Genomic DNA, 226029 nt, shown 5'->3' with positions numbered 1-226029 from the left:
TACCTTTATCGCCTACTGGGTGCTGGGTCTGCCGGCTGGCTACGTGTTGGCGCTGACCGATCTGGTCGTTGATCGCATGGGGCCAGCCGGATTCTGGATGGGCTTTATCATCGGACTCACATCGGCGGCGATCATGATGATGCTGCGCATGCGCTTCCTGCAGCGCCAGCCGTCAACGATGATTTTGCAGCGCGCTGCACGTTAACTACGCAGTAGCCGCCGCCCGGCGGCTACTTTCTCTTCACTTTGCGCGGTAATGAAGCAATCGCGTGAAATCAGAGAGAAAAATGCGTTTTCCCTCTTGCCTCCTTGGTGCTGTGCCGCTAATATTCGTCCCCGTTGTCACCGACAACACGTTGCGTTCATAGCTCAGTTGGTTAGAGCACCACCTTGACATGGTGGGGGTCGTTGGTTCGAGTCCAATTGAACGCACCATTCTGCGTCCGTAGCTCAGTTGGTTAGAGCACCACCTTGACATGGTGGGGGTCGGTGGTTCGAGTCCACTCGGACGCACCATTTCAGTCCTGAAATGGTGCAAATCCTCTCTTGTTACCCTGAATTTTCTTAATCCCTTATTTCCATCATTATTCTCCTGCTACGCTTTTCTTATGGAAAAAATACAGGAAGCGCGTCAATGAAGAATATCGCGATTATCGGCTCCGGCCCCACAGGGATTTACACCTTTTATCATTTGCTGAATAACAGCACCCCGCTCTCCGTGTCAGTCTTTGAACAGGCAGATGAAGCCGGCGTGGGCATGCCCTATAATGACGACGATAATTCCCGGCTGATGCTGGCGAACATTGCGAGCATTGAAATTCCCCCCATTTTTATGACCTACCTCGACTGGCTCAAGGAACAGAGCGACACCCATCTGGCGCGCTTTAAGGTTGATAAAGCCAGCCTGCATGATCGGCAGTTCCTGCCCAGACTCCTGTTGGGAGAGTATTTTCGCGACAGCTTTCGTTCAATTGTAAAAGAGGCTCAAAAGCTGGGGTTCCAGGTTACGGTCCATGAATCCGCGAAGGTAACGGACATCATCCCCTCGACATCCGGCGTAACGCTTTCAGTCAATGACGGCACCTTGCCCGATCAATTCGACCTGGCGGTTATCGCCACCGGCCATGTCTGGCCAGAAGAGGATGAAGCCACGCGCACGTTCTTCCCAAGCCCGTGGTCCGGTTTGATGGACGCCAGCATTCCCCCTTGCCGCGTGGGCATTATGGGAACCTCGTTGAGCGGTCTGGACGCGGCTATGGCGGTGGTGATGCAGCACGGTGAGTTTCGTGATGGTGAATTCATCCTCGAGAAAGGCAGCGAAGGGTTAAACATTACGCTGATGTCCCGAACGGGCATTCTGCCGGAAGCCGATTTTTACTGCCCTATCCCTTATGAACCGCTGTCGGTGTTGACCGAATTCGTGGTTGAAAGCGAGATAGCCAAAGGATGGGATGGCCTGCTTGACCGCATCTTTGCCCTGATGGTGAAAGAGCTTGAACTCGCCGACCCGGCGTGGTGCGAGAAAATTTCTCTGCGTAACCAGGATGCCGACAGCCTTCGTAAGGCGTGGTTTGAGGATCGTAAACGGCACGGGCCCTTCACCTGGGCGGAAGAGAACCTCAGCGAGGTTGAGCGGAACAAACGTGAACGCCGTACCGTGGCCTGGCGCTACACCGTACTTCGGCTGCATGAGGTCGTTCAGGAGATCGTTCCGCATCTCAGCGAGCAGGACAGAAAACGCTTTAAGCAGGGCCTGGCGCGCGTCTTTATCGACAACTATGCCGCCATCCCGCCGCAGTCTATTCGCAGGCTTCTCGCGCTTCGCGAGGCAGGCATCATTAGCGTGGCAGCGCTCGGCGATGATTACACGCTTGATGCCGGCAGCGATCGGACAGTCATCACCACACAAGAGACCGTTTATCGTTTCGACGTTTTTATTGACGCTCGCGGGCAAAAGCCGCTCAAAACGAAAGATCTGCCCTTCCCGACGATACGCAAACGGCTGGAAGCGACGGGGGAAGAAATACCCGATATCGGCGAGGATTACACGCTACAAGCGCCTGAATCGGTTCGCGGGCGCATCGCTTTCGGCGCGATACCCTGGCTGATGCACGATCGTCCCTTCGTTCAGGGACTGGCGGAGTGCGCGGAGATTGCAGAAGCGATGGCGAAGGCGGCTGAAAAACCTGCCTCAGGGAGACGACGCCGGTTACCGTATGTGGAGAACTGACAGGGCTCCATGCCCTGCAAAGCAAGATGACTCGAAGAACACGTCCGGGTTTTCAGACAGCGAGACGAAGGTTTTCGTTGCTTTATCCAGCACACGAATTTTGCCGAGTTCACTGCCGTCTCCCCAGACGTATTCTTTGTTTTCCGGGATTCGTTAACATATCGATAAACCTACCAGTAATGAAAATCTCCCAGCCCTACTCCGCTGAGCGTGTAGAAAGATAAATTTGTCATGCTATTAAAAGCCGCAATATTACTATTGCGGCTTTTTTCAGATATTATGGTTCCTTTATTTTGTTGACTGAAGCATTCCTTCCGATACCGTCAGGCTGTTTAGAACATTGAAGATTTTGGCATCCTTTGTATTTCCATCAGCTGTAGCGATAAAGAATTTGTCGCCCACCTTAGGAAGCGTAGAGGCAGTCTCGCCCAAAACATAACCCACGTAATCCATGTTGGATGTGCCCCATCCCGAACACTTATTCGAGCTGCCTCCTTTAAATTTCCCCTGGAACCAGGAACCGCAGAAAGTCGTGCTCACTTTTCCAGTGGCATCCTGGGAATCTATGTAGAGGTTGAAATATTGATACGAGGCATAATATTGGGTGGGGATACCAACAGAATATTTAAACTGCGAGCCTACCCTTTCTGTTTTTGCCCAGTCGATGTTTGCAGGCGTTGCAGTGGCAAAGTCCTCAACAGTAAATTGATAGGTTAAAACAACATTGTTACTTTCATCCATCACTTTAAGGAGATGTCCTTCACGGAGATCTTTACCTTTAAAGCTGATTTTTGTATAGCCATTCCCAAGATCGGTCTGAACAATTGGAGTTTGGTCAACGCCTGCCCCGTAGCTTCCCCCTGAATAGGGTTGACCATCATGGAAATTGTCTCGCTGCAACACAACGTTATATTTTTTCCCCTGCACACTGGCAGTGTTTTGAGACCATTCAAGTGAAGGAGCATAACTTTCCTTATTCACTGCGACGTCTTTGATCTCCGTATCAACGGGTACCGTATCGTTATGCGTAAACGGTGCAAACACCTCGCTGAAAGCATACTGCGGTGCCTGTGACTCTGTCAGACCACTGTGTTCCGGAGAGACCTGCCCCGGTACACCCGGCTGATCGCGCATCATCGACCACATACCGATCATACCTATATCGCGATCCTTAGCATCGTCCTCCACCAACTTCGCATCGGAGATATAGAACACTTCACCCTGAACGTCGTTATAGCCGTTCATTGGCGTGACGCCCATCATCGCATTAATTTCTTTGTCTGATTTATCGGTGAAGATCTGCTTCAATTGACTGAAGAGGTTTTCAATGGCTGACGTTGCGCATGCGCCATGGATATTTTGCCCTTCCGTTCCGTCGGACTGGCAGATACTACTGCCATAATCCATCGCCATCACGTTCACCCCTGCCAGGTTTACCCCCTTTGCTTTTGCATCGTTCAGCACATACAGACCGTCTGACGTCAGCCCCGTAGGCAGGACAGGCAGAGTGTACCAGATACCTACACTGCGGCCTTCGGACTTCCACTGATCCTGCACCGCTTTAACAGCTTCGTTGCGACGATTGATGGAGTCATGATCGGCAACCCACGTCCCTTCAATATCGAAATCCAGAACGTTCAGGTTCAGATTTTCAACAATGTCATAATAATGCTGTTGTAGGTCGGATACATTTTTGCAAGAGGCTGCCAAAGGTGAGTTGTTGGCGCCACCGATCGATACCATTACATCGCCGCCCGCCTCACGCAGTGCCTTGATTTTGCTGTACTGGGCATAATCGTTAATATTATACGCAGTGCCCCAGGTTGGCAGGCAGGTGTCAGCATCTTTACTCACCACAAATGCCATGGTGAAGTGAGTGACATTCTCTTGTTTCGCCAGAGTTGCCAGATCCGGGATGCTGTTCAGCGTAAAATCGACGTATGGTGCATAAACATGGGCTGGCCACGGCGCTGAAGGTGTACCCACCATCGCTTTGGTTCCAGACCAGTCGATATACACTTTCCATGGGTTTGTATCAGTAGGACTTACTTTCTGAACTTTCGCCTGGGAAACGTAATTCTCCCCGTTATAGCGAATTAACGTACCACTCGCGTAAAGTGTGCTGTCACTAAACACAGGTGCATTATTTAACTGATCCTCGGTATACACAACAACTGCACTCAACGGTTTCCATGGGCGTCCGTTGGTGCCTGTCGGGTTCTGGTTGGCAGGTAGAGAAGGATCCTCGCCGACTGTATAGAACAGAGCTTCATATTCCTGACCGTCTTTCTGAACCTTATCCCCTTTATTGTAAGTGGTAGTTGAAATCCACTGCGGGACCTCCGAATAAAGAGCCCAGGGGTTACCTTCACCTGGAGCAAAACCATACGGGCTTTGAGCTGTGGAGGTTTTCCAGGTTGTACCGTTATAAGTGACGACATCATTTGCGTTATAACTGTTAGCGCTGTTGTAGTCCGGGTAGGTCACATCGCCGCCGCTGGTCTCACAAGTCGTAGGATTACCGTACTGGCTCATTTCTGCACTTGTCGCAACACGTTCATACTTCCAGGGATTGCTGTCAGACTCGGTCCCCGGGCAGTCGCTTTTAGCGACCCACCATGCATTGGTGTAAACGTTGCTGTCATAAATGACTTCATAGGGCCCCGAACCTTCCTGCCCGTTCCATGCTTCAAGCGCAAATACCGGCACGGCAGAACATAATAATCCAACAGCAAGCATCGCTTTACTCATTGCACTGAGTTTCATTTATTTTTTCCTTGTCGCAAAAAATTAAGCTAATAGAAGAATGATTAGCAACACAACTCTATAAGCATCTCACGCAATGAGGAATATAAAAGCACAGCAGGCAATAAAACCAAGAATTCGGCCTGCAAGACAGACCAGATATTAATAGATATCAGTTATATCCGCCTCAGACAAATATGCACGCTCAATATAAAAACCCGCAACCCAATAAACAATAAAACACCTTACCACCTGACACTGCTATTATTTAGGCGAGTTATATTTAAGGACCATTAATTTACCCTGATTAATGTTTCGTAAAACATCTCAATTTTTTATTTTAACACAGGCAATGTGCGGACGATGATTTCGCAACACTGTACATTCCCGTTTCACGGTTTTTTAATACGTGCAGAAAAATGCCGCGCAAAACAAACGTTCTGCCTTTTAACGACGAGATGTAAATAGCTGGATGTTACGGATGAAGGCAGCGGAAATACCCGCTTCTGGTTTACGGCGGAGATTACTTTACGTTGAAAACTGACAGGGCTTCCATGCCCTGCAAAGCGAGATTACTCGAAGAACACGTCCGGGTTCTCAGACAGTGAAACGAAGGTTTTCGTCGCTTTATCCAGCGCGCGGATATCGCCGCTTTCAATGTCATACACCCAGCCGTGAAGGCGAAGCGAGTTATTACGCAGTCCCACCGCGACGGACGGGTGGGTTTTGATGTTGCTGAGCTGCGCAAACACGTTCTCCTGCACCATCGCATTCACTTTATCGATCGGCTTATCCCAGCTTTTTTTCTCAACCACGGCTTTTGCCGCGTCGGAATAGCGCAGCCAGTGCGATACAGCAGGCATTGGCTCCAGGTTCGCGTTATCGGCAATCGCCTTCATCGCGCCGCAGTTGGAGTGGCCGCAGATCACGATGTCGGTCACGCCCAGCGCCACTACCGCATACTCGATAGTTGCGGAGACGCCGCCTGGCTCCGGCCCGAACGGAGGGACAATGTTGCCAGCATTACGAATGACAAAGAGCTGTCCCGGCTCTTGCTGGGTGACCAGTTCAGGAACCAGACGGCTGTCGGAGCAGGAGATAAACAGCGCTTTGGGATTCTGGCTGGACGCTAAACTGCGAAAGAGCTCTTTACGTTGCGGGAAAATCTCTTTTTGAAAGCTGAGAAAACCTTCAATGATATGTTGCATAGCAATTTCTCTTTTATCTGTTTTCGTTTAGGTATGATCGCGATCACACTCGTAAAGTTTACCCACCGTACTTTACCTGAGACAAGCAATATATTTCTGGCCCGACCGCTGCACAATGTCGTCGGCACCGGCCTGGATGTTCTGCCCTTCGAACGCGCCGTAAAGACGAGCGAACGGTTTTCCCGCCAGGCGCCGGGTAACGTCCTCAACCGTACGGGCAGGCAGCGGAAGCATATTCGGGTAGCTCCACATAAACGACACGGCATCTTTCCCCGGGGTGACCTGCAAAATATCCCCTGCCAGCAAAACGCCCTCGCCTTCCTGCCAGTGCAGCACCGTCCCGCCCGCAAAATGCCCGCCGAGGCGCAGCAGCGTGACCGAGGGCATAATCTCCAGCGCGTCGCCATCCCAGAAATGAATCGCCGGGCTGTCGCGCATCACCCACTCCTTATCGCTGGCGTGGAGATAGACCGGCGCATCGAAAGCCGCTGCCCACGCCTGCATCGTGGTGTAATAGTGCGGGTGCGAAATCGCAATGGCGTGAAGGCCACCGAGCGCGGTGATGAGCGTTTGGGTTGCGGGATCGAGGTTGGCAATGCAGTCCCACAGAATATTGCCGTGGGGGGTGCGCAGAAGCAGCGCTCGCTGGTTAATAGCAAAGGACGGTACCGTTTTGATACTGAACAGCGCGGGCTCCAGCTGCTGCCACTTGTTCGCGTGTGTGGCCGTCACCGTCGCGTAATCAATCCACGCCTGACCGCTGGCCGGGACATACTGGCGTTCATCCTCGCAAATCGGACATCTCTCCGGCTTTCCATCATAGGAAGTACCGCAGGTTCTACAGAGTGTAATCATGAGCGCTCCTCGGTGATAAAGCACTGAGTATGGCAGGGATTATCCTTATGTGCTGCGAGGTACATTGCCGGCTTTTTTTACCCTATACTGTGCCAGTATCAAAACCCGAACAGAGCAGGTGCAACATGGAAATTGATCTCGATAACTTAGTTTTTAACGGACTGGATGAAGCGGAAGAGCGTAACGCGGAACGTCTGGACGACGCGGATAAAAAAGCGCAGGCGGTTGTTGCTGACGACGACTGCGGTGATGCTTGCAAGATTTGATAAGAAAAGCACCGGAAAACCGGTGCTTTTTTTACTACTTTTTCAACCCGTCAATGGCCGCCTGAGCGCAGGCTTCATCAAGATGACCGCCCGGCGCACCGCCGATGCCGATAGCCCCGATCACCTCATCGCCCTCTTTCACTGGCAGCCCGCCGGCCAGCAGCAGGAAGCCTGGAATATCACGCATATTCTGTGCGCCCGCATTGCTCTGCGCCGCTTCCATAATTTTGCCTGACGCATTCTTTGCGCTAAGCGCCGTAAACGCTTTCATTTCGCTGGCTTTTACCGTGTGAGGACCGGCGTTATCCATACGCTGCACCGCTTTTACCACGCCCGCACGGTCAACCACCGTGACCGCAACCTGGTAATTTTTCGCTGCGCACGCCTGAATGGCGGATGTTGCCAGCGCGTTAGCCTGGGTCAGAGAGAGATTTTTTTGGGTCAACGTCTCGGCCTGCGCGGCCAGACTTACGCTACCCGCGACCAGTGCCGCAACCATCATGACTTTTTTCATCGCACTTCCTCGCGTGTTGTTAGACATCCCGGAGGTTACTTAACGGCGCGATGAAACGTAATTCGGTTGATTACGCACTCCACCTGGTAGTTATACGGATTGCAATTTGTCGTACGCCCGGCTCGCCTGCACCAGGCTAGTAACGCCGAGCTTGGCAAACGCCGCTGCGCGGTGCGCTTCCACGGTCCTCGGGGAAAGATTCAGACGTGCAGCCACCTCTTTATTACTGCACCCTTCCATCAGTACAGTCAGCACCTCGTGCTCCCGCGCAGTTAGCTGTTCAAAGCGTGCTTTGATCTGCGAAAGATCCTGCCAGGCGGCAGATCGTCGCTGGCTCTCCTCAAAGGCCAGCCCAACCGTTTCGATGAGTTTATCGGCGTCTAACGGTTTGGTGAAAAACTCAAACACGCCGTTGCGAAACGCGCGACGGCAGGCGTCAATCGTTCCGTGCCCGGTCATGATAATGATCGGCAGCAGCGGCCACGGCCATTCGCCCTCCTCCAGCCACGTCAGCCCGCCTTTGCCCGGCATGCGCATATCCAGAAGCAGACAGCCGACGAGCGTCGATTCATCGCGCTGCGCCTTAGTAAAGGCCTCGACGCTCTCAAAGGCCTTAACCTGCCAGCCCATCCCTGACAGTAAAAACGCCAGGGATTCTCTGATGGACTCGTCGTCATCAATGAGCCAGACCACCTTATCCATGCTTTATCTCCTTTCCTGCTGCCAGCTGCAAGCGGATCTGCGCCCCACCCTGCGGGGCATTGCCCAGGGCGATCGAGCCGTTCATGCGCGTCATCAGCGTCTCCGTTAAGGTCATTCCCAGCCCAATTCCGCCGGTACGTCCGCTAAAGAATGGCATAAATGCGTTCTGCAGAGCATCCGGGCTAAACCCGGGCCCGCCGTCGGTCAGAGTCACCAGAATGCCCTTCTCATTTTTCTGACTGTCGATTCGCACCCAGCCGTGCGTGCTCTCCTGCTGCGCCTGAATCGCATTGCTGAGCAGATTGTGCAGGATCTGTTCCAGCCAGAGTCGGTCCGCCATCACGATCGTGGCATCCGCAGCAAACGCATGAATGACCGCGATACGCCGGGATTTACGCTCGTGCTCCAGTAAATTCTCCACCTGCTGCCAGCACTGCACCAGATCGGTTTCGCGCAGGGTCACCTTCTCCTGTACCACATGCTCGCGAAACCGCGTCAGCAAAGCGCTGATACGCTGCGTTTGCAGCAGCGCGGCCGCGAGCGCCTGCGAGACGGCCTGCGGATTATTCTGCTGCTGTCGCTGCGCCCCCTGGATCCAGGTTTGCACGGCGGTAAGCGGCTGGTTGATTTCATGGACGATGCCCGCGGTGATCTCCCCCAGCGTGTTAAGCCTGGCATGCTGATAATAAAGTGCACGCTGCTCGGCCTGCTGGCGCTGTTTGCGCTGCCAGAGCACGGTTCCCGCGCCCGCAATCACCATTCCCCACGTCAGAAAGAGCAGCGGATACGCCAGCCAGGAGACCCTGAACCAGTCCGGATCTGCCGCGGCAGTAAGAATAAAGGGTTGTGTATGCTGCGGGAAGGCGCGCTGCCAGTGCCAGAACGCGCCTGTAGACCCCGGTTGATCATCATTCGAGAGGTTCAGATGCAGCTCTGCAAAGCGATGGCCCGGCGCAAGCAGCGCGGTTAAGTCGATCAGGACGCGGATCTGCCGCCACGGGTTGTAAAGCCAGTACTGAACCCCGCGAAACGGCTCCACGCGCGCGGCGTCCAGCGCACGACCGGTGGTTTTTTCCAGGGCCTTAATGTGGGGGAATTTTTTGCGCAACGCGGCGAGGTCTTCATCGCCATTCAGAAGCGGAAGCACCGACTCGTTTTGCGTCAGCACGGCGCCGATCGCCGAATACAGCGCCGTAAACTCGCGATCGCGCTCCCAGAACTGGCGGCGTATCTGTTCCGCATACAGCAGCACGCCGCTTATCAGGCAGACCAGCACCCATACCGCGATGCTGCGCTTTATCATTTTTTTTATGCTCATAGCGTTAACTGGCACCGTCATTCAGGCTATCGACATTACCAGTTAACGTTGATGAGAACAAAAAAACGCGGCGCGATCAGATCTCCGGCGTTTTGCTAAAGCCGGTCAGCATGAGGATCAGGCTTTGTGGGGATGCTGCCGTCTCAAACTGGTAGTGATTGCCCTGACGATCGCCGCCGATGTACCACGAAATCTCGGTTTTCCCTTCTGCCAGCGCCTTGCGCACCGCTTTATCCACGTCCACCATCCGGTATTCGCGGGAGTGGTTAAGGTAAAGCACCGCATCCGAACGGTAGTTACAGGCTGGCCGCGACTGCCAGCTCACGCTGGCCGGATCCCAGTCGTTGCTTGCCGGATAGAAGAAGATTTGATCCGCGCCGTTGGTTTCCACTTTCCTGCCATAAATCCGCACGCGGTATTTAAACTGCGCAGGATCCTGTCCGGCAGGCAGCGGCGGAATATGGAACTTCACCAGCGACAGCGTTTCGCTGTTTCTTGTGCGTCCGCCGTTCTGCCAGTTATCCTGCACCAGCAGGGCCTGGGGATCGGGCTGGGAAAGCGCTGGCTCCAGGCTGCTGAGCCAGACGTTGGCCTTCGCTTTTGAATAACCATACGGAACGGTAGTACCACAATCCAGCCCGCGATTCATGCACAGGTCGGTCATAAAGCGCGCGGCGTCTTCCGTCCAGCCGTTCATAAAGTCAGCATGCGCCGTATACAGGCTTCCCCATCGTTCTTCACGCTCGTCGCCGTGCATGATGGGGTCGAGGGAAAGCTGCGCTTTGCTGGTATCGAGCGAGCTAATTGTCGGGAGCACGTACGCAATGTTCATGTTCACGGTGGGAATTTTCACCGGGAAATCGGACGGGCACTGCCCTTTGGTGTCGTAGGTGGCGTTGACCAGACCGTGGGCGGGCTTCAGGTTCACCCCGTCCCAACAGTTCGGAAACTGAATGCCGATATTAAACTGCACGGCATCATTCGCCTTGCGTAAGCCGCAGACCTCACCCGTTTTGGTGGTGTAGCCATTGCCGTTAGCGCACAGGAAGGTGATATGTGGATTCGGCGCGGTGCCGTGATGATCGCCCGCCAGCAGCGACAGCCCCGCCGGGAATGGGTGCAGCGGCCAGGCGTCCACGTTCGATGCCTGATAATAGGTTTTTTGATAGGCAGGTTTAACCACCGTTCCGTCAGGCAATCTCAGAGAGGGTGCCCAGTAGGCCGAGCTGTCTGCTTTGTTATCGCAGGTGGTCTTTTCATCTCTACGCAGCGATTCACGGCTGGAAAAGGCATCCGTTTGCGCGTTGCCAAAAAAATCGTGCAGCATGGCCTCGTTGGGCATGCCGTACATCATAATGGCATCGTCGCCGAGCGTGTGGGAGTAACCGCAGACGACATGCGCCTGTGGCGCAGCGTGTGCCGCCTGCATGGCAATCAGTAGTGCGGTGGCAGAAAGTGCGGGGTTAATACTGTCCGTTTCATTATCATCTCCTTCTGAGAAAGGAGATATTGGTAACAAAACGGCTATGGTTTACCGAGGATTTGCCCGCGTATTTTTCCGTTCATCCCTGCTTTACATGCAGCAAGCACAGCTCATTCCAGTACATTTCGCGCGTGCGGCGCAGTTCAGCGTGACGTTTTATCATGGAACCACTCCGGGTCGATGTTGGCAACGTCCACGCCATACAGGCTGGCAACAGGCAGTATCGACTCAAGAACACGCTGCGCGCTGTTCTCCGCATTCGCGGGTCGGGTCGCAAAAAACCGCCGTAACGTGCTGATCCATTTTTTCATCGTCTTTACTCCTCTTGCTTCACCTGATCTAAGTTAAACACTCAAATTTGGCGCGGGGGAAATACCAATATCGACTGTTCATGTGCAGTATCTGCAAATAGCCTTCCCTTTTATTTACCTGTTCATAACACCCTGTTCACTAATGCTTTTTTTCTCATAGCAAAGAACGATTTCTTATTTGGCGATAGCTTTCGCTTATGGGAGCGTAGCGGGGTAAAACAAAAACAACAGGATGGCGAATGACTATGGCAGCAAACATGAAAGGGTTTACCAAACGGACACTGGTTCTGGGATTACTGGCAGCCGGGAGCCTGCTTTCAGCACAGGCACAGGCCGATCGGCTGGCGGATATTAAGGCCGCAGGGGTGGTGAAAGTGGCCACGTTTGACGCCAACCCGCCGTTTGGCTCTATTGATGTCAAAACGCACGAGATCGTGGGTTATGACGTGGACTTCGCTAAAGCGCTGGCAAAATCGCTCGGCGTGAAGCTTGAACTGGTTGCCACCAATCCGGCGAACCGAATCCCACTGCTTCAGTCCGGTAAAGCGGATCTGATTGTGGCGGATATCACCATCACCCCGGAACGCGCGCAGGTGATTGATTTCTCCACCCCCTATTTCGTGACCGGACAACAGTTCCTGGTTCCCGCCAAATCATCCGATAAGCTGGATGAATACAGCCGGGCCCGCATTGGTGCGGTGAAAGGGACAACGGGTGAGCAGGCGCTGCACCAGCGTTTCCCGCAGTCTCGCGTGCTTTCTTATGATGATATTCCTCTGGCGCTGACGGCGCTGCGCAACGGCAACGTGCAGGCCATCACCCAGGACAGCACTATTCTTGCAGGCCTGCTGGCACAGGCCCCGGATAAAGCGAACTTTAAAATCCTCTCCGATCTGCTCAGCAAGGAAGAGATTGGCGTTGGGGTGAAAAAAGGCGAAGCTGAGCTGCTGAAGGCCGTCAACGACGAGCTGGTTAATCTTGAGAAGAACGGTCAGGCGGCAAAAATCTACGATGTCTGGTTTGGCCCAAACACCCCCGCTCCACAGCCTCGCGCCTTTAAAATAGAAGCTCAGTAATATGCTCTCAGGTTTATTTTCACACTCCGCGGCCGGCGCCGCGGATTTTTCACATCTGGAACACGCCAGCGTCGAGTTTCGTGACGTCGTTAAACGTTACGGCGACCACGAGGTATTAAAAGGCATTAACCTCAGCATCTCTCCGGGTGAAGTGGTGGCAATCCTCGGTCCATCCGGCTCAGGGAAATCGACGTTGATCCGTCTTATCAACCAGCTTGAGACCCTCAGTGAAGGTGACATTCTGATTGATAACAAACCCACCGCCCGACTTGCCGCTGCGGCCCTGCGCCAGTTACGCAGCCGCGTCGGTTTTGTTTTCCAGCAGTTCAATCTTTACGCCCACCTCACCGCCAGCCAGAACATTACCCTGGCACTGGAGCACGTGCACGGCTGGAAGCCGCAGCCTGCCCAGGCGCGCGCCCTGACACTGCTGGAAAAAGTCGGCATGCTTGAAAAAGCCCACCACTTTCCCGCGCAGCTCTCCGGCGGCCAGCAGCAGCGCGTGGCGATTGCTCGCGCGTTGGCCTCGTCGCCGCAAATCATTTTGTTCGATGAGCCCACCTCCGCGCTGGATCCGGAGATGATTGGCGAAGTGCTGTACGTGATGAAGGCCCTCGCCCACAGCGGGATCACCATGATTGTGGTGACCCACGAGATGCAGTTTGCCCGGGAGATTGCTGACCGGATCGTCTTTATCGACGGCGGACAAATTCTGGAAACCGCTCCGCCGGCACAGTTTTTCAGCCAGCCGTCACATCCGCGCGCGCGGCGGTTCCTGCAAAAAGTGCTCGACCCGCTTCACCAGGAGCCGCTGTAATGCACGCGTTCAACTGGCAGGGCGTGCTGACCGGGCAGCCCCTGCAGTGGATTTTATCCGGTTTTCTCACCACGCTGTGGGTCACACTTGCGGGAGTGGCGCTTGCCACCCTGCTAGCGCTGTTGTTTCTGCTTCTTCGCCTCTCCGCAGGACGGTTTGGTCATGCCGTCGTCAGCGGCTGGGTCTCGCTGTTTCGCAACACGCCGCTGCTGGTGCAGCTCCTGTTCTGGTACTTCGCCGCCTGGAACGGCCTGCCGCTCGGGCTTAGGGACGTCGTGAATGCCGATCACGCCTGGTCGATTCTGCCCGGTGGCGTCTGGTGGTTCACCCCTGAATTTTTATGTTCTGCCTGGGGGCTGGGTGTATTCACCTCAGCGTTTTTAATTGAGGAGATTGAGTCCGGGCTGCGTTCCGTCCCCGGCGGACAGCGGGAAGCGGCGCTGGCGCAGGGGTTTTCTGCCTGGCGGTTATTTCGCTACATTCTGCTGCCGCAAGGACTAGCGAACGCCTGGCAGCCTGTCGTTGGTCAGTATCTCAACCTGATGAAGCTCTCCTCCCTCGCCAGCGGAATTGGCTTTGCCGAACTCACCTGTCAGGTCCGGCAGATCGAAAGCTACAACGCGCACGCGCTGGAGGCCTTTACCGTGGGAACCGCACTGTATCTGCTTACCGGCGTTGTGATGGGTATGCTACTGACGCGACTCGGCCCCCGCGCAGGGAGGGCTCAGCATGATTGCCGGATTTAACGTGATTGCTGATAACCTGGATTATCTGCTGTGGGGACGTGCCGCTGCAGGTGAGCCCGGAGGCGTGTTGCTCTCGCTGCTGATGGCCGCGGGTGCCGCCATACTTGCTTTGCCCGGCGGTATTGCGCTGGCGTGCGCCGCGTGGCGCTATCCCGGACCTGGGCGTAAGGCGCTGTTTTTATGGGCAGAGTTGATACGCGGTATTCCGCTCATCTTTGTGATTTTCTGGATGTGGTATCTGCTGCCGCTGATGACCGGCGGCGATCTGCCGGGGGCGCTTACCGTCACGCTGGCGCTGGCCTGGTTCACGGCGGCATCGGTCATGCATTCGGTTCTCGCCGGGCTAAACGCGTTGCCCGCCGGGCAATATGAAGCGGCACTGACCCAGGGGTTCAGCACCCGGCAAACCCTGTGGCGCGTGCTGCTCCCGCAGGTGATGCGCAATATTCTGCCGTCTCTGGTGGGGATATTTATCAGTCTGCTGAAGGATACGTCGCTGGCGTTTATCGTGAACGTCCCGGAACTGACGACTGTAGCGGGCCAGGTCAACAACCGGGTGCAAATCTACCCGGCGGCCATTTTTATCTTTACGGGCGTGGTCTACTACCTGCTCTGCTGCTCGCTCGAGCAGCTTGCGAAACGCTGGCACCTTACCCGGCCAGCGCTTTAACCACCGTTTCCATCGCTTCGGTTGTCAATTCACTGCGTTTAACGCGCTGGTTCGCCAGCGCGGTTCGCAGGACTCCGGCAATGACAATATGCTTTGGCTCCTGCCCTAAATCACGCATCTCAAGCACCACCTTCCCGACCACCCGGCACATCTCCTGGTACAGCGCTTCATCTTTGGTCACGTTACCCATCGTCATCACTCCATTGCCTGTTAAACGTTGAGCTTAAATGATTCTCCTGCCGGATACAAAAAAGAAGCCCGGCGAGAGACTCGCCGGGCTTCATCTTGAAAATCAGGTAATTAGTTGTTTACGGGAATGACCGCGCCTTTGTATTTGGTGCGGATCCAGTCCTGAATCTCTTTGGAGTGCAGCACGTTCACCAGCGCGACAATGTCTTTCTTCTTCTCGTCGCCGCGATGCACGGTAATGATGTTGGCGTACGGGTTGTTTTCACCGCTCTCGACCGCAATCGGGTCATGAACCGGGTCCAGACCGGCGTCAATCGCGTAGTTGGCATTAATCACCACCGCGTCGCCTTCGTCGTTGTTGTACATCTGCGGCAGCAGAGAGGCTTCAACGTTTGGCGTGAACTTCAGCTTTTTCGGGTTCTCGACGATATCGCTGATGCGCGCGGTCACTTTATCGATGCCCGGCTTCAGCTTGATCACGCCCTCTTTTTCGAAGATAGAGAGAATACGGCCTTCTTCGGAAACCGCATCACGCATGATGATCTTGCCGCCTTCCGGCAGGTCCTTCAGCGATTTGTATTTTTTGGAGTAGATGCCGATGGGCTCAATGTGGATCGCGCCCGCACTGACAAAGTCATAGTCTTTATCGCCCGCGTGATCTTTCAGCACGCTGTTCAGGTAAGGAATATGCTGGAAATAGTTGGCGTCAATGTCATGTCCCGCCAGCGCGGTGTTGGGCAGAATGTAGTCCTGGAACGGTTTGATCTCCAGGTCGATACCCTGCTTCGCCAGAATTGGCTTGGCCTGCTCCAGAATTTCGGCGTGCGGCGTGTTGGACGCGCCCACGGTCAGGGTGTCGGCCCAGGAGGCGAAGCTCAGGGCGCTCAGGGTTGCGGCGGCAATCAGCGTCAGTGTCTTTTTCATGATGTGGTTCCTGTGTGTTGTTGTTACCCTAAATAGTTCGAGTCACAGGAAGGCGGCAAGTGAGCGAATCCCCAGGAGCTTACATACAGTAAGTGACTGGGGTGAACGAATGCAGCCAACGCGCCTGAGGCTCGAAATATGACGGGTATTAGCGTTTATCTAACAGTGATGTAATGACATCGCCGCAGAACTGGATAATGAAAACGATGATTAAAATGGTCACCGTTGCCACCAGCGTGACGTCACCATGGTTGCGCTGGAATCCTTCCAGATAAGCCAGATTTCCCAAACCGCCGGCGCCAATCACCCCCGCCATCGCGCTGTAGCTCACCAGCGCAATCAGCGTCACCGTAATACCTGAAACCAGTGCAGGTGATGATTCCGGCAGTAAAACCCGAAACACTAACGTGCTCAGTCGTGCGCCCATCGAGCGCGTTGCTTCTATAACGCCTTTATCCACTTCACGCAGGGCGATCTCCACCAGGCGTGCGTAGAACGGTGCGGCGCCCACAATCAGCGCTGGCAGCGCCGCGTTGGCGCCAAGAATGGTGCCGACGATAGTCTTGGTGAAAGGGATCAGCAGGACAATCAAAATGATGAACGGAATAGAGCGGAACACGTTCACCACAATCGAAATCACGCTGTAAACCGTGCGGTTGTGGAACAGCCCGCCGCGCGCGGTTAAAAACAGCGCCAGGCCCAGCACGATGCCCAGCACAAAAGTCGCTACGCCGGAAAGCGCGGTCATGTAAAGCGTCTCCAGCGTTGCCGCCCAGAGTTGATCCCACTTGAGATGCGGAAAGAGATTCTCAGCCATGTTTAATCACCTCGCCTTCAATATCGCTGTGCTGCAGGTCGGCGAGGATATTGTTCAGTTGTTCGTCGGATGCCACCACGTGCACCCAGAGCTGGCCAAACACGCCGTGGGCGGTTTGGGTCATTTTCCCGTGCAGGATGTTAAACGGCAGGCCGTAGCGCAGGGTTAGTTCACCCACGATCGGCTTATGGGTGCTGTGCCCGGTAAAGGTCAGCCTGATGACCGTGCCTTCCAGATCGTTTGCCAGTTCGGTATTGAAGGTTTCTTCCTCAGCGTACTGGCTCACCTGGCGGACAAACTGCTGCGTAATCGGCTGCTGCGGATGGGTAAAGACGCTCAGCACGTCGCCCTCCTCCACGACTTTACCGTTCTCCATCACCGCCACGCGGTCGCAGATTTTGCGCACCACGTGCATCTCGTGCGTGATCAACACGATGGTGAGTTTGAAGCGACGGTTAATGTCCAGCAGCAGATCGAGGATCTGATCGGTGGTCTGCGGGTCGAGCGCGGACGTGGCTTCATCGCAGAGCAGCACATCAGGGTTGTTAGCCAAAGCACGCGCAATACCCACGCGCTGCTTTTGCCCGCCGCTCAGCTGCGACGGATACGCATGCTCACGCCCCTTCAGGCCAACCAGATCCACCAACTCGGCCACGCGCGCCTTAATCCGGGCTTTTGGCACACCGGCGATTTGCATCGAGAAAGCGATGTTCTCGCTCACCGTGCGCGACCACAGCAGGTTGAAGTGCTGGAACACCATGCTGATTTTCAGACGCGCCTGACGCAGCGCTTCACCTTTTGCCGCAGAGATATCCTGCCCGTTAATTGTGACGCTTCCGGCGCTGGGTTTTTCCAGACCGTTCAGCAGACGAATCAGCGTGCTTTTCCCGGCGCCGCTGTAGCCGATAATGCCGTAAATCTGTCCCTGCTCTATCGTCAAATTGACGTTATCAACGGCAGTCAGCGCGACCTTTCCGTTGTCGAAAACCTTCGAAATATTCCTGAGTACGATCATTCTTATTCGTTATCCGATCCGCCCTTGGCGGTTTAGCAGTATGGATGTCCAAAAGATAGTAAACAGGCGTTATCAGCTTTTAAATGAACAAAAAAGCATGTGTTATAACCTGAGGTAATAAACAGCGGATTTAGAGGGTCGAAAGCATTTAGACCAATTTCAGCAATGATTATCTGCCAGACGCATATCCGCTGGCTGACTGGCTAAAAAAACGGTCATTTTCGCAGCATTTTATGCGGATATAGCCATCCTCACTTCCAGACAACTTTACGTCTTGCTGTCCTGCCATCCAAAAACGGCATTTATATTCCATACCGTTCTAAACGGCAGTGAATGGTTCTTTATTGCGAAAATTTCACCGCCCTATCATCCCGTCATGACATCCAGAAAGGAAAACATCATGACGATTTATCACTCGGTCACTGAACTGATTGGTCGTACCCCGCTTATCCAATTGCATAAGCTTGATACCGGTCCCTGCTCGCTGTACCTGAAGCTGGAAAACCAGAATCCGGGCGGCTCTATCAAGGATCGCGTTGCGCTGTCGATGATTAACGAAGCGGAGCGCACCGGTCAGCTGCAGCCGGGCGGCACGATTATTGAGGCAACGGCGGGGAATACCGGTCTGGGCCTGGCGCTGATCGCCGCCCAGAAAGGCTACTCGCTGATCCTGGTGGTGCCGGACAAAATGAGCCGCGAGAAGATTTTCCACCTGCGCGCGCTGGGTGCCCAGGTGGTGCTGACCCGATCCGACGTCAACAAGGGCCACCCCGCCTATTACCAGGATTACGCCCGGCGTCTGGCTAACGAGCTGCCCGGCGCGTTTTACATCGACCAGTTCAATAACGAAGCCAACCCGCTTGCGCACCGCACCACCACGGCACCGGAGCTGTTTGAGCAGCTTGACGGCAGGATCGACGCCATCGTGGTCGGCGTCGGCTCAGGCGGGACGCTCGGCGGCCTGCAGGCGTGGTTTGCCGAGCACTCTCCACACACGGAGTTTGTCCTGGCAGACCCCGCCGGGTCGGTTCTCGCCGACCAGGTGGAAACCGGACGCTACCACGACGCGGGCTCCTGGCTGGTTGAGGGCATTGGCGAGGACTTTATTCCTCCGCTGGCTCACATCGAAGGGGTGAATCGCGCCTGGCGCATCACCGACCGCGAAGCCTTCACCACCGCGCGCGATCTGCTGAAAACGGAAGGCATTCTGGCGGGCTCCTCCAGCGGCACGCTGCTTGCGGCCGCGCTGAAATACTGCCAGGCACAAAACGCGCCGAAACGCGTGGTGACCTTCGCCTGTGACAGCGGCAATAAGTATCTCTCGAAGATGTTCAACGACGAGTGGATGCGTCAGCAGGGGCTTTTCACGCGCCCTCAGGCGGGCGATCTCTCCGATTACATCGCCCTGCGACACGATGAAGGCGCCACCGTCACCGCCGCTCCGGACGACACGCTTTCCACCGTACTGGCACGCATGCGCCTGTATGACATCTCCCAGCTGCCGGTCCTTGAGGACGGCAAGGTGGTGGGCATTATCGACGAGTGGGATCTGCTGCGGCATATCGGTGGCGATGGAGACCGCTTCGCGCTTCCGGTGACGGCAGCCATGACGCGTCAGGTGGAGTTTCTTGATAAACACGCCCCGGAAAGCGCCCTGCACGCCATCTTCGACCGCGGCCTGGTGGCCGTGATTAATGACAACGACCGTTTTCTCGGTCTGATTACGCGCAGCGACGTTCTGACCGCCTGGCGCAACCGTCTTCAGCAATAAAGGAATAGATGATGAAAAACCTGGCAACTCTGAGCGTCCACAGCGGCGCGTTCAACGACCAGCACGGCGCCGTCATGCCGCCGATTTACGCCACCTCGACGTTTGCGCAACCGTCACCCGGCGAGCATACCGGCTATGAGTATTCTCGCAGCGGCAACCCTACCCGCCACGCGCTGGAAACCGCTATCGCTGAACTGGAAGGCGGCACGCGCGGTTACGCCTTTGCTTCCGGTCTCGCCGCCATCTCCACGGTGCTCGAACTGCTGGACAAAGACAGCCATATCGTCGCCATTGACGACGTTTACGGCGGGACGTACCGCCTGATTGAAAACGTGCGCAAGCGCAGCACCGGCCTGCAGGTCAGCTGGGTTAAGCCTGACGATTTAGCGGGGCTTGAGGTCGCCATTCGCCCGGATACGCGCATGGTGTGGGTGGAAACGCCGACCAACCCGCTGCTGAAGCTGGCGGATCTGGCGGCCATTGCCGCTATCGCGCGGCGCCATAACGTCATCAGCGTGGCGGATAACACCTTCGCGTCGCCGGCGATCCACCGCCCTCTGGCGTCGGGTTTCGATATCGTGGTGCACTCCGCCACCAAGTACCTTAACGGCCATTCGGACGTGGTGGCCGGGCTGGCGGTGGTGGGTGATAACCCGGCGCTGGCGGACCGGCTTGGCTACCTGCAAAATGCGGTCGGTGGCGTCCTGGATCCCTTTAGCAGCTTCCTGACCCTGCGCGGAATTCGCACGCTTGCGCTGAGGGTAGAAAAGCACAGCAGCAACGCGCTGGCGATTGCGCAATGGCTGGCGCAGCATCCTCTGGTTGAAAAGGTGTTCTATCCCGGGCTGGAATCGCATCCACAATATCAGCTTGCGCGCACGCAGATGGCCCTGCCAGGCGGGATGATTTCCGTCGTGGTAAAAGGCGATGCGCAACGCGCCACAGAGGTGATTCGCAACCTGAAGTTGTTCACCCTCGCGGAAAGCCTGGGCGGCGTAGAGAGCCTGGTGAGCCAGCCCTACAGCATGACGCACGCCTCGATTCCGCTGGAACAACGCCTGGCAAACGGCATTGTGCCGCAGCTGATTCGACTGTCGGTGGGCATTGAAGATTCGAAAGACCTGATTGCCGACCTCAGTCAGGCGCTGCAAAAATAAGCAAAATGCGGCAGGTCAAACGCCTGCCGCCAAAAGTTGTCATCATGGCTTAACGCCTTGATAACAATATTATGTGAAACGGCATTGATTAATTCTGAAACGCCGTATCCATTTTCCTTTTATCTTAAAATCAGCGTATAATGCGCGCCAAATCCCTGGTGAATGGTTTCAGCGCTTGGAATACAAAAAACAACGTACAACTTCTCCTCTCCTTCGTTGGGCTGACACTCAGGCACACTTTCTTCTGCACGCTCATTTGATGTCTCCTATCCTTAGTGCGTGTCATATACTCTTTTGCAACACAGGTTTGACTCCGCGGCGGTGCGCCCCCGGAGCGAGATTTCCATATCCTTCCCAACTTAAAGACTAAGACTGTCATGAAAAAGACGAAAATTGTTTGTACTATCGGCCCGAAAACCGAATCCGAAGAGATGCTGAGCAAAATGCTGGACGCCGGCATGAACGTGATGCGTCTGAACTTCTCCCACGGTGACTATGCTGAGCACGGTCAGCGTATCCAGAACTTGCGCAACGTGATGAGCAAGACTGGCAAAAAAGCCGCTATTCTGCTGGATACTAAAGGTCCGGAAATCCGTACCATCAAACTGGAAGGCGGTAACGACGTTTCTCTGAAAGCGGGCCAGACCTTCACCTTCACTACCGATAAATCCGTTGTCGGTAACAGCGAAATCGTTGCGGTAACCTATGAAGGCTTCACCAGCGATCTCTCCGTGGGTAACACCGTGCTGGTCGACGATGGTTTGATCGGTATGGAAGTGACCGCTATCGAAGGCAACAAGGTTATCTGTAAAGTGCTGAACAACGGCGACCTGGGCGAAAACAAAGGCGTTAACCTGCCGGGCGTTTCCATCGCACTGCCGGCACTGGCTGAGAAAGACAAACAGGACCTGATCTTCGGCTGCGAACAAGGCGTTGACTTCGTTGCGGCGTCCTTCATCCGTAAGCGTTCCGACGTGGTTGAAATTCGTGAGCACCTGAAAGCGCACGGCGGCGAGAAGATCCAGATCATCTCCAAAATTGAAAACCAGGAAGGCCTGAACAACTTCGACGAAATCCTTGAAGCATCTGACGGCATCATGGTTGCACGTGGCGACCTGGGCGTTGAAATCCCGGTTGAAGAAGTGATCTTCGCGCAGAAGATGATGATCGAGAAGTGTGTTCGCGCGCGTAAAGTGGTTATCACCGCAACGCAGATGCTGGACTCCATGATCAAAAACCCACGCCCTACCCGCGCTGAAGCAGGTGACGTGGCGAACGCCATCCTCGACGGTACCGATGCAGTGATGCTGTCCGGTGAATCCGCGAAAGGGAAATATCCTCTGGAAGCGGTCGGCATCATGGCAACCATCTGCGAACGTACTGACCGCGTGATGACAAGCCGTCTGGACTTCAACAACGACAGCCGCAAGCTGCGCATCACCGAAGCAGTATGCCGCGGTGCAGTAGAAACCGCTGAGAAACTGGAAGCACCACTGATTGTGGTAGCGACCCAGGGCGGTAAATCTGCGCGCGCAGTACGTAAATACTTCCCGGATGCCACCATCCTGGCCCTGACCACCAACGAAACCACCGCACGTCAGCTGGTGCTGAGCAAAGGCGTGGTTGCGCACCTGGTCAAAGAGATCGCCTCTACTGACGATTTCTACATTCAGGGTAAAGCACTGGCTCTGGAAAGCGGTCTGGCGCAGAAAGGCGACGTTGTTGTGATGGTTTCTGGTGCGCTGGTACCAAGCGGAACGACCAATACGGCCTCCGTTCACGTGCTGTAATAATTCAGGAACGAATTAGTTTTGATAAAAAGCGCCCAATGGGCGCTTTTTTTATTACCGTCATTAGCCAAATTCATTCAAAAAGCAAATCGGGTTTTTCTATTTAATTGCGAATTATCTAAGATGAATCCGATGAAAAATGCCTTTTTTTACATAGCTTTTTACTCAAAAAGGGCTGATTCGATGCTTCTTTGAGCGAACGATCAAAAATAGGCGTATTCCCATCAAAAAAATATTCTCAACCCAAAAAAGTTTGTGTAATACTTGTAACGCTACATGGAGATTAACTCAATCTAGAGGGTATTAATAATGAATCGTACTAAACTGGTACTGGGCGCGGTAATCCTGGGTTCTACTCTGCTGGCTGGTTGCTCCAGCAACGCTAAAATCGATCAGCTGTCTTCTGACGTTCAGACTCTGAACGCTAAAGTTGACCAGCTGAGCAACGACGTGAACGCAATGCGTTCCGACGTTCAGGCTGCTAAAGACGACGCAGCTCGCGCTAACCAGCGTCTGGACAACCAGGCTACTAAATACCGTAAGTAATAGTACCTGTTAATAAAATGGCGCACATTGTGCGCCATTTTTTTTGCCTGCGTCAAACGACTACTGCGTTACCTTCTCCCCTTCCTCTTCAGCTACCGCAGCCGACACCCGACTGTTCTGTACCGACAGCACGCTATTGCTGGCCGACGGGCCGCTACCCGCGGATACGACAACCGGGATCCCCGCGCGGCGTGCCAGCGCTTTATCAATAAGCGCTTTGTCGCTTCCGGCTTGAGACACAAAGGTCGCAAACTCTGCGGAGTGGTTAATGGGCGAAATCTGCGGGTTCTCGCCCTCCACCTGCGCCAGCGGACGGTGAACTTCAATATAACGCTTCCCGTCCGGCTCAACCGAGAACTTCACCGGCTCATTGATAATTTGTACCCGCGTGCCAACCCGCACCTGTTCGAACAGGGCTTTAATATCCGGGGCGTTCATACGCATGCAGCCGGAACTAACGCGCAGGCCTACGCTGTCCGGCGCGCTGGTGCCGTGAATAAGATATTCCCCATTACCAATACCCAAACGCAGCGCGTAGCGCCCCAGCGGGTTATTTGGCCCGGCCGGGACGACCGGAGGCAATTTAATACCCTGTGCCAGCGAACGGGCTCTGATGCCCGCCGTTGGCGTCCAGGTTGGATTAGGGATTTTTTGACTTACGCGGGTGGTGCTCACCGGCGTTTCCAGCCCCAACTGTCCGATGCCGAGCGGGAAGACCTGGACAATATTTTCTCCCGGCGGGAAGTAGTAGAGCCGGAGCTCAGCCAGATTCACCACAATGCCCTCGCGCGGGGTATCCGGCAGCAGCATCTGCGACGGAATCGTGATAACGGTACCCGGTGCCGGGTTCACCGGCGCAATGGTATTGTTCGTTTCAAGGATCACCTGCGCCGCCGTATTAAACCGACGGGCGATGGTCTGAAGCTTATTATCCCCTTCCTGTATCGTGTAGGTTTGATTTTGCCCAATCAGGCGACTGCCTGCGGGCGGCAACGGATAGTCCATCGCGCGGGCCGAATTAAACGTACCGAGCGAACTGACGAGTAATAGAGTTATTAGAGACGCGCGCTTCATGCTGAGATTCCTTATTCACTGGCAGGACGCCAGAAAGCTGAAAAACCAGCGAGGTGGGAACCACCTCGCGAAACAGAATGAATGCTGTTCTGTAAGTCTAGCTAAGGTTTGCAGCTTTGGCGCGAATGGCGCGAATCATCGCTTCCAGCCCCTGGGAACGGGACGGGGTGAGGTGTTGGGTCAGGGCCATTTTTTCAAACCACGGGCGGACATCGAACGCGACGATATCCTGCGCCGACATCCGGTGGTAAAGAATAAAGACCACCGCAATCAGCCCTTTTACAATGGCCGCATCGCTGTCGCCGTGCAGTGCAATAGTCCCGTCGTCAGACTGCTCCATCACAATCCACACCTGGCTCTGGCAGCCCTGAATAATGTTTTCCGGGTTATGCGCCTCTTCGCCGAGCGGCGGCAGACGCTGCCCCAGCTCGATGATATAAAGGTACTTCTCTTCCCAGTTTGCGCAGCGCCCAAAGTTGCGCAGCAATTTATCTCTGTCCGGCAGTTCTGCCATCTTTTGCCTCTTCGTTAGCCCAGCAGCTGGTGAATGCGCTTAAGCCCCGCCACCAGCCTGTCGACCTCTTCCATTGTGTTATACATCACCAGCGACGCGCGGCACATTGCCGGTACCTGGTAAAAGGCCATCAGCGGCATGGCGCAGTGGTGCCCGGTACGGACGGCCACGCCGTAGTTATCAAGGAAGCTGCCCACGTCATAGGCGTGGTGTTTCCCAAGGTTAAACGCAATCACGCCCTGGCGGTCGGCCGGGCCATACAGGGTAAGATCCGGCACGCTGGCAAGCTCCTGCAGCGCGTAGTGCATCAGCAGCTGTTCGTACTCCTGGATGGCGTCCAGGCCGATTGCGGAAACGTAAGACACCGCCGCCCCCAGGCCGATAATCCCGCCGGTGTTGGGGGTACCCGCCTCAAAACGCCACGGCGCACGGGCATAGGTTGTCCCTTCCGAAAGGCTTACGGTGGCAATCATCGATCCGCCGCCTTCCCACGGCGGCATCGCCTGCAGAATGTCCTCTTTCACATACAGCACGCCGATGCCGGTTGGACCATAGAGCTTATGCCCGGAGAATACGTAGAAATCGCAGTCCAGCGCCTGCACATCCACCGCGTGGTGCATTACCGCCTGCGCGCCGTCAATCAACACCTTCGCACCGGCCTGATGGGCTTTTGCGATAATCTCTGCCACCGGGTTTTCGGTGCCCAGCACGTTAGAGACCTGTGTGACCGCCACCAGCCGCGTTTTATCGTCCAGCAGCGTGTCAAGCTGCTCAAGCTGCAGCGTGCCGTCCTCATTCAGCGGAATGACCCGCAGCTGTGCGCCGACACGCTCGCAGAGCATCTGCCACGGCACAATATTGGCGTGGTGCTCCATCTGGGTGATGACGATGTTATCCCCCGCGTGGACCTGCGCGTTGCCCCAGCTGTTGGCGACAAGGTTGATCCCTTCAGTGGTTCCGCGCACGAAGACCAGCTCTTCAGGCGAACGTGCATTGAGGAAAGCGGCCACCTGCGTGCGCACGTTCTCCATGCGCTGGGTCGCTTCGGCGCTCAGGGTATGGATACCCCGGTGCACCGCAGCATAACCATGGCGGTAGAACTCGGCTTCCGCATCCACCACCTGATTCGGTTTCTGCGCGCTGGCCGCGCTGTCGAGATAGGCCAGCGGCAGGCCGTTCACTTCACGGGTCAGAACCGGGAAGTCGGCCCGCACTTTCTCTACGGGAAAACTCATGCTTCGCCTCCGGGCAGACGCTGACCAATGCGGGCCAGCACCTGCTGCTTCAATACGCCATCGTGTAGCGCTTCCGTAAGCTCCGCCGCAAAGGCGTAGATAATCATTTTCTGCGCCGCCTGCCGGTCGATGCCGCGGGAACGCAGGTAAAACATCTGTTCGTCGTCAATCCGCCCGACCGTCGCGCCGTGACTGCATTTCACGTCATCGGCGTAGATCTCCAGCTGCGGTTTGGTGTCCACCTCCGCCAGGCGCCCCAACAGCAGATTGTTGTTGGTCATCTGCCCGTCAGTTTTAATGGCGTGCTGGGCCACGTTAATCAGGCCGTTAAACACCGCCCGCCCTTTATCGCTGACGATGGTTTTATGCAGCTGGCGGCTGTTGCAGTAGCCCTTGTTGTGCTCAAGCCAGGTGCGCGTGTCGCACACTTCTGATTTGACCGGCATCGCCAGGCTGTTGATGCGCAGCGTGGTGTTTTCACCGTTAAGCTGCGTGCTGGTGTTGTGGCGCAGCACCGCGCCGCCGAGCAGAAAGCTGTGGCTGTACGCCGCGGCATCCTGACCCAGCGCTATATCGTTATGGGCAAAATGGTGGCTCTGCGGATTCTCAAACGCCAGCTTAATGTGGTGAAGCTGCGCATTTGCGGCGACGTTCATCGTCAGCCGCGACCCGGTAAAGTGGCGGGTCTCGTTGAGGCTGACGTAATGTTCGATTACCGTAGCCTCCGCCCCCTCCGCCAGATCAAGGTGATGGCGATAGTGCGCGGTGTTGATCTCATCGCCCTCCACGCCCTGCGTGATGTGCATCAGAAGCAGCGGTTTGGCCGGGCGCTGGTTACGCTTAACCTGAATATGCGTCACGCTGCGGGCCAGGCTCTCGGTCAGGTGGAGAAACACTTCCGGCTGAACCGGGGCGCTCAGGCTCTGGCGGTCGTCGCTAATCACGATATCGAACCCGCTCCCCTGAACGTCGTCACTCAGTTCAGGGCGCCAGACGCCGTCGACAAAGACCAGACGCACCGCATCCACCGTCAGCGCCAGAGCGTCACGCCGGGCCGGGTCGATCTCCGCCAGGCGCGTCACAAACTCGCCGTTCAGCAGGCCGTCGAGCGGGGTGTATTTCCAGTTCTCATGCTTGCGCGTCGGCAGGCCGAGACGCAGCATCTGCTGGAGATGCTGCTGCGCCTGCTCGGAGCGCGTATTACCCTGCGCCTCAAACAGCCTGTGCCACTGCTGGAGTGCATTACTGCTGTTCGGTAAGCCAGCCATAACCCTGCTCCTCCAGTTGTTTAACCAGCGTAAAATCACCGGATTTCACAATGCGTCCCTGGTAAAGCACGTGCACGTAGTCCGGCTTGATATAGTCCAGAATGCGCTGGTAGTGGGTGACGATTATGAATGAACGCTTGCCGTCGCGCAGGGCGTTCACCCCGTCGGCGACAATCTTCAGGGCGTCGATATCCAGACCGGAGTCGGTCTCATCCAGAATGCACAGCTCGGGCTCCAGCACCGCCATCTGCAGGATGTCGTTACGCTTTTTCTCGCCGCCGGAAAAGCCAACGTTGACCGAGCGGGTCAGCAGGTCTTCCGGCATTTTCAGCAGCTTGATCTTCTCTTCCATCAGATCCTGGAAGTCGAAGCGATCCAGTGCCTCCTGGCCGCGATACTTGCGCACCGCATTCAGCGCCGTCTGGAGGAAAAACTGGTTGCTGACGCCCGGAATTTCCACCGGGTACTGGAAGGCCATAAAGATGCCCTCACCCGCGCGGTCTTCCGGCGACATCTCCAGCAGATCTTTGCCGTTAAATTCGACCGAACCGCCAGTCACTTCGTAATCTTCACGTCCCGCCAGCGTTGCAGAAAGCGTACTTTTCCCGGAGCCGTTCGGCCCCATAATGGCGTGAACTTCACCCGGCTTGACGTCAAAATTGAGACCGCGCAGGATGTCTTTCTCTTCCACGCTAACCTGTAAATCTTTAATGCTTAACATGTGCTTTCCTTAACCGACGCTGTGTTCAAGACTAATGGCGAGGAGTTTTTGTGCTTCAACGGCAAATTCCAGCGGCAGTTCAGAGAACACGTCCTTACAGAAGCCGTTCACAATCATCGAAATGGCATCTTCTTCACTGATCCCACGCTGCAGACAGTAGAAGAGCTGATCTTCCCCAATGCGCGACGTGGTCGCCTCGTGCTCCAGCTGGGCCGTGTTGTTGCGACACTCCACGTACGGGAAGGTATGCGCCCCGCAGTCTGCGCCAATCAGCATCGAGTCACACTGGGTGAAGTTACGCGCGTTGGTGGCCGTCGGCATGATTTTCACCAGCCCGCGATAGCTATTCTGGGAATGCCCGGCAGAGATCCCTTTCGAAATGATGGTAGATTTCGTGTTTTTACCGATGTGGATCATCTTGGTGCCGGTATCGGCCTGCTGATGCCCGCTGGTGAGCGCCACCGAGTAAAACTCACCGATGGAGTTATCCCCGCGCAGGATGCAGCTCGGGTACTTCCAGGTAATAGCGGAGCCGGTTTCCGACTGCGTCCAGGACATTTTGCTGTTTTCACCTTCGCACAGCGCGCGCTTGGTGACGAAGTTCAGGATACCGCCGGTGTTGCCGTCGCCGGGGAACCAGTTCTGCACCGTGGAGTATTTCACCTCCGCGTCTTTATGAATGATGACCTCGACCACCGCCGCGTGCAGCTGATAGCTGTCGCGCACCGGTGCAGAACACCCTTCGATATAGCTGACGTAGCTGCCTTCGTCCGCAACCAGAATGGTGCGTTCGAACTGGCCGGTTTTTTCGGCGTTAATGCGGAAATAGGTGGAGAGCTCCATCGGACAGCGCACGCCTTTCGGCACGTAGATAAAGGTGCCGTCAGAGGCTACCGCGGCATTTAGCGCGGCGAAGAAGTTATCGTTACTCGGTACCACGGTGCCGATGTACTTCTTCACCAGCTCGGGATGGTCATGAATCGCTTCGCCAAAGGAGCAGAAAATAATCCCCTGCTCGGCCAGCTTTTCGCGATAAGTGGTCGCCACCGAGACGGAGTCGAAAATGGCGTCCACCGCCACCTCTTTGCCCTCGCGAACCGGGACGCCAAGCTGATTAAAGGCCTCTTCCACTTCTTTACTCAGGAAGCTGTTCTCGGCACCGGTCTGCTGTACCGCGCCGGGCTGCGAAGCGCAGGTATCGTCACAGCTGCCGCAGGAGGGCGCGGAGTAGTAGCTGTAATCCTGATAGTTCAGTTTGTCGTAATGGGCTTTCAGCCAGTGCGGCTCTTCCATCTCCAGCCAGGCGCGGAAGGCGCTCAGGCGAAATTCGAGCATCCACTCGGGCTCGTTACGTTTGGCCGAGATGGCGCGCACGACATCTTCATTAATCCCTTTAGCCAGCTCGTCTGTCTGCAGCTGCGTGAAAAAACCCTCTTTATAGTTGAGGTGTCCGCCGCTCCAGGTGTTTACATCACTCGTTGCTTCAGTATTACGAGACATAGTACCGCCTATACCCCAAAGCTTTCGCCGCAGCCGCATTCGTTCTGGGCTTTCGGGTTATGAAATTTGAATAACTGGTTTAAACCTTCCCGTACGTAGTCCACCTCTGTACCGTCGATAAACGGCATAGCCTGTAGCGCGACGTACAGCTTTGCGCCATCGGTTTCAAACACCAGGTCATCTTTTTCCGGTGCGGTGACGGTATCCAGCACGTAGCCAAAGCCCGCGCAGCCGGTCTGCTTAACGCCTAAGCGTACGCCGAGGATCTCGGGCTTTTTCGCCACCAGCTCGTGGATATGCGCTGCCGCCGCAGGCGTGAGCGTTAAACCACGCCAGGCAAAATCGGCAGGATTGAAGGTTTCTGAATGCAGTTCCATAGGTCCACCTCATCTGATTAGCCATCAGGGCATAACACCATGTTAGTGATAACGATTATCACTTCAACCCTCTGTCAGCAGGGGCATTCGGCTAAACCGCCCTTTTTGTCTACTTTTATTAAGCATAGACCCTGTCAGGAGATGCGGGCGGGATGGATTTAATTGTTCAATACTTTGAAAATTAATGGATTATTGAACGAAGGAAACAGCGAAGAAAGGAAAAGTAAAATATGCATCGGAAATGCCTATTTTTGAGATAGCTTTTGTTCAGGAAGGGATCAAAACAAAAAAAGGCCCTCAAGGCCTCTGATTATGAGTGATGAAATGAAACGGTAAAACCCTGTTCACGCCAGTGATCGAGCTGTTCCTGCTGACGCGGTGTTGGCGCTTTTCCCGTCCAGACGAAGATTTTTTGCCCCGGGAAGAGCTCAGGACGCGGGGAATCAATCGGCTCGGCCAGAACATCAATGTGCCAGCCCTTGTGCGATAAGCGCGCGGCTTCCAGCCACAGGTGGGTCCGGTCATCGCATTCCCAGCCGATAAGCAACGCATCGTTACCCGCTTTCTTGCGCGACTCCGCCAGGCTTGCAATCGCGAATTCAATCAGAACACCGTCAAGCATGCTCGCCATGTGGCGTACGGTATTTTGATCCTGATTCATTCGCTGGCGGACGGGGGAAATGATGTTATCGATCAGCGCATCCATCGCGTGGTCGCGGCGAAATTCGCCGATTTTGGCACGCAGCTTTGCCGGGCTGGCGTAGCGCAGAACGGTCATCATCTCTTCCTGGAACGAGGCCCAGTTACCCTGGGTCAGAACTTCTTTGTTTTCCAGCAGGGCTTTGACTTTTCCGACCGAAACGCCGCTTTTCATCAGGCGCTTGATCTCTTCGATACGCAGGATATCTTCATCGTCGAACTGACGATGACCCCCTTCGCTGCGCTGCGGCTTCAACAATCCATAACGGCGCTGCCAGGCACGCAGCGTAACGGGGTTGATACCGCATCGTTCGGCTACTTCGCCGATACTGTAATAGGCCATTAACTCCCTCACGCTCAGAACTTCCATACCTAACTGCACCAACCTTATCAGATTGTACAAACCATTTGTATAACTAAGACCGTATTTTGCCCAGGTGAATGGGACATTCCACCACCCATCTGTTAATACATTGTTGTACAAAATTTGCCATTCGTACAGCCAGACCGACTCAATTGCGCCCGGCTTTATCAAAAGTCGAATTTTTTCTCTGGCCATGCAATGGCCGGAATACCGCCGTGCCGGGGGCTGGCAAAAAGATGTCCCTGGAACTGCGAAATCCCCGCAGACTCCAGCCACATCCACTCTTCCGCCTTCTCCACGCCGACCGCGCAGAACTGAATTTCCAGCGAAGAACAGCATTTGATAATCGCCTGAATAATAGCCTGACGCGGGCCACTTTTGTGCACGTTCGCTACCAGATCGCGATTAATCTTAATTCTGTCCGGCTGGAACTGGGCCAGCAGCTGTAGCCCGGCAAAACCGGCACCAAAGTGATCGATCGTTACGCTGATCCCCGCACTTTTTAACTGCCTGACCGAGTCTGTGAACTCATCGAAACGGGAAATGGCTTCGTTCTCGGTGAACTCGACCATAATTTGCTCGGGCACAAAACCATTTGCTTCGATGGCGGTAAGCAGAAAGTCCACGGCGTTGGGGAGATTGACCAGCGTCATAGGCAGCAGGTTAAGAGACAACGTCTGGTCCTGTAACCCCAGCGCGCTGGCCATTGAGAGCGCTACCTGCTTGCTTTGCAAATCAGAGGTATACACGTCCACGCGCGAGCGGTTGGCGAAGTAGACCCCCGGCGAGTCGCCGGACGGGGTGCGGAGAAGCGCCTCCCAGGAGACGACCCGCTGCATAAACGGATCGACTATCGGTTGAAAGGCAAAGCTACAATCCGCCCCTTTCGCGACCACCTCAGGTTGTGCAGATAAGTGAGTGTCTTCAGGAACAAAATCCCATGAATCTGCAGGAGGCAGTTCAAAATAGTTCGCTTTTTCTGTGGCCTCAACAAAGGTCCGAAAAAACTGCAGCGGGCGGTCATTATACGTCAGCTGGTAGCGCGTCGTGCCTCTGTTGAGCACCTGCTGCAGCACCTCATCCCTGTCGAACTGGCGTAAATCAAAAAGCTCCATGCCCACCTTGCCAAAACGCCGGACAGGCCCGTGATCCCGCATCAGCTCTACCACGTTATGGTGGCGGGTGTCGTTGCAGATCTGCTCATAAATAGCAGAAACAAGATCCGCTGGCCCCTCAAGCAACTGGAAAAAATGTGTGCCGTTAAACAGCAAGATCCCCGTGACATTGGATTGCCGGTTTTTACTATTTGCAGCAGCGACCATTGTTTCCAGCGCTTTCACTGGAACGTCTTCGCAGATATGACTGCGGTAAATGATGGTTGTAAGCATGCTATTCCTGGGGGTTAAGGTTTTGGCCACAATAAAGGTGGGTAAGGATCATTTATAGCACATTAATTGGCTGACAAATAATTTACATCTCAACCATTTACGGCTTTTAATGAGACCTTTTTCCGTGCTGTACAACTTAACTGCAACGCACAGCTTTGTACAATATATCCTGTGATTTCACCGATGCGCCACATCATCTTAACCACATGAATAAAAAGCACTTTATAAAATATATCATACTAAATTTAAAAAATTGTACATTTTTAATGTACAGATTTATAAATTGTGCATACCTTAAATGTAACGTTACTGATTACAAAATTTTACAGGAGCGAAACATGCAGCAGAAAGGTCACGTCGCAGATTCCGCAGCAGCAATCGCACAGTACTTCGAAAAAGCCTCTCTTCCTACCCAGCAAGAAACGCTCGGTCAGGTGGTTGTTGAGATCCTTAGCGACGGGCGGAACCTCAATCGTAAATCGCTCTGTACCAAACTATTAAGCCGCCTCGAAAAAGCCGATGGCCCGGAAGAGGAGCAGCATTACCACATGCTGCTTGGTCTTCTCTTCGAACGATAATGTTATGAAAAGCAGTGACGCAGACACGCTGACTGACCAGCTGATTGGACAAGCCGTTCTTTCACTTTTGAAGGAGCACGGTCCCGTTACAACGGAAGCGCTGGTTCTGCGTCTGCGGGATATGAAAGCACATGAAAAGGATCCCCGGCGGCGGGAGACACTTGCGAGGGTGATTGCCGATATCGGATCAAAAAGCCTCGGATTAAAACGTCGCAGAGCCGCACAAGGACGAATGAACAGAGAGGGACCTCTCAGTTATCAAAGAGACAATGTAGTGCCGTTATTTGGAAAGGGAAAACCGTCCGATCCCAAAAAAATACATTGACTGCAATTTAACAGCTACGGTGAGAACAAATGAGACAAAATATTCAGCTGCAACCCGAATACCATTCTGCTTTTTTAGAAAGCGCGCTGTCGGAGTATTTCCGTCATGCAGGCGATCGTTTTGCTGAAGAGTCTGCTGTTTTTTCTACTGCAGTACGCTGTGTTCTGGCTTCTGAAGGACATCTGTCCAATAAAGCCATCATTCTCTGGCTCATTCAGACGCTGGAAGCGACCAACGACGTTGTTCAGGCGGATGTTATTCGTAAGACGCTTGAAATCGTGGTGGGCTACACCATGGATGACGTTTAAGCACCCTGCCATTCCGCAATCGTGTCATCGTCAAAACTGACGAACGTTCTGACGATGACACGCTTTCTCTTCATAATCCCCTGTTAAATAAGCGCTATAAAGATGGCATGGTTTCTGCTTACTCCCTTTTACGGGACTGGGCTTACCAGTCATTTTGCTTCATTTCTTAACAGGTCTGTTATTGATGAAAAAAATCGCCAGCGTCTGCCCTTACTGTGGTGCAGGCTGCAAATTAAACCTTGTCGTTGAGAATAACCGTATCATCCGTGCCGAAGCGGCAGAAGGGGTTACAAACCAGGGCACCTTATGCCTGAAAGGATTTTACGGCTGGGACTTCCTCAACGATACCCGCCTCCTCACCCCACGCCTGACCCAGCCAATGATCCGCTACCGTAAAGGCGAGGCATTCACCCCCGTGACCTGGGAGGAGGCTATCCGATACACCGCCCAGAAGCTCAGCAGCATTAAAGCGCAACACGGGCCGCGGGCAATCATGACTACCGGTTCATCACGCGGAACCGGCAATGAAACCAACTACGTCATGCAAAAATTTGCCCGTGCGGTGCTGCACACCAACAACGTCGACTGCTGCGCGCGCGTCTGTCACGGTCCTTCCGTGGCAGGGTTACAGGAGACCCTCGGCAACGGTGCGATGAGTAATTCCATCAACGATATTGAGCACTCTAAATGTCTGCTGGTATTCGGCTATAACTGCGCAGACTCTCACCCTATCGTCGCCCGCCGCGTGCTCAAAGCCCGAGAAAACGGCGCGAAAATCATCGTCTGCGATCCGCGCCGCATCGAAACGGCGCGCATTGCCGATCAGCACCTGCAGCTGAAAAACGGCAGCAACATGGCGCTGGTGAACGCCTTTGGCTATGTGCTGCTGGAAGAGGAGCTGTACGACAAAAACTATGTCGCGCGGTTTACGGAAGGGCTTGAGGCCTATCGTCAAACGGTGAAAGACTATGCGCCGGAGAAGGTCGAGCATCTTACCGGCATTCCCGCCCGAGACGTACGTCAGGCAATGCGCACCTTCGCGGCGGCCCCTTCCGCCACCGTAATGTGGGGAATGGGCGTGACCCAGTTTGGTCAGGCCGTCGATGTCGTCAAAGGGCTTTCCAGCCTGGCACTGCTGACCGGCAACCTGGGCCGTCCCGCCGTCGGCGTCGGCCCAGTACGCGGACAAAACAATGTTCAGGGTGCCTGTGATATGGGCGTTCTGCCGAATATGTTCCCCGGCTATCAGGATGTGACCGACCCGGCGGTCAGGCAGAAGTTCGCCGATGCCTGGGGGATTGACGTCAATAAAATGGACGATCGGGTCGGGACGCGCATTACCGAGGTGCCTCATCTGGCGCTGGAAGGCAAGGTCAAGGCCTACTACATCATGGGGGAAGATCCGCTTCAGACGGAAGTCGATCTCGGTCTCGTTCGCAGCGGTTTTGACGCCCTCGATTTTGTGGTGGTTCAGGACATCTTTATGACCAAAACGGCGGAAGTGGCGGACGTTCTGCTCCCTGCCACCTCCTGGGGCGAACACGGCGGCGTCTTTACCTGCGCCGACCGGGGTTTCCAGCGTTTTGGCAAAGCCATTGAGGCCAGCGGCAACGTGAAGCGCGACTGGGAGATCATCAGCCTGCTCGCCACCGAGATGGGCTACCCGATGCATTATGACTCCAACCAGCAGATCTGGGACGAGATGCGCGAGCTGTGCCCGCTCTTCTACGGCGTGACGTATGAAAAAATGGGCGAGATGGGGCACGTGCAGTGGCCCTGCCCGACGCTCGATCATCCGGGAACGCCGTACCTGTACAAAAACAATCAGTTCGACACGCCAACAGGAAAGGGCCAACTGTTTGCCGCGCCGTGGCGCGCGCCGGCAGAGTCGCCCGATGATGATTATCCGCTGGTACTCTGCACGGTGCGCGAGGTGGGCCACTACTCCTGCCGCTCGATGACCGGGAACTGCGCCGCGCTGCAAAGCCTGGCCGATGAGCCGGGTCGTGTGCAAATGAATCCTGCCGATGCGGACAAACTGGGCATTACCGACGGACAGCTGGTCTGGGTACGTTCACGTCGCGGCAAGGTGATTACCCGCGCCAGCATCAGCGAGCGTATCAACGCCGGAGCCGTCTATATGACCTATCAGTGGTGGATTGGCGCCTGCAACGAGCTAACCCAGGATAACCTCGATCCCATCTCCAAAACCCCGGAAACGAAGTACTGCGCAGTGCAGCTGGAGGCGATTGAGGACCAGCGCTGGGCGGAGGATTTTGCGGCGTCGTCTTACCAGACGATGAAAACGCGGTTGATTAATGCAGTGAATGTCTGATGCATCTGCCGGGTGGCGTCAGCACCACACCACCCGGCAACAACGCCACGCGTTAGCTTTGCTGCTGTTTATCAATCGTTAGTCAGATAGTCACGCAACCGGTTCGGACAGGTATTCTTCTCTACCATCCGGTGGATCAAGGCCATGAGTTCAAAATCACTACGCAGGTCAAATTTCTGCATCAGCAGATATTTATGGGTAAAAATGGTTTTATCACTGGTGTTAAGCTTATCCGCAATCTGCCCTACCGATAATCCTCTGTAAAAATGCACCATAACGCGAATTTGCTGCAGCGATAATATTTTGTGCTGGCATTCATCGCAGCTTTTATTTTTCCAGCGAAAGCTGGGTAATTGGGTGCGATACCATGCGATAAACAGCGTCTCGGTCATTCTGTCAAGCGAGGTGCGCCGAGAGAGAAATATCATGTCCTGATAACAAGACGGACATGCCGAGAAACGGTGCTCATCCTCGACCAGACCAACCACAATTCCTTTTTTGCGCGCCAGTAATTCAGGATAGCAGGTCAGGGTTTCCCCCTGACATAACGCGAGAAAAATAATATCGGCGGCACTAACATGTTCATGAGAAAGTTCAACGTCAAAATGGAGCGAATGCCTGAAATTATGGGTGAAGAAATCCACAAGAAAACGCTGCAATCCGTCTCTAAAAAATAAATCAGTCTCTTTAATGAGAATATTCAACATAGCAGTTACCGCCAGCAGTCAATCATCACCATTATCTCCACGTAGCGATCAGTTGTACTGCATCGTCATGACAACAACGGCGCTGATGTTCCCCGGCGTCGCCCCGCCGGTAAAGGATGTCACCGCGGCCTGCATGGCCATCGTTGCGGTTCTGTCTGCTGCGATCGTCTGCGTAATGCTTGTCCCCGTCCCCTTTAACGCACCGGTTGCCGCCTCACTCATCGCTATCGCGACATTAGTGGCAGAACCGCTGTTCATGTAGTAATCCGCCCCCGCGACGGGATCGGGGTTACCGGTAAATGAGACCGTTACGCTGCTAGTGCCAGCCGGACACTGGGTAAACATCAGGTTAAACGGCACAGGATCGGAAGATGAACCCGGCGTAGACATGTTTGATGCCTGAATATTACCGAAGTTAATATCCATATTGTCATTCCCTCCGTTAAATATGCAGGGCGAGGCAATAATATTTCCGGTAACGCTGACGTTAACAGCGTCCCCTGCAAAGGTATTGCAGCTTATTAACGTGGCGGCAAGCGCTGCCGCGCGCAAAATATTCATCGCGTTATCCATTACTGATACGTTAAGTCAAGGGTGGCTGATGCGTTGGCCTTGCCTGTTGAAACACTCGCCTGAGTCTGATAATAACGGGCGGTTATCGGGAACGTTTCCTGGCCACCTGCGGATTGTTTCAAAACAATTCGGTTATTTAACGCTAAAGGCGCCCCATTATATAGCAATTGCACGCCGACACCTTTCGCCACGTCCGCGTTCCCTTGCCCAGTCAAGGCTAATACGCTGTCAGTGCTGACGTCCGGGTTTTGCATCCCCTGCAGCATGACGTTAATATTCGCATCGGCATCGCAATCAAGACCCAGATTCTGTGTGCTTTGAGCACCAGAAGGAATGGTGCCGACAGTATTGCCAAAAGCCGATGCCGATATATCACCGATTGGAAAAGTTAAATTAGGCGTTGTTATTGCGCATGCTAATTGCGTCACTTTATTGCCAATATAGTTAACCGTTAACGACTGAATGTTATCGTCACCATGAGCCGTTGCCAGTAATCCAGAGCCGATCACGCCTGACGTAATATCCCCCGTCTTTATTAACGTCACCTCCAGAGGATACACAACCGTTTTTGTCGGTGTTGAGTCTACATACTGCCTGACGTTGGAAAAATACCAGCTTGCAGAAGCAAATCTTAACGCAATACCGACGCCCGGCACGTTTGTATTATAATAATGAGTGATGGATGACGGCGTACTGAACATACTCATTTCATACGTAATAGTTCCCGAACCGACACAGAGATCAATATCACCGCTGCCATTGGTAATGAAGCTACTTATCACTGTGCCAACGGGAGCATCACGCTGAACCGTTACGGCGGGCTGCTGTATGTTAAACGGTTGTGCCGGGTTAAATCCACTTCCCCCATACGTACAGTCGGCTTCAGCACGTAGTGAGCATAACCATAACAGCGCCAGAAAAATGAATTGCGCATACGGCCGATATTTATTTACTAAATACATAACGCTTCCTCAACGACAATCATAAACAACGGCAGGGATACTGTTTGACCTGTCTTTTCCAGTAATCGCATAGTTGACCTGACATTGTTCTGAATTATCACTACCCCATTTAACCCATAACGTTCCGTTCGGACTCAAGCCGGTCAAATAAACCTGACCTTTATCCCCAACAATAAAACTGTTCCCGCTCTGCCCTTTGACAGTGGCGATAGCGCCAAACGGGACCGGCTGGCCATTACGATATTGAAGCGTCATCAATACCCGCATGCCGACATTTGCCACATAATCCGCCCTGACCACCGCACCGCGGGTTGGTATCACCGTCTTATTGGTTAACTCCAGCTCCACATCATCCGGTAGCGTATCGGTCATCAGCGCCACGTCGTTCTTGCGATACGGCATTAAATTGCTCACCGCGGTGTAGCCACGCCAGTCGGTTTTTGCGCCGCTCTGATTCTGGATACTCACCCCTTTCGCGCCGGGTGCTTTTATCAGCACGTTGGTTTCACCCAGTGGCTGCGAGAAAGTCACCCCGTCGGCGTGGGCAAGGATCCCCCCCTGCAATCCATAGTTCAGACGATCGCTGCCCTTGTCGTAACCGTACCCCGCATAGACTTCACCATACGTGCCTTTAAAATCAGCGCTGGCATTGCCGGTATATCCCACGGAATCCGTTCCGTAACCTTGCTGTACGTTCCAGCTGAGCGCGTTGTTTTCCAGCGCGGTGCCGTTAAGGCCGACGCTGTGCGTCGTGCCGTTGTTCTTGCTGGCGTTCATGCTGTAATTAGCCCAGGTACGCGGCAAGAAGGCCTCTAACGGCACGCTAACGTTCAGTGCAATCTGCTGATCCTTACCGTTGCGGGATGAACCACTGTTGCCGTCAGTACTGCCGTTTTCACTGTAGGTATAGGTGATCCCATAGCTCACGCTTTTCCAGGCGTTGTTGTACCCGGCGCTGTAAGACGCTGTGGTCCTGCCTGAATTCCAGTAATCTTCACGAACGGCGCTGAGCATGAGCGATCCCAGGTTCTGACCGATGTTCTGGCTCATCGTCAGCTCGGCCCGGTTACGACGGCGGTTCTGCAGCGCGCTGCTGTCGCCATAGGAATCCAGCACTTCCTGCATTCCGTAGTAGCCGCTGGTTGAATAGCGGTAGCCCGCGATGGCGAAGTTGGTTCCCGTCTCAACAAAGTTCTTGCTGTAGCGAATGCGCCAGGACTGACCGCTACTTCCCGGCAGATTTTGTGGGGTTGACCACGCCTGAGTAACATCCGTCGAGAAGGCGCCAAAGTCGCCCATGTTTTTACCGATCCCTGCTGCCAGAGACTGATACTTGCTCGATTCCTGGAAACCGCCGTAGAGCGTCAGGCCATGCGGCAGGCCGTAGATCCCGGTCAACTGTGCGAACGGGGTTTTATCAACTTCGCTGCTATACGATCGGTACTGGCCTGCGGTTACCGCATACTTAAAACGCCCTTCACGCTGTAATACCGGCAGTGAAGCAAAGGCCACGGTGAAGTGCTGCTCGCTGCCGTCGCTCTCTTTCACGGTAACGTCGAGGTCACCCGCGCCGCCAGTGGGGTATATATCCGTAATTTCAAACGCCCCCGGCGCCACATCGCTCTGAGCAATCTGGTAGCCATTTTGACGAATGATGACCTGTGCATTGGTGCGGGCAATACCGCGCACCACCGGAGCATAGCCTTTCAACGAGTCCGGCATCATGTCATCGTCAGAGGCCAGCTGCGCCCCCCGGAATGGAATACTGTCAAATACGTCAGCCGGAGAGGCACTGTCGCCGGTCGTGAGCTGAGCCTTCAGCGGAACGATCGCCCGCTGTACGTAGGTGTAGACCGTGTCCCATTTGTCTTTACCGCTGCCGTCGCGGCTCCAGGTGGAATAGTTGCGGATCCGCCATGGACCGACGTTAATGCCCGGACGCAGGTTGGCGTACTGGCTGTTCGTGTTACTGCTGTTGCCGTCACGTCCCCAGCTGTTTGAGCCGCTCAGACTGTAGTTGAGCAGCGCGGCGGTGATCCCCTCGTCCCACATTTCTGGCGGCACATATCCGCGAGCCTGCGGTGACAGCGCCGCCTGTGGAATCGTAATCTCAAGGTGCTGGGCACTGAAAATAAACGCGGTTGACGCCTGCGGGATCGCCGAGAGCTTCGCACATTCGCCGCCTGAATTCAGGTCAGGGAATAGCTCGGTTTTTACCCCCCAGCTTTTCAGCTGCGCCACGCTCAGGCAGGGCTGCAAGGACGTCTCACCTTCCGCGTTTTTTACCGCGTCAAATCTGATCTCGCGCGTGTCAACAACCTGCCCGCCGATGAGCACATCAACGCGATAGGTGCCGGGCAGCTGCGAACCGGATTCAAACGCCGAAAGATCGGCGCCTTTCATGCCAGGGTTGTCCAGTTCAATCAGCTCAGGGTTAAAATACTCACCTGCATAAGCGGTCTCGGTAACCGAACCGAGTACGACAGCGATTAACAGTGCCGGATTAAATAAAACCGCCTGCTTATTATGGCTAATCACGACGTTACTCCATACCGAGAATAAAGGGAGCCTCTGGCACAATACGAATTACAGAGTGGCGTTGTGCACATTTCCGGTACCACCGTAATCATTAATTAACTTGAACGTTACCGAACCGCCGGTAATACCTTTCGGCAAATCAAACCGTGCGCTAGCCCCGGGAAGTACATAAGTTACATCCTCGAGCTTTTTACCATTCACGCGGATTTCATTGAAATTCATTACCACGTTAGTTGGGTTAGTGACCTGAATCTGATTCCCGCTACGCTGCCAGGTTAATTTATCTGCCAGCTCTTCAGGAATGACCCCTTTCAGGGCTGCTGGACGATAGATCAATTTAATGCGGGTTTTTACCGCAATTTGCAGCGTATTGTCTTTTCGCGATGCCGCAGGAATAGACTTAATATTTAGCCAGTAGAGCGACTCTTTATCCTGGGCAACCGAACCTGCTAATACAATACGTTCCACGTTCTGCTGGCCTTTATCCAGGCGGTAGAGTGGTGGCGTGATAATAAAAGGTGTTTTCTCAGCACTTCCGTTTTGCGACTCTACCCACGACTGAATTAAATACGGTGCCGTGTCGGGGTTAGTGACGCTAATAGAAGACTCTTTTTTATTGCCATCATAAATAACGCGCGTCCCGCCAATGACCACACCCGCAGTGGCTTGAGAAATACCGACTGAAAGAAACACGCAGGCAAGTAAAGTTTTACTCAGAAAATACATTTTATACCTCAATAACAAAGGGGCCAACAGACGGCCCCCCAATGGTTTCCGTCAAGAAAAATCAGTTATAGACAACGGAGAAATTAGCCACGGAATTTGCAGGACCGGCGGTTACCGTTGCTTCAGTGGAAATATACTGCGCGTAAAAATTCAGCGTATTATCCGTTGTACTACTGAGCACATAGGAATAATTATTGCTGCTGTGTAACGGCAGATCGGCCTTATCCGCTGACATCAGGTTAATCGCCACCCCTGTTGCCGCCCCTGCCACCGACGAATCAATTGCCAGCAGGTTGGCATTGGTTGGATCCGGCGTGCCGTCGAAACGGACTTTTGCGCTGGTAACCGTAACCGGACAGTTTTTCAGTACAATATCAAATCGTGTTGCAGCCGTTCTGGAACCCGTAACCGGGAATTCCGTTTTATTATAATCGCCCAGCACCACCACCTGGTTCTGCGAAGCCACATCAACATCGCAGGCAGAATCAAGAATATTACCGTTAAAATTAACGGTACCTGCCGCTGCGAATGCATTTGTCATGGTCAGTACAGAACTGGCTGCAAACATTGCCATCATTAATTGCTTTTTCATAATGCTCTACCCTGTATCACTTTATTTATTACTGAGATTCATGCAGTAGAGGGCCGATAAAAATCCTGGGGATTTTTATTCTCCAATAAATGGCTTAAGCCTTTTCTTACTGCTTGGTTAAAATTTATATAATTCTTTTCACAAGGACAACGGTTATATGGTCTAGCTGTAGACTCAGATTTAACAAAAAAGAAACATTCATTTTTTGAAAATTCTTATCACGTGTTGCTTCAGGTCTATTAATAGACTTAAATAAATTCCTCTTGTTTTTCAAGGAGTTAGATAGAAAAAACTCCCCAGTCTACTTTTAGACCTCTGCAGAATGTTCCCTGAGTTATTAATTTTTAAGATAATTCTCTTCGCAGATCAAAAAATGATCACACAAGCAGTCGATGTGAGGTATCTTATGAATACACGTTTAACCACCCCGCTGAATAATCAGCCGTCATCCGCTCTGGATTTAAAACCGTTATTCCATATAGACACGCTGATTAACCATGTGGTCCCGGCAGCGAAGAGAATGATCATCGCCCGGGGTGAAACGGTTCATTATTATAAAGATGATGTTCGGCAGTGCTTTTTGCTTATCCAGGGCAGCGTGGCGCTTCATCGCCGCGGTGACGGTATTGTATTAAACTCTGAGTCAGCGCCTTTTATTCTGGGCGTGAGCAGTCAATTCTCTTCTGAGCATCTTTACGTCAGGGCGCTGGAAACCGCGGAAATCGCCCGCGTGCCCCTGGAAAGCTTTAACCAGATTGTGTCGCAGCATGATTTATGGGAGCACTTTTCAAAGCTGCTTATTTATACCGCCTCGCGGGTATACGAACATTGCGCGCAAATATCGCAAATGTCTGCCTACGATATCATCCGGTTCCAGCTTGTTGAGCTGATGCAGGAGCCGGACGCCATACGGCACAATACGACGGCGGCAGCCTACATCAAAAGCCGGACGTATCTTTCACGTAGCGGAATTATGCGTATCCTGTCGGAACTTCGGACCGGCAAGTACATCACCATGGAGCGCGGTGTGCTGCGTGAAATTCACCATCTGCCACGCAAATATTGATTGCCACCGTGCCTGTATCAGCGAGAGACGCTATAATTAGCCAGGTTATTCTTAAGGTTACCGGCTACCATGTCCCTTCCAGAAACGTCTCACCGCGGCTCACCTTACGCACAAGAGCTTATTTCACACTTACTGCCTGATTGCACAACGCGACGCACCGCTCGCGGCGAGCGGCTTGACCTCCAGATCAACGGTCAGGGAATCTGCTATTTAATTCTTGAGGGAACGGTCGCCATCTACAGAAGAAGCGATGACATGATGCTGTCTACGGCCCGCAGCCCCGCCGTGTTCGGCCTCGCTAACCTCACCGATATCTATTTTAATGATTATATCAAGACGGTTAGCCCGTGCCTGATTGGCACGCTCACCACCGCGCGGGTGAATGAGATTATTAAAGATAAGGCGCTGTGGGGACTACTCTCGAAGCAACTCATGTTTGTGTATAGCCGTCTTTATAACAATGTAATGCCGCAGGGCGCCCCGACGGCGTATGAGATGATTCGCCAGCAGCTGATAAAGCTGATGGAGGAAGATGAGAGCTATCGCAGCAGCGTGACGGCGGAAAGGTATATTCGGGAGAAAACCCAGCTCTCCCGCAGCGGCGTAATGCGTATTCTGGCGGATTTAAAAACCGGCGGATTTATCGAAATCGAAGAAGGCCGACTCATCAGGATCAACAAGCTTCCTGCCCGATACTGAATTCGGGGCACAAAAAAGGCCGCAGTCGCGGCCTTTTCAACAACACTCGCTCAATGGACGTGAACGCCCAACCGCCAGGCAAAGTAGATCTCTTCTTTCAGCTCATTCGAAGAGAGCGCCAGCAAGTCCGTGAACTCCAGCTCAAGCTGTTTCAGCTTTTTCAGGTACTGCGCCGGAGACAGGTTGCTCTTATCGCGACGTAAATATTCAATTGCCAGCTGTGTTGGGGTTATTTCAGTATCCATGATGTCCTCGCTTATGTACAAATCCTGACCAGTATATCACAACATCCTGGCTAGTTTTTGACCAAAGCCAATTCATCTGAAAACTTTACACGACCGCCGTCGTCAGCCGCGACGAGCAGCACAGGCGATCCTGCTCATCGAGAATATCAATCTGCCACACCTGGTGGCGGCTACCGGCGTGCAGCGCGCGGCAAATACCGCGCACGCGTCCGCTACGCACCGAGCGAATATGGTTAGCATTCACCTCAAGCCCGACCACCTTCTGCTCGCCTTCGGTGCAGAGATACCCCGCGACAGAGCCCAGGGTTTCCGCCAGCACGACGGAGGCCCCGCCGTGCAACAGACCAAACGGCTGGTGGGTGCGACTATCGACAGGCATCGTCGCCTCCAGATCGTCTTCCCCGATGCGGGTGAACTGGATATCCAGCAGCCCCACCATATTCCCTTCGCCCATGGCGTTCAGCGCCTGCAGCGTCACGGCACGTTTCCAGATCATCCAATTATCTCCAGTAAAGCCTGCAATGGGTGGCGTACGCCGTTACCCTCTACCCGTTTGACCTGGCTGCGGCAGGAGTAGCCCGTCGCCAGGCAGCGGTTGCGCGGTAAACGCTGCATCGCCTGATGCCAGGACAACTCATAGATGCCGAGCGAGTTGGCGTGATTTTTCACTTCGTGGCCGTAGGTGCCGGCCATCCCGCAGCAGCCCACGCTGACGCTCTCCAGCTTCGCGCCGAAACGCGCAAAAATAGCGGCCCACTGCGCCGGGGCCCCCGGCAGCGCCGTCACTTCGGTACAGTGGCCGAACAGATACCACGGTTCACCGCCAGCCTCCTGAACGGTCTTCTCTTCCAGGGCCGACGGCAGCCACTCGTGCACCAGCATGACGTGGAAATCGCCCCGCTTCTCACCCAGCGTCTGTTTGTATTCATCGCGATAGCAAAGCACCAGCGCCGGATCGACGCCGACCATCGGTATTCCGAGTTGCGCCACGCGATTCAGGAAGTCAGACGTTTTCTGCGCTGTCTTCGCAAATCGGTTCAGGAAACCCTTGATGTGCTGCGCCTTGCCGTTAGGCGAGAACGGCAGCACAACCGGCTGGTAACCCACTTTCTCCGCCAGACGGACGAAATCGGCCACGACCTGGGCATCGTAGTAACTGGTAAACGGATCCTGGACCACCAGCACCACGTTCGCTTTTTGCTCAGGGGTAAGCGCTTCGAGCTGCTCCAGGGTCATGTTTGCCGAGCGATGGCCGACGAGCTGGCGCTGCAGAGACGGCACCGACAGCGGCGGCAGATCGACCATGCCGATGTGTTTTTCGGAAAGCTTGCGCACCAGCGGCTGGTTGATAAAGAAGTTGAAGGTCTTCGGCGCGCGCGCCATCAGCGGCGCGTAGCTTTCCACCGTCGCCACCAGATGGTCGCGCACCGGGCGCAGGTAGCGGGTGTGGTAAAGCTGCAGGAAGCGCGAGCGGAATTCCGGCACGTCGATTTTAATCGGGCACTGGGTAGAGCAGGCTTTACAGGCCAGGCAGCCGGACATCGCCTCTTTCACCTCATGGGAGAAATCATATTCGCCCTTGTTGGCATGCCAGCTGTTGCGGGTGCGCTCAATCAGCGAGCGCAGGCTGGCCCGTTTTTCCGGCAGCTCCTGCTCCAGCTTCAGGGGATCGACGCCGCGATCCGCAAGCAGACGCAGCCACTCGCGTACCAGCGTCGCCCGCCCTTTCGGCGAGTGAATACGGTTGCTGGTGATTTTCATTGACGGGCACATCGGGCTTTTCGCGTCGAAGTTAAAGCACAGGCCGTTGCCGTTACACTCCATCGCGCCGCGCCAGGACGAGCGCACCGCAATCGGAATCTGTCTGTCGTAGGTGCCGCGCTTGACGGCATCCACCTGGAGCATTGGCGCGTCCACGCCTTCTGGCGGGCAGATTTTCCCCGGGTTAAGGCGGTTATCCGGGTCAAATGCCGCTTTCACCTTACGCAGCTCCGCGTAGAGCTGCTCCCCGAAGAAGGCCGGGCTGTATTCCGCGCGGAACCCTTTCCCGTGCTCTCCCCACAGCAGACCGCCGTATTTGGCGGTCAAGGCCACCACGTCGTCGGAGATCTGCTTCATCAGGATCTCCTGCTGCGGGTCGCACATGTCCAGCGCCGGACGCACGTGCAGCACCCCGGCATCCACGTGGCCGAACATGCCGTAGCTCAGGCCGTGGCTGTCCAGCAGGGCGCGAAACTCAACGATATAATCCGCCAGATGTTCAGGCGGCACGCAGGTATCTTCGGCAAAAGGAATGGGCTTCGCCGCCCCTTTCGCATTGCCGAGCAGGCCCACGGCTTTTTTACGCATGGCGTAAATACGTTCGATACCGGCCAGATCGTTACAGAGCTGCCAGCCGATCACACCGCCTTCTCCCTGCGCAATCAGCTCATCCAGACGCTGGCAGAGCGTGGTGACCTGGCGTTCAATCAGCTCCGCATCATCGCCGGCAAATTCCACAATATTGAGACCGAGCATCTCTTTATCCGGCACGTCGGTAATGAGGTCACTAACGGAGTGCCAGACGATATCTTCCCGGGCCAGATTGAGCACCTTCGAGTCGACGGTTTCCACCGACAGCGCCTGCGCTTTCACCATAAACGGCGCATTGCGCAGCGCGGAGTCGAAGGAGTCATATTTGACGTTCACCAGACGACGCACCTTCGGCAGGCGGGTGATATCCAGCCGCGCCTCGGTAATAAACGCCAGCGTCCCTTCGGAGCCGGTCAGCACGCGGGTTAAATCAAACTGCGTCAGGTCGTCATTAAACACGTGGCGCAGGTCGTAGCCCGTTAAAAAGCGGTTCAGTTTGGGGAATTTGTCGAGAATAAGCTGGCGGTTGTCGCGGCAGCGCTCCAGCACGGTGCGGTAGATGCGCCCGCTGGCGGTGTTATCTTTGCCCAGCGTTTCCGCCAGTTCAACCGGCATCGGCTGGGTATCAAGGATGTCTCCGCCCAGCAGCACCGCACGCACGCCCAGCACGTGGTCGGAGGTTTTACCGTAGACCAGCGAGCCCTGGCCGGAAGCATCAGTATTGATCATTCCACCAATCGTCGCGCGGTTGCTGGTGGAGAGCTCAGGGGCAAAAAAGTAGCCGTAAGGCTTGAGATACTGATTAAGCTGATCTTTGATGACGCCCGCTTCGACCCGCACCCACCCCTCTTCAGGGTTGATCTCAATGATGCGGTTCATATAGCGCGACATATCAATAATGATGCCCTGGTTCAGCGCCTGACCATTGGTCCCGGTGCCACCGCCGCGCGGCGTGAAGACCAGAGAGGCAAAGCGCTCCTGCGTTGCCAGCCGGGCGATAAGCGCCACGTCGGCCGTAGATCGAGGGAAAACAACGGCATCGGGAAGAAGCTGGTAGATACTGTTATCGGTTGCCATCGTCAGCCTGTCGGCATAGTTCGTGGCGGTATCACCTGTAAAACCCTGTTGCTCCAGTGCCTGCAAAAAATTAAGCACCAGCTGAACGACGCCAGGTGCCTGAGAAATCTGTGGGATCATTACTGTCGACCCTAATTAGAGTTGTGGGAATCGTTTGCGTGTATCTTAAAAGTTTTATCACATTTTTTTCTTATAATCTCTGCTGAATTACAGGCAGAATTCGCCTGTCAAAAATCGCTGATATCACTAATGATTAGAGAGATGTGGTTTACGTTCCCGCCAGCCCGGCTGGCGTTCATTTAAGGAAATGTTTCGTTTATGGTCAATCTTCGTCAGCCCAGGGATGTTGCGCAAATTCTGCTGTCGGTGCTGTTCTTAGCCCTCATGATTATTGCGTGTCTGTGGATTGTTCAACCCTTTATTCTCGGCTTTGCGTGGGCCGCGACCGTTGTCGTCGCAACCTGGCCTCTTTTATTACGCCTGCAGAAGCTGCTGTTTGGCCGCCGCGGCTTAGCCGTGCTGGTCATGACGCTGCTGCTGTTCCTGCTGTTTATTATTCCGATTGCCCTGCTGGTTAACAGCCTTGTCGACTCCAGCGGCCCGGTGATCCGCGCCGTGACCAGCGGCGACCTGACGCTGCCGGATCTCGCCTGGCTGAACAGCATTCCGGTCGTGGGCGCTAAACTCTACAGCGGCTGGCATAGCCTGCTGGAGATGGGCGGCAGCGCGCTGATGGCGAAAGTGCGTCCGTATATTGGCACCACCACCACCTGGTTTGTCGGTCAGGCCGCGCATATCGGCCGCTTTATGATGCACTGTACCCTGATGCTGGTCTTCAGCGCCCTGCTTTACTGGCGCGGTGAGCAGGTGGCTTTAGGCGTTCGTCACTTTGCCACCCGCCTGGCGGGAAAACGGGGCGATGCCGCGGTACTGCTGGCTGCGCAGGCCGTGCGCGCGGTCGCCCTGGGCGTTGTGGTGACGGCGCTGGTGCAGGCGGTGCTGGGCGGTATCGGCCTGGCGATTTCCGGCGTACCGTACGCCACCGTCTTTACCGTGGTCATGCTGATGACCTGCCTTGCGCAACTGGGGCCGCTGCTGGTGCTGGTTCCGAGTATTATCTGGCTTTACTGGACGGGTGATACCACGTGGGGAACGGTTCTGCTGGTCTGGAGCTGCGTGGTCGGCACCATGGATAACGTGATTCGCCCCATCCTCATCCGTATGGGTGCAGACCTGCCGCTGATCCTGATCCTCTCCGGCGTTATCGGCGGGTTGATTGCCTTCGGGATGATCGGTCTGTTCATTGGCCCGGTGCTGCTTGCCGTCACCTGGCGTCTGTTCTCCGCCTGGGTTCATGAAGTGCCGCCGCCGGGAACCGACCCGGACGTGATTCTGAGCGAGCTGGAAGAGCTGGAAGAGAAGAACACGCAGTAAGCCTTTTGGCCGGGTGGCGCTAACGCGCACCCGGTCTACATTACCCTCACCAACACTTAAGCATTACTAAACTATTTATTCGTCACTCACTGGTCAGACCCGCTATTTCAACAGTAAGTCCGCTATTATCCTCAAGAAATCTTTAAGTCTCTTTAACTATTGAGACGAATCTGATCGACGCTAAATAACACAATGCCTACTATTAGCTCACGGTTATAAATCAACACCTTGGTTTATAAGCATGGAAATCCCCTGAGTGAAACAACGAATTGCTGTGTGTAGTCTTTGCCCATCTCCCACGATGGGCTTTTTTTTATCCTGACTACGCGCGCTTCACGTCACAGCGACTGAGCATCCGCCATTCAGCAGGCAGAACCCACGTCTCTCCGGTTACGTTGACCGTCACGACCTCGCGGATATCCGCCGACGATGCGCCAATCTGCAGTTCAAACTCGCCAGGCTCAACAATGCGTTTCCCGTCACGTCGGGTGAAGTTGAACATCTCAACCGGCAGCGTGAAGGTGAGCGTGGCGGTTTCGCCCGGCGAGAGCGTGACGCGCTGGAAAGCCTTCAGCTCCTGAAGCGGGCGCACCTGGCTAGCGACCCTATCCCGCACGTAGACCTGCACGACTTCACTCCCGCTGCGCTCGCCGGTATTGGTGATATCCACACTCAGCGTCACCTCACCGTCGACCGGCACGCGGCTTTCAGCGACGCGGGCAGCGCCCCAGCTAAACTGCGTCCAGCCAAGGCCAAAACCAAACGGATAACGCGCACCGAAATGGAACGCAAACGGCGTGCCGCCGCTTTTCAGCTTGTGATTGTAGTAATACGGCATTGCCCCGGCGCTTTTCGGCACGCTGACAACCAGCCGCCCCTGCGGCTCCGCGCGACCGGTCAGCACATCGGCAATCGCCCAGCCCCCTTCCTGCCCCGGCGCCCAGGCCATCATCAGCGCGGCAACCTTCTCCTCCAGCCCCTGAAGGTTGTACGGGCGCCCGCCGGTCATCACGACAATCACCGGTTTGCCGGTGGCGACCAGGGCGTCCAGCAGCTGTTGCTGCACGCCGGGCAGATTCAGAGAATCGGTATCAGATCCTTCCCCGACCGTGCCGCTCTGGAACAGTCCGGCGAGATCGCCCACGCAGGCCACCACCACGTCACTATCCTGCGCGGCGCTGACCGCCTCAGGGATAAGTGCGGTGCTTTGCGACACGGGAGACTGCTGCATCGGCTTGCCACCGCTGTCGCCGGGGAAGACCGGCGCGCCCGCCATCCGTTTTTCGATAATGTGGCACCCTTTCGCGTAGCGCACGTTCGATGCCCCCAGGTACTGCTCCACCGCCGCGCGCGGGGTCGTCACCTGCGAGGTCTCCTCAACCATATCGCTGATGATCAAATGCACCGGGAAGCTGTAGCCGCTGAGTAACGCCAGCGGATCGTCTGCCGTCGGCCCCACCACCGCCACGCGGGGCTTACCGTTCAGCGGCAGAATGCCGTCGTTTTCCAGAAGCGTGATCGATTTGGTCGCTACCTCCCGCGAGACCTCTCGGGTCATCTCATTTTGCAGATCGATACCGTTTTCATCGGCATACGGGTTCTCAAACAGGCCGAGGCGGAATTTTTCGGTCAGCGTACGCGCCACGATCTCATCCACCTTCGTCATGGAAATCAATCCACGCTCAACGGCATCTGCCAGATGGCTCGCGCAGTCGTCTTTCGGCAGCTCAACGTCCAGCCCGGCGTTAAAGGCCAGCGCAGCGGACTCCGCTGCGTCGTGGGAAATCCCGTGATGCTGGTGCAGCAGGCTGACGCCGCCGTAGTCAGCGACAATAATGCCGTCGAAGCCCCACTGTTCACGCAGGACGGTGGTCAGCAGGAAGCTGTCGCTGTGCCCCGGCTGGTTATCGATATCGTGGTAGGCGGGCATGACCGAACCGGCGTTTGCCAGCTTAACCGCCATTTCAAACGGCAGCAGGAAGGTGTCGTTCAGCTCGCTGAAGCCGAGATGAACCGGGGCGTGGTTACGCGCCCCTTCGCTGAACGAGTGGCCCACGTAATGCTTGAGCGTCGCCAGCAGATCGCGCTTATCGCCCTGTAAGCCTTTCACGTAGGCGGTGGCCATCACCCCCACCAGCCAGGGATCTTCCCCGAAGGTCTCTTCGGTTCGCCCCCAGCGCACGTCGCGGGAAACGTCCAGCACCGGGGCCAGCCCCTGCTGGCAGCCGACGGAACGCGCCTCTTTACCAATCTGCTCTGCCGCGCGCTGCACCAGTTCAGGGTCCCAGGTGGAGCCGTAGTTCAGCGACGACGGGAACAACGTGGCGTCTTTGCACAGCAGCCCCACCAGGCACTCTTCATGGAACAATGCCGGAATGCCAAGACGCGTCTCCTCCATCATCATGCGCTGCAGGCGGTTAGCGGCGCGCACGCCGGTTTTCGCATCAACGATGTGGGTGCCCAGCGGGCGCGTAATTTGACCGACGCCCAGCTTCAGCCGTTCGCTGAGTGCAGCCTGCTGGCTCACGCCGGCGAACTCATCGCTGAGGTCGCTGCGCTCGCGGTGGTTACCGTTTTCATCGAGGATCAGCCAGTACGCATGCATCTGGGCGAACTTCTCTTCCGGGGTCATGCGCGCCAGTAAATCGGCGACGCGCTCGTGTACGGGACGTCCAGCGTCCTTATAGATAGCAGTCATATTTTACTCCTGTAGTGCGGAAGGGGTTGCCGGGCTGAGCTGCCCCGCATCGGGTCTTACCTCACGCTTGCTCGCCAGCTCCCGGGCGATGGAATCCACCAGCCGGCTGTTGAGCTTGTAGATGGAAAGCAGCGCCACCATGCAGAGGAACAGCGCGCACGGAATAAGGGTGAACAGCGCGTTGATGGTGGAAAGCACGTGCGGCGCCTGGGCTACCTGGCCCGGGGCGTAATCCACCATGCCGAGCACCCAGCCGACGACCGCCCCGCCCAGCGCCAGCCCAAACTTGATGGCAAACAGCGCGGTGGAGAAGACCAGCCCGTCCAGACGGCGGCCGCTGCGGTGCTCTTCGTAGTCGACCACATCTGAGAACATGGTCCACTGCAGCGGCGTGGTGAGGTTTTGCACAAAGCTAAAGACAATGTTGAGGCCAAAAATCAGCCACACCTGAGAAGGCGGCAGGAAGAAAATCAGCGCGCCGAAGATGACGAAGGAAATAATCGTCCACTGATAGGCGCGGACGCGGTCAAATTTCCCCAGCAGCCGTTCAGATAATAATGCACCGCTTAAGGAGGCCACCATGCCGGAAACAATAAAGGCAAAAACCAGCTCCGGGCGCAACAGCACATAGTTGACGTAATACATGGTGGCAGAGCCGCGCGTCACCACCGCCGTTAACAGCAAAATATTAAACAGGAAGACAATACGCCACTGGCTGTTCCCGGCCAGCAGTTTTAAATCGGTTAGCATGGAGCCGGAGGTATCATTGCGTGGGGAATAACGCTCGCGGGTCATCAGGAAACAGCAGAAAAACAGCACAATCCCCAGCAGCCCCATCAGGCTCATGGCGTAGAAATAGCCTTTCTGCACGTTGCCCTGTCCTAACAATGAGACCAGCGGCAAGGCGATAACCGTTACGATCAGCCCGCCGATAAACGACAGGCCAAAACGCCAGGACTGCAGGGAGTGGCGCTCGCGCGGATCCAGCGTCAGCGCCCCCGGCATGGCGCAGTAAGGCACGTTAATGGCGGAGTAAATCAGACTTAAAATCGCGTAGGTCGCGCAGGCATAAACAATTTTTGCCGTCGGCCCGACGTCCGGTACGTAGAAGGTGATAAGGCAGCTTACGCCAAAGGGAATAGCAAACCACAGCAGCCAGGGACGGAAACGGCCGTGACGCGTCTGCGTGCGGTCAACCAGCGCGCCAATGCACGGGTCGACAAACGCATCGACCACGCGCACCACTAAAAACATGGTGCCCATAATGGCAGCGGGTAAACCGAAAACGTCGGTATAGAAATAAGCAAGAAATAACGTGGCCGTTTGCCAGACCAGCGCGCTGGCCATATCGCCTAAGCCATAACCTATTTTATCTTTGGTACGCAATACAGAGGAAAGTGTCATTGTTATTTGCCTTTTTATCAGGTTAAAACGTATTTCAACCAGTTGCGCATCTTCCAAAGGGAAATGCGCAGTAAGGCTCAAGTATTAGCAACGCTTTGCGCACTAACAATTGTCTTAATTAACAGGCAAATTATGATATTTGGTTTTTTAGTTTATTTGTGATGGGGAGCAAATTAGCGGTGAAATAAAAAAGGCGAGGAATAATATCCTCGCCTTTTTCCGATAGTGATGTCGTTACTTGTTCAGTTCCGCCAGGCTCAGCCAGGTTTGCACCACGGTGTCCGGGTTCAGGGACAGGCTATCGATCCCCTCCTCCATCAGCCAGGCGGCAAAGTCTTCATGGTCGGATGGACCCTGACCACAAATGCCGACGTATTTACCCTGCTTCTTCGCCGCGCGGATGGACATGGAAAGCAGCGCTTTCACCGCCTCGTTACGCTCGTCAAACAGCTCGGAAACCACGCCGGAGTCGCGGTCCAGGCCCAGCGTCAGCTGAGTCATGTCGTTCGAGCCGATAGAGAAGCCATCGAAGTGCTCCAGGAACTGCTCGGCCAGCAGGGCGTTGGACGGGATTTCGCACATCATGATGATCTTCAGCCCGTTTTCGCCGCGCTTCAGCCCCTGACGCGCCAGCTCGTCCACCACCGCTTTCGCCTGATCCACGGTACGCACGAACGGGATCATGATTTCGACGTTGGTCAGCCCCATGTCGTTGCGCACGCGTTTCACCGCCTCACACTCCAGCGCGAAGCAGTCGCGGAAGCTGTCGGACACGTAGCGTCCGGCGCCGCGGAAGCCCAGCATCGGGTTCTCTTCTTCCGGCTCGTAGCGCTCGCCGCCCACCAGGTTGGCGTATTCGTTTGACTTGAAGTCAGACAGACGCACAATCACGCGTTTCGGGTAGAACGCTGCGCCCAGCGTGGCGATCCCTTCGGTCAGACGGCCGACGTAGAACTCTTTCGGCGAGTCGTAGCCTTTCATCATCTCGCGGATTTCGTTCTGCAGCTTCGCGTCCTGATCGTCAAACTCCAGCAGCGCGCGCGGGTGAACGCCGATCATACGGTTGATGATGAATTCCAGACGCGCCAGGCCAACGCCTTCGTTCGGCAGGCAGGCGAAGTCAAACGCACGGTCCGGGTTGCCGACGTTCATCATGATCTTCAGCGGCAGGTCCGGCATGGTATCCACGCTGGAGCTCTTCACGCTGAAGTCGAGAATATCGGCGTACACGTAGCCGGTATCACCTTCGGCACAGGAGACGGTCACGTTCTGCCCGTCCTTCATGCGCTCGGTGGCGTCACCGCAGCCGACAACCGCAGGGATACCCAACTCGCGGGCAATGATCGCCGCGTGACAGGTGCGACCGCCGCGGTTGGTGACGATGGCCGCGGCTTTCTTCATGATCGGTTCCCAGTCCGGGTCGGTCATGTCGGTCACCAGCACGTCGCCTGGCTCAATGCGGTTCATCTCGCTGATGTCGTGGATCACTTTGACCGGGCCGGCACCGATGCGGTGACCGATGGCACGGCCTTCCGCCACGATTTTACCCTGCGCGTGCAGCGTATAACGCTCCATCACCTGGCCGCGTGAGCGGACGGTTTCCGGGCGCGCCTGCACGATGAAGAGCTTGCCGGTGTTACCGTCTTTCGCCCATTCGATATCCATCGGACGGCCGTAGTGTTTTTCTATCTGCACCGCCTGCTTCGCCAGTTCCTGCACTTCGGCGTCGGTCAGGGAGAAGCGGTCGCGCTGCTCCTGCGGCACATCTTCAATCTTAACCTGCTTGCCGTGCTCCTGGGTCGGGGCATAGATCATGCGGATTTTTTTCGAGCCCATGGTGCGGCGCACCACCGCCGGACGGCCAGCGGCCAGCGTAGGCTTGTGGACGTAGAACTCGTCGGGGTTAACCGCGCCCTGCACCACCATCTCACCCAGACCCCACGCGGAGGTGATGAACACCACCTGGTCGAAGCCGGATTCGGTATCAATGGAGAACATCACGCCGGAGGAGCCAACGTCGGAGCGCACCATACGCTGCACGCCCGCGGAGAGCGCCACGCCGCGATGGTCGTAGCCCTGGTGCACGCGATAGGAGATGGCGCGGTCGTTGAACAGGGAGGCAAACACGTGCTTCACCGCCACCAGCACGGCATCGTAGCCCTGAACGTTCAGGAAAGTTTCCTGCTGTCCGGCAAACGAGGCGTCCGGCATGTCTTCTGCGGTCGCGGAAGAACGCACGGCAAAGGAAGCCTGCGCATCGTCAGCGGAGAGCTGGTTGTAGGCGTCGTGGATGGCTTTTTCCAGTTCCGGCTGGAAAGGTGTGTCGATGATCCACTGGCGGATCTGCGCCCCGGCTTTTGCAAGCTCGGTGACGTCATCAATATCCGTTTTATCCAGCAGGTCGTAAATGCGCTGGTTTACACCGCTCTGGTCTAAAAACAGGTTAAACGCGTCGGCGGTCGTGGCAAACCCGTTTGGTACGGAGACACCCATACCGGACAGATTTGTAATCATTTCACCCAGGGAGGCATTTTTGCCCCCAACTCTGTCTACATCATTCATGCCGAGTTGGTTATACCAAAGCACCAGCGGTGACGAGCCATTGTTGGACATCGAAACAATCCTTTTGTGATATTTGATCGGAGTAAGTAACACCTGACTACGTATTTATACTGGCATAATTATTTGCGCTAAAAAAACGGTGAATCGTGTAAGCAATTTAAATTTTCAACTTTTCGGATAGTTTCCCACCAGCCAATAACCCGATGATTCCTCTATATTCAGCCAGAAACCCCAAAAATAAAGTCGCTATTTGAAAAATGAAATCCGCTTTTCAGGAAAATCAAAAACAGCGTTTCATTTATAATTAGGATAAGTTCTTTGCTGTGTAATTACCTTTTTTAATTTATGCTTTCAGACAATTACGTATGATATTCAGGGTGGGTAAAATGGATAATGCTGTCGATCGTCACGTTTTTTATATTTCTGATGGTACGGCGATCACCGCCGAGGTGCTGGGCCACGCGGTGATGTCGCAATTCCCCGTTTCGATCAACAGCATCACGCTGCCGTTTGTGGAAAATGAGAGCCGCGCCAAAGCGGTGAAGGATCAGATCGATGCCATCTACCAGCAGACCGGCGTGCGCCCGCTGGTGTTCTACTCCATCGTGATTCCCGAAATTCGCCACATCATTCTGCAAAGCGAGGGCTTCTGCCAGGATATCGTGCAGGCGCTGGTGGCTCCGCTCCAGAGCGAACTGAAGCTTGACCCGACGCCTATCGCGCACCGCACCCACGGGCTGAACCCCGGCAACCTGACCAAATACGACGCGCGTATCGCCGCCATCGACTACACCCTGGCGCACGACGACGGGATTTCGCTGCGCAATCTCGACCAGGCCCAGGTGATTTTGCTCGGGGTGTCGCGCTGCGGCAAAACGCCAACCAGCCTCTATCTGGCGATGCAGTTCGGCATCCGCGCCGCAAACTACCCGTTTATCGCTGATGACATGGATAACCTGGTGCTGCCCGCTGCTCTTAAGCCGCTGCAGCACAAGCTGTTCGGCCTGACGATTAACCCGGAACGCCTGGCGGCGATCCGCGAAGAGCGCCGCGAGAATAGCCGCTACGCCTCGATGCGCCAGTGCCGCATGGAGGTTTCCGAAGTAGAGGCGCTGTACCGCAAAAACCAGATCCCGTGGCTGAACAGCACCAACTATTCGGTTGAAGAGATCGCCACCAAAATTCTCGACATCATGGGACTTAACCGCCGAATGTACTAATACGCTAGTACATTAGCTCGGATTCATGTATCATCATTTTCAACAGCGGGGCGGTGTCGCCCCGAACTTGAAATCAGCAGGGATTGGTTTAATGTGATGCCCATCACTTCCCGGTAGTCTGCCGATGAAGCAAAAATTTTCTGAGACAAGTCATGAATAAAACCGATGAACTCCGCACGGCGCGCATAGACAGCCTGGTCACCCCGGCTGAACTGGCCGAGCGGCACCCCGTTTCCGCCGCGGTCGCGGAACATGTGACGGCCTCCCGCCGCCGCATTGAAAAAATCCTCAATGGTGAAGACAGGCGTCTTCTGGTGGTGATTGGCCCCTGCTCCATCCACGATCTGGATGCGGCAATGGACTACGCAAAACGCCTTCAGGGGCTGCGGGATAAATACCAGCATCGCCTTGAGATTGTGATGCGCACCTACTTTGAAAAACCGCGTACCGTGGTGGGCTGGAAAGGGCTGATTTCGGACCCTGACCTTAACGGCAGCTATCGCGTGAACCACGGCATCGAACTGGCGCGCAAGCTGCTGTTGCAGGTCAACGAGCTGGGCGTGCCGACGGCCACCGAATTTCTCGATATGGTGACCGGGCAGTTTATCGCCGATCTGATCAGCTGGGGCGCGATTGGCGCGCGGACCACCGAAAGCCAGATCCACCGCGAGATGGCCTCCGCCCTCTCCTGTCCGGTCGGCTTTAAAAACGGGACCGACGGCAACACCCGTATCGCGGTAGATGCGATCCGCGCCTCGCGTGCCAGCCACATGTTCCTGTCGCCGGACAAAAGCGGTCATATGACCATCTACCAGACCAGCGGTAACCCGTACGGGCATATCATTATGCGCGGCGGGAAGAAACCCAATTACCATGCAGAAGATATTGCGGCGGCCTGTGAAACGCTGGCCGAGTTCGACCTGCCGGAACACCTGGTGGTGGATTTCAGCCACGGCAACTGCCAGAAGCAGCATCGCCGCCAGCTGGACGTCTGCGATGAGATCTGTCAGCAGATCCGCAGCGGCTCGACCGCCGTTGCCGGGATTATGGCCGAAAGCTTCATCAAGGAAGGCACGCAGAAAATCATTGCCGGCCAGCAGATGGTGTACGGTCAGTCGATCACCGACCCGTGCCTGAGCTGGGAAGACAGCGAACTGCTGCTGGAGAAGCTTGCAGCTGCGGTTGATACGCGATTCTAAAACCTTGTCGGGTGGCGCTACGCTTACCCGACCTACGATTCTCTTCCTTTTGGTTGAGGAATCCCCACAAATTAATGCGAGCAGTGAACAATCCCCTCGCCCCTTTGGGGAGAGGGTTAGGGTGAGGGGATCAGACCGCACCTCGCCCCCTGAATTTGATCCCGTCACACAATTTTCACAAAAACGCTTGCCGTGAATTTGCAGTTTATTGATAATGATTATCATTGTTACATTGATTGTTATTTATAAACATGATGTCACCTACGGATAACAGCGCGGCAACGCCAGCAAAAACACACACAGCACCGTCCCCTGCCCCTGGCGATCGCCGCATCGACAGCAAAACTCTGCTGGGTGATGAGGGCCGGGTGATTATCGAGCATGACGGCCAGCACTACCTGCTGCGCCAGACGAATGCCGGAAAATTGATCCTCACAAAATAAACTAAAACCTTCGCCAGCCACCCAGGTCATCCCCAGGCAGCCAGCGCTTTCGATACTTTATGGAGAGTTGCTATGCCACACCTGCACACCGCACGTTTACGCCCGTCCCTTCTGGCGCTGGCGATTGTCAGCACCCTGCCGGGCGTCGCGTTTGCTGCCGCAGATGAAATAACCGTCACCGCCACAGGCAACGCCCGTAGCGCCTTCGAAGCCCCGATGATGGTGAGCGTGATTGACGCCACCGCCCCGGAAAAACAGACCGCCAGCTCTGCCGCCGATCTGCTGCGCAACGTCCCCGGCCTGACGCTTGACGGCACCGGCCGCACCAACGGTCAGGACGTTAACCTGCGCGGCTACGACCGTCGCGGCGTGCTGGTACTGGTTGACGGCGTGCGTCAGGGAACCGATACCGGCCACCTGAACAGCACCTTCCTCGATCCCGCGCTCATCAAACGTATTGAAGTGGTGCGCGGCCCGTCGGCCCTGCTCTACGGCAGCGGCGCGCTGGGCGGCGTGATTTCCTATGACACCGTCGACGCCAAAGACCTGCTGGAGCCGGGTAAAAACAGCGGTTATCGCGTGTTTGGTACCGGTGCAACGGGTGACCACAGCCTCGGCCTGGGGGCCAGCGCCTATGGCCGCACCGATACCCTGGACGGCCTGGTGTCGTGGTCCAGCCGCGACCGCGGTGATATCCGCCAGAGCGACGGTGCAACGGCGCCGAACGACGAATCCATTAATAACATGCTGGCGAAAGGCAGCTGGAAAATCGACCCGGCTCAGACGTTGAGTGGCGCCCTGCGCTACTACAACAACGCCGCGCAGGAGCCGAAAAACCCGCAAACATCAGATGCCAACAGCAGCAACCCGATGACCGACCGCTCCACCATCCAGCGAGATGCGCAGGTTGGCTACCGCATTGCGCCGGAAGGGTACGACTGGCTGAACGCCGATGCGAAGGTTTACTGGTCTGAAGCGCGCATTAACGCCCAGAACATCGACAGCACCGGCGAGTTCCGCAAGCAGACCACCAAAGGCGGCAAGGTGGAAAACCGTACCCGCCTGTTCAGCGACTCCTTTGCGTCTCACCTTCTGACCTACGGCGGAGAATACTATCGTCAGGAGCAGCGTCCGGGCGGCGCCACGACCGGCTTCCCGGAGGCGAAAATCGACTTTAGCTCCGGCTGGCTGCAGGATGAAATCACCCTGCGCGATCTGCCCGTTACCCTTCTGGGCGGCACGCGCTATGACAACTATCGCGGCAGCAGCAATGGCTACGATGACGTCAATGCCGATAAGTGGTCTTCCCGGGCGGGGTTAACCGTCAGCCCCACCGACTGGCTGATGCTGTTCGGCTCTTACGCGCAGGCCTTCCGCGCGCCGACCATGGGTGAAATGTATAACGACGCTAAACACTTCTCCATTGGCCGGTTCTACACCAACTACTGGGTACCTAACCCGAACCTGCGCCCGGAAACCAACGAAACGCAGGAGTTTGGTTTTGGCCTGCGCTTTGACGATCTGATGCTCGCCAACGATGCGCTGGAGTTCAAGGCCAGCTATTTCGATACCAAAGCGAAAGACTACATCTCCACCACCGTCAACTTCGCCGCGGCGACCACCATGTCGTACAACGTTCCTGACGCCAAAATCTGGGGCTGGGACGTAATGGCAAAATATTCGGCCGATCTGTTTAACCTTGACGTGGCCTATAACCGCACGCGCGGGAAAGATACCAATACCGGGGAGTACATCTCCAGCATCAACCCGGACACCGTCACCAGCAAGCTGGACGTTCCGGTGGCGCAAAGCGGGTTCTCCGTCGGCTGGATCGGCACTTTTGCCGATCGCTCAACTCACGTCAGCAGCAGCTACAGCAAGCAGCCGGGCTATGCGGTCAACGATTTTTACGTCAGCTATAAGGGCCAGGAGCAGCTCAAGGGCGTCACCACCACGCTGGTGCTGGGCAACGCCTTTGACAAAGCGTACTGGTCACCTCAGGGCATTCCGCAGGACGGGCGTAACGGCAAGATTTTCGTAAGCTATCAGTGGTAATTCCCTTCGGGGCCACTCTTCAGAAGGATAAGACAATGAATCACTACACACGCTGGCTTGAGCTAAAAGAAGAACATCCGGGTAAGTACGCGCGAGACATCGCAGGGTTAATGAATATCAGCGAAGCGGAGCTGACCTTTGCCCGCGTGGGTCACGACGCCTGGCGACTGCGCGGTGAAATCCGCGATATCCTGGGCGCGCTGGAAGCAGTGGGTGAAACCAAATGCATCTGCCGCAACGAGTATGCCGTGCACGAGCAGGTTGGCAACTTCACCAACCAGCACCTGAAGGGCCACGCCGGGCTGGTGCTGAACCCGCGCGCGCTGGATCTTCGCCTGTTCCTCAACCAGTGGGCGAGCGCGTTTCACCTCAGCGAAGCCACCCCACGCGGCGAGCGGCAGAGCATTCAGTTCTTCGATCGCCAGGGCGATGCGGTGCTCAAGGTCTATACCACGGACAACACCGACCTCGCTGCCTGGGGCGATGTGCTGACCCGCTTTATCTTTGCCGATAATCCGCCGCTTGAGCTGGGCGCTGCGGATGCCCCGGCTCACGCCGAAAACGCGGATGCCGCTCTCGTGGATAAGGAGTGGCGCGCCATGACTGACGTGCATCAGTTCTTCAGCCTGCTCAAACGCCACAATCTCAGCCGTCAGCAGGCGTTTCGCCTGGTGGGCGACGACCTTGCCTGTAAGGTGGAGAATAGCGCGCTGGCACAGCTGCTGGAAACGGCACGTCAGGACGGCAACGAAATCATGGTATTCGTCGGTAACCGCGGCTGCGTGCAGATCTTCACCGGTGCAGTACAGAAAGTCGTGCCGATGAAAGGCTGGCTGAACATCTTTAATCCCGCCTTTACGCTGCATCTGCTGGAAGAAACCATCGCGGAGAGCTGGGTTACGCGCAAACCAACCGCAGACGGCCACGTCACCAGCCTGGAGCTGTTTGCCGCCGACGGTACGCAAATCGCGCAGCTTTATGGCCAGCGTACCGAAGGCGAGCCGGAGCAGAGCCAGTGGCGCAGCCAGATTGACGCCCTGACGCCAAAAGGGCTGGCCGCATGAAAACGTGGTTAGCCCTGCTGTGCGCCCTGCCTCTGGTAGCGTTTGCCGCCGCGCAGGAGAAAATTGTCGCCCTTGGCGGCGACGTGACGGAGATTGTCTATGCGCTTGGCGCGCAGTCTTCTCTGGTCGCACGCGACAGCACCAGCCAGTGGCCGCAGGCGGCAAACGATCTGCCTGACGTGGGATATTTACGTCAGCTCAACGCCGAAGGCATTTTGTCCATGCGCCCCACGCTGGTGCTGGCCAGCGACCAGGCGCAGCCGTCTCTTGCGCTGAAGCAGGTCGAACAAAGTCACGTCAGGGTGGTTACCGTTCCTGGCCGCAACGACCTGAGCGTCATTGACGAAAAGGTTCGGGTGATTGCCGACGCCACGCACCGTGAAGCCGAGGGGGAAGCCCTGCGCAACACGCTGCGTCAGGTGCTGGCGGCGCTGCCCGCAGCGCCCCTTAACAAGCGGGTGCTGTTTATCCTCAACCACGGGGGAATGACCGCGATGGCCGCCGGGCAGCAGACCGGCGCAGACGCCGCCATCCGGGCCGCCGGGCTGCAGAACGCGATGCAGGGATTCACCCGCTATCAGCCGCTGTCGCAGGAAGGAGTCATTGCCAGCCGGCCCGACCTGGTGGTGATTTCGCAGGACGGCGTGAACGCGCTGGGCGGCGAGGAAAACCTGTGGAAGCTGCCCGGCCTGGCGCAAACCCCGGCGGGACGGAACAGGCAGATGCTGGCGATTGATGATATGGCCCTGCTGGGCTTCAGCGTGCGAACGCCGGATGCCATCCTGAAGCTGCGCGCCAAAGCGGAGCAACTGCCCTGATGTCCCGGCGGATCGCATTGTCGTTGTGGATGCTGGCCGCGATCCTGAGCATCATGACGCTCGCGGCGACGGGGTTTGGGGCATTGCACCTGCCGGTCAGCCTGCTGTGGAGCGGCAGCGATGAGGCCATGCGTCAGATCTGGCTTACCATTCGCCTGCCCCGCGTGCTGCTGGCGCTGGTGATTGGCGGTGCGCTGGCGCTGGCCGGCTGTGTGATGCAGGGGCTGTTCCGCAACCCGCTGGCGGACCCGGGTTTGCTGGGGATCAGCAGCGGCGCGGCGCTGGCGGTGGCGCTGTGGGTGGTTATTCCCGCCGCTTTACCTGCCCTGCTGATGCTGTACGCCCCGATGCTTGCGGCGTTCCTCGGCGCGCTGGCCGCAACCGTTCTTATCTTCCTGCTCAGCCAGCAGCGTCACGGCTCCTTGTCCCGCCTGCTGCTGGTGGGGATCGCCATCAACGCCCTGTGCGGCGCGGCCGTCGGGGTGCTCTCCTGGCTTAGCAACGATGCCCAGCTTCGCCAGCTTTCGCTCTGGGGAATGGGCAGCCTCGGGCAGGCGCAGTGGTCCACCCTGCTGGCGGTAACGTCGCTGATGGTGCCCGCGGTGCTGATTATCTGGCGGCTGGCCGGCCCGCTCAATTTGCTGCAACTGGGCGATGAAGAGGCGCACTATCTCGGGGTGGATGTTGCCACTGTGCAGAGGATCCTGCTGCTGTGCAGCGCCCTGCTGGTTGCCGCGGCGGTGGCCGTCAGCGGCGTGATCGGCTTTATTGGCCTTGTGGTGCCGCACCTGATGCGCATGTGGCTGGGAGCCGACCACCGGGCCGTCGTTCCCGGCTCGGTGCTGGCCGGCGCGCTGCTGCTGCTGGTTGCCGACACGCTGGCGCGCACCCTGGTCTCCCCGGCGGAGATGCCCGTCGGGTTATTGACCAGCCTTCTCGGTGCGCCGTGGTTCCTGTGGCTTATCTTTCGTCGCGGAGGTACGCATGGCTGAACGCTATTGTGCGGAGAACATTTTCTTTCACGCCGGGCAGCGGACGCTGATCGACGATGTGTCGCTTACTCTCTCTCAGGGTGAGCTGGTCGCACTGATTGGCCCCAACGGTGCCGGGAAGTCGACATTATTGCGGCTGCTTACCGGCTACCTCAAGCCCGCAAGCGGACGCTGCACTCTGGCCGGCACGCCGCTTGCGGACTGGCCGTCGGATACCCTCGCCCGCTACCGGGCGGTGATGCGCCAGAATACACAGCCTGGATTCGACTGGCCGGTAGAAGCGGTGGTCGGTATGGGCCGCGCGCCCTGGACTCGCGCCCCTGAAGCATCGGTGGTTGAGGAAGTGATGGCGATTACGGGCTGTTTACCGCTGGCGGGCAGACACTATTCGACGCTCTCCGGCGGCGAGCAGCAGCGGATCCAGCTCGCCCGCGCGCTGGCCCAGCTCTGGTGCGACGGGGCACCACGCGGCTGGCTGTTTCTTGATGAACCCACCTCCGCGCTGGATCTCTACCACCAGCAGCATCTGCTGCGCCTGCTGAAATCCCTGACCCGTCGGGGTCACCTCCACGTCTGCGTGGTGCTGCACGATCTCAATCTGGCGGCGCTGTGGGCAGATCGCATTCTGCTGATGCACAACGGCAGGCTGGTCTCCCGCGGCGCGCCCGAGGACGTGCTGCAGGCCGGGACGCTGGCGCGCTGGTACGGCGCGCAGGTGTGCGTTGGCAGCCACCCGGATCACCCCGTACCGCAGGTATTTCTCGCCCCCTGAGCGGGCTGGTAAAAATCCTTCAGCATTTCCAGCAGGGCATGCGCCGCTTTAGAGAGCTGCGTGTGCCCTGGATGGATTGCTCCGATGCACTTTTCAATAGGCGGGCTATCCAGCGGGATACAGACCGCGCCCAGTGCCGTCATCTGCGCCTCGCAGAGCGCCGGTACGGCGCTGCCGCCCAGCCCGCTGGCGACCATGCGCCCTACTGTCACCAACTGATGACTCTCCAGCGCCACGTCCAGCTTTCTGCCGCTTCGCGCCAGCTCCTCCTCCATCATCAGACGTACCGCCGAAGGGCGCTGCAGGGTAATGAAATCCAGCGTCAGCAGCTCTTCCCAGGCCAGCCGCTTTTTGCCCGCCAGCGAGGAATCTTTAGGCACAATGGCAACAAACCTGTCGAGCCCCAGCGGCGTAAACAGCAGGTTGTGCGTGGGGGCCGGTTCGAAGGCGATCCCCATCTCAACACGCCCTTCACGCACCATCTCAATCACCTGCTCGTTGATGACGTCATGCACGGTGACGTTGATCCCGGCATGGCGATCGCGAAACGCTTTCAGCACCTCGGGCAGGACATTCGCGGCAAACGACGGCATGGCGGCGACCGAGATTTTACCGCGCTGCAGGGTAAAGCACTGGTGCATCGCCTCTTCGACGTTATCCCAGTCGGCAAGCAGCTGGCGCGCCATCGGCAAAAACGTCTCTCCCTCCTGCGTCAGCGCGACCTTGCGCGTGCTCCGCTGCAGCAGCGGGCCACCGAGCGCGTCTTCCAGACTTTTAATCGTCAGGCTCAGCGCCGGCTGGGAGAGATTTAAGCGTTCGCTGGCGTGCGCGAAATTGAGAGTGTGAGCTACCGCTAAAAACGCGCGTAACTGTTTGACACTCATTCTCATTTTTCATCCTGTTAACTAATTGAAAAGAATTAGTTAACAGTAAATTAATAAGAAAACCAAATGAGTGGGTCACAAATTCAAAATTAACAAATGAGTCGCCGCCCCTAATGATACCGGCACGGTTAACGGGAGGGATGACTATGGCAGGACTGGATAAGCGCGTCGGCAGCTATGCGCAGGCGCTGGATGGGCTGACGGACGGAATGACCTTGCTGGCAGGCGGCTTCGGTCTGTGCGGCATTCCGGAGAACCTTATTGCAGAGGTCAGACGCCGTCAGGTGAAAGATCTGACCGTGGTGTCAAACAACTGCGGCGTGGACGGTTTCGGTCTCGGGATACTGCTCGAAACGCGGCAGGTGCGCAAAGTGGTGGCCTCTTACGTCGGCGAAAACGCGCTGTTCGAGCGGCAGGTGCTGAGCGGCGAGCTGGAGATTGAACTCACGCCGCAGGGCACGCTGGCGGAAAAGGTGCGCGCGGGCGGCGCGGGCATTCCGGCATTTTACACGGCCACCGGCTACGGCACGCCCGTGGCTGTCGGTAAAGACGTGCGCCAGTTTGCGGGGAAGCACTACATCCTTGAAGAGGCTATTACCGGTGATTTCGCGCTCATTAAGGGCTGGAAAGCGGACTGGTACGGCAACGTTATCTATCGCCATACCGCGCAAAACTTCAATCCGCTGATGGCAACGGCAGGCCGGATCACGGTGGTGGAGGTGGAAGAGATTGTTCCGCCGGGTGAGCTGCCCCCCTCGGCCATTCACACCCCGGGAATTTACGTCGACAGGCTGATTGTCGGCCAGTTTGAAAAACGCATTGAGCAGCGCACGCTGCGCGCGGAAGGAGTGTGACGATGTTAACCCGTGAACAGATGGCCATGCGCGTCGCCCGCGAGCTGCGCGACGGTTACTACGTCAACCTGGGGATCGGCATCCCTACCCTGGTGGCGAACTACATTCCGGACGGGATGGATGTGATGCTCCAGTCGGAAAACGGGCTGCTGGGGATGGGCGCGTTTCCTGATGAGCAGAGCCTTGACGCCGACATGATCAACGCCGGTAAACAGACCGTGACCGCGCGGACCGGCGCGGCCATTTTCGACTCGGCCCAGTCGTTTGCCATGATCCGCGGCGGCCATGTCGACCTGACCGTGCTGGGCGCGTTTGAAGTGGACGTGGAGGGCAACATCGCCTCGTGGATGATCCCCGGAAAGATGGTGAAGGGCATGGGCGGCGCGATGGATCTTGTCGCCGGGGCACAGAACATCATCGTGGTGATGACCCACGCCTCAAAAAGCGGTGAGTCAAAGCTGCTGCCGCGCTGCACGCTGCCGCTCACGGGCGCGGGCTGCATCCGTCAGGTCCTGACCGATATTGCGCTGCTGGAAATCGAGGACGGCGCGTTCATTCTGCGGGAATACGCCCCGGGCGTCAGTATTGACGAGATCGTGCGTAAAACGGCAGGGAAAATCATTGTGGCGGATGACGTGCGCGAGATGCGCTTCAACTGAGGGGGCAGCATGAAAAAGGTCATGATTGTCGGGGCAACGCGAACCCCCATAGGCAGTTTTCGCGGATCGCTCTCGTCCCTTTCTGCGGTTGAGCTTGGGGCCGTCACGGTACGGCACCTGCTTGAGAACAGCGGTCTCAGCACAGAGCACATAGACGAACTGATTTTCGGACAGGTGCTGACGGCCGGATGCGGGCAAAACCCCGCCCGCCAGACGGCCATCAGCGCCGGATTGCCCGTCAGCACGCCGGCGACCACCGTCAACCTGGTGTGCGGCGCAGGCTTAAAAGCGGTGCAGCTCGCCGCCCAGGCGATCCGCTGCGGCGACGCGGAGGTGGCTATCGCCGGCGGTCAGGAGAGCATGAGCAACGCCCCGTATCTGCTGGACGGCGCACGTGCCGGGCTGCGTTTCGGGCATGCGGGCCTTAAGGACAGCATGATTACCGACGGCCTGTGGGACGCCTTCAACGATTACCACATGGGGCTCACCGCTGAAAACGTCGCCCGTGAGTATGACATTTCCCGCGAGCAGCAGGACGCCTTCGCCGCCTGGTCGCAGCAAAAAACGGCCTCCGCCATCGAAGCGGGTCGCTTTGACGACGAGATAGCGCCGGTGACGGTGAAACAGGGTAAAAAACCGCCGCTTATCGTCAGCCATGACGAACAGCCCCGGCCAGGCACCACCGCTGAGAAGCTGGCCCAGCTGCGCCCCGCATTTTTACACGAGGAAGGCACCGTCACGGCGGGGAATGCCTCCACACTCAACGACGGTGCTGCCGCGGTGCTGCTGATGAGCGAGGAAAAGGCGCGGGAGAGCGGATTGCCTGTTTTTGGCCGCATCGTAAGTTACGCCGTGACGGGCGTTGATCCGTCGGTAATGGGTATCGGCCCGGTCAGCGCCTGCCGGACGGCACTGGCGCGGGCGGGCTGGACGCTCGACGAGGTGGACCTCATTGAAGCTAACGAAGCCTTTGCCGCCCAGGCGCTGGCGGTGGGCAAGCAGCTCGGCTGGGATGAACGCAGGGTGAACGTTAACGGCGGCGCTATCCCCCTGGGCCATCCGATTGGCGCCTCCGGCTGCCGCATTCTTGTGACGCTGCTGTACGAAATGCAGCGCCGTGACGTCAAAAAAGGGCTTGTCACCCTGTGCGTAGGCGGCGGGCAAGGCATCGCCCTGACCGTCGAGCGTTAAGCCTCTCGTTGGTACCCGAATAATAATTAAAGTGAGGAGTCGTAATGAGCGTGTTAATTGCCCTGGCGGCGCTGGCGCTGCTGATGCTGGCGGCCTATCGCGGATACAGCGTTATTTTGTTTGCGCCGATTGCGGCGCTCGGTGCCGTGCTGCTGACCGATCCGGGAGCCGTCGGCCCGACGTTTACCGGCCTGTTTATGGAAAAGATGGTCGGCTTTGTTAAGCTCTACTTCCCGGTGTTCCTGCTGGGGGCCGTTTTTGGCAAGCTGATTGAGCTTTCCGGTTTCTCACGCTCCATCGTCGCCGCCGCGATCCAGATCCTCGGTCGTCGCCACGCTATTCCGGTGATCGTCCTGGTGTGCGCGTTGTTAACCTACGGCGGCGTGTCGCTGTTCGTGGTGGCGTTTGCGGTTTACCCGTTCGCCGCGGAGCTGTTCCGCCAGAGCGGCATCCCCAAGCGGCTGATCCCGGCCACCGTGGCGCTGGGGGCGTTCTCGTTTACCATGGACGCTCTGCCCGGCACGCCGCAGATCCAGAATATCATCCCCACCAGCTTCTTTGGTACGAACGCCTGGGCCGCGCCGTGGCTGGGGCTTATCGGCTCACTGTTTATTATCGTCTTTGGCCTGCTCTGGCTGGAGCGCCAGCGTCGTAAAGCGCTGAAAAACAATGAAGGTTACGGCACGGATCTGAAAAATGAGCCCGAAACGCCAGATAACATTAACCTCCCGCATCCGCTGATTGCTATCTCCCCGCTGCTGCTGGTGGGCATATTGAACCTGCTGTTTACCCGCTGGATCCCCGGCTGGTACGGCACGACCCACGAGCTTACTCTGCCAGGTCTGGCGAAACCGATTGTCACCGAGGTGGGCAAGATCACCGCCATCTGGGCCGTGGAAGCGGCGCTGATCTCCGGTATCGTGCTGGTGCTGATTTTTGGCTTTCGCAATATCCGTGGGCGTCTGGCTGAAGGCAGTCGGACCGCGGTGAGCGGTGCCATTCTGGCGGCGATGAATACCGCCTCCGAATACGGTTTCGGCGCGGTTATCGCCGCCCTGCCCGGGTTCCTGGTGTTATCCAAAGCGCTGGCGACTATCCCGAATCCGCTGTTGAATGAAGCCATCAGCGTGACCGTTCTCGCGGGGATCACCGGCTCGGCGTCCGGCGGAATGAGCATCGCCCTTGCGGCGATGGCCGATACCTTTGTTGCTGCCGCCCATGCGGCCAATATTCCGCTTGAGGTGCTGCACCGCGTGGCCTCGATGGCGAGCGGCGGGATGGATACGCTGCCCCATAACGGCGCGGTGATTACCCTGCTGGCTATCACCGGCCTGAGCCATCGCCAGGCCTACGGCGGCATTTTCGCAATCACCATCATTAAAAGTCTGGCAGTGCTTTTTGTCATTGCCGTGTTCTATCTGACCGGCATTGTGTAAGGAGAGAAAAATGAATCTGAACGGTAAAACCGCCCTGGTGACCGGCTCGACCAGCGGCATTGGGCTTGGGATCGCCCGCGTACTGGCGAAGGCGGGCGCGCAGCTGATCCTCAACGGTTTTGGCGACAGCGCATCGGCACGGGAAGAAATTGCGCAACTGGGTAAAAAGCCTGGCTATCACGATGCGGACCTGCGTGACGCGCTGCAGATTGAGGCCATGATGCGCTACACCGAATCGCAGTTTGGCGGGGTGGATATTCTTGTGAACAACGCCGGGATCCAGCACGTGGCCCCGGTTGACGCCTTTCCGGTGGAGAAGTGGAACGACATTATCGCCATAAACCTCTCTGCAGTGTTTCACACCAGCCGGCTGGCGCTGCCGGCCATGCGCGAGAAAAACTGGGGGCGCATTATCAATATTGCCTCCGTTCACGGGCTGGTCGCGTCGAAAGAGAAATCGGCCTACGTTGCGGCCAAGCATGGCGTAGTGGGCTTTACCAAATCGCTGGCGCTGGAAACCGCCCGCACGGGTATTACCGCCAATACCATCTGCCCCGGCTGGGTACTGACGCCGCTGGTACAACAGCAAATTGATAAGCGCATCGCGGATGGCGTGCCGCCGGAGCAGGCTCGCGAACAGCTCCTTGCAGAGAAACAGCCTTCAGGGGAGTTTGTTACCCCGGAGCAGTTGGGTGAACTGGCGCTGTTTTTGTGCAGCGAGGGCGCCGTGAACGTTCGCGGCGCCGCGTGGAATATGGATGGCGGCTGGGTTGCTCAGTGATGAACAGGCCGGGTAAGGCGACCCCGCCGCCCGGCCAAAATCCTTAACTTGAGCAGCTGACTTCCAGCCGCTTGCCCCAGTCGGGCGGGCGGCTGACGTAATCATCATCCCGGTCGGCAAACGGCGTGCGCAACGCCAGATGCAGACGGTGTAGCTCGTCATACTCGCCCTGCTCTGCCTGCTCAATCGCCCGCTGCGCCAGCCAGTTGCGCAATACCATTGCCGGATTCGCTGCGTTCATCTGTACCTGACGTGTAACATCGTCTACCTGCTCCTGCTGCAGCCGCGTGCGGTACTGTGTAAACCAGTCGTCAAACGCCTGCCGGTCAATAAACTCGTCGCGCAGCGGCGAGGCGGCGCTGTGCTGCTCCGTCTGGCCCAGCATGCGGAAGGTGCGGGTGTAATCGCTCCCTTCACGCGCCATCAGGGCAAACAGTCCGTTAAGGATGTCGTTATCACCCTTCTCCTGGGTCATCAGCCCCAGCTTGTTACGCATCAGCGTGCCGTATTCCCGCAGCAAAAGGTCCTGATAGCTGTCGAGCGCATCGTTCAGGGCATCGACGTCGATAAACGGCGATAAGGTTTGTGCAAGCCGCTGGAGGTTCCACAGCCCAACCGCGGGCTGATTGTCAAAGCTGTAACGCCCCTGATAGTCGGAATGGTTGCAGATATACCCCGGCTGATAATCATCAAGGAAACCAAACGGACCGTAATCAAAGGTCAGGCCGAGGATCGACATGTTGTCCGTGTTCATGACCCCGTGAGCAAAGCCTACCGTTTGCCAGCGCGCAATCATCATGGCGGTACGGGCAACCACGTCCCGGAACCAGAGAACGTATTTATCCGCCTCATCCTGCAGATGCGCCCAGTGGTGGCGAATGGCGAAGTCCGCGAGCTGGCGAACCTTGTCCGGCTCGCGGCGATAGTAAAAGTGCTCAAAATGACCAAAGCGCAGATGGCTTTGCGCAATGCGCATCAGCATCGCCCCCTTTTCCACCGTTTCGCGCGTCACCGGCGTGTCGCTGGTGACGATCGACAGCGCGCGGGTAGTGGGAATACCCAGCGCGTGCATCGCTTCGGATGCCAGGCTTTCGCGTATTGTAGACCGCAATACAGCCCGCCCGTCGCCCATTCGTGAATATGGGGTAAGACCTGCGCCTTTGAGATGCCAGTCAACCGTCTCTCCGTTGGGAAGGCGTTGTTCGCCGAGCAGGATCCCCCTGCCGTCGCCCAGCTGCCCCGCCCAGACACCAAACTGGTGTCCGCTATAGACCTGAGCCAGAGGCTGCATACCGGGGAGAAGCGTATCTCCTCCCCAGACGCCAGCGCTGTCTGAACACTGAAACATATCAGGCGGAATGGCCAGCTCATCGGCCAGCCGATCGTTATGCCAGATAAGACGTGAATTATGTAACGGTGTTGGTTTGAGTGCGGTGTAAAAGCCAGGCAACTCGTCATGCCAGTGAGCGGTAAAAGACAGGGTCATAAGTCCTCCTGCTTTTAGTGTAGAGGGTTTACCCGGACTTAAACACGGGCGAAAGGCAGGGTTATCGCTGCTGAACGAGCGTTGTGACGTGCTCCGGCGAGACGGCTGGCCAGAGCGCGCCCTGCATGGCACCAAAATTAAAGGACAGGACGCGCTGCAGCAGAGCGTGGTCGTCAATGCCGGAGACGATCACCGACTGGCAGTGCGGCGTTATTTGCCAGAGGATCGCGCGCATAAAAGGCTCGAAAGAAAGCTCCGAAGCACGCTGCTGGATGAATCCTTTATCAAGAATAACCCGTTTAAATAATCCATCATAGACGGCCTTGAGCGATGCAGCACCGGCACCAAAGTTTGCCAGGACCAGCGGAAAATGGATCGCCATTCTTGCCAGCTGCAGATCGTCCTTTCCGTTATTTAAACCTGGATAGTTCTCATTAACAGTAAACTCAAGAAACGGATAACGCTCAAGAATTGAAACAGCATTCCCATTACTTAATAAAAACTCAACAATTGCTGGTGTAATATTGATCCATGCAATTAACTGATGCTGAATAAAAAACAGTTTACAGGTATCAAGCAATTGCAGTTTTTCGTTAAACAGCGCTAACTCTTCTGCCGCTGAAAGCCGGGGGATAACGAGCTCGGTAGGGATCCTCACATCGGTGCCGACGCCAGTAAAGTTAACCAGTATTTCTAAACCTTTTAGCTCGCCTGCACTATTACGGGCAGGCAGAAGCATCAGTTCAGACTGGTAAGCATTATCTAGCGTAATAATCATTGCACTCGCCCCGCATTAAAGATGAGAGAGGACATCCTGGAGCAATTGCTGACACAATTCCACTGTCTTGATTTTAATAAGTTTAATTTCATTAGTTCCGTATTAATTTTCAGATTTATCCCTGAATCTAAAATAATCTTATCCTGGTTACAGAGTAATAGCCAGTTTTAGATAAAACAGACACATAAGGATGTTGCTAATTTAGGTAAATTTAACTTTAATCAGCTTATTTGAGAAAAACGGCATGGTTTAATAGTTACCATGCCGACATAAAAAACGTGTTCGGGCAGACTAAATACGTCGCGCCTGCCAGAAATTTTTACGCCAGTACACGTTATCGAGAGAAGAGCGCATCACGCCGCGGCTGGTAGAGGCATGAATAAACTGGTTGTCTGTATCATATATGCCAACATGCAAACCGCTTTCTCCCGAGCCGGTTTTGAAAAAAACCAGGTCCCCGGGCAGGAGATCGTCTTTATCAATTTCTGTTCCTATTTCCGCCTGTTTGCGCGTGTCTCGCGGAAGCTGTAGATCAAACTTGTCACGAAACGTCATCAGGACAAAGCCTGAGCAGTCCACCCCGCCGCGGCTCATGCCGCCGTAGCGATAAGGCGTACCGCGCCAGTTGCTCAGCTGATCGTTAAGGCTGGCAATGACGGTGATAGAATCTGATAGCCGTGGGTTAGGCGGCGGTGCACGATGGCTGCTGCATCCCGCAAGAAAGAGTGCCGCCACGAGGAGAAACCAGAATCGCATTTTCAGACGAATCCTCTGCTTTTATTGTTCTTTCGGTAATTTAGCGTGCAATTGTGTTCACAGGCAAGAAACGGTTACTCCTGCCTGGTAGAAATCAGCATCTTATGTCCCTCTATATCCAGCCTGCGGAACGACATGCTGTAGGCGCGGGCGAGATTTGGCGGCGTAAGGACCCGGTCCCGCGTGCCGCTGGCAATCATTCTGCCGCGCGACAGGAGCCATACCCGATGGGCGTGACGCAGCGTATGGTTAAGATCGTGGCTGCTCATCACTACGGCGATACCTTTCCTGCTCAGAGTGCTTAACAGGCTATCCAGCGCCGCCTGCTGGGCGACATCCAGACCGCTCATCGGTTCATCCAGCAGCAGCAGCCTCCCGTGAGGATTGCCCGCGGGATGGATCTGCAGAATGACCGCCGCCAGACGCACCCGCTGCCATTCACCACCGGAAAGCTGGCTGGCATGCCGGGACAATTTATCTTCCAGCCCTAACGCCGCAGCCACTTCCTCCAGCAGTGCCGTATGCTGTTTGTCGTGCAGATGCAGCATCAGATAATGCCAGACCGGCATCGCAAAAGGCGGTACCTGCTGCTGCACCAGGTAGCTGCGCCGGTGGGCCAGCGAGGCGGGTGACCAGTCGGCCAGGGCATGTTCCAGCAGCGTAATCTGCCCAGGGCCGGTGGTCAGCCCCGCCATCCGTGCCAGCAGCGTACTTTTACCCGCTCCGTTTGGCCCGACGAGATGCAGGATTTCGCCCGAATCGATGCCGCAGGTTATCGGCTCCAGACGCCCCTTCTCGGCGACGTCCGTGAGCTGCATCAGGAGTGGCATTATTTCGCCAGCGCCAGCTTGATAGATTCCATGACGATCGGATCCTCAGGCGTCATATCCGGCGAAAAACGCTGAACGACCTGGCCGTCACGACCAATCAGGAATTTTTCGAAGTTCCACAGAATGTCGTCCGGATAGAGCGGCGCGCGGCCTTTGCTGGCCATACGCTCGTAAAAACCGCTTTCTTCCGGCGCAACGGCCTTCGGCGCGGCAGCAATCAGCTTCGCATACAGCGGATGGCGGTTTTCACCGTTGACGTCAATTTTGCTGAACATCGGGAACGTCACGCCATAGGTAGTGCTGCAGAAGGTTTTGATCTCTTCTTCGCTGCCCGGCTCCTGGCCCAGGAACTGGTTGCACGGGAAGCCCAGCACGGTAAAACCGTCTTTCTCCCAGGCCTTCTGAATATTCTCCAGCTGCTCGTACTGCGGCGTCAGGCCGCATTTCGATGCCACGTTGACGATGAGCAACACCTTGCCTTTGTAGCCTTCCAGCGTGGTGTTATCCCCATCAATGGTGGTCACTTCGGTATTCAGGATATCTGACTGCATAGCATTCCCTCAGGTTGTCTTACGGGTAGTTTTTAACGTCCGGCTTTTAATAGTAGCCAGATAAAGACTGGCGCGCCCAGCGTAGCGGTCACCACACCAATCGGCAGCTCTGCGGCCGTCAGGGCAAGCCGGGCGATGATGTCGGCCACCAGCAGCGTGGCGGCCCCGGCAACCGCCGAGGCCGGAAGCAAGGTTCGATGATCCGTGAAACCGCACAGACGCAACATGTGCGGAATGACCAGCCCGATAAAGCCAATCGCCCCCGCCAGGGCCACGCTCACGCCCACCAGCCAGCCAATGGCAATGACCAGTACGTTACGCCAGAAACCAATCGGCATGCCGAGCTGGCGAGCAGAGATTTCTCCCAGCGCGAGCCGGTTCAACGGCTGGGCCTGCAGAGCAGCCCACGCGATGACAGGCACCAGCAGCGCCATTAGCCAGCCCTGCTGCCAGTCAACGCCGCCAAAGCCGCCCATCATCCAGTACATCAGCTGACGCAGGTCAAAGGACGTCGAGAAGTAGACCGCCCAGGTCATCAGCGCGCTACAGATGATCCCCAGCGCGACGCCGGCAAGCAGCAGCCGGCTGGTCGACAGGTGCCGTCTGGCGAAGCGAAGAAGAATAACGGTGATCAGCAGTGCGCCGAGAATGGCGCTCAGGCTAATACTCCAGCCGGACAGCTCTCCCCCGCCCAACATTACCGCCGCAATCAGCCCGACGCCTGCACCATTCGACACGCCGAGCAGGCCGGGCTCCGCCAGCGGGTTTTCGAACAGCGCCTGCATTATGGTGCCAGACAGCGCCAGCGCGGCGCCGACCAGGATCACCGCGACGGTGCGCGGCAGACGAATCTGCCAGACGAAGAGCTGCCCGTCAGGCCCCATCCAGCTTTCAGGCCCGATCCAGCTGTCGCCTGCGCAGAGGCTGATACCCGCGGCGAGAATAAGCAGCAGCACCAGCAGAAGCAGGCGACGCCGATCGGAACGGTGCTGACGATGAGCATAATCAAGCATGTGTACGGTTTGTTAGCGAGTGATGTAATTGATTTTACGGCGGCTTTGCCGAAGAGCGCAAAGAAAAAAGGCCGCGTGGGCGGCCTTTTTGGTTAGTTCATATTACTCTGCTTTAGGCGTTGCGTTTTCGACGCGGCTCTTTAACTTCTGGCCGGGTCTGAAGGTCACCACGCGGCGGGCTGTAATGGGAATATCTTCCCCCGTCTTCGGGTTACGGCCCGGACGTTGGTTTTTGTCTCGCAAATCAAAATTGCCAAAACCGGAGAGTTTTACCTGCTCACCATTTTCCAGAGCACGACGGATCTCTTCGAAAAACAGCTCTACCAGCTCTTTGGCATCCCGTTTGCTAAGCCCAAGCTTATCAAACAGATATTCTGACATTTCAGCTTTTGTAAGCGCCATAGGTTCAATCCCTCAATGATGCCTGGAATCGCTCTTTTAATGCCTCTACACATTTGGCGACGGTAGCGGCAATCTCCTCTTCTTCGAGTGTACGGCTGGTATCCTGAAGGATAAGGCTAATAGCGAGGCTCTTGAAACCTTCTGCTACGCCCTTGCCGCGGTACACGTCAAATAAGTTTACGCCAACTACCTGATTTACGCCAACTTTCTTACATTCGGCCAAAATATCTGCTGCGGGCACGTTTTCAGCGACCACAACCGCGATATCACGGCGGTTCGCCGGGAAGCGAGAGACGTCCTGCGCCTGAGGAATAACGCGGTCTGCAACCGGGTTCCACTCCAGCTCGAACACGATGGTACGGCCGTTCAGGTCCAGCTTACGCTCCAGCTCAGGATGAACAACCCCAATGAAACCAACGCGTTTGCCGTCTAAATAAATCGCAGCGCTCTGGCCCGGATGGAGCGCAGGAATCGCTTCCGCGCGGAATTCAATTTCAGATAATTTACCGGTCAGATCCAGAATCGCTTCCAGATCACCCTTCATATCGTAGAAATCAACCGTGCCTTTTGCCAGGTCCCAGTGCTCTTCGTAGCGGTTACCGCTGATGGCGCCAGCCAGCATGAGATCCTGACGGATGCCTAAATTTGCCTGATTATCCGGCACAAAGCGTAAACCGCTTTCGAAAATGCGCACGCGGTTCTGCTGGCGGTTCTGGTTGTAAACGATAGTCCCCAGCAGGCCCGTCCACAGGGACAGACGCATCGCGGACATTTCGCTGGATATTGGGCTTGGCAGGATCAGCGCTTCCTGACCCGGGTGGATCAGCTGCTGCAGCTTAGGATCAACGAAGCTGTAGGTGATCACTTCCTGGTAGCCTTTGTCATTCAGCATGGTTTTCACACGCTTCAGGGACAGGTCAGCTTCACGGTGGGTACCCATTACCAGACCCGCCTGGACAGGCTCGTCAGGGATGTTGTTGTAGCCGTAAACGCGGGCCACTTCTTCGACCAGATCTTCTTCAATTTCCATGTCGAAACGCCATGATGGCGCAACGGCTTTCCACTCGTCCTGGCCTTCGGTCACTTCACAGCCCAGACGCTTCAGGATGTCGGTCACCTGCGCATCGGCAACGTGATGGCCAATCAGGCGATCCAGCTTGCTGCGGCGCAGGGTGATGGTCGCACGCTTAGGCAGCGTCGCTTCGTTGGTGACGTCAATAACCGGCCCCGCTTCACCGCCACAGATGTCGATCAGCAGGCGGGTCGCACGTTCCATCGCTTTGTACTGCAGCGCCGGGTCAACGCCGCGCTCGTAGCGGTGAGAGGCATCGGTGTGCAGGCCGTGACGGCGTGCGCGACCGGTGATGGAGAGCGGACTGAAGAACGCGCATTCCAGCAGGACATTTTGCGTCTCATCGTTCACGCCAGAATGCTCGCCCCCGAAGATACCGCCCATTGCCAGCGCTTTGCTGTGGTCAGCAATCACCAGGGTGTCGGCATTCAGTTTGGCTTCAGTGCCGTCCAGCAGCACCAGGGTTTCGCCCTCTTTCGCCATGCGCACAACGATGCCGCCTTCAATGCGATCTTTATCGAACGCGTGCATCGGCTGGCCCAGCTCCAGCAGAACGTAGTTAGTGACGTCAACCACGGCGTCGATTGAGCGGATACCGCAGCGGCGCAGCTTCTCTTTCATCCACAGCGGGGTTGGCGCTTTAACGTTGATGCCTTTCACCACGCGGCCGAGGTAGCGCGGGCATGCGTCAGCAGCGTCAACCAGAATCGGCAGCACGTCACTGATGGTCGCTTCAACCGGCGCAATGTCCGGCGCGTTGAGTTCGGTCTGGTTCAGTACGGCCACGTCGCGCGCCACGCCGATAATGCCTAAGCAGTCGGCACGGTTTGGCGTGACGCTGATTTCGATAGTGTTGTCATCAAGCTTCAGGTATTCGCGGATATCGGTGCCAATTGGTGCATCCAGCGGCAGCTCAATGATGCCGTTGTGATCGTCGGAAATACCCAGCTCGGAGAAAGAGCACAGCATGCCTTCAGACGGCTCGCCGCGCAGCTTGGCGGCTTTGATTTTGAAATCACCCGGCAGCACGGCACCGACGGTCGCCACGGCCACCTTCAGGCCCTGACGGCAGTTTGGCGCACCGCAGACGATATCCAGCAGACGGTCACCGCCCACGTTCACTTTTGTCACGCGCAGTTTGTCAGCGTTAGGGTGCTGGCCGCACTCTACCACTTCGCCGACGACCACACCGTTGAAGGCACCGGAAACCGGCTCAACGCCGTCAACTTCCAGGCCCGCCATGGTGATCTGGTTGGAAAGCGCTTCGCTGTCCAGCGTGGTGTTCACCCACTCGCGTAACCACAGTTCACTGAATTTCATTGTTCTGTCCTGCCCTTATTTAAACTGTTTGAGGAAACGCAGATCGTTTTCGAAGAATGCACGTAGGTCGGTGACGCCGTAGCGCAGCATGGTCAGACGCTCCATGCCCATACCGAACGCAAAGCCGGAGTAAACTTCCGGATCGATACCCACGTTGCGCAGCACGTTTGGATGCACCATGCCGCAGCCCAGCACTTCCAGCCATTTGCCGTTTTTGCCCATCACGTCAACTTCCGCAGACGGCTCAGTGAACGGGAAGTAGGAAGGACGGAAACGAACCTGCAGATCTTCCTCAAAGAAGTTGTTCAGGAAATCGTGCAGCGTGCCCTTCAGGTTGGTGAAGCTGATATTTTTATCAACAATCAGGCCTTCCATCTGGTGGAACATTGGGGTGTGGGTCTGATCGTAGTCGTTACGATAGACGCGACCCGGCGCGATGATGCGGATTGGCGGTTCCTGCTCCTTCATGGTACGGATCTGAACGCCTGAGGTCTGGGTACGCAGCAGACGCGTAGCGTCAAACCAGAAAGTGTCGTGGTCAGCGCGTGCCGGATGATGGCCTGGAATGTTCAGGGCGTCGAAGTTGTGGTAATCATCTTCGATTTCCGGGCCAGTCGCCACGGTAAAGCCGAGCTCACCGAAGAAACTTTCAATGCGATCGATGGTGCGGGTGACCGGATGCAGACCGCCGTTTTCGATACGACGGCCCGGCAGAGAAACGTCAATGGTTTCTGCCGCCAGACGTGCGTTCAGCACCGCGCTTTCCAGCTCGGCCTTGCGTGCATTCAGCGCCTGCTGGACCTGCTCTTTGGCTTCGTTAATCACCGCACCCGCTGCCGGGCGTTCTTCAGGCGGCAGTTCACGCAGGGTTGTCATTTGAAGGGTCAGGTGCCCTTTCTTCCCAAGATATTCGACGCGGACATTGTCTAACGCGGCAACATCTGAGGCCTGATTAATGGCGGCTGTTGCACTGGCAACCAGCTCTGCGAGATGTGACATGATTTTCCTCATTATGTCGGTGCAGACACCGATTTGGTGGAGTTATTCTCTCAAATTCAGGCACAAAAAAAGCCTCCATCGGGAGGCTTATCTGGCGCTGTTTTTCGTTTCATCTTTCACGCGCTAGCCTCCTGAGATCAGGTGCTAAAGTAAAAGAAGAAGCGGAAAATAGCAGCATTCATGCTTGCGTTACCTTGTGTGGTAAACCGTTAAGACCTTATTGAAAAGCCTGGACGGATAAATGTCAATCTTCTGATGGTGTTAAATGAAAAGAGGGAGCAAAGCCCCCTCTCTCAACTGGCTTATGCCAGTGCTGCTTTCGCTTTTTCGACCAGAGCGGTGAACGCTACTTTGTCGAATACTGCGATGTCAGCCAGGATCTTACGGTCGATTTCAACAGAGGCTTTTTTCAGGCCGTTGATGAATTTGCTGTAAGAAATACCGTTCTGACGTGCTGCTGCGTTGATACGCGCAATCCACAGTTGACGGAACTGACGCTTACGCTGACGACGGTCACGGTAAGCGTACTGACCTGCTTTGATAACAGCCTGGAAGGCAACGCGGTATACGCGTGAACGCGCACCGTAGTAGCCTTTAGCTTGTTTCAAAATTTTCTTGTGACGTGCACGTGCAATTACACCACGTTTTACGCGAGCCATATGTGCTCTCCTGTATCTATATTCTTAGTAAAAAATTAAACGTTAACGGCTTATGCGTACGGCAGGCACGCGATAACCAGACCCAGATCGCCTTTAGAAACAAGGCCTTTTGGACGCAGGTGACGTTTACGCTTAGTAGATTTTTTGGTCAGAATATGACGCAGGTTTGCGTGCTTACGCTTAAATCCACCACCACCGGTTTTTTTGAAGCGCTTAGCAGCACCGCGTACGGTCTTAATTTTTGGCATCTTAATAACTTCCACTTCGCATTGTTAAATAAACGAAACATAGGCGAACAAAACCTATGAAACCCGAAGGCTCCACAGATTTTGCTGCTTGAAGGCCTTACTGTTTCTTCTTAGGAGCGAGCACCATGATCATCTGGCGGCCTTCGATCTTCGTAGGGAAGGATTCGACTACTGCCAGTTCACTCAGATCGTCACGGACGCGGTTAAGCACTTCCATACCAATCTGTTGGTGGGCCATCTCACGACCGCGGAAACGCAGCGTGATCTTGGCCTTATCGCCATCTTCCAGAAAGCGAATCAGGCTGCGGAGTTTTACCTGATAATCGCCATCGTCGGTACCAGGACGGAATTTGATTTCCTTAACCTGGATAACTTTTTGCTTCTTCTTCTGTTCCTTAGAAGACTTACTCTTTTCATAAAGGAACTTGCCGTAGTCCATGATACGACAAACTGGCGGTTCGGCGTTAGGGCTGATTTCAACTAAATCTACTCCAGCTTCTTCAGCCTTTTCGATCGCTTCTCTCAGACTCACAATCCCCAGCTGCTCGCCTTCCAGACCTGTTAAGCGAACTTCCTGGGCGCGAATCTCGCCATTGATACGATTCGGACGTGCCGTTTGAACTCGTTTTCCGCCTTTAATACCTTATTCCTCCAGTTGTTGAAGACTGCGGCTGCGAATCTCTTGTTGCAGCTTCTCAATCACTTCACTTACGTCCAGGCTGCCCAGGTCTTTACCACGGCGGGTGCGAACGGCAACTTTGCCTGCTTCCACCTCTTTATCACCACAGACCAACATATACGGGACACGACGTAAAGTGTGCTCGCGGATTTTAAAGCCAATCTTCTCATTTCTCAAGTCTGCTTTTACGCGAATGCCCGCATTTTGTAGTTTCTGCGTCAATTCTTTAACGTAATCTGCCTGAGAATCGGTAATGTTCATCACTACGACCTGCACTGGCGCAAGCCAGGTTGGGAAGAAGCCCGCGAACTCTTCGGTCAGGATGCCAATGAAGCGCTCCAGAGAACCGAGAATGGCACGGTGAATCATGACCGGCACCTGACGCTCGTTGTCTTCGCCAACATAAGAGGCGCTTAAACGCTGCGGCAGGGAGAAGTCCAGCTGTACCGTTCCGCACTGCCATGCGCGATCGAGGCAGTCATACAGGGTAAATTCAATTTTCGGACCGTAGAACGCGCCCTCGCCAAGCTGGTATTCGAACGGAATGCCGTTCTCTTCCAGCGCTACGGCGAGATCCGCTTCTGCGCGATCCCAGGTCTCATCGCTACCGATACGTTTTTCCGGACGCGTTGAGAGTTTGACCACGATCTTCTCGAAGCCAAAGGTGCTGTACATATCGTAGACCATACGAATACAGGCGTTAACTTCATCACGGACCTGATCTTCAGTACAGAAAATATGCGCATCATCCTGCGTAAAGCCACGAACGCGCATCAGACCGTGCAGCGCGCCTGATGGCTCGTTACGGTGGCAGCTACCGAACTCCGCCATACGCAGCGGCAGGTCGCGGTAGGATTTCAGACCCTGGTTGAAGATCTGTACGTGACCCGGGCAGTTCATTGGCTTGATGCAGTATTCACGGTTCTCAGACGAGGTGGTGAACATCGCATCTTTGTAGTTGTCCCAGTGGCCGGTTTTTTCCCACAGCACACGGTCCATCATGAACGGGCCTTTCACTTCCTGATACTGATACTCTTTCAGCTTGGAGCGTACGAACGTTTCCAGTTCACGGAAGATAGTCCAGCCATCGTTATGCCAGAACACCATGCCCGGCGCTTCTTCCTGCATATGGTACAGGTCGAGCTGCTTACCGATTTTACGGTGGTCACGCTTCGCGGCCTCTTCCAGGCGCTGCAGGTACGCGTTCAGGGCTTTCTTATCAGCCCACGCGGTACCATAGATACGCTGCAACATCTTGTTGTTGCTGTCGCCACGCCAGTAGGCGCCGGCGATCTTCATCAGCTTGAAATGATGACAGAAGCGCATGTTCGGCACGTGCGGTCCACGGCACATGTCGACGTATTCTTCGTGATGGTACAAGCCAGGCTTGTCATCATGAGCGATGTTTTCATCAAGAATAGAGACTTTGTAGCTCTCGCCACGCTTGACGAAGGTTTCACGCGCTTCGTGCCAGCTGACTTTCTTCTTGATGACGTCATAGTTGGTTTCGGCGAGCTCGTGCATACGTTTTTCGAGCGCGTCGATATCTTCCTGGGTCAGGGTGTGGTCAAGATCAACGTCATAGTAGAAGCCGTTGTCGATAACCGGACCGATCGCCATTTTGGTGTTTGGCCACAGCTGCTTGATAGCATGACCCAACAGGTGCGCGCAGGAGTGACGAATGATCTCAAGACCTTCTTCGTCTTTCGCGGTGATGATTGCAAGCGTCGCATCGTTTTCAATCAGATCGGACGCATCAACCAGCTCACCGTTCACACGGCCGGCGATGGTCGCTTTCGCGAGGCCAGGACCGATGTCAAGGGCAACATCCATAGGGCTAACAGCGTGGTCGAAATGGCGTTGGCTGCCATCAGGAAGAGTAATTACAGGCATTTTATATCCTTATTTGCAGTGATGCCCCACACATAAGAGCATATACAAAGAAAATAATCGTGATTTGACAATAGATTACGACACCATCTGACCAACAATCGTCAAATTGGTTCGTCATCATGCACCTGCCGAATTCAGATTAATGCGGATTTACGGCAAGCGACGTAATGTTAACACTATCAGCAAGGAGATTGCACCCTCTGCAGCCACATTGATAGGCTGGCATTTCGCGCGAATTTGCAGGCTGCATCTCTCCGGCGCTCGCATTTCAGACATGCTGGGCTACTCTTGAACATGCCTTTAAATCAACAGGTGCATACCATGAATGTATCCAGTAGAACGGTTGTGATTTTGAACGTCATTTCCGCAACAGGTTTATTGCTGATTCTCGCCGAACGATTCCACTGGTTCTGAGCCGAACCCTCGTTGGCATAACCCGATCGCTCCCGGGAAGGCGCATCTTTTAGCCCCGTTTGATAGACTATGCATATCAACGAACAAGGATTAGGTTATGCCAACAAAACGATTTGCCGTAAAACACTGGAAAATGGTGCTGGTGCTGGTTGCCATCTGCGGCGCAATGCTGTTATTTCGGTGGGCGGCAATGATTTGGGGCTAAATACAACTTTAGCAGTCCAAATAAAATAAATGCCGTTGCGCGTGAAGAGAATTTATTGGCGCGGGTTAACCATAATAATGAAAACGGGCCGACACCATCATCGGCCCGCTAAGATTACATTTTATAGCCCAGCGAAATCGTGGTTCTGCGATCGGTATGATCCGGTGCCGTTTCTGGCGGCGAAGAGTTCCAGGTCACGTTGTAGGCCAATTTCAAACCAAAGTGTTCATTGATAGCCACGTTCAAAGCACTTTCGGAGTTCAGCGTCGTATCCTCGGCACCAAACACAGAAACACCCTGCGTAAATTTGGTGTTGTCGGTCATCTGCCAGGCATACGTGCCAGAAGCATAACCCAGCGGCTGGGTTTCATTTTCGCCATTGGTGTACTCGTCATAGCGGACACCAGGACCGAATTCGAAACGGAGGCTGTGTACCGGTCCATTCAGGAACTGACGACCATAACCGGCGGTGAACACATCGCGCTGGCGATAGCCGTTGAAGCGGTCGGTTAACCAACTAGCCTGACCAAAGATGTAGTCATAGTCGGTCATGTTGTAACGGCTACGTCCACCTACCGCGTATTTCTCGGATGAGCGTTCATCGTTAGCGGACGTGTTGCTGGCATTTCCCCACAGCGACCATGCAGTGGTATTGCCGTACCAGGTCAGGGTGCTGTCCGCCGTCAGAGAAGAGCTTTTCGTATTACCCGATTGCGCGAGATACCCGGCGTTAAGGTTACCTTCAAACGGTTTTTTGGCAGTGGAGGGATCGTCCATGACAGTAAAAACGGTGTCATCGGCGGCTGCATTCAGTGATGCAAAAACGCCACCCGCCAGCATCAGTGCTGCGGGTACTGTCTTCAAAAGCTTCATTTTATTTAAGGAGTCCGTACAACAAAAAAAGAGACCACCACGGTCTCGGAAACTTTCTTGAGGATCAATGACAAGGCGTCCAGAGAAAGGTAACAAATTATAAAAAGGCGCAAATAACATAGCAATATTTTCTTATTTCATTTTTTGAATAAGAACGATCTCAAAACGCGTTTTATTTTATATATCCCTCATCGCATTTATGTCAGCATTCATTTTTAAAATCATACTGTTATTTACATTGCCTTCCTGTCGATCGGTGCCAGGCTTAAAAGAACCCATGCTAAAAGGAGGTTATGATGGCTTCAATTTATACGCTGACGCTCTCCCCTTCCCTCGACTCCGCGACCATAACGCCGCAAATTTACCCGGAAGGTAAACTACGCTGTAGCGCACCCGTATTTGAGCCGGGCGGCGGCGGGATTAACGTGGCGCGCGCGATTACTCACCTCGGCGGTAAAGCAACGGCCATATTCCCGGCCGGTGGCGCCACGGGGGAGCATCTTGTTACCTTGCTGGCCGATGAACAGGTTGCCGTGGATACCGTCGACGCCAAAGACTGGACCCGGCAGAACCTGCATGTCCACGTTGAGTCCAGCGGTGAACAGTATCGCTTCGTTATGCCGGGCGCCAGGCTGAGCGATGATGAGTTTCGTCAACTGGAAGAGAAGGTGTTGACTATTGAAAGCGGCTCGCTGCTGGTCATCAGCGGTAGCCTGCCGCCGGGCGTCAGAACAGAAAAGCTGACCGCGCTGGTTGAGGCCGTACTTCAGCGCGGCATCCGCTGCATTGTCGACAGCTCAGGCGAAGCCCTGCAGGCAGCATTGGAACCCGGACAGCTTGAGCTCGTTAAGCCTAACCAGAAAGAGCTCAGTGCGCTTGTTAATCGCGAACTTAGCCAGCCGGATGACGTGCGTACTGCCGCAGAAGAGCTAGTTCGCAGCGGCAAAGCGCACCGCGTTGTCGTCTCTCTCGGTCCTCAGGGTGCGCTGGCCGTCGACAAGACGGGATTTGTGCAGGTTGTGCCGCCCCCAATGAAGAGCCAGAGCACCGTCGGCGCAGGTGACAGTATGGTGGGCGCGATGGCGCTGAAGCTGGCACAGGGCGCGTCACTTCTGGAGATGACCCGTTATGGTGTCGCAGCGGGGAGTGCCGCCACCATCAATCAGGGAACGCGCCTGTGTTCGCTTGCCGATACGCAGAAAATCGTCGATTACCTGTCACGAAGCTGACCGCTATTCCCCTTCCTGACGGAGGGGGATACACTTCGAAGTCGCCAAATATAGCGTATCGACTATGCTAAAAAAACTTTCAGGATAACAACGAGGTGAATTATGAGCAGTGGTGATATCACCCGCTACGTCGTGACCATCAGCCTTCATGAAGCATCGCTGACCGAGCTTAATGAGCTCAACAACGCCTTTACACGGGCGAACTTCCTGCTCACGCTGACGGATGACGAAGGTCATATTCATGATTTAGGCACCCTGGCGTTTGGCCTGATCGCTGCCCTGAGTGAAGAAGAGGTGCATGCGCTGGCCGCCAGTCTGGTGGAAAGTGTGACCGACAAGCCTGCCGACATTACCGTGGAAACGTGGGAGCGCTGGCAGAAAAAAGAACAATAAGTGCCCTGCATGAAATTAAACCGCTCAGGTGTGCGTTAGTTCGTATTTTTTTACCGCAATTATGCGCTAACTTTATGATCTGGCAGACAACATGGGAGAGTCAACATGTGGCAGGCTATCAGTCATCTTTTACATGAGCAATTGGGTGAAGGTGAAATTGAACTGCGTAACGAGCTGCCGGGCGGTGAAATTCACGCCGCGTGGCATTTACGCTACGCAGGACGCGATCTGTTCGTTAAATGCGACGAGCGAGAGCTGCTCCCGATCTTTACCGCTGAAGCCGATCAGCTTGAACTGTTGTCCCGCAGTAAAACGGTGACGGTACCTGAGGTACTGGCCGTGGGTAGCGACCGGGACTACAGCTTTCTGGTGATGGACTATCTCCCTGCCCGTCCGTTGGATGCCCATAATGCCTTTATTCTCGGACAACAGTTAGCGCGTCTGCACCAGTGGAGCGACCAGCCCCAGTTTGGCCTCGACTTTGACAACGACCTTTCCACCACGCCGCAGCCCAATGCCTGGCAGCGCCGCTGGGCAACATTCTTTGCCGAGCAGCGCATCGGATGGCAGCTTGAGCTGGCCGCTGAAAAAGGGCTGGAATTTGGCAACATTGATGCCATCGTCGAGCATGTGCAACAGCGCCTGGCCTCCCACCAGCCTCAGGCTTCTCTGCTGCACGGCGATCTATGGTCCGATAACTGCGCGCTGGGCCCCAACGGCCCGTATATCTTTGACCCGGCCTGCTACTGGGGTGACAGAGAGTGCGATCTGGCCATGTTGCCCCTGCATCCCGAACAGCCGCCGCAAATATACGATGGCTATCAGTCTGTCTCCCCCCTGCCGCCGGACTTCCTTGAGCGCCAGCCCGTGTACCAGCTCTATACGCTGATGAACCGAGCCATTCTTTTTGGCGGGCAACATCTGGTCAACGCCCAGCGTGCGCTTGAACGCGTGCTTGCGGTATAAAGACAAAACGGGTGGCCTTGCCGCCACCCTTATCTGTTACAGAAAACCGAGCAGTGAGAAGAAGAAGTATCCCGCCACGATGATAATAACCGGTAGGATATAGAGCGGGAAAATTTGCAGGAAAATGGTGTGACGAGGCACCACAATGCGGGATTCAATCTGCTCCCGGCTCATTCCTTCAGGGCCTTTCGCCTTCTCGAGGATAAGCTGATCTTCCACCCCTTCGCGTAAAAAACGGGTCTGGCGGCTCATTCGTGCACCTGATGCCTGTAGCGCCATCGCAATAAAAATCAGCGCATAGATAATCCAGAAACCAATATTCAGCTGCTGGTGAAAGTCCGGCGTTGGCGAGTTGAACCAGAAGACGTTCAGGAACGGGGTGTTAAACCGCACCATCTCAATCATGACATGTGCAAAATCAAGCATTACCGCATTAATGCCCGGCTGTTTTTCGCTGTGATCGTACATAAACTTCAGCACGGAGATCAGCGTAGAAATGACGGCGGGTATAAAAATCACCCAGCCTGCAATACGTTTTAAGACAGCAATGCGTCCAGCTTGTTGATACGTCATCAGTTCCTCTTCATAAAGACGCGTTATGTGTGCCTAAGTCTACCTGCTGGACATCAATTTCGCCCGCTCTTTGAAAGCAATATGCTAAATTGCAGACTGTGCTTAGCACTTATCGTCTGTCGAACACCCTGGATAAGGAGACGTTGTGATGTCGACACCGCGCCAGATACTTGCCGCTATTTTTGACATGGATGGATTACTGATTGATTCCGAGCCGTTGTGGGATCGCGCCGAGCTGGACGTGATGGCCAGCCTGGGCGTTGATATCAGCCGCCGTAATGAACTTCCCGACACGCTGGGCCTGCGCATTGATATGGTCGTTGACCTTTGGTACGCCCAACAGCCGTGGGTTGGGCCCGATCGCGACGAAGTCACCGCGCGCATTATCAGCCGCGCCATCGCGCTGGTGGAGGAGACCAAGCCGCTCTTGCCCGGCGTACGTGACGCTGTCGCGCTGTGCAAGTCTCAGGGGCTGAAGGTTGGCCTGGCTTCCGCTTCACCGCTGCATATGCTGGAAAAAGTGCTGATCATGTTTGAGCTGCGCGACAGTTTTGACGCCCTGGCGTCTGCGGAAAAATTGCCCTACAGCAAGCCGCATCCGCAGGTCTATATGGACTGCGCCGCGAAGCTGGGTCTTGATCCGCTTACCTGCGTCGCGCTGGAAGATTCCGTTAACGGCATGGTGGCCTCCAAAGCCGCGCGTATGCGCTCCATTGTGGTACCTGCTGAAGAAAACCGCCACGACCCCCGGTTTGCTCTTGCCGACGTAAAGCTCAATTCGCTGGCTGAACTGACGGTGCAACACCTGCGCGGCGAGTAACGCCCCCCTTCAGGCAGCATCATGCTGCCTGAAAAACAAAACACTGTTTCATTTTATTTGCTTTTCTCATTCCTGCCTCCTATCTTTAACGTCAGAACGACGATAACCAGCTTCTGAGGCGCGTATGATACTGGACACCTTTACTCTTTCAGGCAAAGTGGCCCTCATCACCGGGTGCGATACCGGGCTGGGACAAGGCATGGCCATTGCGCTGGCGCAGGCAGGCTGCGATATCGTTGGGGTAAATCGCAAAGATCCAGAGAAAACGGCCAGCTCCGTCACCGCCCTGGGAAGACGTTTTTTAGCTATTCGGGCCGATCTGAGCCAGCAGGAAAGCCTTCAGCACGTCGTGGATACCGCCGTGGCGGAGATGGGGCGGGTCGATATTCTGGTGAACAATGCCGGGACGATTCGCCGGGAGGACGCTCTGGCGTTCAGTGAAAAGGACTGGGATGAGGTGATGAATCTGAATCTCAAATCGCTCTTTTTCCTCTCGCAGGCGGTCGCTAAACAGTTTATCGCCCAGGGCCAGGGCGGCAAAATTATCAATATCGCCTCTATGCTCTCGTTCCAGGGCGGCATTCGCGTACCGTCGTATACCGCCTCGAAAAGCGGCGTACTGGGGATAACGCGCCTGCTGGCGAATGAGTGGGCGGTACATGGCATCAACGTGAATGCCATCGCGCCGGGCTACATGGCGACGAACAACACGCAGCAGCTGCGCGCGGACGAACAACGCAATGCCGAGATCCTTGCGCGCATTCCGGCGGGTCGCTGGGGAACACCGGACGACCTTCAGGGACCGGTCGTCTTTTTGGCCTCTTCCGCCTCGGATTACGTAAATGGCCACACCTTAGCCGTCGACGGCGGCTGGCTGGCGCGCTGACGCGCGTTTGTGACAAACAGTTACACCGTCACCTCTTTCGCCCACTGTATAAAAACCCTATACTGTATAAATTGACAGTTTTGTGGGTTTTATCATGACGGCGGAAGGCCACCTGCTTTTTTCAATTGCGTGCGCAGTATTTGCCAAAAACGCAGAGCTCACTCCCGTGCTTGCACAGGGAGACTGGTGGCATATTGTCCCTTCCGCCGTGTTAACCTGCCTGCTGCCCGATATTGACCACCCGAAATCCTTCCTTGGGCAGCGGCTGAAGTGGGTGTCTAAGCCCATCGCCCGCGCGTTCGGCCACCGCGGGTTTACCCACAGTCTGCTGGCCGTGTTTGGCCTGCTAACGCTTTTCTATTTAAAAGTCCCAGAAAGCTGGATAGTGCCGGGCGATGCCATCCAGGGGATGGTGCTGGGTTATTTAAGCCATATCCTCGCCGATATGCTGACGCCTGCGGGCGTGCCGCTGCTGTGGCCCTGCCGCTGGCGTTTTCGTTTTCCGATCCTTGCGCCGCAGAAAGGGAACCAGCTTGAACGCGTGCTGTGCATGGCGCTGTTCGCGTACGCCGTCTGGATGCCGCAAACCTTGCCCGAAAACAGTGCAGTGCGCTGGTCTTCCCAGATGATCAATTCGCTGCAATTTCAGTTCAATCGTTTTATTCATCACCAGATTGAACAGTAAACCAACAAAATCATTCCATTTGTCATAAACCATTCCATTTGGATATAAGCGCCACATCACACTTCTGCTAACCTTCCGCCAACAGGATCGGGAAAAACCGATCCCACATAATAAATCAGGAGAACGGGGATGAATTTTCCACTCATCGCGAACATAGTCGTGTTCGTCGTATTACTATTGCTTCTCGCGCAGGCGCGCCACAAACAGTGGAGCCTGGCGAAAAAAGTGCTGGTGGGCCTGGTCATGGGTGTGGCGTTTGGTCTGGCCTTACACGCCGTCTACGGCTCCGATAGCCCGGTACTGAAAGAGTCCATCCAGTGGTTCAACATTGTCGGTAACGGCTACGTCCAGCTGCTGCAGATGATCGTTATGCCGCTGGTGTTCGCCTCTATTCTGAGCGCCGTTGCCCGCCTGCACAACGCGACCCAGCTGGGTAAAATCAGCTTTCTGACGATTGGTACGCTGCTCTTTACCACGTTGATTGCCGCGCTGGTGGGGGTGCTGGTTACCAACCTGTTTGGCCTGACCGCCGAAGGTCTGGTTCAGGGTACCGCTGAAACGGCGCGTCTGACTGCCATTCAAACTAACTACGTGGGTAAAGTGGCTGACCTGACGGTTCCGCAGATGGTGCTCTCCTTCATTCCGAAGAACCCGTTTGCTGACCTGACCGGTGCAAGCCCAACCTCTATTATCAGCGTGGTGATCTTCGCGGCTTTCCTGGGCGTGGCGGCGCTTAAGCTGCTGAAAGACGATGCGCCGAAAGGCGAACGCGTGCTGACCGCTATTGATACCCTGCAAAGCTGGGTGATGAAGCTGGTCCGTCTGGTCATGCAGCTGACGCCATACGGCGTTCTGGCGCTGATGACCAAAGTGGTAGCTGGCTCTAACCTGCAGGACATCATTAAGCTGGGCAGCTTCGTTGTCGCCTCTTATCTGGGTCTGGGCATTATGTTCGTGGTGCACGGTATCCTGCTCGGCGTAAACGGCGTCAGCCCGCTGAAATACTTCCGCAAAGTCTGGCCGGTACTGACCTTCGCCTTCACCAGCCGTTCCAGCGCCGCGTCTATTCCGCTGAACGTTGAAGCGCAGACCCGTCGTCTGGGCGTGCCGGAATCCATCGCCAGCTTCTCTGCCTCCTTTGGTGCCACAATTGGTCAAAACGGCTGTGCGGGGCTCTACCCGGCGATGCTGGCAGTGATGGTTGCCCCGACCGTGGGTATCAACCCGCTGGATCCGGTCTGGATCGCCACGCTGGTCGGGATTGTTACCATCAGCTCCGCAGGCGTTGCAGGTGTTGGCGGTGGCGCAACCTTCGCCGCGCTGATTGTGCTGCCCGCGCTGGGCCTGCCCGTGACGCTGGTCGCCCTGCTGATCTCCGTTGAACCGCTGATCGACATGGGCCGTACCGCGCTGAACGTGAGCGGTTCCATGACTGCCGGTACGCTGACCAGCCAGTGGCTGAAGCAGACCGACAAAGCCATTCTGGAAAGTGAAGACGACGCCGAGCTGGCGCACCGTTAATCACGGTAGAAATAAAAAAACCGCCTGATGGCGGTTTTTTTATGGCTGTTATTCTTCAACCTCTTCATCCTGGCGGATTTGCGTCGCCCATCGCTGGGCTGACTCCGGCACGGAAAACGCCGGCGACCGGCGGAAATGTTCACCCATCAGGACAAAAGCCACATATTTACCGCGAAGCAGCCAGACATCACGAAAACCATCCACTTTCAGGGCATGGTCAGGCGGCGCGGGCTCAACGCGGGGCACATAGCTAATAACCTGGCGGTTTTGTTGACGAAGAGGTTTCATAAGCGACGGATTCACTAAAGCAAATTCTTGAAGCAGGAAAATTCTATGATAGCCGATCCTGCTACCTTACGTCGCGCTCCGAGTGGGTGAGATGGCTCCTTTCGTTAATGGCGAGATGTGAAAACTCTTAGTTCGCGAGCCATCTCACGACATTGTTCTATCCTTAATAGGGTTTTTAGCAATGGATAAAGGAGAAGCGTGCAATGTCGAACAAAGATAAAACACATCAATCACCGATTCATGGCACTGAAGAATCTCAACCGGGTATGGACTCTCTCGCCCCTGCTGACGGCTCTCACCGCCCCTCGCCTGGCCCTTCAGCCCCTGGCGAACAGCCAACCGCGCCGGGAAGCATGAAATCGCCGGATACTGGAAACGAGAAGCTGAAATCGCTTGAGCCGCACCGCAAAGGCAGCGAAGGTTTTGCGCTCACCACCAATCAGGGCGTGCGGATTGCTGACGATCAAAACTCCCTTCGCGCAGGCGCGCGCGGGCCAACCCTGCTGGAAGATTTCATCCTGCGGGAAAAAATTACCCATTTTGACCACGAGCGCATTCCTGAACGCATCGTTCACGCGCGCGGCTCGGCTGCACACGGCTACTTCCAGCCCTACAAGAGCCTGAAAGCGATCACCAAAGCGGATTTCCTTTCCGACCCGGATAAAATCACCCCGGTATTTGTGCGTTTCTCCACCGTGCAGGGCGGCGCAGGTTCGGCAGACACGGTCCGTGATATCCGCGGCTTTGCCACTAAGTTTTATACCGAAGAGGGTATTTTCGATCTGGTGGGCAACAATACCCCGGTGTTTTTCATTCAGGATGCGCATAAATTTCCTGACTTTGTCCATGCGGTAAAACCGGAGCCCCACTGGGCCATACCCCAGGGCCAAAGCGCGCACGATACCTTCTGGGACTATGTCTCCCTGCAGCCTGAGACCTTACACAACGTTATGTGGGCGATGTCCGACCGGGGCATTCCGCGCAGCTATCGCACGATGGAAGGGTTCGGTATTCATACTTTCCGCATGATCAATGCGGAAGGTAAAGCCACGTTTGTGCGCTTCCACTGGAAGCCGGTAGCGGGCAAAGCCTCGCTGGTGTGGGATGAAGCGCAGAAGCTCACCGGGCGCGATCCGGACTTCCATCGTCGCGAGCTATGGGAATCGATTGAAGCCGGCGACTTCCCGGAGTACGAACTGGGCCTGCAGCTTATTCCAGAAGAGGACGAGTTTAAGTTCGATTTCGACCTGCTTGACCCGACCAAACTCATTCCTGAGGAGCTGGTGCCGGTACAGCTGGTGGGGAAAATGGTGCTCAACCGCAACCCGGATAATTTCTTTGCCGAAAACGAGCAGGCCGCGTTCCACCCGGGCCATATCGTACCGGGGCTGGATTTCACCAACGATCCGCTCTTACAGGGCCGTCTGTTCTCGTATACCGATACGCAGATTAGCCGTCTTGGCGGGCCGAACTTCCACGAGATCCCGATTAACCGCCCAACCTGCCCGTACCATAACTTCCAGCGCGACGGGATGCACCGTCAGGATATTGATACCAACCCGGCGAACTATGAGCCGAACTCCATCAACGATAACTGGCCGCGAGAAACCCCGCCGGGGCCGAAACGCGGCGGATTCGAATCTTATCAGGAACGTATCGACGGCAACAAAATTCGCGAGCGTAGCCCTTCGTTCGGCGAGTATTACGCCCACCCTCGCCTGTTCTGGAACAGCCAGACGCCGATTGAGCAACAGCACATCATTGGCGGCTTTAGCTTCGAACTGAGCAAAGTGGTGCGCACCTACATCCGCGAGCGGGTGGTCGATCAGCTGGCACATATTGATATTCAGCTTGCCCAGAGCGTGGCGGATAACCTGGGCATTGCGCTAACGGACGAGCAGCGCAACCTTGCTCCGCCGAAAGAGGTTAACGGCGTGAAGAAAGATCCGTCGTTGAGCCTGTATGCGGTGCCTGGAGGCTCGATTAAAGGCCGCGTGGTCGCCATCCTGCTGAACGATAAAACCCGCGCCAGCGACGTGCTGGGGATCATGCAGGCGCTGAAAACCCAGGGCGTGCATGCGAAACTGCTTTATTCCCGCATGGGGGAAGTGACCGCCGATGACGGCTCCGTGCTGCCGGTGGCGGCGACCTTTGCCGGGGCACCATCGCTGACCGTCGATGCAGTGATTGTGCCGTGCGGGGATATTGACAGTCTGCTGAACAACGGTGATGCCGTGTATTATCTGCTGGAAGCCTATAAGCACCTGAAACCGATCGCGCTGTCCGGCGACGCGCGACAGTTTAAGGCGCAGCTGAAGGTTGCCGAACAGGGTGAGGATGGCATTGTCGAGGGCGATAACGTGGACGATGCCTTTATGACGAAGCTGTTTGACCTGCTCGCCGCGCACCGCGTCTGGTCGCGCAGCAGTAAGATTGACCAGATACCGGCGTAAAAACCATTCCCGGTTGTGCGGCCTGATGCCCTCACCCCGCCCCTCTCCCACGGGAGAGGGAGAAAACAATAAAAACGGTAACCCAGGTTACCGTTTTGCTTTTACCTCGCCGCCGGGCTTTATCTCACAGATCCCCAAACGTCCCCAGACGATACCCACGCTCGGCAATCGCATACTTCAGCGAGGCCGACGTTAACACGTCCAGCTCAGCGAGGCGCGGCCAGCAGTAGGCGCTTTTCCGCACTGTGTTATCGACAAAAGCAGGATGCGCCATAACTTCCAGCGACCGTTCCCCCCTGGCGGCGGAATCTTCCAGCACCTTCAGGAACAGCCCTTCGTCGATCTCGTCGCCGTAAAAGGCACTGCTGAACCCCTCTGTGGTTGCCACGGCACAGTCCGGCACGCCCTGCACCTCACGATCCACGCGCATCGCCACGCCTTTGCGTTGGGCAAACGCCGCAACGATCGGGAAAATCGCCGGGATCATGTGCACATGATGGTGGCTGTCAATATGCGTCGGCGCCTTGCCAAACAGATCAACAAAGCGGTTGTACTGGCAGTCCAGCTCACGGGCAACCTCTTCGAGCGGCAGAGCGTCCTGCTCCGCCAGCTCCCAAATCCATTTGCCCAGCAGGCCGTCGCGCGTCAGGCCCGGCATTGGCGAAAGCGGCATCCCGAGCGTCAGCACAAAATGCATGCCGACGCCCAACTCCGGCACCTCGCGGCTCAGCTGCGCCGCGTGTTCAACCGCCTCACCATTCACCAGTGCCGTGGTAGAGGTTACAACCCCCCGACGACAGGCTTCAATAATGCCGTAGTTCTGACCTTTAGAGAGGCCAAAGTCATCAGCATTAACGATCAGCAGGTTTTCCATTGTGCGTCCTCTCAGTGATGTTTGAACTTCAGCTTCTCGATCGTGGCGGCAAAGTTCGGCAACCATTTTTCATGCGCCAGGATCATCTCGCTGGCCAGCTGCTCCGCATCGCGGTCGGAATGCACCAGCGGGCTAAGGTTCAGCGCCAGAAGCACGTCATTGAGCTCGCCGCTCAGCGCTGCATTGCTTGCCGCCACTTCAAAGCCTTTGATGGTGTGGATCAGGCCCATGACCTTATCATCGAAGTGGGTGATGCGTGGATGCGGTTTAGCGCCATCGCGTCCCAGGATGCAGGTCATCTCAACCGCCCAGTCAGCCGGGATATTGTCGATATGGCCGTGATGCGGCACGTTGACATAGTGCTCCGCCTGCTTGTCGTTGTAGATGGCGTTGATCACTTCACACGCCGCATCAGAATAATAGGCCCCGCCGCGCTGCTCCAGCGCTTTCGGTTTAACGTTCAGGTTCGGATCTTTATACAAATCGAACAGCTGCTTCTCAACTTTCTGAACGATCTGCGCGCGCGCGCCGCCCTTATAGTACTCGCCCATTTCGATGGCCAGCATCTCTTTCTGCTTGAAGTAGTAAAGCAGGTACGAGCACGGCAGCAGATTCAGCGAGCGGATAAGCCCTTCGCTGAACGGCAGGTCAAAGATGTTCTTCACGGAGGCCGTGGTCAGGCGACCGGAAGCCACGCCGTCGAGCAGCTCGGCAAAGCGCGATTTTCCGTTCACGATGACGTCCTTAATGAACACCAAGTGGTTCAGGCCGAACAGGTCGATAGAAAGATCGTCACTGTCGGTCAGCTCCAGCACGTCGCGGATAAACATCTTCATGCCGATCGGGATATTGCAGACGCCGATAAAGCGTTTGAAACTGGTATGACGATAAACCGCCTCGGTCACCATTCCGGCCGGGTTAGTGAAGTTAATCACCCACGCGTTCGGGCAGACCTCTTGCACATCTTTTACGATGTCGAAAATCACCGGAATGGTACGCAGGCCTTTGAACAGGCCGCCCGCGCCGTTGGTCTCCTGCCCCAGATAGCCGTGGCTCAGCGGAATACGCTCGTCCAGCTCGCGCGCTTTCAGTTGGCCGACGCGCAGCTGGGTAGTGACGAAATCCGCATCCTTCAGCGCCAGGCGACGATCGACGGATTTATGCACGGTCATAGGCACGCCCGCTTTCTCAACCATGCGCTTGCACAGGTCGAAAATAATATCCAGCTTCTCCTGACCTTCCTCAACATCCACCAGCCATAATTCGCTGACCGGTAATTCGTGATAGCGTTTTAAAAAGCCTTCAAGTAATTCCGGGGTATAGCTGCTGCCGCCGCCAATGGTTACGACTTTTAATTTCTTTTGCATAATATCTCCCTTAGCGTATCAGGTTAATCGCCTGCAAGGTATAGCGTACTCTTCCCGCTATTTGGGCAAGCCATTAAAGCAATATTTGTGGCGGGTAACCCGCCGAAAGTTAATTAATTACCGTTAAATTCTTCCGGTAGCTGTTCGGTGTGAATGACGTCAATTTCTTAAAAGTTTTAATAAACAGACTGGGACTGCTGTATCCTGACTCATACGCAATATCGGTGACAGAATAGTTGGTAATTTCCAGCTGTTTTTTGGCAAAGTTAATGCGGATTTCATTAATAATTTGCACCGGCGTTTTACGATAATAACGCTGCGTCGCGCGGGTCAGATATTCCTGGGATTTCCCCGAGAGGGATATCATATTTTCCAGCGCATTTTCGCTGAACTGGCCTTTATCGTGCATCAGTTCCACGGTGCTGCGCAGCCACTGTGGAACATCATCCGTCACCTGCTGCTCTTCACGGTGATGCCGCAACCGGTTCATCACGTAGAAGGTCACCGTTTCAATAAACTCATCAAATTCATTGTCGCGGAAGTTAAGCGAGGCGATGACCGTTTCAATCCAGGTCATGAACTCGTTTTTCACACGGTATACCTGGGACGCCACAAAGCAGAACGGCACCAGCGGCAGATAGTGCTTCTCAAAGAAGCGTCTGCTGACGCCCACGTTCAGAATGCGGGTCGCGCCAAATTCGTAAAAGCTCTGGTGATAGGAACCCATCGGCAGGAAGACAAAATCCCCTCGCTCTAGCAGGACGCGCTTACCGTTGATCTCCTGGTAGTAGCGCCCGGTCAGAACAATCGTGAACTCATAGTAGTCATGCTGGTGCAGACCGCTGGCGCTCTCCGTCTTGTTGTAGATAACCACGTGAAAATTTTTGCCATTAAACAGTTGCTGTTCAAATGCGGTTTTGATTTCCATCGTGCTGACCTCCTGCTGCTCAATCCGACTTAATGCATTTTCTCGTGAAGCTCAATCAACTCCGCCACCAGCTCGCGCGCCAGCATGGACGTCATCAGGTGATCCTGTGCGTGTACCAGCACCAGACTGACCTTCATCTTCCCTTCGCCCTGGTCGCTTTCAATCAGCTTTGTCTGCACCAGGTGCGCTTCGTTCAGCGCCGTGCGGGACTGCTCCATCATGGTTTTCGCGGCGGCGAAATCGCCCTGCTTGGCCTGCTTCAGTGCGGCATACGCCAGGCTGCGCGCCTGACCGGAGTTGATGATGAGGCCCATCACCACTTCTTCGAGATCGTTCTCTGCGGCTTCGTCTGCGACGATACTATCCAAATCTAACATGTTTAAGCTCCTTGTGGCTGGCGCGGGCTTTCCCGCGCCGGTCAATCTTAGAATTTCAGTGAGAGGGCAATTTCCTCTTCGCTCTCTTCTTCATCAATGATGGTGGCGGCTTTGTTCGCAATCGCCACGAATGGCATGTACAGCAGGGTGGCAATCCCGAGGTTGAATATCGCCAGCAGGAAGGCCGCGACGCTACCGTTGGTGTTAAAGAACGCGCCCAGACCTGCCGGCATGGTCCACGGCGCAATGTTGGTGATCGGTGGAATAATACCCATGTAATAGGCCGTCAGGGTGATCGCTGCCAGCAGCGGCTGCACCAGAATGAACGGGATAAACATTACCGGGTTCATGATGATTGGCAGACCGAACAGAATCGGCTCGTTAATCTGGAAGATGCCCGATGGCAGCGCCAGTTTCGCCACCTGACGGTAGTCAGCGCGACGAGAGACAATAAAGACCGCGATGATCAGACCCAGGGTCGCCCCGGTACCACCCAGGAAGATATAGGAGTCAAGCATCGGCTTCGCCCACACATGGAAGGTTTTACCTGCCGCCAGCGCCGCATCAACGGAGCCGTACTGCTGGTAAAGCGCAACGTTTTCCAGTGCCCATGGGGTCATAATCCCGCTGTCCAGCGCGGCCAGTGCCAGTGAACCATGCACGCCGAAGAACCACAGCAGAGAGGTGAAAATCACATACGCCCAACCGACCACGCCACCCATCGACGCCAGCGGCGTAGAGATAGAGTCCATGATGATCTGGTGGAAGTTCGTGCCCCAGTGAGAGAGCGCCCAGGCGATAATCCCCATGATGGAGAGAATAATGAAGCCTGGGATCAACGCGGAAAATGAACGAGAAACGGAGGCCGGTACGCTATCCGGCAGACGGATGACCCAGTTGCGACGGATAATAAAGGTGAACATTTCTGCCACCACCAGGCCGATAACAATACCGGAGATAATGTTGGCGCCACCCAGCCAGTTCGCGCCGACGGCATACGCCTCCCCCACGCTGTATGGCGTGACGGTCATAAACGCGGCAACGGATAATAACCCGGCGGCCAGCGGATCCACTTTCCGCTCTTCAGCCAGCGCCATCCCGATAAAGAAAGGCGCCATCAGCGACATAATACCCAACGTACCGTTATAGACGTTGCCGCCGATGGCTTTAAAACCATTAAGGGTTTCAATAGTGGAAGCGTCTAACCGAATTCCTAATGAATAAAAGAAGGAACCTTCACCGAAGCTAAGAAAAACGTTGTTAATTAAAACGAACATGGCCCCTGCCAGCGTCAACGGCATTAATTTAATAAAACCGTTTTTGATGGCATTAACGTGAGGCTGCTTTCCTATTTTAACAGCAAAAGGAAGGAGTACCTTTTCAAGTGAAGCGATGACTTTACTCATAGGAAAATACCCTTAAATGCCGTAACGCATGTTACGGCGTAATTGTGTGTGAAATAACTCTTTGACGGGAAAAATAAAAATTAATTAGCAGCTTTTTTAATGGCTGCCACAGCAGCTTTTAGTACACCTAAACCATCAATCTTGCCGTACAGCCCCGAGTCGATCACCTCGACCGGTTTATTCGGTAACAGTCGTTGAATTTCGGGCAGCATGTAGGCAATTTGCGGCCCCAGTAAAACAACATCGGCTTTCTGGCCTTTTTCGCCCGCCAGCGTCTCTGGAAACGCTTCAATCACCACAGGGACTTCATACTTTTCAGCCTGCGCGCGCATCTTTGACACCAGAAGCGAGGTTGACATGCCGGCTGAGCAGAACAGGTAGATATGTTTCTTTTCCATCGTAATTTCCCTCTTGTAGGACTACCTGCCGTCGCGCTATCACTCGACTCGCTGTCCCGGCAGACAGGTAGCTTGCATACTGTTGTTTATCGTTGGAGTGAGTATACGCAATGGTACAGACAGGGGATAATTCTGGATAGACTCAAATTGTCTCTCATTGACCTGGCTTGTTGACTCCCTTCACATTTCAGGCAAATAATTCGCGCAAAGAAATAAGATTTACGTATGCATAAAAAAACCGGCCCATGGGCCGGCTTATTAACATCGTCAGGCAAGCAGGGTTACTGCGCCTTAGGTGCCTGCGGATCGGTGTCGTATTCAGCACAGGTCTGATAGCCGGAGTTAATCACATGTCCGGTATCATCCAGCGCGACGAAGTAGGTCTCTGCCTTACCATCACGTTGACCCAGGATATAGGTCTGACACGTACCGCGCGCGTGAATCATGGTGACTTCAGAAGAAGGCTTGCCGGCGATTGCAGCCACCTGCGAACGGGTCATCCCTTTTTTAACGTCTTTAACCACGGGCTGGGTAAACTGATCCTTGGTGCGATCGTAAGCTGTACACCCTGCCAGCATCGTCAGTACCGCCGCTGCGCTAAGAATTCCTGCTACGTTCTTGTTCATATTCCGTCCTCTTGTTTATCAGCGTGTTATCTAAGCATGGAATAAAAAGTACTATTGTTCAACTTTGTGATTTATGCCAGACGAATTTCGGAAAATTCTAATAAAACAACGATAACCTGCTAAATCGCCGCAAATTAACGCACTCGAAACTGTGATCCTTGTCGTTTTCCGCCCAAAGGTTTAGTTTTAACAGTTAACACATTCTGTTTATGTTCTGCATACGGAGGGCATGATGGCTCTGCAACAAGAGATTATTCAGGCGCTGGGCGCAAAGCCTGCGATAGATGCACATGAAGAGATCCGCCGCAGCGTGGATTTTTTAAAGTCGTACTTAAAAAAGAACGCTTTCCTGAAATCCCTGGTGCTGGGCATCAGCGGCGGGCAGGACTCAACCCTGACCGGTAAACTCTGTCAAATGGCGATTTCAGAGCTTCGCGAAGAGACGGGCGATGACGCGCTGCAGTTTATCGCTGTGCGTTTGCCTTATGGCGTACAGGCGGACGAACAGGACTGCCAGGATGCCATCGCCTTCATCCAGCCTGACCGCGTGCTCACCGTCAATATTAAAGGCTCGGTGCTGGCAAGCGAGCAGGCGCTTCGCGAAGCGGGCATTGAGTTGAGCGATTTTGTGCGCGGCAACGAGAAAGCGCGCGAGCGCATGAAAGCGCAGTACAGCATCGCCGGGATGACCAAAGGCGTTGTGGTAGGCACCGACCATGCAGCAGAAGCGATCACCGGTTTCTTCACCAAATACGGCGATGGCGGCACCGACATAAACCCGATTTTCCGTCTCAACAAGCGACAGGGCAAGCAGCTGCTCGCCGCGCTGGGCTGCCCTGAGCACCTGTACAAGAAAGCACCGACAGCGGATCTGGAAGACGATCGCCCTTCCCTGCCGGATGAAGCTGCCCTTGGCGTTACCTATGACAACATTGATGACTATCTGGAAGGCAAAACGCTGGATGAAGGTACCGCGAAAATTATCGAAGGCTGGTATCTGAAAACCGAGCACAAGCGCCACACGCCAATTACGGTATTTGACGACTTCTGGAAATAAACGCATCTCCACAAACTTATGCGAGCAGTGGAGAATCCCCTCTCCCCTATGGGGAGAGGGTTAGGGTGAGGGGCAGCCGCCACCCGGCTCTTTTTTAACCACAGCACACCTGCTACACTGTATACCTGAACAGTATATGGAGCAGTATGTGAGCAGGCGTCAATCCGCCCCGCGTCTTGAGTTTGAAGCGGCGGCTATCTATGAATATCCCGAACATCTCCGCCCCTGGCTTGAGGCGTTGCCCAAACAGCCGGGCGTGTACATCTTTCACGGTGAAAGCGAGACCCTGCCGCTCTACATCGGCAAAAGCGTTAACATTCGCAGCCGGGTATTATCCCACCTGCGTACCCCGGACGAGGCCGCCATGCTGCGCCAGTCGCGACGCATTACCTGGTTCCAGACGGCGGGAGAAATGGGCGCGCTGTTGCTGGAAGCCCGGCTGATAAAGGAGCAGCAGCCGCTCTTTAATAAGCGCCTGCGACGCAACCGCCAGCTCTGCTCCCTGCAGATCGCCGACGGCAAGCCGCAGGTGGTGTACGCCCGCGAAGTCGATTTTTCACATGCCCCTAATCTCTTTGGATTATTCGCAAACAAGCGTGCGGCCCTGCAGTCTCTCCAGGCGCTCGCCGACGAGCTGCAGCTATGCTACAGCCTTTTAGGGTTAGAGGGCACCACGCGGGGCCGCGCCTGTTTCCGCTCTGCGCTGAAGCGCTGCGCAGGTGCCTGCTGCGGGAAAGAGAGCCTTGAGGCGCATCACGCCCGCCTCCTCGCGGGCCTGGCGGGGATCAGCGTCAACTGCTGGCCGTGGGACGGCGCCGTTGCGCTAAAAGAGGTGGGTGAAACCATGACGCAGTATCACATCGTCAATAACTGGCTCTGGCTGGGGGCTGTCGATGATTTAAGCGACGCGGCAACCCTGTTGCGCACCCCCGCCGGATTCGACCACGACGGCTACAAAATCCTCTGCAAGCCCGTCTTAGCGGGCAAGTTCGAGGTCATCGCGCTCAGTGACCCGGCAGCCAGTTAATTTCACTGAACAGCAGGGTACCCTGTGACTCCAGCAGACGCAGAGTATGGGTCCCCTCCTGCCAGCTGGCGCCCTGATCGGCCGTCAGCAATTTATCACCCAGCTGCCACGCCCCGCTTAATACAAACACCACGCCTCCGCGCGAGCCAAAGGTGGTAAAGGTACGATCGGCAACCCGTACCTTCGCCTGACAGCAGTCGCGCCGGGTCATGATGTTGAAGTCCATCGCCATCCTGCCATCGGAAAGCAGCGCCTTCACCGGCAAATCGCCGGCAAAACTGTAAGGCTGATGCTGTTTAAGGGTATGGCAGAACGCCTGACCGGCATCCAGCGTCACCTCCCCGCCTTCCAGCAGCGTAATTACCCGGTCGACACCGGGAAACGAGGAGAATTCGCCGTTGCTGGCGATGGTCGCGATACTGGCACGCCAGAAAAAATCGCGCGTCGCGGGAGGAATACAGCAAATTTCTCGCGTTTCGCCGGCACCATTGCGCCAGAGGCTGACCGGCATCTTACGAATATCAAAGAACTCCATCACCACTCCTGAATGGCACAACCCGTGCCAGGGCAAGGATATCGCTATCCTTGCAGTCTTGTTTGTTATCGTTAGAGATTCACAGACCCAGTATCGGCAGCAGAGCGGGCAGGCCTTAGAGGAGCGTTAGTAAAAAAAGCTAACGCCATGACTCTACAAACATTCTCTGAAGCGACTACAGGAGAATACCGCGCTGGCGGCGGCAGACAAGAGGGCAGAATAGAAAAACCGCCGGTCCTGTCCACAGCGATTGCGCTTTTGTGGACAGGATCCCGGCGGTCTTAAGAGAGTGAACCGATTATTCGGTTGGTGCTGGCATTTTACCTTCCATCGCCGGACGTTCTGTCAGACGCTTCTCAAAATTGGCATTAAACTGTTTTTTCTGTTCCGGAGTCAGAATGTTGTAGATCTTGTTCTGGGTTTCCATGTGAGCCAGCATGCGGGCTTTATGCTGCTCGGCCATTTTGTCGATCTGCGCTTCAGCTTTCGCCTTATCGAAGCTGTCGCTGGCAATGATGTCATGCATTGCGCGGCGCTCTTCCAGCGGAGGACGCTTCATCTGGTCGCGCTGGCTTTTCATGATCTCGCGGATCTGCTGCTTCTGCGCGTCCGTCAGGTTCAGATCTTTAAACATCATCATTTCATGGTGCATACCCGGCTTGCCTTGATGATGCATCATCATTTTGCCCTCAGCCGGCGCGGCAGCGGTGGTTGCGGTATCTGCGGCGAACGCCATGCTGGTAGCGCCCAGAGCCAGGGTAGAAGCAACAAACAGTGCAGTAAACTTACGCATAATTTATTTCCTTTCTTTCAGTTATTCTTCGGCGCTATGCCGTGTTGACGAGATTAACTTTACGGGGTTTATCGTCAATTAGTCAGAGCAACGGTAAAACAATGAAAGTGTAAAAAACAATTTTTCGCCAAATGTGGAGGAAATAAGGATAAAGCGTGGAGAGTTGCAACAAAAAATATTCAACGTGATGATTTTAAAGATATTTAGCGGAAGTATAACGGAGTGAAGGTGAATAATAAAGCAATTCGCCAGGAATATTCCGTAAAACAAGTCAGAGCGCTTTAATCGCTAAGAAAACATTTTTACTTCCCTCCCGGATGACGAGAGGGGAAAGGTCAGGAGAGTTTTTCCAGCATCAGACCGGCTCGCAGGCCAAACGCCACTGTGGGGTTAGGGAACAGCACATATTCGGTTGTTTTCTGCACCTCATAACGATCTTCGCCATCTTCCGCAAGCAGCGCCCCTTTGCGAAACGGCGTGAAGTTCAGGGTATGCGCGGCCATATGAAGCTGGAAAGCATTGCTGCGGCGGGTGATCTGCTGTACGACCCGGTACCGCTCAACGGGCTGATGTGCGTGCTCGGGAGCTGTCCCACCGAGCAGCGCCCGAAGCGCGAGACACGTTGGCGCAAAGCGCGTAAGATCGTTCTGTCCGAACGGTAGCGCTTTTCCCAGCTCCAGCGTACAGGACAGCGCACCGAAGTTTTCACAAGTAAAGTGCGTAAACGTTCCGCCCGGCGACTGATGGAACACCAGCGCCTCCAGCCCGGCATCCCCGAGCCAGCTCAAAAAGCCCTCATCCCACGGCTGATTGCGCTGCGGCAGAACGCCGAAGCGCACATGGTAAGAGGCGCGGATCGCCGTATGCAGATCGAGATGCCAGCGCGCTGGCCCCGCCGCGGCAAAAAACGTCGTCACGACGTTCTCCAGCCACTGAGCGCGCGCTGTTTCGTCGCTCTGCGGGAACTGCGACCAGCGACCGCCAAACATGCGGTTAATATCACTCACCAGGTACCGTTTGTTTTGCGCCAGCGCAGGCGGGTTGCCAAGCACCACCAGCACGCGGCACGCAAGGGTGATTTCTCCGCGATACAGCGCGCGCAGCAGCCCATCGACAATCTCAACGGGTGCGGTTTCATTCCCGTGAATCCCAGTGGAAAGCAGCAGCGAGAGATCGCTTTTTGCGCTCGGCGTCAGCTCAAGCACCCCGCGCCCCTGCCACCGCCAGCGGAATGAGGGGCCTTCCCCCTCGCTCTGTTCCGGCGTTTCATCCGCCAGGGTCAGCGCCAGTAAATTTTCCATACCCACTCCTCTAGCGCTGGAACGGATAAACCGATCCCAGCTGCAGGATTGTCGATAACGCGTCCAGCGCCTCGCGCCCTTCGCGCAGCAGCTGCGGGTCGACCAGATCGGCCTGCGTTAACCGGTCGCGATAGTAGCGATCTACCCAGTCGTTCAGGGTGTTGAACAGCGCCTCATTCATCATCACAGCCGGGTTAACGGCCTGCATTTCATTCGACGTTAACACGACCCGCAGGCGCAGACAGGCGGGACCACCGCCGTTGGCCATGCTTTCGCGCAGGTCAAAGACGCGAAGCTCGTCAATCGGGTTATCGGCCTTCACCAGTTCAGTGAGATAGCGCCACACGCCCTGATGATCCCGGGACTCCTGCGGCAGCACCAGCGTCATGCTACCGTCATCACGGCTCAGCAGTTGGCTGTTGAACAGATAGGTTTCGACCGCGTCCTGCACGCTGACCGCCTGCGTTGGCACCTGAATCGGCATAAAGCCGGGCACGCGTTCGCGCAGCGTGGCAAGCAGCTTCTCCTGATGGGCAAAGGCCTGCTCATGGCAGAACAGCACCTGGCGGTTGGACACGGCAATCACGTCGTTATGAAACACCCCCTGATCGATCACCTGCGGGTTCTGCTGGGCAAAAATAACCTGTGAGGGATTGACCTGGTTCAGGCGGGCCACCGCCTGGCTGGCCGCCAGCGTCTGACGCGCTGGATAACGGACCGGGGCGGAATGCCCGCCCTCCTCGCGCCCGTAGATGAACAGCTGCACGGCGGGATCGCCGTAATCGCCTCCCAGACGGTTATGGTTGGCCGCACCTTCGTCGCCAAACATCGCCACCTGCGGCAGGGCCTGATGGACCTCAAAATGGGCGTCATGCTTGAAAATAGCGCGCAGCACGCGCTCGGTGGTGTCCGCTTCGGTGGCGCGGTGGAATTTGTTGTTCAGGTTCGCCACCGTCAGGTGGACTTTGCCATCCAGCGTATCGGCTGACGGGGCGACGGTCGCCGCGTTGGCCACCCACATTGAGGAGGCGGAGCTCGCGGCAGAGAGCAGGTGCGGCGTCTGCGTGCCCGCTTTTTCGACCACCTGCTCATCGCTGCCGGTGAAACCGAGCTGGCGCAGCACGGCCACGTTCGGGCGTTCCTGCGGCGGGATCACCGCCTGCGGGAAACCGGCATCCGCCAACGCCTTCATTTTTAGCAGCCCCTGCTTCGCCGCCAGTTTCGGGTTGGAGACCTGAAAACGGTGCTTCGTCGAGGCTTCGTTACCAAAAGAGAGACCGGCATAGTGGTGCGTAAGCCCCACCAGCCCGTCAAAGTTAACTTCACGCGCTTTCATGTCGAGCCCCTTCGCTAAAGTCCAGCCCCGGGTTGAGCGTCTCCGGCAGCGTCAGCGCCGGGGTTTCCAGGCTCGCCATCGGCCACGCACAGTAATCGGCGGCATACCACGCGCTGGCGCGATGGTTACCGGATGCCCCTACGCCGCCGAACGGCGCGGTGCTCGCCGCCCCGGTCAGCGGTTTATTCCAGTTCACGATCCCGGCGCGCGCCTCCAGCAGCAGGCGATCAAACTTCTCGCGATGCGGTGAAATCAGCCCGCTCGACAGGCCGTAGCGGGTGTTATTGGCCATCGCAATGGCCGCGTCAAAATCGTCGTAACGCCAGACGCACAGCAGCGGGCCAAACACCTCTTCATCCGGCACGTTGCTCGCGCCACTCATCTCAACGATGCCCGGCGTCAGCAGCGAGGTACCCGGCTGAACCTGCTTCGGCTCCAGCAGGCTTTTCGCGCCGCGCGCGACGTGGTCCTGCCAGGCCTTCAGCACGTTCAGCGCGGCCTGTTCTGAAATCAGCCCGCCGATAAACGGTTGCGGGTCGGCATCCCACGCGGCAGGCACCAGACGCGCGCTCACCTCTACCAGACGTTTCAGGAAGGCATCCCCCTGCGCGCCGCGCTTGACCAGCAGGCGGCGAGCGCAGGTACAGCGCTGTCCGGCGGTAATAAAGGCGGACTGGATCGTCAGGTGCACCGCGGCGTCGATATCGTCAGGGTCTTCCACAATCAGCGGGTTGTTGCCCCCCATCTCCAGCGCCAGGATTTTTTCCGGCTGGCCCGCCAGCTGGCGGTGCAGCTGATAACCCGTTCCGGCGCTGCCGGTAAACAGCAGGCCGTCAATATCGCTCAGCGCACTGAGCGCCTGGCCGGTTTCCCGTCCGCCCTGCACGAGGTTCAGTACGCCCGGCGGCAGGCCAGCCTGTTCCCATAGCTTCACCACTGCCTCGCCGGTTAACGGCGTGAGCTCGCTCGGTTTGAAGATAACGGTATTGCCCGCCAGCAGCGCGGGCACAATGTGGCCATTCGGCAGATGCCCCGGGAAGTTATACGGGCCAAACACCGCCAGCACGCCGTGCGGACGGTGGCGCAGCGTGGCCGCGCCGTCCGGCATCTCGGTATGTTGTTCGCCGGTGCGGGTGTGGTACGCCTTGACCGAAATGGCGATCTTATTAATCATCGCCGTCACTTCGGTTGCCGCTTCCCAGCGCGGTTTACTGGTTTCAGACGCGATGATGCGCGTCAGTTCGGCTTTGTTCGCCTCCAGCAGACCGGCAAACTTTTCAACAATCCCCTGGCGCTCGGTGAAAGGCTGTTTTGCCCACGCGGGAAACGCGCGGCGCGCGGCACGGCAGGCCTGCTCGACCTGCGCGGCGCTGGCGTCATTCCCCTTCCAGAGAACTTCTTTTCCAACCGGATTGGTCTTTGTGCGCTGTTCGCCTTCGCCCGTGACCCAGTCACCGTTAATCCATAATGTCATGCTGTTTTCTCCTCAGGGCAGAGACGCACCAGGCGAACCGTATCGCCGGCGTTACATTTCAGGGCATCCAGCTCAGCAGCCGTCAGCACCAGACGTTCACATTTCGGGTTGGCCCGCACCAGCATGGCACGGAAGTTGGCGTAATTTTCGTTCGCCACCAGGCAAGCCGGCCAGTCACCCGGCGCAGGCTGGCCTTCAGATACCTCAACCAGGCGGCTTTTGCGGATCGCGCGCACGCGGTCAATATCACACTCAAGCGTCGGTCCGCCGTCAAAGATGTCGACGTAGTTACGGTAGCGGAAGCCCTCTTTCTCCAGCACCGCACGGGCAGGCGCGGTTTGCGGATGCACTTCACCGATCACCGCCTGCGCTTCCGGCGTTAAGAAATGGGTATAGATAGGATGTTTAGGCATCAGCTCGGCAATAAAGGCCTTCTGGCCCGTGCCGCAGAGATAGTCCGCCCGGCTGAACTCCATCGAGAAGAAGCGCTCGCCCAGGCTTTCCCAGAAGGGAGAGTAGCCTTTGTCGTCGATCACGCCGCGCATCTCTGCCACCACTTTTTCATTAAAGCGATCGCGGAAGGCGGCCATAAACATAAAGCGAGATTTGGAGAGCAGATAGCCGTTGCCCTCTTTGCGCCACGCCGGGTCGAGGAACAGCGTGCACAGCTCGCTGGCGCCCGTGTGGTCATTACAGAGAAACAGCGTGGGCAGCGCGTTATAGACGTTCAGCTCTTTCGAGGCATGAACCATGGTGCCGACGCGGTAGTTGTACCACGGGTCGTTAAGCCCGACGGCCACTTCGATGGCGCAAATCCCGGCCACGCTCCCCGTGTCGGTGTCTTCCAGCACGAACACGTAACCCTGTTCGCTTTTTGGCAACGTCCCCTGCCAGGTTTGCAGGGCGCGCTCAATGCGCGCCGACAGCGTTTTTTCATCGGCAGGAAGCGAGGTCAGCCCGCCTCCCGTCTTACCGGCAAGCTGCATGAGCCCGGCGATATCGTCGCGCTCAACGGGACGGATGACCATCATGATGACACCCCGGATTTCACCTTTTCACACGCCAGCGCAAAACGGTCCAGACCGGTTTGCACCTCTTCCTCGCTGACGATCAGCGCAGGCGCAAAACGCACCACGTTGGCACCGGCAATCAGCACCATCACGCCCACTTTTGCCGCTTCCTGTGAAATAAGTTTAGCTTTTCCGGCAAACTCAGCGGTGAGCTCGCAGCCGATTAACAGCCCCAGACCGCGAATTTCTTTAAACAGGCCAAGCTTGCCGTTGATGGCGTTCAGGCGCTCAACGAACCACTCGTGACGCTGTTTAACGCCCTTCAGCACCTCAGGTGTGTTAATGATGTCAAGAACCTGTCCGGCGACGGCGGTCGCCAGCGGGTTGCCGCCGTAGGTCGTGCCGTGCGTGCCCACGGTCATCACGCTGGCGAATTTATCGGTAGTCAGCGTCGCGCCAATCGGGAAGCCGCCGCCCAGCGCTTTGGCGGTAGAGAGCACGTCCGGCGTCACGCCGTAGTGCATATAGGCATACAGCTCGCCGGTGCGGCCCACGCCGGTCTGCACTTCGTCGAAGATCAGGACCGCGTTGTGACGGTCGCACAGCTCGCGCAGCCCCTGAAGGAATGCCTTTTGCGCCGGAAGCACGCCGCCCTCGCCCTGCATCGGCTCGACGATCACCGCGCAGGTGGTGTCGTTAATCAGCTCGCTGGCGGACTGCAGGTCGTTATAGATGCCGTGGCGAATATCCGGCGGCAGCGGGGCAAAATCCTGTGAATAAGAAGGCTGGCCGCCCGCGCTCACGGTAAAGAGCGTGCGTCCATGGAAGGCATTTTTAAACGCCACAATCCCACTTTTGTGCGTACCAAACTTATCGTGGGCATATTTGCGCGCCAGCTTCAGCGCCGCTTCATTGGCTTCCGCCCCGGAGTTACAGAAAAAGACTTTTTCGGCAAAGGTCGCGTCAATCAGCTTTTTCGCCAGGCGCAGTGCGGGTTCGTTGGTAAAGCCATTGCCGGTATGCCAGAACTTCGCCGCCTGGTCATTCAGCGCCTGACGCAGTGCAGGGTGCGCATGACCCAGCGCATTGACCGCAATCCCACCTGCAAAGTCGATATATTCTTTACCCTGCTGATCCCACAGGCGTGAGCCTTCCCCGCGAACCGGAATAAAAGCCGCCGGAGCGTAAACCGGCATCATCCATTCATCGAAATTTTCACGCGTAATTGACAGAGACATAGCGACCTCATCCGGTAAATAAAAAGTTATTTGAATGTTAAATAATTGAGTGTTTGCACTGTGAATGTAGATTGCAGCCTTCGTGCCAGCCAGCGATAAAATTGCATAAACGGGTTGAGGTAACAGAATATCAACAAGTTACAACATGGAGTTATTCACTTTTAGTGCATAAAAAGTGAATATTTTTACGACAAGCGGCGCTTTGCCGCATGAAAATCAGAAAGAGTATGCAGAGGCCAAATATAATTCTGGAATTGTGATCGCTCGCGAAATTTATCGGCCATTTACGCCCTCTTTGGGGGCGAAGCGCGTCAGAATGGTGCAAATATTGCACCACCGGCATGATCTGTCGCAGTTATTGGTCGAACCCGGTAACAGTTGACGCAAATTCTGCTACCATCCATGCACTATTCACCTTGCACTGGCAGCGACTATGAAATTTGTCTCTTTTAATATCAACGGCCTGCGCGCCCGCCCCCATCAGCTTGAAGCCATTGTTGAGCAACATCAGCCAGATGTGATCGGCCTGCAGGAGACCAAGGTTCACGACGACATGTTCCCCCTCGAAGAGGTGGCGAAACTTGGCTATAACGTCTTTTACCACGGTCAGAAAGGTCACTATGGCGTCGCGCTGCTCACCAAAGATACGCCGGTTTCCGTGCGCCGCGGCTTCCCCGGCGACGGAGAAGAAGCGCAGCGCCGCATCATCATGGCGGAAGTGCCTTCCGCGCTCGGGAACATCACGGTCATTAACGGCTATTTCCCGCAGGGCGAGAGCCGCGATCACGAGACAAAATTCCCGGCCAAAGCGAAGTTTTATCAGGATCTACAGAATTACCTGACGACCGAACTGAAAAAAGAGAATCCGGTGCTGATCATGGGCGACATGAACATCAGCCCGACGGATCTCGATATCGGCATCGGCGAAGAGAACCGCAAGCGCTGGCTGCGCACCGGCAAATGTTCTTTCCTGCCGGAAGAGCGTGAGTGGATGGAGCGCCTGCTGGGCTGGGGCCTGGTGGATACCTTCCGCAGTGCCAACCCGGAAACGCAGGATCGCTTCTCGTGGTTTGACTACCGCTCAAAGGGCTTTGACGACAACCGCGGCCTGCGTATCGATCTGCTGCTGGCCAGCACGCCGCTGGCAGAGCGCTGCATCGAAACCGGAATCGACTACGACATCCGCAGCATGGAAAAACCGTCGGACCACGCGCCGGTATGGGCTAAATTCAAGCTGTAATCGCGCGTGAACATGCGAAAAACACTTTTCCTGTGCGCCCTTCTGGGCGCATTTCTTATGACATTTGTCTTTCTGCCGCCTGACACGCTCTCTCTGGCAGGAATTAAAACGCATCAGCAGACGTTACTCTCCCATGTCGACCGCGCGCCGCTGCGTAGCGCGCTGATCTTCTTTGCGCTTTATGTTGCGGTTTCCGCCCTGTCAATACCCGGCGCAGCAGTTCTGACCCTGCTGGGCGGGGCGTTATTCACGCTGTGGGAAGGCACCGTGCTGGTTTCGTTTGCCTCCACGCTCGGGGCCACGCTGGCGATGCTCGCCAGCCGTTACCTGCTGCGCGACTGGGTGCAACGGCAGTTTGCCCGTCAGATGACAACGGTGAATGCCGGCATGGCTCGCGACGGCACGGGGTATCTTTTTGCCCTGCGCCTGATGCCGCTGTTCCCGTTTTTTCTGGTGAATTTGCTCATGGGGCTGACACGCATCACGGTGCGGCGCTACTGGTGGGTCAGCCAGGTCGCCATGCTGCCCGCGACGGTTGTCTTTCTGAACGCCGGGCGGGAGCTGGGAAAAGTGGCATCGCTTCGCGATATTTTGTCGCCGGGCATGGTATTCGCCTTTACACTACTGGGGTTATTACCGCTGGCCACGCGCCGGCTCTTATCCCGCTATCTCCCTTCTGCTAAAAAGTGAGGCATTATGCGCCGTGTGCGTTTTTGCACGTTTCTGACCGGTCTGCTGTTGGCAGCCCCCCTCTATGCCGCCGAAGGCTGGCAAACTGTTCAACAGCAGGCCAAAGGCCAGACCGTCTGGTTTAACGCCTGGGGCGGCGATCCGGCGGTCAACCGCTACCTTGAGTGGGTTAGCGGTGAGATGCAAACGCACTATGCCATTACGCTAAAAATCGTCCCGCTGGCGGATGCCGCCGATGCGGTCAAACGTATCCAGACCGAAGCCACTTCAGGGCGAAAGACCAACGGCTCGGTCGACCTGCTGTGGGTCAACGGCGAAAACTTCCGCACCCTGAAAGAGGCTAACCTGCTGCAAACCGGGTGGGCGCAGAGGTTGCCTAACTGGCGCTATGTCGATACCCGCAAACCCGTCACGGAAGATTTTGCCATTCCCACAGACGGCGCGGAGTCGCCGTGGGGCGGCGCGCAGCTGACCTTTATCGCCCGCCGGGTCAGCATGCCGACGCCGCCAGAAGATCCTCAGGCGCTGCTGGCGTACGCGCAGCAGCACCCGGGCAAAGTCAGCTATCCTCGCCCGCCCGATTTTACCGGCACGGCCTTTCTGGAGCAGCTGCTGCTGACGCTTGCGGCGCATCCCGAGGCGTTACAAAAAGCGCCTGACGCTACGTTTGCCCAGGTTACGGCGCCGCTCTGGGCCTACCTCGATAAGCTGCACCCACTGCTGTGGCGTGAAGGAAAAGATTTCCCTCCCTCTCCCGCCCGGATGGATGCCCTGCTTGCCAGCGGCAGTCTGAATCTGTCGCTGACCTTTAACCCGGCGCACGCGCAGCAAAAAGTGGCGAGCGGCGAGCTGCCTGCCGACAGCTACAGCTTTGGTTTTCGCGACGGGATGCTCGGCAACGTGCATTTTGTGGCTGTTCCGGCCAATGCCAGCGCGAGTGCGGGGGCGAAAGTGGTCGCCAATTTCCTGCTGTCGCCGCAGGCGCAGATCCGCAAGGCCGACCCGGCAGTCTGGGGAGACCCGAGCGTGCTGGATGCGAAAACGCTGCCCGAAGTTGAAGCGAAACAGCTGCAGGCCCATATGCCGCAGGGGCTGCCGAAGATGCTCGCGGAACCGCAGTCCGCCTGGGTGAACGCGCTGGAGCAGGAATGGCTGCGTCGTTACGGCACCCGTTAAGCTGGCTTGTCTGGCTGGCGATGGCGGTGATTTATCTGCCGATCCTGCCCGCTGGCGCCATGCTGTTCGCACCGGCCTTTTCCGTAACGAACTGGCAGCGGCTGCTGAACGATCCGCAACTGCCGCAGGCAGCCGTTGCCACGCTGGTCTCAACGCTTATCGCCACGCTGGGGGCCTTGTTTATCGCCCTTTCTCTCGTGGCCCTTTTCTGGCCCGGCAACCGCTGGCGGCGCCTCAGCACGCGCCTGCCGTGGCTGCTGGCGATCCCCCACGTAGCCTTCGCCACCAGCGCGCTACTGCTGTTTGCCGAGGGCGGTCTGTTGTATCAGGTTTGTACCGTCTGTTCGCCGCCGTTTGACCGCTACGGTGCCGGGCTGGGCCTGACGCTCGCGGTCAAAGAGAGCGCGTTTGTGCTGTGGGCGATTTACGCCGTGCTGCCGGAAAAAGGGCTCGCGCAGCAGAAGATCGTCCTGCAGACCTTCGGCTACGGGCGTTTTCAGACGCTCAGCTGGCTGATCCTTCCGGCGATCGCGCCCGTCCTCGGGGCGGTGATGCTGGCGGTGCTGGCGTGGTCGCTGTCGGTCGTGGACGTGGCGATCGTTCTCGGGCCCGGCAACCCGCCCACGCTGGCCGTGCTGGCCTGGCAGTGGCTGAGCCAGGGCGACGCGCAGCAGCAGGCAAAAGGGACGCTGCTGTGCCTGCTGCTCCTTTGCCTGCTGGCCGCGCTTGCCGCGCTGGGGTACGGCCTGTGGAAGGCCTGGCGTCGCGCGATTCCGGACCAGACAGGTACGCGCCGCAGGTCGCATATCGTGCTGCCTGAACGCGCATTCAGTGGGTTTCTGCCCGCCTGCGGCATCCTGTGCGCCGCCGTGCTGTTGATGCTGGCGCAACGGGACAACGTGGGTCCCTTGGGCATCAGCCTTTCCTTCGGTCTGCTTTCGAGCCTTATCGCCCTTATCGTCATTTTTCTCTGGCTGGAATTGGGGCCACAGCGAGGCGCGGCGTGGGTGTGGTTACCGCTCGCCCTTCCGGCCCTGCCTCTCGTCACCGGGCAATACGCGGTTGCTTTGCATCTGGGGCTCGATGGACGCTTTGCCGCCGTCCTCTGGGGCCATCTGCTGTGGGTGCTACCGTGGATGCTGCTGGTGCTGCAACCGGCCTGGCGGCGGATCGATCCCCGGCTTATCCTTACCGCCAGAACGCTCGGCTGGCGGCAGGAAAAAATATTCTTACTGCTGAAATGCCCCATGCTGCTGCGCCCTGCGCTGCTGGCCTTTGCCACCGGCTTTTCCGTCAGCATGGCGCAATATATGCCGACGCTCTGGCTGGGCGCGGGGCGTTTCGCCACGCTGACCACTGAGACCGTCGCGCTCAGCAGCGGGGGCAGCATCCCGGTTCTCGCGAACCGTGCCCTGGGATTATTGCTCGTCACGGGCGTCGTATTCGGCCTTGCCGCGCTGTTATCCCGGCTCGCGGGCCGCTACCGTCAAGGATTACGTTAATGCTGAAGGTAAGCAATCTCACCATCGAACCGCTTTTCCGCGGGGTCAATTTTTGCGTACCCCGCGGGGAGATTGTCACCCTGATGGGGCCGTCCGGCAGCGGCAAATCGACCCTTTTTGCCTGGATGGCCGGCGCGCTGTCAGACGAGTTTCAGGCGCGGGGCGAACTGTGGCTCGACGAACGCCGCTGCGACGGTTTGCCCGTCGAATCCCGCGGTCTGGGCATTCTTTTTCAGGACGCGCTGCTGTTTGACCCGTTCAGCGTCGGGCAAAATTTGATGCTGGCGCTGCCCGAGCGGATCGTCGGACGCGCGCGTCGGGAATCGGTCGAGCAGGCGCTGGCTTCCGCCGGGCTGAGCGGTCATTACGCCAGCGATCCGGCCACGCTTTCCGGCGGCGAGCGTGCCCGGGTTAGCCTGCTGCGCGCCCTGCTCGCAGAGCCGCAGGCGCTGCTGCTGGACGAACCGTTCAGCCGCCTTGATAAAGCGTTACGCACGACGTTCCGGGCATGGGTGTTTGACACCGTCCGCGCGCGCAATATTCCGGTGGTGCTGGTCACCCATGACAAGGACGATATTCCGCCCGGCGGCGAGGTGATGGAGATTTCTCGCTGGCAATAATGTGCTAACGCAATGTTTTCCGTTTCGGGAGAGACGACAATGCCCCCCTCTTTTACTGACGTCAGGTTATTCGATGAAACGTGTTTCTCAACTGACCGCGCTGGCCCTGATCTGCGGCCTCGCCTCTTTTTCCTCTCTGGCAGCTGATATGGCCAATACGATGACGCTGTCTCAGCTTCAGGCACAGCACGGCGCGGCAATCGACACCCGCCCCAGCGCCTTCTATAACGGCTGGCCGCAGACCCTCAGCGGCCCATCCGGGCATGAACCCGCAGCGCTCAACCTGGCTGCCGCCTGGCTTGATGCAATGAGCGACGAGCAGATTGCGCTTTGGGCCAGGCAGCATCAGCTGACGCCGGGGACGGCCATCGCGCTATACGGCGACAGTGGCGCCAGCCTGGCGGTGAAAGCCCGCCTGGAGAAAGTCGGATACCGCCACGTTTCGCTTCTCAGCGATGCCCTGCAGGTGCCCGACCGCCTTCAGCGTCTGGCGCACTTTGAACAGCTCGTCTACCCGCAGTGGATCCACCAGCTCCAGCAGGGTAAACCGGTGACCGCCGCGCCGGCGGGCGAATGGAAAGTAATTGAAGCTGCCTGGGGCGCGCCGAAGTTTTACCTGCTGAACCACATTCCCGGCGCGGGCTACATCGACACTAACGAGGTGGAAAGCGAGCCGCTGTGGAATAAAGTCTCCGACGACAGGCTGAAAGCGATGCTGGCAAAGCACGGGATCCGTCACGATACCACCGTCATTCTGTATGGCCGTGACGTTTACGCCGCCGCGCGCGTGGCACAGATTATGCTGTACGCGGGCGTGAAGGATGTGCGCATTCTCGATGGCGGCTGGAAGGCGTGGTCAGATGCCGGTCTGCCAGTTGAGCGCGGCATGCCCGCTAAAGTAGCTCCGGCCGCTGATTTTGGCGCGCCGATCCCCGGCCAGCCGCAGCTGATGGTGGATATGGAACAGGCGCGCGGCATGCTGCACCGTCAGGATGCCTCCCTGGTCAGCATTCGTTCGTGGCCGGAGTTTATCGGCGAAACCAGCGGCTACAGCTACATCAAGCCAAAAGGTGAAATTGCCGGCGCCCGCTGGGGCCATGCGGGCAGCGATGCCACCCATATGGAAGACTTCCATAACCCGGATGGCACCATGCGCAGCGCGGACGATATCGCCGCCCAGTGGAAAAGCTGGAATATCCTGCCGGAACAGCAGGTCGCGTTTTACTGCGGCACCGGCTGGCGAGCGTCAGAAACCTTTATGTACGCCCGGGCGATGGGCTGGAAGCACGTCGCCGTCTATGACGGCGGCTGGTATGAATGGAGCAGCCACCCGCAGAACCCGGTCACTACCGGCGAGCGCGGGCCGGAGAGCACTCTCTAAGGGGTGAGTGACTTCAGCGTCACGTAGCCGCTCCAGATGCGCGTTGTGGTGGTCAGCCAGCACAGCGCGCCGAATATCCACGCGAACAGCGTAAAGTGCGCCGGAAACAGGCAGCACAGCACGAACAGCGCGATGGTTTCCGTCCCTTCCGTTAACCCGCCGATATAGTAAAACGACTTGTGCGCATAGCCGGGGTTGTCGATATTATGCTTCGCGGCCAGCGCGGCAAAGGCCAGAAAACTGCTGCCGGTACCGATAAACGCAAACAGCAGCCAGGCGGCGGCCAGCGTATTCTCTGCGGGTGCAGCCAGCGCAAAGCCAAACGGCACCAGCGCGTAGAACAGAAAATCGAGGGCGATATCCAGAAACCCTCCCGCATCCGTCAGCCCTCTCCGACGCGCCAGCGCGCCGTCCAGACCATCCAGCAGGCGGTTCAGAACGATGGCAACCAGCGCCGCCAGATACCAGCCGAGGGCCAGAAACGGCAGCGCCAGCAGGCCGATGGCAAACCCGGCAAGCGTTAGCCCGTCGGGCGTAATTCCCGGCTTATCCAGCATGGAAACCAGACGGTTCAGAGCGGGCTTTACCCGCGGGTGCAGGTGACGGTCAAGCATCTGGCTTCCCTTTAAACGTGGCGCACAGCCCCTGAGCCGGAATATCCAGCGCGGCATTAAACCGGGCCGAGAGATTCTGAAAGGCAATGAGTGCCGTCATTTCAGTGATGGCATCATCCGTAAAGTGGCGTTTCATCGCCGTTTTGACGGCCTCATCCACCCGGGGTGGCGTGGCGGTCACCGCCTCCGCATATGCCAGTGCCGCGCGCTCCTGTTCACTGAACAAGTCAGAATCAGTCCAGCCGCTCACGGCCTGGACTTTATCCAGCGCGCCGCAGCGCTCGGCCAGGCGCAGGCTGTTGGCATCAATGCAGAACGCACAGTGGCACAGCTGCGATACGCGCGTCATGAGCAGCGAGCGCAGCACTGGCGTCAGGCGCGCTTTTCTGCGCTCCAGAAAGGCCACGAACAAGGCGACCAGCCAGAACAGACGCGGCATGCGTCCCCACCAGCGCGTGGGGTTCAGCACGGCGCCGAAGTGTTTTCGCTGCGCGGCGGCAATGGGTTTTACGCTCGCCGGAAGGGTTGGGATGGGCTCTACCCAGGTGGACGTCTCTTTCACCTGATTCTCCTGATGGCTGGACTCTTTGAAAGGGCACGATAATATGGCGTTTTTCGCTATCAAGTATTGACGACCATGCTAAAAACAGTCGATGTCGTTGCGGCCATCATCGAAAAAGACGACAAAATTTTACTGGCGCAGCGCCCTGCTCACGCCGACCAGCCGGGTATGTGGGAGTTCGCTGGCGGCAAAGTGGAGGCCGGAGAAACCCATCCCGAGGCGCTTATCCGCGAGCTGCGTGAAGAGCTGGGTATTGAGGCGCAGCCTGAGCAGTACGTGGCAAGCCATCAGCGCGAGGTATCACAGCGGTTAATCAACCTGCATGCCTGGCACGTGCCTACCTTCAGCGGAGAGTTAACGGCGCACTACCACAGCGCGCTGGTGTGGTGTACGCCGGAAGAGGCGCTTTGCTACAGCCTGGCCCCTGCGGATATCCCGCTGCTGGAGGCGTTTATTCTTTTACGCGCCGCCAGACCAGCGGATTCGTGCTGATGGTACGTTCATCGCGCTGGCACTGGAGCAGCACGCCATCGGCCTTCACGACGGCCCCTTCAGAATAGTTTTGATCCTGGTAGATGCAGCACTGGTTACACGGCTGCGCGCGCTGGCCGCTGGAGCTAAACACCTCCGGCGGCACATTCACTTCTACATCCGGACGAATGCGGTCAGCCTGCGCGCCTGCGGTCAACATCAATGATAACGCGGCCATCACGTAACGGTTCATAGAGTTCTCTTCCTGTTGTCTCCTGTTAATGACTATAACGGTAAATCGGGCAGAATCTTTAATTTAGCGCGTCATCGCTTTTTGTTATGACGCGGCCCGGGTCATTAATTTCCCTTTCGGCATACATTTCCGCTTGCTTCACAAAGCGGTACGGGTGGTATAGTCAAAAAAACAACACAAATCGCATAAGCAACAGACATAAATTACTATAAGAGGTTCTTATATCTATGGATCAGACACGCTCTCTGGAAAGTTTCCTTGCCCATGTTCAGCAGCGCGACCCGCACCAAAGCGAATTTGCTCAGGCTGTTCGTGAAGTAATGACCACCCTCTGGCCGTTCCTTGAAGAAAACCCGCGCTATCGTCAACTGTCGCTGCTGGAACGTCTGGTTGAGCCAGAACGCGTGATCCAGTTCCGCGTGACCTGGGTGGATGACCGCAACCAGGTGCAGGTCAACCGCGCCTGGCGCGTGCAGTTTAACTCCGCCATCGGTCCGTTTAAGGGCGGTATGCGCTTCCACCCTTCCGTGAACCTGTCGATTCTGAAATTCCTCGGCTTTGAGCAGACGTTTAAAAACGCGCTCACCACCCTGCCAATGGGCGGCGGTAAAGGCGGGAGTGATTTCGATCCCAAAGGCAAAAGCGAAGGCGAAGTGATGCGTTTCTGTCAGGCGCTGATGACCGAGCTCTACCGCCACCTCGGCCCGGACACCGACGTACCGGCGGGGGATATCGGCGTGGGGGCCCGCGAAGTGGGCTTTATGGCCGGGATGATGAAAAAACTCTCCAATAACAGCGCCTGCGTCTTTACCGGCAAAGGACTATCGTTTGGCGGCAGTCTGATCCGCCCGGAGGCGACCGGCTACGGCCTGGTTTACTTCACCGAGGCAATGCTCAAGCGTCACGGCTTAGGTTTTGAAGGGATGCGCGTGGCGGTTTCCGGCTCCGGTAACGTGGCGCAGTACGCTATCGAAAAAGCGATGCAGTTTGGCGCCCGCGTGGTGACGGCCTCCGACTCTAAGGGCACGGTAGTGGATGAAGCGGGCTTTACGGCTGAGAAGCTGGCGCGCCTGTGCGAAATCAAAGCCAGCCGCGATGGCAGACTTGCCGATTATGCCGCGGAGTTTGGCCTGACGTATCTGGAAGGTAAACAGCCGTGGGGCGTGCCGGTGGATATCGCCCTGCCGTGCGCCACGCAAAACGAGCTGGACGCGGACGCCGCGCGCACGCTGATTACCAACGGCGTGAAGGCGGTGGCCGAAGGGGCGAATATGCCGACCACTATCGAGGCGACGGATCTGTTCCTGGAGGCGGGCGTGCTGTTTGCGCCGGGCAAGGCCGCTAACGCGGGCGGCGTGGCGACCTCCGGTCTGGAGATGGCGCAAAACGCCGCGCGTCTCGGCTGGAAGGCGGAGAAAGTGGATGCACGCCTGCACCACATCATGCTGGATATTCACCACGCCTGCGTGGAGTACGGCGGTGAAGCGTCGCAGACCAACTACGTGCGCGGCGCGAATATCGCCGGGTTCGTGAAGGTAGCGGATGCGATGATTGGGCAGGGTGTGATTTAAGGTTTATATCGTACGGCCGGGTGCCCTCACCCCGGCCCTCTCCCACAGGGAGAGGGAGAAAACCGGGCGTATCAGGCCGCGCTCTTTTTCTTCTTGAACGGTTTCTTCGCACCGCCACCGGGTGCAACCATCCCTCTGAACGTTTTCACCGGCGTGCTGCGAGCCTGATCGATCAGCTGGTAAAGCGTCCCGACCAGCGGCTGCATAAAGTCCTGGTAACGACACTGCTTCTCGCTGATCTGCGTCAGCACCGATTCCCAGTGTGCGGTCATGTCCGGCCGGGCGGCCAGCTCCGGCAGAGAGTGAATTAGCGCCCGGCCCGGTTCCGTTGAGTGAATATAGCGTCCCTTTTTCTCCAGGAAACCACGCTTAAAGAGCAGCTCGATGATCCCCGCGCGGGTCGCTTCCGTACCCAGACCGTCGGTGGCGCGCAGGATCTTCTTCAGATCTTTATCCTGCACAAAGCGGGCGATCCCGGTCATGGCGGAAAGCAGCGTCGCATCGGTGAAGTGGCGCGGCGGCTGGGTCTGTCGTTCAACCACTTCGCCTTTTTCACACAGCAGTTCGTCATCTTTCGCCACCACCGGCAGCGGCGTGCCATCGTTCTCCTCGTCGCGCTCTTTGTTGCCGAGCAGCGTGCGCCAGCCAGCTTCCGCAAGGAAACGCGCCTTGGCGATAAACTTGCCTTTGGCAATCTCAAGCTCAATCACGCATTTACGGAATACCGCGTCCGGGCAGAACTGCATCAGGTACTGACGGGCGATCAGGTTATACACCTTCGCTTCGTTATCGGTCAGGTTGACGCTGCTGGCACGCGCCGTCGGGATAATCGCGTGGTGGGCATCCACCTTTTTGTCATCCCAGCAGCGGTTATGGGTATCCGGGTTAACGACGGGCTGCGGGAGCAGATCCGGCGCGTGGACGCCGATGGCGTTCATCACCGAGTGGCGTCCGGCAAAGTGCTCTTCCGGCAGATAGCGGCTGTCCGAACGCGGATAGGTGATCAGCTTGTGGGTTTCGTAAAGCTTCTGACAGATGTCCAGCACGTTCTGCGCGCTGAGACCAAAGCGCTTCGCGGCCTCAATCTGTAGAGCAGAAAGGGAGAACGGCAGCGGCGCGGGTTCTGATTCCCGTTTATCGTTATAGCTGGTGACGATAGCGGGCTGGCCGGTAATACGGTTGACCACGTGCTCCGCCAGCGGACGGTGCAGCAGCCGCCCCTCTTCGTCCTGATACGACTCGCAGGCATCGCTCGGCTGCCAGACGGCGGTAAAGCGTTCGTCTTTTGGCGTGACGATGTGGGCTTTCACTTCAAAGAAATCTTTGGCGACGAAGTTCTCAATCTCTTCATCGCGACGCACCACCAGCCCCAGCACCGGCGTCTGCACGCGGCCCACGGAGAGCACGCCCTGATAGCCCGCGTTGCGACCGAGGATAGTGTAGGCGCGGGTCATGTTGATCCCGTACAGCCAGTCGGCGCGTGCACGCGCCAGCGCGGAGACGCACAGCGGGATAAATTCGCTGTTGGCACGCAGACGCGAAATGGCACGCTCAACCGCCTGCGGGTTGAGGTCGTTGATCAGGCAGCGCTGCACCTGCTGGCGCTTTTCCGGCGCCAGCTCAAGATAGTCCAGCACTTCGTCCACCAGCAGCTGCCCCTCTCTGTCCGGGTCACCCGCGTGGACCACTTCCGTCGCTTCGTGCAGAAAACGTTTAATAACGTTGAGCTGTTTGGTAACGGACGGGCGAGGCTGAAGGCGCCACTTTTCCGGCACAATCGGCAGATCGTTGAGGTTCCAGCGGGCGTAGCGGCTGTCGTAGACGTCCGGTTGCGCCTGCTCAAGCAGGTGGCCGATACACCAGGTCACCACCTGTCCGTTACCGCATTCGATAAAGCCGTCGCCTTTGCGATGCGGCTTAGGCAGCACGTCGGCGATGGCTCGGGCCAGGCTCGGCTTTTCGGCAATAAACAACCGCATCGAATTAACGGATCTCAATCATCGGTCGGCCACCGCGCGCGGTCACCAGCTCGCCGATCGCCGTCAGGGTGATGCCAAACTCGGCCGCGGTTGCCTGTACCTCGGCTTCGGATTCCGGCGTGACCGCCAGCAGCAGACCGCCGGAAGTTTGCGGATCGCACAGCAGGTTGCGCCACTCCTCAGGCATTTCGCCCATCAGGTGACCGTAGCTGGCGAAATTGCGCTGGGTACCGCCCGGGACCGCGCCCTGGGCAATGTACTCCTCCACGCCCGGCAGCTTCGGCACGTCCTGATACCAGACCTGCGCCTGCACGCCTGCGCCCTGACAGACCTCAGAGAGGTGCCCCAGCAGGCCAAAACCGGTGACGTCGGTCATCGCCTTCACGCCGTCGATATTGGCGAACGCCGCACCGGCGAGGTTCATCTGGCACATCACTTCCGTTGCCAGGCCTTTGTGCTCTGGTTTCAGCAGGGATTTTTTCTCGGCGGTGGTAAGCACGCCAATGCCCAGCGGCTTGGTGAGGAAGAGCCTGCAGCCCGCCTGCGCGGTACTGTTGCGCTTCACGCGCTCGGTCGGCACCACGCCCGTCACGGCCAGGCCGAAGATCGGCTCCGGCGCATCAATCGAGTGGCCGCCGGCCAGGGCAATTCCCGCCTGCTGACAGGCGAAACGCCCACCATCAATCACCTCGCGGGCGATTTCCGGTGGAATGGTGTTGATCGGCCAGCCCAGAATGGCGATCGCCATGATCGGCTTACCGCCCATGGCGAAGATATCGCTGATGGCGTTGGTGGCCGCAATGCGCCCGAAGTCGAACGGGTTGTCGACAATCGGCATAAAGAAGTCAGTGGTGCTGATAATGCTGGTACCGTTACCTAAGTCATAAACCGCCGCATCGTCACGCGTTTCATTGCCGACAAGCAGGTTCGGGTCGACAAACTTCGCCTGTTCGCTGTGCAGAATGGTCTCCAGCACTTTAGGGGAAATTTTACAACCGCAACCGGCTCCGTGGCTGTACTGCGTTAAACGAATGGTTTGCTCGCTCATGGACGTCTCCTGTCATCTCAATCGCGCTATGGTAGCGCTCATTCCATAAAGAGGTAAGTATGACTGTCTGAATTCTGCGGCAGATGCTCAGAATCCAGACAGTTTAGCGCGCGTTATCAGAAACGGCTGACGAAAGGCGTGGTGTCCGGCACGCTAATGGTGCTGGAGGCTTTAAGCTGTGGGGTACCGAGGTAGAGGAAGCCGACAATTTTGTCGTGCTCACCGCAGGAGAATCCTGCCCGCACGGCAGCGCTCTCGGTCAGCGGACCGGTGCGCCAGATACCGTTAAACCCCTGCGCAACGGCGGCCATTTGCATCGCCATCACCGCACAGCCAGCAGACATTTCCTGCTCCCAGACCGGCACCTTATGGTCGGCCTGGCATTTGGCCACGACGGTAACGATCATCGGGGCGCGGAACGGCGCGTTGCGAGCTTTATCAATCCCCTTCTCATCCTGCCCAGCGGCAATCGCCCCCTGCTCCAGCAACTGACTGAAACGTTCGCGGCCTTCACCCTCAATCACAAAGAAGTGCCATGGCTGCAGCGTGCCGTGATCCGGGGCACGCATGCCGGCACGCAGAATGTTTTCCAGCTGCTCGCCCACAGGGGCAGGTTCGGCCAGACGTGACGCGCTACGACGGTTAACAAGCAGTTCGAGTGCATCCATTGGTTAACTCCTTTCTTGAAATTTACTCACAAAATTAACACGACGGCAGATTTTGTTACAGCCTGGCAGGCGATTCCTGCTGACAAGTGGCGGTTGGGTCATTACGATAACCCAACATTACCGTCCAGTGGCGACGGAAACAGTCATTTTCTGGTTAGGGAGAATACATGCGAACCCTTTGGCGAATCTTTGCCGGTTTCTTTAAATGGACGTGGCGACTGCTCAACTTCGTCCGCAACCTGGTGATGAATATCTTCTTCATCCTGCTGGTTCTGGTTTGCGCGGGCATCTGGATGCATATCAGCAACGCGAATCAGGCTCAGCATTCGACTCGCGGGGCCCTGTTACTCGATATCACCGGCGTGATCGTTGATAAACCGTCCACCAGCAACCGTCTGGGGGTTATCAGCCGACAGCTGTTTGGCGCGACGTCAGACCGCCTGCAGGAGAACTCCCTGTTCGATATCGTCGATACCATCCGACAGGCCAAAGACGACCGTAACATCACCGGGATCGTGCTGGATCTGAAAGATTTTGCCGGCGGCGACCAGCCTTCCATGCAGTACATCGGGAAAGCGCTGCGCGAATTCCGCGACAGCGGCAAGCCGGTGATTGCCGTGGGCGACAGCTACAGCCAGGGGCAATATTATCTGGCGAGCTTCGCCAATAAGATCTGGCTTTCTCCGCAGGGGACGGTCGATCTGCACGGCTTTGCCACCAACGGCCTGTACTACAAATCGCTGCTCGACAAGCTGAAGGTCACCACCCACGTCTTCCGCGTCGGCACCTATAAATCTGCCGTGGAGCCGTTTATCCGCGACGATATGTCTCCTGCCGCCCGTGAAGCAGACAGCCGCTGGATTGGCGAGCTGTGGCAGAACTATCTCGGCACCGTTGCCGCTAACCGTCAAATTACCGCTGAGCAGGTGTTCCCTGGCGCTCGCGGCGTGCTGGACGGGCTGCGTAAGGTCGACGGCGATACTGCGAAATACGCGCTCGACAATAAGCTGGTTGACGCGCTGGGCACCAGTGCGGATATCGAAAAGGCCCTGACCAAACAGTTTGGCTGGAGCAAAGAGGACAAAAACTACAGCGCCATCAGCATGTATGACTATGCTGCGAAAAAGCCGGACGATAGCGGTGACAGCGTAGCCGTGGTCTTTGCTAACGGCGCCATTATGGACGGTCAGGAAACGCCGGGCAACGTCGGCGGTGACACCACCGCGTCGCAAATCCGCGACGCACGCCTTGACCCGAAAGTGAAAGCGATTGTTCTGCGCGTCAACAGCCCTGGCGGCAGCGTCAGCGCCTCCGAGGTGATCCGCGCTGAACTGGCCGCGGCGCGTGCCGCCGGCAAGCCTGTCGTCGTATCCATGGGTGGTATGGCCGCGTCTGGCGGATACTGGATCTCCACGCCTGCCAACTACATTGTGGCGAACCCAAGCACGCTGACCGGCTCGATCGGCATCTTCGGGGTGATTAATACCGTGGAAAACAGTCTGGATTATCTGGGCGTGCATACCGATGGCGTTTCCACGTCGCCGCTGGCGGATGTGTCGATGACCAAATCCCTGCCGCCGGAAGTTTCAGAGATGATGCAGCTGAGCATTGAGAACGGCTATAAGCGCTTTATCACGCTGGTTGCCGACTCGCGTAAGAAGACGCCTGAGCAGATCGACCAGATTGCTCAGGGCCACGTCTGGACCGGGCAGGATGCGAAGAGTAACGGTCTGGTCGACAGCCTGGGCGACTTCGACGACGCGGTGAAGAAAGCCGCCGAACTGGCGAAGCTCAAGCAGTGGCATATTGAGTATTACCAGGACGAGCCGTCGTTCTTCGATATGGTGATGGACAGCATGTCCGTTTCCGTTCGCGCCATGCTGCCGGAGGCGCTGCAGGCGTACCTGCCTGCCCCGGTGGCCACGGCTGCGAAAGCAATGAAGGTGGAAAGCGATAAGCTCGCGGCCTTCAACGATCCACAAAGCCGTTACGCGTTTTGCCTGACCTGCGCGAACGTCCGTTAAAAACCGTCCCCTCTTCCCGTGAAGAGGGGATTTTTTCTTTTGAAGAACAAGAACTCACTACCATGCAGAAGAAATCGATTTATGTCGCCTACACTGGCGGTACCATCGGGATGCAGCGCTCTGAAAACGGCTATATTCCGGTCTCCGGCCACCTGCAGCGTCAGCTTGCGCTGATGCCTGAATTCCACCGTCCGGAAATGCCTGACTTTACCATCCATGAATACGAGCCGCTGATGGACTCCTCCGACATGACGCCGGAAGACTGGCAGCACATTGCGGATGACATTAAAGCCCATTACGACCAGTACGACGGCTTCGTGATCCTGCACGGCACCGACACCATGGCGTTCACCGCTTCGGCACTCTCCTTCATGCTGGAGAACCTGAGCAAGCCGGTGATCGTCACCGGGTCGCAAATTCCGCTGGCCGAGCTGCGCTCTGACGGGCAGATCAACCTGCTGAACTCCCTGTACGTGGCGGCCAATTACCCGATCAACGAAGTGTCGCTGTTCTTCAACAACCGTCTGTATCGCGGCAACCGCACCACCAAAGCCCATGCCGACGGTTTTGACGCCTTCGCCTCCCCTAACCTGCAGCCGCTGCTGGAAGCCGGGATTCATATCCGTCGTCTGGGAACGCCTCCGGCACCAAACACCGCTGGCGAGCTGATCGTGCATCCGATTACCCCGCAGCCGATTGGCGTGGTCACCATCTATCCGGGGATCTCCGCAGACGTGGTGCGCAACTTCCTGCGCCAGCCGGTGAAAGCGCTGATCCTGCGCTCCTATGGCGTGGGCAATGCTCCGCAGAACGGCGAGTTCCTGAAAGAGCTTCAGGAAGCCAGCGAGCGCGGAATTGTGGTCGTGAACCTGACCCAGTGCATGTCCGGCAAAGTGAATATGGGGGGCTATGCCACCGGCAACGCGCTGGCGCACGCGGGGGTGATCAGCGGCTTCGATATGACCGTTGAGGCGACGCTGACTAAACTTCACTATTTACTGAGTCAGGATCTGGACATTCAGTCCATTCGCCGCGCCATGATGCAAAACCTGCGCGGCGAACTGACCCCGGACGAATAAGGAGGTCTCATGAAGCAACGCGCCCTGCTACTGGTCGATTTGCAAAATGATTTCTGCGCGGGCGGTGCGCTTGCCGTCGCCGAAGGTGACAGCACCGTTGACGTGGCCAACGCGCTGATTGACTGGTGCAAAGCACGCAGTGAAGCGGTTGTCGCCAGCCAGGACTGGCACCCGGCGAATCACGGCAGCTTTGCCAGCCAGCACAACGTCGAGCCGTTCACCCAGGGTGAACTCGACGGGCTGGCGCAAACTTTCTGGCCGGATCACTGCGTACAGCAGACGGAAGGCGCGGAGCTGCATCCGCTCCTGAATCAGAAAGCCATCGACGCGGTGTTCCATAAAGGCGAAAACGCGGCTATCGACAGCTATAGCGCGTTTTTCGATAACGGGCATCGTCAGAAGACGGCGCTGGACGCGTGGTTACGTCACCATGAAATCACGGAGCTGATCGTACTGGGTCTGGCGACGGATTACTGCGTGAAGTTTACCGTGCTGGACGCGCTCCAGTTAGGCTATACCGTCAGCGTCATCACCGATGGCTGTCGTGGGGTGAACATTCACCCACAGGACAGCGCTCAGGCGTTTATGGATATGGCCGCTGAAGGTGCTACGCTGTATACGCTGGCAGACTGGCTGGAAACGCAGGCGTAGTCTTTTAAGCCGGGTAAGGCGCAGCCGCCACCCGGCATTTCTTCCCCAATCCCCATAAAGTGAACTCCCTCGCATCACAAGCGAAACGGCAATGCTATTCTCATCAGGCTGTTTTTTCGCCACGCCTTTTCTGTGGCGTGGTTATTTTTATTACGTCAAAGAGGAACTTGTATGAAACGTTTGCCCCTGCTGGCAGCATTACCCTTGCTTTGCGCGTCACTTGCTTCCGCCGCGCCGCTGATGTCCGTGGGCTACTTTAACGGGGGTGGCGATGTCACCGCCGGACCGGGTGGCGATATTAATAAGCTGGACGTTCGCCAGATCACCCATCTGAACTACTCGTTTGGACTTGTTTATAACGACGAGAAAGACGAGACCAACGCCGCGCTGAAAGATCCGACGAAACTGCATCAAATCTGGCTGTCGCCAAAAGTGGCGTCCGATCTGGCCCTCATCCCGGCCCTGCGTAAACAAAACCCGAACCTGAAAGTCCTGCTCTCCGTTGGCGGCTGGGGCGCGCGTGGTTTCTCTGGCGCGGCGGCAACCAAAGAGAGTCGCGCAGTGTTTATCCGCTCCGCGCAGGAAATTGTCGACAAATACGGCCTGGACGGGATCGATCTCGACTGGGAGTATCCGGTTAACGGCGCGTGGGGGCTGGTTGCAAGCCAGCCAGCCGATCGGGATAACTTCACCGCCTTGTTGAAAGAGATGCGCGCGGCGTTTGGGCAGAAAAAGCTGGTGACCATTGCGGTGGGCGCGAATGCGGAAAGTCCGAAAAGCTGGGTAGATGTCAAAGCCATCGCGCCCCTGCTCGACTATATCAACCTGATGACCTACGACATGGCGTACGGCACCCAGTATTTCAACGCGAACCTGTATGACTCCAGCGCCTGGCCAACGGTGGCTGCCGCGGATAAATACAGCGTCGATTTTGTGGTGAGCAACTATCTGGCCGCCGGACTTAAGCCGAAGCAGATGAACCTCGGGATCGGTTTTTACGGTCGCGTACCGAAACGTGCGGTTGAACCGGGCATTGACTGGAGCAAGCCGGACGCGCAAAAAAATCCGGTCACCCAGCCCTACTTCGGGCCGCAGGAGATCGGCCTGTTTAAGTCGCTCGGTTATGACCTGACCAAAGATACCTACGTGAAGTACAACGATATCGTGAAGAAGCTGCTGAACGATCCGCAGAAGCGTTTTACCGAGCACTGGGACGACCAGGCGAAGGTGCCGTGGCTATCGGTAAAGGGTTCCGATGGCAACGCGCTGTTTGCGATTTCGTATGAGAACCCGCGTTCCGTCGCGATCAAGGCAGACTACATCAAAGAGAAAGGCCTCGCCGGGGCGATGTTCTGGGAGTACGGGGCTGATGATAACAATCAGTTAGCGAAACAGCTGGCGGAATCACTCGGGATTAAGCACTAAGGTATATGTGCCGGGTGGCGCTAGCGCTTACCCGGCCCACACGGAGAGCGTTATTTGAAGGTCGCAATCGGCTTCGGCGTGATGCCAAAATCTTCCTTAAGCTCGCGCTTGCTCTTCATCACCATCTGACCGTTGGTATCGATAGTCATGTGCTGTGCATCGGTGTTGTTGCGCGCCTGCCACAGCATCACCAACTGCAAACTGTTCTCTTTTTGCTCAGGCGTCAGGGCCACTCCGTCGGGCCATTTACCCAGCTCAACGGCGGTCACCAGACGCTGATAAACTTCCGGGGTCATCCCGTTAATCATGTCCTCAATATTCACGATCTCTCCCTTTCAAAGGAATAATTTGCTGAATCGTTTTTTCAACCCTTAATCTGGTCGCCGTTTTCATCGTCGCTGAAGCTCAGAGAAGCTGAGTTTACGCAGAAACGCTCGCCCGTTGGCTGAGGGCCATCCGGGAAAACATGCCCCAGGTGCGCGTCGCAGTTGCCGCAGCGAATTTCCGTGCGCACCATACCGTGCGACGAGTCGGTCAGATAGCGGATTGCGTCATCGCTCACCGGCTCGTAAAAGCTCGGCCAGCCGCAGCCGGAGTCGTATTTCGTTTGTGAATTGAACAGCGGGGCATCGCAGACCAGACAGTGGTAGACGCCGTCTCGCTTGTTATGCAGCAAACGCCCGGTAAATGGCGGCTCCGTTCCGTGATTCTGCGTCACGTAAAACTGCATTTCTGTGAGGTTTTTTTTCAAATCGTCAGGGTTACGTTGGTTCGACATATGCTTACATCTCGCTGTAGAAACAGACATCTTTTAACCCCGATTCTAACAAAACATTAACACCCTTGCGTGCACTTTTGTTCTAAACTTATGTGTCGCGAAAAGGCGGTCAGGCAATTGTGATCATGTTCACATTTTTATCCTGCGAGGCCTTTAAAATTCCGGGCGCAGCCCCCATGTGGTTGCAAGCTCAAAGGGAAAGTGAGGCGAGTCAGTCGCACAAACGTTAGTCACAGGATTGATTTGTCGCAATGATTGACACGATTCCGCTTGACGCTGCGTAAGGTTTTTGTAATTTTACAGGCAACCTTTTATTCACTAACAAATAGCTGGTGGAATATATGACTATCAAAGTAGGTATCAACGGTTTTGGCCGTATCGGCCGTATTGTTTTCCGTGCTGCTCAGAAACGTTCTGACATCGAAATCGTTGGTATCAACGATCTCCTGGACGCTGAATACATGGCGTACATGCTGAAGTACGACTCAACTCACGGTCGTTTCGACGGCACCGTTGAAGTGAAAGACGGCCACCTGGTTGTTAACGGTAAAACCATCCGCGTTACTGCTGAGAAAGACCCAGCTAACCTGAAATGGAACGAAATCGGTGTTGACGTTGTTGCTGAAGCAACCGGTATCTTCCTGACCGACGAAACTGCACGTAAACACATCACTGCGGGTGCGAAGAAAGTTGTTCTGACCGGTCCTTCCAAAGACAACACCCCAATGTTCGTTCGTGGTGCAAACTTCGAAACTTACGCTGGCCAGGACATCGTTTCTAACGCATCCTGCACCACCAACTGCCTGGCACCGCTGGCTAAAGTTATCAACGACAACTTCGGCATCATCGAAGGTCTGATGACTACCGTTCACGCTACCACCGCTACTCAGAAAACCGTTGATGGCCCGTCTCACAAAGACTGGCGCGGCGGCCGTGGCGCGGCTCAGAACATCATCCCATCCTCTACCGGTGCTGCTAAAGCTGTAGGTAAAGTACTGCCAGAACTGAATGGCAAACTGACTGGTATGGCGTTCCGCGTTCCAACTCCTAACGTATCCGTTGTTGACCTGACTGTTCGTCTGGAAAAAGCTGCTTCTTATGAAGAAATTAAGAAAGCAATCAAAGCTGCTTCCGAAGGCGCAATGAAAGGCGTTCTGGGTTACACCGAAGACGACGTTGTATCTACCGATTTCAACGGCGAAGTGTGCACTTCCGTGTTCGATGCTAAAGCAGGTATCGCACTGAACGACAACTTCGTGAAACTGGTTTCCTGGTACGACAACGAAACTGGTTACTCTAACAAAGTACTGGACCTGATCGCTCACATCTCCAAATAAGTTGAGATGAGTGCTTGATCCAAAAAGGCGACTTCGGTCGCCTTTTTTATTGTTTTTTAGACAGAGGATTGCTTAATGATTAATAAAATTTTTGCACTTCCGGTAGTCGAACAACTTACCCCTGTGCTCTCCCGCCGTCAGATTGACGGTGCCGACGTTATCGTCGTTGACCATCCCCGCGTTAAAGCGTCCGTGGCGCTGAACGGCGCTCACCTGCTCTCCTGGAAACCGGAAGGCGAAGCCGAAGGTTTGTGGCTGAGCGATGCGACCTCCTTCAAAAAAGGGGCGGCTATTCGCGGTGGCGTACCGATCTGCTGGCCGTGGTTTGGCCCGTCTGCACAGCCGGGTTTGCCTTCTCACGGTTTTGCCCGCAACCAGCAGTGGACGCTGAAAGCGCATAACGAAGACGATAACGGCGCCGTGCTGACCTTTGAGCTGCAGGCAAATGACGAGACCCGCGCCCTGTGGCCGCACGAGTTCACCCTGTATGCCCGCTTCAAGCTGGGTAAAACCTGCGAAATTGAGCTGGAAGCCCACGGCGAGTTCGACACCACCTCGGCCCTGCATACCTACTTCAACGTGGGTGATATCAGCGCAGTGAAAGTGAGCGGCCTTGGCGATACCTTTATCGATAAAGTGGATAACGCCAAAGAAGGCAAACTGAGCGACGGCGTTCAGGCGTTCCCTGACCGTACCGACCGCGTCTATCTGCATCCGGAAGCATGCAGCGTGATCCACGACGGTGCCCTGAACCGCAGCATTGAGGTGGTCCATCACCATCACAGCAACGTGGTGGGCTGGAACCCGGGTCCTGCTCTGTCTGTAAGCATGGCCGACGTGCCTGACGACGGTTATAAAACGTTCGTCTGCGTGGAAACGGCCTGCGTGACCACCCCGCAGAAAGCGAGTGAAGAAAAGCCGTCTCGTTTAGGACAGACGATCCGCATCGTTAAGCGATAATGCCGCCGCACCACGCAAAAGCAAACGGGGCGCAAGCGCCCCGTTTTGATGCAAAGATTGCACTAAAATAATGCACAATCAGAACTTGTAGGTCACACCCACAGAGAAGATGCCAGCCCAGGACTTATCGACCATCGGGCTATCCTTCACTTCGTCGCTCAGACGCTCGTAACGACCGGTACCGTAGACGTTCCAGTCGCCAAGGAAGTTATAGCTCGCGGTCAGCTCCAGGTAAGGATCCCAGCCGTCATCAGCGCTGTAGCTTTTCAGCCCACTGCGGCGGGACTCGTTTTTAGAGACGCCGTAGTAGTAGTCGTTGTAGTTTTCACTGTTGTACTGCACCCCGATACCCGGCGTCAGGGTGAGCCCACCGTTGGTATAGCGGTACAGCCAGGCCAGATCCCAGATAAAGCCGTTGCTGTTATCAAGCGTATCACCCGCCAGGGCCGTACGCAGGAAGCCATACTGGGTGTTATGCACGTACGAAAGCCCGGCCATCATAGAGCTTTTGCGCTTGTCGAGCTGGCGAAGCGCATGGCTGTCGCTGTCTCCCGGCTTGAAGTGCGTTGGATCGTAGTAGGCCATGATAGATAGCTTATCGGCCGTATCGTTCCAGAGATAGTAGCCGCCGCCGAGACCACGGAACCAGAAATTATCGCCTTCATAGGTGATAACGGGAACAGGATAAACATCGCGGTCATACTGTTTGTATGGGCTGTTAATGACGCCAACGCCCGCGCCCACCGTCCACTGACTTTCCGCCTGAGCGGTGCTAACTGCGGTCGCGGCAAGGATGCCCAATGCCAGAAGTTTGAGTTTGGTCACAATCCATTCTTTCCTGTAGTCAAATAATCAGCGGGTGAAGTGTAACCGCCATTCCCGTACATCCCAAAATTTTTTGCCTGCTAATCAGTCTGATTAACCCATTATTTTTAACTTTTCAGATGACAGCCCGCTTTCATTTATATGACCGCTGAATGAAAAACGTCCTTAAGCCTTATAACTCAGGTGGAAATTTTTGGATGAGTTATTGATATGTCATTGAAATTAGTTTTTCTCAGCATGCAAGTTTGGCAAATGCCATCTACGCTTAAATTTAAGAAGAGTTTTCCTGAACACCTGCGGTTCTTAGCGTCTGACCTGGCACACAGGTTGCTGCTCTGGCAGTGGGGTGCGAGAGATTCTCTTCCGGGAGCCTCCACTACTCATACGAACGGCTCTTATCCTGTGCTAAAAAACGAAAGGACGGCATGCCATGAATATATTCGATCACTATCGCCAGCGCTATGAAGCTGCCAAGGACGAAGAGTTCACACTGCAGGAGTTTCTTACCATTTGTCGGCAAGATCGCAGTGCCTATGCCAATGCGGCAGAACGGCTATTGATGGCTATCGGTGAGCCAAACATGGTTGATACTGCCCTGGAGCCACGGCTTTCCCGTCTGTTTTCGAATCGGGTAGTCGCCCGATATCCGGCGTTCGAAGAGTTCTATGGTATGGAAGATGCCATTGAACAGATTGTCTCCTATCTGAAGCATGCCGCCCAGGGTCTGGAAGAGAAGAAACAGATCCTCTATTTACTCGGCCCCGTCGGCGGCGGTAAATCCTCGCTGGCTGAACGCCTGAAGTCGCTGATGCAGCGCGTACCGATTTATGTGCTGAGCGCCAACGGCGAACGCAGCCCGGTTAACGACCATCCGCTGTGCCTGTTTAATCCGCAGGAAGATGCGCAAATTCTGGATAAAGAGTTTGGCATCCCGCGCCGCTACCTCGGTACCATCATGTCGCCGTGGGCGGCAAAACGCCTCCACGAGTTTGGCGGCGATATCACTAAGTTCCGAGTGGTGAAAGTATGGCCATCCATACTGGAGCAGATCGCTATCGCCAAAACGGAACCGGGTGATGAGAACAACCAGGATATCTCGGCGCTGGTGGGCAAAGTCGATATCCGTAAGCTGGAAAACTACGCGCAAAACGACCCGGATGCCTATGGCTATTCCGGTGCGCTGTGCCGCGCCAACCAGGGGATTATGGAATTCGTTGAGATGTTTAAAGCACCGATTAAAGTGCTGCATCCTCTGCTGACAGCGACCCAGGAAGGGAACTACAACGGGACGGAAGGTATTTCCGCCCTGCCGTTTAACGGCATCATTCTCGCCCACTCTAACGAATCAGAATGGGTGACCTTCCGTAATAATAAAAACAATGAGGCCTTCCTTGACCGCGTTTACATCGTCAAGGTGCCTTATTGCCTGCGGATCTCCGAAGAGATCAAAATTTACGAGAAACTGCTTAACCACAGCGAGCTGGTACACGCGCCATGCGCCCCGGGTACGCTGGAAACGCTCTCGCGCTTCTCCATCCTGTCGCGCCTGAAAGAGCCGGAAAACTCCAGCATCTATTCGAAAATGCGCGTCTATGACGGTGAAAGTCTGAAAGATACCGATCCGAAAGCGAAGTCCTATCAGGAATACCGTGACTACGCCGGGGTCGATGAGGGGATGAACGGTCTGTCCACGCGTTTCGCGTTTAAGATCCTCTCCCGCGTCTTTAACTTCGACCATGCGGAAGTGGCGGCCAACCCGGTTCACCTGTTCTACGTGCTGGAGCAGCAAATTGAGCGCGAGCAGTTCCCGCAGGAGCAGGCTGAACGCTACCTTGAGTTCCTGAAAGGCTACCTGATTCCGAAATACGCTGAGTTCATCGGCAAAGAGATCCAGACGGCCTATCTGGAATCCTACTCAGAATACGGGCAGAACATTTTCGACCGCTATGTCACCTACGCTGACTTCTGGATTCAGGATCAGGAGTACCGCGACCCGGATACCGGCCAGCTGTTTGACCGTGAATCCCTGAACGCGGAGCTGGAAAAAATTGAGAAGCCTGCCGGGATCAGCAACCCGAAAGACTTCCGTAATGAGATTGTGAACTTCGTCCTGCGCGCCAGAGCGCATAACAACGGTCGCAATCCGAACTGGACCAGCTACGAGAAGCTGCGCACGGTCATTGAGAAGAAAATGTTCTCCAATACCGAAGAGCTGCTGCCGGTGATCTCGTTTAACACCAAAACCTCAACCGACGAGCAGAAGAAACACGACGATTTTGTCGACCGTATGATGGAAAAAGGCTACACCCGCAAGCAGGTTCGCCTGCTCTGCGAATGGTATCTGCGCGTGCGTAAATCGTCTTAAAACAAGTGCCCGGTAGCGCCTGCGCCTGCCGGGCCAACAAAAACGCAAGTTGGCAAATGCAGTACGGGGGGTATATGACCTGGTTTATTGACCGGCGTCTTAACGGCAAAAACAAGAGCACGGTGAACCGCCAGCGCTTCTTGCGCCGTTATAAAGCGCAAATTAAACAGTCGATCTCCGAGGCCATCAACAAACGCTCGGTGACCGACGTCGACAGCGGCGAGTCTGTCTCCATCCCTACCGATGACATCAGCGAACCGATGTTTCATCAGGGGCGCGGGGGCCTGCGCCATCGCGTACACCCAGGTAATGACCACTTTGTTCAGAACGACAGAATTGAGCGCCCTCAGGGCGGCGGTGGTGGTTCAGGAAGCGGTCAGGGACAGGCCAGCCAGGACGGTGAAGGTCAGGATGAGTTCGTTTTCCAGATTTCGAAAGATGAATATCTCGACCTGCTGTTCGAGGACCTTGCGCTGCCGAACCTGAAAAAAAATCAGCATCGTCAGCTTAATGAGTACAAAACCCATCGCGCGGGCTATACCGCCAACGGCGTGCCCGCCAATATCAGTGTTGTGCGTTCGTTGCAGAATTCTCTGGCGCGCCGCACGGCCATGACGGCAGGCAAACGTCGTGAGCTGCGCGAGCTGGAGAGCAGCCTGAAGGTCGTGGAAAACACGGAGCCGGCGCAGCTGCTGGAAGAGGAGCGCCTGCGTAAAGAGATTGCCGAGTTAAGAGCAAAGATCGACCGCGTGCCGTTTATCGACACTTTCGACCTGCGCTATAAGAACTACGAAAAACGCCCTGAACCCTCCAGCCAGGCGGTCATGTTCTGTCTGATGGACGTCTCCGGCTCAATGGACCAGGCCACCAAGGATATGGCGAAACGTTTTTATATTCTGCTCTACCTGTTCCTGAGCAGAACCTATAAGAACGTGGAAGTGGTTTATATCCGCCATCACACCCAGGCGAAAGAGGTGGATGAACATGAGTTCTTCTACTCTCAGGAGACCGGGGGGACCATCGTATCAAGTGCGTTGAAACTGATGGACGAAGTGGTGAAAGAGCGTTATGACCCGGCGCAGTGGAACATTTATGCCGCGCAGGCGTCGGATGGCGACAACTGGGCCGACGACTCACCGCTGTGTCACGAGATCCTGGCGAAGAAAATTCTGCCGGTGGTGCGTTACTACAGCTATATCGAAATCACCCGTCGCGCTCACCAGACCCTGTGGCGGGAGTATGAACATCTACAGTCCATGTTCGATAACTTTGCAATGCAGCATATCCGCGATCAGGATGATATTTATCCGGTATTCAGAGAGCTCTTCCACAAGCAATCTGCGACCAGCAACGTATAACCCCACAGCCAGCGAATCCGCTGGCTGTTTTCTTTCGACCCCGTTCATCCCGTGCTAATGTAGCAAGCTGCATACTGGATTATCACCGGGAAAATTGTGATGACTGACGACGCTATTGGGGCAGGAACCCACCAGAAGCTGATTACCTTACTCACCGAGCAGGGCGCGCGTTTTCGCGTCATGGAGCATGAGGCGGTCGGGAAATGTGAAGCGGTGAGTGAAATTCGCGGGACCGATCTGCGCCAGGGTGCAAAAGCCCTGGTCTGCAAAGTGAAGGGCAACGGCGTTAAAAAACACGTACTGGCGATTCTGGCCGCAGACCTGCAGGCCGATCTGAGCCAGCTTGCCAGCCATTTTGGCGGGCTTAAGGCTTCCCTCGCCAGCCCGGCCGAGGTTGATACCCTTACCGCCTGCGTTTTTGGCGCTATCCCGCCCTTTAGCTTCCATCCTGATTTAGCGCTGGTTGCAGACCCGCTGCTGTTTGAGCGTTTCGACGAAATCGCCTTTAACGCCGGCTTACTGGAGAAATCCGTGATTATGGATACCCAGGATTACCTGCGCATTGCCCGTCCTGAGCTTGTTAACTTCCATAAAGCGTCGTCGTGACGGCGCTGTCAGCCTTTTCGTTCCAGAAACAGGACGGAGGCGACGAGAATCGCGGCAATAGCGAAAAACGATGAGGAGATGATCAGCGCTTCAACAAACATGTGATCGTTCATGATGGCGGCCCCGTTGCGATACCTGCCTTCGTTTTAATCCGCGTAAATGACAAGGTTATGACAGCAAGAGAATCTTTTTAAAACTGTCTTCCGCCGCTTTTCCGCGTACAGTAAGCAGGGTAACTATTCTGGCAAGGACTTCCCATGTTTGACCCTACTCTGCTCATTCTTCTGGCTCTCGCCGCGCTCGGGTTTATCAGCCATAACACCACAGTCGCCATCTCGATTCTGGTGCTGATTATTGTGCGCGTGACCCCGTTAAACACCTTTTTCCCGTGGATAGAAAAGCAAGGCCTCACCATCGGGATCATCATTTTAACCATCGGGGTGATGGCGCCCATTGCCGGCGGAACGCTTCCCGCCTCGACGTTACTACACTCGTTTGTGAACTGGAAATCGCTGGTGGCGATCGCGGTAGGCATTTTTGTCTCGTGGCTGGGCGGGCGCGGCGTTACGCTGATGAGCAGCCAGCCTTCACTGGTTGCCGGCCTGCTGGTGGGTACCGTGTTGGGCGTGGCGCTCTTTCGCGGCGTGCCGGTGGGCCCGCTGATTGCGGCAGGGCTGGTTTCCCTGTTTATCGGGAAGTCATAGTCAGGCTGGCCATATAACGTGCCGGCGTCTGGCCCAGCCCCTTCCTGAACATGGTAATAAACGCGGTGGTAGAGTCGTAGCCCAGCGACTGTGCCGCCTGCTGAACCGATTTCCCGCTTATCAGATGCTGTAACGCCAAAATCAGCTGCAGCTGGTGACGCCAGCGTCGAAAGCTTAAGCCGGTCTCTTTCACCACCAGCCGCGCCAGATTACGTTCGCTCATCGCAAAGTGGCTCGCCCACTGTGCCAGCGTCTGCCAGGCGGCGGGCTCTTCCGCCATCTTCTCGCTCATCAGCCGGATTTTAGGATGGGGTGAGACGGGCAGCTGCAGATGCTCCTGCCGCTGGAGCGGCAGCTCGTCAAAAAGGACATCCACCAGACGCGATGTGGCCGCAAGCTGAAGCTGTTCACGTGATTTCTCAGCCAGCGATAAAATCAGCTCCCGCACGAGGGGGGAAATTTTCAGAGTGCAGCAGCGGTCGGGCAGGCTGGCGGCACCTGGCTCAATGAACAAAAAGCAGAGCTGCGCCCCCGGCGTGGCCCTGTTGCTGTGCGGCATTTGGCCAGGGATCCAGACGGCATACTGAGGCGGTACCATCAGCATGGCATTTTCCACTTCGCAGGTAATGGCGCCGCCGAGGGCCAGAATCAGCTGCCCCTTACGGTGTTGATGCCGGGGAATATATTGTTCCTCCGCCACCACGCGGATGCGAAACGCGACGGCCGCATCGTGCTGGCTATCAGGATCGTAGCCGTCCAGTCCCAGACCAATCATCAGTTTGTCCGATATAAGCGATAAACTGTCATTTTAGCCTGATTTCAACCGCTGAAAAAATCGGTATTGTGTGCGCTCGCTTGAACGTATGAGAACACAATGACTACTGCTCTTCGCACCTCAGGAAAACACGGCGCGCTGTTAATCGCAGGCATCCTGATGATTGCCACCACGCTTCGCGTCACCTTTACCGGAGCAGCCCCGCTGCTCGATACTATTCGCCTCGATTATGGCTTAAGCACGGCGCAAACCGGTCTGCTGACCACCCTGCCCCTGCTGGCTTTCGCCCTTGTCTCGCCGCTCGCAGCAGGCGTTGCCCGGCGTATCGGCATGGAGCGCAGCCTGTTTGTCGCCTTGCTGCTGATTTGCGCCGGAATTGCGGTTCGCTCCCTGCCTTCCACCACCCTGCTTTTCGTCGGAACGGCGGTAATTGGCTGCGGGATCGCGCTCGGGAATGTGCTGCTGCCCGGCTTAATCAAACGTGATTTCCCGGGCCAGGTTGCCCGACTCACGGGCGCCTATTCCCTGACAATGGGCATCTCGGCGGCGTTTGGCTCAGCGATGATTGTTCCCCTGGCGCAGGGTAGCGCGGGCTGGCATGGCGCGCTGCTGATGCTGATGGCGTTTCCGCTGGTCGCGCTGCTGCTCTGGCTGCCCCAGTGGCGTCAGAAACACATTGCGACGGTAACAGGCGCCGGCGCGCTGCATAATCGCGCCATCTGGCGCTCGGCCCTCGCCTGGCAGGTGACGCTCTTTCTGGGGATTAACTCGCTGATTTACTACGTCATCATCGGCTGGCTGCCGGCGATATTGCTCAGCCACGGCTACAGCGAAGCGCAGGCCGGCTCGGTGCACGGGCTGTTGCAGCTGGCCACGGCCGTGCCTGGGCTTGCCGTGCCGCTGATCCTCCACCGTCTGAAAGATCAGCGAACCATTGCAGGCGCAGTGGCGCTGCTGTGCGCGGTAAGCGCGGCGGGGCTATGGTTTATGCCTGACATGGCGGTGATGTGGACGCTGGTGTTCGGCTTTGGTACCGGGGCAACGATGATCCTCGGCCTGACGTTTATCGGGCTGCGCGCCAGCTCCGCGCACCAGGCCGCGGCGCTGTCAGGTATGGCGCAGTCGATTGGCTATCTGCTCGCCGCCTGCGGTCCGCCGCTGATGGGTAAAATTCACGATTCGGCTGGAGACTGGCGCATCCCGCTTCTCGCCTGCGCGCTGGCCGCTGTCGTCATGGCCATCTGCGGCGTACTTGCCGGGCGCGACCGCGAAATCACGCCTCGTTAAACACGGTGGCAGACCATAAGGTCTGCCTTTATTACCCGCGCGCCGCGCGCAGCATTGCCTGCACCAGCACCACCGGACGCCCTTCCAGCGCAGCACGCTCGTGCTGGAATAAGGTAATCACAAAGAACGGATGGGTCACCAGCTCCGCAGCGCGGATTTCCCCCTGCTCGTCCCAGCCCGTCACGCGCATATCACCGCTCTCCAGTTCCTGCGCAAACGCCGCCGACACGCCATAGTTACAGTGATAACCCTCAACGATTTCCGGCTTTCCGTAGGCCTTCGCGATCAGCGTATTATTACGCAGCTCAATGGCATCGGTTTTTTCCACCAGCGAGCAGGTCAGCGGCGCTATCACCATCGTGCCTTCGGTATCCGTCTCAGCATGTGCCGCGTCGCTCCAGCCCAGCACGTTACGGGCATACTCAATCAACGCATGCTGGAATCCACCGCAGGTGCCCAGGAACGGAATGCTGTTTTCACGCGCGTAGCGTGCGGCAATAAAGGCCGCCTCGGTGTTTTTATAGGGGCTTGCGGGAACCAGCCAGATGGCATCGTAGCCCACCAGATCCTCAGAACTGGTTAATTCCGTGGTGGCTAGCCAGTCGTAATCGGCGGTGAGGTCAAGGACCGCGGCGGCGTCGTCAATGGCCAGTGGGATCGCCTTGTGTGCAATAACATCAGGATTGTAATCGCCAACCAGCGCAATGCGCAGCGTCGTTTTAACCGGGAGGTGTTCCATGAAAGGTTCCTTATGCCAGAGTATTATCAGATAACATAAGGAACCTCAGACTACCGATCTTCTGCAATTATCACAATACCTTAAATTGGGAGGGTGGAATCATGATCCAATGCAAACGCGTCTATGAGCAGGCAAGCCCGGACGATGGCTATCGGGTTCTGGTGGACAGGCTCTGGCCCCGCGGGGTGAAAAAAACGGACCTCGCGTATGACGAATGGTGTAAAACGCTCACGCCGTCCAGTGCGTTACGCAAGGACTTTCATAGCGAAGCGATTGATTTCGCGGCGTTCACTCAAGCCTACAAGGAAGAGCTGGCGCAGCATAAGGACGAAGGAGAGCGTCTGGCGGCGCTGGCGAACAAGCAGACCGTAACCCTGCTCTACGGCGCGAAAGACACGAAGCAGAATCACGCTCTGGTTTTAGCCGACTGGCTGCGCCATCTGTGATCAGCCGACCGCCAGCGCATCCTGGATTTGTGGAGCTTCGTCCGGGGTGAGCGGCATCAGGTGTTCGGCACGAACAAACGCAAAGCCGTGCTGATTGTCAAAGGCGTAAACATCACCCGTCACCAGCCAGAGCGCGCGGTCCGCGCTTGCGGGCAACTGCGTCATCACGCCGTTGACCGGGTTAACGAAACGCAGGCCTGGCTGGCAAAGACCAAATAGCTCAACAGATTTACCAATATTGCGACGTCCAGACGCCGTACGGGCACCGATGATCATCGCCATGCTGCCCGGTTTTAGCTGAAACATACTTCTCTCGCGGAAACGAATGCCAGAAACTGGCTAAGATTAATCCTAAAGAGAAGTGTATCGCAGGCGGTATCCGTCTGTCACCTGGTGGGTTGCGGATGATCGCGACGATAGAGCGTCCATTCGTCGATCGCTTCGCCGCCAGGCAGCCTGCACTCGGTGCGGACACCCTGCGGGCTTTGAATTGGGACCTGTTCCCCGCCCTTTTCAAGGCAGTAAACGGAAGCCGGGTTCGCCATGCCTACGGCGTGCGGCGGTTTCGGGGCGTCGGGTGGGGTTGTTTTTGCGGTGCAGGCAACCAGGGGAAGCGCCAGCGCCAGAAGCAGAAATCTCATCTCATTGATCCTTTTAGCATCATCGTTAGCTAAGGGTAACGGCTTGTCGCCGTATTCTCCACGATTTCTCCATTCTAACTGCACTTTTCAGCGCTATAGTCCGGCATGTTCTCACTATGACCAGAGAACATCATTCCGTAATCAAGATGTCTTTGCCCCGTTCACAACATCGGGGCTTTTTTCCCCGCCTAATCCCCCTTCTTTCAGCCTGTATTAAATTTTCTGCATTCATGTTTAACTGTGCCGGAAGCCTACGAATTCAGCATAGCATGCAGATGCAGACGTCTTCTGCTGGGAGTCTTTCTACGTCATGTCGGATATTATCCTTGCCCGTGTTTCAGAAACCCTCGCCACTGAACAATCCCTTGAAGGTCTCGTTCGTCAGCTGCTGGAGATGCTGGAGATCGTGACGGATATGGAGTCGACTTACCTCACTAAGATCGATATCGAAGCCCGACTGCAGCATATCCTGTATGCCCGCAACAGCAAGCAGATGACAATCCCTGAGGGGCTGAGCGTCCCGTGGGATGAAACTCTGTGTAAGCGTGCGCTGGACAGTGATACCGTATTCAGCAACGACGTTCCCGAACGCTGGCCAGAGTGCGAAGCGGCGAAAGCGCTCGGCATTACGACCTACATGAGTATTCCTGTCCATCTTGCGGATGGTTCACTCTATGGAACGCTCTGCGCCACCAGCACGGCCAGAAAGCCGCTTAGCGAGCGCGGTGAACAGGTTCTGAAGTTATTCGCCGGGCTGATTGCCCAGTCCATCCAGAAAGAGTCTCTGGTGACCCAGCTTCGTGAAGCCAATGCGGCCCTTATTGCACACTCCTACACAGATGCCCTCACAGGGTTACCCAACCGTCGCGCCATTTTTGAGGATCTGACCACCCTGTTTTCACTGGCGCGACATCTGAAACGTAACGCCATCATTGCCTTTATCGATCTGGATGATTTCAAGCTGATTAACGATCGCTACGGGCATGAAGCAGGCGACCAGTTCCTGATTGAAGTGGGCAAGCGTTTGACCGCAGAAAAACAGCAGGACGATATCATCGGTCGGCTGGGCGGCGATGAGTTTCTGGTGGCCTCCCTGAGCAATGCCGGGAATGAGGAGCAAATTAACCTTCTCAGAACGCGTCTCAGCGCCCGCATTGCGGGGGAATACTGGCTGGGTACCATCAGCATCATTTATCCGGGCGCCAGCCTCGGCGTTATCGAAGTGGATCCCGGGGTAACCGATCCGGACAGTGCGTTACGTGCCGCAGATATCGCGATGTATCAGGATAAGAAAGGAAAAAGCAAAACAGGCTTTCTCGTTATGGATTAACCCCGTACACTCTACGGCGTTACAGAAACCGAAACAGGTGATGATATGAGAATAGGGATCCTCTTCCCGGTCGTTATTTTTATAACGGCGGTAGTCTTTCTGGCGTGGTTTTTTGTCGGTGGTTACGCAGCTCCGGGGGCATAAATGAGAAAAACCACCCTCATTATGTTGCTCGTTGCCGTCGTGGCGTTTGCCGGCACACAGTTTGGCTGGTGGTAAACCCGCTACGTAAAAAGGCCGCCATCTGGCAGCCTTTTTAACGCTTCAGTATTAGCTTTTGATCTTTCTGTAGATAAACAGCACAACCAGCGCGCCGATCACCGCGACCGCGAAACTGCCGAAGTTAAAGCCATCGACTTTACCAAAACCGAACAGCGTACTGATCCAACCGCCGACTACCGCGCCGACAATACCCAGTATTATGGTGACGATAAACCCACCGCCATCTTTGCCCGGCATGATCCACTTCGCCAGAATACCCGCAATAAGCCCAAAGATAATCCAGGATAAAATTCCCATAACTTTCCTCTCTGTATGGTTTTTGTCATTAAATCAACGACACAAAAAGGATAGCACAGGATCTGAGAAAGGAAATTTGTGATAAGCCTCACAGAGAGCATGTGAACATTTCTTCATCAATATGCCCTTCCACAAGAAATGTGGGGTTGCATCTTTTGTTGAGAAAGATTATCTTTCTCAACACTGAATAGTTGAGAAAAACACTCAGGTATTCAGTACGACATTGCTCACATTGCTTCCAGTATTTCTTGCCCACTCATGAGTGGGCTTTTTTTTGATCATGCCCCAACAAAAGCGTGCCGGTTGCGTCCCCCGCGTTTTGCCTGATAGAGCGCCTGGTCGGCAGCATTAATAATATTCTGCTGGCTATCCGCGATGTTGACAGCACGCGCACTGGAGATCCCTACGCTTACCGTGACCCGCCCGAAGGGGCTAAACGCGTGTTCAATTTGCTGAGAGAAAACATTGCGAATAATCGTCTGCGCAAGGCGGAGCGCCTCCTGAATATCCGTTTCAGGCAAAATCAACGCAAACTCCTCCCCGCCATAACGCGCCACAATCTGGTTGTCCCGGGTGAGACTTTCCCTGAGGCAGTTTCCCAGCAACGCCAGGCATCTGTCTCCTTCCGGATGGCCGTAGTTATCGTTGTACTTTTTGAAGTAGTCCACATCCACAAGGAGCAGCGAAACTGGCGCGTCCTTTACCGCACACGCCGCAATTTCCGAGAGGATTTTTTCATCAAAGATGCGCCTGTTATAAAGCCCTGTCAGCGCATCCTCCGAGGCAATAATTTTTAGCGCTTTGTTATCCCGTGTTTTTCTGGATAAATCGGAATAGAGGAAACAGGACGCCACGATGAGTGTCGCGGTAAAGACAAAAATAAGTGCGGCAAGCTGAATCGCCTGCTTGCGCCACGGTGAAAGGGCTTCATCGATGCTTACCGCTACCGTCGTAACCAGTCCGTAGCGTCTGTTTTTCTCATAGGCATAAATGCGTTCGATTTTATCAAACCGGGAGACAGAGCTGGCTATACCTGTATTTTGTACCTTGAGGTATTTTCTGAAGAGCGGTGAATCAGAAAAAATCGTACCGATATAGTTATTTTTAAAAGGATAACGAATCAGTAAAACGCCTGCTTGTGTCGTTAAACCGATAACACCCGCGTGACCAATATTTATCTGTCCATACAGGGCCAGAAAATTTTCGATACCCAGTGTCACCACCACAACACCGTTAAACGCACCGGTATGGGTTTCAAGTCGTCGGCTAAGGGTAATAACCCATTTACCATTGGTTCTGCTTATCACCGGCTCACCAATATAAATCTGCTGACTTTTATTTTCCTTGTGATAGACAAAAAATGCCCTGTCCGCGCCTTTACGGGGACCCGCAAAATTTTTGTGCAACGCGGTGAAGATATCCCCATGCGCATCATAGACAACTACATTATTAATCTGAGTGAGAAGATTATCCTGATTGCTTATCATTCGCTGAATATTGATCGCCTGTTGAGGGGTCATGCCATAAATTTCAATTGTGTCGGAAACGGTGGTAATCAACATTTCACTTTGGCGGATGATCCCTTCAGTGTAGACGTTCAGGGTATGGCTCAAATTGGCAACGCTGGTATTGATCTGCTGGATTGACTGCTGTCGGGACGTGGCAATCTGGACGGCAAGCGACAATGAAACGATCAGTGAGACAATGATGACGGTAATGGTTGTTGTGTAAAAAGTATTTTTCACATGCACGAGCTTTTCCACCTTATCACGCCAGTCATCCCTGGCTGACAACTGTTGTCACTGTAACAAAGCTCTGGTTAAGAGGAAAATGAATTGCACTTAGGCAGGCGTTCATTTCTCTGGAGTAGCCCGGCTGCCGTTATTATCACGCTTGTAGCTTGCCCTGCCTGTGTTAAGATTTGAGAAATCAGGGAGCAGACAGGGTATCCGGAAAATGAAAAAGATCATTGCCGTTGCTATCGTTTCAGCGTTTCTGGTCTTCCTGTCTCTTTATGCGGTCAACGCGGTTATCGTGGGTCAGCAGAAAAGCAAGCAGCTTGAAATTTCCCGTACCCTTTTACACTATTCGGAAAGTTTGACCCAGAGCGTGGCACAGACACTCAAAAGCCTGAGCGCTCAGGGATGTGACAAAAGCAGTCTCGATCGCTACAGGCAGATAAAGCTTGAAAGCCGCTATCTTGCAGACATCGGTTATATAGAACAGGGGAAAATAATCTGTACCGCTTTTTGGGGAAAACTCGCTAATCCTGTCCCGCTTCCTGCAGAACTGCATAAAACGCCCAGAGGATTCCTCCTCGCGCAATTTTCCAGAAAAGATTTTTTTACCGGCAATGCGGCCATCTATAATAATCTTATTATCTTCACCTCCCGCAACGCTTACGATAAATTCATCCCGGTCACCGCAAACTACTCTCTCAGCACAACCACAAAAGACTTCGGCAGAATATTTTTTTCGGCGACCCCGGAGTTAAAAAAGCAGAGCGGACTGCATTCCTCTTTGTTTACCCTTACACTCACCCAGTGCAGCGCATCCTGGGATTTGTGCGTCATTGTGAAGCACCACAATGCGGGACTGGCCTCCCTGTCGCCCGTCGTGTTTACCGTGCTCGCGGCCATTTTATGTTTTATCTGGGTGGCGATAACGCTATTTTTCTTTCGACTCAATGAAGATCGATTCTCACTGGAGCGGACGCTGGTTAAAGCCGTTTTTACCAACACTATCGGCGTGCACTACCAGCCTATTGTCAGGATTCAGGATAAAAAAATAGTGGGTGTGGAAGTTTTGTCCCGATGGCGTGATGTAAAATACGGTGACGTCTCTCCGGAGCTGTTTATTCCACTAATCAAAAAAATAGGCCTGTATAAAAAATACTACATTAACATTCTCGAAAAATCCCTTGCGGATATCGCACCGCTTGTTATTAAACATCGACTGGTGGTTTCACTCAATGTAGGAAGAACGGAAATAGAAGATGGACAATTTATCAGCATCTTACGCCGTCTGTGTTTAGCTAATAACATTCCCCTGTCTCTGGTTAAAATCGAGCTTTCTGAAAAAGCCGTTTCCACGGAGACTATTCTGGAGGATTTTTGTAAGGAGTTAAAATCGCTTGGCGTGAAGATATCCATTGATGACTTCGGGGTGCAAAACTCAAACCTGGCCCGACTCTCTCTTCTTGAATATGATGAGATCAAAATCGACAAGTCGCTGGTCGACGGCATCAGCGAGCATTATAAGCAGAATATTTTTGTTATCTTTTGTGACGCCCTCGCAAAACTGAATAAAACGCTTGTTTTCGAAGGCGTGGAGAGCGAAATACAGTATCGCTTTATTGCAGAAAGATATCCCGAGGCTTACGTTCAGGGATGGTATTTCTCAAAATCGGTCACCCGGAGTGAGCTTGCGAAGCAGCTCACTGGTGTCGCTCGGTAGGTTATTCATTTCCCCACTGATTGAGGAAATTCGCAATATCATCAATACGTTCGGCATGTACTCCAGCTTCACGCGCCATCTCTTGCTGAGCTTCCTCATCAATCTCCTCATTATTCGACAAACGCGTGAGAAGCAGCTGGAAATAATGCGCCAGCGGGTCCTGCTCCGATTCACTCACGGGCTTTGTCGCTTCCGTCGCGTATTCTTCGACGATGTCATAATACTTCAGTGGGATTTCGTTATTCATAACAGTGTTAACCTCTCAGGGTGAAGCCAAAAGTATATCCGACGACGGACGGTTGACCAACGCGTTGCGTCAGAGAAGCAGCGCAAGCAGGGCCGCGAGAGCAGGTAATGCCTGAACGTACAGTATCTTCCGGCTGGCCGTCACTGCGCCAAAGAGACCGGCAATCAGCACGCAGACCAGGAAGAAGATGGCCACATGGACGCCTTTTTCGCCAAGCCAGAGGCTCCAGACCAGGCCCGCCGCCAGAAAACCATTATAGAGCCCCTGATTCGCGGCCAGCACGCGGGTTTCCCGCGCAAAGTCGGGACGCAAATTAAAGGCCTTGTGCCCTGTTCTGGTGTTCCACAGGAACATTTCCAGCACAAGAATGTAGACATGGATGAATGCAACGACAGCAATAAGAACAGTAGCGAGCATCGTGTTATTTCCTGCAGGCAGAGGCAAAAAAAACGGGAACCCTCAGGCCCCCGCTCTTGTTAAACCCAGAATCTGGATTACATGTTCGCGATAATCGCGTCGCCGAACTCTGAACATTTCAGCAGCTTAGCGCCTTCCATCAGACGTTCGAAGTCATAGGTGACGGTTTTGGCGTTAATCGCGCCTTCCATACCTTTGACGATCAGGTCTGCGGCTTCGAACCATTCCATATGACGCAGCATCATCTCTGCGGACAGGATGATAGAGCCTGGGTTCACTTTGTCCTGCCCGGCATATTTAGGCGCAGTACCGTGGGTCGCTTCGAACAGGGCGCACTCGTCACCGATGTTCGCGCCAGGGGCGATACCGATACCGCCAACCTGCGCTGCCAGGGCGTCAGAAATGTAGTCACCGTTCAGGTTCATACAGGCAATGACGTCGTATTCTGCAGGACGCAGCAGGATCTGCTGCAGGAACGCATCGGCGATCACATCTTTAATGATGATCTCTTTGCCGGTGTTCGGGTTCTTAATCTTCTGCCACGGGCCGCCGTCGATCAACTCACCGCCGAACTCTTCGGTCGCCAGCTGGTAGCCCCAGTCTTTGAACGCGCCTTCGGTGAACTTCATGATGTTGCCCTTGTGAACCAGGGTCACAGAGTCACGGTCGTTGGTGATCGCATATTCGATGGCCGCACGCACCAGACGTTTGGTCCCTTCTTCGGAGCACGGCTTGATGCCGATACCGCAATGCTCAGGGAAGCGAATTTTCTTCACGCCCATCTCTTCGCGCAGGAATTTAATCACTTTTTCTGCGTCAGCAGAGTCCGCTTTCCATTCGATACCCGCGTAGATGTCTTCTGAGTTTTCGCGGAAGATAACCATGTCGGTCAGTTCAGGGTGCTTAACCGGGCTTGGGGTGCCCTGATAGTAACGAACCGGACGCAGACACACGTACAGGTCAAGCTCCTGACGCAGTGCCACGTTCAGTGAACGGATGCCGCCACCAACTGGGGTAGTCAGTGGGCCTTTAATAGCAACGCGGTATTCGCGGATCAGGTCCAGCGTTTCCGCTGGCAGCCAGACGTCCTGGCCATAAACTTGAGTCGATTTCTCACCGGTGTAAATTTCCATCCAGGAAATTTTACGCTCGCCTTTGTAGGCTTTCTCAACAGCGGCATCAACCACTTTCAGCATTGCCGGGGTAACGTCTACGCCGATACCATCACCTTCGATGAACGGGATAATCGGATTGTGAGGAACGTTAATCTTGCCGTTTTGCAGGGTGATCTTTTTACCTTCCGCCGGAACAACTACTTTGCTTTCCATTAACCTCTCCTTCGAGCGCTTCTGGTTGTTACTGATCTTATGTTAATAAATTGTAATGAGCCCTTCGATAGTACCTGATTGTCCTGCGCCATGAAAGGTCTTCGTTATTAGGCTATAATGCGGCAATTGATAACGCCTGAAAATACCATGAAGAAAACTTCTTTTACAAAACACCGGGTTGAGCGATTCAGCTCGCGACAAGCCACCAGACGACCCCAGCAAACCCAGCCGAAGCGGGTGATTTTGTTCAATAAACCCTACGATGTTTTGCCGCAGTTCACCGATGAGGCCGGGCGCAGCACGCTGAAGGATTACATCCCCGTTCAGGGTGTTTACGCCGCCGGGCGTCTGGACCGGGACAGCGAAGGACTTTTGGTCTTAACCAATGACGGCGCTCTGCAGGCGAAGCTCACGCAGCCGGGCAAACGCACCGGAAAAATTTACTTCGTGCAGGTCGAGGGCGAGCCGGACGAAGAGACGCTGGCAAAATTACGCAGCGGCGTGACGCTGAACGACGGCCCCACCCTGCCCGCCGGTATTGAACGCGTGAATGAGCCGGAGTGGCTGTGGCCGCGTAACCCACCCATTCGCGAGCGCAAATCCATCCCGACAAGCTGGCTCAAAATCACCCTGTATGAAGGCCGCAACCGTCAGGTGAGGCGCATGACCGCACACGTCGGCTTCCCTACCCTGCGTCTGATTCGCTATGCCATGGGCAGCTATACGCTGGATACGCTGGCAAACGGCGAATGGCGCGACGTTGCCCCTTAAGGAGAAACGATGTTTAAACCTCATGTTACGGTCGCCTGCGTGGTGCATGCGCAGGGAAAATTCCTCGTTGTGGAAGAGAGCATCAACGGCAAGGCGCTGTGGAATCAGCCTGCCGGGCATCTTGAAGCCAATGAAACGTTGCTGCAGGCCGCGAAGCGCGAGCTCTGGGAAGAGACGGGCATTCACGCTGAACCGCAGCACTTCATCCGCATGCACCAGTGGATTGCTCCCGACAGCACCCCATTCCTGCGCTTTTTATTTGCCGTTGAGCTTAGCGAAACGTGCGCCACTGAACCGCACGATGACGATATCGATCGCTGCCTGTGGGTCACCGCCGAGGAGATCCTGAACGCGCCAAACCTGCGCTCACCGCTGGTTGCGGAAAGCATCCGCTGCTGGCAGTCAGACGCGCGCTTGCCGCTGGGTGTCATCGGAGAATTTAACTGGCCGTTTACAGAGGGTGTCATCGGTGGGGGGGCGTGATAGAATACGCCGCCTTGAAGTTCAATGTCGTGAGTATTCCATGTCAGATAACAGCCAGAAAAAAGTGATCGTCGGCATGTCCGGCGGTGTCGATTCCTCCGTTTCCGCCTACCTGTTACAGCAACAGGGCTATAAGGTGGAGGGCCTGTTCATGAAGAACTGGGAGGAAGACGATGGCGAGGAATACTGCACTGCCGCTGCGGATCTCGCCGATGCGCAGGCCGTATGCGATAAGCTCGGCATTGAACTGCATACCGTTAACTTTGCCGCAGAATACTGGGATAACGTCTTTGAACTGTTCCTTGAAGAGTACAAAGCAGGCCGCACCCCGAACCCGGATATTCTGTGCAACAAAGAGATCAAATTTAAAGCCTTCCTGGAATTCGCCGCGGAAGATCTGGGCGCAGACTACATTGCGACCGGTCACTACGTGCGTCGTGCAGACGTGAATGGCAAAAGCCAGCTGCTGCGCGGCCTGGACGGCAACAAAGATCAGAGCTACTTCCTTTATACGCTGAGCCACGAACAGATTGCGCAAAGCCTGTTCCCGGTTGGCGAACTGGAAAAACCGGAAGTGCGTAAAATCGCTGAAGAGCTGGACCTGATCACCGCGAAGAAAAAAGACTCTACCGGTATCTGCTTTATCGGCGAGCGAAAGTTCCGTGATTTCCTTGGCCGCTACCTCCCTGCGCAGCCGGGTAAAATTGTCACCGTTGATGGCGACGAGATTGGTCAGCATCAGGGGCTGATGTACCACACCTTAGGCCAGCGTAAAGGCCTGGGTATTGGCGGGACCAAAGAAGGCAGCGAAGATCCGTGGTACGTGGTCGACAAAGACGTCGAAAACAATATTCTGGTGGTGGCTCAGGGTCACGACCACCCGCGTCTGATGTCCGTTGGCCTTATCGCACAGCAGCTGCACTGGGTCGATCGCGAGCCGCTGAAAGGCACGCTGCGCTGCACGGTGAAAACGCGCTACCGCCAGACCGATATTCCTTGCACCATCACCGCGCTTGATGATGACCGTATTGACGTGCGTTTCGACGAGCCGGTCGCCGCCGTTACCCCGGGCCAGTCTGCTGTCTTCTACAGCGGTGAGATCTGCCTGGGCGGCGGGATCATTGAACAGCGCCTGCCGCTGCCCGCTGTTTAACCGATTGCACACATAAAGGAGACCGTGTGGCGAAGAATTACTATGACATCACCCTGGCGCTGGCGGGAATTTGCCAGTCAGCTCGTCTGGTGCAACAGCTGGCGCATCAGGGTCACTGCGACGCTGACGCCCTGCACGTTTCGCTCAACAGCGTTATCGACCTCAACCCCGGTTCAACTCTGGGTGTGTTCGGCGGCAGTGAAACCAATCTTCGTCTCGGTCTTGAAACCCTGCTTGGCGTACTTAACGCCAGCAGCCGTCAGGGGTTAAACGCGGAGCTGACCCGCTACACCTTAAGCCTGATGGTGCTGGAGCGTAAGCTGAGCGCCGCGAAAGGCGCGCTTAATACCCTGGGCGATCGCATCGCCGGGTTACAGCGTCAGCTCGACCATTTCGACCTGCAGTCCGAAACGCTGCTGAGCGCCATGGCGGGCATTTACGTTGATGTCATCAGCCCGCTGGGCCCGCGTATTCAGGTCACCGGATCCCCTGCCGTACTGCAAAGTCCGCAGGTACAGGCAAAAGTGCGCGCGTCCCTGCTGGCAGGGATCCGCGCTGCCGTGCTGTGGCACCAGGTTGGCGGTGGCCGCCTGCAGTTAATGTTTTCTCGTAATCGCCTGACCACTCAGGCAAAACAAATTCTTGCTCATTGTTAACCTCCCGGAGTTGCGAATTATGGAATTATCCTCACTGACCGCCGTATCCCCTGTCGATGGACGCTACGGCGATAAAGTCAGCGCGCTGCGCGGGATCTTCAGCGAATATGGTTTGCTGAAGTTCCGTGTTCAGGTTGAAGTACGCTGGCTGCAGAAGCTGGCCGCCCAGGCAGCAATCAAGGAAGTTCCTGCTTTTGATGAAAAGGCAAACGATTACCTTGATAAAATCGTTGCTGAATTTAGCGAAGAAGACGCCGCGCGTATTAAGACCATTGAACGCACCACCAACCACGACGTGAAAGCGGTTGAGTACTTCCTGAAAGAGAAAGTGGAAAGCGTCCCTGCCCTGCACGCGGTATCCGAATTCATTCACTTCGCCTGTACTTCCGAAGATATCAACAACCTGTCTCACGCGCTGATGCTCTCCACCGCGCGTAAAGAGGTTGTGTTGCCTTACTGGCGTAAAATCATCGACGCGGTGAAAGCACTCTCCGTGGAATACCGCGATATTCCACTGCTTTCCCGTACCCATGGCCAGCCGGCCACCCCATCCACCATGGGTAAAGAGATGGCGAACGTGGCGTACCGCATGGAGCGCCAGTATCGTCAGCTGGAACAGGTTGAGATTCTGGGCAAAATCAACGGCGCGGTCGGTAACTATAACGCCCACATCGCCGCTTACCCGGAAGTGGACTGGCACCAGTTCAGCGAAGAGTTCGTGACCTCGCTGGGCATTCAGTGGAACCCGTACACCACCCAGATTGAGCCGCACGACTACATCGCCGAGCTGTTTGACTGCATCGCGCGCTTCAACACCATCCTGATCGACTTCGATCGTGACGTTTGGGGCTACATCGCGCTGAACCACTTCAAGCAGAAAACCATCGCCGGTGAAATCGGCTCCTCCACCATGCCGCACAAAGTGAACCCCATCGACTTCGAAAACTCTGAAGGCAACCTGGGCCTGGCGAATGCCGTGCTGCAGCATATGGCGAGCAAACTGCCGGTTTCCCGCTGGCAGCGCGACCTGACCGACTCCACCGTACTGCGTAACCTGGGCGTGGGCATCGGCTACGCGCTGATCGCGTATCAGTCCACCCTGAAAGGCGTGAGCAAACTGGAAGTGAACCGCGATCGTCTGCTGGACGAACTGGATCACAACTGGGAAGTGCTGGCAGAGCCGATTCAGACCGTGATGCGCCGTTACGGTATCGAAAAGCCGTACGAGAAGCTGAAAGAGCTGACCCGCGGTAAACGCGTTGACGCCGAAGGCATGAAGCAGTTTATCGACGGTCTGACACTGCCGGAAGAAGAGAAAACCCGCCTGAAAGCCATGACCCCGGCGAATTACATTGGCCGCGCCATCACCATGGTTGACGAGCTGAAATAACGTCCTTCCCCCCCTTTCCGCCCGGAAAGGGGGTTGCTTTTCCCCGGTTTACTGAATGTTTATCCCCACAGCAACATAATCAGCGTTAAACTATTCATACTATTTATTCCCGGAGAAAAGATGATGCGCGTACTGGTTGTTGAGGATAACGCATTGCTACGCCACCACCTGAAGGTTCAGCTTCAGGAGATGGGACATCAGGTGGACGATGCTGAAGATGCAAAAGAAGCCGATTATTATCTCAATGAACACCTGCCGGACATCGCCATTGTCGATTTAGGCCTGCCTGATGAAGACGGCCTGTCGTTAATTCGTCGCTGGCGCAGCCATGATGTTTCTCTGCCGGTTCTGGTTCTGACGGCACGCGAAGGCTGGCAGGACAAAGTTGAAGTGCTCAGCGCCGGTGCGGATGATTACGTCACCAAACCGTTCCATATTGAAGAAGTGGCGGCGCGCATGCAGGCGCTGTTACGCCGCAACAGCGGGCTGGCTTCACAGGTTATCTCCATTCCGCCTTTCCAGGTGGATCTCTCCCGGCGCGAGCTCTCAATTAACGATGAAGCGATCAAGCTGACCGCATTCGAATACACCATTATGGAAACGCTGATCCGTAACAGCGGCAAGGTAGTGAGCAAAGACTCCTTAATGCTCCAGCTCTACCCTGACGCTGAGCTGCGCGAGAGTCACACCATCGACGTGCTGATGGGGCGTTTGCGTAAGAAAATTCAGGCGCAGTATCCGCAGGATGTGATTACCACCGTCCGCGGTCAGGGCTACCTGTTTGAATTACGCTAAATGAGACGGATTTTGCGCCATATTCTGCCCCTCTCGCTGCGGGTTCGCTTTTTACTGGCTACGGCCGCGGTGGTGTTGGTGCTGTCGCTCTCCTACGGTATGGTCGCCCTCGTAGGGTACAGCGTCAGCTTCGATAAAACGACCTTTCGTCTGTTACGCGGCGAAAGCAATCTGTTTTATACCCTGGCGAAATGGGAAGACAACCACATCACCGTTGAAATGCCGGAAAATCTGAATCAGCAGAGTCCAACCCTGGCCATGATTTATAACGAAAAGGGAAAGTTGCTTTGGGCGCAGCGCGATATTCCGTGGCTGGTCAATAGCATTCGTCCTGAATGGCTCAAAACCAACGGATTTCATGAGATTGAAGCCGATCTCAACACCACCAGCACCCTGATCCGCGAAGATCGCTCAATGCAGCAAAAGCTCAATGAAATCCGCGCTGACGATGCCGAGACGGAGATGACGCACTCGGTGGCGATCAATATCTACCCGGCGACCATGAACATGCCGCAGTTGACCATTGTGGTGATTGACACCATCCCGGTTGAGCTAAAACGTTCCTATAAGGTCTGGGGCTGGTTCGTTTATGTTCTCGCCGCAAACCTGCTGCTGGTGATCCCGCTGCTTTGGGTGGCGGCGTGGTGGAGCTTGCGTCCTATTGAGTCCCTGGCGCGAGAGGTGCGCGAGCTTGAGGAACATCATCGTGAAAAGCTCAACCCGGAGACCACCCGTGAGCTGACCAGCCTGGTGCGTAACCTCAATCGCCTGCTGAAAAGCGAGCGTGAACGCTATGATAAGTACCGTACGACCCTGACCGACCTCACGCACAGCCTGAAAACGCCGCTGGCCGTGATGCAAAGCACTCTGCGTTCAATGCGCAGCTCAAAGCTGAGCGTCGATGATGCCGAGCCGGTGATGCTGGAACAGATCAGCCGAATCTCGCAGCAAATTGGCTATTATCTGCACCGCGCCAGCATGCGTTCCGGCAGCGCGCTCCTAAGCCGCGAGCTGCACCCGGTAGCCCCGCTGCTGGATAATCTCACGTCCGCGCTCAACAAGGTGTATCAGCGTAAAGGGGTGAATATCAGCCTCGATATTTCGCCTGAGATTAGCTTTGTCGGCGAAAAAAATGACTTTATGGAAGTGATGGGCAACCTGTTGGATAACGCCTGCAAGTACTGCCTGGAGTTTGTGGAAGTGTCGGCGCGCCAGACGGATAACGAATTACATATTATCGTCGAGGATGATGGCCCGGGGATCCCGCGCAATAAACGTGATGTGGTGTTCGATCGCGGTCAGCGTGCGGATACGCTGCGTCCCGGTCAGGGGGTGGGATTAGCCGTGGCCCGCGAGATTGTCGACCAGTACGATGGCAAAATCGAAACCAGCGAAAGCTTGCTGGGTGGGGCCAGAATGGAAGTGATTTTTGGTCGACAGCAGCCCACTTCGGACGATAGTTAACCCGTTATGTGAAAAATGCGAGGATCTCGCAGCCGGGGGCCTGAGCTTCCGTTATAATCCGAGTCAGTAAGAGCCTGCGGAATAAAAAAATATGGATTATCACTTAACACTTAACTGGCCCGAATTTATCGAACGTTACTGGCAAAAGCGCCCGGTGGTTCTGAAACGCGGGTTCAGCAACTTTGTCGACCCTATCTCGCCTGACGAGCTGGCCGGTCTGGCCATGGAAAACGAAGTCGACAGCCGCCTGGTCAGCCACCAGGACGGGAAATGGCAGGTCAGCCACGGTCCTTTCGAAAGCTACGATCACCTCGGCGAAAGCAACTGGTCGCTGCTGGTACAGGCGGTCAACCACTGGCACGAGCCAACTGCCGCGCTAATGCGCCCGTTCCGCGCCCTGCCCGACTGGCGAATGGACGATCTGATGATCTCCTTCTCTGTACCGGGCGGCGGCGTGGGTCCGCATCTGGACCAGTACGACGTGTTTATCATTCAGGGTACGGGCCGCCGCCGCTGGCGCGTGGGCGAAAAAGTGCCAATGAAACAGCACTGCCCGCACCCGGATCTGCTTCAGGTGGATCCGTTCGAAGGAATTATCGACGAAGAGCTGGAGCCGGGCGATATCCTCTACATTCCGCCGGGATTCCCTCACGAAGGTTACTCCCTGGAGAACTCGCTGAACTACTCCGTTGGATTCCGCGCGCCGAGCGGCCGCGAGATGATCAGCGGCTTTGCCGACTATGTTCTGCAGCGCGAGCTGGGCAGCTATCGCTACAGCGATCCGGATGTACCTGCGCGAGAGCATCCGGCAGATATCGTGCCAGAAGAGCTGGATAAACTGCGCGGCATGATGCTGGATCTGATCAACGAGCCGGAACACTTTAAACAATGGTTTGGCGAGTTTATCAGCCAGTCCCGCCACGAGCTGGACGTTGCGCCACCGGAGCCGCCGTATCAGGCGGACGAGATTTACGATGCGCTCCAGCAAGGCGACAAGCTGGTACGTCTGGGCGGATTGCGCGTGCTGCGCATTTGTGAAGAGGTGTTCGTCAACGGCGAGAAGCTTGACTCTCCGCACCGACCGGCGCTGGAAGCCATTGCCAGCCATCTGGTGTTGACTGCCGACACCTTTGGCGATGCGCTGGAAGATCCGTCCTTCCTCGCGATGCTGGCCGCGCTGGTCAACAGCGGGTACTGGTTCTTTGAGGACTGAGTTGCTTTAATGCCCGGTGGCGCTTCGCTTACCGGGCCTACGATCCGAATGTAGGCCGGGTAAGGCGTAGCCGCCACTCGGCTTTTCACTTCCGCTCACCCGCCGCAAAATCCTCGATCTCTCCCGCCCAATCCACCGGATACAACCCTTCAGCCACATCGCGATGAAACGTTGAAAAAGGCCAGTCAATAACCTTACTGACATAGCCATGCTTCACCGGATTGATGTAGACGTAATCCATATGTCGCAGGTAATCCTTTTCATTGCGAATGGTGTGCTCCCAGAAACGCGGCTGCCATACGTGGCGCATGTCGATGTTGCGGCTAAACGTTTTTTTGATATCACGCCAGCGTGCCGAAAAGTCGCTATCTCCTTCCGGTAAGGTCCAGATACAGTGCATATGCTCAGGCAGAATAACCCATGCGTTGATTGTGAACGGCTTTGCACGTTTAACCAAAGAGGTGGCAGCGCGCAGACTGTCGATATAACGGGTAAGCAAATCGCTCTGGCGGTTTTGCAAGTTGACGGTGAAAAACCATGTACCGCCGGGGATATAGTGGCGACGATAGTTTGACATGGGCACTCCTTGCCTCATTGTCGGGTGGCGGCTTCGCCTTACCCGACCTACGATCCGAATGTAGGCCCGGTAAGCGTAGGGTATGACCGGATACAAAGGTGACAGATCAGACCGGGAACATAGGTAACACTTTTTAGTCTATCCGGAGCACACTCTGGGTTTTTCGGTCATAGTACGCAAGCGTTATTCCGTTAAAGATGATGGCCTCAAGGCCATCATCTTGTTCTTCCAGCATGATGTACTCATCAGTCAGCGCTTCACTCAGGAACACCGTCCCCTTTTTCCCCATATAGAGTGTCCCCCTCGATTTCACCCTGTAGACCGTACCTCCTTCCGGATAAGCATATTCAGGAACCCTGCCATCCCAGTGACGGCCTGAAGGCTTCCACACCGTTCCGGGCGTTGCACCCGCCAGGGCTTCATGCGGCCTTTCGTAGTTAAACTCTTCCCGGTAGTCACTGAACCACCGCTGTTGTTCTTCCATCGTCATGAAGGTGTTGCCCTGTTTCACTGCACTTTTCAGCGAGCGGTGCATTCGCTCATGACGGCCGTTTTCTTCCGGATGCCCCTTTCTGATACGTTCCGGTCTGATGCCCAGCTTTATCAGCCAGACTGCAAGGCGACTTAACCCGGCGATACCTGTTCCCGCGAACGGCTGACCATTATCCGTTCTCAGGACTTCCGGCAGACCGTACTCCAGGAACGCATCCGTCAGGCACTGCCTGACGAAGGGCTCGCTCTCCCGGTCCGTTCCCCGGCAGCTCAGAAGATACCGGCTGTGATTGTCGGTCAGGGTGAAGGGATGGCAGTATTCCCGGCTCAGCAGCCTGAACTTGCCTTTAAAATCAGCACTCCAGACCTGATTGTTCTCACTGATGATGGTCAGAGGCTGCCGATTACCCGGTGTTCTGCGTTTTCGCTTTTTATCCGGAACCAGGCCTTCACGCTTGAGGATATCGCCGATAGTGCTGGCAGCAGGTACGGTAAAATCGACGTGATGATTGAGCAGCCACATCCGCAGTTTTTTAGGGCCCCAGTCAGGGTGTTTTTGACGCAGGGCAGTCAGGTGTCCGGCAATATCATCAGGAACCGTCCGGGAGTGGGAGTGTGGTGCACGCGATCGGTCAGAGAGAGATGACAGGTCAGAGGGGTCAAAACGCTGAAGCCATTTATAGCCGGTTTTACGGCTGATGCCAAAAAGGCGGCAAAGAGCGGAGAATGAGTCCGTACCTGCATGGCAGGCACGGATAAAATCAAGGCGTTGCATAGGTCGGGTCTCAGTCCAGGGCATAGCGAGTCTCCTCTTCTATGCCAGTTATAACTGTTACCCATGTATCCGGTCTAAAGTGTTACCCATGTTTCCGGTTCATACCGTAGCGCCACCGGGCGTTTTTTAGCCTTTAGCAGTAAGTTCCGCTATCCGCACTATCACCTTCACTGCTTTTTCCATCCCTTCCAGAGTCACAAACTCATGCTTGCCGTGGTAGTTATAGCCACCGGTAAACAAGTTCGGGCACGGCAGTCCCATAAACGACAGCTGAGAACCGTCGGTGCCGCCGCGAATCGGCTTCAGCTGCGGTTCAATATCACAGTCGCGCATCGCCTGCTGGGCGATATCAAGAATGTGCGGATGGGCCATCACCTTCTCGCGCATATTGTAATAGCTATCTTCGATAATGAGCTCAATATAGCAATCAGGGTGTAATCCTTTACCAACCTTCTTAGCGATCTCCATCATCTTGCGCTTGCGTGCCTCAAAGGCTTTGCGGTCGAAATCGCGGATGATGTAGTGCATCTGCGCGCTGTCCACGGTGCCTTTGATGCTGGTGAGGTGATAAAAGCCCTCGTAACCTTCGGTCTGTTCAGGGCTCTCTTCCGCCGGGACTTCCGCATGAATACGCGACGCCAGCGACAGGGCGTTCACCATGACGCCTTTCGCCGAACCGGGGTGAACGTTGTTACCGACAATTTTGATCGTGACGGACGCGGCATTGAAGTTTTCATACTCCAGTTCACCGACACCGCCGCCGTCAACGGTATAGGCCCACTGCGCGTTAAAGGCTTCCACGTCGAAGTGCTTCGCGCCTTTGCCGACCTCTTCGTCCGGCGTAAAGGCCACGCGGATATCTCCGTGCGGGATATTTTTCTCTTTCAGCACCGCCAGCGCGGTCATGATCTCCGCGATGCCCGCCTTGTCATCCGCCCCCAGCAGCGTTTTACCGTCGGTGGTGATCAGCGTCTGGCCCAGCAACTGGTGCAGCACTGGGAACATCACCGGAGACAGCACTTCGTCGCCAATACCCAGCGCAATATCGCCGCCGCGGTAGTTTTCCACGATCTGCGGGTTAACATGCTTACCGCTAAAATCCGGAGAGGTGTCGACATGAGAGATAAAGCCAATCGCCGGAATATCACCCGGCACATTCGCCGGCAGCGTTCCCATCACAGTGCCTTTTTCGCTTAACGTGACGTTGACCAGCCCCATGGCGTCAAGCTGCTCTTTAAGCAGGTTTAACAACTTCCACTGGCCTTCGGTGCTTGGCACCTGGCGGACACCCGGCTTAGATTGGGTATCCAGCGAAACATACTGTAAAAAACGCTCAAGTAATTTATCCATGCAGTCACCCTCACTTTTTGTGACAACATTATCAGTAAGCATCAAAACGCAAATATTGCGTCAGGTCACTTTTATCCCGCAAACGAGAACTTTTTACGTTTATATCTTTATGCGTTAATAAATGTAGCTTATGAATCAGTGACAAGGATTGGCGATTACGGGGGATTGCCGTAGAATGTCCGCCCTCATTACGAGTCACCAAGGTGGTTACACACAAACCCCGCTTCAGTCTGCTGCCTGAGGCGTCTATATGGGACAGCGCAAAAATTGAATACACAATCCCGTTCTCGTTCACCGCTGGTGCAACTGGAACGAATTCGTAAAAGCTTTGATGGCAAAGACGTCATTTCCGACCTCAACCTGACCATCAATGATGGTGAGTTTCTTACGCTGCTTGGCCCTTCCGGCTGCGGCAAAACCACCGTACTGCGCCTTATCGCCGGGCTGGAAAGCGTTGATAATGGCCGCATCCATCTTGAGAACCAGGACATAACCCAGGTTCCTGCCGAAGATCGCCACGTCAATACCGTCTTTCAGAGCTATGCCCTGTTCCCGCACATGACCGTGTTTGAGAACGTGGCGTTTGGCCTGCGGATGCAAAAGACCCCGGCTAATGAGATTGAACCGCGCGTCACCGACGCCCTGCGCATGGTACAGCTGGAAGCGTTTGCCCAGCGTAAGCCCCACCAGCTCTCCGGCGGTCAGCAGCAGCGCGTGGCGATTGCCCGCGCCGTGGTCAATAAACCGCGCCTGCTTCTGCTGGATGAATCCCTCTCCGCGCTGGACTACAAGCTGCGCAAGCAGATGCAGAACGAGCTGAAAGCGCTACAGCGCAAGCTTGGCATCACCTTTGTCTTCGTCACCCACGACCAGGAAGAGGCACTGACCATGTCAGACCGTATTGTGGTGATGCGCGACGGCAAGATTGAACAGGACGGTACGCCGCGCGAAATCTACGAAGAGCCGCAAAACCTGTTTGTCGCCAGCTTCATTGGCGAAATCAATATCTTTAACGCCACGGTGATTGAGCGTCTGGGCGACAAGCGCGTGCGCGCCAGCGTTGAAGGACGCGAGTGCAATATCACGGTGAATTTCCCCGTCGAAAAGGGACAAAAGCTCAACGTTCTGCTGCGCCCGGAAGATCTGCGCGTCGATGAAATTCACGGCAATACCGAGGCCGAAGGGTTAATCGGCTATATCCGCGAGCGCAACTACAAAGGGATGACGCTGGAATCTGTCGTCGAGCTGGAGAACGGCAAAATGGTAATGGTCAGCGAATTCTTTAACGAGGACGATCCTGACTTCGACCACTCTCTCGACCAGAAAATGGTTATCAACTGGGTAGAAAGCTGGGAGGTTGTGCTGGCCGATGAAGAACACAAGTAAGTTCCAGAAGGTGGTGATTGCCACTATCGTCGGGTGGCTTGTGCTGTTTGTCTTTTTACCCAACCTGATGATCGTTGCCACCAGCTTCCTGACCCGGGACGATACAAACTTCGTTTCGCTGGTCTTTACGCTGGACAACTACGCGCGCCTGCTCGATCCGCTCTATTTCGACGTGCTGCTGCACTCGCTTAATATGGCGCTGATCGCCACCGTCGCCTGCCTGCTGCTGGGGTACCCTTTCGCATGGTTCCTGGCCAGGCTGCCACAAAAGGTGCGCCCGCTGCTGCTGTTTCTGCTGATTGTGCCGTTCTGGACTAACTCGCTGATTCGCATCTACGGGCTGAAAATCTTCCTCAGCACCAAAGGCTACCTCAATGAATTTCTGCTGTGGCTGGGGGTGATTGATACGCCGATACGCATCATGTTTACCCCGAGCGCGGTGATCGTTGGTCTGGTCTATATCCTGCTGCCGTTTATGGTGATGCCGCTCTACTCCAGCATCGAGAAGCTTGATAAACCGCTGCTGGAGGCGGCAAAAGACCTGGGGGCTAACAAGCTTCAGACCTTCATCCGCATTATTATTCCGCTGACCATGCCCGGCATTATTGCCGGCTGTCTGCTGGTAATGCTTCCGGCGATGGGCCTGTTCTACGTGTCCGACCTGATGGGCGGAGCGAAAAACCTGCTGATCGGTAACGTGATTAAGAGTCAGTTCCTGAACATCCGCGACTGGCCGTTCGGTTCCGCGACAAGCATTACGCTGACGGTAGTGATGGGGCTGATGCTGCTGGTCTACTGGCGCGCGTCGCGCCTGCTGAATAAAAGGGTGGAACTCGAATGATCGGTCGACTGCTTCGCGGCGGTTTTATGACCGCCATCTACGCCTATCTTTATATCCCGATTATCATTTTAATCGTGAACTCTTTTAACAGCTCGCGGTTCGGGATTAACTGGCAGGGATTTACCACCAGCTGGTACAGCCTGCTGATGAACAACGACAGCCTGCTGCAGGCAGCCCAGCACTCGCTGACGATGGCGATCGTCTCCGCCACCTTCGCCACGCTGATTGGCTCCCTCACCGCCGTGGCGCTGTACCGCTATCGCTTTCGCGGCAAGCCGTTCGTCAGCGGCATGCTGTTTGTGGTGATGATGTCGCCGGACATCGTGATGGCGATTTCGCTGCTGGTGCTGTTTATGCTGCTGGGCGTACAGCTTGGCTTCTGGTCGCTGCTGTTTTCCCATATCACCTTCTGCCTGCCGTTTGTGGTGGTGACTGTTTTCGCGCGCCTGAAAGGGTTCGACGTGCGCATGCTGGAGGCGGCGAAGGATCTGGGCGCCAGCGAAATGACCATCCTGCGCAAAATCATCCTGCCGCTGGCGATGCCCGCCGTGGCGGCAGGATGGCTGCTCAGCTTTACGCTGTCGATGGATGACGTGGTGGTCTCCTCCTTCGTGACCGGGCCGAGCTATGAAATTCTGCCGTTGAAGATCTATTCGATGGTCAAAGTCGGCGTGTCGCCAGAGGTGAACGCGCTGGCGACCATTCTGCTGGTGTTTTCGCTGGTTCTGGTGATCGCCAGCCAGGTTATTGCTCGTGATAAAACAAAACCTCAGGGGACAATGAAATGAAAAAAATGCTCGCCGCTGCGGCGCTGGTGCTTGGCATGGGAGCGGCGCACGCTGATGACAGCAAAACGCTCTACTTCTACAACTGGACCGAGTATGTGCCGCCAGGCCTGCTGGAGCAGTTCACCAAAGAGACTGGCATTAAGGTTATCTACTCGACCTACGAGTCGAATGAAACCATGTATGCCAAGCTGAAAACCTATAAAGACGGTGCATACGATCTGGTCGTTCCCTCCACCTACTTTGTCGACAAAATGCGCAAAGAGGGGATGATCCAGAAGATCGATAAAACGAAGCTAACCCATTTTTCAAACCTCGATCCGGAGATGCTCAACAAGCCGTTCGACCCGAATAACGACTACTCCATTCCGTACATCTGGGGCGCAACGGCGATTGGCGTTAACAGCGAGGCCATCGATCCGAAAACGGTCACCGGCTGGGCCGACCTGTGGAAACCGGAATACAAAGGCAGCCTGTTGTTAACCGACGATGCGCGCGAAGTATTCCAGATCGCGCTGCGTAAACTCGGCTTTTCCGGTAATACCACCGATCCGAAAGAGATCGATGCGGCTTACAACGAGCTGAAAAAGCTGATGCCTAACGTGGCGGCATTCAACTCAGATAACCCGGCAAACCCGTATATGGAAGGCGAAGTGAACCTGGGAATGGTATGGAACGGCTCTGCGTATGTTGCCCGCCAGGCCGGTACGCCGCTGGAGGTGGTCTGGCCGAAGGAAGGCGGCATCTTCTGGATGGATAGCCTCGCGATCCCGGCCAACGCGAAAAACGTCGACGGCGCGCTGAAGTTGATCAACTTCCTGCTGCGCCCGGACGTGGCGAAACAGGTTGCCGAGACGATTGGCTACCCGACGCCAAACCTGGCCGCCCGCAAGCTGCTGAAGCCTGACGTGGCTAACGATAAGTCACTCTATCCGGATGCCGAAACCATCAGCAAAGGCGAATGGCAGAATGACGTTGGCGACGCGAGCCGCCTTTACGAAGAGTATTATCAGAAGTTAAAAGCAGGTCGTTAATGCAATACATAACGGGCGACGCAGCGTCGCCCGTTACTCTTACAGCCCCTTCAGAAGCTTATCCACAAAGGCCGGCACGACTTCACTCGCCAGGCCGTATTGCTTCTCTTCAAACTCGCTGCCCACCTGGCTTGGCTCCAGATTGAGCTCGACCGTATGCGCCCCGTGCAGTCGCGCTTCGTGAACAAACCCCGCCGCCGGGTAAACGTGACCCGATGTGCCAATAGCAATAAACACGTCCGCCATCGCCAGCGCGCTGTAGATCTCATCCATCCCCAGCGGCATTTCGCCAAACCAGACCACGTGCGGACGCAGGCGCGACGGGAACTGGCAGCAGTGGCATTTGTCTTCCGGCAGCACGTCCTCTTTCCAGTCCAGCACCTGACCGCTCCAGGCGCAGCGAACCTTGAGCAGCTCACCGTGCATGTGGATGATGTTCTTGTTGCCGGCCCGCTCGTGCAGGTTATCGATATTCTGCGTCACCAGCAGAAAACGATCCCCCAGCGCCTCTTCCAGCTTCGCCAGCGCCAGATGCGCCGCGTTCGGCGCAATCTCAGGCTGCTGAAGCTGTCGGCGGCGAGCGTTGTAAAACGCCTGCACGAGATCCGGATCGCGGGCAAAGCCTTCCGGCGTCGCCACGTCCTCGACACGGTGCTCTTCCCACAGCCCGTCCGCTGCACGGAAGGTCTGAATTCCTGACTCGGCGGAGATCCCCGCGCCGGTCAGCACCACCACTCTGGGTTTATCCATCGCTTCTGGCATTATTCTGTCTCTGAAAAAGATCCGTTGGCGCAAGCGCTCTCGTAAGCGGCGTTTGTTTTTGCGAAAACGGCTGAGTCGACCCTGGCGACGCGACAGCATAAAGACCTCGTAAACTAATCGGTGAGATGAAGGAATGCGGCTCCGCGCATGCCTCCTGCGTCCCCGTGGCGCGCACGTTCAATACGCGGCACGCGGGCGACCGGCAATAAATGTCGGGGCAGACGCCCGGACAACCTTTCCGTAATCGCGGTAAAGTTTGATAGCCCTCCCCCGATCACCAGCAGATCCGGGTCGACGATGGTGAGAATATTTCCCAGACACACCGCCAGCAGATCCAGATAACGCTCGACGTGTTCACGCGCCTGCGCATCCCCCTGCTCCCACAGGGTAATGATTTGAGGGGCCTCAAGTTTCTGATGATAGAAGTGTTCGTAAAGCCATGCAAACCCGCGGCCGGAGAGGTAGTTCTCAATACAGCCGTGCTGGCCGCAGCCGCAGCGGGTCAGCGGGAAGTCACGCCCCACCACCTCCAGCGCATCCACCGGGAGACGGATATGACCAAATTCCCCGGTTATGTAGCTGCGCCCGGTAATCGGTTTACCGTTGATGACAATCCCCCCGCCGACGCCGGTACCGAGAATCAGCCCCATCACCAGCGGATATTGACGGAACTCATCGTCCCAGGCTTCAGAGAGGGCAAAGCAGTTGGCATCGTTGTCTAAACGCACGTCGCGTTCAAGGAGGGCTGAAAGATCGGCGCGCAGCGGTTTACCGCTGGCGGCAGGCACGTTGGCGGCATACAGCGTGCCGTCATCGGTTTCGGGCATCCCCGGGATCCCGATACCGACGCTACCTTTCATGCCAAAGCGTTCATCCGCCTGCGCAACCAGCGCGGCAATGGCGGTTAAAAATTCATCGTAGCTTTCGCGCGGCGTGGGAACGCGGGTCTCCCACTGCAGTTTGAGGTTTTTATCAAACACGCCGAGCGCAATCTTGGTGCCGCCAATATCAAATCCATAATACATAGTGCATTCCTCTTTCTGACATAGCGGCCTCAGGACCGCTACACCATGACGTAATTACTGGCCACTTAATACCCTCGCCGGATCGATTCGGCTTGCGCGACGCGCCGGATACCAGCTTGCCAGCAGACTCAGTAAAAGTGCTGTAAGCAGCACATAAAAAACGTCCAGCCAGTGCAGTTCAGACGGCAGGAAGTCAATAAAATAGATGTCACCGGACAGGAACTGGTGACCGATAAGCTTTTCAATTCCGTTGATAATCGGCGTCAGCTGCAGGGAAACCACCACGCCAATCACCACGCCGCACAGGCTGCCGAACAGCCCCGCCAGCAAACCATACCAGACGAAGATGGCGCGAATAAGACCGTCTTTTGCCCCGAGCGTACGCAGCACGGCGATGTCGCCGCTCTTGTCCTTAACTGCCATCACCAGCGTCGAGACGATATTAAAGCACGCCACGCCAATCACCAGCACCATCGCCAGATACATAATCGCGCGGATCATCTGGATATCACGGTACATGTACCCGTAAGTACCGATCCAGCTTTTGATATAGACATAGTTATTGGTGACGCTGCCGGCATCGCGCACCAGTTTATTGGCGTTAAAGACGTCGTTCACCTTAATGGCAATGCCCGTCACGCTGTCGCCCATGTCGAGATACTGGCGCGCATCTTCCAGCGGCACCATCGCAAAGCTATGGTCAAGCTGGCCGCTCAGCTGGAGAATACCGGTGACGTGCAGGCGCACGCGCTTGGGCTGCTGCAGTTTGTGGTCGGCGCTGGCATTGGGGATCATGATTGACACCCAGTCGCCCTGCTTCACCTTCAGGGCATCGGCAACGCCTTTGCCCATGATGATCTGCTGCTCGCCGGCCTTAAAGTTCGCCCACGCGCCGTTCTGCACATAGTTCGGCAGCGCGCTCAGTCGCGCTTCCTGGGCGGGGTTGACCCCTTTCACCTGGATGGCGCGCAGGTTTACCCCGCTCTCTACCAGCCCGGTAAAGTTAATGTAGGGCGCGGCCGCCGCAATGCCGGGCACTTTTTCCACTTTAGTCAGGGCGTCGCTCCAGTTGGCCCACGGCTGGTTAACCGGCTCGATTTCCCCGTGCGGCACCACCGCCAGAATGCGGTTATTCAGCTCCCGCTCAAAGCCGTTCATGGCGCTTAAGCCCACAATCAGCACCGCCACGCCCAGCGCAATACCGATGGTCGAAATGACGGAGATGAGCGACACCATGCCGCCGCGACGGCGGCCGCGGCTAAAGCGTAACCCGATAAGTAACGATAACGGTGACGCCATTACTCCGCCCCCATCAGGGTTAGTTCCGCGTTCAGATGACCGTCGCGCATCTCAAGCTGGCGCCCCATGCGTTTTGCCAGCTGCAGATCGTGGGTCACCACCAGAAACGCAGTCCCCTGCGAGGCGTTCAGCTCGCCGAGAAGCTGGAAAATACTGTCCGCATTGCGCGCGTCCAGGTTACCGGTCGGTTCATCCGCCAGCACCAGGCGCGGATTATTGACCAGCGCGCGGGCAATCGCCACGCGCTGGCGCTCGCCGCCGGAAAGCTCTGACGGACGATGGTTACCGCGATGCCCCAGCCCTACCGCTTTCAGCATGTCGCTGGCGCGGGCATTAATTTCTGCCGGTTTCTTTTTGCCAATCAGCAGCGGCATCGCCACGTTTTCCAGCGCCGTGAAATCCGGCAGCAGGTGGTGGAACTGGTAGATGAAGCCCAGCTCGCGGTTACGCAGCTCGGCCTTCGCTGCAGAGGACATTTTGCTCATCGGCTGGCCGGAAAAGATCACGTCGCCGCTGGTTGGCGTATCGAGCCCGCCCAGCAGGTGCAGCAGCGTACTTTTGCCCGAGCCGGAGCTGCCGACAATCGCCATCATCTCGCCCTCACCCACGCTAAAGCTCACATTGTGCAGCACGTCGGTCTGCACAGTGCCTTCCTGATAGCGTTTGGACAGGTTGTCGCATTGCAACAGGATCTTATTCATAACGTAAAGCCTCAGCGGGTTGGGTGGCGGCAGCGCGCCAGGAAGGATAAAGCGTAGAAAGCAGCGCAATGGCCATCGCGGCCAGCGCAATCCCGACCACCTGCAGCGGCTCGATAGCCACCGGCAGCGCCGCGCCGTCAAGCAGCGCGCCGATGATCGGCATTAAGTTATTAAGCTGGCTGGCAAGCAGTGCCCCCAGCACGGCGCCGAGCAGCGCGCCGATGATACCGGCACTGGCCCCCTGCACCATAAACACCGCCATGATCTGGCGCGGCGTGAGCCCCTGAGTTTGCAGAATGGCGACTTCGCCCTGCTTCTCCATCACCATCAGGCCCAGCGAGGTGATAATGTTAAATGCAGCCACGGCGACGATCAGGCTCAGCAGCAGCCCCATCATGTTTTTTTCCATTCGCACGGCCTGGAACAGTTCACCTTTACGCTCGCGCCAGTCCTGCCATTTGGTGCCGTCCGGCAGTTTCTGCTGGCTGAGGGTATCGACCTTCAGCGGCTGATCGAGCCACAGGCGCCAGCCGGTGATGTTTCCCGCCGGGTAACGCATCAGGCGTGACGCGTCCTGGATGTTCACCAGCATCTGATAGCCGTCAACTTCGCTGTTGGCGGCAAAGGTGCCGACCACGTTAAACAGGCGCTGGCTTGGCAAACGTCCCATCGGCGTAAACTGGCTTGCGGACGGCACCATCACGCGCAGCTGGTCGCCACGGTTGACGCCAAGCTGTCCGGCAAGCTGCTCACCCAGAATCACGTTGTACTTTCCGGCTTCCAGATCGGTCTGCTTGACGTTAACCAGGAACGGCGTCAGCGGGTCTTTTTGCGCCGGGTCAATTCCCAGCATCACGCCGACCGCCACGCTGCGGGCACTTTGCAGCACCACGTCGCCCGTTGTGAGCGGCGCAACGCGCGTGACGCCCTGTAGCTTCGCCGCGCTTTCCGGCAGCTGTTGCGGGTTCACCGAACCGTTGGTGGAGGAGAGAACGGCCTGCGGCATCAGCCCCAGGATGTTGTTTTGCAGCTCGCGCTCGAAGCCATTCATAACGGAAAGTACCGTCACCAGTGCCATCACGCCAAGCGTAATGCCAATAGTCGAAAGCCAGGAGACAAAGCGACCGAAGCGGTCCGCGGCGCGCCCACGCATGTAACGTAAGCCTATGAAGAGTGCGACAGGTTGATACATGAAGTCCGTCTGTTTGCTGATAGCAGACCCACGAGTATATAAGCGAATCCGTTAAGGGTAAATGACTGAAACCGTAAGCTTTGGTAATCATTTTTCTGAAAAATTCAGATAAATCAGAGTGCTATTGTCTGAATCGTCACCATACAGCCTCCACCTTTTCCGAAAAACCACCTGATACAGACTGTTACCCGTTACATCCCGGCTTCGTTTAACAACAATTGCTCGTTCGTTTATGGCAATAAGGTAGTCGCGAACAATGAAGCAAAAAGCATTATGGATTAACCAGATAAAAGGGCTCTGTATCTGCCTGGTGGTTATCTATCATTCGGTCATCACCTTTTACCCGCATCTGAGCGGGCTGCAACACCCGCTCTCCGCTCTTCTCGCCAAATGCTGGGTCTATTTTAACCTCTATCTCGCCCCGTTCCGTATGCCGGTCTTCTTCTTTATCTCCGGCTATCTGATCCGTCGTTATATTGATGAGGTAGACTGGCGCACCAGCCTCGACAAGCGGATCTGGAGCATTGTCTGGGTTCTGGCGCTGTGGGGCGTCCTGCAATGGCAAGCGCTGACCCACCTGAATGCCTGGCTGGCGCCCGACCGCGAGCTTGCCACCTCGTCGAATGCGGCCTACGCCGACTCGTTCTCAGGCTTTGTGCTGGGGATGGTCACCGCCAGCACCAGCCTGTGGTATCTGTATGCTCTGGTGGTCTACTTCACGCTGTGTAAACTGCTGAGCCGCTGGAAGCTGCCGGTACTCGGACTGCTGGCGCTGGCGAGCATCGCGATCAACTTCCTGCCTCTGCCGTGGTGGGGAATGAACAGCGTGGTACGCAACATGATCTACTACAGCATGGGGGCGTGGTATGGCGCGGAGCTGATGACGTGGATGAAAAGCTTCAACCTGCGCCGCACCTGGCTGGCAACTGGCGCTTTCGCGGCCGTCTCCGTGGTGCTGTGGTTTGCAAACGTTCCTCTCCTGCTTTCCCTGCTGTCGATTGTGTTGATCATGAAGCTGTTCTATAGCTTCGAGCAGCGCTATGCCGTGCATCCTAACAACCTGCTGAACGTGATTGGCTCAAACACCATTGCGATCTATACCACCCACCGCATATTAATAGAGGCCTTCAGCCTGATCCTGATTGGCGAGATGAATGCCGCCCTGTGGCCGATCTGGGCAGAACTGTGCTTAATACTGGTCTACCCGTTTGCCAGCCTGCTTATCTGTACCCTTGCCGGGCTCGGGGTGCGTAAAATCTCCACCGCGCTGTTCGGGGACGTTTTCTTCTCTCCTCCGTCTACGCGGAGCCTGTCACCTGCCACCCGTTAATGCCCCTCCGCCCCCGTTTTGGGGGCGTTTAGCCCTGCCGTGCGGTTACGATTTGCTTATGTAAAACGATCGAGGATAATAAAGACATTGCGTATCAGTGATATGCCCCAATACTGTTGGTATATCCATAAGAGACTCTGACATAGCCATGCCTGAACACTATCGTTATTCCTTGCCCGTCAAAGCGGGCGACCAGCGTCAGCTGGGTGAACTCACGGGCGCGGCGTGCGCCACGCTGGTGGCAGAAATCGCCGAGCGGCACCCTGGCCCGGTGGTACTGGTTGCCCCGGATATGCAAAACGCCCTGCGCCTGCACGACGAAATCCGCCAGTTCACCGATAGCCTGGTGTTCAGCCTGGCCGACTGGGAAACGCTGCCTTATGACAGCTTCTCTCCGCATCAGGAGATCATCTCCTCGCGCCTGTCGACCCTGTATCAACTCCCGACTATGCAGCGCGGCGTGCTGATTGTGCCGGTCAATACCCTGATGCAACGCGTCTGCCCGCACAGCTATCTGCACGGTCACGCGCTGGTGATGAAAAAAGGCCAGCGCCTGTCTCGCGACACCCTGCGCGACCAGCTTGACGGTGCCGGCTATCGCCATGTCGATCAGGTCATGGAACACGGGGAATACGCGACCCGCGGCGCGTTGCTCGACCTTTACCCGATGGGCAGCGACCAGCCGTATCGTCTGGATTTCTTTGATGATGAAATCGACAGCCTGCGCGTGTTCGATGCCGACACCCAGCGCACGCTGGAGGAAGTGGAGTCTATCAATTTACTGCCCGCGCATGAGTTCCCGACGGACAAAACCGCCATCGAACTGTTCCGCAGCCAGTGGCGCGACAGGTTCGACGTGAAGCGTGATGCAGAACATATCTATCAGCAGGTCAGCAAAGGCACGCTCCCGGCCGGGATCGAATACTGGCAGCCGCTGTTCTTCAACGAGCCGCTGCCTGCCCTGTTCAGCTATTTCCCGGCGAATACGCTGATTGTAAACACCGGCGATATCGACGCCAGCGCCAGCCGCTTTGAAAGCGAAACCCGCGCGCGCTTCGAAAACCGGGGCGTTGACCCGATGCGTCCGCTCCTGCCGCCGGAAGCGCTGTGGCTGCGCACCGACGAGCTTAACGCCGAGCTGAAGCGCTGGCCGCGCATGCAGCTCAAAACCGACTCGCTCGCCGATAAAGCCGCCAATACGAACCTCGCCTTCCGGACGCTGCCGGACCTGGCCGTTCAGGCGCAGCAGAAATCGCCGCTGGATAATCTGCGCAAGTTCCTGGAGTCCTTTACCGGCCCGGTCGTGTTTTCCGTTGAGAGTGAAGGCCGCCGCGAAGCGCTCGGTGAGCTGCTGGGACGCATCAAAGTTGCGCCGAAGCGCATTCTGCGGTTAAGCGAAGCGACCGGGAATGGTCGTTACCTGATGATTGGCGCCGCCGAGCACGGGTTCATTGACACGCTCAACAACCTGGCGCTGATTTGCGAAAGCGACCTGCTAGGCGAGCGCGTCGCGCGCCGTCGGCAGGACAGTCGTCGGACCATCAACCCGGACACGCTGATCCGTAACCTGGCCGAGCTGCATCCGGGCCAGCCGATTGTTCACCTGGAGCACGGCGTCGGACGCTATCAGGGGATGACCACGCTGGAAGCGGGCGGTATCAAAGGTGAGTACCTGATGCTGACCTACGCCAACGACGCCAAACTCTATGTGCCTGTTTCGTCCCTGCACCTTATCAGCCGCTACGCGGGCGGTGCGGAGGAGAACGCGCCGCTGCACAAGCTGGGCGGAGATGCCTGGGCGCGTGCGCGCCAGAAGGCAGCGGAGAAAGTGCGCGACGTGGCGGCCGAGCTGCTGGATATCTACGCCCAGCGCGCGGCCAAAGAGGGCTTCGCCTTTAAGCACGACAAAGAACAGTACCAGCTGTTCTGCGACAGCTTCCCGTTTGAAACCACGCCGGATCAGGCCCAGGCCATTAATGCCGTGCTGAGCGACATGTGCCAGCCGCTGGCAATGGACCGCTTAGTCTGCGGCGACGTCGGCTTCGGCAAAACCGAAGTGGCGATGCGCGCCGCCTTCCTTGCGGTGGAAAACAACAAGCAGGTGGCAGTGCTGGTGCCGACCACCCTGCTCGCCCAGCAGCACTTCGACAACTTCCGGGACCGTTTCGCCAACTGGCCGGTACGTATAGAGATGCTGTCGCGTTTTCGCAGCACTAAAGAGCAAACACAGATCCTGGAGCAGGCAAGCGAAGGCAAAATCGACATTCTGATCGGCACCCACAAGCTGCTGCAAAGCGACGTGAAGTGGAAAGATCTGGGGCTGCTGATCGTCGACGAGGAGCACCGCTTCGGGGTGCGTCATAAAGAGCGCATCAAAGCGATGCGCGCGGACGTCGACATCCTGACCCTGACCGCAACGCCGATCCCGCGCACGCTGAACATGGCGATGAGCGGCATGCGCGATCTGTCGATTATCGCCACGCCACCGGCGCGCCGTCTGGCGGTAAAAACCTTTGTTCGCGAGTATGACAATCTGGTGGTGCGTGAGGCGATCCTGCGTGAGGTGCTGCGCGGCGGCCAGGTGTATTACCTGTATAACGACGTCGAAAATATCCAGAAAGCCGCCGACAGGCTGGCTGAACTGGTACCGGAGGCGCGCGTTGCCATCGGGCACGGGCAGATGCGCGAACGCGAGCTGGAACGGGTGATGAACGACTTCCACCACCAGCGCTTTAACGTGCTGGTGTGTACCACCATCATTGAGACCGGGATCGACATTCCGACCGCGAACACGATTATTATCGAACGCGCGGATCACTTTGGTCTGGCCCAGCTTCACCAGCTGCGCGGCCGCGTCGGGCGTTCACACCATCAGGCCTACGCGTGGCTGCTGACGCCGCATCCGAAAGCGATGACCACCGACGCGCAAAAGCGCCTGGAAGCCATCGCCTCGCTGGAAGATCTCGGCGCAGGCTTCGCGCTGGCCACGCACGATCTTGAGATCCGCGGTGCCGGCGAACTGCTGGGTGAAGATCAGAGCGGCTCCATGGAGACCATCGGCTTCTCGCTCTATATGGAGCTGCTGGAAAACGCGGTCGATGCCCTGAAGGCCGGACGTGAACCGTCTCTGGAAGATTTGACCAGCCAGCAGACCGAGGTTGAACTCCGCATGCCTTCCCTGCTGCCGGACGATTTCATTCCGGATGTGAATACCCGGCTGTCGTTCTACAAGCGTATCGCCAGTGCGAAAAATGAGAACGAGCTGGAAGAGATTAAGGTGGAGCTGATTGACCGCTTCGGCCTGCTGCCAGATGCGGCGAGAAACCTGCTGGATATCGCGCGCCTGCGCCAGCAGGCGCAGAAGCTGGGCATTCGCAAACTTGAAGGCAACGAAAAAGGCGGCGTAATTGAATTTGCCGAGAAGAATCACGTCAACCCGATGTGGCTGATCGGTCTGCTGCAAAAACAGCCGCAGCATTTCCGTCTGGATGGTCCAACCCGTCTGAAATTTACCCAGGAGCTGACGGAGCGCAAAACCCGCATGGACTGGGTGCGTAACTTTATGCGTCAGTTGGAAGAGAACGCCGTCGCATAACTCGCCCTTCCCCCCGTCAGTGCAGTGCTGCCGGGGGGACAATTTACAAATTCTTTGCACTTCATCCGATCTTCCCGACACACCCATTCGCCATAATTATCATTAACTTCTTATAAAACAATAACCTTATCGTTTGCATGGATTATGGTGATGATGACCTCTTCGCGTTTTACCCGCTGGATAACCCTGTTTGCGCTGGCGGCCACCGTCGCGGTTGCGCTTCCTGCGCGCGCAAACACCTGGCCCCTTCCCCCGCCCGGCAGCAAGGTGGTGGGTGAGAACCGCTTTCATGTGGTTGAAAACAATGGCGGTTCACTGGAAGCGATAGCCAAAAAATATAACGTCGGTTTTCTGGCCCTGCTGCAGGCGAACCCCGGCGTCGACCCGTACGTCCCGCGCGCGGGCAGCGTGCTGACCATCCCGTTACAGACTATCCTGCCGGATGCCCCGCGCGAAGGGATCGTGATCAACCTGGCGGAGCTGCGTCTGTACTATTACCCGCCGGGTAAAAATGAGGTTACCGTCTATCCTATCGGTATTGGTCAGCTGGGCGGCGATACGCTGACGCCGACGATGGTCACGACCGTCTCGGATAAACGCGCCAACCCAACCTGGACGCCGACGGCCAACATTCGCGCCCGGTATAAGGCCCAGGGCATCGATCTTCCTGCCGTGGTGCCGGCAGGCCCGGATAACCCGATGGGTCACCACGCGATCCGCCTTGCCGCGTACGGCGGCGTTTACCTGCTGCACGGGACGAACGCGGATTTTGGCATCGGCATGCGCGTCAGCTCCGGCTGTATTCGTCTGCGCGATAACGATATCAAAACGCTTTTTAACGTCGTTACGCCGGGAACGAAGGTGAATATTATCAATACGCCGATTAAGGTCTCTGAAGAGCCAGGCGGCGTGCGGCTGGTTGAGATTCACCAGCCGCTGTCAAAAAATATCGGCGACGATCCGCAGACGTTACCCATTAACCTGAATGCCGCGATGGTGAGCTTCAAAACGAATGCGAATACCGATAGTCTGGTGATGGAGCGCGCGATGGAGGCACGGTCAGGCATGCCGACCGATGTCACCCGGCATCACGATGTCGTCCCGCAGCCGATGTAAATCAGAAATAAAAAACGCCCTGCTGAGCAGGGCGTTTTTTATTGCAGTGGCATAAATGAGGGTTTATGCCCGGCTTATTTGTAGATTACAGCGGTGCCGTGCAGGGTGTTAGGGCCGGTCACAGAAGTGATGCGGTAAGATTTTGCACCCATTGCTTCCGCTTTTTGCGCCAGCTGATCTTCCAGTGAGCCCAGGTTAGTCCCGGCAGACGCAGAGATCGTCCCGACTTTATGCTGATCGGCTGGAGTGGATTGTACCTGTACAGCAGCAAAGCTTGCGAAAGAGAGTGAACTCAGGACAGCAGCAGCGATGAGGGTTTTTACGTTTTTCATAATGTTTACCTTTGGCAGATGAATTTAGAGGTCGTTATCTATTAAGTTAACGATCGATAGGTAAATCATAAGTGTGATCCAGCTCACGCGTCAACATATTTTTATAACGAGCATTAATTAAATTTTAAAGTCGTTATTTTTCATACATATATGATTAATTTATTTTTAAGCATTCTGCACTGGTGGTGGGTAGCGTTTATTTTTATAATGGTCATTCAACAAACCAACAGAGGACCAACGGCAAATGACAACCGACGTCACGAGTTGTGCGAAGAAAAGCCGTGGCCGACCAAAAGTGTTTGACAGGGATGCAGCGCTTGATAAGGCCATGACTCTCTTCTGGCAACATGGGTATGAAGCGACCTCGCTTTCCGATCTGGTAGAAGCCACCGGAGCCAAAGCGCCGACGCTTTATGCTGAATTTACCAATAAAGAGGGGCTGTTCAGGGCGGTGCTGGACAGGTACATTTCGCGCTTTGCGGCGAAACACGAAGCGCAGCTATTTTGTGAAGAGAAAAGTGTTGAACAGGCGCTACGGGATTACTTCACCGCCGTTGCCACCTGTTTCACCAGTAAAGAGACGCCCGCGGGCTGCTTTATGATTAACACCTCTGCCACCCTGGCGGCGGCGTCGAAAGAGATCGCCAATACGGTGAAATCGCGTCATGCAATGCAGGAAGAAACGCTCAGCGCATTTCTGGCTCAGCGCCAGCAGCGCGGTGAAATCCCTGCGCAATGCAATCCTCAGCTGTTGGCGCAATACCTGAGCTGTATTTTGCAGGGGATGTCGATCAGCGCCCGTGAAGGGGCGACGCTGGAAAAACTGCAGAATATTAGCGACACCACGCTGCGGCTGTGGCCTGAGCTACTGAAAATCTGAAAAAAAAAGCTCCTCAGCCTGAGCGCATGAGGAGCTAAATTCAGAGAACATCTTTTTTACGCTTTGTTGTTCAGTACCAGCTGACCATTTCCATCCAGTGGAATTTGGGTACCCGGGTCTTTATCCATGCGGATTTTGCCCTGCTGATCGCCAATTTTATACGTCACGTCATAGCCCAGCATTTTCTCCGACTTGTCATAGACGGTTTTGCAGCGCTGCTGAGTCGTAGTGTAGGTATCATTATCCTGCATCGCGCCCTGCACCTGGTTACCGGCATAGCCGCCACCCAGCGCGCCGACCACGGTCGCCACATCTTTGCCCCGGCCGCCGCCGAACTGGTGACCAATCACCCCACCCGCTACCGCGCCGAGAACAGAGCCGGCAATACGGTTTTCATCCTGTACCGGACGACGATGGGTTACGGAGACGTTACGACACTCCTGACGAGGGGTTTTTACGGTTTCTTTAATAGGCGTTGCGGAAACCACCTGCGCATACTGCGGGCCGCGATCTAAAACGTTGAGACTGGCAACAGCTGCCACACCTAACGCAGCTGCGACACCAATCCCTATACCCGCCAACATTGATTTATTCACGGGACTTCCTCCTTTGTTGCTATTGGTAACAATTCTGCAATGGAGGCGCGGCTTCGCCAATAAGACAAAGGCTCAAAAAGGGAACATCGGGGAGATATATATCGTGTTTAGGAGAACTCTTAAGCCCCTAATCCACAACGAGCAGCATGATATGCTAAAAAATCCCCCCGGAGGGCCCGGAGGGAGTGAAAGATTAGTGCAGCTTCAGACGCGGACGAATGACGCGGTTGATTCGGCCCACCAGCATCATCAGGCCCGTTTTAAAGTAGCCGTGCAGCGCGATCTGGTGCATACGGTACAGGGAGATATACACGAAACGTGCAATGCGCCCTTCCACCATCATCGAGCCACGCATCAGGTTACCCATCAGGCTACCGACGGTAGAGAAGTTTGACAGCGATACCAGAGAACCGTGGTCTTTATAGACATACGCCTTCATTGGTTTGCCTTTGTACTGCGCCAGGATGTTGTGCAGCACCAGGCTTGCCATCTGGTGCGCGGCCTGAGCGCGCGGCGGCACGAAGCCCCCTTCAGGACGCGCGCAGGAGGCACAGTCACCAATAGCAAAAATATCAGGGTCACGCGTGGTTTGCAGCGTTGGCTCCGTAACCAGCTGGTTAATGCGGTTCGTCTCCAGACCGCCGATCTCTTTCATAAAGTCAGGCGCTTTGATACCTGCCGCCCAGACCATCAGATCCGCTTTGATGTACTCGCCGTCTTTGGTGTGCAGTCCACCTTCGTCAGCGCTGGTCACCATGGTCTGCGTCAGGACGCGCACGCCCAGTTTCGTCAGTTCATTGTGCGCCGCGCCGGAAATACGCGGAGGCAGCGCAGGCAGAATACGCTCACCCGCTTCAACCAGCGTCACATTCAGCGCTTCGTTAGTTAACCCTTTGTAACCGTAGCTGTGCAGCTGTTTCACCGCATTGTGCAGCTCCGCGGACAGCTCTACGCCCGTCGCGCCGCCGCCGACAATGGCAATGTTAACCTTGCCGTTCGCACCCATGTTACTGGTGTACTTCAGGAAAAGGTTCAGCATTTCCTGGTGGAAACGACGCGCCTGGTGCGGGTTATCGAGGAAGATGCAGTGCTCTTTAACACCCGGCGTGTTGAAGTCGTTGGAGGTACTGCCGAGCGCCATCACCAGCGTGTCATACGGCAGTTTACGCTCAGGAACCAACAGTTCGCCTTTATCATCACGCAGCTCGGCCAGGGTGATGGTTTTGCTCTCACGGTTGATGTCCACCACCGAGCCCAGCTGGAACTGGAAATGATGGTTGCGCGCGTGCGCCAGATAGCTCAGCGCGTCCACGCCCTCATCCAGAGAACCGGTCGCCACTTCATGCAGCAGCGGCTTCCACAGGTGGCTGTGGTTACGATCCACCAGCGTAATTTTGGCTTTTTTACCGCGCCCCAGCTTCTTGCCTAACTGTGTCGCCAGCTCCAGCCCGCCAGCACCACCGCCTACAATCACTATCTTTTTCAATGGCGTAGTCAACGTGACCCCCTCAAATTATTAACCAATTGTTAATTAAAAGTTATGAAAATAACCCTTAATTAACAACAGGTTACAGCACTGAAACCATTCAGGTGCATTGAGAATAACACGTCAGGCGCATTGGTCATACCAAAATTGATGTGCATCAAGTTTTGATGGCTTAAAAGTAGACAATTCTGGACAAAAAGAAACCCGGTGCGCGTTCGCGACCGGGTTTCTGAAGTGGCAGGCTGTGGTTTAGCCCAGTGTTTTAAAGGCTTTGATGCGCTGGAGGTGCGGGGAGATGTTTTTGAACTTGTGGGTCTGCTCTTCGTCCCAGACTATCTCATAGTAATGATGCAGGAGTTCTGCAGCCCGGTGGCTGTTGAGCGCCTCATCATTACGCGACAGGATCACCAGGCAGCGGTCACGGTTCTTCTCGCGAAAATTGCTGACGCACTTGGTCGCAATATCGACATACTCTTCCGGGCGGTCGATCTTGCCTTCCATGTTCTCGTTCGGGAAAAGGTTGGGATTGAAGACCACCTGGCGGATGTCGCACAGGAAGCCAATCCGCTCCGCCCAGTAGCCACCCAGCCCCACGCCGCAAATCAACGGGCGGTCGTCAACGTTAAGCTGCAGCATTTTGTCCACCTCTTTGAGCAGATGCTGCATATCATGCTTTGGATGGCGCGTGCTGTAGCTGATCAACCGTACATCAGGATCGATAAACTGCAGCTGCAGCACTTTCTCATGATTACCAGGACTGTTTGAGTCAAAACCGTGTAAATAGATGATCATTGTCTTCTCACCACGCTACGCCTTCCGGGAGGGTTTACAGGCTGGCTTTATGTGCCTGCCAGCGCTCGTTCAGGTCTTCAAGCCGGGCGTTGACCGTCTTCCAGCGCGCCGAATCCATCAGCTCCTGACGGCTAAATGAACCTTTATGATACAATTGTGTAACACGCTCTGCATTGATCGGCGACAGGTTATCCAGCACGCTAACGGCACCTTTACGATTATTGCAGACCAGGATCATATCGCAACCTGCATCCAGCGACGCCTGGCCGCGTTCAGCGTAGCTGCCCATGATCGCCGCCCCTTCCATCGAGAGATCGTCAGAGAAGATCACGCCGTTGAAGCCCAGCTCCTGACGCAGAACGGTCTTCAGCCAGTGCGGAGAGCCGCTGGCAGGACGTGGGTCAACGTCGCTGTAAATCACATGCGCAGGCATGATGGCGTCCAGCTTGTTATCGGTGATAAGCGAGCGGAACACCGACATATCTTTCGCGCGAATTTCCGCTTCCGGGCGCGGATCGCGCGGGGTCTCTTTATGCGAGTCCGCCGTTACCGCCCCGTGGCCCGGGAAGTGTTTCCCGGTAGTTTTCATCCCGGCATCGTGCATGCCGTCAATGAAGCGGGTCGCCATGGCCAGCGCAATACGCGGATCTTCATGGTAGGAGCGCTCGCCAATCGCGGCGCTAATATGTCCCACGTCCAGCACCGGTGCAAAGCTGATGTCGATATCCATGGAAATCATTTCACTGGCCATCAACCAGCCGGCTTCCTGAGCCAGATTTGCCCCCTCTTCCGTGCCGAGCAGCGCGGCAAAAGACTGGGCTGCAGGCAGGCGGGTAAAACCGTCGCGAAAACGCTGTACGCGGCCACCTTCCTGATCGACGGCCACCACCAGATGATTGCGCGACGCGGCGCGGATCTGGCGCACCAGTTCACGCAGCTGCGCCGGATCGTGATAGTTGCGGGTAAACAGGATCAGGCCACCCACCAGCGGATGCGCCAGAATTTCACGCTCCTCCGCATCCAGCTCAAACCCTTCAACATCCAACATGACTGGACCCACACTCACCTCTCTTATCCTTTCGTTTGTAACCGGCGCCAGGCATCGTCTGCCAGCGCAATAAATTGTTTATCTTCAGACTGCTGTAAACGCATCTCAAACCAGCCCGCCATCAGCATGATGACCCATGGCCGCCAGCGTCTTACCTGGCGCGCCAGCGCATCGGCGTCAACGTGCGCCACTCTGGCATACTCTGTGATGAGTTTCTGCCGCGCGGCTTCACTTTCCGTCCAGACCGCGGCCAGCTCCAGCGCCACATCGCCGTCTCCGGCATATTCCCAGTCGATAAGCCTGGCTCCCTGTGGCGTATGAACAATATTCCCGGCATGCACATCCATATGCAACGGCGAGAGCCGAATCGGTTGCGGCTCGCCCGTTTTACGCAGCCGTTTGAGATGCGCAAGCCACACTGGGTTACGTCTTGCTGGAGAGGCTTGCTGCCAGTAGTTTTCCAGCAGCGGAAGTAAGGTGATTCGCCATCCCAGACGCTGTTGCTGGTGCAGATGATACAGCATCGCCACAAGCGCCTGCGTGTCCGGCAGCGCGCTTTTTACCTCCCCCTCCAGGTAGTCGACGGCCATCCAGCCCTGCCTGAAAAAACGGGGTTCCGGCACGAGATCCGACGGAAGACGCCTGAGGGCGCGAAACTGACGGCGAAAATGGAAAGCGGGCGCGAAGGGATCGTGATTCTGCCGCAAGACCAGGCGGTGCTCGCCCTGCGCTATAATGCAACTCGCGCCGCCAAGCCCGGAGTGGGCCTGCGGCGCGATAAGGCGGTACTGCGGAAAAAAGCGCGTCAGAATGTCTTCACGCGTGCTGTCATTGTTGCGTAACCGCACCTTTACCTGACCAGATAATTTCGCCTGTCTGAACCAGCATCAGCTGCATTTGCAGGGCTGGGGTATTCACGTTGCCGGTCGCGTTAGAGTACAGCACATACTGTGCGCCAACGTTGCGGGCAATGCCAATCGCCTTGCTGCGGGTGCCGAGACTATCCTGCGGCGACAGCCCCAGCTGCTGTTTGGCTACCGCGAGCTGCTGAGCAGAGACCAGCGTAAACTTACCGTTGTTTGCCAGAGCGTTGCGCAGCGTTTCTGTCGCTTCGCCCGCGTTCAGCGAACCGTTGGTACGGTTGTTCACGCTATCGACCAGCAGCACGCTGCCTGCCGTCACGCCCTGAGCCTGCAGCATTTTGCCGACCATCGGCTGCATCGCACCGTTCCAGTCATAGTGGCGCACGCGCGGCGCAGGCTGTGACGTCTGGTCCGGATGTTCAATCGGGCCAGGCTGGGACGGAATCGACGGTACCGACGGCACGGTTGGCTGCGGCTGCGTTGGCGTCGTCGGCTGTTCAGTACCCGGTTTAGCCTCTTCCACGGGCGCAGGCTGTTCAGTACGGGTCACACACCCTGCAAGGAACAGAGCGAAAGCTGTCACGAGCGCATAACGGCTCAAATTTTTAATCAAGGTTCACCCCTTAGAGATAAAGATAAAGTCTCACCTTATGCGCACCCAGATAGCTGGCGCTGTCATAGATCGTTACCGACGACCTTGCCGGAAGGGTGACGCTGCGCGGCGCCTCCAGCGGATGCATCTCAAGACCTCTTACGTCATACCAGAAAAAACGGTAGTGGACCGTTACAGGTTCATTTCTTTCGTTAAAGAGCGCAGAGGAAGCAGAAGACTTAATTTCACTGATCGTTAACGCGGGCTGTTGCGCCGTAATGCCCGCGGCCAGCACGGAGGATTCCATCACCAGCGTCTGTTCATCGCTCACGGGGATCGCCGGACGCGTGCTGCATCCTACAATCATCATCGTCATTACCAGCGCTGCAATACGCCCTTTAAACATGTTACAGACCTTTGTGAGCCAGCATCGGTCCCAGCGGACGTCCACCCAGCAGATGCATGTGAATATGATAAACTTCCTGGCCGCCGTGACGATTACAGTTCATGATCAGACGATAGCCGTCTTCCGCTATGCCTTCCTGCTCGGCAATTTTCGCAGCCACCGTCAGCATACGACCTAATGCCACTTCATGCTCGGTTTTTACGTCGTTTACGGTCGGAATCAGAATATTGGGAATGATAAGGATGTGTGTCGGTGCCTGAGGGGAAATGTCCCGGAAAGCCGTTACCAGTTCATCCTGATAGACGATATCCGACGGGATTTCGCGGCGAATAATTTTACTGAAAATCGTTTCTTCGGCCATGACCTTTTCCTTTTTTGTTAAATCTGGCGTGGTGCGTCCGCTGTTAACACACTCTATGAATGAGTGCGCGACACAATTCATGAGTATGAGCGAGTTTCTCCTGTCCTTTCAACCTCCTCCCCCGAATTCTTTGTTGAATATTCATCAGCTGACTGAAGAGTGACCGCTCGCGCGTCTAAACGAGCTGAAACATTATTTCAGTTCCGCTCGACACATCTGTTTACAGCATTAATAGCAATGCGTATATTTCGCATTTGCATTTTCATGCGCATTTTTAACATAGAAAACGACGTCAGACCGTGTCTTCGGGACTGACGCAGCTAACCTTCACCGTTCATTAAGGGTTTGATAATGTCTTTCAATCATCACACCAGGGATGGGCAACGTCAGTCTGTCGCAACGCCTTCGTTGCTGGCAGCCTGTATTGCCATGGCATTGATGCCAGCCGTGAGTTTTGCCGCCGCCACAGGCGAAGATACCGTTGTGGTTGATGGCGGTTTCGATAGCGTCCCGGATGCCTCCAGCGGGCAGGATCGGGATTACAGCGTAAAGACCACTACCACGGGGACCAAACTGCTCCTCGTGCCCCGCGATATTCCGCAGTCCGTTAGCGTCATTAGCCAACAGCGCATGGCGGATCAGAACCTGCAGTCTATCGGCCAGGTGTTAAACAACACGACTGGCGTAACGGCGCAGGTCCAGGACAGCGACCGTACCGTATTTTATTCACGCGGATTTTTCGTCAGCAACTACGCCTTTGACGACCTGCCAACCTCCATCAGCGAAGTGTGGAACTTCGGCGACACCGCCGCCGATACCGCGATTTACGACCGTATCGAAGTGGTCCGCGGCGCAACCGGGCTGATGTCCGGTACCGGTAATCCGGCGGCGTACGTCAATATGGTGCGTAAACATGCAGACAGCAATGAATTCAAAGGCAATGTCTCCGTCAGCTACGGCAGCTGGGACAAACAGCGCTACGTGCTGGATCTGCAGGCACCGCTGGTAGAGTCCGGGAAGGTGCGGGGACGCCTGATTACGGGCTATCAGGACAACGACAGCTTCGTGGACAACTATCACTACCGGAAGAAGTTCCTTTACGGCGTGATGGATGCTGACTTCACCGACAGCACGACCCTCTCAGTGGGGTATGAGTATCAGGAAAGCCACACCGCCGATCCGACCTGGGGCGGGCTGCCGACCTGGTACAGCGACGGCAGTAAAACCGATTACAGCCGTAGCCAGACCGTCGCGCCTGACTGGGCCTACTCGGACAAGGACAGCACCCGCATCTTCGCTAACCTGACGCAGCGTTTCGATAACGGCTGGGAAGCGCACGTCAACGGCATGCACGCGGAGACCAACTTCGACAGCAAGCTGATGTATATGTCCGGCTATCCCGATAAACAGACCGGTGCGGGCATGGTGGGCTACGGCGGCTGGAACAAAGGTGAACGCAAACAGGATGCGGTTGATGCCTTCCTGCGCGGCGGCTTCGATCTTTTCGGCCGTCAGCACGAGATGATGTTTGGCGGCAGCTTCAGCCGACAGCGCAACCATTATGACAACAGAATGCCGGATGCGCTGTACGGCATGGTTGACGTGGGGAATTTCAAAAACTGGAACGGGAATATCGCCGATCCGCAGTGGACGCCGTGGAAGCTCTACAGCCAGGACGACATCCGCCAGTCATCGGCCTATACTTCCGCCCGCTTCTCGCTGGCCGACCCGCTGCACCTGATCCTCGGGGCGCGCTACACCAACTACAACATTCGCTATAACCCGGCGGGCTCTCCTGACACCCGTCTTGAAAGCACCAAAGATGACGTAACGCCTTACGCGGGCCTGGTCTACGATATCAACGAAGACTGGTCGACCTACGTCAGCTATACCTCCATCTTCCAGCCACAGGACAAGCGTGACGCCAGCGGACGCTATCTCGACCCAACGACGGGCAAAAGCTATGAAGCCGGCGTAAAAGCGGATTGGTTCAATACCCGCCTCACCACCTCGCTGGCGATTTTCCGCATTGAACAGGATAACGTGGCGAGCAACACCTATACCTACATGCCGAGCGGTGAGTCGATTTATGAATCGCTGGACGGCGTGGTCAGCAAAGGGATTGAGTTCGAGCTAAACGGCGCCCTGACCGATAACTGGCAGCTGACGTTCGGCGCAACCCGCTACATTGCGGAAGATAAGAACGGCAACGCTGTCAGTTCCGATCAGCCGCGCACGACACTGAAGCTGTTTACCCGTTATCAACTGCCAATGCTGCCAGCGCTGACGGTAGGCGGTGGCGTAAACTGGCAGAACAAAGTGTGGACAGATGTGGACGGTGGCCCGGCGGGACAATCCCGCGCAGAGCAAGGCAGCTACGGGCTGGTTAACCTGTTCAGCCGTTATCAGGTGACCAAAGATTTTGCTGTTCAGGCGAACGTTAACAACCTGTTCGACAAAGAGTATTACGACTACGTCGGCTCTTACGTGGTTTATGGCGCGCCGCTGAACGTCTCGTTGAGCGTGAGCTACGACTTCTGAGCGTTAAGCCGCCACCTGGCACAACAAACTACAGCAATAAAAAAGGCAGCCATTCGGCTGCCTTAGTCTCCCCAGGTCACAGCTTAGCTGTTGCGGATGTACTCATCCATTTCGGTTTTCAGGTTATCGGATTTAGTACCGAAGATTGCCTGAACGCCCGAACCTGCAACAACCACGCCTGCTGCGCCCAGTTTTTTCAGACCCGGCTGGTCTACTTTCGCAACGTCAGCAACGCTCACACGCAGACGAGTGATGCACGCGTCCAGGTTAGTGATGTTCTCTTTACCGCCGAACGCGGCAACCAGTGCCGGAGCCATTTCGCTTGTCGCGCCTGCTTTGCTGTCTTCAGTTGCATCTTCACGACCCGGAGTTTTCAGGTCCAGTGCTTTGATCAGCACGCGGAAGATGGTGTAGTAAACAACGGCATAGCACGCACCCACGATTGGGAACAGCCACAGCTTGCTGCTGTTACCGGACAGAACGATGAAGTCGATCAGGCCGTGAGAGAAGGACGTACCGTCACGCATACCCAGCAGGATACAGATTGGGAACGCCAGGCCAGCCAGTACAGCGTGGATGATGTACAGGATCGGCGCAACGAACATGAAGGAGAACTCGATCGGCTCGGTGATACCGGTCAGGAACGAGGTCAGCGCTGCGGAGATCATGATACCGCCCACTTTTGCACGGTTTTCTGGCTTAGCAGAGTGCCAGATAGCAATCGCAGCAGCCGGCAGGCCGTACATTTTGAACAGGAAGCCACCAGACAGTTTGCCTGCAGTTGGGTCACCCGCCATGTAACGTGGGATATCGCCGTGGAACACCTGACCCGCTGCGTTGGTGAATTCACCAATCTGCATCTGGAATGGAACGTTCCAGATGTGGTGCAGACCGAATGGCACCAGGCAACGCTCAATGAAGCCGTAGATACCGAACGCGACAACCGGGTTCTGGTAAGCAGCCCACTGAGAGAAGGTCTGGATAGCGGAACCGATTGGTGGCCAGATGAAGGACAGGATCACGCCAGTGAAAATCGCTGCCAGACCAGAGATGATCGGAACAAAACGCTTGCCCGCGAAGAAGCCCAGATACTCAGGCAGCTTGATGCGATAGAAGCGGTTGAACATATACGCTGCAATCGCACCGGAGATGATACCGCCCAGAACACCAGTATCTGCCAGGTGTTTCGCGGCAATCTCTTCTGCCGGTAAATGCAGAACCAGTGGCGCAACCACGGCCATGGTTTTCACCATAATACCGTAAGCAACCACTGCAGCCAGCGCAGAAACGCCGTCGTTATTGGTGAAGCCCAGCGCAACACCGATAGCGAAGATCAGAGGCATATTAGCAAAGACGGAACCGCCTGCTTCAGCCATCACATGGGAAACTACGGCTGGCAGCCAGCTGAAGTTAGCAGAACCGACACCCAGCAGGATACCTGCGATAGGCAGTACGGATACTGGCAGCATCAGCGATTTACCGACCTTTTGCAGGTTAGCAAATGCATTCTTAAACATAATTGAGAGTGCTCCTGAGTATTTGTGCTTTTTTTACGCTTTCACGCATTGGCCCGGGGGGAGTACCGTGCCGTGGACAGGACATCTAAGCGCCCTTTATTTATTACACAGAGTAAAATAATTCCCTCTGAGTTTGTTTGACGGCTATCACGTTTCAGCTTAAGGCGGTCGAAAAACTTTCAGTAATTTACAAAAAGCATGTCTGGATGTTTCTAAGAAGACCGTTACCGCCCCAAATGAGGCGGTGAACTTTACTCGTTTTATTTATTAATTACGAGCCTAAAAAAAACAGGCTTATCAGACGGATTGCAGGCGGGCGGGGTCAATATGGAACAGCGCAGAGAAGTTTTGCGTCGTGACGCGGGCCAGTTCTTCAATACTGACGCCTTTAAGCACGGCCATGTACTCCGCTACGTCTCGCGTCATGGCCGGCTGGTTCTCTTTACCGCGATGCGGTACCGGCGCCAGATACGGAGAGTCTGTTTCCACCAGAATGCGATCGAGCGGAACATAACGCGCAGCATCACGGAGTTGCTCAGCGTTACGGAACGTCACGATCCCGGAAAACGAAATATAAAACCCCAAATCAAGCAGTTTACCCGCCGTTTCTCTGTCTTCTGTGAAACAGTGTAGTACGCCACCGCAATCCGTCACGTTTTCTTCCCGGAGGATCGCCAGCGTATCGGCGCGCGCGTCGCGGGTATGCACGATGACGGGCTTGTTCAGTTCGCGGCCAATGCGGATATGGTTGCGGAAGGACGCCTGCTGACGCGGTTTCGTTTCCGGCGTGTAAAAATAATCCAGCCCGGTTTCCCCCATCGCCACGACGCCCTCTTCTGCTGCCAGTCGGCGCAGATCTTCTACGTCATACTCTTCATCCTGGTTCAGCGGATGAACGCCGCAGGAGAACACCACGTTATCGCGAACGCCCACCAGCTCACGCATTGAGCGATACCCCGGCAGCGTCGTCGCCACCGCAAGACAAAATTTCACATCGCGGGCAGCGGCTTTCGCCAGCACGTCATCCACGTCGTTGTGCAGGAATTGATAATCCAGGCCATCAAGATGGCAGTGTGAGTCGACTAAAAACATAATGTCTCTCTCAGAGATGGGAAACAGGCGGCGTAACGCCTGGTTGCAGGTAATGTTCGATACGCAACAGCTGGTCTGTCAGCAAAAGCTCGCGATTAAGGCCCGTCACGGTTAAAAGCTGTTCGCGGCTCTCGCAAACATCATGAAGGATAGCGTGCAGAGACGCGCCTGTAAGGCGGCTCGCCAGCATGTTCACCAGGGGCCACTCGTCCGGGTTAGTCAGCAGCGTTGCCCCTTGCTGGATTTTTAGCGCATCCAGAAGCAGGGAGGCCAGCCAGTGCAGACGCTCAACGGCCCGATCGCTATTCAGCGCAGGCAGTAAACCCAGCCAGTCCTGGGTGTTAAGTGAAGCCTCAAGGGCCCGGCAGAGCGCTTCTCGCTGCGACCAGACGTCAGGCTGCAGTAACGCCAGCGCCGCCGCGGGTGCGCCGCTGCTGAGGCGCAGCGCAGACAGCGCGCTCTCCTGTGACGTTGTCACCTCTCGTTCCAGCCAGCTCAGCGCCCACGATTCCTGGGGCACCGTCAGGTGATGAAGGCGGCAACGGCTGCGCAGCGTCGCCAGCAATCGTCCCGGATCCCGGCATGAGAGGAAGAACCACGTTTTTTCCGGCGGCTCTTCCAGGGTTTTAAGCAGAGCGTTCGCCGCCGCCTCGGTGAGCAGCGCAGCGTCGTTGAGCCAGACAACCTTCGCCCCGCCCAGTCGCGCATGTTCATACAGTTTCTCGCTGACTTCACGCACGGCATCAATACCGAGCGCGCTTTTGCCCTTCTCAGGCTCAAGCGTATAGTAGTCAGGATGCGTGCCCGCCTGCATCAGCTGGCAGCCGCGGCATTTACCGCAGCTTTTGTGCCCTTCCGGCTGCTGGCACATCAGGAAGCGGGTGATGGCGTAGATCAATGCATCATCCCCCATTCCCGGCAACGCCTGAATCAGTAGCGCATGATGCCCCCGCCCGGCCTGATAGCTGCCGATGAGCTGTTCAAAGTGCGGGCGCAACCATGGATACCATTTCATGCCTGCTGCTCCTGTAGCCACTGCGTAACGGTCTGCCGGATATCTCGCGTCACGTTTTCCAGAGATTGCGTTGCATCAATGGTACGAATTGCGCTGTCCTGTGCGGCCAGTTCAAGATAGCGTGCGCGCGTGCGGTTAAAGAAGTCGTAAGACTCCTGTTCAATGCGATCCAGTTCGCCGCGCGCGCGGGCGCGTTTGAGGCCCACTTCCGGGGTCACATCCAGATAGAGCGTCAGGTCCGGGCGAAAATCACCCAGTACGGCATCACGCAGGGTTGCCAGCATCGTCTGGTCAATACCGCGCCCACCGCCCTGATAGGCCTGAGTCGACAGATCGTGACGGTCGCCAATCACCCACTTGCCTTCGGCCAGAGCAGGTTGAATAACGGTCTCAACCAGCTGGACGCGAGCCGCGTAAAACATCAGCACTTCGGCTTTGTCAGTGATAACTTCGTCGCCAACGGATTTAATGTCCAGCACCAGGCTACGCAGTTTCTCCGCCAGCTGAGTACCGCCCGGCTCGCGGGTGAAAACCATGTCGGAAATGCCAAGCGATTTCAGCGTATCGACCACCACGTTGCGGGCTGTGGTTTTACCCGCCCCTTCGAGTCCCTCAATGACAATGTATTTACTGCGCATTTTTTTCCTTAAGTGCCTTCAGATAGTCCTGAACAGAGCGATTATGGCTGGCAAGGTTGGTGTTAAAGGTGTGCCCCCCTTTTCCATCAGCCACAAAATAGAGGTACGGAGTTTTGGCCGGGTGCGCGGCGGCTTTAAGCGAAGCCTCGCTCGGCGTGGCTATCGGGCCCGGCGGTAAACCGTTAATCACGTAAGTATTATACGCCGTTGGCGTTTCCAGATCTTTTCTGGAGATCTTGCCGGCGTAGCTCTCGCCCATGCCGTAGATGACGGTCGGGTCGGTTTGCAGACGCATGCCGATTCGCAGACGGTTGATGAATACCGAAGCGACACGATCGCGCTCGGCAGCAACGGCCGTCTCTTTCTCGATGATCGAGGCCATTGTCACAAACTGGTTTTGATCTTGATAAGGCAGCCCGTCCATGCGCCCTTCCCAGGCGGAATCAACCGCCGCAACCATCTTTTTGTGTGCCCGTTTAAGAATCGCCACATCGGTCGTGCCTGCCGTATACATCCAGGTGTCAGGCCAGAACCAGCCTTCTACCCACTCAGGATGTTCAAATTTCAGCACCTCGGCGACCGTCTCGTAACGGTCATCTTTGAGCGTATGCTTGATGTAAGGCGCATCACGTAATTGTTTAAGGTAATCGCTCAGGCGCATCCCTTCGACAAAACGCAGCGGGAACTGTGCCTCTTTACCACTTTCCAGCAGCTGTAGCATCTCTCTGACGGTCATGCCAGGCGTAAAGCGATAGGTGCCAGCCTTGAAGTGAGACAGTTCAGGCTCAATACGCAATAACCACTGGAACACGCGTGGACGGTTGATAATTTTATCCCCGTAAAGCTGCTCGCCCAGCGCCATCCGCCCGGTACCTGCTTTCAGGGTAAAAATCGTCTCGTCTTTAATCAGGATTTTACTGTCCGCCAGCTGGCGAACCTTCCATACTCCCGCTCCGCCGGCGATACCCAGCGCAACGATCAGGAGAAGGACAAAGCGCAACATTTTCTTCATGACTATCTGATTTGCTCACATATCGGGGCTAAAAACGTAAACAGCTCGCGCGAAGACCAGCGTTGTTGCCCATATGCCCGGACGGGTATAACAGGCATCAACGCATTACAGATAACGACCTCATCGGCGGTCAGCAGCGCCTCTTCCTTTGCGTGTACTTCGACACCGTTAAAGCCCGCACGTGCCAGCTGTTGCAAACAAAACTGGCGCATGATGCCGTTAACCCCAGCCTGTTCCAGCGAAGGCGTGAATACGTCGCGGCCCTTCCGCCAGAATAAATTAGCCGCACAGCATTCCGTAATGAACCCTTCGCTGTCAAGAACTAGCGCCTCATCGGCGTCCGTCTGTTCAAGATGAGTACGAATAAGTACCTGTTCAAGGCGATTAAGATGTTTTATTCCGGCGAGCATCGGGTTTCGCCCCAGGCGTACCGGGCTCAGCGTCAGGGTCACCCCCTCCTCACGCCAGCGCGCATAGTGAGCGGGATAAGCTGAAACAGAAAGAATACGCGTGGGATGCTGACAGGCGGACCCGCTGTACCCTCGCCCGCCACTGCCGCGGCTGATGATAACTTTTAAGACGCCGCTTGTTTTGCCTGACGCCAGCCGACGCATCTCGCGTTCGAGAATGTCCCACTGGATGAAGGGAATCAGCAATTTCTCGCAGGCTTTTTGTAAACGACGAATGTGGGCGTCAGGCAGACATACCTCACCGTCAAGAATACGCGCAGTGGTGAAACAGCCATCGCCAAACTGAATTGCCCTGTCGCTTGCCGGCAGCGTTTCTTGCTCAAGGCCATTAATTAAAAACATGGTGGCTCCTTATGCGTGGAGGCTCAGTCTGGCAGGATGTTATAAGCCGGACAAGGGGATTTTCCCTAATAAAAAAGGCCCGGCAAGCGGACCTTTTTTTATAGCTTTCGGGCAGTCAGGCTCAGACCTTTTTGAAGATCAGAGAACCATTCGTGCCGCCAAAGCCGAAGGAGTTACACAGGGTGTACTCCATACCGCTAACCTGGCGCGCTTCGTGCGGAACGAAGTCCAGATCGCAACCTTCATCCGGGTTATCCAGGTTGATGGTTGGCGGAACAGCCTGATCGCGCAGCGCAAGGATAGAGTAAATAGACTCTACTGCACCCGCCGCACCCAACAGGTGACCGGTCATGGATTTCGTGGAGCTGACCATTACGCGGCTGGCAGCCTCGCCGAAGATAGACTTAACCGCCTGAGCTTCTGCTTTGTCGCCTGCCGGCGTAGAAGTGCCGTGCGCGTTAACGTAGCCAATCTGCGCCGGGGTAATACCCGCATCACGGATCGCGTTTTCCATCGCCAGCGCAGCACCCGCGCCGTTCTCCGGAGGAGAGGTCATGTGGTAAGCATCGCTGCTCATACCGAAGCCAACGACTTCAGCATAAATTTTTGCGCCACGTTTTTTCGCATGTTCGTACTCTTCCAGCACGAGCATACCTGCGCCGTCACCCAGCACGAAACCATCGCGGTCTTTATCCCACGGACGGCTCGCCGCCTGAGGGTTATCGTTACGGGTAGAGAGCGCACGCGCCGCGCCGAAACCACCGACACCCAATGGGGTACTGGCTTTTTCAGCACCACCCGCAACCATAGCATCTGCATCGCCGTACGCAATAATACGCGCGGCCTGGCCGATGTTATGCACGCCAGACGTACACGCGGTAGCGATAGATATGCTTGGCCCACGCAGGCCGAACATAATGGTCAGGTGACCTGCCACCATGTTAACAATCGTGGACGGAACGAAGAACGGGCTGATCTTACGCGGTCCGCCATTCATCAGTGATGTATGGTTTTCCTCAATCAGGCCAAGACCGCCAATCCCGGAGCCGATAGCAGCGCCGATACGGGTTGCGTTCTCTTCCGTAATCTCAAGGCCAGAATCCTGCATGGCCTGAACGCCAGCGACAATTCCATATTGAATGAAGGCATCCATCTTGCGCTGTTCTTTGCGCGAGATGATCTCTTCACAGTTAAAATCCTTTACTAAGCCAGCAAATTTCGTTGCATAGGCGCTAGTATCGAAATGGTCGATTAGGCTGATGCCGCTCTGACCGGCAAGGAGAGCTTTCCAGGTGGACTCTACGGTATTGCCGACAGGAGACAACATGCCAAGTCCGGTCACAACTACACGACGCTTAGACACGTTTGTCCTCCAGGGAGGGATAAAAAAAGAGATTCGTGGGACTAAAAAAGATAAAACTCAGGCGGTCGAATGACCGCCTGGAGATGTTCACTTACGCCTGGTGGCCGTTGATGTAATCAATGGCAGCCTGAACGGTGGTGATTTTCTCAGCTTCTTCGTCCGGAATCTCAGTATCAAACTCTTCTTCCAGAGCCATTACCAGCTCAACGGTGTCAAGAGAATCTGCGCCCAGGTCTTCAACGAAGGAAGCGGAGTTCACAACTTCTTCCTGCTTAACGCCCAGCTGTTCGCCGATAATTTTCTTAACGCGTTCTTCGATAGTGCTCATACTCTTAAATTTCCTATCAAAACTCGCTTTCGCGATGGTTTTCGTAGTGTATAAAATGTTGAAAAATTTGCAACTAAATCCCGGCAGGTCTTACCACGATTTTACGTTATTTTGAGGCCATTTGCCCTAATAACGCAAATATTTTCGATCGTGATTAAACCATGTACATCCCGCCGTTGACGTGGAGGGTCTCACCAGTGATGTAACCCGCTTCGTCAGAGGCTAAAAATGCAACCGCACTGGCGATTTCTTTAGGGTCGCCAAGACGACCCGCCGGAACTGCCGCCAGCGTACCCGCACGCTGATCATCAGTCAGCGCACGCGTCATGTCCGTTTCAATAAAGCCCGGAGCAACAACGTTTACAGTAATACCGCGGGACGCGACTTCACGCGCCAGCGACTTACTGAAACCAATCAGACCCGCTTTCGCCGCAGCGTAGTTAGCCTGACCAGCATTTCCCATGGTACCAACCACAGAACCAACAGTGATAATACGACCATGACGCTTTTTCATCATAGCGCGCATTACCGCTTTTGACAGACGGAATACAGATGACAGGTTGGTTTCGATAATATCGTTCCACTCATCATCTTTCATTCGCATCAGAAGGTTGTCGCGTGTGATCCCGGCATTATTGACCAGAATATCCACTTCGCCAAACTCTGCGCGAATATTTTCCAGAACAGATTCGATAGATGCAGGTTCGGTCACATTCAGTACCAGACCTTTACCGTTCGCACCCAGATACTCGCTGATGGCCTGAGCGCCCTTCTCGCTGGTTGCTGTACCAATCACCTTCGCGCCGCGCGCAACCAGTGTTTCAGCAATTGCGCGCCCGATACCGCGGCTTGCGCCAGTCACCAGGGCGATTTTTCCTTCAAAACTCATGGTATTCCTCTTTTATTGCGAGAGTGCCGCTGACATCGCTTCCGGCTCGTTAATCGCCGAGGCAGTCAGGGTGTCAACAATACGTTTTGTCAGACCGGTGAGGACTTTACCAGGGCCGACTTCATACAGGTGCTCAACGCCCTGAGAGGCCATAAACTCAACGGTTTTGGTCCACTGTACAGGGCTGTAGAGCTGGCGAACCAGTGCGTCACGGATAGCCTCCGGCGCGGTTTCGCATTTCACATCGACGTTGTTCACAACGGAAATCGTCGGTGCGTTAAAGGTAATTTTTTCCAGCTCAGCCGCCAGTTTCTCAGCGGCGGGCTTCATCAGCGCACAGTGAGACGGTACGCTGACCGGCAGAGGCAGCGCGCGTTTCGCGCCAGCGGCTTTACAGGCAGCGCCGGCACGTTCAACCGCTTCTTTATGACCAGCGATAACGACCTGGCCCGGCGAGTTGAAGTTAACCGGAGAAACCACCTGACCTTCAGCGGATTCTTCACACGCTTTTGCAATCGCGGCATCATCCAGACCAATAATGGCAGACATGCCGCCGGTACCCTCTGGCACCGCTTCCTGCATGAACTTACCACGCAGTTCTACCAGGCGCACCGCGTCAGCAAACGCGATCACACCGGCGCACACCAGCGCAGAGTATTCACCCAGGCTGTGACCCGCAAGCAGCGTTGGCGCTTTACCACCCTGCTGCTGCCATACTCGCCACAGCGCAACGGACGCGGTCAGCAGCGCTGGCTGAGTCTGCCAGGTTTTGTTCAGCTCTTCGGCCGGCCCCTGTTGGGTCAGTGCCCACAGATCATAACCCAGCGCATCAGAAGCTTCACGAAAAGTCTCTTCAATGACCGGGTAGTTTGCTGCCATTTCAGACAACATCCCAACGGTTTGAGAACCCTGGCCCGGGAACACAAAAGCAAATTGCGTCATTTTTTTATTCCTTATCCTAGAAACGAACCAGCGCGGAACCCCAGGTGAACCCGCCACCGAAGGCTTCAAGCAAGACCAACTGGCCCCGTTTGATTCGTCCGTCGCGTACCGCTTCATCAAATGCGCACGGTACCGACGCCGCAGAGGTGTTGCCGTGACGATCCAGCGTCACCACAACGTTATCCATCGACATGCCCAGCTTTTTGGCGGTCGCACTGATGATACGCAGGTTCGCCTGATGCGGTACCAGCCAGTCAAGCGCGGAACGCTCAAGGTTATTCGCTTCCAGCGTTTCATCAACGATGTGTGCAAGCTCTGTCACCGCAACCTTGAACACCTCGTTCCCTGCCATGGTCAGGTAAATCGAGTTGTCCGGATTAACGCGATCGGCGTTAGGCAGGGTCAGCAGTTCGCCATAGCTGCCATCGGCATGCAGATGCGTAGAGATGATACCCGGCTCTTCGGACTGCCCCAGCAGCACCGCACCAGCACCATCACCGAAAATAATGATCGTTCCACGATCGGTTGGATCGCAGGTGCGCGCCAGCACGTCAGCACCGATTACCAACGCATATTTAACGGCACCGGATTTCACGTACTGATCGGCAACGCTCAGGGCATAGGTGAAGCCAGCGCACGCGGCAGCGACGTCAAACGCCGGGCAGCCTTTAATGCCGAGCATGTTCTGCACCTGACACGCCGCGCTTGGGAAAGCATGCGTGGCAGACGTCGTGGCAACCACGATCAAGCCAATCTCTTCTTTATCGATACCCGCCATTTCGATAGCGCGCTGTGCGGCTTCGTAACCCATAGTGGATACGGTTTCGTCTGGCGCGGCGATACGACGTTCGCGGATACCTGTGCGCGTGACAATCCACTCGTCAGACGTATCTACCATTTTTTCCAGATCGGCGTTGGTACGCACTTGTTTTGGCAGGTAGCTGCCGGTACCTAAAATCTTCGTATACATGTACGCTCAGTCACTTTTAGCTAATACAGATTCCAGGCGAGCGGCAATCCGCTGAGGGACTTGTCGCTGCACCGCCTGCACTGCCTGTTCAATGGCGACAGAAAATGCTCGCTGATTGGCGGCGCCATGACTCTTAATCACGATGCCGCGCAATCCTAACAGACAGGCGCCATTATACTGGTCGGGGTTGAGGTGACTGAATCGCCGCGTCAGGCTCTTTTGTAACCAACGCTTCAATAAAATCAACCACCAGGCGCTTTTTTTGCCTTCTCCCTGAGATTTCAGCAGAGAAAGGAACATGCGCACGACCCCTTCCATGGTCTTCAACGTTACGTTTCCGGTGAAGCCATCGCACACCAGAACATCCGTTTTTCCCGTCAGCAACTCATTGGCTTCGAGATATCCAATATAGTTGATGGAGGGAACCTGTTTGAGCATTTCAGCAGCTTCGCGAATGCTGTCCAGGCCTTTGGTCTCTTCTTCACCAATATTCAATAACGCAACGCGGGGATTGCTAATCCCGACCACGTCTTCTGCCAGCACCGACCCCATCACGGCGAACTGAGCCAGCATGGTACTATCACAATCCACGTTAGCGCCCAAATCGAGCACCACCGTCTTTCCCTTCTGCTGATGCGGTAACACCGTCACCAGCGCCGGTCGCTCAATGCCCTCAATCGGCTTGAGCAGTAATTTCGACAGCCCCATCAGCGCGCCGGTATTGCCGGCACTGACGCAAGCCTGCGCTCGCCCTTCTTTTACCAGTTCCAGCGCGGTGCGCATAGAACTGCCGCGGCTATTGCGAATCGCCTGCGAGGGCCGGGCATCACTGGCAATAACTGACTGCGCAGGAATAATCTGCAGACGCGAACGTTGTTCAAAGTCAGCTTTTGCAAGTAATGGCGTGATTGTGTCGGGATTGCCGACTAAAAGAAGTGTGAGTTGCGAATTAGAATTCAGTGCCTGCAATGCTGCAGGCACTGTCACGGAAGGGCCGAAATCTCCCCCCATGACATCTAACGCCAGGGTTAGACGTGTCAAGGTATCGTCGCAGCCTGGTTCGGTAACTTCCCCGTTTGCACGGGGAAATCCTCACTAAGCCTAATCACGCTGACGCGTGATTACTTAGTGATAACCTTGCGGCCGCGGTAGAAACCGTCAGCGGTGATGTGGTGACGCAGGTGTTTCTCACCAGAAGTCTTGTCTACAGACAGGCTGGTAACTGCGGTCAGCGCGTCATGGGAACGACGCATGCCACGTTTGGAACGGGTTGGTTTATTCTGTTGTACGGCCATGGACCTTACTCCTCAATTACTTACGCTTTAAGCTGGCTAATACGGCAAATGGGTTTGGTTTTTGCGCTTCATCAGGCAGTTCCCCAAAGACCATGTCCGCCTCGGACACTTCACAGTGTTCAGAATCATGCACCGGAACTACTGGCAAGGAGAGGATGATTTCATCTTCAACCAGAGCCAGAAGATCGATTTCACCGAATTCGTTAACCTCAATCGGCTCGTACGCTTCCGGGAGTGCTTCAGCCTGTTCGTCAGAACGAACCGGACTGAAACAATACGTTGTGTGAACATGCTGTACAAACGGTTTCCCGCAACGCTGACACTCGAGCGTTACCGTTACCTTCGCATCACCGGTTAAAACGGCGAGACGCTGGTTGTCGATAGCGAACGACATGGAGCATTCTACATCACTGTCCACACTGACTACAGATGCGGCAATACGCTCGGCCTGATCGGAAGTATAGATACCTTCGTAATCGAGGCGTTTTTGAGCCGTACGAACCGGATCAAGAGTCAGGGGTAATTTTACCTTTTGCATAGGGCGCGCATATTAACTTTGTAACGTCATAGAGTCAAAGAAAAAGGCAACCAGAGCTGCCTTTTGCCAATTATTCGCACACATTGCGGCCTGTAGTTTAAAATGGCTGGCATCGATACGCTATATCTGGTGATAAAAATATGCCAAATCTCGTACTTGCTTCCACGTCCCCCTACCGTCGAATGCTGCTGGAAAAGCTCGGGATCCCGTTTGAATGCGCCGCGCCGGACGTTGATGAGACGCCGCAGCCGGGCGAGTCGCCGCGTCATCTGGTGACGCGTCTTGCGAAGGAGAAAGCACAATCGCTGGCCGCACGTTATCCTGCACATCTGATTATAGGCTCCGATCAGGTTTGCGTGCTGGATGGCGAAATCACCGGCAAGCCCCATACGGAAGAGAACGCCTGCCAGCAACTTCTGCGCGCGCGTGGCAGTATCGTGACCTTTTATACGGGCCTGGCGCTCTATAACTCCGCCTCCGGCCATCTGCAAACCGAATGCGAGCCGTTCGACGTGCACTTCCGCCATCTGAGCGAGCAGGAGATTACGGATTACGTGCGCCGGGAACGTCCACTGAACTGTGCGGGGAGCTTTAAAAGTGAAGGGCTGGGGATTGCGCTGTTCGACAAGCTGGACGGTCGGGATCCGAACACACTGGTGGGATTGCCGCTGATTGCCTTGTGCCAGATGTTAAGGCGTGAAGAGTGTAATCCGCTGACAATATGACTGGGACGCTGCCGGCCTGATGCCCTCTCCCCGGCCCTCTCCCACAGGGAGAGGGTGCAAACATTAAAAACGACAACTTCGTTGCCGTTTTGCTTTTACCTTAGCCGCGCAGAACCTTCAGGCAGCGTTTCAACTGCTCATCCAGCGGCGCTTCAATACGGATAATTTCACCGGTATTAGGATGGGTAAACTTTAGCGCGGCCGCATGCAGGAACAGACGCGACAGCCCCGTGCCCGCCAGCTGTTTATCAAATTCGCGGTCGCCGTAGCGGTCATCAAACGCAATCGGATGGCCCGCAAACTGCGTATGGACGCGAATCTGGTGAGTACGTCCCGTCACCGGACTGCAGCGCACCAGCGTGGCAAACTCATAGCGCTCTTCAACCTTAAAGCGCGTCTCAGACGGTTTCCCTTCCTGACTCACGCGGACAATGCGCTCGCCGCTTTGCAGAATGTTCTTCAGCAGCGGCGCCTGCACCACCTTCACGTGGGACTGCCACTGACCGCGCACCAGCGCCAGATAATCTTTCTGCATTCCCTTCTCGCGCAGCTGCTCGTGCAGGGAACGCAGCGCAGAACGCTTTTTCGCTACCAGCAGCACGCCTGAGGTATCACGGTCCAGACGGTGAACCAGTTCGAGGAAACGGGCTTCCGGACGCAGCGCACGTAACCCTTCAATCACGCCGAAGCTCAGACCGCTACCACCGTGGACGGCGGTACCCGATGGCTTATTGAGCACCAGAATATGATCGTCCTCATAAAGGATAACATCGCTCAGGGCCGCGACTTTTTGCAGCTTCGGAGAAACCACCTCTTCTTCGCGTTCTGCCACGCGCACCGGTGGAATACGCACTTCATCGCCCGCTTCGAGCTTATACTCAGGCTTCACGCGTTTTTTGTTCACCCGCACCTCGCCCTTACGCAGGATGCGGTAAATCATACTCTTTGGCACACCCTTCAGTTGGGTGCGCAAGAAGTTATCGATACGTTGCCCCGCGTAGTCATCCGCGATAGCAACCATTTTTACGGCTGGAGTCTCTGTTTTCATGGTTGGCGATTCTAAATATCGTCAGCCATTAGCGCCACTCATTTTTCTATGCTTATATTTACTTTTATCCGGCCTGCGCCCTGTTTCACGCAATCGATTTGGTGGTTATTAAACCAATCACCACCTTGAGGTGAAGAAACTGTGAGTAACCGGGTGATAATTGGTAAAAGTCATCTTGCTATAACCTGGCGAGCAGTGGAATAATGAGGCTGTTTTCCGCGTTAAATCCGGGTTTTGTAAGGATGTCGACGGAATGACCAATTTTGTCTGACCGATCATCAACGCAGCAATGGCGTAAGACGTATTGATCTTTCAGGCAGTTAGCGGGCTGCGGGTTGCAGTACTTCCCGGTATAAGGATTGTTCTCTGGAGAGTTCTACCCAGGCAATTCCCCTGATAATTGCGCTGTGTTTCCGTATGAAACACAGGCAACCGACACTCTGCGCCTCTTAAGCGAGCGACAACCGTGAGGTTGGCGACGTGAACAGACACGAGGCCATCGGTTCATACCCCGGAAAGCGTCACCTTGCCCGCAGCTTTGTCGTCAATGTAAGAATAACGAGTAAGTTACGATGAAAAGAATGTTAATCAACGCAACTCAGCAAGAAGAGTTGCGTGTCGCCCTTGTGGATGGGCAGCGCCTGTACGATCTGGATATCGAAAGTCCTGGACACGAACAGAAAAAAGCGAACATTTACAAAGGTAAAATCACCCGCATTGAACCAAGCCTTGAAGCTGCATTTGTCGACTACGGTGCTGAGCGTCATGGTTTCCTCCCTCTGAAAGAAATCGCTCGCGAATATTTCCCTGCAAACTACAACGCCCATGGCCGCCCAAACATCAAAGATGTTCTGCGTGAAGGTCAGGAAGTTATCGTACAGATTGATAAAGAAGAGCGTGGCAACAAAGGTGCCGCACTGACCACCTTTATCAGCCTGGCGGGGAGCTATCTGGTGCTGATGCCAAACAACCCGCGTGCGGGTGGCATCTCTCGCCGTATCGAAGGTGATGACCGTACCGAGCTGAAAGAAGCTCTGGCAAGTCTCGAACTGCCGGACGGCATGGGACTTATCGTACGCACCGCAGGCGTCGGCAAATCAGCCGAAGCGCTGCAGTGGGACCTGAGCTTCCGTCTGAAGCACTGGGAAGCGATCCAGAAAGCCGCTGAAAGCCGCCCTGCTCCGTTCCTGATTCACCAGGAAAGCAACGTTATCGTGCGTGCCTTCCGTGACTACCTGCGTCAGGACATCGGTGAGATTCTGATCGATAACCCGAAAGTGCTTGAGCTGGCTCGCCAGCACATCGCCGCGCTGGGTCGTCCGGATTTCACCAGCAAAATCAAGCTGTACACCGGTGAAATCCCGCTGTTCAGCCACTATCAGATCGAATCTCAGATCGAGTCCGCCTTCCAGCGTGAAGTGCGCCTGCCGTCCGGCGGTTCTATCGTCATCGATACCACGGAAGCGCTGACCGCTATCGACATCAACTCCGCGCGTGCAACCCGCGGCGGCGACATCGAAGAGACGGCCTTCAACACCAACCTTGAAGCCGCTGATGAAATCGCCCGCCAGCTTCGCCTGCGCGACCTGGGCGGTCTGATTGTTATCGACTTCATCGACATGACCCCTGTTCGCCACCAGCGTGCGGTTGAAAACCGCCTGCGTGAAGCGGTGCGTCAGGATCGCGCGCGTATCCAGATTAGCCATATCTCGCGCTTTGGCCTGCTGGAGATGTCCCGCCAGCGTCTGAGCCCGTCGCTGGGTGAGTCCAGCCATCACGTCTGCCCGCGCTGTTCCGGCACCGGTACCGTGCGTGACAACGAATCGCTGTCTCTCTCTATCCTGCGTCTGATTGAAGAAGAAGCGCTGAAAGAGAATACCAAAGAGGTTCACGCCATTGTGCCTGTGCCAATCGCCTCCTACCTGCTGAACGAAAAACGTGCAGCTGTCAGTGCGATTGAAGCGCGTCAGGGCGGCGTTCGCTGCATCATCGTACCGAACGATCAGATGGAAACCCCGCACTATCACGTGCTGCGTGTCCGTAAAGGCGAAGAGACCAGCACCCTCAGCTACCTGCTGCCGAAGCTGCATGAAGAAGAGATGGCGCTGCCTTCCGATGAAGAACCCGCAGAGCGCAAACTGCCAGAGCAGCCAGCGTTAGCGACCTTCATCATGCCTGAAGCTCCACCGGAAGCAGCCCTGGAAAAACCGGCGGCCAAGCCTGCAGCGCAGAAACCAGAAGCCGCGGCCGCGAAGGCCCAGCCGGCGCAACCGGGTCTGCTGAGCCGCTTCTTCGGCGCGCTGAAGAAGATGTTTGCGGGTGAAGACGTTCAGCCAGAGCAGCCGAAGGAAGAACCAAAAGCAGCCAAACCTGAGCGTCAGCAGGACCGTCGCAAACGTCAGAACAACCGCCGCGATCGTAACGACCGCAGCGACCGTAACGAGCGTCGCGACAGCCGTTCAGATAACAACGAAGGCCGTGAGCCGCGCGAAGACAACCGTCGCAACCGTCGCGAGAAACAGCAGCAGAATGTTGAAGATCGTGAAATTCGCCAGCAGGCGGGCGATGAGTCCGAGAAGAGCAAACAGCGCGACGAGCAGCAACCACGCCGCGAACGCAACCGTCGTCGTAACGACGAGAAGCGTCAGGCGCAGCAGGAAGTTAAAAACCTGAACCGCGAAGAGCCTGCTGAGCAGCAGGACGGCGAGCAGGAAGAACGTACTCAGGTTATGCCACGTCGTAAGCAGCGCCAGCTGGCGCAGAAAGTGCGCATCGGTGCGGCTCCGGTAGAAGAAACTGCAGTTGTGGCGGCTGAAGCGGCAGAAACCGCAACAGGTACTCAGGTTGCAAAAGTTGACCTGCCAGCCGTCGTGGACAATAACGTTGAGCAGGATGAAAACGGTGAAAACCGTGACAACGCAGGTATGCCGCGTCGCTCCCGCCGTTCTCCACGTCATCTGCGCGTCAGCGGCCAGCGTCGTCGTCGTTATCGTGACGAGCGTTACCCGACTCAGTCTCCAATGCCGTTGACCGTGGCGTGCGCGTCGCCAGAAATGGCATCCGGCAAAGTCTGGATCCGTTACCCGGTCGCTCGCCTTGAGCAGGCTGTTGAAGAACAGGCTGTTACCGAAGAGGTGATTGCCCCTGTAGCAGCGGTTGAAGACGCGGTGACCGAAGCAGCAACCGTGGTTGAACCTCAGGTTGTTGAAGTGGCAGAACCACACGCAGTGGACGTCGAAACCACCCACCCTGAAGTGATTGCCGCGCCAGTTGATGCCGCACCGCAGATTATCGCTGAAGAGGATGTCGTGGTGGCTGAGGAAGTCGCTGAAGAGGCTGAACCTGTAGCCGCGGTAGAAGAAGCCGCTGAAACCCTCGTCGAAACCACCACTGAAGAAGTCGTTCAGGACGTTGAGATTCAGGTTGAGCCGGTTGTCGAAGAAGTGAAAGCGCCTGAAGTGAAGCCTGAGCCGGTTAAGGTTGTTGCCGCGCCTGCGCCAGCTCACGTTGCGACAGCGCCAATGACGCGTGCTCCGGCACCAGAGTATGTGCCTGAAGCCCCGCGCCACAGCGACTGGGTTCGCCCGGCGTTCAGCTTCGACGGTAAAGGCGCTGCAGGCGGCCACAGTGCAACGCATCAGGCGACTGCACCGGCGACGCGTCCGCAGTCTGTCGAATAACGACACAGAAAGTAAAAAGCCGACCTTCGGGTCGGCTTTTTTATGCCTGCTGCACGGGCTTTCTCATCCCGGTGACCTCCGGCATGATCTGCCGCATCAGTTCCAGAAATCGCCGCAAGCGCGCCGGATAATAGCGGGACCAGGGGTAAACCAGATGCACCGGTAACGCCGCCGGTTGCCACTCTGGCAGTAAATGCACCAGCCGCCCTTCCCGAATATCGTCCTGAACCGTCCAGCTGGATACGACCGCCACGCCAAGCCCGGTGAGTGCCGTATTGCGTGCGACATACAGGCTGTCGGTACTGAGGCGTGGGGTAATATTCACTCGCGCGGTAGCGGATGATGCCTCGTGAAAGAGCTCCACATGGCGCTGGTAGAAAGAGCTGATAGCAATCCACGGCAGCTGCTGCAGATCCTCCGGCGTATTAACCGTCGGAAAACGGTCCAGCAGTGCCGGAGAAGCCACCACCGAACGCGGCACTTCGGCCAGCAGCACGGATACGGTCGCCGGATCGACTTCCATTCCCACCCGAATAGCACAGTCAAGGTTGTCGCCCAGGAAATCAGCCGATCGATCGTTGAGCATCCACTCAATCGAAAGCTGCGGGTAACGCTGCAAAAACTCGGTTAGCGGTTTCAGGAGCTGATCCTGACCAAACGCGTGCGGTGCCCGCACCCGCAGCACGCCTACAGGTTCATCTTCCGTCTGTCCCACCTCATCTTCCAGCGCCAGCCAGCTGTCAATCACCCGACGGGCGTGCTGATAGCAGCGCTCGCCGTCATCCGTGAGCCGCGTCGTGTGGGTCGTTCGCAACATCAGGCGCACGCCCAGCATTGTCTCAAGCGACTGCAGCCGCCTGCTCACCGTGGCCTGGGTTGTATCCAGCTGCCGTGCCGCCGCAGAGAGTGACCCTGCCTCCACAATGCGGACAAACGTCCGCATTAGCTCCACCCTGTCTATACGCTCAGTTCTTTTCATCTTGTTCGCATTTATACGCTCAACGTATAAGCGTTTTACCACCGCACCCGCTACCGTCGCAAGGCGTACTGATAAAAAATAGCCTCACACGATGAATGAGGAACGTCTTATGAACACAACAACTGCCGCCCATGCCGTAAGCCGCTGGGTCATCTTAATGCTGGCGCTCGGTGCAGGCTTCAGCGTGGCATCCATCTATTATGCCCAGCCGCTGCTGCCCCTGATGGGCGCTGACCTTCACCTGAGTATCGAAGGAATGGGCCTGGTCCCGACGCTCACCCAGGCGGGATACGCCTTAGGGATCCTGTTCCTGCTGCCGCTCGGCGATCGCCACGACCGCAGAACGTTAACCCTGATAAAGAGTGCGGCGCTGGCGTTGTTTCTCCTGGGCTGTAGCCTGACCGGACAGATCCACTCCCTGCTGCTGGCAAGTCTGCTCATCGGCATGGCCGCCACCATGGCGCAGGATATTGTCCCGGCAGCGGCGATTCTTGCGCCGGAAGGTAAACAGGGAAAAACCGTCGGTACGGTGATGACCGGTCTGCTGCTGGGCATTTTGCTCTCCAGAACCGTCAGCGGCGTGGTGGGCGAAGCGTTTGGCTGGCGCGTGATGTACCAGCTGGCTGCGGCAAGTATTGCGTTTATCGGGGTGGTGATGTGGGCCGTGCTCCCTCGTTTCGCGATTCACTCCACGCTGAGCTATCCCGCACTGATGCGCTCGATGGAACATCTGTGGCGTCGTTATCCCGCTCTGCGCCGTGCGGCGCTGGCCCAGGGTTTTCTGTCGATTGCCTTTAGCGCCTTCTGGTCAACGCTTGCAGTCATGCTGCTGGAACGCTATCACCTCGGCAGTGCCGTCGCCGGTGGTTTTGGTATTGCAGGTGCTGCCGGTGCATTAGCCGCACCGCTGGCAGGCGGCCTGGCGGATAAACTGGGTGCCGGGAAAGTGACGCAGATTGGCGCAATCCTTGTGACCATCTCGTTTGCCCTGATGTTCCTGATGCCCGCACTGGGGGTTCACGGACAGCTGATTCTGATTGCCGTCTCTGCCATCGGGTTCGATCTGGGCCTGCAGTCCAGCCTGGTCGCGCACCAGAACCTGGTCTACAGCCTTGAGCCGCAGGCTCGTGGCCGCCTGAACGCCCTGCTCTTTACCGTGATCTTTATCGGCATGGCGTTGGGTTCCGCGTTAGGCAGCAATATTTACACGCTGGCTGGCTGGACGGGTGTGGTCGCGCTGGCAACGGTCTGCGGCATCATTGCGCTGGCAATCCGCCTGATTGAAAGCGCGCGCGTCGCCTCAGCACCAGCAGAAATGGCATAAAAAAATGCCCAATCCAGACGGATTGGGCAGTAAAACATGCCCAGTTTCAAGACATGTTCCAAGAGGTCAAGATGTTATTTGTTCAGCTGGAACAGAGACATGCCCTGCATATCGCTAAACGCTTTATAAGAGGCCTGCAGGGCCGCCTGCTGCATGGTGTAAGAGGAAATCGCTTCGTTCCAGTCCACGTCCACCAGGTCACTCATCTGCTTAGTCTGGCCCAGCGCGCGGTCGTCACCCAGGGTATCGAGTTTTTCCAGTTCGTTCATCTTGGTGCCGACATCCGCAACGACCGTCAGGACGTTGTTCTGCGCGTTTTTAATACCGATCTGCGCGTTGGAAATTGTCTGGCTTTGTGCGGCAGCCGCGGCCGGATCGTTTTCAATCGGCGTCTTCAGCGAAGCAATGGCGGAATCAAGGATTTTAAACATGTTTGTTTCGCCATAGCCTCCGCCCGGCAGCTCTTGCGCATTGCTGGTAATGCTTTCGAAAATCTGCTGGCCGGTATGGCTGATTGCCATGTTTCGCGCCGTATCAACCTGCTGGGTGATCGCCTCAGTGCCGCCATTGTAGGTGCCGGTTGCGGCATCAAACGGTGCGCTCTCGGTTTTGTAACCCGCAAAGATAAAGCGACCATTGCCATCCGTCGTGTTAGCCAGGTTCATGAGCTGGTCGCGGATCCCCTGGATATCGGTCGCCAGAGAGAGACGGTCGTCATCGCTTAAGGTGCCGTTTGACGCGTAGACCAGCTTCTCACGCACGCTTGATAACGCGGTGTTCACCTGGGTCAGCACGTTGTCTTCCAGCGACACTTTTTGCGTGGCAAAGGTGCGCGCTAACGCGAACTGGCTGTTTTGTGACTGAGATTGCGACAGAACAATAGACTGCGAAGCCGCGATAGGATCGTCCGACGGACGATTAACGCGTTTGCCGGTGGACATCTGCTCACCGTAGCTCAGCCATCTGCTCTGGGAATCGGTGATCCCGCGCATGTTCTGTTCGTACATCATCTGGGTGCTAATACGCATTTTTCACCTCAACCTTAACGAATGTTGATAATTGCATCGAAGAGCGTACTGGCAGTCTGAAGCACCTGCGCGTTGGCGAGGTAATACTGCTGATAACGCTGCAGGTTGCCATACTCTTCGTCAAGGTTTACCCCAGAGATGGTCTGCTGCTGCTTGATTAACTGCGTTTCCACGTTGGCTTTCGTCTGGCTGCTTACCTTCAGTGAAGCGGTGGTGCTACCCACGGTGCTGACCAGCGAGGCATAGGCATCGTTGAAGGTTTTGTTTCCGCCAACCACTTTGCTGTTTTGCAGATCGAGCATTTTCTGCCCGTTGCGGTTGTCGCTCTCACCGCCGTTCTGCACCGCGGCCATGGCCAGTTTGGACTCGTCGCTGATGGACAGTTCCATGTTCATGATGACGTCGGACACAGGCTTCACGGTAAAGCTGTCTTTAGCGTTTGCCGAACCGCTGACGTTCACGTTGAGACCATCAAACGACAGATTGCCGCTGGCATCCGGGCTCATTGTAAAACTGGTCTTGTCCGAGGTACGGGTAATGGTCCAGTCGGTACCGTTAAACTGCAGCTTATAGTCCGTTGCCTGAACTTTGGTGCTGTCCGCAACGGTGGCATTGACGACCGCCGAGCCACTATTTTTGCTGTTAGAAAGCACAGCCGGAGAACCAAAGCCGAACAGCTTGCCGCCCGCATCGCCGTTGGCATCAAAGCCGGCCTCATGCTGTTTGTTCATCGCGTCAGCAAACGCCAGCGCCATCTGGTTCAGGGTGTTACGGGCCTTATCCAGATCTTCAGCGCGGAACGTCAGCAAGCCGCCTAACGAGCCGGTGGTAACCATCTTTTCCGGGATCTCGACATTGCCCGCAACCTCATCGACGTAGGCGATAGTGGTACGGGAAGGATCGGCGCTGGACTTCACGGCCGCCAGCTGGTTAGCTTTGCTGCCCTGCACCAGGCTGTAGCCGTTGCCGAAAGAGATGTTAAACGTGCCGCTATCCTGAACAGAGACTTCCACGCCCACGATTTTGTTCAGCTCATTGACAAGCTGATCGCGCTGGTCGAGCAGATCGTTAGGCGATGCGCCCGCGCCGACGCCGGTGAGGCGGGAAATCTGATCGTTCAGATTGGCAATCTGTTTGGCGTAGTTGTTGATCTGCGAAACGCTGGTCGCAATTGCGGTATTGACTTGCGTATCCTGATCGCGGAGATACTGATCGTTAGTTTTGAACTGATTGACCAGGCCGCCCGCTTTTCCCAGCACCGTCTGACGCGCAGCCGGGTCTTCCGCGTTGCTCACCAGCGTTTGCAGGCTTTTAAAGAAATCCTGCAGGGTGGTGGAAAGCGAGTTGGTAGTATCGGAGAGCACATCGTCAATTTTTGACATCTGCTGATAGCGTGTGGTCAGGCCGCTGCTCTGCGTCTGCGCGGCGCGAAGCTGGTTGGTGATAAAAGCGTCATATTCACGCTGGACACCGGAGACATACACCCCGTTACCCACCCAGCCACCGCCGGTCAGCGTGCTGTTAGATGCACCCAGCACCGTCGTCTGGCGGGTGTAACCTGCCACGTTATAGCTTGAAATATTATTACTGACGGTATTGAGTGCCGACTGCGCGGCACTGAGGCCACTCATGGCGCTGTTAATCAAACTGGACATGGGGGTTCCTTTTATACGTTCAGACACGAGTCCTGATGAAGGTTATCGGCAACCTCCACCGGGACTTGAGAACTTTCAGAACAGATTTTCAATATCTGCGCTATAGGCTTTGCTGACCTTCTCGCCCATGGATTTCAGCTGCTGGATCATGCTGGTAAGCTTGCGCGCGTAGTTCGGGTCGGTCGCGTAGCCCGCGTTTTGCAGGGCCTGCGCGCCCTGCTCCGCCGTCGCCGCCTGCGTAACGGCGGTGTAACGCGGATTTCGACTCAGCAGCCCGACATAATCGGACAGTGCTTCCAGATAAGAGCTGTAAACGCGGAATTTCGCTTTCACCTTCACCGCCGCACCGTTCTCGTATTCGGTGGTGGTGATCTCCGTGGTCGGCCCTTTCCAGCTGGAGGTGGCCTTCACGCCGAAGATGTTAAAGCTCGGGTCGCCGTTTTCCTTGCGGATCTGGCGCTGGCCCCAGCCCGACTCCAGCGCGGCCTGGGCGAGAATAAGATGGTGAGGCACGCCGCTCTGTTCACTGGCCAGTCGCGCAGGCAGAGATAGCTGCGCCAGGAAGTCTTTGCTGTCACCGGAGAGCGCCTCGTCGCCGCTGCCCGTTGCCTTCGGTATCGCTTTACGCACCATCTGCGTCAGCGCCTGGTTCTGATAACTGGTCACCGTTTCCAGATCGAACTTCATCGGCACCTGCTGCGGCTGCTCTTCTGGCTGAACACCCTGTGCGGCGGCGGTCTGTTTGACAATCATGTCAGCCAGACCGAGGCCTTTACCGGCGGTCATCTGCTGCGCAATCTGCTGGTCATACATGCTGGTGTAAAGACGCGTTGAATCGCTGCTGAACATCCCGTCTTTCGGCAGGGTTTCGCGCATGCTTTTCAGCATCATCTGGACAAACATCCCCTCTACCTGGCGGGCGACCGGGCGGATATTCGCCGCCGGGTCTTTACCTGCTTTGGTTTTCAGTTCGTTGAGCGACTGGGCGTCCCAGGCGGCACTGGTCAACAGTTTGCTATCGGTCAGCATCAGATGATTTCCAGTTTGGCGCGCAGGCAGCCCGCGCTTTGCATGGATTGCAGAATGGACATCAGATCCATCGGCGTCGCGCCCAGCGCGTTCAGGGCACGCACCACGCTGTTCAGGTTGGCGCTGGAGCGCACGCTCTGCAGAGAGCCGCCGCTCTGGCGTAAATCAATCTGCGTTTGTGGCGTCACCACCGTCTGGCCGCCACCAAATGGCGTATCCGGCTGGCTGACGTTGGCAGAACGGTTAACCGTCACCGACAGGTTACCCTGCGCCACGGCGCAGCTATCCAGCGACACTTCCCGGTTCATCACCACGGAGCCCGTACGGGAGTTGATGATCACTTTGGCATCCTGCACCGGCACGTTCACTTCCAGATTCTGGATATCCGCCAGCATGCGCACCTGGTTGCTGCTGCCGGTAGAGGTGCGGATCTGCACGGTACGCGCATCCAGCGCCGTGGCATTGCCATAGCTGCGGTTGATGGTGTCGGCAATCTGCTGCGCCATCGTGAAGTCTTCATTATTCAGCTGCAGGTTGATGGTGTTGCCTGCGCCAAACTGGGTCGGCAACTCACGCTCGATGATCGCGCCGTTGGTAATACGTCCGCCGTTCAACTGGTTCACCTGCACGCTGCTTCCGCCTGCCGATGCACCCGCACCGCCAACCAGAATGTTACCCTGCGCCAGAGCATAGACCTGGCTGTCGACGCCTTTCAGCGGGGTCATCAGCAGCGTACCGCCGCGCAGGCTTTTGGCGTTACCCATTGAGGAGACCACCACGTCAATGGTCTGCCCCTGGCGCGCAAACGCCGGGTAAGAGGCAGTGACCATTACCGCGGCCACGTTTTTCAGCTGCATGTTGGTTCCTGCCGGCACGGTAATGCCGAGCTGGGAAAGCATGTTGTTCAAGCTTTGGGTGGTAAACGGCGTCTGGGTCGTCTGGTCACCGGTACCGTCCAGCCCCACCACCAGGCCATAGCCAATCAGCGAGTTCTGGCGGACGCCCTGAACGCTGGTGAGATCGCGGATGCGGTCAGCCTGGGCAAACGTTGCTACAAGAACCAGCGCCACGGCGAAGATCGATTTAAACATGGGTCACCTCGCTTACATCGGCGATAAATTAAGGAAGAAGCGCTGCAGCCAACCCATATTCTGCGCTTCATTAATGTAGCCGTTACCGACGTACTCAATGCGCGCATCCGCCACCTGGGTGGACGGAACGGTGTTGGTGCCGCTGATGGTGCGTGGATTCACCACGCCCGAGAAGCGAATGAATTCAGTGCCCTGGTTAATGGCGATCTGTTTTTCACCCACGACGTGTAAATTGCCGTTAACCAGCACCTGGTCAACCGTAACCGTCAGCGTACCGCTGAAGGTATTGCTGGCGTTTGCGCCACCTTTACCGTTAAAGGTGTTGCCGCCGGAAGCCTCAACATCCGCACGGGCATTGCCGAACAGGCCCTGCAGATAGCGTGGAACGGTGTCGAAGCCAAAATTGGTTTTGCCATCGCGGCTGGCGTTCGCCGACGAGCTCTTGCTCGCGCTGACGTTTTCCTGCAGCACAATGGTCAATGTATCGCCAACATTGCGCGGGCGGCGATCTTCAAACAGCGGCTGATAGCCGTAGTTAATCGGCTGCGCGGTCTGGAAAATGGAGCCGTTTACCACTGGCGCAGGGCCAGGAACGGGTTGGGCAGTCGTCGCACCCTGGACCAATGGTTTAGACGGGATCAAAGCGCACCCGCTGAGAGTGACAGCCAGAACAGTCAGTATCGGATAACGAAACGCCGCGTTTTTTTGCATTGCCTTCATCTTCGAAAACAGGGAGCCGGTGCGGGGTTTACCGCACCGGGCTACGCCTTAGAGTTGCGTCAGTTTCTGCAGCATCTGATCGGTCGTCGAGACTGCTTTACTGTTAATTTCATACGCGCGCTGGACCTGGATCATATTTACCAGCTCTTCCGCCACGTTCACGTTGGAGGTTTCTACATACCCCTGATACAGCAGACCGGCACCGTTCAGGCCTGGCGTACTTTCATTTGGCGTACCGGAGGATTGCGTTTCGGTGTAGAGGTTCTCACCAATGCTTTCCAGGCCGGTATCGTTCATGAAGGTGGTCAGGTTGAGCTGTCCGACCTGGACCGGCGCGGCCTGCCCCTGCTGGGTCACGCTCACGATGCCGTCACGGCCGATGGTAATGCTCAGGGCGTTCGCCGGAATGGTGATCGCAGGTTGAACCTGGAAACCGCCCGCCGTCACCAGCTGACCGTTCTGATCGACCTGGAAGGAACCGTCACGGGTATAGGCAGAGGTTCCGTCAGGCAGTTGCACCTGGAAGAACCCCTGGCCTTTGATTGCCACGTCTTTGCTGTTGTTGGTCTGAGACAGGTTGCCCTGGCTGTGCAGACGCTCGGTCGCCACCGGGCGAACGCCGGTACCGATCTGCAGACCTGACGGCAGCGTCGTCTGTTCAGAAGACTGCGCGCCCGGCTGGCGGATGGTTTGATAAAGCAAATCTTCGAAAACGGCGCGCTGACGCTTGAAACCATTGGTGCTGACGTTTGCCAGGTTGTTGGCAATCACATCCATGTTGGTTTGCTGCGCGTCCAGGCCAGTTTTCGCGATCCATAAGGAGCTGATCATAAAGAGTCCTGTTAACTCATAGACAGAAGTTGGTTAGCCTTGCCCGCGTTTTCATCCACGCTGCTGATAATTTTCATCTGCATTTCAAAACGACGGGCGCTGGCGATCATGTCGGTCATCGCTTCGACCGGCTTGACGTTGCTGCCTTCCAGAACGCCGGACATCACGCGGATGCTCGGATCGGCCTGTAACGTGGCGCCACGAGTAGCCTGGGCCGCCTGGGTCAGACGGAACATGCCGTCGTCGCCGCGCTGCACCTCTTTGCCTTCCGCTTTGACCAGCTTCAGACGACCAACAGGGGCAACGGTATTGGCCGGGTCGCCCGGGTTCAGCGCCGAGATGGTGCCGTCCGCGGCGATGGTCAGCTCAGAGCCTTCCGGCACGGTCAGCGGGCCCGCTTCACCCATCACCGGATGCCCCTGAATCGTCAGCTGGCCGGTCGCGCTGACCTGGATATTCCCGTTACGGGTATAGCCTTCACCACCGTCCGCCGTTTGCACCGCCAGCCAGCCGTCCTGCTGCAGGGCAACGTCCAGCGGGCGTGAGGTGTAATCCATCTGCCCTGGCGTCATGTCTGCGCCCGGGGTCGATGCCGCCACCAGCGTACGGGTCGGCAGGGAGAGCCCTTCCACCGGCACCGCACGCAGCGCATTCAGCTGCGCGCGAAAGCCCGGCGTCGAGGCGTTTGCCAGGTTGCTGGCGGTAACGGCCTGCTGGCTGAGCGTCTGACTTGCCGCGCCCATCGCGGTATATATTGCGTGATCCATTGCGCTTTCCTGTTAGCCGCTTAACGCAGGTTAACCAGCGTGTTGAGGATCTGATCCTGGGTCTTGATGGTCTGCGCGTTCGACTGATAGTTACGCTGCGCGACGATCATGTTCACCAGTTCTTTACTCAGGTCCACGTTAGAGGCTTCCAGCGCGCCGTTGGTCAGCGTGCCGAAGTTACCAGTTCCCGCCGTACCCAGCAGCGCCACGCCGGAGGACTGGGTAGCCGACCAGACGTTATCGCCTTCAGATTTCAGGCCTTCGTTGTTGGCAAAGTTCGCCAGCACGATCTGGCCCAGCACCTGAGTCTGCTCGTTGGAGTAGTTCCCGACGACGGTACCGTCATCGTTGATCTGATAGCTCACCAGATCGCCCGGCTTGAAGCCGTTCTGGTTGGTCGCCACGATATTGTTCGCACCGGTGTTCTGCTGCATGGAGTTAGCAAAACTCATGGCGAAGGTCGCCGGGTCCGCACCTGGGATAGTCGCGGTAGTGATGTTGATGTTTCCACCACCAATCAACGTACCGTTATTATCGAAGGTCAACGTCGTGGCCACTGCCGCCGTGCTGCCTGCTACGCTGCCGTCCTGGGCGTACACTTTCCAGGAGTTAGCCGGGGTCGCATCTTTGACGTAAAACAGGTTCATGTTGTGCGCATTACCCTGGCTATCAAAGACAGTTACCGTACCTTTTTTGTTGTAGGTATCCGGGTTAGCCGGATCGAAGGCGGCGGTCGGTGCGGCATCGGTGGAGTTGAGGTTAATCTGCTGGGAAGCCGTGGTGGTGGACTTGGCGGCCATCAGCGTGGTCGGGATATTAATCGCCTGTGGATTCGCACCGGTCTGAACCGTTGAAGGCGTTCCGGCAACCGGATAACCCGTTAATTGCATCCCCTGCATGTTCACCAGGTTACGGTTTTCGTCCAGCTTGAACTGGCCGTTACGGCTGTAGAACACCGAGCCGTTTGCATCGACCATACGGAAGAAACCGTTCTGGCTGATGGCAACGTCCAGGCCACGACCGGTGTTGGTGGTGGTACCGTCGGTAAAGTCCTGAGTGATGCCCGCAACTTTTACGCCCAGACCCACTTTGGAACCGGCAAACATGTCTGCAAAGGAAGCAGAACCGGATTTAAAACCATAGGTCGCGGAGTTGGCGATGTTGTTGCCAATGACGTCCAGGTTGGTGGCCGCAGCATTCAGGCCGCTGACCGCTTGAGAAAAGGCCATGACTTACTCCTGATAAGTGTTAAGGCTTAGATAATCTGCCGAACTTCGTCGAGTGTGGTGGTACCGGAGGTACCCAAATCCAGTTTGTTGCCGTCGCCCCCTTTAATCACGCCCTGAACCAGCGCGAACTGCAGCGGCTGCGCCACCAGCTGGGTTGTCCCGTTGCTGGCGCTAATCGCGACTTTGTAGGAGCCATTTGGTGCTTTCGTGCCGTCGGTCAGGCTGCCGTCCCAGGTAAAGGTGTGAACGCCCGCCTTCAGCTCGCCGATATCGATGGTGCGAACCACGGCGCCGGTTGAGTCGGTGATCGTCGCGGTCACTTTGTCAGCCGCCTGCTGCAATTCCACGCCGAACGGCGTAGTGGTGGTGGTCGATGTACCCTCGGTGGTGCTGGTACCCGCAAGAATAGTGGTACCCGGGATCATCACGCCGTGACCGATCAGGCTTGCAGCCTGCAGGGACTGGGCGCTGTTAATCTGACCGGAGACGGAACCCAGGGTGGTGTTCAGTTTCTCAATGCCGCTCACGGTGCTGATCTGCGCAAGCTGCGTGGTCAGTTCGTTGTTCTGCATTGGGTTAGTCGGATCCTGGTTCTTAAGCTGCGCTACCAGCAGCGTCAGGAAGCTGCTCTGCAAATCGGAGGCATTGCTTCCCGTCAGGGAGCTGGAACTTGTCGAACTTTTGGTGTTGTTAACACCTGTGTTCGTAGGATCATTCACATTTACGGCGATGGACATGCATGTCTCCTTTACTGGCCGAGAGTCAGTGTTTTGAGCATCATGCTCTTCACGGTATTAAGCACTTCGACGTTCGCCTGGTAGCTACGGGACGCCGACATGGAGTTCACCATCTCGCCCACCACGTCCACGTTAGGCATCTTCACGTATCCGTTAGCGTCCGCGAGCGGATTACCAGGCTCGTACACCAGCTTGTCCGGCGCCTGGCTCTCTACCACGTCAGACACCTTCACGCCGCCTGTTGCCGCACCTGGCGCAGCGTCGACCTGAAACACAACCTGTTTAGCACGATAAGGCTGACCGTCAGGTCCGGTCACGCTGTCGGCGTTCGCCAGGTTACTGGCTGCCACGTTCAGCCGTTTTGACTGAGCGGTTAACGCCGAGCCGGCGATATCAAAAATATTCAGCAAGGCCATTTATCAGTTGCCCCCCTGCAGGACGTTCATCATGCCTTTGATTTGTCCGCCGAGTACGGTCAGGCCCGTCTGGTATTTCAGGCTGTTATCGGCAAACTGCGTACGCTCCCGGTCCATATCCACGGTGTTACCGTCGAGTGAAGGCTGGTCGGGGATGCGATAAAGTAAATCGGTCGCTGGCGCGGTCATCGCCTGAGCAGGAATATGGCGAGAGGATGTCATGGCGAGTGCAACACCCGTTCCTTCGGCACGTCCACGCTCCATCACCTTTTTGAGTTCACTGGAAAAATCAATATCGCGCGCCTGATACCCGGGCGTATCGGCGTTAGCGATGTTGGCGGCTAAAATCTCCTGCCGCTGGGCGCGTAAATTGAGCGCTTCCTGCTGAAAACGTAACGCGGCGTCGAGTTTATCGAGCATGTCTCCTCCGCTGATGGCAAAATTTCAGTTCACAGCTTAAATCTCACCCGGTCTCCCCTATCGACGGAATAAGCGCAAAATGCGTCGCTATTTATTCCGTTGATGCAAAACCACTGCAGGTAGAATTCACCCAACTCTGGAAACGGTGGAACTTGCGATGCAAACGTTAAAACGTGGCCTGATGGCAACCGTCTTGCTGTTTAGCCCTCTGGTGCAGGCCGGGGATTTACAGAATGCGCTGACGAATTTTTTTGCCCAGAAGCTGGCGGGCTTTAGCGACGAAGTTAACGTGACCATCCGTACGCCGCCGAATCTGTATCCGACCTGCGAGCAACCGTCATTCAGCGTGACGGGGACCACGAAGCTGTGGGGCAATGTGAACGTGCTGGCACGCTGCGCCAACAAAAAACGCTATTTACAGGTTGCAGTTCAGGCGACGGGCAATTATGTTGTCGCCGCCGTCCCCATTGCGCGTGGCAGCACGCTCCAGGCAAACAGCGTGACGCTTAAGCGCGGGCGTCTGGACCAGCTTCCGCCACGGACAATGCTGGAAATGAACCAGGCACAGGACGCCGTCAGCCTGCGCGACGTCGCCCCGGGCCAGCCGATTCAGCTCTCAATGCTGCGCCAGGCGTGGCGTGTTAAAGCAGGACAGCAGGTGATGGTGGTCGCCAACGGAGATGGCTTTAGCATCAACAGTGAAGGGAAAGCGTTAAACAATGCTGCGGTGGCGCAAAACGCCCGTGTCAGAATGTCCTCGGGCCAGGTGGTTAGCGGAACCGTCGATTCTGATGGGAATATTCTGATTAACCTATAATCTTTTTAAAGATTCCGCGGCGCGTGCCGATAAATATTCAACTAATGATGATGTCAGGCGCAAACGCCGCGAACCCTCGATGAGGACAACACTATGAGCATTGATCGTACATCAGCCCTGAAGCCGGTAAGCGCTGTACAGCCTCGCGAAACGAACGACGCTACCCCTCAGAAAACGCGTCTGGAAAAACCGTCAACGTCTAACAGCACCAGCGTGACCCTGAGCGATGCCCAGGCAAAACTGATGCAGCCAGGCAGCAACGATATCAATATGGAACGTGTTGAAGCGCTGAAAACGGCTATTCGCAACGGTGAGCTGAAAATGGACACCAGCAAAATCGCTGACGCCCTGATTCAGGAAGCACAGAGTTTCTTACAGAGTAACTAACCGTATGAGTCGACTGTCAGAAATACTGGATCAAATGACGGTTGTCCTGAACGACCTGAAAACGGTAATGGACGCTGAACAGCAGCATCTCTCTTCCGGCCACATCAACGGCAGCGCGCTGCAGCGTATTACTGAAGATAAGAGTTCGCTGCTGGCGACGCTGGATTATCTGGAGCAGCAGCGCCGCGCCGAGCAGGATCCGAAGCGCAGCGCCAATGACGATATTGTTGAGCGCTGGCAGACCATTACCGAAAAAACCCAGCATCTGCGCGATCTCAACCAGCATAACGGCTGGCTGCTTGAAGGGCAGATTGAGCGCAATCAGCAGGCGCTTGAGGTGCTGAAGCCGCATAAAGAAACCGGACTGTACGGCGCGGATGGTCAGACGGCGACTGCGCGTATTGCGGGTGTAAAAAAGATTTCGATTTGACGCATCAGCGACAAATCATGCAGTGGGGAGCACCCTGAGGTGAACTCCCCTTTTGGCGTTTATGCCGTACGGCGGGTAAACTCTTTCACTTTGAAGCCCAGCACGGCGAGCGTGGCGAAATACGCTACCACCCCGACGCCCACCACGGCCATCAGGCGCATCAGACGATAGGGCATCGTGCCCAGGGACCACTCCGGCATGACGTACATCATCCCGATGAGTGCCGCAGACATCACCAGCACCGCCACAACCAAACGCACGAGAAAACTTGCCCAGCCTGGCTGCGGCGTAAAGATATCCTGCTTGCGCAGCTGCCAGTAAAGCAGCCCGGCATTCAGGCAGGCCGCCAGACCAATAGACAGCGACAGTCCGGCATGCTTCAGCGGGCCGATAAATGCCAGGTTCATCAGCTGGGTCATAATCAGCGTCACGATGGCAATTTTCACCGGCGTTTTAATGTCCTGACGCGAATAGAACCCCGGCGCCAGCACTTTGACGACAATCAGCCCCATCAATCCCACCGAGTAGGCTATCAGCGCGCGCTGGGTCATCGCGGCGTCAAACGCGGTGAATTTCCCGTACTGGAACAGCGACACCGTCAGCGGCTTAGCGAGGATCCCCAGCGCCACCGCGCTGGGAAGGGCCAGCAGGAAGCAGAGACGCAGGCCCCAGTCCATCAGGCGGCAGTACTCATCATGGTTGCCACTTGCAAAGCTTTTCGACAGCGACGGCAGCAGGATGGTCCCCAGCGCCACACCCAGCACGCCGGACGGGAACTCCATCAGACGGTCAGCGTAGTACATCCACGAGACGGAACCCGACACCAGGAAAGAGGCAAAGATGGTGTTGATGATAAGCGAGATCTGGCTGACGGAGACGCCAAGAATGGCGGGCCCCATCTGCTTAATCACGCGCATCGCCCCGGCATCTTTAAGATTGATGCGCGGCAGCACCAGCATGCCGATTTTCTTCAGATGCGGCAGCTGATACGCCAGCTGCAGCACGCCGCCCACGGTGACCGCCCAGGCCAGCGCCAGCACCGGCGGGTTGAAGTGCGGCGCGGCGAACAGCGCAAAACCGATCATGCTGACGTTGAGAAACGTCGGCGCAAACGCCGGAACGGAGAAGCGGTTCCAGGTGTTCAGGATCGCCCCCACCAGCGAGGCCAGCGAGATCAGCAGAATATAGGGGAAGGTAATGCGCAGCAGCTGCGAGGTCAGGGCAAATTTATCTGCCGTGTCGGCAAAACCGGGTGCGGTCACCATAATCACCCAGGGCGCGGCCAGCATACCGACGACGGTCACCACGGCCAGCGCCAGGGTCAGCAACCCGGAGACATAAGAGACAAATACGCGCGTCGCATCTTCACCCTGCTTGCTTTTATATTCCGCCAGAATGGGAACGAACGCCTGGGAGAACGCCCCTTCAGCAAAAATGCGACGCAGCAGGTTCGGCAGCTTGAACGCAACGAAAAAGGCGTCCGTTGCCATCCCTGCACCAAAGACCCTTGCCACAATGGCATCGCGCGCAAAACCGAGTACGCGAGAGAACATGGTCATCGAGCTGACGGCCGCCAGCGATTTTAATAAGTTCATTAACGTGAATTTCCAGAACCATACGGATTTCCAGGACGGGTAAGCGTAAGCGCCACCCGGCAAAGCCAACAGGCGGCGCTTAGTCTAACCGGATTTCAACGAATTACTATCCGCAGATGTTACAGCGAGTTATTCGCTCATGGCATCGCGCCAGAGTCTTTCCACAATGCGCTGCGCCAGAATGGCCTGCTCGCCGGACGTTTCAGGAACCGTCTGATTTTGCACGCAGGTGATAAAGTGGCGGGCACATCCCGCGAAACCGCGCTGCTCGAGGGTGCTTTGCCAGCCTGGCGCCGGGAGCGTCACCACGCCGCTGCCCTTCTCTTCCCGCCACTCCCGCATGTCGGTAACGTCGTACAGCGCGCCGTCGGTCACCGCCTGAACGGATTCCCGCTGGCTGCCTGCGCGGCGGTGCATGCTGGTGGTGACCTGAAGATGTTCAACGGCAAAATGGTGTTCCGCATATACCATCTGCCCCTGTTCGTTAGTGACCAGAGTGCCGCTTTTCAGCAGCGCTTCGCCGTTGGTCAGCCACAGCGCGGTATCCACCACGTGGAGGTAGTCATCAAGAAGGGTAAAGCGCAGATCGTTCGGACCCACGCTGTCGGTACGGTGCTTATCCATCCGCAGCGAGGCGAGCGTGCCCGACTGCGCCTTCAGCTGCTGATAAAGCGGCGCGAAGCGGCGGTTGAAACCGACCATCAGCGTCAGGTTTTTACGTGCCGCCAGCTCAATCAGCCGCTCCGCGTCCTGAACATTTTCCGCCAGCGGTTTATCCACGCAGACGTGAACACCCGCATTGAGCAGCTCACTCACCACCTGATAGTGGGTTGCCGTTGAGGTATGCACGAATACCGCATCGCACTCGTGGGCCAGATCCTGCAGGGAGGCGGCATACGGGATGCGCCAGGTTTCGCAGATACGCTCTGCCTTCTCGCGCGTGGGTGACCAGGCCCCTTGCAGGGTCCAGTCTGTCGCCGCACCTAAAACAGGCAGCCAGGCTTTTTGCGCAATACCGCCCAGCCCCACCACGCCAATACGTAATTTTTTCACCGTCAGTCTCCCAGATGTGCGAGCAACGCGTCCAGCCGCTGCTTCAGCCCGGCTACCTCTTCTTCCAGCGCCTCTACGCGTGCTGAAAGGTCGTCGCTGATTGCAGGGCCGGATTCCGTCGCCACGCTTGCGGCGTCAACGTCACCGCTGAAAAGGTGCATATAACGGCTTTCACGTTTGCCCGGCTCGCGCGCCAGACGCACCACAAAGGGGCCATCCTCACGCGCGGCCAGCCCTTCCAGCGTCTGCTCGACCTCCTGCATGTCGCTGAACTCATGCATGCGGGAAGCGCGCGTTCGCAGTTCCCCCGGCGTCTGCGCCCCGCGCAGCAGCAGCGTGGTGATAATCGCCACTTCCGCACTGCTCAGCTTCAGGTCGCCAAATTCAGAGTTACAAAAGCGCTGCTCGTATTTGGTCACGCGGTTGCCAAAGCCGCTGACGGTGCGCAAATAGTGGCGCTTTACCAGCGCGTCCAGCACGTCCTGAACGTCATGCTCGCTGAGGTTCATCACCGGCTCGCGGTTGGTTTTCTGGTTGCAGGCCATGGTCACGGCGTTAACTGAGAGCGGATACTGCTCCGGCGTGGTGACCTGTTTTTCGAGTAAGCACCCAATCACGCGCGCTTCCGTACCGTTTAGCTGATACTTCATCTTTTCTCCTTAACGACCTGCGGTCCAGTCTCGGGTGGTTAACGCCGTCAGAACGTGGTCGCGCCACTCTCCGTCTATCAGCAGATAATCTTTGGCATAACCCTCTTTCTCGAACCCTAAACGCGCCAGCAAATTGCCGCTGCGCTGATTATGCGGCATGTAGTTCGCCATAATGCGATGGATATGCTGCGTGCGCTGCATATAGCGAATGGCCACCGTTAACGCCTCGTACATCAACCCCTGTCCCTGCCATTTCTGGCCGATAGAGTAGCCAAGGTAGCAGGCGTGGAACGACCCCCGCACCACGTTTGAAAAATTGGCGATCCCGATAATCTCTTTCTCTTCCGGATCGAGCAGCGCGAAATAAAACGCGCTGCCCTGCTTATGAAATTCAGCGATCATGCTGAGGCGCGCCTGCCAGCCGGAGGGGTAACAATGGCTCTCATCCCGAACGGGTTCCCAGGGTTTTAAAAACTGGCGATTCTCGGCGTAATAATCCGCCAGACGCCAGGCATCACGCTCATGCACAAGACGAACGACCAGCCTGTCCGTTGTCAGACGCACTTTTGGCACATTACTGCGATAGCCAAACATCAATACCACTCCTTCCCGTCGCTTCAGCTTACCCATTAGCTTTACTATACCTGCGCCTGTGCCGTCTGTGAAAACAGTGACATACCATTTTGACCTCTTTTCACATTTTTCGATGAGAACTCTCTATCAAAGCACCGTTTTGATAAAAAAATATTGTCGCGCGCAGGGGTGGGAAAAAGCGCGGCGACACCGCAGAATGTTAGCGTGCTCACCTTCTTATTTTCCCTGGAGGGAAAATGTCCCGCGTATCACAGGCCAGGAGCCTGGGTAAATATTTCCTGCTCGTCGATAACATGCTGGTCGTGCTCGGCTTTTTTGTCGTGTTCCCCCTCATCTCGATCCGCTTTGTCGATCAAATGGGCTGGGCGGCGCTGATGGTCGGCATTGCGCTGGGGCTACGCCAGTTTGTCCAGCAGGGTCTTGGCGTCTTTGGCGGCGCGATCGCTGACCGCTTTGGCGCTAAACCGATGATCGTTACCGGTATGCTGCTCCGCGCGGCAGGCTTTGCCACGATGGCGGTTGCCCACGAGCCCTGGCTGCTGTGGTTCTCCTGCTTCCTCTCCGGTATCGGGGGCACCCTGTTTGACCCGCCGCGTACCGCGCTGGTGGTAAAGCTTATTCGTCCGCAGCACCGCGGCCGCTTCTTCTCCATTCTGATGATGCAGGACAGTGCCGGGGCGGTTGTTGGCGCCCTGCTGGGCAGCTGGCTGCTGCAGTACGATTTCCGTCTGGTCTGCGCGGCCGGGGCGGTGCTGTTTATTCTGTGCGCGCTGTTTAACGGTCTCTATCTCCCGGCCTGGAAGCTGTCTACGGTAAAAGCGCCGGTGCGCGAGGGGCTCGGAAGGGTGCTTCGCGACAGGCGTTTTGTCACCTACGTGTTGACCCTGACCGGCTATTACATGCTGGCCGTACAGGTGATGCTGATGCTGCCAATCATGGTGAACGATATTGCGGGCACACCTGCCGCCGTGAAATGGATGTACGCCATCGAAGCCTGCCTGTCGCTGACTCTGCTTTACCCCATCGCCCGCTGGAGTGAACGGCGTTTTCGCCTGGAGCATCGCCTGATGGCCGGTCTGTTTCTGATGACGCTGAGCATGATGCCTATCGGTCTGGTAAACACGCTCCAGCAGCTTTTTATGCTGATCTGCACCTTCTACATCGGCTCTATCATCGCCGAGCCCGCCCGGGAAACGCTGAGCGCCTCGCTTGCGGATGCGCGTGCGCGCGGCAGCTATATGGGCTTCAGCCGCCTGGGACTGGCATTTGGCGGTGCGCTGGGTTACGCCGGCGGCGGCTGGCTGTTCGATGCCGGCAAAGCGCTGAACCAGCCGGAGCTCCCCTGGATGATGCTCGGCGTGGTGGGCGTCATGACGCTTCTCGCCCTGTGGTGGCAGTTCAGCCAGAAGCGCAGCGCGAGCGGCATGCTCGAACCCGGCGCGTAGCCCTTCCCTCCGGCGGGAGAATGCTCCCGCCACACTTCTCAGTATTTTCTGCTGGTTTCTGCCATTTCACACTGACATACTGACGAAACAGGACAGAAGCGCCGATTTTTCGTTGAGGAACACTATGAAGAAAATTGTCATTGCCGCCGCACTTATCGTCAGCGGTCTGCTGGTGGGCTGTAACCAGCTTACGCAATATACCGTCAGTGAGCAGGAAATTAATCAGGCGCTGGAAAAACATAACAATTTCTCTAAAGACATTGGCGTACCGGGGCTGGCCGATGCCCACATCGTTCTTACCAATCTCACCAGCCAGATTGGTCGTGAAGAGCCGAATAAAGTCACGCTGGCAGGCGATGCCGCGCTTGATATGACGTCTCTATTTGGCAATCAGAAAGCCAACATCAAGCTCAAGCTGAAGGCGCTCCCCGTTTTCAATAAAGAGAAAGGGGCGATTTTCCTGCAGGAGATGGAAGTGGTCGATGCGCAGGTTTCGCCGGACAAGATGGCACCGGTTCTGCAAACCCTGATGCCCTATCTGAACCAGTCGCTGCGTAACTACTTTAATCAGCAGCCGGCGTACGTCTTAAGCGAAGACAAAAGCAAGGGTGAAGCCCTCGCGAAGAAATACGCAAAAGGGATAGAGGTGAAGCCGGGAGAGATCATCATTCCTTTCACCGATTAACCTGAAGGGCGCTGCGGCGCCCTTTTTTTTACGGAAAAGTGTGCAAACGAAAACGTTTCCGCTTATGATTTGTGTCCGGCAAAAACAGCCATCCTTATGACTGATTCCTGACAAGCCGGAGCTTCCATGACTGCACAACCCCAGGTTCTTAAAATCCGCCGCCCTGACGACTGGCATATCCATCTGCGTGATGGCGATATGCTGAAAACCGTCGTGCCCTATACCAGTGAAATTTATGGCCGCGCGATTGTCATGCCAAACCTGGTTCCGCCAGTCACCACCGTCGATGCCGCGATAGCCTACCGCCAGCGCATCCTGGATGCCGTTCCGGCAGGACATGATTTCACCCCGTTGATGACCTGCTACCTGACCGATTCGCTGGACCCGAACGAGGTGGAACGCGGATTTAACGAAGGCGTATTTACGGCGGCGAAACTCTACCCGGCGAACGCCACCACCAACTCCAGCCACGGCGTCACCAGCATTGATGCCATCATGCCGGTGCTGGAGCGTATGCAGAAGCTGGGCATGCCGCTGCTGGTACACGGCGAAGTAACGCATGCGGAGATTGACATCTTTGACCGTGAAGCCCGTTTCATCGAGACCGTGATGGAGCCCCTGCGCCAGCGTCTGCCGGCGCTTAAGGTCGTCTTTGAGCATATCACCACCAAAGACGCGGCAGAGTATGTTCGCGACGGCAACGAGCTGATCGCCGCGACCATCACCCCACAGCATCTGATGTTTAACCGTAACCATATGCTGGTGGGAGGGGTGCGCCCTCACCTGTACTGCCTGCCGATCCTCAAGCGCAACGTTCACCAGCAGGCGCTGCGCGAGCTGGTCGCCAGCGGATTCACGCGTGCGTTCCTTGGCACAGACTCCGCGCCTCACGCCCGCCATCGCAAAGAGGCAAGCTGCGGCTGCGCGGGCTGTTTCAACGCTCCAACGGCACTTGCCAGCTACGCAACCGTATTTGAAGAGATGAACGCGCTGGAGCATTTCGAAGCGTTCTGCTCCCTCAACGGCCCGCGCTTCTACGGACTGCCGGTCAATGAGACCTTCATTGAGCTCGAGCGTAAAGCGAGCCAGGTTGAGGAGTCCATTGCGCTGACGGATGACGCGCTGATCCCCTTCCTGGCAGGTGAAACCGTAAACTGGACGGTAAAACGCTAAAAAATCAACGCCCCTTGTTGTCAAACCGATAATATGCCTGTATAAATAAACAGTATATTACACAGGGGGCATTTATGCGTATTGAAGTCACCATAGCCAAAACTACCGTTCTGCCTGCCGGCGCGCTTGATGCACTGGCAGGCGAATTATCCCGTCGTATTAACAACACTTTTCCCGATAACGCGGGCGCCGTAACGGTTCGTTACGCCGCAGCGAACAACCTCTCCGTCATGGGTGCCGCAAAAGAAGATAAAGATCGCATAAGCGAAATCCTGCAGGAAACGTGGGAAAGCGCAGACGACTGGTTCATTACCGATTAACACTGCTCCCTCATTGTGTTTTTTTGCCGGGTCGCCCCGGCTTTTTTTTGCCTGTCATTCCTGACGTTCAAATTAATTCAGCATCTTCTTAGAAAATCGTGAACGAGATGGTGTTTTATTGTTCGAACAATCCTAAAAAGCAGAAAAATGTGTTGCTACCTGTTTATTTTTCCCGTTGGAACCCTTATTACTTGGTATACTGAAGGAGCTTTCAGAAAAACATGCATTGAACCTCAGAGCCGTTGTCTTCTAACACGCATTTAGGGGGTTATAATGGAAAAGAATAACGAAGTCATCCAGACCCATCCACTTGTAGGCTGGGATATCAGTACCGTAGATAGCTACGATGCGCTGATGCTGCGTTTGCACTACCAGACCCCAAATCAACTCAACCGTGACGAAGCGGAAGTTGGACAGACGCTGTGGCTAACAACAGACGTCGCCCGTCAGTTTATTTCTATTTTAGAGGCAGGCATTGCAAAAATAGAATCTGGCGACTATCAGGAAAATGAGTATAAACGGCACTAACCGTATGCCCACTTTTCACTCAACAGGCACCCTCGCGGTGCCTTATTTATTTCCCGCTTGTTTGCGCCCGCGTTGTTAATTACTCTGCTAACAAACCGTAAGTTTACGAGATGCATATGAGATACGACTTAATCATTATTGGTAGCGGCTCCGTTGGTTCGGCCGCCGGTTATTACGCAACGCAGGCAGGGCTAAACGTCCTGATGATTGACGCCCACCTGCCGCCGCACAGCGAAGGCAGCCATCATGGCGACACACGCCTCATTCGCCACGCCTATGGCGAGGGCGAGCGTTACGTTCCGCTGGTGCTTCGCGCGCAGACGCTGTGGGACGAGCTGGCAAAACAGACCGAAGAGCGTGTTTTCGAGCGGACGGGGGTCATCAACCTTGGTCCGGCTCGTTCGGAATTTCTCGCCAACGTCGAACGCAGCGCGAAGGCGTTTAATCTTGACGTTGAGAAGCTGGACGCGGCAGCCATTACCTCGCGCTGGCCTGAGATTACCGTCCCGGAGGATTATATCGGCCTCTTTGAAGCCAACTCCGGCGTCCTGCACTGTGAAACGGCGATCAAAACCTGGATCGATCTTGCCGCCAAAGCGGGCTGCGCGCAGCTGTTCAACTGCCCCGTTGAGGCCATCACGCATGATGCAAACGGCGTTACGGTGAAAACCGTAGACGGAGAGTATTCGGCTTCCCGCCTGCTTATCAGCGCAGGAACCTGGGTTACCCGCCTGCTCCCGGACCTGCCGATCCAGCCAGTGCGCAAGGTCTTCTCCTGGTTCCAGTCGGACGGGCGTTACAGCGCGCAAAACAAATTCCCGGCGTTTACCGGCGAGTTACCCAACGGCGATCAGTTCTACGGTTTCCCTTCCGAGAAGGACGCCCTCAAGATTGGTAAACACAACGGCGGGCAGGTCATCTCCTCACCGGAGGAGCGCAAACCCTTTGGCGCCTGCCCGCAGGATGGCTCAGAAGCCTTCTCGTTCCTGCGCAATATTCTCCCGGGCGTCGGTGGACTGCTTTATGGCGCGGCCTGCACCTACGACAACACCCCGGATGAAGACTTTATCATTGATACGCTGCCGGGCCATGACAACACCCTGCTGATTACCGGGCTGAGCGGCCATGGCTTTAAGTTCGCTTCGGTGTTGGGTGAAATCGCCGCGCAGTTTGCCCAGGGTATCACGCCGCAGTTTGATCTGACGCCGTTCTCACTCTCGCGTTTTAACGGATAATCGGCCACGGGCTCCGGCGGTACCGGGGCCCGTTTTTTTCGTACTCAACTGTGGGGCGATATGCGCAGGATCGTGGGTTTTCTCGTCAATAACATTCGCGAGCACTTTATGCTCTATATCTTATTGTGGGCGCTGCTCGCTATCGTCGATGTTATTTACATTGTGTTTTATTGAAAGCGATAACTGACATTAGCTGACGTTACTTTATGTTTATTTAAGCTTTTTTCTTCTGCTAAATACGTCTTGCACGAAGCCACTGAATTAAATTTGCGGTTCCTTTTCAAAATCGCTGAAA

Annotated in this window: 229 protein-coding genes, 2 tRNA genes, 1 other RNA gene, 1 pseudogene and 1 other annotated feature (1 of these 234 cut by a window edge); of the genes and pseudogenes, 100 read left to right on the top strand and 133 right to left on the bottom strand. The window is 56.0% G+C overall.

The annotated features are described in order from the left end of the window. The 4 genes from mdtK to AC4ICF_RS10085 all read left to right on the top strand — a co-directional run. Nucleotides 1-205, top strand: the 3' portion of a protein-coding gene (gene mdtK, locus AC4ICF_RS10100; protein WP_316378978.1) for an MdtK family multidrug efflux MATE transporter. The gene continues 1169 nt to the left of window position 1, outside the view; the window shows 205 of its 1374 coding nt (coding positions 1170-1374); its start codon lies off the left edge, out of view; its stop codon occupies nucleotides 203-205. Nucleotides 206-358: 153 nt separating this feature from the next. After that, a tRNA-Val gene (locus AC4ICF_RS10095) sits at nucleotides 359-435 on the top strand. 4 nt (nucleotides 436-439) lie between these two features. Then, nucleotides 440-516 (top strand) — tRNA-Val (locus AC4ICF_RS10090). A 118-nt stretch (nucleotides 517-634) separates the two neighbouring features. After that, entirely contained in the window at nucleotides 635-2230 is a 1596-nt protein-coding gene (locus AC4ICF_RS10085; RefSeq protein WP_316378977.1) for an FAD-NAD(P)-binding protein, read from the top strand. Here the strand turns inward: AC4ICF_RS10085 and AC4ICF_RS10080 are convergent. The 4 genes and pseudogenes from AC4ICF_RS10080 to AC4ICF_RS10065 form a co-directional block, all read right to left on the bottom strand. Beyond that, nucleotides 2210-2341, bottom strand: a pseudogene (locus AC4ICF_RS10080) (hypothetical protein); the annotation flags it as partial. The gene AC4ICF_RS10085 and the pseudogene AC4ICF_RS10080 overlap by 21 nt on opposite strands. A 177-nt stretch (nucleotides 2342-2518) precedes the next feature. Further along, the gene (locus AC4ICF_RS10075; protein ID WP_316378976.1) at nucleotides 2519-4996 is read right to left on the bottom strand and encodes a glycosyl hydrolase family 18 protein; all 2478 of its coding nucleotides are present in this window, start codon (nucleotides 4994-4996) and stop codon (nucleotides 2519-2521) included. Between the two features lie 551 nt (nucleotides 4997-5547). After that, nucleotides 5548-6183 (bottom strand): carbonic anhydrase, encoded by a 636-nt coding sequence (locus tag AC4ICF_RS10070; RefSeq protein WP_316378975.1) that lies wholly within the window; start codon nucleotides 6181-6183, stop codon nucleotides 5548-5550. A 72-nt stretch (nucleotides 6184-6255) separates the two neighbouring features. Continuing rightward, the gene (locus tag AC4ICF_RS10065; protein ID WP_316378974.1) at nucleotides 6256-7038 is read right to left on the bottom strand and encodes an MBL fold metallo-hydrolase; all 783 of its coding nucleotides are present in this window, start codon (nucleotides 7036-7038) and stop codon (nucleotides 6256-6258) included. A 125-nt stretch (nucleotides 7039-7163) separates the two neighbouring features. On the opposite strand from AC4ICF_RS10065, the gene AC4ICF_RS10060 reads away from it, so the two are divergent. Beyond that, nucleotides 7164-7304 carry a hypothetical protein gene (locus tag AC4ICF_RS10060; RefSeq protein WP_061098445.1) on the top strand — a complete coding sequence of 47 codons (141 nt, stop codon included), beginning with the start codon at nucleotides 7164-7166 and terminating at the stop codon, nucleotides 7302-7304. 34 nt (nucleotides 7305-7338) lie between these two features. On the opposite strand, the gene AC4ICF_RS10055 is transcribed toward AC4ICF_RS10060, so the two are convergent. The 5 genes from AC4ICF_RS10055 to AC4ICF_RS10035 form a co-directional block, all read right to left on the bottom strand. Next, the gene (locus tag AC4ICF_RS10055) at nucleotides 7339-7818 is read right to left on the bottom strand and encodes a GlcG/HbpS family heme-binding protein (protein WP_302218762.1); all 480 of its coding nucleotides are present in this window, start codon (nucleotides 7816-7818) and stop codon (nucleotides 7339-7341) included. Between the two features lie 90 nt (nucleotides 7819-7908). Further along, a complete protein-coding gene (locus tag AC4ICF_RS10050; RefSeq protein ID WP_163329016.1) occupies nucleotides 7909-8520 on the bottom strand; it encodes a response regulator transcription factor in 612 nt (203 codons plus the stop codon). After that, entirely contained in the window at nucleotides 8513-9823 is a 1311-nt protein-coding gene (locus AC4ICF_RS10045; RefSeq protein ID WP_316378973.1) for a sensor histidine kinase, read from the bottom strand. Before AC4ICF_RS10045 ends, AC4ICF_RS10050 begins: the two co-directional genes overlap by 8 nt. A gap of 91 nt (nucleotides 9824-9914) precedes the next feature. Next, nucleotides 9915-11267 (bottom strand): DUF1996 domain-containing protein, encoded by a 1353-nt coding sequence (locus tag AC4ICF_RS10040; protein WP_316378972.1) that lies wholly within the window; start codon nucleotides 11265-11267, stop codon nucleotides 9915-9917. 197 nt (nucleotides 11268-11464) lie between these two features. Continuing rightward, nucleotides 11465-11632 carry a hypothetical protein gene (locus AC4ICF_RS10035; RefSeq protein ID WP_013096943.1) on the bottom strand — a complete coding sequence of 56 codons (168 nt, stop codon included), beginning with the start codon at nucleotides 11630-11632 and terminating at the stop codon, nucleotides 11465-11467. A gap of 245 nt (nucleotides 11633-11877) precedes the next feature. On the opposite strand from AC4ICF_RS10035, the gene AC4ICF_RS10030 reads away from it, so the two are divergent. From AC4ICF_RS10030 to AC4ICF_RS10015, 4 genes are read left to right on the top strand one after another with little or no spacing between them, the layout of a single operon-like run. Beyond that, a complete protein-coding gene (locus AC4ICF_RS10030; protein WP_316379300.1) occupies nucleotides 11878-12708 on the top strand; it encodes an ABC transporter substrate-binding protein in 831 nt (276 codons plus the stop codon). 1 nt (nucleotide 12709) lies between these two features. Then, nucleotides 12710-13525, top strand: a complete 816-nt coding sequence (locus AC4ICF_RS10025; RefSeq protein WP_316378971.1) for an amino acid ABC transporter ATP-binding protein — start codon at nucleotides 12710-12712, stop codon at nucleotides 13523-13525. Continuing rightward, a complete protein-coding gene (locus AC4ICF_RS10020; protein ID WP_316378970.1) occupies nucleotides 13525-14271 on the top strand; it encodes an amino acid ABC transporter permease in 747 nt (248 codons plus the stop codon). Before AC4ICF_RS10025 ends, AC4ICF_RS10020 begins: the two co-directional genes overlap by 1 nt. Then, nucleotides 14255-14941: an amino acid ABC transporter permease gene (locus AC4ICF_RS10015; RefSeq protein WP_316378969.1), complete on the top strand. Its 687-nt coding sequence runs from the start codon at nucleotides 14255-14257 to the stop codon at nucleotides 14939-14941. Before AC4ICF_RS10020 ends, AC4ICF_RS10015 begins: the two co-directional genes overlap by 17 nt. Here AC4ICF_RS10015 and fumD read toward each other — a convergent pair. From fumD to AC4ICF_RS09995, 4 genes are all read right to left on the bottom strand, one after another. Further along, nucleotides 14922-15131 (bottom strand): fumarate hydratase FumD, encoded by a 210-nt coding sequence (gene fumD, locus AC4ICF_RS10010; RefSeq protein ID WP_008500615.1) that lies wholly within the window; start codon nucleotides 15129-15131, stop codon nucleotides 14922-14924. The two genes, AC4ICF_RS10015 and fumD, sit on opposite strands and share 20 nt — an antisense overlap. Nucleotides 15132-15241: 110 nt before the next feature. Further along, a complete protein-coding gene (locus AC4ICF_RS10005) occupies nucleotides 15242-16054 on the bottom strand; it encodes a MetQ/NlpA family ABC transporter substrate-binding protein (protein ID WP_028012875.1) in 813 nt (270 codons plus the stop codon). Between the two features lie 148 nt (nucleotides 16055-16202). Then, nucleotides 16203-16871, bottom strand: coding sequence for a methionine ABC transporter permease (locus tag AC4ICF_RS10000; protein ID WP_028017271.1), 669 nt, complete (start codon nucleotides 16869-16871; stop codon nucleotides 16203-16205). Beyond that, entirely contained in the window at nucleotides 16864-17886 is a 1023-nt protein-coding gene (locus AC4ICF_RS09995) for a methionine ABC transporter ATP-binding protein (protein ID WP_316378968.1), read from the bottom strand. The genes AC4ICF_RS10000 and AC4ICF_RS09995 overlap by 8 nt, the downstream gene beginning before the upstream one ends. Before the next feature lie 400 nt (nucleotides 17887-18286). Between AC4ICF_RS09995 and AC4ICF_RS09990 the strand changes: the two genes are divergently transcribed. From AC4ICF_RS09990 to lpp, 5 genes are all read left to right on the top strand, one after another. Further along, nucleotides 18287-19657 (top strand): pyridoxal-phosphate dependent enzyme, encoded by a 1371-nt coding sequence (locus AC4ICF_RS09990; RefSeq protein WP_439209891.1) that lies wholly within the window; start codon nucleotides 18287-18289, stop codon nucleotides 19655-19657. An 11-nt stretch (nucleotides 19658-19668) separates the two neighbouring features. Continuing rightward, nucleotides 19669-20814, top strand: coding sequence for a trans-sulfuration enzyme family protein (locus tag AC4ICF_RS09985; protein WP_316379299.1), 1146 nt, complete (start codon nucleotides 19669-19671; stop codon nucleotides 20812-20814). Nucleotides 20815-20989: 175 nt separating this feature from the next. After that, on the top strand, nucleotides 20990-21184 hold the full coding sequence (gene ynhH / locus AC4ICF_RS09980) for a protein YnhH (protein ID WP_420094870.1): 195 nt from the start codon (nucleotides 20990-20992) through the stop codon (nucleotides 21182-21184). 7 nt (nucleotides 21185-21191) lie between these two features. Continuing rightward, nucleotides 21192-22604 (top strand): pyruvate kinase PykF, encoded by a 1413-nt coding sequence (gene pykF / locus AC4ICF_RS09975; RefSeq protein ID WP_045284943.1) that lies wholly within the window; start codon nucleotides 21192-21194, stop codon nucleotides 22602-22604. Nucleotides 22605-22913: 309 nt separating this feature from the next. After that, nucleotides 22914-23150: a murein lipoprotein Lpp gene (lpp, locus tag AC4ICF_RS09970; protein ID WP_001082307.1), complete on the top strand. Its 237-nt coding sequence runs from the start codon at nucleotides 22914-22916 to the stop codon at nucleotides 23148-23150. Nucleotides 23151-23210: 60 nt separating this feature from the next. On the opposite strand, the gene ldtE is transcribed toward lpp, so the two are convergent. From ldtE to AC4ICF_RS09925, 9 genes are all read right to left on the bottom strand, one after another. Continuing rightward, on the bottom strand, nucleotides 23211-24224 hold the full coding sequence (ldtE, locus tag AC4ICF_RS09965) for a L,D-transpeptidase LdtE (protein ID WP_163328996.1): 1014 nt from the start codon (nucleotides 24222-24224) through the stop codon (nucleotides 23211-23213). A 97-nt stretch (nucleotides 24225-24321) separates the two neighbouring features. Further along, nucleotides 24322-24738, bottom strand: coding sequence for a cysteine desulfuration protein SufE (gene sufE, locus AC4ICF_RS09960; RefSeq protein WP_163328994.1), 417 nt, complete (start codon nucleotides 24736-24738; stop codon nucleotides 24322-24324). A gap of 14 nt (nucleotides 24739-24752) precedes the next feature. Beyond that, nucleotides 24753-25973: a cysteine desulfurase SufS gene (sufS, locus tag AC4ICF_RS09955; protein ID WP_316378966.1), complete on the bottom strand. Its 1221-nt coding sequence runs from the start codon at nucleotides 25971-25973 to the stop codon at nucleotides 24753-24755. Next, nucleotides 25970-27241, bottom strand: coding sequence for a Fe-S cluster assembly protein SufD (gene sufD, locus AC4ICF_RS09950; RefSeq protein ID WP_163328990.1), 1272 nt, complete (start codon nucleotides 27239-27241; stop codon nucleotides 25970-25972). The genes sufS and sufD overlap by 4 nt, the downstream gene beginning before the upstream one ends. Then, nucleotides 27216-27962: a Fe-S cluster assembly ATPase SufC gene (gene sufC / locus AC4ICF_RS09945; protein WP_116340441.1), complete on the bottom strand. Its 747-nt coding sequence runs from the start codon at nucleotides 27960-27962 to the stop codon at nucleotides 27216-27218. Before sufC ends, sufD begins: the two co-directional genes overlap by 26 nt. A gap of 9 nt (nucleotides 27963-27971) precedes the next feature. After that, nucleotides 27972-29462, bottom strand: coding sequence for a Fe-S cluster assembly protein SufB (gene sufB, locus AC4ICF_RS09940; RefSeq protein WP_032657798.1), 1491 nt, complete (start codon nucleotides 29460-29462; stop codon nucleotides 27972-27974). An 8-nt stretch (nucleotides 29463-29470) separates the two neighbouring features. Continuing rightward, nucleotides 29471-29839: a Fe-S cluster assembly scaffold SufA gene (gene sufA / locus AC4ICF_RS09935; RefSeq protein ID WP_116340443.1), complete on the bottom strand. Its 369-nt coding sequence runs from the start codon at nucleotides 29837-29839 to the stop codon at nucleotides 29471-29473. A gap of 310 nt (nucleotides 29840-30149) precedes the next feature. After that, entirely contained in the window at nucleotides 30150-30881 is a 732-nt protein-coding gene (locus tag AC4ICF_RS09930) for a MerR family transcriptional regulator (protein WP_116340445.1), read from the bottom strand. Nucleotides 30882-31069: 188 nt separating this feature from the next. Further along, entirely contained in the window at nucleotides 31070-32290 is a 1221-nt protein-coding gene (locus AC4ICF_RS09925) for a diguanylate phosphodiesterase (RefSeq protein WP_316378965.1), read from the bottom strand. A gap of 338 nt (nucleotides 32291-32628) precedes the next feature. On the opposite strand from AC4ICF_RS09925, the gene ycgZ reads away from it, so the two are divergent. From ycgZ to fdhF, 4 genes are all read left to right on the top strand, one after another. Next, nucleotides 32629-32868 (top strand): regulatory protein YcgZ, encoded by a 240-nt coding sequence (gene ycgZ / locus AC4ICF_RS09920; protein ID WP_116340449.1) that lies wholly within the window; start codon nucleotides 32629-32631, stop codon nucleotides 32866-32868. Between the two features lie 4 nt (nucleotides 32869-32872). Next, nucleotides 32873-33193 (top strand): hypothetical protein, encoded by a 321-nt coding sequence (locus AC4ICF_RS09915; protein WP_116340451.1) that lies wholly within the window; start codon nucleotides 32873-32875, stop codon nucleotides 33191-33193. A gap of 29 nt (nucleotides 33194-33222) precedes the next feature. Continuing rightward, nucleotides 33223-33501: a biofilm development regulator YmgB/AriR family protein gene (locus AC4ICF_RS09910; protein ID WP_116340453.1), complete on the top strand. Its 279-nt coding sequence runs from the start codon at nucleotides 33223-33225 to the stop codon at nucleotides 33499-33501. 184 nt (nucleotides 33502-33685) lie between these two features. Then, entirely contained in the window at nucleotides 33686-35836 is a 2151-nt protein-coding gene (gene fdhF, locus AC4ICF_RS09905; RefSeq protein WP_316378964.1) for a formate dehydrogenase subunit alpha, read from the top strand. A 71-nt stretch (nucleotides 35837-35907) separates the two neighbouring features. On the opposite strand, the gene AC4ICF_RS09900 is transcribed toward fdhF, so the two are convergent. The 6 genes from AC4ICF_RS09900 to AC4ICF_RS09875 all read right to left on the bottom strand — a co-directional run bounded on the left by AC4ICF_RS09900 (nucleotide 35908) and on the right by AC4ICF_RS09875 (nucleotide 41934). After that, nucleotides 35908-36543, bottom strand: a complete 636-nt coding sequence (locus AC4ICF_RS09900; protein WP_316378963.1) for a helix-turn-helix transcriptional regulator — start codon at nucleotides 36541-36543, stop codon at nucleotides 35908-35910. A gap of 48 nt (nucleotides 36544-36591) precedes the next feature. After that, complete coding sequence (locus AC4ICF_RS09895) at nucleotides 36592-37104, bottom strand: fimbrial protein (protein ID WP_316378962.1); 513 nt, start codon at nucleotides 37102-37104, stop codon at nucleotides 36592-36594. 11 nt (nucleotides 37105-37115) lie between these two features. Beyond that, entirely contained in the window at nucleotides 37116-38078 is a 963-nt protein-coding gene (locus AC4ICF_RS09890) for a fimbrial protein (RefSeq protein WP_316378961.1), read from the bottom strand. A 9-nt stretch (nucleotides 38079-38087) separates the two neighbouring features. Beyond that, a complete protein-coding gene (locus AC4ICF_RS09885; RefSeq protein WP_316379298.1) occupies nucleotides 38088-40613 on the bottom strand; it encodes a fimbria/pilus outer membrane usher protein in 2526 nt (841 codons plus the stop codon). 51 nt (nucleotides 40614-40664) lie between these two features. Further along, nucleotides 40665-41342: a fimbrial biogenesis chaperone gene (locus AC4ICF_RS09880; protein WP_316378960.1), complete on the bottom strand. Its 678-nt coding sequence runs from the start codon at nucleotides 41340-41342 to the stop codon at nucleotides 40665-40667. Nucleotides 41343-41403: 61 nt separating this feature from the next. Further along, entirely contained in the window at nucleotides 41404-41934 is a 531-nt protein-coding gene (locus AC4ICF_RS09875) for a fimbrial protein (RefSeq protein WP_163328973.1), read from the bottom strand. 406 nt (nucleotides 41935-42340) lie between these two features. On the opposite strand from AC4ICF_RS09875, the gene AC4ICF_RS09870 reads away from it, so the two are divergent. Further along, nucleotides 42341-43000, top strand: coding sequence for a helix-turn-helix domain-containing protein (locus AC4ICF_RS09870; RefSeq protein ID WP_116340465.1), 660 nt, complete (start codon nucleotides 42341-42343; stop codon nucleotides 42998-43000). Between the two features lie 69 nt (nucleotides 43001-43069). After that, nucleotides 43070-43699, top strand: a complete 630-nt coding sequence (locus AC4ICF_RS09865) for a helix-turn-helix domain-containing protein (protein ID WP_316378959.1) — start codon at nucleotides 43070-43072, stop codon at nucleotides 43697-43699. A gap of 50 nt (nucleotides 43700-43749) precedes the next feature. Here AC4ICF_RS09865 and AC4ICF_RS09860 read toward each other — a convergent pair whose 3' ends face one another. The 3 genes from AC4ICF_RS09860 to ydiJ form a co-directional block, all read right to left on the bottom strand. After that, the gene (locus tag AC4ICF_RS09860) at nucleotides 43750-43944 is read right to left on the bottom strand and encodes a YdiH family protein (protein WP_003857766.1); all 195 of its coding nucleotides are present in this window, start codon (nucleotides 43942-43944) and stop codon (nucleotides 43750-43752) included. Nucleotides 43945-44029: 85 nt separating this feature from the next. Further along, nucleotides 44030-44440, bottom strand: coding sequence for a 1,4-dihydroxy-2-naphthoyl-CoA hydrolase (menI, locus tag AC4ICF_RS09855; protein WP_028012841.1), 411 nt, complete (start codon nucleotides 44438-44440; stop codon nucleotides 44030-44032). Next, nucleotides 44437-47493 carry a D-2-hydroxyglutarate dehydrogenase YdiJ gene (gene ydiJ / locus AC4ICF_RS09850; RefSeq protein WP_166710851.1) on the bottom strand — a complete coding sequence of 1019 codons (3057 nt, stop codon included), beginning with the start codon at nucleotides 47491-47493 and terminating at the stop codon, nucleotides 44437-44439. Before ydiJ ends, menI begins: the two co-directional genes overlap by 4 nt. A gap of 198 nt (nucleotides 47494-47691) precedes the next feature. On the opposite strand from ydiJ, the gene ydiK reads away from it, so the two are divergent. After that, on the top strand, nucleotides 47692-48807 hold the full coding sequence (ydiK, locus tag AC4ICF_RS09845; RefSeq protein ID WP_116340471.1) for an AI-2E family transporter YdiK: 1116 nt from the start codon (nucleotides 47692-47694) through the stop codon (nucleotides 48805-48807). Nucleotides 48808-49016: 209 nt separating this feature from the next. Continuing rightward, nucleotides 49017-49124: antisense sRNA RprA (gene rprA / locus AC4ICF_RS09840), an RNA gene on the top strand. A gap of 5 nt (nucleotides 49125-49129) precedes the next feature. Here rprA and AC4ICF_RS09835 read toward each other — a convergent pair. From AC4ICF_RS09835 to ppsA, 3 genes are all read right to left on the bottom strand, one after another. Next, entirely contained in the window at nucleotides 49130-51505 is a 2376-nt protein-coding gene (locus AC4ICF_RS09835; protein WP_316378958.1) for a glycoside hydrolase family 3 N-terminal domain-containing protein, read from the bottom strand. Between the two features lie 3 nt (nucleotides 51506-51508). Beyond that, nucleotides 51509-52909 (bottom strand): MFS transporter, encoded by a 1401-nt coding sequence (locus AC4ICF_RS09830; RefSeq protein WP_316378956.1) that lies wholly within the window; start codon nucleotides 52907-52909, stop codon nucleotides 51509-51511. Between the two features lie 234 nt (nucleotides 52910-53143). Continuing rightward, the gene (gene ppsA, locus AC4ICF_RS09825) at nucleotides 53144-55522 is read right to left on the bottom strand and encodes a phosphoenolpyruvate synthase (protein ID WP_014883511.1); all 2379 of its coding nucleotides are present in this window, start codon (nucleotides 55520-55522) and stop codon (nucleotides 53144-53146) included. Nucleotides 55523-55857: 335 nt separating this feature from the next. Between ppsA and ppsR the strand changes: the two genes are divergently transcribed. The 8 genes from ppsR (at nucleotide 55858) to AC4ICF_RS09785 (ending at nucleotide 64034) form a co-directional block, all read left to right on the top strand. Next, nucleotides 55858-56691, top strand: coding sequence for a posphoenolpyruvate synthetase regulatory kinase/phosphorylase PpsR (gene ppsR / locus AC4ICF_RS09820; RefSeq protein ID WP_014883510.1), 834 nt, complete (start codon nucleotides 55858-55860; stop codon nucleotides 56689-56691). Nucleotides 56692-56843: 152 nt separating this feature from the next. Continuing rightward, nucleotides 56844-57890, top strand: a complete 1047-nt coding sequence (gene aroH / locus AC4ICF_RS09815) for a 3-deoxy-7-phosphoheptulonate synthase AroH (RefSeq protein WP_316378955.1) — start codon at nucleotides 56844-56846, stop codon at nucleotides 57888-57890. A 254-nt stretch (nucleotides 57891-58144) separates the two neighbouring features. Next, nucleotides 58145-58333 carry a hemin uptake protein HemP gene (gene hemP / locus AC4ICF_RS09810; protein WP_166712687.1) on the top strand — a complete coding sequence of 63 codons (189 nt, stop codon included), beginning with the start codon at nucleotides 58145-58147 and terminating at the stop codon, nucleotides 58331-58333. Between the two features lie 72 nt (nucleotides 58334-58405). Further along, nucleotides 58406-60388, top strand: coding sequence for a TonB-dependent hemoglobin/transferrin/lactoferrin family receptor (locus AC4ICF_RS09805; RefSeq protein ID WP_316378954.1), 1983 nt, complete (start codon nucleotides 58406-58408; stop codon nucleotides 60386-60388). Nucleotides 60389-60423: 35 nt separating this feature from the next. Then, a complete protein-coding gene (gene chuS, locus AC4ICF_RS09800) occupies nucleotides 60424-61452 on the top strand; it encodes a hematinate-forming heme oxygenase ChuS (RefSeq protein WP_316378953.1) in 1029 nt (342 codons plus the stop codon). Beyond that, on the top strand, nucleotides 61449-62270 hold the full coding sequence (locus AC4ICF_RS09795) for a heme/hemin ABC transporter substrate-binding protein (RefSeq protein WP_316378952.1): 822 nt from the start codon (nucleotides 61449-61451) through the stop codon (nucleotides 62268-62270). The genes chuS and AC4ICF_RS09795 overlap by 4 nt, the downstream gene beginning before the upstream one ends. Continuing rightward, complete coding sequence (locus AC4ICF_RS09790; RefSeq protein WP_316378951.1) at nucleotides 62270-63262, top strand: FecCD family ABC transporter permease; 993 nt, start codon at nucleotides 62270-62272, stop codon at nucleotides 63260-63262. Before AC4ICF_RS09795 ends, AC4ICF_RS09790 begins: the two co-directional genes overlap by 1 nt. Next, the gene (locus AC4ICF_RS09785) at nucleotides 63255-64034 is read left to right on the top strand and encodes a heme ABC transporter ATP-binding protein (protein ID WP_316378950.1); all 780 of its coding nucleotides are present in this window, start codon (nucleotides 63255-63257) and stop codon (nucleotides 64032-64034) included. Before AC4ICF_RS09790 ends, AC4ICF_RS09785 begins: the two co-directional genes overlap by 8 nt. On the opposite strand, the gene AC4ICF_RS09780 is transcribed toward AC4ICF_RS09785, so the two are convergent. Further along, nucleotides 64001-64924 (bottom strand): LysR family transcriptional regulator, encoded by a 924-nt coding sequence (locus tag AC4ICF_RS09780; protein ID WP_316378949.1) that lies wholly within the window; start codon nucleotides 64922-64924, stop codon nucleotides 64001-64003. The two genes, AC4ICF_RS09785 and AC4ICF_RS09780, sit on opposite strands and share 34 nt — an antisense overlap. A gap of 140 nt (nucleotides 64925-65064) precedes the next feature. Between AC4ICF_RS09780 and AC4ICF_RS09775 the strand changes: the two genes are divergently transcribed. Genes AC4ICF_RS09775 through AC4ICF_RS09755 form a run of 5 tightly spaced genes read left to right on the top strand, consistent with a single transcriptional unit; the run spans nucleotide 65065 to nucleotide 69839 of the window. Continuing rightward, on the top strand, nucleotides 65065-65772 hold the full coding sequence (locus tag AC4ICF_RS09775) for a CoA transferase subunit A (protein ID WP_116340487.1): 708 nt from the start codon (nucleotides 65065-65067) through the stop codon (nucleotides 65770-65772). Between the two features lie 2 nt (nucleotides 65773-65774). Then, nucleotides 65775-66431: a CoA transferase subunit B gene (locus tag AC4ICF_RS09770; RefSeq protein WP_316378948.1), complete on the top strand. Its 657-nt coding sequence runs from the start codon at nucleotides 65775-65777 to the stop codon at nucleotides 66429-66431. A 9-nt stretch (nucleotides 66432-66440) separates the two neighbouring features. Next, nucleotides 66441-67622 carry an acetyl-CoA C-acetyltransferase gene (locus AC4ICF_RS09765; protein WP_316378947.1) on the top strand — a complete coding sequence of 394 codons (1182 nt, stop codon included), beginning with the start codon at nucleotides 66441-66443 and terminating at the stop codon, nucleotides 67620-67622. A 44-nt stretch (nucleotides 67623-67666) separates the two neighbouring features. Further along, nucleotides 67667-69058 carry a GntP family permease gene (locus AC4ICF_RS09760; RefSeq protein ID WP_316378946.1) on the top strand — a complete coding sequence of 464 codons (1392 nt, stop codon included), beginning with the start codon at nucleotides 67667-67669 and terminating at the stop codon, nucleotides 69056-69058. 10 nt (nucleotides 69059-69068) lie between these two features. After that, nucleotides 69069-69839 (top strand): 3-hydroxybutyrate dehydrogenase, encoded by a 771-nt coding sequence (locus tag AC4ICF_RS09755; protein ID WP_302218790.1) that lies wholly within the window; start codon nucleotides 69069-69071, stop codon nucleotides 69837-69839. Nucleotides 69840-69882: 43 nt separating this feature from the next. Here AC4ICF_RS09755 and selO read toward each other — a convergent pair whose 3' ends face one another. The 14 genes from selO to thrS form a co-directional block, all read right to left on the bottom strand. Further along, complete coding sequence (gene selO / locus AC4ICF_RS09750) at nucleotides 69883-71325, bottom strand: protein adenylyltransferase SelO (protein WP_316378945.1); 1443 nt, start codon at nucleotides 71323-71325, stop codon at nucleotides 69883-69885. A gap of 61 nt (nucleotides 71326-71386) precedes the next feature. Next, the gene (locus tag AC4ICF_RS09745; RefSeq protein WP_116340500.1) at nucleotides 71387-72103 is read right to left on the bottom strand and encodes an EAL domain-containing protein; all 717 of its coding nucleotides are present in this window, start codon (nucleotides 72101-72103) and stop codon (nucleotides 71387-71389) included. 291 nt (nucleotides 72104-72394) lie between these two features. Beyond that, the gene (locus AC4ICF_RS09740; RefSeq protein WP_061098488.1) at nucleotides 72395-72859 is read right to left on the bottom strand and encodes an NlpC/P60 family protein; all 465 of its coding nucleotides are present in this window, start codon (nucleotides 72857-72859) and stop codon (nucleotides 72395-72397) included. Nucleotides 72860-72933: 74 nt separating this feature from the next. After that, complete coding sequence (gene btuD, locus AC4ICF_RS09735) at nucleotides 72934-73689, bottom strand: vitamin B12 ABC transporter ATP-binding protein BtuD (RefSeq protein ID WP_316378944.1); 756 nt, start codon at nucleotides 73687-73689, stop codon at nucleotides 72934-72936. Further along, a complete protein-coding gene (locus AC4ICF_RS09730) occupies nucleotides 73689-74240 on the bottom strand; it encodes a glutathione peroxidase (RefSeq protein WP_166710835.1) in 552 nt (183 codons plus the stop codon). The genes btuD and AC4ICF_RS09730 overlap by 1 nt, the downstream gene beginning before the upstream one ends. 32 nt (nucleotides 74241-74272) lie before the next feature. Then, nucleotides 74273-75253: a vitamin B12 ABC transporter permease BtuC gene (btuC, locus tag AC4ICF_RS09725; protein WP_116340506.1), complete on the bottom strand. Its 981-nt coding sequence runs from the start codon at nucleotides 75251-75253 to the stop codon at nucleotides 74273-74275. A gap of 102 nt (nucleotides 75254-75355) precedes the next feature. After that, the gene (gene ihfA, locus AC4ICF_RS09720; protein ID WP_003857805.1) at nucleotides 75356-75655 is read right to left on the bottom strand and encodes an integration host factor subunit alpha; all 300 of its coding nucleotides are present in this window, start codon (nucleotides 75653-75655) and stop codon (nucleotides 75356-75358) included. A 4-nt stretch (nucleotides 75656-75659) separates the two neighbouring features. Next, nucleotides 75660-78047, bottom strand: a complete 2388-nt coding sequence (gene pheT / locus AC4ICF_RS09715) for a phenylalanine--tRNA ligase subunit beta (protein WP_316378943.1) — start codon at nucleotides 78045-78047, stop codon at nucleotides 75660-75662. Nucleotides 78048-78062: 15 nt separating this feature from the next. Next, on the bottom strand, nucleotides 78063-79046 hold the full coding sequence (gene pheS, locus AC4ICF_RS09710) for a phenylalanine--tRNA ligase subunit alpha (protein WP_020884406.1): 984 nt from the start codon (nucleotides 79044-79046) through the stop codon (nucleotides 78063-78065). 62 nt (nucleotides 79047-79108) lie between these two features. Next, nucleotides 79109-79233, bottom strand: a sequence feature (Phe leader region). Next, a complete protein-coding gene (gene pheM / locus AC4ICF_RS09705; protein WP_001386830.1) occupies nucleotides 79184-79228 on the bottom strand; it encodes a pheST operon leader peptide PheM in 45 nt (14 codons plus the stop codon). It overlaps the preceding feature by 45 nt. Nucleotides 79234-79348: 115 nt before the next feature. Then, complete coding sequence (gene rplT / locus AC4ICF_RS09700) at nucleotides 79349-79705, bottom strand: 50S ribosomal protein L20 (protein WP_000124850.1); 357 nt, start codon at nucleotides 79703-79705, stop codon at nucleotides 79349-79351. 50 nt (nucleotides 79706-79755) lie between these two features. After that, nucleotides 79756-79953 carry a 50S ribosomal protein L35 gene (gene rpmI, locus AC4ICF_RS09695; RefSeq protein WP_003030583.1) on the bottom strand — a complete coding sequence of 66 codons (198 nt, stop codon included), beginning with the start codon at nucleotides 79951-79953 and terminating at the stop codon, nucleotides 79756-79758. A gap of 97 nt (nucleotides 79954-80050) precedes the next feature. Continuing rightward, nucleotides 80051-80593 (bottom strand): translation initiation factor IF-3, encoded by a 543-nt coding sequence (gene infC, locus AC4ICF_RS09690; RefSeq protein WP_023616141.1) that lies wholly within the window; start codon nucleotides 80591-80593, stop codon nucleotides 80051-80053. Nucleotides 80594-80596: 3 nt separating this feature from the next. After that, nucleotides 80597-82525 carry a threonine--tRNA ligase gene (thrS, locus tag AC4ICF_RS09685; RefSeq protein ID WP_028012814.1) on the bottom strand — a complete coding sequence of 643 codons (1929 nt, stop codon included), beginning with the start codon at nucleotides 82523-82525 and terminating at the stop codon, nucleotides 80597-80599. Nucleotides 82526-82819: 294 nt separating this feature from the next. On the opposite strand from thrS, the gene yncL reads away from it, so the two are divergent. Both yncL and yniD read left to right on the top strand, forming a co-directional pair. Further along, nucleotides 82820-82939 (top strand): stress response membrane protein YncL, encoded by a 120-nt coding sequence (yncL, locus tag AC4ICF_RS09680; protein ID WP_306464026.1) that lies wholly within the window; start codon nucleotides 82820-82822, stop codon nucleotides 82937-82939. A 97-nt stretch (nucleotides 82940-83036) separates the two neighbouring features. Further along, a complete protein-coding gene (gene yniD / locus AC4ICF_RS09675) occupies nucleotides 83037-83144 on the top strand; it encodes a small membrane protein YniD (protein ID WP_088205299.1) in 108 nt (35 codons plus the stop codon). A gap of 114 nt (nucleotides 83145-83258) precedes the next feature. Here yniD and AC4ICF_RS09670 read toward each other — a convergent pair whose 3' ends face one another. Next, nucleotides 83259-84017 carry a DUF481 domain-containing protein gene (locus AC4ICF_RS09670; RefSeq protein ID WP_028012813.1) on the bottom strand — a complete coding sequence of 253 codons (759 nt, stop codon included), beginning with the start codon at nucleotides 84015-84017 and terminating at the stop codon, nucleotides 83259-83261. Nucleotides 84018-84313: 296 nt separating this feature from the next. Here AC4ICF_RS09670 and pfkB point away from each other — a divergent pair, with 296 nt between their 5' ends. From pfkB to AC4ICF_RS09655, 3 genes are all read left to right on the top strand, one after another. Then, on the top strand, nucleotides 84314-85246 hold the full coding sequence (gene pfkB, locus AC4ICF_RS09665; protein WP_163329605.1) for a 6-phosphofructokinase II: 933 nt from the start codon (nucleotides 84314-84316) through the stop codon (nucleotides 85244-85246). Between the two features lie 102 nt (nucleotides 85247-85348). Then, complete coding sequence (ghoS, locus tag AC4ICF_RS09660; protein ID WP_028012811.1) at nucleotides 85349-85639, top strand: type V toxin-antitoxin system endoribonuclease antitoxin GhoS; 291 nt, start codon at nucleotides 85349-85351, stop codon at nucleotides 85637-85639. A gap of 105 nt (nucleotides 85640-85744) precedes the next feature. Further along, complete coding sequence (locus AC4ICF_RS09655; RefSeq protein WP_116340514.1) at nucleotides 85745-86605, top strand: fructosamine kinase family protein; 861 nt, start codon at nucleotides 85745-85747, stop codon at nucleotides 86603-86605. Between the two features lie 36 nt (nucleotides 86606-86641). Here AC4ICF_RS09655 and AC4ICF_RS09650 read toward each other — a convergent pair whose 3' ends face one another. Then, the gene (locus tag AC4ICF_RS09650) at nucleotides 86642-87178 is read right to left on the bottom strand and encodes a YniB family protein (RefSeq protein WP_049000725.1); all 537 of its coding nucleotides are present in this window, start codon (nucleotides 87176-87178) and stop codon (nucleotides 86642-86644) included. 148 nt (nucleotides 87179-87326) lie between these two features. Here AC4ICF_RS09650 and hxpB point away from each other — a divergent pair, with 148 nt between their 5' ends. From hxpB to tcyP, 4 genes are all read left to right on the top strand, one after another. After that, a complete protein-coding gene (gene hxpB / locus AC4ICF_RS09645; RefSeq protein ID WP_166710831.1) occupies nucleotides 87327-87998 on the top strand; it encodes a hexitol phosphatase HxpB in 672 nt (223 codons plus the stop codon). A 124-nt stretch (nucleotides 87999-88122) separates the two neighbouring features. Further along, nucleotides 88123-88884, top strand: coding sequence for a 2-dehydro-3-deoxy-D-gluconate 5-dehydrogenase KduD (kduD, locus tag AC4ICF_RS09640; protein WP_302218791.1), 762 nt, complete (start codon nucleotides 88123-88125; stop codon nucleotides 88882-88884). A gap of 94 nt (nucleotides 88885-88978) precedes the next feature. Continuing rightward, nucleotides 88979-89569, top strand: coding sequence for a metal-dependent hydrolase (locus AC4ICF_RS09635; protein WP_032644865.1), 591 nt, complete (start codon nucleotides 88979-88981; stop codon nucleotides 89567-89569). 129 nt (nucleotides 89570-89698) lie between these two features. Beyond that, nucleotides 89699-91090 (top strand): cystine/sulfocysteine:cation symporter, encoded by a 1392-nt coding sequence (gene tcyP, locus AC4ICF_RS09630; protein WP_041910456.1) that lies wholly within the window; start codon nucleotides 89699-89701, stop codon nucleotides 91088-91090. A 48-nt stretch (nucleotides 91091-91138) separates the two neighbouring features. Here the strand turns inward: tcyP and cedA are convergent, their stop codons facing one another. Beyond that, nucleotides 91139-91378 carry a cell division activator CedA gene (gene cedA, locus AC4ICF_RS09625; protein ID WP_028012805.1) on the bottom strand — a complete coding sequence of 80 codons (240 nt, stop codon included), beginning with the start codon at nucleotides 91376-91378 and terminating at the stop codon, nucleotides 91139-91141. A 203-nt stretch (nucleotides 91379-91581) separates the two neighbouring features. On the opposite strand from cedA, the gene katE reads away from it, so the two are divergent. Next, on the top strand, nucleotides 91582-93831 hold the full coding sequence (gene katE, locus AC4ICF_RS09620) for a catalase HPII (protein ID WP_116340520.1): 2250 nt from the start codon (nucleotides 91582-91584) through the stop codon (nucleotides 93829-93831). Between the two features lie 124 nt (nucleotides 93832-93955). On the opposite strand, the gene chbG is transcribed toward katE, so the two are convergent. From chbG to osmE, 7 genes are all read right to left on the bottom strand, one after another. Next, the gene (gene chbG / locus AC4ICF_RS09615; RefSeq protein ID WP_163328928.1) at nucleotides 93956-94705 is read right to left on the bottom strand and encodes a chitin disaccharide deacetylase; all 750 of its coding nucleotides are present in this window, start codon (nucleotides 94703-94705) and stop codon (nucleotides 93956-93958) included. 11 nt (nucleotides 94706-94716) lie between these two features. Then, a complete protein-coding gene (locus tag AC4ICF_RS09610; protein WP_316378942.1) occupies nucleotides 94717-96072 on the bottom strand; it encodes a 6-phospho-beta-glucosidase in 1356 nt (451 codons plus the stop codon). A gap of 109 nt (nucleotides 96073-96181) precedes the next feature. Next, nucleotides 96182-97000, bottom strand: coding sequence for a transcriptional regulator ChbR (gene chbR, locus AC4ICF_RS09605; RefSeq protein ID WP_226857504.1), 819 nt, complete (start codon nucleotides 96998-97000; stop codon nucleotides 96182-96184). 29 nt (nucleotides 97001-97029) lie between these two features. Then, complete coding sequence (gene chbA, locus AC4ICF_RS09600) at nucleotides 97030-97377, bottom strand: PTS N,N'-diacetylchitobiose transporter subunit IIA (protein ID WP_028012800.1); 348 nt, start codon at nucleotides 97375-97377, stop codon at nucleotides 97030-97032. 47 nt (nucleotides 97378-97424) lie between these two features. After that, on the bottom strand, nucleotides 97425-98783 hold the full coding sequence (chbC, locus tag AC4ICF_RS09595) for a PTS N,N'-diacetylchitobiose transporter subunit IIC (protein ID WP_028012799.1): 1359 nt from the start codon (nucleotides 98781-98783) through the stop codon (nucleotides 97425-97427). An 80-nt stretch (nucleotides 98784-98863) separates the two neighbouring features. Continuing rightward, nucleotides 98864-99181, bottom strand: a complete 318-nt coding sequence (chbB, locus tag AC4ICF_RS09590) for a PTS N,N'-diacetylchitobiose transporter subunit IIB (protein WP_014883474.1) — start codon at nucleotides 99179-99181, stop codon at nucleotides 98864-98866. A gap of 281 nt (nucleotides 99182-99462) precedes the next feature. Further along, entirely contained in the window at nucleotides 99463-99807 is a 345-nt protein-coding gene (osmE, locus tag AC4ICF_RS09585) for an osmotically-inducible lipoprotein OsmE (protein WP_003857836.1), read from the bottom strand. Nucleotides 99808-100039: 232 nt separating this feature from the next. On the opposite strand from osmE, the gene nadE reads away from it, so the two are divergent. Then, entirely contained in the window at nucleotides 100040-100864 is an 825-nt protein-coding gene (gene nadE, locus AC4ICF_RS09580) for an NAD(+) synthase (protein WP_316379296.1), read from the top strand. 148 nt (nucleotides 100865-101012) lie between these two features. After that, entirely contained in the window at nucleotides 101013-101891 is an 879-nt protein-coding gene (gene cho, locus AC4ICF_RS09575; RefSeq protein ID WP_116341156.1) for an excinuclease Cho, read from the top strand. On the opposite strand, the gene ves is transcribed toward cho, so the two are convergent. The 7 genes from ves to astC all read right to left on the bottom strand — a co-directional run bounded on the left by ves (nucleotide 101869) and on the right by astC (nucleotide 109578). Further along, complete coding sequence (ves, locus tag AC4ICF_RS09570) at nucleotides 101869-102426, bottom strand: environmental stress-induced protein Ves (RefSeq protein WP_045261590.1); 558 nt, start codon at nucleotides 102424-102426, stop codon at nucleotides 101869-101871. The genes cho and ves overlap by 23 nt on opposite strands. A gap of 298 nt (nucleotides 102427-102724) precedes the next feature. Continuing rightward, entirely contained in the window at nucleotides 102725-103219 is a 495-nt protein-coding gene (spy, locus tag AC4ICF_RS09565) for an ATP-independent periplasmic protein-refolding chaperone Spy (RefSeq protein ID WP_116340531.1), read from the bottom strand. A gap of 335 nt (nucleotides 103220-103554) precedes the next feature. Then, on the bottom strand, nucleotides 103555-104520 hold the full coding sequence (gene astE, locus AC4ICF_RS09560; protein ID WP_316378941.1) for a succinylglutamate desuccinylase: 966 nt from the start codon (nucleotides 104518-104520) through the stop codon (nucleotides 103555-103557). A gap of 10 nt (nucleotides 104521-104530) precedes the next feature. After that, nucleotides 104531-105856 carry an N-succinylarginine dihydrolase gene (gene astB / locus AC4ICF_RS09555; protein ID WP_316378940.1) on the bottom strand — a complete coding sequence of 442 codons (1326 nt, stop codon included), beginning with the start codon at nucleotides 105854-105856 and terminating at the stop codon, nucleotides 104531-104533. Next, nucleotides 105843-107330 carry a succinylglutamate-semialdehyde dehydrogenase gene (astD, locus tag AC4ICF_RS09550; protein WP_163328914.1) on the bottom strand — a complete coding sequence of 496 codons (1488 nt, stop codon included), beginning with the start codon at nucleotides 107328-107330 and terminating at the stop codon, nucleotides 105843-105845. Before astD ends, astB begins: the two co-directional genes overlap by 14 nt. Then, on the bottom strand, nucleotides 107327-108361 hold the full coding sequence (astA, locus tag AC4ICF_RS09545) for an arginine N-succinyltransferase (RefSeq protein WP_116340539.1): 1035 nt from the start codon (nucleotides 108359-108361) through the stop codon (nucleotides 107327-107329). The genes astD and astA overlap by 4 nt, the downstream gene beginning before the upstream one ends. After that, nucleotides 108358-109578 (bottom strand): succinylornithine/acetylornithine transaminase, encoded by a 1221-nt coding sequence (gene astC / locus AC4ICF_RS09540; RefSeq protein ID WP_116340541.1) that lies wholly within the window; start codon nucleotides 109576-109578, stop codon nucleotides 108358-108360. The genes astA and astC overlap by 4 nt, the downstream gene beginning before the upstream one ends. A gap of 433 nt (nucleotides 109579-110011) precedes the next feature. On the opposite strand from astC, the gene xthA reads away from it, so the two are divergent. The 6 genes from xthA (at nucleotide 110012) to AC4ICF_RS09510 (ending at nucleotide 116187) form a co-directional block, all read left to right on the top strand. Next, entirely contained in the window at nucleotides 110012-110818 is an 807-nt protein-coding gene (gene xthA / locus AC4ICF_RS09535; protein ID WP_116340543.1) for an exodeoxyribonuclease III, read from the top strand. Between the two features lie 57 nt (nucleotides 110819-110875). Further along, the gene (locus AC4ICF_RS09530) at nucleotides 110876-111508 is read left to right on the top strand and encodes a TVP38/TMEM64 family protein (protein WP_243865731.1); all 633 of its coding nucleotides are present in this window, start codon (nucleotides 110876-110878) and stop codon (nucleotides 111506-111508) included. A 15-nt stretch (nucleotides 111509-111523) separates the two neighbouring features. Next, nucleotides 111524-112684 (top strand): ABC transporter substrate-binding protein, encoded by a 1161-nt coding sequence (locus AC4ICF_RS09525; protein WP_407065512.1) that lies wholly within the window; start codon nucleotides 111524-111526, stop codon nucleotides 112682-112684. Further along, nucleotides 112657-114186 (top strand): ABC transporter permease family protein, encoded by a 1530-nt coding sequence (locus tag AC4ICF_RS09520; RefSeq protein ID WP_316378938.1) that lies wholly within the window; start codon nucleotides 112657-112659, stop codon nucleotides 114184-114186. The genes AC4ICF_RS09525 and AC4ICF_RS09520 overlap by 28 nt, the downstream gene beginning before the upstream one ends. After that, on the top strand, nucleotides 114186-114806 hold the full coding sequence (locus AC4ICF_RS09515) for an ATP-binding cassette domain-containing protein (RefSeq protein ID WP_316378937.1): 621 nt from the start codon (nucleotides 114186-114188) through the stop codon (nucleotides 114804-114806). Before AC4ICF_RS09520 ends, AC4ICF_RS09515 begins: the two co-directional genes overlap by 1 nt. A 73-nt stretch (nucleotides 114807-114879) precedes the next feature. After that, nucleotides 114880-116187: a sulfurtransferase gene (locus AC4ICF_RS09510; protein ID WP_316378936.1), complete on the top strand. Its 1308-nt coding sequence runs from the start codon at nucleotides 114880-114882 to the stop codon at nucleotides 116185-116187. Here the strand turns inward: AC4ICF_RS09510 and AC4ICF_RS09505 are convergent. Further along, entirely contained in the window at nucleotides 116184-116801 is a 618-nt protein-coding gene (locus tag AC4ICF_RS09505) for a CDP-alcohol phosphatidyltransferase family protein (protein ID WP_316378935.1), read from the bottom strand. The genes AC4ICF_RS09510 and AC4ICF_RS09505 overlap by 4 nt on opposite strands. Beyond that, nucleotides 116794-117363, bottom strand: coding sequence for a carboxymuconolactone decarboxylase family protein (locus tag AC4ICF_RS09500; protein ID WP_163328898.1), 570 nt, complete (start codon nucleotides 117361-117363; stop codon nucleotides 116794-116796). The genes AC4ICF_RS09505 and AC4ICF_RS09500 overlap by 8 nt, the downstream gene beginning before the upstream one ends. Before the next feature lie 75 nt (nucleotides 117364-117438). Between AC4ICF_RS09500 and AC4ICF_RS09495 the strand changes: the two genes are divergently transcribed. Continuing rightward, nucleotides 117439-117855: a pyrimidine (deoxy)nucleoside triphosphate diphosphatase gene (locus AC4ICF_RS09495; RefSeq protein WP_116340559.1), complete on the top strand. Its 417-nt coding sequence runs from the start codon at nucleotides 117439-117441 to the stop codon at nucleotides 117853-117855. Here AC4ICF_RS09495 and AC4ICF_RS09490 read toward each other — a convergent pair. After that, nucleotides 117815-118087, bottom strand: a complete 273-nt coding sequence (locus tag AC4ICF_RS09490) for a YnjH family protein (protein WP_028012780.1) — start codon at nucleotides 118085-118087, stop codon at nucleotides 117815-117817. The genes AC4ICF_RS09495 and AC4ICF_RS09490 overlap by 41 nt on opposite strands. 227 nt (nucleotides 118088-118314) lie before the next feature. Here AC4ICF_RS09490 and gdhA point away from each other — a divergent pair, with 227 nt between their 5' ends. Continuing rightward, nucleotides 118315-119658 carry an NADP-specific glutamate dehydrogenase gene (gdhA, locus tag AC4ICF_RS09485; protein WP_061098517.1) on the top strand — a complete coding sequence of 448 codons (1344 nt, stop codon included), beginning with the start codon at nucleotides 118315-118317 and terminating at the stop codon, nucleotides 119656-119658. Nucleotides 119659-119729: 71 nt separating this feature from the next. Here gdhA and AC4ICF_RS09480 read toward each other — a convergent pair whose 3' ends face one another. The 3 genes from AC4ICF_RS09480 to AC4ICF_RS09470 all read right to left on the bottom strand — a co-directional run bounded on the left by AC4ICF_RS09480 (nucleotide 119730) and on the right by AC4ICF_RS09470 (nucleotide 123353). After that, nucleotides 119730-121637 (bottom strand): DNA topoisomerase III, encoded by a 1908-nt coding sequence (locus AC4ICF_RS09480; RefSeq protein ID WP_316378934.1) that lies wholly within the window; start codon nucleotides 121635-121637, stop codon nucleotides 119730-119732. 4 nt (nucleotides 121638-121641) lie between these two features. Continuing rightward, nucleotides 121642-122685: a selenide, water dikinase SelD gene (gene selD / locus AC4ICF_RS09475; RefSeq protein ID WP_163328894.1), complete on the bottom strand. Its 1044-nt coding sequence runs from the start codon at nucleotides 122683-122685 to the stop codon at nucleotides 121642-121644. A gap of 116 nt (nucleotides 122686-122801) precedes the next feature. Beyond that, nucleotides 122802-123353, bottom strand: a complete 552-nt coding sequence (locus AC4ICF_RS09470; RefSeq protein WP_116340567.1) for an NAD(P)H nitroreductase — start codon at nucleotides 123351-123353, stop codon at nucleotides 122802-122804. 167 nt (nucleotides 123354-123520) lie between these two features. On the opposite strand from AC4ICF_RS09470, the gene sppA reads away from it, so the two are divergent. From sppA to chiD, 4 genes are all read left to right on the top strand, one after another. After that, entirely contained in the window at nucleotides 123521-125377 is a 1857-nt protein-coding gene (gene sppA, locus AC4ICF_RS09465) for a signal peptide peptidase SppA (RefSeq protein ID WP_316378933.1), read from the top strand. Between the two features lie 62 nt (nucleotides 125378-125439). Beyond that, on the top strand, nucleotides 125440-126456 hold the full coding sequence (ansA, locus tag AC4ICF_RS09460) for an asparaginase (protein WP_028012774.1): 1017 nt from the start codon (nucleotides 125440-125442) through the stop codon (nucleotides 126454-126456). A 9-nt stretch (nucleotides 126457-126465) separates the two neighbouring features. Beyond that, entirely contained in the window at nucleotides 126466-127107 is a 642-nt protein-coding gene (gene pncA, locus AC4ICF_RS09455) for a bifunctional nicotinamidase/pyrazinamidase (protein WP_116340571.1), read from the top strand. Between the two features lie 171 nt (nucleotides 127108-127278). Continuing rightward, nucleotides 127279-128532, top strand: coding sequence for a chitinase ChiD (gene chiD, locus AC4ICF_RS09450; RefSeq protein WP_116340573.1), 1254 nt, complete (start codon nucleotides 127279-127281; stop codon nucleotides 128530-128532). A gap of 50 nt (nucleotides 128533-128582) precedes the next feature. Here the strand turns inward: chiD and AC4ICF_RS09445 are convergent, their stop codons facing one another. Both AC4ICF_RS09445 and msrB read right to left on the bottom strand, forming a co-directional pair. Next, nucleotides 128583-128855, bottom strand: coding sequence for a YeaC family protein (locus AC4ICF_RS09445; protein WP_045261608.1), 273 nt, complete (start codon nucleotides 128853-128855; stop codon nucleotides 128583-128585). 41 nt (nucleotides 128856-128896) lie between these two features. Beyond that, on the bottom strand, nucleotides 128897-129310 hold the full coding sequence (msrB, locus tag AC4ICF_RS09440) for a peptide-methionine (R)-S-oxide reductase MsrB (protein ID WP_013097052.1): 414 nt from the start codon (nucleotides 129308-129310) through the stop codon (nucleotides 128897-128899). A gap of 341 nt (nucleotides 129311-129651) precedes the next feature. On the opposite strand from msrB, the gene gapA reads away from it, so the two are divergent. Then, on the top strand, nucleotides 129652-130647 hold the full coding sequence (gapA, locus tag AC4ICF_RS09435) for a glyceraldehyde-3-phosphate dehydrogenase (RefSeq protein ID WP_014831506.1): 996 nt from the start codon (nucleotides 129652-129654) through the stop codon (nucleotides 130645-130647). A gap of 75 nt (nucleotides 130648-130722) precedes the next feature. Beyond that, entirely contained in the window at nucleotides 130723-131607 is an 885-nt protein-coding gene (locus tag AC4ICF_RS09430) for a D-hexose-6-phosphate mutarotase (RefSeq protein WP_166710801.1), read from the top strand. Between the two features lie 78 nt (nucleotides 131608-131685). Here the strand turns inward: AC4ICF_RS09430 and AC4ICF_RS09425 are convergent, their stop codons facing one another. Next, complete coding sequence (locus AC4ICF_RS09425) at nucleotides 131686-132432, bottom strand: MipA/OmpV family protein (protein WP_041910477.1); 747 nt, start codon at nucleotides 132430-132432, stop codon at nucleotides 131686-131688. Between the two features lie 430 nt (nucleotides 132433-132862). On the opposite strand from AC4ICF_RS09425, the gene yeaG reads away from it, so the two are divergent. The 3 genes from yeaG to AC4ICF_RS09410 all read left to right on the top strand — a co-directional run bounded on the left by yeaG (nucleotide 132863) and on the right by AC4ICF_RS09410 (nucleotide 136761). After that, nucleotides 132863-134797: a protein kinase YeaG gene (yeaG, locus tag AC4ICF_RS09420; protein WP_116340579.1), complete on the top strand. Its 1935-nt coding sequence runs from the start codon at nucleotides 132863-132865 to the stop codon at nucleotides 134795-134797. 74 nt (nucleotides 134798-134871) lie between these two features. After that, nucleotides 134872-136155 carry a YeaH/YhbH family protein gene (locus AC4ICF_RS09415; RefSeq protein WP_116340581.1) on the top strand — a complete coding sequence of 428 codons (1284 nt, stop codon included), beginning with the start codon at nucleotides 134872-134874 and terminating at the stop codon, nucleotides 136153-136155. Between the two features lie 99 nt (nucleotides 136156-136254). Continuing rightward, a complete protein-coding gene (locus AC4ICF_RS09410) occupies nucleotides 136255-136761 on the top strand; it encodes a YbaK/prolyl-tRNA synthetase associated domain-containing protein (protein ID WP_116340583.1) in 507 nt (168 codons plus the stop codon). 8 nt (nucleotides 136762-136769) lie between these two features. Here AC4ICF_RS09410 and yoaI read toward each other — a convergent pair whose 3' ends face one another. Then, nucleotides 136770-136874 (bottom strand): small membrane protein YoaI, encoded by a 105-nt coding sequence (gene yoaI, locus AC4ICF_RS09405; RefSeq protein ID WP_226857506.1) that lies wholly within the window; start codon nucleotides 136872-136874, stop codon nucleotides 136770-136772. Nucleotides 136875-137018: 144 nt separating this feature from the next. Here yoaI and AC4ICF_RS09400 point away from each other — a divergent pair, with 144 nt between their 5' ends. Continuing rightward, nucleotides 137019-137465 (top strand): DUF441 domain-containing protein, encoded by a 447-nt coding sequence (locus AC4ICF_RS09400; RefSeq protein WP_316378932.1) that lies wholly within the window; start codon nucleotides 137019-137021, stop codon nucleotides 137463-137465. Here AC4ICF_RS09400 and AC4ICF_RS09395 read toward each other — a convergent pair. Next, on the bottom strand, nucleotides 137449-138240 hold the full coding sequence (locus AC4ICF_RS09395; protein WP_316378930.1) for an AraC family transcriptional regulator: 792 nt from the start codon (nucleotides 138238-138240) through the stop codon (nucleotides 137449-137451). The two genes, AC4ICF_RS09400 and AC4ICF_RS09395, sit on opposite strands and share 17 nt — an antisense overlap. Before the next feature lie 99 nt (nucleotides 138241-138339). On the opposite strand from AC4ICF_RS09395, the gene AC4ICF_RS09390 reads away from it, so the two are divergent. Beyond that, on the top strand, nucleotides 138340-139527 hold the full coding sequence (locus AC4ICF_RS09390) for a CynX/NimT family MFS transporter (RefSeq protein ID WP_316378929.1): 1188 nt from the start codon (nucleotides 138340-138342) through the stop codon (nucleotides 139525-139527). 31 nt (nucleotides 139528-139558) lie between these two features. On the opposite strand, the gene AC4ICF_RS09385 is transcribed toward AC4ICF_RS09390, so the two are convergent. Then, a complete protein-coding gene (locus AC4ICF_RS09385) occupies nucleotides 139559-140266 on the bottom strand; it encodes a CTP synthase C-terminal region-related (seleno)protein (protein WP_028012763.1) in 708 nt (235 codons plus the stop codon). Nucleotides 140267-140367: 101 nt separating this feature from the next. Here AC4ICF_RS09385 and AC4ICF_RS09380 point away from each other — a divergent pair, with 101 nt between their 5' ends. Next, nucleotides 140368-140712, top strand: a complete 345-nt coding sequence (locus tag AC4ICF_RS09380) for a DUF488 domain-containing protein (RefSeq protein WP_316378928.1) — start codon at nucleotides 140368-140370, stop codon at nucleotides 140710-140712. On the opposite strand, the gene AC4ICF_RS09375 is transcribed toward AC4ICF_RS09380, so the two are convergent. Further along, the gene (locus AC4ICF_RS09375; protein ID WP_163328879.1) at nucleotides 140713-141018 is read right to left on the bottom strand and encodes a nuclear transport factor 2 family protein; all 306 of its coding nucleotides are present in this window, start codon (nucleotides 141016-141018) and stop codon (nucleotides 140713-140715) included. An 80-nt stretch (nucleotides 141019-141098) separates the two neighbouring features. Continuing rightward, complete coding sequence (locus AC4ICF_RS09370) at nucleotides 141099-141353, bottom strand: putative hemolysin (RefSeq protein ID WP_166710789.1); 255 nt, start codon at nucleotides 141351-141353, stop codon at nucleotides 141099-141101. Nucleotides 141354-141663: 310 nt separating this feature from the next. Here AC4ICF_RS09370 and AC4ICF_RS09365 point away from each other — a divergent pair, with 310 nt between their 5' ends. Both AC4ICF_RS09365 and AC4ICF_RS09360 read left to right on the top strand, forming a co-directional pair. Further along, the gene (locus tag AC4ICF_RS09365; protein WP_233002374.1) at nucleotides 141664-142683 is read left to right on the top strand and encodes a sensor domain-containing diguanylate cyclase; all 1020 of its coding nucleotides are present in this window, start codon (nucleotides 141664-141666) and stop codon (nucleotides 142681-142683) included. Nucleotides 142684-142728: 45 nt separating this feature from the next. Further along, a complete protein-coding gene (locus tag AC4ICF_RS09360) occupies nucleotides 142729-142827 on the top strand; it encodes a YoaK family small membrane protein (protein ID WP_014883431.1) in 99 nt (32 codons plus the stop codon). 126 nt (nucleotides 142828-142953) lie between these two features. Here the strand turns inward: AC4ICF_RS09360 and AC4ICF_RS09355 are convergent, their stop codons facing one another. Beyond that, nucleotides 142954-143202 (bottom strand): GlsB/YeaQ/YmgE family stress response membrane protein, encoded by a 249-nt coding sequence (locus AC4ICF_RS09355; RefSeq protein ID WP_028012758.1) that lies wholly within the window; start codon nucleotides 143200-143202, stop codon nucleotides 142954-142956. A 278-nt stretch (nucleotides 143203-143480) separates the two neighbouring features. Continuing rightward, nucleotides 143481-144965, bottom strand: a complete 1485-nt coding sequence (locus AC4ICF_RS09350; RefSeq protein ID WP_316378927.1) for a sensor domain-containing diguanylate cyclase — start codon at nucleotides 144963-144965, stop codon at nucleotides 143481-143483. A gap of 193 nt (nucleotides 144966-145158) precedes the next feature. On the opposite strand from AC4ICF_RS09350, the gene AC4ICF_RS09345 reads away from it, so the two are divergent. Continuing rightward, complete coding sequence (locus AC4ICF_RS09345) at nucleotides 145159-146658, top strand: EAL domain-containing protein (protein WP_316378926.1); 1500 nt, start codon at nucleotides 145159-145161, stop codon at nucleotides 146656-146658. 1 nt (nucleotide 146659) lies between these two features. On the opposite strand, the gene AC4ICF_RS09340 is transcribed toward AC4ICF_RS09345, so the two are convergent. The 3 genes from AC4ICF_RS09340 to icd form a co-directional block, all read right to left on the bottom strand. Further along, the gene (locus tag AC4ICF_RS09340) at nucleotides 146660-146905 is read right to left on the bottom strand and encodes a DUF2543 family protein (protein ID WP_163328873.1); all 246 of its coding nucleotides are present in this window, start codon (nucleotides 146903-146905) and stop codon (nucleotides 146660-146662) included. 69 nt (nucleotides 146906-146974) lie between these two features. Continuing rightward, nucleotides 146975-147322: a DUF1304 domain-containing protein gene (locus tag AC4ICF_RS09335; RefSeq protein ID WP_302218808.1), complete on the bottom strand. Its 348-nt coding sequence runs from the start codon at nucleotides 147320-147322 to the stop codon at nucleotides 146975-146977. A gap of 77 nt (nucleotides 147323-147399) precedes the next feature. Beyond that, on the bottom strand, nucleotides 147400-148650 hold the full coding sequence (icd, locus tag AC4ICF_RS09330; protein ID WP_302218809.1) for an NADP-dependent isocitrate dehydrogenase: 1251 nt from the start codon (nucleotides 148648-148650) through the stop codon (nucleotides 147400-147402). 117 nt (nucleotides 148651-148767) lie between these two features. Between icd and rluE the strand changes: the two genes are divergently transcribed. From rluE to AC4ICF_RS09290, 8 genes are all read left to right on the top strand, one after another. Continuing rightward, complete coding sequence (gene rluE, locus AC4ICF_RS09325; RefSeq protein ID WP_163328871.1) at nucleotides 148768-149421, top strand: 23S rRNA pseudouridine(2457) synthase RluE; 654 nt, start codon at nucleotides 148768-148770, stop codon at nucleotides 149419-149421. Between the two features lie 9 nt (nucleotides 149422-149430). Beyond that, the gene (locus tag AC4ICF_RS09320) at nucleotides 149431-149904 is read left to right on the top strand and encodes an NUDIX hydrolase (protein ID WP_316378925.1); all 474 of its coding nucleotides are present in this window, start codon (nucleotides 149431-149433) and stop codon (nucleotides 149902-149904) included. A 40-nt stretch (nucleotides 149905-149944) separates the two neighbouring features. Then, on the top strand, nucleotides 149945-151057 hold the full coding sequence (gene mnmA / locus AC4ICF_RS09315; protein ID WP_028012751.1) for a tRNA 2-thiouridine(34) synthase MnmA: 1113 nt from the start codon (nucleotides 149945-149947) through the stop codon (nucleotides 151055-151057). Between the two features lie 26 nt (nucleotides 151058-151083). Beyond that, a complete protein-coding gene (hflD, locus tag AC4ICF_RS09310; protein WP_013097081.1) occupies nucleotides 151084-151713 on the top strand; it encodes a high frequency lysogenization protein HflD in 630 nt (209 codons plus the stop codon). A 19-nt stretch (nucleotides 151714-151732) separates the two neighbouring features. Then, nucleotides 151733-153103, top strand: coding sequence for an adenylosuccinate lyase (purB, locus tag AC4ICF_RS09305; RefSeq protein ID WP_491466209.1), 1371 nt, complete (start codon nucleotides 151733-151735; stop codon nucleotides 153101-153103). Between the two features lie 123 nt (nucleotides 153104-153226). Next, nucleotides 153227-153898, top strand: coding sequence for a two-component system response regulator PhoP (phoP, locus tag AC4ICF_RS09300; protein ID WP_116341160.1), 672 nt, complete (start codon nucleotides 153227-153229; stop codon nucleotides 153896-153898). Then, nucleotides 153899-155362, top strand: a complete 1464-nt coding sequence (phoQ, locus tag AC4ICF_RS09295; protein WP_116340611.1) for a two-component system sensor histidine kinase PhoQ — start codon at nucleotides 153899-153901, stop codon at nucleotides 155360-155362. 91 nt (nucleotides 155363-155453) lie between these two features. Further along, nucleotides 155454-156575: a ribosomal protein uL16 3-hydroxylase gene (locus AC4ICF_RS09290; RefSeq protein ID WP_316378924.1), complete on the top strand. Its 1122-nt coding sequence runs from the start codon at nucleotides 155454-155456 to the stop codon at nucleotides 156573-156575. An 85-nt stretch (nucleotides 156576-156660) separates the two neighbouring features. Here the strand turns inward: AC4ICF_RS09290 and AC4ICF_RS09285 are convergent, their stop codons facing one another. The 3 genes from AC4ICF_RS09285 to pepT form a co-directional block, all read right to left on the bottom strand. Next, a complete protein-coding gene (locus AC4ICF_RS09285; RefSeq protein ID WP_116340615.1) occupies nucleotides 156661-157152 on the bottom strand; it encodes an REP-associated tyrosine transposase in 492 nt (163 codons plus the stop codon). A gap of 133 nt (nucleotides 157153-157285) precedes the next feature. Then, complete coding sequence (locus AC4ICF_RS09280) at nucleotides 157286-158443, bottom strand: DDE-type integrase/transposase/recombinase (protein WP_316380356.1); 1158 nt, start codon at nucleotides 158441-158443, stop codon at nucleotides 157286-157288. A 102-nt stretch (nucleotides 158444-158545) separates the two neighbouring features. Next, nucleotides 158546-159769: a peptidase T gene (gene pepT / locus AC4ICF_RS09275; RefSeq protein WP_116340617.1), complete on the bottom strand. Its 1224-nt coding sequence runs from the start codon at nucleotides 159767-159769 to the stop codon at nucleotides 158546-158548. A 237-nt stretch (nucleotides 159770-160006) separates the two neighbouring features. Between pepT and potA the strand changes: the two genes are divergently transcribed. From potA to potD, 4 genes are read left to right on the top strand one after another with little or no spacing between them, the layout of a single operon-like run. Further along, on the top strand, nucleotides 160007-161155 hold the full coding sequence (potA, locus tag AC4ICF_RS09270; protein ID WP_439209895.1) for a spermidine/putrescine ABC transporter ATP-binding protein PotA: 1149 nt from the start codon (nucleotides 160007-160009) through the stop codon (nucleotides 161153-161155). Beyond that, entirely contained in the window at nucleotides 161139-161996 is an 858-nt protein-coding gene (gene potB / locus AC4ICF_RS09265; protein WP_316378922.1) for a spermidine/putrescine ABC transporter permease PotB, read from the top strand. Before potA ends, potB begins: the two co-directional genes overlap by 17 nt. After that, nucleotides 161993-162784, top strand: coding sequence for a spermidine/putrescine ABC transporter permease PotC (gene potC / locus AC4ICF_RS09260; RefSeq protein WP_316378921.1), 792 nt, complete (start codon nucleotides 161993-161995; stop codon nucleotides 162782-162784). The genes potB and potC overlap by 4 nt, the downstream gene beginning before the upstream one ends. Further along, nucleotides 162781-163815: a spermidine/putrescine ABC transporter substrate-binding protein PotD gene (gene potD / locus AC4ICF_RS09255; protein ID WP_316378920.1), complete on the top strand. Its 1035-nt coding sequence runs from the start codon at nucleotides 162781-162783 to the stop codon at nucleotides 163813-163815. Before potC ends, potD begins: the two co-directional genes overlap by 4 nt. A gap of 39 nt (nucleotides 163816-163854) precedes the next feature. Here potD and cobB read toward each other — a convergent pair whose 3' ends face one another. From cobB to lolC, 5 genes are read right to left on the bottom strand one after another with little or no spacing between them, the layout of a single operon-like run. After that, nucleotides 163855-164676, bottom strand: a complete 822-nt coding sequence (gene cobB / locus AC4ICF_RS09250) for a Sir2 family NAD+-dependent deacetylase (protein ID WP_041910499.1) — start codon at nucleotides 164674-164676, stop codon at nucleotides 163855-163857. Nucleotides 164677-164690: 14 nt separating this feature from the next. Continuing rightward, a complete protein-coding gene (nagK, locus tag AC4ICF_RS09245) occupies nucleotides 164691-165602 on the bottom strand; it encodes an N-acetylglucosamine kinase (protein ID WP_316378919.1) in 912 nt (303 codons plus the stop codon). Nucleotides 165603-165656: 54 nt separating this feature from the next. Next, on the bottom strand, nucleotides 165657-166901 hold the full coding sequence (lolE, locus tag AC4ICF_RS09240) for a lipoprotein-releasing ABC transporter permease subunit LolE (RefSeq protein ID WP_116340629.1): 1245 nt from the start codon (nucleotides 166899-166901) through the stop codon (nucleotides 165657-165659). Continuing rightward, nucleotides 166901-167602, bottom strand: a complete 702-nt coding sequence (gene lolD / locus AC4ICF_RS09235; protein WP_112781858.1) for a lipoprotein-releasing ABC transporter ATP-binding protein LolD — start codon at nucleotides 167600-167602, stop codon at nucleotides 166901-166903. The genes lolE and lolD overlap by 1 nt, the downstream gene beginning before the upstream one ends. Further along, nucleotides 167595-168794, bottom strand: a complete 1200-nt coding sequence (gene lolC, locus AC4ICF_RS09230; RefSeq protein WP_116340631.1) for a lipoprotein-releasing ABC transporter permease subunit LolC — start codon at nucleotides 168792-168794, stop codon at nucleotides 167595-167597. The genes lolD and lolC overlap by 8 nt, the downstream gene beginning before the upstream one ends. A gap of 256 nt (nucleotides 168795-169050) precedes the next feature. Here lolC and AC4ICF_RS09225 point away from each other — a divergent pair, with 256 nt between their 5' ends. From AC4ICF_RS09225 to ldtC, 3 genes are all read left to right on the top strand, one after another. Continuing rightward, the gene (locus AC4ICF_RS09225; RefSeq protein ID WP_316378918.1) at nucleotides 169051-170124 is read left to right on the top strand and encodes an acyltransferase family protein; all 1074 of its coding nucleotides are present in this window, start codon (nucleotides 169051-169053) and stop codon (nucleotides 170122-170124) included. Nucleotides 170125-170272: 148 nt separating this feature from the next. After that, on the top strand, nucleotides 170273-173719 hold the full coding sequence (mfd, locus tag AC4ICF_RS09220; RefSeq protein ID WP_163328771.1) for a transcription-repair coupling factor: 3447 nt from the start codon (nucleotides 170273-170275) through the stop codon (nucleotides 173717-173719). Between the two features lie 150 nt (nucleotides 173720-173869). Beyond that, entirely contained in the window at nucleotides 173870-174835 is a 966-nt protein-coding gene (gene ldtC, locus AC4ICF_RS09215; protein WP_233002365.1) for a L,D-transpeptidase LdtC, read from the top strand. Nucleotides 174836-174909: 74 nt separating this feature from the next. Here ldtC and bhsA read toward each other — a convergent pair whose 3' ends face one another. Continuing rightward, the gene (gene bhsA, locus AC4ICF_RS09210) at nucleotides 174910-175167 is read right to left on the bottom strand and encodes a multiple stress resistance protein BhsA (protein WP_023332711.1); all 258 of its coding nucleotides are present in this window, start codon (nucleotides 175165-175167) and stop codon (nucleotides 174910-174912) included. 244 nt (nucleotides 175168-175411) lie between these two features. On the opposite strand from bhsA, the gene AC4ICF_RS09205 reads away from it, so the two are divergent. Then, nucleotides 175412-176047, top strand: a complete 636-nt coding sequence (locus AC4ICF_RS09205) for a TetR/AcrR family transcriptional regulator (RefSeq protein ID WP_116340641.1) — start codon at nucleotides 175412-175414, stop codon at nucleotides 176045-176047. Between the two features lie 56 nt (nucleotides 176048-176103). Here AC4ICF_RS09205 and AC4ICF_RS09200 read toward each other — a convergent pair whose 3' ends face one another. The 8 genes from AC4ICF_RS09200 to hinT form a co-directional block, all read right to left on the bottom strand. Further along, nucleotides 176104-176643, bottom strand: coding sequence for a glycine zipper 2TM domain-containing protein (locus AC4ICF_RS09200; protein ID WP_028012731.1), 540 nt, complete (start codon nucleotides 176641-176643; stop codon nucleotides 176104-176106). A 193-nt stretch (nucleotides 176644-176836) separates the two neighbouring features. Next, nucleotides 176837-178141: an NAD(P)/FAD-dependent oxidoreductase gene (locus tag AC4ICF_RS09195; RefSeq protein WP_316378917.1), complete on the bottom strand. Its 1305-nt coding sequence runs from the start codon at nucleotides 178139-178141 to the stop codon at nucleotides 176837-176839. A 237-nt stretch (nucleotides 178142-178378) separates the two neighbouring features. Next, nucleotides 178379-178921, bottom strand: coding sequence for an alpha/beta hydrolase YcfP (gene ycfP / locus AC4ICF_RS09190; RefSeq protein ID WP_008500781.1), 543 nt, complete (start codon nucleotides 178919-178921; stop codon nucleotides 178379-178381). A gap of 34 nt (nucleotides 178922-178955) precedes the next feature. Further along, nucleotides 178956-179981 carry a beta-N-acetylhexosaminidase gene (gene nagZ, locus AC4ICF_RS09185; RefSeq protein ID WP_302220016.1) on the bottom strand — a complete coding sequence of 342 codons (1026 nt, stop codon included), beginning with the start codon at nucleotides 179979-179981 and terminating at the stop codon, nucleotides 178956-178958. Nucleotides 179982-179992: 11 nt separating this feature from the next. Beyond that, a complete protein-coding gene (thiK, locus tag AC4ICF_RS09180) occupies nucleotides 179993-180817 on the bottom strand; it encodes a thiamine kinase (protein WP_316378916.1) in 825 nt (274 codons plus the stop codon). Then, on the bottom strand, nucleotides 180798-181442 hold the full coding sequence (gene lpoB / locus AC4ICF_RS09175; protein WP_116341164.1) for a penicillin-binding protein activator LpoB: 645 nt from the start codon (nucleotides 181440-181442) through the stop codon (nucleotides 180798-180800). Before lpoB ends, thiK begins: the two co-directional genes overlap by 20 nt. Before the next feature lie 13 nt (nucleotides 181443-181455). After that, a complete protein-coding gene (locus AC4ICF_RS09170) occupies nucleotides 181456-181830 on the bottom strand; it encodes a YcfL family putative periplasmic lipoprotein (RefSeq protein ID WP_316378915.1) in 375 nt (124 codons plus the stop codon). Between the two features lies 1 nt (nucleotide 181831). Then, complete coding sequence (gene hinT, locus AC4ICF_RS09165; protein ID WP_006809243.1) at nucleotides 181832-182191, bottom strand: purine nucleoside phosphoramidase; 360 nt, start codon at nucleotides 182189-182191, stop codon at nucleotides 181832-181834. 351 nt (nucleotides 182192-182542) lie between these two features. Here hinT and fhuE point away from each other — a divergent pair, with 351 nt between their 5' ends. Continuing rightward, nucleotides 182543-184732, top strand: a complete 2190-nt coding sequence (gene fhuE, locus AC4ICF_RS09160; protein ID WP_316378914.1) for a ferric-rhodotorulic acid/ferric-coprogen receptor FhuE — start codon at nucleotides 182543-182545, stop codon at nucleotides 184730-184732. A gap of 83 nt (nucleotides 184733-184815) precedes the next feature. Here fhuE and ptsG read toward each other — a convergent pair whose 3' ends face one another. From ptsG to yceD, 14 genes are all read right to left on the bottom strand, one after another. After that, entirely contained in the window at nucleotides 184816-186249 is a 1434-nt protein-coding gene (gene ptsG, locus AC4ICF_RS09155; protein WP_028012724.1) for a PTS glucose transporter subunit IIBC, read from the bottom strand. Nucleotides 186250-186546: 297 nt separating this feature from the next. Beyond that, nucleotides 186547-187341: a metal-dependent hydrolase gene (locus tag AC4ICF_RS09150; RefSeq protein ID WP_491466208.1), complete on the bottom strand. Its 795-nt coding sequence runs from the start codon at nucleotides 187339-187341 to the stop codon at nucleotides 186547-186549. A 10-nt stretch (nucleotides 187342-187351) separates the two neighbouring features. Further along, on the bottom strand, nucleotides 187352-188356 hold the full coding sequence (holB, locus tag AC4ICF_RS09145) for a DNA polymerase III subunit delta' (protein WP_316378913.1): 1005 nt from the start codon (nucleotides 188354-188356) through the stop codon (nucleotides 187352-187354). Continuing rightward, nucleotides 188353-188994, bottom strand: coding sequence for a dTMP kinase (tmk, locus tag AC4ICF_RS09140; protein ID WP_316378912.1), 642 nt, complete (start codon nucleotides 188992-188994; stop codon nucleotides 188353-188355). The genes holB and tmk overlap by 4 nt, the downstream gene beginning before the upstream one ends. After that, nucleotides 188984-190006, bottom strand: a complete 1023-nt coding sequence (gene yceG / locus AC4ICF_RS09135; RefSeq protein WP_116340660.1) for a cell division protein YceG — start codon at nucleotides 190004-190006, stop codon at nucleotides 188984-188986. The genes tmk and yceG overlap by 11 nt, the downstream gene beginning before the upstream one ends. Before the next feature lie 2 nt (nucleotides 190007-190008). Further along, a complete protein-coding gene (pabC, locus tag AC4ICF_RS09130; RefSeq protein ID WP_316378911.1) occupies nucleotides 190009-190818 on the bottom strand; it encodes an aminodeoxychorismate lyase in 810 nt (269 codons plus the stop codon). A gap of 121 nt (nucleotides 190819-190939) precedes the next feature. Next, a complete protein-coding gene (gene fabF / locus AC4ICF_RS09125) occupies nucleotides 190940-192181 on the bottom strand; it encodes a beta-ketoacyl-ACP synthase II (protein WP_045630098.1) in 1242 nt (413 codons plus the stop codon). Nucleotides 192182-192272: 91 nt separating this feature from the next. Next, nucleotides 192273-192509 carry an acyl carrier protein gene (gene acpP / locus AC4ICF_RS09120; protein ID WP_003857954.1) on the bottom strand — a complete coding sequence of 79 codons (237 nt, stop codon included), beginning with the start codon at nucleotides 192507-192509 and terminating at the stop codon, nucleotides 192273-192275. Between the two features lie 154 nt (nucleotides 192510-192663). Beyond that, on the bottom strand, nucleotides 192664-193398 hold the full coding sequence (fabG, locus tag AC4ICF_RS09115; RefSeq protein ID WP_080327518.1) for a 3-oxoacyl-ACP reductase FabG: 735 nt from the start codon (nucleotides 193396-193398) through the stop codon (nucleotides 192664-192666). A 12-nt stretch (nucleotides 193399-193410) separates the two neighbouring features. After that, nucleotides 193411-194340: an ACP S-malonyltransferase gene (gene fabD / locus AC4ICF_RS09110; protein ID WP_316378910.1), complete on the bottom strand. Its 930-nt coding sequence runs from the start codon at nucleotides 194338-194340 to the stop codon at nucleotides 193411-193413. Nucleotides 194341-194356: 16 nt separating this feature from the next. Continuing rightward, on the bottom strand, nucleotides 194357-195310 hold the full coding sequence (locus AC4ICF_RS09105; RefSeq protein ID WP_116340666.1) for a beta-ketoacyl-ACP synthase III: 954 nt from the start codon (nucleotides 195308-195310) through the stop codon (nucleotides 194357-194359). Nucleotides 195311-195316: 6 nt separating this feature from the next. Next, complete coding sequence (plsX, locus tag AC4ICF_RS09100; protein ID WP_116340668.1) at nucleotides 195317-196351, bottom strand: phosphate acyltransferase PlsX; 1035 nt, start codon at nucleotides 196349-196351, stop codon at nucleotides 195317-195319. An 80-nt stretch (nucleotides 196352-196431) separates the two neighbouring features. Then, nucleotides 196432-196605 carry a 50S ribosomal protein L32 gene (gene rpmF, locus AC4ICF_RS09095; protein ID WP_003857964.1) on the bottom strand — a complete coding sequence of 58 codons (174 nt, stop codon included), beginning with the start codon at nucleotides 196603-196605 and terminating at the stop codon, nucleotides 196432-196434. 16 nt (nucleotides 196606-196621) lie between these two features. Further along, nucleotides 196622-197143, bottom strand: coding sequence for a 23S rRNA accumulation protein YceD (yceD, locus tag AC4ICF_RS09090; protein ID WP_316378909.1), 522 nt, complete (start codon nucleotides 197141-197143; stop codon nucleotides 196622-196624). Nucleotides 197144-197283: 140 nt separating this feature from the next. On the opposite strand from yceD, the gene AC4ICF_RS09085 reads away from it, so the two are divergent. Next, nucleotides 197284-197868, top strand: a complete 585-nt coding sequence (locus AC4ICF_RS09085) for a Maf family protein (protein WP_166710771.1) — start codon at nucleotides 197284-197286, stop codon at nucleotides 197866-197868. 100 nt (nucleotides 197869-197968) lie between these two features. Here the strand turns inward: AC4ICF_RS09085 and rluC are convergent, their stop codons facing one another. After that, nucleotides 197969-198916, bottom strand: coding sequence for a 23S rRNA pseudouridine(955/2504/2580) synthase RluC (gene rluC / locus AC4ICF_RS09080; RefSeq protein WP_048999989.1), 948 nt, complete (start codon nucleotides 198914-198916; stop codon nucleotides 197969-197971). 572 nt (nucleotides 198917-199488) lie between these two features. Between rluC and rne the strand changes: the two genes are divergently transcribed. After that, nucleotides 199489-202596 carry a ribonuclease E gene (gene rne, locus AC4ICF_RS09075; RefSeq protein ID WP_316378907.1) on the top strand — a complete coding sequence of 1036 codons (3108 nt, stop codon included), beginning with the start codon at nucleotides 199489-199491 and terminating at the stop codon, nucleotides 202594-202596. A gap of 40 nt (nucleotides 202597-202636) precedes the next feature. Here rne and AC4ICF_RS09070 read toward each other — a convergent pair whose 3' ends face one another. Further along, a complete protein-coding gene (locus tag AC4ICF_RS09070) occupies nucleotides 202637-203539 on the bottom strand; it encodes a LysR family transcriptional regulator (RefSeq protein ID WP_395312682.1) in 903 nt (300 codons plus the stop codon). Nucleotides 203540-203684: 145 nt separating this feature from the next. Between AC4ICF_RS09070 and AC4ICF_RS09065 the strand changes: the two genes are divergently transcribed. Further along, nucleotides 203685-204899, top strand: coding sequence for an MFS transporter (locus AC4ICF_RS09065; protein WP_316378906.1), 1215 nt, complete (start codon nucleotides 203685-203687; stop codon nucleotides 204897-204899). A 74-nt stretch (nucleotides 204900-204973) separates the two neighbouring features. Here the strand turns inward: AC4ICF_RS09065 and flgL are convergent, their stop codons facing one another. The 11 genes from flgL to flgB all read right to left on the bottom strand — a co-directional run bounded on the left by flgL (nucleotide 204974) and on the right by flgB (nucleotide 214822). Continuing rightward, nucleotides 204974-205927, bottom strand: a complete 954-nt coding sequence (flgL, locus tag AC4ICF_RS09060) for a flagellar hook-associated protein FlgL (protein WP_116340678.1) — start codon at nucleotides 205925-205927, stop codon at nucleotides 204974-204976. Between the two features lie 14 nt (nucleotides 205928-205941). Further along, nucleotides 205942-207582 carry a flagellar hook-associated protein FlgK gene (gene flgK / locus AC4ICF_RS09055; protein ID WP_116340680.1) on the bottom strand — a complete coding sequence of 547 codons (1641 nt, stop codon included), beginning with the start codon at nucleotides 207580-207582 and terminating at the stop codon, nucleotides 205942-205944. A gap of 75 nt (nucleotides 207583-207657) precedes the next feature. Beyond that, the gene (flgJ, locus tag AC4ICF_RS09050) at nucleotides 207658-208611 is read right to left on the bottom strand and encodes a flagellar assembly peptidoglycan hydrolase FlgJ (RefSeq protein ID WP_045406628.1); all 954 of its coding nucleotides are present in this window, start codon (nucleotides 208609-208611) and stop codon (nucleotides 207658-207660) included. Continuing rightward, nucleotides 208611-209702, bottom strand: a complete 1092-nt coding sequence (locus AC4ICF_RS09045; protein ID WP_045406630.1) for a flagellar basal body P-ring protein FlgI — start codon at nucleotides 209700-209702, stop codon at nucleotides 208611-208613. Before AC4ICF_RS09045 ends, flgJ begins: the two co-directional genes overlap by 1 nt. A gap of 12 nt (nucleotides 209703-209714) precedes the next feature. Further along, nucleotides 209715-210413, bottom strand: coding sequence for a flagellar basal body L-ring protein FlgH (flgH, locus tag AC4ICF_RS09040; protein ID WP_023311139.1), 699 nt, complete (start codon nucleotides 210411-210413; stop codon nucleotides 209715-209717). Nucleotides 210414-210470: 57 nt separating this feature from the next. Further along, nucleotides 210471-211253, bottom strand: a complete 783-nt coding sequence (flgG, locus tag AC4ICF_RS09035) for a flagellar basal-body rod protein FlgG (protein ID WP_000625853.1) — start codon at nucleotides 211251-211253, stop codon at nucleotides 210471-210473. Between the two features lie 11 nt (nucleotides 211254-211264). Then, complete coding sequence (locus tag AC4ICF_RS09030) at nucleotides 211265-212020, bottom strand: flagellar basal body rod protein FlgF (protein ID WP_116340682.1); 756 nt, start codon at nucleotides 212018-212020, stop codon at nucleotides 211265-211267. 20 nt (nucleotides 212021-212040) lie between these two features. Then, a complete protein-coding gene (flgE, locus tag AC4ICF_RS09025; RefSeq protein WP_061098580.1) occupies nucleotides 212041-213249 on the bottom strand; it encodes a flagellar hook protein FlgE in 1209 nt (402 codons plus the stop codon). Nucleotides 213250-213275: 26 nt separating this feature from the next. Then, nucleotides 213276-213986, bottom strand: a complete 711-nt coding sequence (flgD, locus tag AC4ICF_RS09020; protein WP_045406631.1) for a flagellar hook assembly protein FlgD — start codon at nucleotides 213984-213986, stop codon at nucleotides 213276-213278. Nucleotides 213987-213997: 11 nt separating this feature from the next. Further along, the gene (flgC, locus tag AC4ICF_RS09015) at nucleotides 213998-214402 is read right to left on the bottom strand and encodes a flagellar basal body rod protein FlgC (RefSeq protein ID WP_013097138.1); all 405 of its coding nucleotides are present in this window, start codon (nucleotides 214400-214402) and stop codon (nucleotides 213998-214000) included. 3 nt (nucleotides 214403-214405) lie between these two features. Further along, the gene (gene flgB, locus AC4ICF_RS09010; protein WP_008500815.1) at nucleotides 214406-214822 is read right to left on the bottom strand and encodes a flagellar basal body rod protein FlgB; all 417 of its coding nucleotides are present in this window, start codon (nucleotides 214820-214822) and stop codon (nucleotides 214406-214408) included. Between the two features lie 157 nt (nucleotides 214823-214979). Between flgB and flgA the strand changes: the two genes are divergently transcribed. The 3 genes from flgA (at nucleotide 214980) to flgN (ending at nucleotide 216456) form a co-directional block, all read left to right on the top strand. Continuing rightward, the gene (gene flgA, locus AC4ICF_RS09005; RefSeq protein WP_316378905.1) at nucleotides 214980-215639 is read left to right on the top strand and encodes a flagellar basal body P-ring formation chaperone FlgA; all 660 of its coding nucleotides are present in this window, start codon (nucleotides 214980-214982) and stop codon (nucleotides 215637-215639) included. A gap of 93 nt (nucleotides 215640-215732) precedes the next feature. Beyond that, on the top strand, nucleotides 215733-216026 hold the full coding sequence (flgM, locus tag AC4ICF_RS09000) for a flagellar biosynthesis anti-sigma factor FlgM (protein WP_014883360.1): 294 nt from the start codon (nucleotides 215733-215735) through the stop codon (nucleotides 216024-216026). A 4-nt stretch (nucleotides 216027-216030) separates the two neighbouring features. Further along, nucleotides 216031-216456 (top strand): flagella biosynthesis chaperone FlgN, encoded by a 426-nt coding sequence (flgN, locus tag AC4ICF_RS08995; RefSeq protein ID WP_025755834.1) that lies wholly within the window; start codon nucleotides 216031-216033, stop codon nucleotides 216454-216456. Nucleotides 216457-216515: 59 nt separating this feature from the next. Here flgN and murJ read toward each other — a convergent pair whose 3' ends face one another. The 4 genes from murJ to rimJ all read right to left on the bottom strand — a co-directional run bounded on the left by murJ (nucleotide 216516) and on the right by rimJ (nucleotide 220348). Beyond that, nucleotides 216516-218051, bottom strand: coding sequence for a murein biosynthesis integral membrane protein MurJ (gene murJ, locus AC4ICF_RS08990; protein ID WP_116340686.1), 1536 nt, complete (start codon nucleotides 218049-218051; stop codon nucleotides 216516-216518). A gap of 129 nt (nucleotides 218052-218180) precedes the next feature. Further along, a complete protein-coding gene (locus AC4ICF_RS08985; RefSeq protein WP_316378904.1) occupies nucleotides 218181-219104 on the bottom strand; it encodes a Gfo/Idh/MocA family protein in 924 nt (307 codons plus the stop codon). A gap of 2 nt (nucleotides 219105-219106) precedes the next feature. Further along, nucleotides 219107-219754, bottom strand: coding sequence for a YceH family protein (locus tag AC4ICF_RS08980; RefSeq protein ID WP_116340690.1), 648 nt, complete (start codon nucleotides 219752-219754; stop codon nucleotides 219107-219109). Between the two features lie 9 nt (nucleotides 219755-219763). Next, nucleotides 219764-220348 (bottom strand): ribosomal protein S5-alanine N-acetyltransferase, encoded by a 585-nt coding sequence (rimJ, locus tag AC4ICF_RS08975; protein WP_013097146.1) that lies wholly within the window; start codon nucleotides 220346-220348, stop codon nucleotides 219764-219766. A gap of 236 nt (nucleotides 220349-220584) precedes the next feature. On the opposite strand from rimJ, the gene mdtH reads away from it, so the two are divergent. The 7 genes from mdtH to AC4ICF_RS08940 all read left to right on the top strand — a co-directional run bounded on the left by mdtH (nucleotide 220585) and on the right by AC4ICF_RS08940 (nucleotide 225908). Further along, nucleotides 220585-221793, top strand: a complete 1209-nt coding sequence (gene mdtH / locus AC4ICF_RS08970) for a multidrug efflux MFS transporter MdtH (RefSeq protein ID WP_166710757.1) — start codon at nucleotides 220585-220587, stop codon at nucleotides 221791-221793. A gap of 124 nt (nucleotides 221794-221917) precedes the next feature. Beyond that, a complete protein-coding gene (locus AC4ICF_RS08965) occupies nucleotides 221918-222478 on the top strand; it encodes a lipoprotein (protein ID WP_116340694.1) in 561 nt (186 codons plus the stop codon). 126 nt (nucleotides 222479-222604) lie between these two features. Continuing rightward, complete coding sequence (gene pyrC / locus AC4ICF_RS08960) at nucleotides 222605-223651, top strand: dihydroorotase (protein ID WP_163328730.1); 1047 nt, start codon at nucleotides 222605-222607, stop codon at nucleotides 223649-223651. Nucleotides 223652-223725: 74 nt separating this feature from the next. Beyond that, the gene (gene dinI, locus AC4ICF_RS08955) at nucleotides 223726-223971 is read left to right on the top strand and encodes a DNA damage-inducible protein I (protein ID WP_028012694.1); all 246 of its coding nucleotides are present in this window, start codon (nucleotides 223726-223728) and stop codon (nucleotides 223969-223971) included. Nucleotides 223972-224244: 273 nt separating this feature from the next. Further along, nucleotides 224245-224499: a biofilm formation regulator BssS gene (bssS, locus tag AC4ICF_RS08950; RefSeq protein WP_023299782.1), complete on the top strand. Its 255-nt coding sequence runs from the start codon at nucleotides 224245-224247 to the stop codon at nucleotides 224497-224499. 116 nt (nucleotides 224500-224615) lie between these two features. Further along, a complete protein-coding gene (solA, locus tag AC4ICF_RS08945; RefSeq protein ID WP_316378902.1) occupies nucleotides 224616-225734 on the top strand; it encodes an N-methyl-L-tryptophan oxidase in 1119 nt (372 codons plus the stop codon). A 60-nt stretch (nucleotides 225735-225794) separates the two neighbouring features. Beyond that, the gene (locus AC4ICF_RS08940) at nucleotides 225795-225908 is read left to right on the top strand and encodes a YceO family protein (RefSeq protein ID WP_116340701.1); all 114 of its coding nucleotides are present in this window, start codon (nucleotides 225795-225797) and stop codon (nucleotides 225906-225908) included. The last annotated feature ends 121 nt before the right edge of the window (nucleotides 225909-226029 follow it).

The organism is Enterobacter sp. ECC_219_Taxon_10, assembly GCF_058354905.1.
Note: the sequence above shows the minus strand (reverse complement) of the source record. Positions and strands in the feature narration are given on the sequence as shown.

Bases quoted from the DNA above. Each gene is read 5' to 3' on its own strand.
- AC4ICF_RS09740 (WP_061098488.1), bottom strand. From the start codon at position 72,859: ATGCGATTCTGGTTTCTCCTCGTGGCGGCACTCTTTCTTGCGGGATGC.
- flgE (WP_061098580.1), bottom strand. From the start codon at position 213,249: ATGGCCTTTTCTCAAGCGGTCAGCGGCCTGAATGCTGCGGCCACCAAC.
- AC4ICF_RS09360 (WP_014883431.1), top strand. From the start codon at position 142,729: ATGAGAATAGGGATCCTCTTCCCGGTCGTTATTTTTATAACGGCGGTA.
- AC4ICF_RS09375 (WP_163328879.1), bottom strand. From the start codon at position 141,018: ATGTTTCAGCTAAAACCGGGCAGCATGGCGATGATCATCGGTGCCCGT.
- bhsA (WP_023332711.1), bottom strand. From the start codon at position 175,167: ATGAAAAACGTAAAAACCCTCATCGCTGCTGCTGTCCTGAGTTCACTC.
- AC4ICF_RS09650 (WP_049000725.1), bottom strand. From the start codon at position 87,178: ATGACGTATCAACAAGCTGGACGCATTGCTGTCTTAAAACGTATTGCA.
- AC4ICF_RS09065 (WP_316378906.1), top strand. From the start codon at position 203,685: ATGAACACAACAACTGCCGCCCATGCCGTAAGCCGCTGGGTCATCTTA.
- AC4ICF_RS09410 (WP_116340583.1), top strand. From the start codon at position 136,255: ATGACTGACGACGCTATTGGGGCAGGAACCCACCAGAAGCTGATTACC.
- pheS (WP_020884406.1), bottom strand. From the start codon at position 79,046: ATGTCACATCTCGCAGAGCTGGTTGCCAGTGCAACAGCCGCCATTAAT.
- sufB (WP_032657798.1), bottom strand. From the start codon at position 29,462: ATGTCTCGTAATACTGAAGCAACGAGTGATGTAAACACCTGGAGCGGC.
- fhuE (WP_316378914.1), top strand. From the start codon at position 182,543: ATGTCTTTCAATCATCACACCAGGGATGGGCAACGTCAGTCTGTCGCA.
- menI (WP_028012841.1), bottom strand. From the start codon at position 44,440: ATGATCTGGAAACGTGCCGTGACGCTGCAGGCGCTGAACGCCATGGGC.
- potD (WP_316378920.1), top strand. From the start codon at position 162,781: ATGAAAAAAATGCTCGCCGCTGCGGCGCTGGTGCTTGGCATGGGAGCG.
- AC4ICF_RS10065 (WP_316378974.1), bottom strand. From the start codon at position 7,038: ATGATTACACTCTGTAGAACCTGCGGTACTTCCTATGATGGAAAGCCG.
- lolC (WP_116340631.1), bottom strand. From the start codon at position 168,794: ATGTATCAACCTGTCGCACTCTTCATAGGCTTACGTTACATGCGTGGG.
- AC4ICF_RS08940 (WP_116340701.1), top strand. From the start codon at position 225,795: ATGCGCAGGATCGTGGGTTTTCTCGTCAATAACATTCGCGAGCACTTT.
- AC4ICF_RS09880 (WP_316378960.1), bottom strand. From the start codon at position 41,342: ATGTATTTTCTGAGTAAAACTTTACTTGCCTGCGTGTTTCTTTCAGTC.
- ldtC (WP_233002365.1), top strand. From the start codon at position 173,870: ATGATGACCTCTTCGCGTTTTACCCGCTGGATAACCCTGTTTGCGCTG.
- phoQ (WP_116340611.1), top strand. From the start codon at position 153,899: ATGAGACGGATTTTGCGCCATATTCTGCCCCTCTCGCTGCGGGTTCGC.
- chiD (WP_116340573.1), top strand. From the start codon at position 127,279: ATGAAACGTTTGCCCCTGCTGGCAGCATTACCCTTGCTTTGCGCGTCA.
- ptsG (WP_028012724.1), bottom strand. From the start codon at position 186,249: ATGTTTAAGAATGCATTTGCTAACCTGCAAAAGGTCGGTAAATCGCTG.
- fabG (WP_080327518.1), bottom strand. From the start codon at position 193,398: ATGAGTTTTGAAGGAAAAATCGCCCTGGTGACTGGCGCAAGCCGCGGT.
- AC4ICF_RS09890 (WP_316378961.1), bottom strand. From the start codon at position 38,078: ATGTATTTAGTAAATAAATATCGGCCGTATGCGCAATTCATTTTTCTG.
- potB (WP_316378922.1), top strand. From the start codon at position 161,139: ATGAAGAACACAAGTAAGTTCCAGAAGGTGGTGATTGCCACTATCGTC.
- flgJ (WP_045406628.1), bottom strand. From the start codon at position 208,611: ATGCTGACCGATAGCAAACTGTTGACCAGTGCCGCCTGGGACGCCCAG.
- AC4ICF_RS09355 (WP_028012758.1), bottom strand. From the start codon at position 143,202: ATGGGAATTTTATCCTGGATTATCTTTGGGCTTATTGCGGGTATTCTG.
- AC4ICF_RS09895 (WP_316378962.1), bottom strand. From the start codon at position 37,104: ATGAATATTTTGCGCGCGGCAGCGCTTGCCGCCACGTTAATAAGCTGC.
- AC4ICF_RS09760 (WP_316378946.1), top strand. From the start codon at position 67,667: ATGAGCGTGTTAATTGCCCTGGCGGCGCTGGCGCTGCTGATGCTGGCG.
- solA (WP_316378902.1), top strand. From the start codon at position 224,616: ATGAGATACGACTTAATCATTATTGGTAGCGGCTCCGTTGGTTCGGCC.
- AC4ICF_RS09470 (WP_116340567.1), bottom strand. From the start codon at position 123,353: ATGGATGCACTCGAACTGCTTGTTAACCGTCGTAGCGCGTCACGTCTG.
- rluC (WP_048999989.1), bottom strand. From the start codon at position 198,916: ATGAAAACAGAGACTCCAGCCGTAAAAATGGTTGCTATCGCGGATGAC.
- sufE (WP_163328994.1), bottom strand. From the start codon at position 24,738: ATGGCAGAACTGCCGGACAGAGATAAATTGCTGCGCAACTTTGGGCGC.
- katE (WP_116340520.1), top strand. From the start codon at position 91,582: ATGTCGAACAAAGATAAAACACATCAATCACCGATTCATGGCACTGAA.
- gdhA (WP_061098517.1), top strand. From the start codon at position 118,315: ATGGATCAGACACGCTCTCTGGAAAGTTTCCTTGCCCATGTTCAGCAG.
- AC4ICF_RS10035 (WP_013096943.1), bottom strand. From the start codon at position 11,632: ATGAAAAAATGGATCAGCACGTTACGGCGGTTTTTTGCGACCCGACCC.
- aroH (WP_316378955.1), top strand. From the start codon at position 56,844: ATGAATAAAACCGATGAACTCCGCACGGCGCGCATAGACAGCCTGGTC.
- ydiJ (WP_166710851.1), bottom strand. From the start codon at position 47,493: ATGATCCCACAGATTTCTCAGGCACCTGGCGTCGTTCAGCTGGTGCTT.
- AC4ICF_RS09610 (WP_316378942.1), bottom strand. From the start codon at position 96,072: ATGCAAAAGAAATTAAAAGTCGTAACCATTGGCGGCGGCAGCAGCTAT.
- yceG (WP_116340660.1), bottom strand. From the start codon at position 190,006: ATGAAGAAAATGTTGCGCTTTGTCCTTCTCCTGATCGTTGCGCTGGGT.
- pfkB (WP_163329605.1), top strand. From the start codon at position 84,314: ATGGCTTCAATTTATACGCTGACGCTCTCCCCTTCCCTCGACTCCGCG.
- hinT (WP_006809243.1), bottom strand. From the start codon at position 182,191: ATGGCCGAAGAAACGATTTTCAGTAAAATTATTCGCCGCGAAATCCCG.
- rimJ (WP_013097146.1), bottom strand. From the start codon at position 220,348: ATGTTTGGCTATCGCAGTAATGTGCCAAAAGTGCGTCTGACAACGGAC.
- AC4ICF_RS09985 (WP_316379299.1), top strand. From the start codon at position 19,669: ATGAAAAACCTGGCAACTCTGAGCGTCCACAGCGGCGCGTTCAACGAC.
- flgC (WP_013097138.1), bottom strand. From the start codon at position 214,402: ATGGCCTTGCTGAATATTTTTGATATCGCCGGCTCGGCGTTAACCGCT.
- AC4ICF_RS09900 (WP_316378963.1), bottom strand. From the start codon at position 36,543: ATGTTGAATATTCTCATTAAAGAGACTGATTTATTTTTTAGAGACGGA.
- ihfA (WP_003857805.1), bottom strand. From the start codon at position 75,655: ATGGCGCTTACAAAAGCTGAAATGTCAGAATATCTGTTTGATAAGCTT.
- AC4ICF_RS08980 (WP_116340690.1), bottom strand. From the start codon at position 219,754: ATGAAGTATCAGCTAAACGGTACGGAAGCGCGCGTGATTGGGTGCTTA.
- AC4ICF_RS09085 (WP_166710771.1), top strand. From the start codon at position 197,284: ATGCCAAATCTCGTACTTGCTTCCACGTCCCCCTACCGTCGAATGCTG.
- btuC (WP_116340506.1), bottom strand. From the start codon at position 75,253: ATGCTTGATTATGCTCATCGTCAGCACCGTTCCGATCGGCGTCGCCTG.
- AC4ICF_RS09510 (WP_316378936.1), top strand. From the start codon at position 114,880: ATGAAACGTGTTTCTCAACTGACCGCGCTGGCCCTGATCTGCGGCCTC.
- AC4ICF_RS09655 (WP_116340514.1), top strand. From the start codon at position 85,745: ATGTGGCAGGCTATCAGTCATCTTTTACATGAGCAATTGGGTGAAGGT.
- AC4ICF_RS10045 (WP_316378973.1), bottom strand. From the start codon at position 9,823: ATGATAAAGCGCAGCATCGCGGTATGGGTGCTGGTCTGCCTGATAAGC.
- potC (WP_316378921.1), top strand. From the start codon at position 161,993: ATGATCGGTCGACTGCTTCGCGGCGGTTTTATGACCGCCATCTACGCC.
- yeaG (WP_116340579.1), top strand. From the start codon at position 132,863: ATGAATATATTCGATCACTATCGCCAGCGCTATGAAGCTGCCAAGGAC.
- ppsR (WP_014883510.1), top strand. From the start codon at position 55,858: ATGGATAATGCTGTCGATCGTCACGTTTTTTATATTTCTGATGGTACG.
- mnmA (WP_028012751.1), top strand. From the start codon at position 149,945: ATGTCAGATAACAGCCAGAAAAAAGTGATCGTCGGCATGTCCGGCGGT.
- AC4ICF_RS09415 (WP_116340581.1), top strand. From the start codon at position 134,872: ATGACCTGGTTTATTGACCGGCGTCTTAACGGCAAAAACAAGAGCACG.
- AC4ICF_RS09380 (WP_316378928.1), top strand. From the start codon at position 140,368: ATGATCCAATGCAAACGCGTCTATGAGCAGGCAAGCCCGGACGATGGC.
- AC4ICF_RS09930 (WP_116340445.1), bottom strand. From the start codon at position 30,881: ATGGCCTATTACAGTATCGGCGAAGTAGCCGAACGATGCGGTATCAAC.
- astE (WP_316378941.1), bottom strand. From the start codon at position 104,520: ATGGAAAATTTACTGGCGCTGACCCTGGCGGATGAAACGCCGGAACAG.
- AC4ICF_RS09755 (WP_302218790.1), top strand. From the start codon at position 69,069: ATGAATCTGAACGGTAAAACCGCCCTGGTGACCGGCTCGACCAGCGGC.
- yoaI (WP_226857506.1), bottom strand. From the start codon at position 136,874: ATGAACGATCACATGTTTGTTGAAGCGCTGATCATCTCCTCATCGTTT.
- AC4ICF_RS09395 (WP_316378930.1), bottom strand. From the start codon at position 138,240: ATGATTGGTCTGGGACTGGACGGCTACGATCCTGATAGCCAGCACGAT.
- chuS (WP_316378953.1), top strand. From the start codon at position 60,424: ATGAATCACTACACACGCTGGCTTGAGCTAAAAGAAGAACATCCGGGT.
- ycgZ (WP_116340449.1), top strand. From the start codon at position 32,629: ATGCAGCAGAAAGGTCACGTCGCAGATTCCGCAGCAGCAATCGCACAG.
- AC4ICF_RS09105 (WP_116340666.1), bottom strand. From the start codon at position 195,310: ATGTATACGAAGATTTTAGGTACCGGCAGCTACCTGCCAAAACAAGTG.
- AC4ICF_RS09335 (WP_302218808.1), bottom strand. From the start codon at position 147,322: ATGCTCGCTACTGTTCTTATTGCTGTCGTTGCATTCATCCATGTCTAC.
- AC4ICF_RS09280 (WP_316380356.1), bottom strand. From the start codon at position 158,443: ATGCCCTGGACTGAGACCCGACCTATGCAACGCCTTGATTTTATCCGT.
- AC4ICF_RS09365 (WP_233002374.1), top strand. From the start codon at position 141,664: ATGTCGGATATTATCCTTGCCCGTGTTTCAGAAACCCTCGCCACTGAA.
- rpmF (WP_003857964.1), bottom strand. From the start codon at position 196,605: ATGGCCGTACAACAGAATAAACCAACCCGTTCCAAACGTGGCATGCGT.
- flgD (WP_045406631.1), bottom strand. From the start codon at position 213,986: ATGTCCATCGCCGTAAATGTGAATGATCCTACGAACACAGGTGTTAAC.
- AC4ICF_RS09370 (WP_166710789.1), bottom strand. From the start codon at position 141,353: ATGAGATTTCTGCTTCTGGCGCTGGCGCTTCCCCTGGTTGCCTGCACC.
- flgN (WP_025755834.1), top strand. From the start codon at position 216,031: ATGAGTCGACTGTCAGAAATACTGGATCAAATGACGGTTGTCCTGAAC.
- dinI (WP_028012694.1), top strand. From the start codon at position 223,726: ATGCGTATTGAAGTCACCATAGCCAAAACTACCGTTCTGCCTGCCGGC.
- sufS (WP_316378966.1), bottom strand. From the start codon at position 25,973: ATGAGTTTTCCCGTAGAGAAAGTGCGGGCCGACTTCCCGGTTCTGACC.
- flgA (WP_316378905.1), top strand. From the start codon at position 214,980: ATGCAAACGTTAAAACGTGGCCTGATGGCAACCGTCTTGCTGTTTAGC.
- yniD (WP_088205299.1), top strand. From the start codon at position 83,037: ATGCCAACAAAACGATTTGCCGTAAAACACTGGAAAATGGTGCTGGTG.
- pyrC (WP_163328730.1), top strand. From the start codon at position 222,605: ATGACTGCACAACCCCAGGTTCTTAAAATCCGCCGCCCTGACGACTGG.
- AC4ICF_RS10085 (WP_316378977.1), top strand. From the start codon at position 635: ATGAAGAATATCGCGATTATCGGCTCCGGCCCCACAGGGATTTACACC.
- AC4ICF_RS09790 (WP_316378951.1), top strand. From the start codon at position 62,270: ATGTCCCGGCGGATCGCATTGTCGTTGTGGATGCTGGCCGCGATCCTG.
- AC4ICF_RS09765 (WP_316378947.1), top strand. From the start codon at position 66,441: ATGAAAAAGGTCATGATTGTCGGGGCAACGCGAACCCCCATAGGCAGT.
- AC4ICF_RS09830 (WP_316378956.1), bottom strand. From the start codon at position 52,909: ATGACACTTTCCTCTGTATTGCGTACCAAAGATAAAATAGGTTATGGC.
- rne (WP_316378907.1), top strand. From the start codon at position 199,489: ATGAAAAGAATGTTAATCAACGCAACTCAGCAAGAAGAGTTGCGTGTC.
- AC4ICF_RS09480 (WP_316378934.1), bottom strand. From the start codon at position 121,637: ATGCGGTTGTTTATTGCCGAAAAGCCGAGCCTGGCCCGAGCCATCGCC.
- btuD (WP_316378944.1), bottom strand. From the start codon at position 73,689: ATGCCACTCCTGATGCAGCTCACGGACGTCGCCGAGAAGGGGCGTCTG.
- ycfP (WP_008500781.1), bottom strand. From the start codon at position 178,921: ATGATCATCTATTTACACGGTTTTGACTCAAACAGTCCTGGTAATCAT.
- ansA (WP_028012774.1), top strand. From the start codon at position 125,440: ATGCAGAAGAAATCGATTTATGTCGCCTACACTGGCGGTACCATCGGG.
- AC4ICF_RS09865 (WP_316378959.1), top strand. From the start codon at position 43,070: ATGTCCCTTCCAGAAACGTCTCACCGCGGCTCACCTTACGCACAAGAG.
- tcyP (WP_041910456.1), top strand. From the start codon at position 89,699: ATGAATTTTCCACTCATCGCGAACATAGTCGTGTTCGTCGTATTACTA.
- AC4ICF_RS09875 (WP_163328973.1), bottom strand. From the start codon at position 41,934: ATGAAAAAGCAATTAATGATGGCAATGTTTGCAGCCAGTTCTGTACTG.
- AC4ICF_RS10070 (WP_316378975.1), bottom strand. From the start codon at position 6,183: ATGCAACATATCATTGAAGGTTTTCTCAGCTTTCAAAAAGAGATTTTC.
- AC4ICF_RS08965 (WP_116340694.1), top strand. From the start codon at position 221,918: ATGAAGAAAATTGTCATTGCCGCCGCACTTATCGTCAGCGGTCTGCTG.
- AC4ICF_RS09670 (WP_028012813.1), bottom strand. From the start codon at position 84,017: ATGAAGCTTTTGAAGACAGTACCCGCAGCACTGATGCTGGCGGGTGGC.
- cedA (WP_028012805.1), bottom strand. From the start codon at position 91,378: ATGAAACCTCTTCGTCAACAAAACCGCCAGGTTATTAGCTATGTGCCC.
- AC4ICF_RS09030 (WP_116340682.1), bottom strand. From the start codon at position 212,020: ATGGATCACGCAATATATACCGCGATGGGCGCGGCAAGTCAGACGCTC.
- ydiK (WP_116340471.1), top strand. From the start codon at position 47,692: ATGGTCAATCTTCGTCAGCCCAGGGATGTTGCGCAAATTCTGCTGTCG.
- AC4ICF_RS09070 (WP_395312682.1), bottom strand. From the start codon at position 203,539: ATGCGGACGTTTGTCCGCATTGTGGAGGCAGGGTCACTCTCTGCGGCG.
- osmE (WP_003857836.1), bottom strand. From the start codon at position 99,807: ATGAACAAGAACGTAGCAGGAATTCTTAGCGCAGCGGCGGTACTGACG.
- astD (WP_163328914.1), bottom strand. From the start codon at position 107,330: ATGACATTATGGATTAACGGTGACTGGGTCACGGGCGAAGGCGAACAG.
- gapA (WP_014831506.1), top strand. From the start codon at position 129,652: ATGACTATCAAAGTAGGTATCAACGGTTTTGGCCGTATCGGCCGTATT.
- fabD (WP_316378910.1), bottom strand. From the start codon at position 194,340: ATGACGCAATTTGCTTTTGTGTTCCCGGGCCAGGGTTCTCAAACCGTT.
- yncL (WP_306464026.1), top strand. From the start codon at position 82,820: ATGCCTTTAAATCAACAGGTGCATACCATGAATGTATCCAGTAGAACG.
- AC4ICF_RS09745 (WP_116340500.1), bottom strand. From the start codon at position 72,103: ATGATTATTACGCTAGATAATGCTTACCAGTCTGAACTGATGCTTCTG.
- flgH (WP_023311139.1), bottom strand. From the start codon at position 210,413: ATGCAAAAAAACGCGGCGTTTCGTTATCCGATACTGACTGTTCTGGCT.
- ppsA (WP_014883511.1), bottom strand. From the start codon at position 55,522: ATGTCCAACAATGGCTCGTCACCGCTGGTGCTTTGGTATAACCAACTC.
- mdtH (WP_166710757.1), top strand. From the start codon at position 220,585: ATGTCCCGCGTATCACAGGCCAGGAGCCTGGGTAAATATTTCCTGCTC.
- AC4ICF_RS09990 (WP_439209891.1), top strand. From the start codon at position 18,287: ATGACGATTTATCACTCGGTCACTGAACTGATTGGTCGTACCCCGCTT.
- AC4ICF_RS09770 (WP_316378948.1), top strand. From the start codon at position 65,775: ATGTTAACCCGTGAACAGATGGCCATGCGCGTCGCCCGCGAGCTGCGC.
- yceD (WP_316378909.1), bottom strand. From the start codon at position 197,143: ATGCAAAAGGTAAAATTACCCCTGACTCTTGATCCGGTTCGTACGGCT.
- hxpB (WP_166710831.1), top strand. From the start codon at position 87,327: ATGTCGACACCGCGCCAGATACTTGCCGCTATTTTTGACATGGATGGA.
- AC4ICF_RS09505 (WP_316378935.1), bottom strand. From the start codon at position 116,801: ATGCTTGACCGTCACCTGCACCCGCGGGTAAAGCCCGCTCTGAACCGT.
- AC4ICF_RS09390 (WP_316378929.1), top strand. From the start codon at position 138,340: ATGACTACTGCTCTTCGCACCTCAGGAAAACACGGCGCGCTGTTAATC.
- ghoS (WP_028012811.1), top strand. From the start codon at position 85,349: ATGAGCAGTGGTGATATCACCCGCTACGTCGTGACCATCAGCCTTCAT.
- xthA (WP_116340543.1), top strand. From the start codon at position 110,012: ATGAAATTTGTCTCTTTTAATATCAACGGCCTGCGCGCCCGCCCCCAT.
- pykF (WP_045284943.1), top strand. From the start codon at position 21,192: ATGAAAAAGACGAAAATTGTTTGTACTATCGGCCCGAAAACCGAATCC.
- sufD (WP_163328990.1), bottom strand. From the start codon at position 27,241: ATGGCTGGCTTACCGAACAGCAGTAATGCACTCCAGCAGTGGCACAGG.
- nagK (WP_316378919.1), bottom strand. From the start codon at position 165,602: ATGTATTATGGATTTGATATTGGCGGCACCAAGATTGCGCTCGGCGTG.
- AC4ICF_RS09835 (WP_316378958.1), bottom strand. From the start codon at position 51,505: ATGACTGCTATCTATAAGGACGCTGGACGTCCCGTACACGAGCGCGTC.
- ldtE (WP_163328996.1), bottom strand. From the start codon at position 24,224: ATGAAGCGCGCGTCTCTAATAACTCTATTACTCGTCAGTTCGCTCGGT.
- AC4ICF_RS09320 (WP_316378925.1), top strand. From the start codon at position 149,431: ATGTTTAAACCTCATGTTACGGTCGCCTGCGTGGTGCATGCGCAGGGA.
- AC4ICF_RS09345 (WP_316378926.1), top strand. From the start codon at position 145,159: ATGAAAAAGATCATTGCCGTTGCTATCGTTTCAGCGTTTCTGGTCTTC.
- rplT (WP_000124850.1), bottom strand. From the start codon at position 79,705: ATGGCTCGCGTAAAACGTGGTGTAATTGCACGTGCACGTCACAAGAAA.
- purB (WP_491466209.1), top strand. From the start codon at position 151,733: ATGGAATTATCCTCACTGACCGCCGTATCCCCTGTCGATGGACGCTAC.
- lpp (WP_001082307.1), top strand. From the start codon at position 22,914: ATGAATCGTACTAAACTGGTACTGGGCGCGGTAATCCTGGGTTCTACT.
- AC4ICF_RS09400 (WP_316378932.1), top strand. From the start codon at position 137,019: ATGTTTGACCCTACTCTGCTCATTCTTCTGGCTCTCGCCGCGCTCGGG.
- AC4ICF_RS10005 (WP_028012875.1), bottom strand. From the start codon at position 16,054: ATGAAAAAGACACTGACGCTGATTGCCGCCGCAACCCTGAGCGCCCTG.
- kduD (WP_302218791.1), top strand. From the start codon at position 88,123: ATGATACTGGACACCTTTACTCTTTCAGGCAAAGTGGCCCTCATCACC.
- AC4ICF_RS10020 (WP_316378970.1), top strand. From the start codon at position 13,525: ATGCACGCGTTCAACTGGCAGGGCGTGCTGACCGGGCAGCCCCTGCAG.
- murJ (WP_116340686.1), bottom strand. From the start codon at position 218,051: ATGAACTTATTAAAATCGCTGGCGGCCGTCAGCTCGATGACCATGTTC.
- AC4ICF_RS09795 (WP_316378952.1), top strand. From the start codon at position 61,449: ATGAAAACGTGGTTAGCCCTGCTGTGCGCCCTGCCTCTGGTAGCGTTT.
- AC4ICF_RS09870 (WP_116340465.1), top strand. From the start codon at position 42,341: ATGAATACACGTTTAACCACCCCGCTGAATAATCAGCCGTCATCCGCT.
- sppA (WP_316378933.1), top strand. From the start codon at position 123,521: ATGCGAACCCTTTGGCGAATCTTTGCCGGTTTCTTTAAATGGACGTGG.
- cobB (WP_041910499.1), bottom strand. From the start codon at position 164,676: ATGCTGTCGCGTCGCCAGGGTCGACTCAGCCGTTTTCGCAAAAACAAA.
- selD (WP_163328894.1), bottom strand. From the start codon at position 122,685: ATGAGCGAGCAAACCATTCGTTTAACGCAGTACAGCCACGGAGCCGGT.
- mfd (WP_163328771.1), top strand. From the start codon at position 170,273: ATGCCTGAACACTATCGTTATTCCTTGCCCGTCAAAGCGGGCGACCAG.
- AC4ICF_RS09995 (WP_316378968.1), bottom strand. From the start codon at position 17,886: ATGATCGTACTCAGGAATATTTCGAAGGTTTTCGACAACGGAAAGGTC.
- AC4ICF_RS09860 (WP_003857766.1), bottom strand. From the start codon at position 43,944: ATGGATACTGAAATAACCCCAACACAGCTGGCAATTGAATATTTACGT.
- pabC (WP_316378911.1), bottom strand. From the start codon at position 190,818: ATGTTTTTAATTAATGGCCTTGAGCAAGAAACGCTGCCGGCAAGCGAC.
- AC4ICF_RS09285 (WP_116340615.1), bottom strand. From the start codon at position 157,152: ATGTCAAACTATCGTCGCCACTATATCCCCGGCGGTACATGGTTTTTC.
- astC (WP_116340541.1), bottom strand. From the start codon at position 109,578: ATGTCTCTGTCAATTACGCGTGAAAATTTCGATGAATGGATGATGCCG.
- acpP (WP_003857954.1), bottom strand. From the start codon at position 192,509: ATGAGCACTATCGAAGAACGCGTTAAGAAAATTATCGGCGAACAGCTG.
- astA (WP_116340539.1), bottom strand. From the start codon at position 108,361: ATGATGGTCATCCGTCCCGTTGAGCGCGACGATATCGCCGGGCTCATG.
- chbG (WP_163328928.1), bottom strand. From the start codon at position 94,705: ATGGAAAACCTGCTGATCGTTAATGCTGATGACTTTGGCCTCTCTAAA.
- AC4ICF_RS09430 (WP_166710801.1), top strand. From the start codon at position 130,723: ATGATTAATAAAATTTTTGCACTTCCGGTAGTCGAACAACTTACCCCT.
- AC4ICF_RS09915 (WP_116340451.1), top strand. From the start codon at position 32,873: ATGAAAAGCAGTGACGCAGACACGCTGACTGACCAGCTGATTGGACAA.
- AC4ICF_RS09805 (WP_316378954.1), top strand. From the start codon at position 58,406: ATGCCACACCTGCACACCGCACGTTTACGCCCGTCCCTTCTGGCGCTG.
- AC4ICF_RS10050 (WP_163329016.1), bottom strand. From the start codon at position 8,520: ATGGATAAGGTGGTCTGGCTCATTGATGACGACGAGTCCATCAGAGAA.
- AC4ICF_RS09910 (WP_116340453.1), top strand. From the start codon at position 33,223: ATGAGACAAAATATTCAGCTGCAACCCGAATACCATTCTGCTTTTTTA.
- AC4ICF_RS10075 (WP_316378976.1), bottom strand. From the start codon at position 4,996: ATGAAACTCAGTGCAATGAGTAAAGCGATGCTTGCTGTTGGATTATTA.
- sufA (WP_116340443.1), bottom strand. From the start codon at position 29,839: ATGGAACTGCATTCAGAAACCTTCAATCCTGCCGATTTTGCCTGGCGT.
- AC4ICF_RS10015 (WP_316378969.1), top strand. From the start codon at position 14,255: ATGATTGCCGGATTTAACGTGATTGCTGATAACCTGGATTATCTGCTG.
- selO (WP_316378945.1), bottom strand. From the start codon at position 71,325: ATGACCCTGTCTTTTACCGCTCACTGGCATGACGAGTTGCCTGGCTTT.
- rpmI (WP_003030583.1), bottom strand. From the start codon at position 79,953: ATGCCAAAAATTAAGACCGTACGCGGTGCTGCTAAGCGCTTCAAAAAA.
- fdhF (WP_316378964.1), top strand. From the start codon at position 33,686: ATGAAAAAAATCGCCAGCGTCTGCCCTTACTGTGGTGCAGGCTGCAAA.
- icd (WP_302218809.1), bottom strand. From the start codon at position 148,650: ATGGAAAGCAAAGTAGTTGTTCCGGCGGAAGGTAAAAAGATCACCCTG.
- rluE (WP_163328871.1), top strand. From the start codon at position 148,768: ATGCGGCAATTGATAACGCCTGAAAATACCATGAAGAAAACTTCTTTT.
- AC4ICF_RS10055 (WP_302218762.1), bottom strand. From the start codon at position 7,818: ATGAAAAAAGTCATGATGGTTGCGGCACTGGTCGCGGGTAGCGTAAGT.
- AC4ICF_RS09925 (WP_316378965.1), bottom strand. From the start codon at position 32,290: ATGCTTACAACCATCATTTACCGCAGTCATATCTGCGAAGACGTTCCA.
- AC4ICF_RS09780 (WP_316378949.1), bottom strand. From the start codon at position 64,924: ATGAGAATGAGTGTCAAACAGTTACGCGCGTTTTTAGCGGTAGCTCAC.
- chbB (WP_014883474.1), bottom strand. From the start codon at position 99,181: ATGGAAAAGAAACATATCTACCTGTTCTGCTCAGCCGGCATGTCAACC.
- sufC (WP_116340441.1), bottom strand. From the start codon at position 27,962: ATGTTAAGCATTAAAGATTTACAGGTTAGCGTGGAAGAGAAAGACATC.
- AC4ICF_RS09170 (WP_316378915.1), bottom strand. From the start codon at position 181,830: ATGTTTAAAGGGCGTATTGCAGCGCTGGTAATGACGATGATGATTGTA.
- chbA (WP_028012800.1), bottom strand. From the start codon at position 97,377: ATGTTAGATTTGGATAGTATCGTCGCAGACGAAGCCGCAGAGAACGAT.
- spy (WP_116340531.1), bottom strand. From the start codon at position 103,219: ATGCGTAAGTTTACTGCACTGTTTGTTGCTTCTACCCTGGCTCTGGGC.
- astB (WP_316378940.1), bottom strand. From the start codon at position 105,856: ATGAAAGCGCGTGAAGTTAACTTTGACGGGCTGGTGGGGCTTACGCAC.
- flgK (WP_116340680.1), bottom strand. From the start codon at position 207,582: ATGTCCAGTTTGATTAACAGCGCCATGAGTGGCCTCAGTGCCGCGCAG.
- AC4ICF_RS09490 (WP_028012780.1), bottom strand. From the start codon at position 118,087: ATGAACCGTTACGTGATGGCCGCGTTATCATTGATGTTGACCGCAGGC.
- nadE (WP_316379296.1), top strand. From the start codon at position 100,040: ATGGCTCTGCAACAAGAGATTATTCAGGCGCTGGGCGCAAAGCCTGCG.
- pncA (WP_116340571.1), top strand. From the start codon at position 126,466: ATGAAGCAACGCGCCCTGCTACTGGTCGATTTGCAAAATGATTTCTGC.
- thrS (WP_028012814.1), bottom strand. From the start codon at position 82,525: ATGCCTGTAATTACTCTTCCTGATGGCAGCCAACGCCATTTCGACCAC.
- AC4ICF_RS10000 (WP_028017271.1), bottom strand. From the start codon at position 16,871: ATGGCTGAGAATCTCTTTCCGCATCTCAAGTGGGATCAACTCTGGGCG.
- AC4ICF_RS09205 (WP_116340641.1), top strand. From the start codon at position 175,412: ATGACAACCGACGTCACGAGTTGTGCGAAGAAAAGCCGTGGCCGACCA.
- AC4ICF_RS10030 (WP_316379300.1), top strand. From the start codon at position 11,878: ATGGCAGCAAACATGAAAGGGTTTACCAAACGGACACTGGTTCTGGGA.
- AC4ICF_RS09385 (WP_028012763.1), bottom strand. From the start codon at position 140,266: ATGGAACACCTCCCGGTTAAAACGACGCTGCGCATTGCGCTGGTTGGC.
- AC4ICF_RS09150 (WP_491466208.1), bottom strand. From the start codon at position 187,341: ATGTTTTTAGTCGACTCACACTGCCATCTTGATGGCCTGGATTATCAA.
- flgG (WP_000625853.1), bottom strand. From the start codon at position 211,253: ATGATCAGCTCCTTATGGATCGCGAAAACTGGCCTGGACGCGCAGCAA.
- ves (WP_045261590.1), bottom strand. From the start codon at position 102,426: ATGGAGTTCTTTGATATTCGTAAGATGCCGGTCAGCCTCTGGCGCAAT.
- AC4ICF_RS09775 (WP_116340487.1), top strand. From the start codon at position 65,065: ATGGCAGGACTGGATAAGCGCGTCGGCAGCTATGCGCAGGCGCTGGAT.
- AC4ICF_RS09730 (WP_166710835.1), bottom strand. From the start codon at position 74,240: ATGCAGTCAGATATCCTGAATACCGAAGTGACCACCATTGATGGGGAT.
- AC4ICF_RS09495 (WP_116340559.1), top strand. From the start codon at position 117,439: ATGCTAAAAACAGTCGATGTCGTTGCGGCCATCATCGAAAAAGACGAC.
- AC4ICF_RS09785 (WP_316378950.1), top strand. From the start codon at position 63,255: ATGGCTGAACGCTATTGTGCGGAGAACATTTTCTTTCACGCCGGGCAG.
- AC4ICF_RS10025 (WP_316378971.1), top strand. From the start codon at position 12,710: ATGCTCTCAGGTTTATTTTCACACTCCGCGGCCGGCGCCGCGGATTTT.
- AC4ICF_RS09225 (WP_316378918.1), top strand. From the start codon at position 169,051: ATGAAGCAAAAAGCATTATGGATTAACCAGATAAAAGGGCTCTGTATC.
- AC4ICF_RS10060 (WP_061098445.1), top strand. From the start codon at position 7,164: ATGGAAATTGATCTCGATAACTTAGTTTTTAACGGACTGGATGAAGCG.
- flgB (WP_008500815.1), bottom strand. From the start codon at position 214,822: ATGCTCGATAAACTCGACGCCGCGTTACGTTTTCAGCAGGAAGCGCTC.
- AC4ICF_RS09635 (WP_032644865.1), top strand. From the start codon at position 88,979: ATGACGGCGGAAGGCCACCTGCTTTTTTCAATTGCGTGCGCAGTATTT.
- flgL (WP_116340678.1), bottom strand. From the start codon at position 205,927: ATGCGTATTAGCACCCAGATGATGTACGAACAGAACATGCGCGGGATC.
- tmk (WP_316378912.1), bottom strand. From the start codon at position 188,994: ATGCGCAGTAAATACATTGTCATTGAGGGACTCGAAGGGGCGGGTAAA.
- AC4ICF_RS09290 (WP_316378924.1), top strand. From the start codon at position 155,454: ATGGATTATCACTTAACACTTAACTGGCCCGAATTTATCGAACGTTAC.
- pheT (WP_316378943.1), bottom strand. From the start codon at position 78,047: ATGAAATTCAGTGAACTGTGGTTACGCGAGTGGGTGAACACCACGCTG.
- hemP (WP_166712687.1), top strand. From the start codon at position 58,145: ATGTCACCTACGGATAACAGCGCGGCAACGCCAGCAAAAACACACACA.
- flgM (WP_014883360.1), top strand. From the start codon at position 215,733: ATGAGCATTGATCGTACATCAGCCCTGAAGCCGGTAAGCGCTGTACAG.
- lolD (WP_112781858.1), bottom strand. From the start codon at position 167,602: ATGAATAAGATCCTGTTGCAATGCGACAACCTGTCCAAACGCTATCAG.
- AC4ICF_RS09045 (WP_045406630.1), bottom strand. From the start codon at position 209,702: ATGTTTAAATCGATCTTCGCCGTGGCGCTGGTTCTTGTAGCAACGTTT.
- msrB (WP_013097052.1), bottom strand. From the start codon at position 129,310: ATGTCGAACCAACGTAACCCTGACGATTTGAAAAAAAACCTCACAGAA.
- AC4ICF_RS09520 (WP_316378938.1), top strand. From the start codon at position 112,657: ATGGCTGCGTCGTTACGGCACCCGTTAAGCTGGCTTGTCTGGCTGGCG.
- phoP (WP_116341160.1), top strand. From the start codon at position 153,227: ATGCGCGTACTGGTTGTTGAGGATAACGCATTGCTACGCCACCACCTG.
- lolE (WP_116340629.1), bottom strand. From the start codon at position 166,901: ATGGCGTCACCGTTATCGTTACTTATCGGGTTACGCTTTAGCCGCGGC.
- pepT (WP_116340617.1), bottom strand. From the start codon at position 159,769: ATGGATAAATTACTTGAGCGTTTTTTACAGTATGTTTCGCTGGATACC.
- fumD (WP_008500615.1), bottom strand. From the start codon at position 15,131: ATGGGTAACGTGACCAAAGATGAAGCGCTGTACCAGGAGATGTGCCGG.
- holB (WP_316378913.1), bottom strand. From the start codon at position 188,356: ATGAAATGGTATCCATGGTTGCGCCCGCACTTTGAACAGCTCATCGGC.
- chbC (WP_028012799.1), bottom strand. From the start codon at position 98,783: ATGAGTAAAGTCATCGCTTCACTTGAAAAGGTACTCCTTCCTTTTGCT.
- AC4ICF_RS09515 (WP_316378937.1), top strand. From the start codon at position 114,186: ATGCTGAAGGTAAGCAATCTCACCATCGAACCGCTTTTCCGCGGGGTC.
- bssS (WP_023299782.1), top strand. From the start codon at position 224,245: ATGGAAAAGAATAACGAAGTCATCCAGACCCATCCACTTGTAGGCTGG.
- AC4ICF_RS09530 (WP_243865731.1), top strand. From the start codon at position 110,876: ATGACATTTGTCTTTCTGCCGCCTGACACGCTCTCTCTGGCAGGAATT.
- chbR (WP_226857504.1), bottom strand. From the start codon at position 97,000: ATGGAAATCAAAACCGCATTTGAACAGCAACTGTTTAATGGCAAAAAT.
- AC4ICF_RS09340 (WP_163328873.1), bottom strand. From the start codon at position 146,905: ATGAATAACGAAATCCCACTGAAGTATTATGACATCGTCGAAGAATAC.
- AC4ICF_RS10040 (WP_316378972.1), bottom strand. From the start codon at position 11,267: ATGCAGGCGGCACACGCTGCGCCACAGGCGCATGTCGTCTGCGGTTAC.